209 protein-coding genes and 2 pseudogenes (1 of these 211 running past the window's edge) are annotated in these 223,325 nt (G+C 74.3%); 92 read left to right on the top strand and 119 right to left on the bottom strand.

The window, feature by feature from the left end; genetic code table 11:
* Nucleotides 1-271 carry the start of a rhomboid-like protein gene (locus ACIRVF_RS26160; RefSeq protein ID WP_402822434.1) on the bottom strand. It extends 458 nt beyond the left edge of the window, so 271 of the gene's 729 nt are visible here — the first part of the coding sequence; the start codon lies at nt 269-271; the stop codon falls past the left edge of the window.
* Nucleotides 272-529: 258 nt separating this feature from the next.
* On the opposite strand from ACIRVF_RS26160, the gene ACIRVF_RS26155 reads away from it, so the two are divergent.
* The 3 genes from ACIRVF_RS26155 (at nt 530) to ACIRVF_RS26145 (ending at nt 3,912) form a co-directional block, all read left to right on the top strand.
* Nucleotides 530-1,342 carry a rhomboid-like protein gene (locus ACIRVF_RS26155; RefSeq protein ID WP_402822431.1) on the top strand — a complete coding sequence of 271 codons (813 nt, stop codon included), beginning with the start codon at nt 530-532 and terminating at the stop codon, nt 1,340-1,342.
* A gap of 311 nt (nt 1,343-1,653) precedes the next feature.
* Nucleotides 1,654-3,066, top strand: coding sequence for an argininosuccinate synthase (gene argG / locus ACIRVF_RS26150; protein ID WP_402822428.1), 1,413 nt, complete (start codon nt 1,654-1,656; stop codon nt 3,064-3,066).
* A 177-nt stretch (nt 3,067-3,243) separates the two neighbouring features.
* Nucleotides 3,244-3,912 (top strand): GAP family protein, encoded by a 669-nt coding sequence (locus tag ACIRVF_RS26145; RefSeq protein ID WP_402822425.1) that lies wholly within the window; start codon nt 3,244-3,246, stop codon nt 3,910-3,912.
* Nucleotides 3,913-4,003: 91 nt separating this feature from the next.
* Here the strand turns inward: ACIRVF_RS26145 and ACIRVF_RS26140 are convergent, their stop codons facing one another.
* The 3 genes from ACIRVF_RS26140 to ACIRVF_RS26130 all read right to left on the bottom strand — a co-directional run bounded on the left by ACIRVF_RS26140 (nt 4,004) and on the right by ACIRVF_RS26130 (nt 6,024).
* The gene (locus tag ACIRVF_RS26140) at nt 4,004-4,708 is read right to left on the bottom strand and encodes a hypothetical protein (RefSeq protein ID WP_402822422.1); all 705 of its coding nucleotides are present in this window, start codon (nt 4,706-4,708) and stop codon (nt 4,004-4,006) included.
* Nucleotides 4,705-5,274, bottom strand: a complete 570-nt coding sequence (locus ACIRVF_RS26135) for an RNA polymerase sigma factor (protein WP_402822419.1) — start codon at nt 5,272-5,274, stop codon at nt 4,705-4,707. Before ACIRVF_RS26135 ends, ACIRVF_RS26140 begins: the two co-directional genes overlap by 4 nt.
* Nucleotides 5,275-5,550: 276 nt before the next feature.
* The gene (locus ACIRVF_RS26130; protein ID WP_402822417.1) at nt 5,551-6,024 is read right to left on the bottom strand and encodes a MarR family winged helix-turn-helix transcriptional regulator; all 474 of its coding nucleotides are present in this window, start codon (nt 6,022-6,024) and stop codon (nt 5,551-5,553) included.
* A gap of 182 nt (nt 6,025-6,206) precedes the next feature.
* Here ACIRVF_RS26130 and ACIRVF_RS26125 point away from each other — a divergent pair, with 182 nt between their 5' ends.
* Entirely contained in the window at nt 6,207-6,617 is a 411-nt protein-coding gene (locus tag ACIRVF_RS26125; protein ID WP_402822415.1) for an organic hydroperoxide resistance protein, read from the top strand.
* Between the two features lie 94 nt (nt 6,618-6,711).
* On the opposite strand, the gene ACIRVF_RS26120 is transcribed toward ACIRVF_RS26125, so the two are convergent.
* Nucleotides 6,712-7,107: an SHOCT domain-containing protein gene (locus ACIRVF_RS26120; RefSeq protein ID WP_402822412.1), complete on the bottom strand. Its 396-nt coding sequence runs from the start codon at nt 7,105-7,107 to the stop codon at nt 6,712-6,714.
* A 226-nt stretch (nt 7,108-7,333) separates the two neighbouring features.
* Here ACIRVF_RS26120 and ACIRVF_RS26115 point away from each other — a divergent pair, with 226 nt between their 5' ends.
* Complete coding sequence (locus ACIRVF_RS26115) at nt 7,334-7,705, top strand: hypothetical protein (RefSeq protein WP_402822409.1); 372 nt, start codon at nt 7,334-7,336, stop codon at nt 7,703-7,705.
* 33 nt (nt 7,706-7,738) lie between these two features.
* On the opposite strand, the gene ACIRVF_RS26110 is transcribed toward ACIRVF_RS26115, so the two are convergent.
* Nucleotides 7,739-8,389, bottom strand: coding sequence for a beta-glucanase (locus ACIRVF_RS26110; protein ID WP_402822406.1), 651 nt, complete (start codon nt 8,387-8,389; stop codon nt 7,739-7,741).
* A 228-nt stretch (nt 8,390-8,617) separates the two neighbouring features.
* The gene (locus ACIRVF_RS26105) at nt 8,618-9,274 is read right to left on the bottom strand and encodes a CBS domain-containing protein (RefSeq protein WP_402822403.1); all 657 of its coding nucleotides are present in this window, start codon (nt 9,272-9,274) and stop codon (nt 8,618-8,620) included.
* 281 nt (nt 9,275-9,555) lie between these two features.
* Between ACIRVF_RS26105 and ACIRVF_RS26100 the strand changes: the two genes are divergently transcribed.
* Entirely contained in the window at nt 9,556-11,463 is a 1,908-nt protein-coding gene (locus tag ACIRVF_RS26100; protein ID WP_402822400.1) for a hypothetical protein, read from the top strand.
* Here the strand turns inward: ACIRVF_RS26100 and ACIRVF_RS26095 are convergent.
* Nucleotides 11,447-12,661 (bottom strand): FAD-dependent monooxygenase, encoded by a 1,215-nt coding sequence (locus ACIRVF_RS26095; RefSeq protein ID WP_402822397.1) that lies wholly within the window; start codon nt 12,659-12,661, stop codon nt 11,447-11,449. The genes ACIRVF_RS26100 and ACIRVF_RS26095 overlap by 17 nt on opposite strands.
* Before the next feature lie 112 nt (nt 12,662-12,773).
* On the opposite strand from ACIRVF_RS26095, the gene ACIRVF_RS26090 reads away from it, so the two are divergent.
* Together ACIRVF_RS26090 and ACIRVF_RS26085 are read left to right on the top strand one after the other, a co-directional pair.
* On the top strand, nt 12,774-13,520 hold the full coding sequence (locus ACIRVF_RS26090; RefSeq protein WP_402822394.1) for a TetR/AcrR family transcriptional regulator: 747 nt from the start codon (nt 12,774-12,776) through the stop codon (nt 13,518-13,520).
* Nucleotides 13,521-13,582: 62 nt separating this feature from the next.
* Entirely contained in the window at nt 13,583-14,383 is an 801-nt protein-coding gene (locus tag ACIRVF_RS26085) for a HEAT repeat domain-containing protein (RefSeq protein ID WP_402822392.1), read from the top strand.
* 92 nt (nt 14,384-14,475) lie between these two features.
* Here the strand turns inward: ACIRVF_RS26085 and ACIRVF_RS26080 are convergent, their stop codons facing one another.
* Nucleotides 14,476-14,841 carry a hypothetical protein gene (locus ACIRVF_RS26080; RefSeq protein WP_402822389.1) on the bottom strand — a complete coding sequence of 122 codons (366 nt, stop codon included), beginning with the start codon at nt 14,839-14,841 and terminating at the stop codon, nt 14,476-14,478.
* 268 nt (nt 14,842-15,109) lie between these two features.
* Here ACIRVF_RS26080 and ACIRVF_RS26075 point away from each other — a divergent pair, with 268 nt between their 5' ends.
* Entirely contained in the window at nt 15,110-15,379 is a 270-nt protein-coding gene (locus tag ACIRVF_RS26075; protein ID WP_402822386.1) for a GlsB/YeaQ/YmgE family stress response membrane protein, read from the top strand.
* Nucleotides 15,380-15,447: 68 nt separating this feature from the next.
* Here ACIRVF_RS26075 and ACIRVF_RS26070 read toward each other — a convergent pair whose 3' ends face one another.
* On the bottom strand, nt 15,448-17,328 hold the full coding sequence (locus ACIRVF_RS26070) for an amino acid transporter (RefSeq protein WP_402822383.1): 1,881 nt from the start codon (nt 17,326-17,328) through the stop codon (nt 15,448-15,450).
* A gap of 389 nt (nt 17,329-17,717) precedes the next feature.
* Between ACIRVF_RS26070 and ACIRVF_RS26065 the strand changes: the two genes are divergently transcribed.
* The 3 genes from ACIRVF_RS26065 to ACIRVF_RS26055 all read left to right on the top strand — a co-directional run bounded on the left by ACIRVF_RS26065 (nt 17,718) and on the right by ACIRVF_RS26055 (nt 21,492).
* Complete coding sequence (locus ACIRVF_RS26065) at nt 17,718-19,295, top strand: N,N-dimethylformamidase beta subunit family domain-containing protein (protein ID WP_402822380.1); 1,578 nt, start codon at nt 17,718-17,720, stop codon at nt 19,293-19,295.
* Between the two features lie 151 nt (nt 19,296-19,446).
* Nucleotides 19,447-20,181 (top strand): polyprenol monophosphomannose synthase, encoded by a 735-nt coding sequence (locus ACIRVF_RS26060; protein ID WP_402822378.1) that lies wholly within the window; start codon nt 19,447-19,449, stop codon nt 20,179-20,181.
* A gap of 60 nt (nt 20,182-20,241) precedes the next feature.
* Complete coding sequence (locus ACIRVF_RS26055; protein ID WP_402822375.1) at nt 20,242-21,492, top strand: aromatic acid exporter family protein; 1,251 nt, start codon at nt 20,242-20,244, stop codon at nt 21,490-21,492.
* Between the two features lie 86 nt (nt 21,493-21,578).
* Here ACIRVF_RS26055 and ACIRVF_RS26050 read toward each other — a convergent pair whose 3' ends face one another.
* The 8 genes and pseudogenes from ACIRVF_RS26050 to ACIRVF_RS26015 all read right to left on the bottom strand — a co-directional run bounded on the left by ACIRVF_RS26050 (nt 21,579) and on the right by ACIRVF_RS26015 (nt 27,093).
* Nucleotides 21,579-22,028 carry an SRPBCC family protein gene (locus tag ACIRVF_RS26050; protein WP_402822372.1) on the bottom strand — a complete coding sequence of 150 codons (450 nt, stop codon included), beginning with the start codon at nt 22,026-22,028 and terminating at the stop codon, nt 21,579-21,581.
* Between the two features lie 4 nt (nt 22,029-22,032).
* A complete protein-coding gene (locus tag ACIRVF_RS26045; RefSeq protein WP_402822369.1) occupies nt 22,033-22,506 on the bottom strand; it encodes a VOC family protein in 474 nt (157 codons plus the stop codon).
* A 100-nt stretch (nt 22,507-22,606) separates the two neighbouring features.
* Nucleotides 22,607-23,191: a phospholipase domain-containing protein gene (locus ACIRVF_RS26040; protein WP_402822456.1), complete on the bottom strand. Its 585-nt coding sequence runs from the start codon at nt 23,189-23,191 to the stop codon at nt 22,607-22,609.
* 243 nt (nt 23,192-23,434) lie between these two features.
* Nucleotides 23,435-23,842 (bottom strand): annotated as a pseudogene (locus ACIRVF_RS26035) (alkaline phosphatase family protein); the annotation flags it as partial.
* A complete protein-coding gene (locus ACIRVF_RS26030) occupies nt 23,779-24,429 on the bottom strand; it encodes an alkaline phosphatase family protein (protein WP_402822453.1) in 651 nt (216 codons plus the stop codon). The gene ACIRVF_RS26030 and the pseudogene ACIRVF_RS26035, both read right to left, overlap by 64 nt.
* Nucleotides 24,430-24,605: 176 nt before the next feature.
* Nucleotides 24,606-26,042, bottom strand: coding sequence for an endonuclease/exonuclease/phosphatase family protein (locus ACIRVF_RS26025; protein ID WP_402822366.1), 1,437 nt, complete (start codon nt 26,040-26,042; stop codon nt 24,606-24,608).
* 344 nt (nt 26,043-26,386) lie between these two features.
* Nucleotides 26,387-26,653 (bottom strand): metal-sensitive transcriptional regulator, encoded by a 267-nt coding sequence (locus ACIRVF_RS26020; protein WP_030553044.1) that lies wholly within the window; start codon nt 26,651-26,653, stop codon nt 26,387-26,389.
* Nucleotides 26,654-26,748: 95 nt separating this feature from the next.
* Nucleotides 26,749-27,093 carry a PRC-barrel domain-containing protein gene (locus ACIRVF_RS26015; protein ID WP_402822362.1) on the bottom strand — a complete coding sequence of 115 codons (345 nt, stop codon included), beginning with the start codon at nt 27,091-27,093 and terminating at the stop codon, nt 26,749-26,751.
* A 490-nt stretch (nt 27,094-27,583) separates the two neighbouring features.
* On the opposite strand from ACIRVF_RS26015, the gene ACIRVF_RS26010 reads away from it, so the two are divergent.
* Nucleotides 27,584-28,333: a DUF4097 family beta strand repeat-containing protein gene (locus tag ACIRVF_RS26010; protein ID WP_402822359.1), complete on the top strand. Its 750-nt coding sequence runs from the start codon at nt 27,584-27,586 to the stop codon at nt 28,331-28,333.
* A gap of 86 nt (nt 28,334-28,419) precedes the next feature.
* Here the strand turns inward: ACIRVF_RS26010 and ACIRVF_RS26005 are convergent, their stop codons facing one another.
* The 4 genes from ACIRVF_RS26005 to ACIRVF_RS25990 all read right to left on the bottom strand — a co-directional run bounded on the left by ACIRVF_RS26005 (nt 28,420) and on the right by ACIRVF_RS25990 (nt 33,777).
* Nucleotides 28,420-29,067, bottom strand: coding sequence for a hypothetical protein (locus ACIRVF_RS26005; RefSeq protein WP_402822356.1), 648 nt, complete (start codon nt 29,065-29,067; stop codon nt 28,420-28,422).
* A 173-nt stretch (nt 29,068-29,240) separates the two neighbouring features.
* Nucleotides 29,241-29,915, bottom strand: coding sequence for a response regulator (locus tag ACIRVF_RS26000; protein ID WP_402822353.1), 675 nt, complete (start codon nt 29,913-29,915; stop codon nt 29,241-29,243).
* Nucleotides 29,912-31,321 carry a sensor histidine kinase gene (locus ACIRVF_RS25995; RefSeq protein ID WP_402822350.1) on the bottom strand — a complete coding sequence of 470 codons (1,410 nt, stop codon included), beginning with the start codon at nt 31,319-31,321 and terminating at the stop codon, nt 29,912-29,914. The genes ACIRVF_RS26000 and ACIRVF_RS25995 overlap by 4 nt, the downstream gene beginning before the upstream one ends.
* 242 nt (nt 31,322-31,563) lie before the next feature.
* A complete protein-coding gene (locus ACIRVF_RS25990) occupies nt 31,564-33,777 on the bottom strand; it encodes an MMPL family transporter (RefSeq protein WP_402822347.1) in 2,214 nt (737 codons plus the stop codon).
* A 390-nt stretch (nt 33,778-34,167) separates the two neighbouring features.
* Here ACIRVF_RS25990 and ACIRVF_RS25985 point away from each other — a divergent pair, with 390 nt between their 5' ends.
* From ACIRVF_RS25985 to ACIRVF_RS25975, 3 genes are read left to right on the top strand one after another with little or no spacing between them, the layout of a single operon-like run.
* Nucleotides 34,168-35,292 carry a DegT/DnrJ/EryC1/StrS family aminotransferase gene (locus ACIRVF_RS25985; RefSeq protein WP_402822345.1) on the top strand — a complete coding sequence of 375 codons (1,125 nt, stop codon included), beginning with the start codon at nt 34,168-34,170 and terminating at the stop codon, nt 35,290-35,292.
* Nucleotides 35,293-35,313: 21 nt separating this feature from the next.
* Complete coding sequence (locus tag ACIRVF_RS25980) at nt 35,314-36,261, top strand: NAD-dependent epimerase/dehydratase family protein (RefSeq protein WP_402822342.1); 948 nt, start codon at nt 35,314-35,316, stop codon at nt 36,259-36,261.
* 13 nt (nt 36,262-36,274) lie between these two features.
* Entirely contained in the window at nt 36,275-37,354 is a 1,080-nt protein-coding gene (locus tag ACIRVF_RS25975) for a hypothetical protein (protein WP_402822339.1), read from the top strand.
* Nucleotides 37,355-37,365: 11 nt separating this feature from the next.
* Here ACIRVF_RS25975 and ACIRVF_RS25970 read toward each other — a convergent pair whose 3' ends face one another.
* The 5 genes from ACIRVF_RS25970 to ACIRVF_RS25950 form a co-directional block, all read right to left on the bottom strand.
* Complete coding sequence (locus ACIRVF_RS25970; RefSeq protein WP_402822336.1) at nt 37,366-37,815, bottom strand: SgcJ/EcaC family oxidoreductase; 450 nt, start codon at nt 37,813-37,815, stop codon at nt 37,366-37,368.
* A gap of 34 nt (nt 37,816-37,849) precedes the next feature.
* Nucleotides 37,850-38,623, bottom strand: coding sequence for a polysaccharide deacetylase family protein (locus ACIRVF_RS25965; protein ID WP_402822333.1), 774 nt, complete (start codon nt 38,621-38,623; stop codon nt 37,850-37,852).
* Complete coding sequence (locus tag ACIRVF_RS25960; RefSeq protein WP_402822331.1) at nt 38,620-39,402, bottom strand: SDR family NAD(P)-dependent oxidoreductase; 783 nt, start codon at nt 39,400-39,402, stop codon at nt 38,620-38,622. The genes ACIRVF_RS25965 and ACIRVF_RS25960 overlap by 4 nt, the downstream gene beginning before the upstream one ends.
* Nucleotides 39,395-40,396: a hypothetical protein gene (locus ACIRVF_RS25955; RefSeq protein WP_402822328.1), complete on the bottom strand. Its 1,002-nt coding sequence runs from the start codon at nt 40,394-40,396 to the stop codon at nt 39,395-39,397. The genes ACIRVF_RS25960 and ACIRVF_RS25955 overlap by 8 nt, the downstream gene beginning before the upstream one ends.
* A gap of 510 nt (nt 40,397-40,906) precedes the next feature.
* Nucleotides 40,907-41,710 (bottom strand): SAM-dependent methyltransferase, encoded by an 804-nt coding sequence (locus tag ACIRVF_RS25950; protein WP_402822325.1) that lies wholly within the window; start codon nt 41,708-41,710, stop codon nt 40,907-40,909.
* Nucleotides 41,711-41,979: 269 nt separating this feature from the next.
* Between ACIRVF_RS25950 and ACIRVF_RS25945 the strand changes: the two genes are divergently transcribed.
* Both ACIRVF_RS25945 and ACIRVF_RS25940 read left to right on the top strand, forming a co-directional pair.
* Nucleotides 41,980-42,615 carry an RNA polymerase sigma factor gene (locus tag ACIRVF_RS25945; protein WP_402822322.1) on the top strand — a complete coding sequence of 212 codons (636 nt, stop codon included), beginning with the start codon at nt 41,980-41,982 and terminating at the stop codon, nt 42,613-42,615.
* The gene (locus ACIRVF_RS25940; protein ID WP_402822320.1) at nt 42,612-43,361 is read left to right on the top strand and encodes a hypothetical protein; all 750 of its coding nucleotides are present in this window, start codon (nt 42,612-42,614) and stop codon (nt 43,359-43,361) included. The genes ACIRVF_RS25945 and ACIRVF_RS25940 overlap by 4 nt, the downstream gene beginning before the upstream one ends.
* 196 nt (nt 43,362-43,557) lie before the next feature.
* Here ACIRVF_RS25940 and ACIRVF_RS25935 read toward each other — a convergent pair whose 3' ends face one another.
* Both ACIRVF_RS25935 and ACIRVF_RS25930 read right to left on the bottom strand, forming a co-directional pair.
* A complete protein-coding gene (locus ACIRVF_RS25935) occupies nt 43,558-44,214 on the bottom strand; it encodes a hypothetical protein (protein ID WP_402822317.1) in 657 nt (218 codons plus the stop codon).
* A gap of 118 nt (nt 44,215-44,332) precedes the next feature.
* Complete coding sequence (locus ACIRVF_RS25930) at nt 44,333-45,022, bottom strand: 4'-phosphopantetheinyl transferase family protein (protein WP_402822315.1); 690 nt, start codon at nt 45,020-45,022, stop codon at nt 44,333-44,335.
* Nucleotides 45,023-45,154: 132 nt separating this feature from the next.
* Here ACIRVF_RS25930 and ACIRVF_RS25925 point away from each other — a divergent pair, with 132 nt between their 5' ends.
* The 4 genes from ACIRVF_RS25925 (at nt 45,155) to ACIRVF_RS25910 (ending at nt 49,827) form a co-directional block, all read left to right on the top strand.
* Nucleotides 45,155-47,533, top strand: coding sequence for an FHA domain-containing protein (locus tag ACIRVF_RS25925; RefSeq protein WP_402822312.1), 2,379 nt, complete (start codon nt 45,155-45,157; stop codon nt 47,531-47,533).
* A gap of 146 nt (nt 47,534-47,679) precedes the next feature.
* Complete coding sequence (locus tag ACIRVF_RS25920) at nt 47,680-48,429, top strand: hypothetical protein (RefSeq protein WP_402822310.1); 750 nt, start codon at nt 47,680-47,682, stop codon at nt 48,427-48,429.
* A complete protein-coding gene (locus ACIRVF_RS25915) occupies nt 48,429-49,439 on the top strand; it encodes a serine/threonine-protein kinase (RefSeq protein WP_402822450.1) in 1,011 nt (336 codons plus the stop codon). The genes ACIRVF_RS25920 and ACIRVF_RS25915 overlap by 1 nt, the downstream gene beginning before the upstream one ends.
* A gap of 13 nt (nt 49,440-49,452) precedes the next feature.
* A complete protein-coding gene (locus ACIRVF_RS25910; RefSeq protein WP_402822307.1) occupies nt 49,453-49,827 on the top strand; it encodes a DUF1304 domain-containing protein in 375 nt (124 codons plus the stop codon).
* 34 nt (nt 49,828-49,861) lie between these two features.
* On the opposite strand, the gene ACIRVF_RS25905 is transcribed toward ACIRVF_RS25910, so the two are convergent.
* Nucleotides 49,862-51,205 carry a streptophobe family protein gene (locus ACIRVF_RS25905; RefSeq protein WP_402822304.1) on the bottom strand — a complete coding sequence of 448 codons (1,344 nt, stop codon included), beginning with the start codon at nt 51,203-51,205 and terminating at the stop codon, nt 49,862-49,864.
* Nucleotides 51,206-51,601: 396 nt separating this feature from the next.
* Here ACIRVF_RS25905 and ACIRVF_RS25900 point away from each other — a divergent pair, with 396 nt between their 5' ends.
* Nucleotides 51,602-52,840 (top strand): DUF6777 domain-containing protein, encoded by a 1,239-nt coding sequence (locus ACIRVF_RS25900; RefSeq protein ID WP_402822301.1) that lies wholly within the window; start codon nt 51,602-51,604, stop codon nt 52,838-52,840.
* On the opposite strand, the gene ACIRVF_RS25895 is transcribed toward ACIRVF_RS25900, so the two are convergent.
* The gene (locus ACIRVF_RS25895) at nt 52,730-53,038 is read right to left on the bottom strand and encodes a DUF4259 domain-containing protein (protein WP_402822298.1); all 309 of its coding nucleotides are present in this window, start codon (nt 53,036-53,038) and stop codon (nt 52,730-52,732) included. The genes ACIRVF_RS25900 and ACIRVF_RS25895 overlap by 111 nt on opposite strands.
* Before the next feature lie 132 nt (nt 53,039-53,170).
* Here ACIRVF_RS25895 and ACIRVF_RS25890 point away from each other — a divergent pair, with 132 nt between their 5' ends.
* Nucleotides 53,171-53,992, top strand: coding sequence for a nucleotidyltransferase (locus tag ACIRVF_RS25890; RefSeq protein ID WP_402822295.1), 822 nt, complete (start codon nt 53,171-53,173; stop codon nt 53,990-53,992).
* Entirely contained in the window at nt 53,989-54,465 is a 477-nt protein-coding gene (locus ACIRVF_RS25885) for a hypothetical protein (protein ID WP_402822292.1), read from the top strand. The genes ACIRVF_RS25890 and ACIRVF_RS25885 overlap by 4 nt, the downstream gene beginning before the upstream one ends.
* Before the next feature lie 16 nt (nt 54,466-54,481).
* On the opposite strand, the gene ACIRVF_RS25880 is transcribed toward ACIRVF_RS25885, so the two are convergent.
* Nucleotides 54,482-56,131 carry an LCP family protein gene (locus ACIRVF_RS25880; protein ID WP_402822290.1) on the bottom strand — a complete coding sequence of 550 codons (1,650 nt, stop codon included), beginning with the start codon at nt 56,129-56,131 and terminating at the stop codon, nt 54,482-54,484.
* Nucleotides 56,124-56,696 carry a DUF6542 domain-containing protein gene (locus ACIRVF_RS25875; protein ID WP_402822288.1) on the bottom strand — a complete coding sequence of 191 codons (573 nt, stop codon included), beginning with the start codon at nt 56,694-56,696 and terminating at the stop codon, nt 56,124-56,126. The genes ACIRVF_RS25880 and ACIRVF_RS25875 overlap by 8 nt, the downstream gene beginning before the upstream one ends.
* Nucleotides 56,697-56,952: 256 nt before the next feature.
* Between ACIRVF_RS25875 and ACIRVF_RS25870 the strand changes: the two genes are divergently transcribed.
* Together ACIRVF_RS25870 and ACIRVF_RS25865 are read left to right on the top strand one after the other, a co-directional pair.
* A complete protein-coding gene (locus ACIRVF_RS25870; RefSeq protein WP_402822285.1) occupies nt 56,953-57,159 on the top strand; it encodes an antitoxin in 207 nt (68 codons plus the stop codon).
* An 83-nt stretch (nt 57,160-57,242) separates the two neighbouring features.
* Nucleotides 57,243-57,929: a lytic transglycosylase domain-containing protein gene (locus tag ACIRVF_RS25865; protein WP_402822282.1), complete on the top strand. Its 687-nt coding sequence runs from the start codon at nt 57,243-57,245 to the stop codon at nt 57,927-57,929.
* 13 nt (nt 57,930-57,942) lie between these two features.
* On the opposite strand, the gene galE is transcribed toward ACIRVF_RS25865, so the two are convergent.
* The 4 genes from galE to ACIRVF_RS25845 form a co-directional block, all read right to left on the bottom strand.
* Complete coding sequence (gene galE / locus ACIRVF_RS25860) at nt 57,943-58,959, bottom strand: UDP-glucose 4-epimerase GalE (protein ID WP_402822279.1); 1,017 nt, start codon at nt 58,957-58,959, stop codon at nt 57,943-57,945.
* Between the two features lie 179 nt (nt 58,960-59,138).
* Entirely contained in the window at nt 59,139-59,759 is a 621-nt protein-coding gene (locus ACIRVF_RS25855; RefSeq protein ID WP_402822276.1) for a hypothetical protein, read from the bottom strand.
* A gap of 159 nt (nt 59,760-59,918) precedes the next feature.
* Nucleotides 59,919-62,123 (bottom strand): RICIN domain-containing protein, encoded by a 2,205-nt coding sequence (locus tag ACIRVF_RS25850; RefSeq protein WP_402822274.1) that lies wholly within the window; start codon nt 62,121-62,123, stop codon nt 59,919-59,921.
* A gap of 433 nt (nt 62,124-62,556) precedes the next feature.
* Nucleotides 62,557-62,970: a hypothetical protein gene (locus ACIRVF_RS25845; protein ID WP_402822271.1), complete on the bottom strand. Its 414-nt coding sequence runs from the start codon at nt 62,968-62,970 to the stop codon at nt 62,557-62,559.
* 512 nt (nt 62,971-63,482) lie between these two features.
* On the opposite strand from ACIRVF_RS25845, the gene ACIRVF_RS25840 reads away from it, so the two are divergent.
* Nucleotides 63,483-65,930 (top strand): cytochrome P450, encoded by a 2,448-nt coding sequence (locus ACIRVF_RS25840; protein ID WP_402822269.1) that lies wholly within the window; start codon nt 63,483-63,485, stop codon nt 65,928-65,930.
* Between the two features lie 27 nt (nt 65,931-65,957).
* On the opposite strand, the gene ACIRVF_RS25835 is transcribed toward ACIRVF_RS25840, so the two are convergent.
* Both ACIRVF_RS25835 and ACIRVF_RS25830 read right to left on the bottom strand, forming a co-directional pair.
* A complete protein-coding gene (locus tag ACIRVF_RS25835; protein WP_402822266.1) occupies nt 65,958-66,116 on the bottom strand; it encodes a DUF6126 family protein in 159 nt (52 codons plus the stop codon).
* Nucleotides 66,117-66,192: 76 nt separating this feature from the next.
* Nucleotides 66,193-66,537, bottom strand: coding sequence for an ArsR/SmtB family transcription factor (locus ACIRVF_RS25830; protein ID WP_402822263.1), 345 nt, complete (start codon nt 66,535-66,537; stop codon nt 66,193-66,195).
* 324 nt (nt 66,538-66,861) lie between these two features.
* On the opposite strand from ACIRVF_RS25830, the gene ACIRVF_RS25825 reads away from it, so the two are divergent.
* Nucleotides 66,862-67,602, top strand: coding sequence for a polysaccharide deacetylase family protein (locus ACIRVF_RS25825; RefSeq protein ID WP_402822260.1), 741 nt, complete (start codon nt 66,862-66,864; stop codon nt 67,600-67,602).
* Here ACIRVF_RS25825 and ACIRVF_RS25820 read toward each other — a convergent pair.
* The 3 genes from ACIRVF_RS25820 to ACIRVF_RS25810 form a co-directional block, all read right to left on the bottom strand.
* On the bottom strand, nt 67,571-68,167 hold the full coding sequence (locus ACIRVF_RS25820; protein WP_402822257.1) for a DUF4240 domain-containing protein: 597 nt from the start codon (nt 68,165-68,167) through the stop codon (nt 67,571-67,573). The two genes, ACIRVF_RS25825 and ACIRVF_RS25820, sit on opposite strands and share 32 nt — an antisense overlap.
* A 201-nt stretch (nt 68,168-68,368) precedes the next feature.
* Nucleotides 68,369-69,526, bottom strand: coding sequence for a glycoside hydrolase family 3 N-terminal domain-containing protein (locus tag ACIRVF_RS25815; RefSeq protein WP_402822447.1), 1,158 nt, complete (start codon nt 69,524-69,526; stop codon nt 68,369-68,371).
* Nucleotides 69,527-69,970: 444 nt separating this feature from the next.
* Nucleotides 69,971-71,560 carry a PLP-dependent aminotransferase family protein gene (locus tag ACIRVF_RS25810; protein WP_402822254.1) on the bottom strand — a complete coding sequence of 530 codons (1,590 nt, stop codon included), beginning with the start codon at nt 71,558-71,560 and terminating at the stop codon, nt 69,971-69,973.
* Between ACIRVF_RS25810 and ACIRVF_RS25805 the strand changes: the two genes are divergently transcribed.
* Nucleotides 71,559-72,434 (top strand): methyltransferase domain-containing protein, encoded by an 876-nt coding sequence (locus ACIRVF_RS25805; protein WP_402822251.1) that lies wholly within the window; start codon nt 71,559-71,561, stop codon nt 72,432-72,434. The genes ACIRVF_RS25810 and ACIRVF_RS25805 overlap by 2 nt on opposite strands.
* A gap of 162 nt (nt 72,435-72,596) precedes the next feature.
* Here ACIRVF_RS25805 and ACIRVF_RS25800 read toward each other — a convergent pair whose 3' ends face one another.
* Nucleotides 72,597-73,547 (bottom strand): methyltransferase domain-containing protein, encoded by a 951-nt coding sequence (locus ACIRVF_RS25800; RefSeq protein WP_402822248.1) that lies wholly within the window; start codon nt 73,545-73,547, stop codon nt 72,597-72,599.
* Nucleotides 73,548-73,671: 124 nt separating this feature from the next.
* Nucleotides 73,672-74,169 carry a MarR family winged helix-turn-helix transcriptional regulator gene (locus tag ACIRVF_RS25795; protein ID WP_402822245.1) on the bottom strand — a complete coding sequence of 166 codons (498 nt, stop codon included), beginning with the start codon at nt 74,167-74,169 and terminating at the stop codon, nt 73,672-73,674.
* A gap of 109 nt (nt 74,170-74,278) precedes the next feature.
* Here ACIRVF_RS25795 and ACIRVF_RS25790 point away from each other — a divergent pair, with 109 nt between their 5' ends.
* The 3 genes from ACIRVF_RS25790 to ACIRVF_RS25780 all read left to right on the top strand — a co-directional run bounded on the left by ACIRVF_RS25790 (nt 74,279) and on the right by ACIRVF_RS25780 (nt 77,684).
* The gene (locus ACIRVF_RS25790; protein ID WP_402822242.1) at nt 74,279-75,232 is read left to right on the top strand and encodes an EamA family transporter; all 954 of its coding nucleotides are present in this window, start codon (nt 74,279-74,281) and stop codon (nt 75,230-75,232) included.
* A gap of 135 nt (nt 75,233-75,367) precedes the next feature.
* Complete coding sequence (locus tag ACIRVF_RS25785; protein ID WP_402822239.1) at nt 75,368-76,006, top strand: NAD(P)-dependent oxidoreductase; 639 nt, start codon at nt 75,368-75,370, stop codon at nt 76,004-76,006.
* A gap of 139 nt (nt 76,007-76,145) precedes the next feature.
* Nucleotides 76,146-77,684, top strand: coding sequence for an alpha/beta hydrolase (locus tag ACIRVF_RS25780; protein WP_402822236.1), 1,539 nt, complete (start codon nt 76,146-76,148; stop codon nt 77,682-77,684).
* Between the two features lie 12 nt (nt 77,685-77,696).
* On the opposite strand, the gene ACIRVF_RS25775 is transcribed toward ACIRVF_RS25780, so the two are convergent.
* Both ACIRVF_RS25775 and ACIRVF_RS25770 read right to left on the bottom strand, forming a co-directional pair.
* The gene (locus ACIRVF_RS25775; RefSeq protein ID WP_402822233.1) at nt 77,697-78,056 is read right to left on the bottom strand and encodes a hypothetical protein; all 360 of its coding nucleotides are present in this window, start codon (nt 78,054-78,056) and stop codon (nt 77,697-77,699) included.
* A gap of 18 nt (nt 78,057-78,074) precedes the next feature.
* Nucleotides 78,075-78,488: a hypothetical protein gene (locus ACIRVF_RS25770; protein ID WP_402822230.1), complete on the bottom strand. Its 414-nt coding sequence runs from the start codon at nt 78,486-78,488 to the stop codon at nt 78,075-78,077.
* 691 nt (nt 78,489-79,179) lie between these two features.
* Here ACIRVF_RS25770 and ACIRVF_RS25765 point away from each other — a divergent pair.
* Nucleotides 79,180-80,655 carry a hypothetical protein gene (locus ACIRVF_RS25765; RefSeq protein ID WP_402822227.1) on the top strand — a complete coding sequence of 492 codons (1,476 nt, stop codon included), beginning with the start codon at nt 79,180-79,182 and terminating at the stop codon, nt 80,653-80,655.
* Between the two features lie 81 nt (nt 80,656-80,736).
* Here ACIRVF_RS25765 and ACIRVF_RS25760 read toward each other — a convergent pair whose 3' ends face one another.
* Nucleotides 80,737-81,195 carry a GbsR/MarR family transcriptional regulator gene (locus ACIRVF_RS25760; RefSeq protein ID WP_402822224.1) on the bottom strand — a complete coding sequence of 153 codons (459 nt, stop codon included), beginning with the start codon at nt 81,193-81,195 and terminating at the stop codon, nt 80,737-80,739.
* Nucleotides 81,196-81,328: 133 nt separating this feature from the next.
* Here ACIRVF_RS25760 and ACIRVF_RS25755 point away from each other — a divergent pair, with 133 nt between their 5' ends.
* Both ACIRVF_RS25755 and ACIRVF_RS25750 read left to right on the top strand, forming a co-directional pair.
* Complete coding sequence (locus ACIRVF_RS25755; protein WP_402822222.1) at nt 81,329-82,255, top strand: ABC transporter ATP-binding protein; 927 nt, start codon at nt 81,329-81,331, stop codon at nt 82,253-82,255.
* Nucleotides 82,252-83,904 carry an ABC transporter permease gene (locus tag ACIRVF_RS25750; RefSeq protein WP_402822219.1) on the top strand — a complete coding sequence of 551 codons (1,653 nt, stop codon included), beginning with the start codon at nt 82,252-82,254 and terminating at the stop codon, nt 83,902-83,904. The genes ACIRVF_RS25755 and ACIRVF_RS25750 overlap by 4 nt, the downstream gene beginning before the upstream one ends.
* Before the next feature lie 43 nt (nt 83,905-83,947).
* Here ACIRVF_RS25750 and ACIRVF_RS25745 read toward each other — a convergent pair whose 3' ends face one another.
* The gene (locus ACIRVF_RS25745) at nt 83,948-84,535 is read right to left on the bottom strand and encodes a TerD family protein (protein WP_402822216.1); all 588 of its coding nucleotides are present in this window, start codon (nt 84,533-84,535) and stop codon (nt 83,948-83,950) included.
* A 251-nt stretch (nt 84,536-84,786) separates the two neighbouring features.
* Between ACIRVF_RS25745 and ACIRVF_RS25740 the strand changes: the two genes are divergently transcribed.
* Nucleotides 84,787-85,086, top strand: coding sequence for a hypothetical protein (locus tag ACIRVF_RS25740; RefSeq protein WP_402822214.1), 300 nt, complete (start codon nt 84,787-84,789; stop codon nt 85,084-85,086).
* An 84-nt stretch (nt 85,087-85,170) separates the two neighbouring features.
* Here ACIRVF_RS25740 and ACIRVF_RS25735 read toward each other — a convergent pair whose 3' ends face one another.
* Nucleotides 85,171-85,827: a hypothetical protein gene (locus tag ACIRVF_RS25735; protein ID WP_402822211.1), complete on the bottom strand. Its 657-nt coding sequence runs from the start codon at nt 85,825-85,827 to the stop codon at nt 85,171-85,173.
* Entirely contained in the window at nt 85,824-86,456 is a 633-nt protein-coding gene (locus ACIRVF_RS25730; RefSeq protein WP_402822208.1) for a class I SAM-dependent methyltransferase, read from the bottom strand. Before ACIRVF_RS25730 ends, ACIRVF_RS25735 begins: the two co-directional genes overlap by 4 nt.
* 328 nt (nt 86,457-86,784) lie before the next feature.
* Between ACIRVF_RS25730 and ACIRVF_RS25725 the strand changes: the two genes are divergently transcribed.
* Nucleotides 86,785-89,157, top strand: a complete 2,373-nt coding sequence (locus ACIRVF_RS25725; RefSeq protein WP_402822205.1) for a glycosyl hydrolase family 18 protein — start codon at nt 86,785-86,787, stop codon at nt 89,155-89,157.
* Nucleotides 89,158-89,223: 66 nt separating this feature from the next.
* Here ACIRVF_RS25725 and ACIRVF_RS25720 read toward each other — a convergent pair whose 3' ends face one another.
* From ACIRVF_RS25720 to ACIRVF_RS25700, 5 genes are all read right to left on the bottom strand, one after another.
* Nucleotides 89,224-89,994: a hypothetical protein gene (locus ACIRVF_RS25720; RefSeq protein ID WP_402822202.1), complete on the bottom strand. Its 771-nt coding sequence runs from the start codon at nt 89,992-89,994 to the stop codon at nt 89,224-89,226.
* A gap of 121 nt (nt 89,995-90,115) precedes the next feature.
* Nucleotides 90,116-91,198, bottom strand: a complete 1,083-nt coding sequence (locus ACIRVF_RS25715; protein WP_402822199.1) for a hypothetical protein — start codon at nt 91,196-91,198, stop codon at nt 90,116-90,118.
* 229 nt (nt 91,199-91,427) lie between these two features.
* On the bottom strand, nt 91,428-92,834 hold the full coding sequence (locus ACIRVF_RS25710) for a family 2B encapsulin nanocompartment shell protein (protein WP_402822196.1): 1,407 nt from the start codon (nt 92,832-92,834) through the stop codon (nt 91,428-91,430).
* Between the two features lie 377 nt (nt 92,835-93,211).
* Entirely contained in the window at nt 93,212-94,018 is an 807-nt protein-coding gene (locus tag ACIRVF_RS25705; RefSeq protein WP_402822193.1) for a DUF1963 domain-containing protein, read from the bottom strand.
* Nucleotides 94,019-94,161: 143 nt separating this feature from the next.
* Nucleotides 94,162-94,671 carry a hypothetical protein gene (locus ACIRVF_RS25700; protein WP_402822190.1) on the bottom strand — a complete coding sequence of 170 codons (510 nt, stop codon included), beginning with the start codon at nt 94,669-94,671 and terminating at the stop codon, nt 94,162-94,164.
* Nucleotides 94,672-95,008: 337 nt separating this feature from the next.
* Between ACIRVF_RS25700 and ACIRVF_RS25695 the strand changes: the two genes are divergently transcribed.
* Complete coding sequence (locus ACIRVF_RS25695; RefSeq protein WP_402822444.1) at nt 95,009-95,365, top strand: transposase; 357 nt, start codon at nt 95,009-95,011, stop codon at nt 95,363-95,365.
* A gap of 83 nt (nt 95,366-95,448) precedes the next feature.
* On the opposite strand, the gene ACIRVF_RS25690 is transcribed toward ACIRVF_RS25695, so the two are convergent.
* The 5 genes from ACIRVF_RS25690 to ACIRVF_RS25670 all read right to left on the bottom strand — a co-directional run bounded on the left by ACIRVF_RS25690 (nt 95,449) and on the right by ACIRVF_RS25670 (nt 100,905).
* Nucleotides 95,449-96,195, bottom strand: a complete 747-nt coding sequence (locus ACIRVF_RS25690) for a phosphotransferase family protein (protein ID WP_402822187.1) — start codon at nt 96,193-96,195, stop codon at nt 95,449-95,451.
* Between the two features lie 190 nt (nt 96,196-96,385).
* Nucleotides 96,386-97,081 carry a hypothetical protein gene (locus ACIRVF_RS25685; protein WP_402822184.1) on the bottom strand — a complete coding sequence of 232 codons (696 nt, stop codon included), beginning with the start codon at nt 97,079-97,081 and terminating at the stop codon, nt 96,386-96,388.
* Nucleotides 97,029-98,144 carry a hypothetical protein gene (locus ACIRVF_RS25680; RefSeq protein ID WP_402822181.1) on the bottom strand — a complete coding sequence of 372 codons (1,116 nt, stop codon included), beginning with the start codon at nt 98,142-98,144 and terminating at the stop codon, nt 97,029-97,031. Before ACIRVF_RS25680 ends, ACIRVF_RS25685 begins: the two co-directional genes overlap by 53 nt.
* 619 nt (nt 98,145-98,763) lie before the next feature.
* Nucleotides 98,764-100,218, bottom strand: coding sequence for a PLP-dependent aminotransferase family protein (locus tag ACIRVF_RS25675; RefSeq protein WP_402822178.1), 1,455 nt, complete (start codon nt 100,216-100,218; stop codon nt 98,764-98,766).
* Nucleotides 100,219-100,374: 156 nt separating this feature from the next.
* Nucleotides 100,375-100,905 (bottom strand): universal stress protein, encoded by a 531-nt coding sequence (locus tag ACIRVF_RS25670; protein ID WP_402822175.1) that lies wholly within the window; start codon nt 100,903-100,905, stop codon nt 100,375-100,377.
* A 476-nt stretch (nt 100,906-101,381) separates the two neighbouring features.
* On the opposite strand from ACIRVF_RS25670, the gene ACIRVF_RS25665 reads away from it, so the two are divergent.
* Nucleotides 101,382-101,777: a transglycosylase family protein gene (locus tag ACIRVF_RS25665; RefSeq protein ID WP_402822172.1), complete on the top strand. Its 396-nt coding sequence runs from the start codon at nt 101,382-101,384 to the stop codon at nt 101,775-101,777.
* Between the two features lie 622 nt (nt 101,778-102,399).
* Here ACIRVF_RS25665 and ACIRVF_RS25660 read toward each other — a convergent pair.
* Complete coding sequence (locus tag ACIRVF_RS25660) at nt 102,400-102,984, bottom strand: pyridoxamine 5'-phosphate oxidase family protein (RefSeq protein WP_402822169.1); 585 nt, start codon at nt 102,982-102,984, stop codon at nt 102,400-102,402.
* A gap of 131 nt (nt 102,985-103,115) precedes the next feature.
* On the opposite strand from ACIRVF_RS25660, the gene ACIRVF_RS25655 reads away from it, so the two are divergent.
* The 3 genes from ACIRVF_RS25655 to ACIRVF_RS25645 all read left to right on the top strand — a co-directional run bounded on the left by ACIRVF_RS25655 (nt 103,116) and on the right by ACIRVF_RS25645 (nt 107,612).
* The gene (locus ACIRVF_RS25655; protein ID WP_402822166.1) at nt 103,116-104,021 is read left to right on the top strand and encodes a helix-turn-helix domain-containing protein; all 906 of its coding nucleotides are present in this window, start codon (nt 103,116-103,118) and stop codon (nt 104,019-104,021) included.
* Between the two features lie 163 nt (nt 104,022-104,184).
* A complete protein-coding gene (locus tag ACIRVF_RS25650) occupies nt 104,185-106,143 on the top strand; it encodes a PIG-L family deacetylase (protein ID WP_402822164.1) in 1,959 nt (652 codons plus the stop codon).
* Nucleotides 106,144-106,445: 302 nt separating this feature from the next.
* Nucleotides 106,446-107,612 (top strand): alanine--tRNA ligase-related protein, encoded by a 1,167-nt coding sequence (locus ACIRVF_RS25645; RefSeq protein WP_402822161.1) that lies wholly within the window; start codon nt 106,446-106,448, stop codon nt 107,610-107,612.
* 215 nt (nt 107,613-107,827) lie between these two features.
* On the opposite strand, the gene ACIRVF_RS25640 is transcribed toward ACIRVF_RS25645, so the two are convergent.
* Nucleotides 107,828-108,262 (bottom strand): CBS domain-containing protein, encoded by a 435-nt coding sequence (locus ACIRVF_RS25640; RefSeq protein WP_402822158.1) that lies wholly within the window; start codon nt 108,260-108,262, stop codon nt 107,828-107,830.
* A 161-nt stretch (nt 108,263-108,423) separates the two neighbouring features.
* Here ACIRVF_RS25640 and ACIRVF_RS25635 point away from each other — a divergent pair, with 161 nt between their 5' ends.
* The 4 genes and pseudogenes from ACIRVF_RS25635 (at nt 108,424) to ACIRVF_RS25620 (ending at nt 111,745) form a co-directional block, all read left to right on the top strand.
* Nucleotides 108,424-109,308, top strand: a complete 885-nt coding sequence (locus ACIRVF_RS25635; RefSeq protein WP_402822155.1) for a helix-turn-helix domain-containing protein — start codon at nt 108,424-108,426, stop codon at nt 109,306-109,308.
* Nucleotides 109,309-109,334: 26 nt separating this feature from the next.
* Nucleotides 109,335-109,769, top strand: a complete 435-nt coding sequence (locus ACIRVF_RS25630; RefSeq protein ID WP_402822152.1) for a VOC family protein — start codon at nt 109,335-109,337, stop codon at nt 109,767-109,769.
* An 89-nt stretch (nt 109,770-109,858) separates the two neighbouring features.
* Nucleotides 109,859-110,740, top strand: a pseudogene (gene ligD, locus ACIRVF_RS25625) (non-homologous end-joining DNA ligase); the annotation flags it as partial.
* Nucleotides 110,741-110,890: 150 nt separating this feature from the next.
* Complete coding sequence (locus ACIRVF_RS25620) at nt 110,891-111,745, top strand: DNA ligase (RefSeq protein WP_402822441.1); 855 nt, start codon at nt 110,891-110,893, stop codon at nt 111,743-111,745.
* A 48-nt stretch (nt 111,746-111,793) separates the two neighbouring features.
* Here ACIRVF_RS25620 and ACIRVF_RS25615 read toward each other — a convergent pair whose 3' ends face one another.
* The 4 genes from ACIRVF_RS25615 to ACIRVF_RS25600 all read right to left on the bottom strand — a co-directional run bounded on the left by ACIRVF_RS25615 (nt 111,794) and on the right by ACIRVF_RS25600 (nt 113,615).
* Nucleotides 111,794-112,378 (bottom strand): type 1 glutamine amidotransferase domain-containing protein, encoded by a 585-nt coding sequence (locus ACIRVF_RS25615; protein ID WP_402822149.1) that lies wholly within the window; start codon nt 112,376-112,378, stop codon nt 111,794-111,796.
* Between the two features lie 3 nt (nt 112,379-112,381).
* Nucleotides 112,382-112,678, bottom strand: a complete 297-nt coding sequence (locus ACIRVF_RS25610; protein ID WP_402822146.1) for a PRC-barrel domain containing protein — start codon at nt 112,676-112,678, stop codon at nt 112,382-112,384.
* A 21-nt stretch (nt 112,679-112,699) separates the two neighbouring features.
* Nucleotides 112,700-113,107, bottom strand: a complete 408-nt coding sequence (locus ACIRVF_RS25605; protein WP_402822143.1) for a hypothetical protein — start codon at nt 113,105-113,107, stop codon at nt 112,700-112,702.
* A gap of 64 nt (nt 113,108-113,171) precedes the next feature.
* On the bottom strand, nt 113,172-113,615 hold the full coding sequence (locus tag ACIRVF_RS25600; RefSeq protein WP_402822140.1) for an HAD family hydrolase: 444 nt from the start codon (nt 113,613-113,615) through the stop codon (nt 113,172-113,174).
* Between the two features lie 197 nt (nt 113,616-113,812).
* On the opposite strand from ACIRVF_RS25600, the gene ACIRVF_RS25595 reads away from it, so the two are divergent.
* Both ACIRVF_RS25595 and ACIRVF_RS25590 read left to right on the top strand, forming a co-directional pair.
* Nucleotides 113,813-114,856, top strand: a complete 1,044-nt coding sequence (locus ACIRVF_RS25595; RefSeq protein ID WP_402822137.1) for a hypothetical protein — start codon at nt 113,813-113,815, stop codon at nt 114,854-114,856.
* Nucleotides 114,853-115,242: a VOC family protein gene (locus ACIRVF_RS25590; protein WP_402822134.1), complete on the top strand. Its 390-nt coding sequence runs from the start codon at nt 114,853-114,855 to the stop codon at nt 115,240-115,242. Before ACIRVF_RS25595 ends, ACIRVF_RS25590 begins: the two co-directional genes overlap by 4 nt.
* Here ACIRVF_RS25590 and ACIRVF_RS25585 read toward each other — a convergent pair.
* The 4 genes from ACIRVF_RS25585 to ACIRVF_RS25570 all read right to left on the bottom strand — a co-directional run bounded on the left by ACIRVF_RS25585 (nt 115,239) and on the right by ACIRVF_RS25570 (nt 120,017).
* Nucleotides 115,239-116,138, bottom strand: a complete 900-nt coding sequence (locus tag ACIRVF_RS25585; protein ID WP_402822131.1) for a DUF6896 domain-containing protein — start codon at nt 116,136-116,138, stop codon at nt 115,239-115,241. The two genes, ACIRVF_RS25590 and ACIRVF_RS25585, sit on opposite strands and share 4 nt — an antisense overlap.
* 193 nt (nt 116,139-116,331) lie before the next feature.
* On the bottom strand, nt 116,332-116,928 hold the full coding sequence (locus tag ACIRVF_RS25580) for a GNAT family N-acetyltransferase (protein WP_402822128.1): 597 nt from the start codon (nt 116,926-116,928) through the stop codon (nt 116,332-116,334).
* 95 nt (nt 116,929-117,023) lie between these two features.
* Complete coding sequence (locus ACIRVF_RS25575) at nt 117,024-118,415, bottom strand: hypothetical protein (protein ID WP_402822125.1); 1,392 nt, start codon at nt 118,413-118,415, stop codon at nt 117,024-117,026.
* Nucleotides 118,416-118,703: 288 nt separating this feature from the next.
* Nucleotides 118,704-120,017, bottom strand: a complete 1,314-nt coding sequence (locus tag ACIRVF_RS25570; RefSeq protein WP_402822123.1) for a geranylgeranyl reductase family protein — start codon at nt 120,015-120,017, stop codon at nt 118,704-118,706.
* A 357-nt stretch (nt 120,018-120,374) separates the two neighbouring features.
* Here ACIRVF_RS25570 and ACIRVF_RS25565 point away from each other — a divergent pair, with 357 nt between their 5' ends.
* Nucleotides 120,375-121,430 carry an LPXTG cell wall anchor domain-containing protein gene (locus tag ACIRVF_RS25565; protein WP_402822121.1) on the top strand — a complete coding sequence of 352 codons (1,056 nt, stop codon included), beginning with the start codon at nt 120,375-120,377 and terminating at the stop codon, nt 121,428-121,430.
* 291 nt (nt 121,431-121,721) lie between these two features.
* Here the strand turns inward: ACIRVF_RS25565 and ACIRVF_RS25560 are convergent, their stop codons facing one another.
* The 3 genes from ACIRVF_RS25560 to ACIRVF_RS25550 all read right to left on the bottom strand — a co-directional run bounded on the left by ACIRVF_RS25560 (nt 121,722) and on the right by ACIRVF_RS25550 (nt 125,207).
* A complete protein-coding gene (locus ACIRVF_RS25560) occupies nt 121,722-122,828 on the bottom strand; it encodes a calcium:proton antiporter (RefSeq protein WP_402822118.1) in 1,107 nt (368 codons plus the stop codon).
* Nucleotides 122,829-122,919: 91 nt separating this feature from the next.
* A complete protein-coding gene (locus ACIRVF_RS25555) occupies nt 122,920-124,449 on the bottom strand; it encodes a serine/threonine-protein kinase (protein WP_402822115.1) in 1,530 nt (509 codons plus the stop codon).
* Nucleotides 124,446-125,207, bottom strand: coding sequence for a serine/threonine protein kinase (locus tag ACIRVF_RS25550; RefSeq protein ID WP_402822113.1), 762 nt, complete (start codon nt 125,205-125,207; stop codon nt 124,446-124,448). Before ACIRVF_RS25550 ends, ACIRVF_RS25555 begins: the two co-directional genes overlap by 4 nt.
* Nucleotides 125,208-125,867: 660 nt before the next feature.
* Here ACIRVF_RS25550 and ACIRVF_RS25545 point away from each other — a divergent pair.
* Complete coding sequence (locus ACIRVF_RS25545) at nt 125,868-126,275, top strand: hypothetical protein (protein ID WP_402822111.1); 408 nt, start codon at nt 125,868-125,870, stop codon at nt 126,273-126,275.
* Between the two features lie 314 nt (nt 126,276-126,589).
* Nucleotides 126,590-127,372 carry a glucosamine-6-phosphate deaminase gene (nagB, locus tag ACIRVF_RS25540; protein WP_402822109.1) on the top strand — a complete coding sequence of 261 codons (783 nt, stop codon included), beginning with the start codon at nt 126,590-126,592 and terminating at the stop codon, nt 127,370-127,372.
* A gap of 75 nt (nt 127,373-127,447) precedes the next feature.
* Here the strand turns inward: nagB and ACIRVF_RS25535 are convergent, their stop codons facing one another.
* The 3 genes from ACIRVF_RS25535 to ACIRVF_RS25525 all read right to left on the bottom strand — a co-directional run bounded on the left by ACIRVF_RS25535 (nt 127,448) and on the right by ACIRVF_RS25525 (nt 131,017).
* A complete protein-coding gene (locus ACIRVF_RS25535) occupies nt 127,448-128,584 on the bottom strand; it encodes an aminotransferase class I/II-fold pyridoxal phosphate-dependent enzyme (RefSeq protein ID WP_402822106.1) in 1,137 nt (378 codons plus the stop codon).
* A 7-nt stretch (nt 128,585-128,591) separates the two neighbouring features.
* Nucleotides 128,592-129,236 carry a transcriptional regulator gene (locus ACIRVF_RS25530; RefSeq protein WP_402822103.1) on the bottom strand — a complete coding sequence of 215 codons (645 nt, stop codon included), beginning with the start codon at nt 129,234-129,236 and terminating at the stop codon, nt 128,592-128,594.
* Between the two features lie 131 nt (nt 129,237-129,367).
* Complete coding sequence (locus ACIRVF_RS25525; protein ID WP_402822100.1) at nt 129,368-131,017, bottom strand: beta-propeller fold lactonase family protein; 1,650 nt, start codon at nt 131,015-131,017, stop codon at nt 129,368-129,370.
* 270 nt (nt 131,018-131,287) lie between these two features.
* Here ACIRVF_RS25525 and ACIRVF_RS25520 point away from each other — a divergent pair, with 270 nt between their 5' ends.
* The 5 genes from ACIRVF_RS25520 to ACIRVF_RS25500 all read left to right on the top strand — a co-directional run bounded on the left by ACIRVF_RS25520 (nt 131,288) and on the right by ACIRVF_RS25500 (nt 135,933).
* Complete coding sequence (locus ACIRVF_RS25520; RefSeq protein ID WP_402822097.1) at nt 131,288-131,731, top strand: RrF2 family transcriptional regulator; 444 nt, start codon at nt 131,288-131,290, stop codon at nt 131,729-131,731.
* Between the two features lie 90 nt (nt 131,732-131,821).
* Nucleotides 131,822-133,003, top strand: coding sequence for a globin domain-containing protein (locus tag ACIRVF_RS25515; RefSeq protein WP_402822094.1), 1,182 nt, complete (start codon nt 131,822-131,824; stop codon nt 133,001-133,003).
* Nucleotides 133,004-133,100: 97 nt separating this feature from the next.
* Nucleotides 133,101-133,862 (top strand): (Fe-S)-binding protein, encoded by a 762-nt coding sequence (locus tag ACIRVF_RS25510; RefSeq protein WP_402822439.1) that lies wholly within the window; start codon nt 133,101-133,103, stop codon nt 133,860-133,862.
* Entirely contained in the window at nt 133,859-135,274 is a 1,416-nt protein-coding gene (locus tag ACIRVF_RS25505; protein WP_402822091.1) for a lactate utilization protein B, read from the top strand. The genes ACIRVF_RS25510 and ACIRVF_RS25505 overlap by 4 nt, the downstream gene beginning before the upstream one ends.
* Nucleotides 135,271-135,933, top strand: coding sequence for a lactate utilization protein C (locus ACIRVF_RS25500; RefSeq protein ID WP_402822088.1), 663 nt, complete (start codon nt 135,271-135,273; stop codon nt 135,931-135,933). Before ACIRVF_RS25505 ends, ACIRVF_RS25500 begins: the two co-directional genes overlap by 4 nt.
* Nucleotides 135,934-135,942: 9 nt before the next feature.
* On the opposite strand, the gene ddaH is transcribed toward ACIRVF_RS25500, so the two are convergent.
* Nucleotides 135,943-136,767, bottom strand: a complete 825-nt coding sequence (gene ddaH, locus ACIRVF_RS25495) for a dimethylargininase (RefSeq protein WP_402822085.1) — start codon at nt 136,765-136,767, stop codon at nt 135,943-135,945.
* A gap of 178 nt (nt 136,768-136,945) precedes the next feature.
* The gene (locus tag ACIRVF_RS25490; protein WP_402822082.1) at nt 136,946-137,827 is read right to left on the bottom strand and encodes a 4Fe-4S domain-containing protein; all 882 of its coding nucleotides are present in this window, start codon (nt 137,825-137,827) and stop codon (nt 136,946-136,948) included.
* A gap of 279 nt (nt 137,828-138,106) precedes the next feature.
* On the opposite strand from ACIRVF_RS25490, the gene ACIRVF_RS25485 reads away from it, so the two are divergent.
* Nucleotides 138,107-138,889, top strand: coding sequence for an SGNH/GDSL hydrolase family protein (locus ACIRVF_RS25485; RefSeq protein ID WP_402822079.1), 783 nt, complete (start codon nt 138,107-138,109; stop codon nt 138,887-138,889).
* Nucleotides 138,890-138,896: 7 nt separating this feature from the next.
* Here the strand turns inward: ACIRVF_RS25485 and ACIRVF_RS25480 are convergent, their stop codons facing one another.
* On the bottom strand, nt 138,897-139,310 hold the full coding sequence (locus ACIRVF_RS25480; RefSeq protein WP_402822076.1) for a DUF2809 domain-containing protein: 414 nt from the start codon (nt 139,308-139,310) through the stop codon (nt 138,897-138,899).
* A gap of 142 nt (nt 139,311-139,452) precedes the next feature.
* On the opposite strand from ACIRVF_RS25480, the gene ACIRVF_RS25475 reads away from it, so the two are divergent.
* Nucleotides 139,453-140,865, top strand: a complete 1,413-nt coding sequence (locus tag ACIRVF_RS25475) for a DUF2252 domain-containing protein (protein ID WP_402822073.1) — start codon at nt 139,453-139,455, stop codon at nt 140,863-140,865.
* Between the two features lie 147 nt (nt 140,866-141,012).
* Here the strand turns inward: ACIRVF_RS25475 and ACIRVF_RS25470 are convergent, their stop codons facing one another.
* Genes ACIRVF_RS25470 through ACIRVF_RS25460 form a run of 3 tightly spaced genes read right to left on the bottom strand, consistent with a single transcriptional unit; the run spans nt 141,013 to nt 143,763 of the window.
* On the bottom strand, nt 141,013-141,699 hold the full coding sequence (locus ACIRVF_RS25470) for an alpha/beta fold hydrolase (RefSeq protein ID WP_402822070.1): 687 nt from the start codon (nt 141,697-141,699) through the stop codon (nt 141,013-141,015).
* A gap of 28 nt (nt 141,700-141,727) precedes the next feature.
* Complete coding sequence (locus ACIRVF_RS25465) at nt 141,728-143,203, bottom strand: MFS transporter (RefSeq protein ID WP_402822067.1); 1,476 nt, start codon at nt 143,201-143,203, stop codon at nt 141,728-141,730.
* A complete protein-coding gene (locus tag ACIRVF_RS25460) occupies nt 143,200-143,763 on the bottom strand; it encodes a helix-turn-helix domain-containing protein (RefSeq protein WP_402822064.1) in 564 nt (187 codons plus the stop codon). The genes ACIRVF_RS25465 and ACIRVF_RS25460 overlap by 4 nt, the downstream gene beginning before the upstream one ends.
* 180 nt (nt 143,764-143,943) lie before the next feature.
* Here ACIRVF_RS25460 and ACIRVF_RS25455 point away from each other — a divergent pair, with 180 nt between their 5' ends.
* Entirely contained in the window at nt 143,944-145,248 is a 1,305-nt protein-coding gene (locus ACIRVF_RS25455) for a DUF5685 family protein (RefSeq protein WP_402822061.1), read from the top strand.
* A gap of 4 nt (nt 145,249-145,252) precedes the next feature.
* On the opposite strand, the gene ACIRVF_RS25450 is transcribed toward ACIRVF_RS25455, so the two are convergent.
* Together ACIRVF_RS25450 and ACIRVF_RS25445 are read right to left on the bottom strand one after the other, a co-directional pair.
* A complete protein-coding gene (locus ACIRVF_RS25450; protein ID WP_402822058.1) occupies nt 145,253-145,450 on the bottom strand; it encodes a hypothetical protein in 198 nt (65 codons plus the stop codon).
* Nucleotides 145,440-145,583, bottom strand: a complete 144-nt coding sequence (locus tag ACIRVF_RS25445; RefSeq protein ID WP_402822055.1) for a hypothetical protein — start codon at nt 145,581-145,583, stop codon at nt 145,440-145,442. Before ACIRVF_RS25445 ends, ACIRVF_RS25450 begins: the two co-directional genes overlap by 11 nt.
* A 200-nt stretch (nt 145,584-145,783) precedes the next feature.
* Here ACIRVF_RS25445 and ACIRVF_RS25440 point away from each other — a divergent pair, with 200 nt between their 5' ends.
* Together ACIRVF_RS25440 and ACIRVF_RS25435 are read left to right on the top strand one after the other, a co-directional pair.
* Nucleotides 145,784-146,995, top strand: coding sequence for an alginate lyase family protein (locus ACIRVF_RS25440; RefSeq protein WP_402822053.1), 1,212 nt, complete (start codon nt 145,784-145,786; stop codon nt 146,993-146,995).
* A gap of 71 nt (nt 146,996-147,066) precedes the next feature.
* On the top strand, nt 147,067-147,960 hold the full coding sequence (locus ACIRVF_RS25435) for a chitosanase (protein ID WP_402822052.1): 894 nt from the start codon (nt 147,067-147,069) through the stop codon (nt 147,958-147,960).
* A 47-nt stretch (nt 147,961-148,007) separates the two neighbouring features.
* On the opposite strand, the gene ACIRVF_RS25430 is transcribed toward ACIRVF_RS25435, so the two are convergent.
* Nucleotides 148,008-148,586, bottom strand: a complete 579-nt coding sequence (locus tag ACIRVF_RS25430) for a TetR/AcrR family transcriptional regulator (protein WP_402822049.1) — start codon at nt 148,584-148,586, stop codon at nt 148,008-148,010.
* Between the two features lie 102 nt (nt 148,587-148,688).
* Here ACIRVF_RS25430 and ACIRVF_RS25425 point away from each other — a divergent pair, with 102 nt between their 5' ends.
* Both ACIRVF_RS25425 and ACIRVF_RS25420 read left to right on the top strand, forming a co-directional pair.
* A complete protein-coding gene (locus tag ACIRVF_RS25425; RefSeq protein ID WP_402822046.1) occupies nt 148,689-149,159 on the top strand; it encodes a DUF1348 family protein in 471 nt (156 codons plus the stop codon).
* A gap of 157 nt (nt 149,160-149,316) precedes the next feature.
* A complete protein-coding gene (locus ACIRVF_RS25420) occupies nt 149,317-150,381 on the top strand; it encodes a TolB family protein (protein WP_402822043.1) in 1,065 nt (354 codons plus the stop codon).
* Here ACIRVF_RS25420 and ACIRVF_RS25415 read toward each other — a convergent pair.
* Both ACIRVF_RS25415 and ACIRVF_RS25410 read right to left on the bottom strand, forming a co-directional pair.
* Nucleotides 150,369-150,971 (bottom strand): hypothetical protein, encoded by a 603-nt coding sequence (locus tag ACIRVF_RS25415; protein ID WP_402822040.1) that lies wholly within the window; start codon nt 150,969-150,971, stop codon nt 150,369-150,371. The genes ACIRVF_RS25420 and ACIRVF_RS25415 overlap by 13 nt on opposite strands.
* A gap of 58 nt (nt 150,972-151,029) precedes the next feature.
* The gene (locus tag ACIRVF_RS25410) at nt 151,030-151,554 is read right to left on the bottom strand and encodes a MarR family winged helix-turn-helix transcriptional regulator (RefSeq protein ID WP_402822037.1); all 525 of its coding nucleotides are present in this window, start codon (nt 151,552-151,554) and stop codon (nt 151,030-151,032) included.
* 216 nt (nt 151,555-151,770) lie between these two features.
* Between ACIRVF_RS25410 and ACIRVF_RS25405 the strand changes: the two genes are divergently transcribed.
* Nucleotides 151,771-153,021 carry an MFS transporter gene (locus ACIRVF_RS25405; protein ID WP_402822034.1) on the top strand — a complete coding sequence of 417 codons (1,251 nt, stop codon included), beginning with the start codon at nt 151,771-151,773 and terminating at the stop codon, nt 153,019-153,021.
* 11 nt (nt 153,022-153,032) lie between these two features.
* Here the strand turns inward: ACIRVF_RS25405 and ACIRVF_RS25400 are convergent, their stop codons facing one another.
* Nucleotides 153,033-153,941 (bottom strand): alkaline phosphatase family protein, encoded by a 909-nt coding sequence (locus tag ACIRVF_RS25400; protein WP_402822031.1) that lies wholly within the window; start codon nt 153,939-153,941, stop codon nt 153,033-153,035.
* A gap of 116 nt (nt 153,942-154,057) precedes the next feature.
* Nucleotides 154,058-155,041, bottom strand: a complete 984-nt coding sequence (locus ACIRVF_RS25395; protein WP_402822028.1) for a phospholipase D-like domain-containing protein — start codon at nt 155,039-155,041, stop codon at nt 154,058-154,060.
* 296 nt (nt 155,042-155,337) lie between these two features.
* Between ACIRVF_RS25395 and ACIRVF_RS25390 the strand changes: the two genes are divergently transcribed.
* Nucleotides 155,338-156,618 carry a serine hydrolase domain-containing protein gene (locus tag ACIRVF_RS25390; RefSeq protein ID WP_402822025.1) on the top strand — a complete coding sequence of 427 codons (1,281 nt, stop codon included), beginning with the start codon at nt 155,338-155,340 and terminating at the stop codon, nt 156,616-156,618.
* A 41-nt stretch (nt 156,619-156,659) separates the two neighbouring features.
* Here ACIRVF_RS25390 and ACIRVF_RS25385 read toward each other — a convergent pair whose 3' ends face one another.
* The 3 genes from ACIRVF_RS25385 to ACIRVF_RS25375 all read right to left on the bottom strand — a co-directional run bounded on the left by ACIRVF_RS25385 (nt 156,660) and on the right by ACIRVF_RS25375 (nt 162,733).
* Nucleotides 156,660-159,119 carry an ATP-binding protein gene (locus ACIRVF_RS25385; protein ID WP_402822022.1) on the bottom strand — a complete coding sequence of 820 codons (2,460 nt, stop codon included), beginning with the start codon at nt 159,117-159,119 and terminating at the stop codon, nt 156,660-156,662.
* 232 nt (nt 159,120-159,351) lie between these two features.
* A complete protein-coding gene (locus ACIRVF_RS25380) occupies nt 159,352-162,207 on the bottom strand; it encodes a BTAD domain-containing putative transcriptional regulator (protein ID WP_402822019.1) in 2,856 nt (951 codons plus the stop codon).
* Nucleotides 162,208-162,262: 55 nt separating this feature from the next.
* The gene (locus ACIRVF_RS25375) at nt 162,263-162,733 is read right to left on the bottom strand and encodes a hypothetical protein (protein ID WP_402822016.1); all 471 of its coding nucleotides are present in this window, start codon (nt 162,731-162,733) and stop codon (nt 162,263-162,265) included.
* Between the two features lie 290 nt (nt 162,734-163,023).
* Here ACIRVF_RS25375 and ACIRVF_RS25370 point away from each other — a divergent pair, with 290 nt between their 5' ends.
* Nucleotides 163,024-165,927 carry a BTAD domain-containing putative transcriptional regulator gene (locus ACIRVF_RS25370; RefSeq protein ID WP_402822013.1) on the top strand — a complete coding sequence of 968 codons (2,904 nt, stop codon included), beginning with the start codon at nt 163,024-163,026 and terminating at the stop codon, nt 165,925-165,927.
* A 21-nt stretch (nt 165,928-165,948) separates the two neighbouring features.
* Here ACIRVF_RS25370 and ACIRVF_RS25365 read toward each other — a convergent pair whose 3' ends face one another.
* Nucleotides 165,949-166,572, bottom strand: a complete 624-nt coding sequence (locus ACIRVF_RS25365) for a sigma-70 family RNA polymerase sigma factor (protein WP_402822010.1) — start codon at nt 166,570-166,572, stop codon at nt 165,949-165,951.
* Nucleotides 166,573-166,730: 158 nt separating this feature from the next.
* On the bottom strand, nt 166,731-167,102 hold the full coding sequence (locus tag ACIRVF_RS25360; RefSeq protein WP_402822007.1) for a hypothetical protein: 372 nt from the start codon (nt 167,100-167,102) through the stop codon (nt 166,731-166,733).
* A gap of 476 nt (nt 167,103-167,578) precedes the next feature.
* On the opposite strand from ACIRVF_RS25360, the gene ACIRVF_RS25355 reads away from it, so the two are divergent.
* The 5 genes from ACIRVF_RS25355 to ACIRVF_RS25335 all read left to right on the top strand — a co-directional run bounded on the left by ACIRVF_RS25355 (nt 167,579) and on the right by ACIRVF_RS25335 (nt 172,706).
* A complete protein-coding gene (locus tag ACIRVF_RS25355; protein ID WP_402822004.1) occupies nt 167,579-169,111 on the top strand; it encodes a flavin monoamine oxidase family protein in 1,533 nt (510 codons plus the stop codon).
* Nucleotides 169,108-170,451: a glutamate-cysteine ligase family protein gene (locus tag ACIRVF_RS25350; RefSeq protein WP_402822001.1), complete on the top strand. Its 1,344-nt coding sequence runs from the start codon at nt 169,108-169,110 to the stop codon at nt 170,449-170,451. Before ACIRVF_RS25355 ends, ACIRVF_RS25350 begins: the two co-directional genes overlap by 4 nt.
* A gap of 204 nt (nt 170,452-170,655) precedes the next feature.
* Complete coding sequence (locus ACIRVF_RS25345; protein WP_402821999.1) at nt 170,656-170,898, top strand: hypothetical protein; 243 nt, start codon at nt 170,656-170,658, stop codon at nt 170,896-170,898.
* Between the two features lie 18 nt (nt 170,899-170,916).
* Nucleotides 170,917-171,660, top strand: a complete 744-nt coding sequence (locus tag ACIRVF_RS25340) for a class I SAM-dependent methyltransferase (RefSeq protein WP_402821996.1) — start codon at nt 170,917-170,919, stop codon at nt 171,658-171,660.
* Nucleotides 171,661-171,740: 80 nt separating this feature from the next.
* A complete protein-coding gene (locus ACIRVF_RS25335) occupies nt 171,741-172,706 on the top strand; it encodes a phosphatidylinositol-specific phospholipase C (RefSeq protein WP_402821993.1) in 966 nt (321 codons plus the stop codon).
* A gap of 44 nt (nt 172,707-172,750) precedes the next feature.
* Here ACIRVF_RS25335 and ACIRVF_RS25330 read toward each other — a convergent pair whose 3' ends face one another.
* On the bottom strand, nt 172,751-173,833 hold the full coding sequence (locus ACIRVF_RS25330) for a DUF2690 domain-containing protein (RefSeq protein ID WP_402821990.1): 1,083 nt from the start codon (nt 173,831-173,833) through the stop codon (nt 172,751-172,753).
* A 368-nt stretch (nt 173,834-174,201) separates the two neighbouring features.
* Between ACIRVF_RS25330 and ACIRVF_RS25325 the strand changes: the two genes are divergently transcribed.
* Nucleotides 174,202-174,672 carry a helix-turn-helix domain-containing protein gene (locus ACIRVF_RS25325; RefSeq protein ID WP_402821988.1) on the top strand — a complete coding sequence of 157 codons (471 nt, stop codon included), beginning with the start codon at nt 174,202-174,204 and terminating at the stop codon, nt 174,670-174,672.
* 102 nt (nt 174,673-174,774) lie between these two features.
* Here ACIRVF_RS25325 and ACIRVF_RS25320 read toward each other — a convergent pair whose 3' ends face one another.
* The 5 genes from ACIRVF_RS25320 to ACIRVF_RS25300 all read right to left on the bottom strand — a co-directional run bounded on the left by ACIRVF_RS25320 (nt 174,775) and on the right by ACIRVF_RS25300 (nt 179,215).
* Nucleotides 174,775-175,539, bottom strand: coding sequence for a D-Ala-D-Ala carboxypeptidase family metallohydrolase (locus ACIRVF_RS25320; protein ID WP_402821985.1), 765 nt, complete (start codon nt 175,537-175,539; stop codon nt 174,775-174,777).
* Nucleotides 175,540-175,639: 100 nt separating this feature from the next.
* Entirely contained in the window at nt 175,640-176,365 is a 726-nt protein-coding gene (locus ACIRVF_RS25315; protein WP_402821982.1) for a peptidoglycan-binding protein, read from the bottom strand.
* Nucleotides 176,366-176,697: 332 nt separating this feature from the next.
* Nucleotides 176,698-177,789 carry an N-acetylmuramoyl-L-alanine amidase gene (locus ACIRVF_RS25310; protein WP_402821979.1) on the bottom strand — a complete coding sequence of 364 codons (1,092 nt, stop codon included), beginning with the start codon at nt 177,787-177,789 and terminating at the stop codon, nt 176,698-176,700.
* Between the two features lie 126 nt (nt 177,790-177,915).
* Entirely contained in the window at nt 177,916-178,305 is a 390-nt protein-coding gene (locus ACIRVF_RS25305) for a peptidoglycan-binding protein (protein WP_402821977.1), read from the bottom strand.
* Nucleotides 178,306-178,456: 151 nt separating this feature from the next.
* The gene (locus tag ACIRVF_RS25300) at nt 178,457-179,215 is read right to left on the bottom strand and encodes a DeoR/GlpR family DNA-binding transcription regulator (protein WP_402821975.1); all 759 of its coding nucleotides are present in this window, start codon (nt 179,213-179,215) and stop codon (nt 178,457-178,459) included.
* Between the two features lie 264 nt (nt 179,216-179,479).
* Here ACIRVF_RS25300 and ACIRVF_RS25295 point away from each other — a divergent pair, with 264 nt between their 5' ends.
* Nucleotides 179,480-179,764, top strand: coding sequence for an amidohydrolase family protein (locus tag ACIRVF_RS25295; protein WP_402821972.1), 285 nt, complete (start codon nt 179,480-179,482; stop codon nt 179,762-179,764).
* 62 nt (nt 179,765-179,826) lie between these two features.
* Here the strand turns inward: ACIRVF_RS25295 and ACIRVF_RS25290 are convergent, their stop codons facing one another.
* From ACIRVF_RS25290 to ACIRVF_RS25280, 3 genes are read right to left on the bottom strand one after another with little or no spacing between them, the layout of a single operon-like run.
* The gene (locus ACIRVF_RS25290; RefSeq protein WP_402821970.1) at nt 179,827-180,681 is read right to left on the bottom strand and encodes a ketose-bisphosphate aldolase; all 855 of its coding nucleotides are present in this window, start codon (nt 180,679-180,681) and stop codon (nt 179,827-179,829) included.
* Complete coding sequence (locus ACIRVF_RS25285) at nt 180,678-181,622, bottom strand: 1-phosphofructokinase family hexose kinase (RefSeq protein WP_402821967.1); 945 nt, start codon at nt 181,620-181,622, stop codon at nt 180,678-180,680. Before ACIRVF_RS25285 ends, ACIRVF_RS25290 begins: the two co-directional genes overlap by 4 nt.
* A gap of 31 nt (nt 181,623-181,653) precedes the next feature.
* Nucleotides 181,654-182,526: an SIS domain-containing protein gene (locus ACIRVF_RS25280; RefSeq protein WP_402821965.1), complete on the bottom strand. Its 873-nt coding sequence runs from the start codon at nt 182,524-182,526 to the stop codon at nt 181,654-181,656.
* Between the two features lie 139 nt (nt 182,527-182,665).
* Between ACIRVF_RS25280 and ACIRVF_RS25275 the strand changes: the two genes are divergently transcribed.
* A complete protein-coding gene (locus tag ACIRVF_RS25275) occupies nt 182,666-183,874 on the top strand; it encodes a 4-hydroxybenzoate 3-monooxygenase (protein WP_402821962.1) in 1,209 nt (402 codons plus the stop codon).
* Here ACIRVF_RS25275 and ACIRVF_RS25270 read toward each other — a convergent pair.
* The 5 genes from ACIRVF_RS25270 to ACIRVF_RS25250 form a co-directional block, all read right to left on the bottom strand.
* A complete protein-coding gene (locus ACIRVF_RS25270) occupies nt 183,859-185,505 on the bottom strand; it encodes a multicopper oxidase family protein (RefSeq protein WP_402821959.1) in 1,647 nt (548 codons plus the stop codon). The genes ACIRVF_RS25275 and ACIRVF_RS25270 overlap by 16 nt on opposite strands.
* A gap of 121 nt (nt 185,506-185,626) precedes the next feature.
* The gene (locus ACIRVF_RS25265) at nt 185,627-186,331 is read right to left on the bottom strand and encodes a hypothetical protein (RefSeq protein ID WP_402821956.1); all 705 of its coding nucleotides are present in this window, start codon (nt 186,329-186,331) and stop codon (nt 185,627-185,629) included.
* A 156-nt stretch (nt 186,332-186,487) separates the two neighbouring features.
* A complete protein-coding gene (locus ACIRVF_RS25260) occupies nt 186,488-186,958 on the bottom strand; it encodes an ATP-binding protein (RefSeq protein WP_402821953.1) in 471 nt (156 codons plus the stop codon).
* Between the two features lie 111 nt (nt 186,959-187,069).
* Nucleotides 187,070-187,543 (bottom strand): STAS domain-containing protein, encoded by a 474-nt coding sequence (locus ACIRVF_RS25255; RefSeq protein WP_402821950.1) that lies wholly within the window; start codon nt 187,541-187,543, stop codon nt 187,070-187,072.
* A gap of 128 nt (nt 187,544-187,671) precedes the next feature.
* A complete protein-coding gene (locus ACIRVF_RS25250; RefSeq protein ID WP_402821947.1) occupies nt 187,672-188,607 on the bottom strand; it encodes a SigB/SigF/SigG family RNA polymerase sigma factor in 936 nt (311 codons plus the stop codon).
* A 225-nt stretch (nt 188,608-188,832) separates the two neighbouring features.
* Here ACIRVF_RS25250 and ACIRVF_RS25245 point away from each other — a divergent pair, with 225 nt between their 5' ends.
* The 5 genes from ACIRVF_RS25245 to ACIRVF_RS25225 all read left to right on the top strand — a co-directional run bounded on the left by ACIRVF_RS25245 (nt 188,833) and on the right by ACIRVF_RS25225 (nt 192,817).
* Entirely contained in the window at nt 188,833-189,267 is a 435-nt protein-coding gene (locus ACIRVF_RS25245; RefSeq protein ID WP_402821944.1) for an SRPBCC family protein, read from the top strand.
* A gap of 93 nt (nt 189,268-189,360) precedes the next feature.
* The gene (locus ACIRVF_RS25240; RefSeq protein WP_402821941.1) at nt 189,361-189,729 is read left to right on the top strand and encodes a PRC-barrel domain-containing protein; all 369 of its coding nucleotides are present in this window, start codon (nt 189,361-189,363) and stop codon (nt 189,727-189,729) included.
* Nucleotides 189,730-189,904: 175 nt separating this feature from the next.
* The gene (locus ACIRVF_RS25235; RefSeq protein WP_402821939.1) at nt 189,905-190,300 is read left to right on the top strand and encodes an SsgA family sporulation/cell division regulator; all 396 of its coding nucleotides are present in this window, start codon (nt 189,905-189,907) and stop codon (nt 190,298-190,300) included.
* Between the two features lie 406 nt (nt 190,301-190,706).
* Nucleotides 190,707-191,864, top strand: coding sequence for a mechanosensitive ion channel family protein (locus tag ACIRVF_RS25230; protein ID WP_402821938.1), 1,158 nt, complete (start codon nt 190,707-190,709; stop codon nt 191,862-191,864).
* 116 nt (nt 191,865-191,980) lie between these two features.
* The gene (locus ACIRVF_RS25225) at nt 191,981-192,817 is read left to right on the top strand and encodes a hypothetical protein (protein WP_402821936.1); all 837 of its coding nucleotides are present in this window, start codon (nt 191,981-191,983) and stop codon (nt 192,815-192,817) included.
* Here ACIRVF_RS25225 and ACIRVF_RS25220 read toward each other — a convergent pair.
* The 3 genes from ACIRVF_RS25220 to ACIRVF_RS25210 form a co-directional block, all read right to left on the bottom strand.
* Nucleotides 192,804-193,670 (bottom strand): NAD-dependent protein deacetylase, encoded by an 867-nt coding sequence (locus ACIRVF_RS25220; RefSeq protein WP_402821934.1) that lies wholly within the window; start codon nt 193,668-193,670, stop codon nt 192,804-192,806. The two genes, ACIRVF_RS25225 and ACIRVF_RS25220, sit on opposite strands and share 14 nt — an antisense overlap.
* Before the next feature lie 88 nt (nt 193,671-193,758).
* On the bottom strand, nt 193,759-194,607 hold the full coding sequence (locus tag ACIRVF_RS25215; RefSeq protein ID WP_402822436.1) for a serine hydrolase: 849 nt from the start codon (nt 194,605-194,607) through the stop codon (nt 193,759-193,761).
* A gap of 173 nt (nt 194,608-194,780) precedes the next feature.
* Nucleotides 194,781-195,728: a LysR family transcriptional regulator gene (locus tag ACIRVF_RS25210; RefSeq protein WP_402821932.1), complete on the bottom strand. Its 948-nt coding sequence runs from the start codon at nt 195,726-195,728 to the stop codon at nt 194,781-194,783.
* A gap of 133 nt (nt 195,729-195,861) precedes the next feature.
* On the opposite strand from ACIRVF_RS25210, the gene bla reads away from it, so the two are divergent.
* From bla to ACIRVF_RS25190, 4 genes are all read left to right on the top strand, one after another.
* Entirely contained in the window at nt 195,862-196,809 is a 948-nt protein-coding gene (bla, locus tag ACIRVF_RS25205; RefSeq protein ID WP_402821929.1) for a class A beta-lactamase, read from the top strand.
* A 162-nt stretch (nt 196,810-196,971) separates the two neighbouring features.
* On the top strand, nt 196,972-197,988 hold the full coding sequence (locus ACIRVF_RS25200) for an MBL fold metallo-hydrolase (RefSeq protein ID WP_402821926.1): 1,017 nt from the start codon (nt 196,972-196,974) through the stop codon (nt 197,986-197,988).
* A gap of 229 nt (nt 197,989-198,217) precedes the next feature.
* The gene (locus ACIRVF_RS25195) at nt 198,218-198,532 is read left to right on the top strand and encodes a metalloregulator ArsR/SmtB family transcription factor (protein WP_402821923.1); all 315 of its coding nucleotides are present in this window, start codon (nt 198,218-198,220) and stop codon (nt 198,530-198,532) included.
* Nucleotides 198,529-198,933, top strand: a complete 405-nt coding sequence (locus ACIRVF_RS25190; RefSeq protein ID WP_402821920.1) for an SRPBCC domain-containing protein — start codon at nt 198,529-198,531, stop codon at nt 198,931-198,933. Before ACIRVF_RS25195 ends, ACIRVF_RS25190 begins: the two co-directional genes overlap by 4 nt.
* Before the next feature lie 75 nt (nt 198,934-199,008).
* Here the strand turns inward: ACIRVF_RS25190 and ACIRVF_RS25185 are convergent, their stop codons facing one another.
* The 3 genes from ACIRVF_RS25185 to ACIRVF_RS25175 all read right to left on the bottom strand — a co-directional run bounded on the left by ACIRVF_RS25185 (nt 199,009) and on the right by ACIRVF_RS25175 (nt 201,188).
* A complete protein-coding gene (locus tag ACIRVF_RS25185) occupies nt 199,009-199,410 on the bottom strand; it encodes a pyridoxamine 5'-phosphate oxidase family protein (RefSeq protein WP_402821917.1) in 402 nt (133 codons plus the stop codon).
* A 63-nt stretch (nt 199,411-199,473) separates the two neighbouring features.
* Nucleotides 199,474-200,103 carry an MBL fold metallo-hydrolase gene (locus ACIRVF_RS25180; RefSeq protein ID WP_402821914.1) on the bottom strand — a complete coding sequence of 210 codons (630 nt, stop codon included), beginning with the start codon at nt 200,101-200,103 and terminating at the stop codon, nt 199,474-199,476.
* On the bottom strand, nt 200,103-201,188 hold the full coding sequence (locus ACIRVF_RS25175; RefSeq protein ID WP_402821911.1) for an S-(hydroxymethyl)mycothiol dehydrogenase: 1,086 nt from the start codon (nt 201,186-201,188) through the stop codon (nt 200,103-200,105). The genes ACIRVF_RS25180 and ACIRVF_RS25175 overlap by 1 nt, the downstream gene beginning before the upstream one ends.
* 620 nt (nt 201,189-201,808) lie before the next feature.
* Between ACIRVF_RS25175 and ACIRVF_RS25170 the strand changes: the two genes are divergently transcribed.
* The 3 genes from ACIRVF_RS25170 (at nt 201,809) to ACIRVF_RS25160 (ending at nt 204,694) form a co-directional block, all read left to right on the top strand.
* Complete coding sequence (locus ACIRVF_RS25170) at nt 201,809-203,029, top strand: cytochrome P450 (protein WP_402821908.1); 1,221 nt, start codon at nt 201,809-201,811, stop codon at nt 203,027-203,029.
* Nucleotides 203,026-203,283 (top strand): ferredoxin, encoded by a 258-nt coding sequence (locus ACIRVF_RS25165; RefSeq protein WP_402821905.1) that lies wholly within the window; start codon nt 203,026-203,028, stop codon nt 203,281-203,283. The genes ACIRVF_RS25170 and ACIRVF_RS25165 overlap by 4 nt, the downstream gene beginning before the upstream one ends.
* A gap of 214 nt (nt 203,284-203,497) precedes the next feature.
* Nucleotides 203,498-204,694, top strand: a complete 1,197-nt coding sequence (locus tag ACIRVF_RS25160) for an MFS transporter (protein WP_402821902.1) — start codon at nt 203,498-203,500, stop codon at nt 204,692-204,694.
* On the opposite strand, the gene ACIRVF_RS25155 is transcribed toward ACIRVF_RS25160, so the two are convergent.
* The 5 genes from ACIRVF_RS25155 to ACIRVF_RS25135 all read right to left on the bottom strand — a co-directional run bounded on the left by ACIRVF_RS25155 (nt 204,663) and on the right by ACIRVF_RS25135 (nt 209,259).
* Complete coding sequence (locus ACIRVF_RS25155) at nt 204,663-205,604, bottom strand: LysR family transcriptional regulator (RefSeq protein ID WP_402821899.1); 942 nt, start codon at nt 205,602-205,604, stop codon at nt 204,663-204,665. The two genes, ACIRVF_RS25160 and ACIRVF_RS25155, sit on opposite strands and share 32 nt — an antisense overlap.
* A gap of 37 nt (nt 205,605-205,641) precedes the next feature.
* Complete coding sequence (locus ACIRVF_RS25150; protein WP_402821896.1) at nt 205,642-206,352, bottom strand: hypothetical protein; 711 nt, start codon at nt 206,350-206,352, stop codon at nt 205,642-205,644.
* Nucleotides 206,349-206,918 carry a hypothetical protein gene (locus tag ACIRVF_RS25145; protein WP_402821893.1) on the bottom strand — a complete coding sequence of 190 codons (570 nt, stop codon included), beginning with the start codon at nt 206,916-206,918 and terminating at the stop codon, nt 206,349-206,351. The genes ACIRVF_RS25150 and ACIRVF_RS25145 overlap by 4 nt, the downstream gene beginning before the upstream one ends.
* Nucleotides 206,919-206,960: 42 nt before the next feature.
* Nucleotides 206,961-208,199, bottom strand: a complete 1,239-nt coding sequence (locus ACIRVF_RS25140; RefSeq protein ID WP_402821890.1) for a phosphotransferase family protein — start codon at nt 208,197-208,199, stop codon at nt 206,961-206,963.
* A gap of 76 nt (nt 208,200-208,275) precedes the next feature.
* Nucleotides 208,276-209,259: a LuxR C-terminal-related transcriptional regulator gene (locus ACIRVF_RS25135; RefSeq protein ID WP_402821887.1), complete on the bottom strand. Its 984-nt coding sequence runs from the start codon at nt 209,257-209,259 to the stop codon at nt 208,276-208,278.
* Between the two features lie 372 nt (nt 209,260-209,631).
* Here ACIRVF_RS25135 and ACIRVF_RS25130 point away from each other — a divergent pair, with 372 nt between their 5' ends.
* From ACIRVF_RS25130 to ACIRVF_RS25110, 5 genes are all read left to right on the top strand, one after another.
* A complete protein-coding gene (locus ACIRVF_RS25130; RefSeq protein WP_402821885.1) occupies nt 209,632-210,876 on the top strand; it encodes an IS256 family transposase in 1,245 nt (414 codons plus the stop codon).
* A gap of 238 nt (nt 210,877-211,114) precedes the next feature.
* Nucleotides 211,115-211,273: a hypothetical protein gene (locus ACIRVF_RS25125; RefSeq protein ID WP_402821882.1), complete on the top strand. Its 159-nt coding sequence runs from the start codon at nt 211,115-211,117 to the stop codon at nt 211,271-211,273.
* A 106-nt stretch (nt 211,274-211,379) separates the two neighbouring features.
* On the top strand, nt 211,380-211,592 hold the full coding sequence (locus ACIRVF_RS25120; RefSeq protein ID WP_030280678.1) for an MbtH family protein: 213 nt from the start codon (nt 211,380-211,382) through the stop codon (nt 211,590-211,592).
* Nucleotides 211,593-211,719: 127 nt separating this feature from the next.
* A complete protein-coding gene (locus tag ACIRVF_RS25115; RefSeq protein ID WP_402821879.1) occupies nt 211,720-221,517 on the top strand; it encodes an amino acid adenylation domain-containing protein in 9,798 nt (3,265 codons plus the stop codon).
* Nucleotides 221,518-221,595: 78 nt separating this feature from the next.
* Nucleotides 221,596-223,325: condensation domain-containing protein (locus ACIRVF_RS25110; RefSeq protein ID WP_402821876.1), on the top strand; the 1,730-nt coding region annotated here is incomplete at its 3' end.

Below are 223,325 nucleotides of genomic sequence, written 5' to 3'. Positions count from 1 at the left end.
GCCAGCCGCCACCCGCGATCCACAGGGCGCTGGTCGCCAGAACCCGGGCCGGCGAGACCTGCAGGTGGTGCAGGTTGGTCGAGCGGCGCTGCAGGATGCGGTCGGCCGTGGCCGGGTCGACGTGCCGGATCACCTGCGTGGTGACCAGCAGGATCGCCAGCCAGATGAAGGTGCCCGGGGCTCGCCGGACGTAGCGCCACACCGCACGGGCCGCCCGCGCCCACCAGGCCTCCCGGCGCGCCTGCGGCACCCTGGTGGCGCTTCCGCTCATCGGCGCCTCCTCGGCGGTCCTCCTCACCCTCGCCCGCCCCGGGCTCCACCCGCCGCCGCGACGAGCCGTACGGGTGATCCGCACCGGCCCTCCGCTCCCGCCTCCGGCTCCTGCTCCGCCCGCCGCCCAGGCGCCGCCGAGGGTGTCCGGCCGCGAACCGGCGCCACGGCGGCCCTCCCGAACTGGCATAGGCTGGTTCTCCGGCCGCCCGTGGAGCCGCCGGGCACCGGACACCGCACAGCGAGGGCGCCAGGCACCATGAGGGACCGCCTCGGAACGACCGAACCGACCCAACCGACCCAACCGTTCGAACCGTTCGAACCGTTCGAACCAAGGAAACGGACCGACACCGACTCGACCACCGCCGCGGCGCGCTCCGGAACGGCCGCACTCAGAGCGAACGCCGTCGCGACGGCCGTCCGCCTGCGGCTCACCACCGTCTACGTGGTCCTGCTGACCGTCACCGCCTCCTGGCTCGCCACCCAGGGACACGCGGAGCGGGCCCGGTTCGTCCGGCACAACAGCAGCAACGTCCACCACATGGAAGTGGGCAAGTGGTGGACGCTGTTCACCAGCGGCCTGATGGTCGACGGGGTCCCGGCCTGGGCGGGCATCGCCGCCGTCGCCGTGGCCCTGGGCCTGGCCGAGTGGCGCTGGGGCCCGGCCCGCGCGGGCGCGGTCTTCGCCTTCGGGCACGTGGGCGCGACCCTGCTCACCGAGGGCGCCATGTGGGTGATGCTGGTCGCCCGGATCCCGGGGGCGCTCTCCCGGGCCCGCGATGTGGGGATCAGCTACGGGCTGGTCGCCACCGCCGGCTGCCTGCTGGCCCTGGGGCCGCCCGTGCTGCGCCGGTACGGCCTGCCGGCCCTCGCCCTGGCGCTGGCCGGGGCCTGGGCGACGAACCAGCAACTGGCCGACGCCGGGCACCTGGTGGCCCTCGGGCTGGGCGTCCTCGCCTCCCGCACGCCCTGGCTGCTGGCCCGCGCCGGTCGCCCGCTCCCCTGGGACCAGCGCCCCCGGGAACGGCACCGCCGGGACCCGCACGACCGAGAACCGAGCCGCACACCCTGACCGCTCCGCCACCGCACCACCGCACCACAGACGGGCCGGACCCCCACCCCCGGGAGTCCGGCCCGTCCCCATCCGCCCCCAATCCGCCTGCCGCTCCACCGACTTGGCCCGCCCGGAGCCCGTCCGGAGCCGGTCCGACGCCCACCCGGAGCAGCCTTCGCGAGCGGCCGACCCGACCGACGCGTTCGTATGCTCTTGCGGTACTCTGCAAATCTATGCCAGAGTGCGGGCATCGGATCAATCAGGCCGAATCGCCTCACACGTCGCTAAATCAGGAGCCCGCGCCGCGCGGGTGGGTCAAGGGTGCATGCATGTCGAAGGTCTTGAGCAAGCTGCCGGTCGGTGAACGGATCGGCATCGCATTCTCCGGTGGGTTGGACACCTCCGTCGCGGTCGCGTGGATGCGCGAGCACGGTGCCGTCCCCTACGCCTACACGGCCGACATCGGCCAGTACGACGAGCCGAACCTCGCCGACGTCCCGGCCCGTGGCCGCGCCTACGGCGCCGAGCAGGCCCGCCTGATCGACTGCCGGGCTCCGCTGGTCGAGGAGGGCCTGGCCGCCCTCGCCTGCGGCGCCTTCCACATCCGCTCCGCCGGACAGACCTACTTCAACACCACCCCGCTCGGCCGCGCCGTGACCGGCACCCTGCTGGTGCGGGCCATGCAGGAGGACGGCGTCTCCATCTGGGGCGACGGTTCCACCTACAAGGGCAACGACATCGAGCGGTTCTACCGCTACGGCCTGCTCGCCAACCCCAACCTGCGGATCTACAAGCCGTGGCTGGACCAGGCCTTCGTCGACCAGCTCGGCGGCCGCAAGGAGATGTCCGAGTGGCTCGCCGAGCGCGACCTGCCGTACCGGGACTCCGCCGAGAAGGCCTACTCCACCGACGCCAACATCTGGGGCGCCACCCACGAGGCCAAGCGGCTGGAGTTCCTGGACGCCTCGCTGGAGATCGTCGCCCCGATCATGGGCGTCGCCTTCTGGGACCCGGCCGTCGAGATCCGGACCGAGGACGTCACGGTCGAGTTCGAGTTCGGCCGCCCGGTCCGGATCAACGGCCGTGCGTTCGACAACGCCGTCGAGCTGGTGCACGAGGCCAACCGGATCGGCGGGCGGCACGGCCTGGGCATGTCGGACCAGATCGAGAACCGGATCATCGAGGCCAAGAGCCGCGGCATCTACGAGGCCCCCGGCATGGCGCTGCTGCACATCGCCTACGAGCGCCTGCTGAACGCGATCCACAACGAGGACACCCTCGCCACCTACCACACCCAGGGCCGGCGCCTCGGCCGCCTGATGTACGAGGGCCGCTGGTTCGACCCGCAGGCGCTGATGCTGCGCGACAGCCTGCAGAAGTGGGTCGGCCAGGCCGTCACCGGCAGCGTCACGCTGCGGCTGCGGCGCGGCCAGGACTACTCGGTGATCGACACCCAGGGCCCGCACTTCAGCTACCACCCGGAGAAGCTGTCGATGGAGCGCAGCGTCGACGCCGCGTTCGTCCCGGACGACCGGATCGGCCAGCTGACCATGCGCAACCTGGACATCGCCGACTCGCGCAGCAAGCTGGAGCTGTACGCGGGCCACGGCCAGCTGTCGCAGTGGAGCGGCCTGATCGGCGAGCTCGCCCCCGGCGGCGCGGCGCCGATCGCCGCGGGCACCGGCCACGAGGCGGAGTCCACCGCGCTCGACCACGCGGCGATGGAGTCCGGCACCGACTGATCGGGCACTTACCGGCCCGGCCGGTCCCGGGGGCCGTCGCACCACACCGGTGCGGCGGCCCCCGGCGCTTCCGCGAGCGGAAGGCAGCCTCACTCGAACGGCCGACCCGCCGTGCACGCCGCCCCCGGAGGTAGCTGAATGGCGGACGGCGCCCGCCGACGGGAAGGCAGGTCCGGGATGGGTGAGGCGATCGGTCCGGTACTGGCCTCGGCGGTGGCGGTCGCGCTCAGTCCGTTGCCGTTGATCGCCGTGCTGCTGATCCTCGCCTCGCCCCGCGGCCGGACCAACGGGCCCGCGTTCACGGCGGGCTGGGTGCTCGGCCTGACAGCGGTCGTGGCCGTGGTGGTGGCGGCGGGCAGCGCGCTGGACCCGGGCGACGGCGCACCGACCTGGTCGTCCTGGCTGAAGCTCGCCCTCGGCGCCGCGCTGCTGCTCCTGGCGGCCGAGCAGTGGCACAACCGCCCCCGCCCCGGGCACGTCACCGCGCCCCCGGCCTGGCTGCTGGGGATCGACCGCCTGACCCCCACCAAATCCGCCGGACTCGCCGTGTCCCTGGTCGTGACCCGTCCCAGGACGCTGCTCCCGGCCATCGGCGGCGCCGCCTCGATCACCGCCGTCCGGCCCGGGGCCGGGGAGACCGCCGTGGCCGCCGCCGTACTGGTGCTCATCGGCTCGCTGGGCACCCTCCTGCCGCTCGCCGTCCAGCTCGGGGGCGCCGAGCGCGCCGCCCACGCCATGGGCGAGTGGCGCGCCTGGACGGCGGCGCACAGTGCGGCGATCATGACCGCCGTCCCGCTCGTGCTCGGCGCCGACTACCTCGGCAGCGCCCTCTCCGGCCTCACCTGACCAGCGCCCTCCCCGGGGTCCGGGCCGCCCCCGCGCCCCGTCACGGGAATCCGGGCCGCCCCCGCCCTCCCCGGGGTCCGGGCCCCCGCCCTCAGCGGATCCTGGCCGCCCCCCGCCCCCGGACCGCCCGCACGCCCAGCCGCCCGGCGGCGCCGACGGCGGCCCCCGGGCGTGCCGCCACCGCGTCCCGCAGGGTCAGCAGGATCTCCCCGTCGTAGCGTTCCGCCAGCAGGCGGGCCAGCTCGGCGGCGCAGCCCGGACGGGCCCGTGGGGCCAGGTCCGGCAGCCGGCCCGGGTCGCTGAGGTCCTCGGCCTCGGCGGCCCAGCGGGCCGCGTCGCGCACTTCGCCCTCGGCGGCGTAGTGCACGGCCAGGCAGTGGACGGCCAGTTGGTCGCCGTACTGGGCGGCGATCCGCCACCAGAAGACCCCGTCCGCCGTGCGGCCCATGCCGTAGAGCAGGCAGCCGAGGGTCCGGAAGGCGGCCTTCTCGGCGAGTTCGAGGTCCAGCGCCAGCTCTCCCGGCTCCGCTGCCCCTGCCACTCCGGCGCACAGGTGCCGCAGGTCGCGCCGCAGTTCCGAGCGCCCGGCGGTCCAGGGGTGGTCCCCGGCCGCGGGGGCGTGCGGCGGTCGGGCGACCGCGGGCGGCCGGGCCGGGCGCTCACGCCCGGCCGGAACGGCCCGCCGGGCGGCGGCCAGCCGCTCGGCCAGTCGGCGGGTGAAGGCCGCCGGATCGTGGTCGCGGAACTCCCGGTCCAGTTCGGCGGCGTGCGCGTGCAGCAGCGCGGTGACTGTCATGTCGCCCGCTCGTCGTCCGGGTGCTCCAACAGGTACTCCAGGTGGCGCCGCCCGAGGCTGTAGTAGGTGCGGGCAGTGGTGTGCGCGATGCCGAGCGACCGGCCGATGTCGGGGTAGGACAGGCCGGCCTGGCGCAGCCGGACCACGTCGGCCTGGACCGGGGCGGCCCGCGCGAGCTCGTCCATCGCCCAGTCCAGGGCGTCCAGCTCGGCGAGTTCCTCCAGTTCGTCCTGGCTGGTGTCGGGGCGGCGCTGGGCGATCACCCGAAGCCGCTTGCGCTCGGCGCGGCGGCGTTCGCGCAGGACGTCGACCACCGCATCCTTGACGATCTTGAAGGCGAAGGCCTGCGGGTCCTCGCTGGCCAGGGCGCGTCGCCAGTTCTTGTAGAGCGTGGTGCCGGCGTTCTGCACGGCGTCCTGGGCGTCCTCGCGGTGGCGCAGGCGCTGCTGGGCGTAGCGGAGGTAGCCGGTGTTCTCGCGGGTGAAGAACGCCTCGAAGTCGTTCGGCAGGTCGTCGAGCGGGTCGGCCCGCAGGCTCCGCTCCTCGCCCGGCCCGGGAGTGTTCACACGCCCCCCTTTCCTGGGTCAGCTGGCCGGCCCACCGGGTGGCACGCCGACGGCCCTCTGGGGGCTCGTGGTGTAACCGTCCGGGAGGCGTGGGTTGTTGACCGGATCGGGCGGACAATTGGCGAAGGTTTCCGTTCACTTTCGAACAGCGCCGCTGACCTGCCCGTTCGCACTCCCGGACCGCCACCCGACGGTCCGCACGTGACCCAGATCACATTCCGCCGCAGACCGGCTTGACAAGCCTCGCGGCAACCCTGTCGCAATCGGCCGACAGCCCTACGGAGCCGGCTCCACCTCCGCCGAGTCCAGCGCGGCGGTCACCCGGTGCAGCAGTTCCTGCAACGCGGCCAGGTCCTCGACCGGCAGCCCGGTCGCCGCCAGCAGCCGGCGCGGCACCTGGCCGGCCCGGGCGCGCAGCGCCGACCCCTCGGCAGTGAGGGTGACGGAGACGGACCGCTCGTCCTCCTGGCTGCGCTCCCGGCGCACCAGTCCGGCCGCCTCCAGCCGCTTGAGCAGCGGGGAGAGGGTGCCGGAGTCGAGCCGCAGGCGTTCGCCGATCCGCTTGACCGGCAGCTCGCCGTCCTCCCAGAGCACGAGCATGACCAGGTACTGGGGATACGTCAGCCCGAGGTCCCGGAGCAGGACCCGGTAGACGCCGCCGAAGGCGCGCGAGGCGGCGTTGAGCGAGAAGCAGATCTGCTGGTCGAGGCGGAGCAGTTCCTCGTCCGCCATGCCGGGGAGCGTGGTCATGACCCCATGGTACCGATCAAAGTCGCGCGATTCAGTTGTGCGCAATTGAATGGCGTGCTCTACTTGTGGAGCGGCCGGCCGCCGGGCCTCGAACAGGGACCGGTCCGCCGCCGAAGCACCACGACTTCGCACGCCCCGCGCACCTCCACGCACCACGGAAGCGCATCACGAAGGGACCCACCATGGACGCGCTCTACACCGCAGTCGCCACCGCCAACGGCCGTGAGGGCCGCGCCGTCAGCTCGGACGGCCAGCTGGACCTCGCCCTCGCGATGCCGCCCGCGCTCGGCGGCAGCGGCCAGGGCACCAACCCCGAGCAGCTGTTCGCGGCCGGCTACGCCGCCTGCTTCGCCAGCGCCCTCGGCCTGGTCGGCCGGCAGGCCCGGGTGGACACCAGCGAGGTCTCGGTGACCGCCGAGGTGTCCATCGGCAAGGACGACGCCGGCTTCGGCCTGTCCGTCGTGCTGCGCGTCGAGCTGCCCGACGCGCTCTCGGGCGAGAGCGGCCTGCTGCTGGTCAAGCAGGCGCACGAGGTCTGCCCGTACTCCCGCGCCACCCGGGGCAACATCCCGGTCGAGCTGGTCGTCGAGTAAGTCGGGGCCGTTCGCGCCGTGAGGCCCGCCGCACTCCGTGTGCGGCGGGCCTCACCCGCCCTCCGCTGCCACCGGCTCCCCCGGTTGACCCCGGTCAGCCGCCACCCGGCTCGCCTGGTCCACCTGGCCCGATGGGCCCACCAGACCCGGCAGGTCCACCCGGCCCGGCAGGCCCGTCCGGCGAGCGCAACGTCTGCAACCGGTGCCGGTACTCCTCGGCGTCGATCTCGCCCCGCGCGAACCGCTCCCCGAGCAGCTGTTCCGGAGCCGGACCGTGCGCCCAGCCCTGCGCCCCGCCGGGCCCGACGCCCGCGGCGCCCGAGCCGTGCGCGATCGGCTGCCGCGGGCGGGAGACGTACCGGAACAGCGAGACGGCCAGCAGCACCAGCACCGCCAGGATGATCAACGCGATGATCGCCATGACGACGATGCCCCAGCCGCCCGGCCCCGCGTGTCCGGGCCCGAAGCCGTGCCAATGCCCATGCCTCATCAGGACCTCCTCCTCCGGCCCACCGGGCCCGCCGAGGTGTTCGGCGCCGGGACCACCCGGGATGCCGTGCCGACCGACCGCCGTACGGCCTGAGCTGCCGTGCCGCCCGGGGTGATCAGTGCCTTATCACCATCGTGCGCCCGCGACCCGTCAAAGCACCGTGAAGAGAGCCTGAGAAAACGTTCCTGCGATCCGGCCCCGCCGACCGGGGGTAGCGTTGCCACCCATGAGCCACCACCCACCCGACGATCACCGCTCCCCCGAGCAGCTCGTCGCGGCCGGAGTGCTCCGCCACCACGCCGACGGCCGCCCCCACCCGGCGCTCGGCCACTCCCCGATCGCCTACGTGTCCACCGCGCTCTGGGCCGAGCTCGCCGCCCTGGCCATCGCCCCCAGCGCTGCCGAGGCGACCGCCACCGCCCTGCTGCGCGCACTCGCCGACCGCGCCGTGGACGCCGCCCTGGCGCCCGGCAACGAACGCGCCCCGCGCGACGACCTGTACGTCACCGACCCCGCGCACATCGGCCGGCACCGCCGGGCGGTCTGGTTCCAGCGCTACGGCCCGCGCGGCCCGATCACCGCCGCCTTCGCACCCTGAGGCATGGCCCGCGGACCCTGCCGAGCCCCTCGCTCAGCGCTCGACCGTCAGGCTCTCGCAGACCCAGCTCAACCGCTCCGGGCCGCCGAACGGCGGCCGTTCGTGGTAAGTGCCGTCGGCCACCGAGAGGTTGACGATCAGATAGGCGTGCCAATCGGCCCCGACCCCGCGCAGATCCGCGTACACCAGTCGGTCCTCGACGTACCAGTCCACCGAGTTCGCACCGAGCACCACCCGCAGGCCGAAGTTCGCCCCCGGGCCGATCCCGACGCCGCCGCCGTGCCAGTAACGGAAGCCGCCCCGGACGTGGTTGGAGATCTCCAGCAGGTCCGGATTGTCCGGGTGGTACTCGAAGACGTCCACCTCGTTGCCGCCGTCCCGCCAGGTCCAGATCGCGGGCCAGGCGCCGATCTCGACGGGCAGCGTGACCCGCGCCGAGAGCACGTCCCCGGTACGGACCTGGAAGCCCTCCGGACTGCCCTCGGTGGTCAGCAGGTTGCAGGTCCAGAGCCCGCCGGTGCGGCGCCGCACTGCGGTGAACACCCCGCCGGGGCAGTACTCGTGGCTCAGGTAGTCGAGCTTGTGATCGCTCCGGTTGGTCGGCCCCATCCGGGGGTACGCACTGCTGCGCCCGGCAATCCACTGCCTGGTCGAAGTGAAGTCCGCGTCGAAAACGACTGCCACGGCCGCCTCCCCAATGCTCCGGCGCCCCGACAGTCCGAACCGCCGGGCACACAGAGTGAGTTACCCGGTACGCTCCGCAGTATGCGAACCGGACCTCCGCGGTCCGACGCGAGCGGGACGCGCAGGCGCGGCCGCAACGGCCACGACAGGCAGGACAGGCAGCACGGCCAGGGGGGCCAGGACGGCCAGGACGGCCAGGACAGGCAAGGCGCCGGAGCAGCGGGGCGGTCAGCCGATCGACGCCGCGGCTCCCCCGGCCTGGAGCCGGTCGGTCACCGAGACCACCCCGTCCACCGAGCGGCACAGGTTCAGCACGATGGGCACCAGGTGCGCCTCGGGCACGGTGCCGCTGAGCACCACCCGCCCCTGGTCGACCTCCACCCCGATCTCCGCCGGGCTCACCCCTTCGATCCGGCCGAGCACCCCCTCGACGATGTCCCGCCGGATCATCCGGTCCTCGCGCAGGAACACCCGCAGCAGGTCACCGCGGCTCACCATCCCGATGACCCGCCCCTCCTCGTCCAGCACCGGCAGCCGCTTCAACCCGTGCCGGCTCATCAGCCGGGCCGCCGCGACCACACTGGTGTCGGGTGTGGTGCAGACCGGCTGCGCCGTCATCAGGTCCGCCGCGGTGGCCTCGCCGCCGTGACCCGCCTGCGCCGACTCGGGCGCGGGCAGCAGGCTGCCCGGGTCCTCCTGCGCGGCCAGCGTGCGCAGCAGGTCCGCCTCCGACACCAGTCCGAGCGGCCGCCCGTCCGGGTCCACCACCGGCACGCCGGTGATGTCGTACTCGGTCAGCAGCGTGACGATCTCCCGGAAGCCGGTCTCGGGGGCGACCCGGACCACGGGGCTGGTCATCACGGATTCGACGGTGGCATGCGGCACGCCGGTTCACCTCGTCCAACAGTGCTGGTCCGACCGGGCGCGGATCGCCCGGGCCGGTACCGGCAGCATGGCCTCCGGCCGCCCGGATCGCCAGAGGCCAAGGGGCCGAACGGGTGGGACCAAGGACCCCCGCCGTCGAACACCTCCCCGGCGAACGGTCCGCCCGCCCCGTCGCTCCTCCGCCCGCGGCGGCACATCCCCCACCCGGACGGCGCAACCATCACATGATCGACTCGTTGAACCGTCCACCACGACAGCACTGACGGCACCGGGAGGGCCCGTTGGCAGGACGGACGGCGGTGGGCGCGGCACCGGCGGCGGCCCGGCGGATCGGCGCCGCGCGCCCGGTGGCGGAGGCGGAGGCCGCACTGGTGCGGCACTACCGCAGGCTGGTCCGGCTCGCCTACCTGGCCCTGCCCGCCGACCGGGACCGGCACAGCCGGGTGCTCGCCGCCCACGGCGCCGCCCAGCGCGCCCTGCCGTTCCGCTGGACCCGCCGCACCGAGCCCGGGTCCGACGGGGCGGACCCGGTGTACGCGGCGCTGCGCCTTCGGGTGCTGCGGGCCGCACTGCGGCCGCGTCCGGGCGCGCGCCTGTCGGCGCCCCGGGTCTGGGGCCTGCGGTTGTTCACCCCGCACGGCGGCGAGCAGGACGCGGCGCTCGACCACGCGCTCGCCGCCCTCGACGCCCCGGCCCGGGCGGCCTTCGCCCTGCGGGTGGTGGAGGGGCTGGCGGACGGGCAGGCGGTGGAGGTGCTGCGGCAGGCCGGGGTGGAACGGCCGGAGGAGGCCGTCACCGCGGCCGCCGAGGTCCCCGCCGGGCCGGAGGCGGAGCCGTCCGCCTTCGACCCTTGCGCCGTCCGGGTGCAGCCCACCGACCTGCTGCGCCGCCGCCGTACGCTGACCGCCGTGCTGGCGGTCGGGGCGCTCGGGCTGACCACGACGGCGGCCGTACTGGGCGGCGGTTCCGGACCGGCGGGCAGCGCCGCCCGGACGGACGGCCGGTCCGCGGGAGCCGTGACCGACCCGGCCCGGCTGGTCCGGGTGGCACCGGACGCCTGGCGGCACACGGCCCGGGTCGACTTCGGCGCCTGGCCGCCCCGCGGTGACCGGCGCGAGGACGGCGCACTGCTGGGCCGAGCCCTGGCCGCCTGGTCCCGCCCGGGCCCGCGGACCCGCGCCGAGCCGGGCACCGACACCGCCCCGCCCGCCACCGCGCCCCAGCTGCTGTACGCCGGGACGGTGGACGGCACCGGGGTCGCGGTGCTGTACGACGGCCGCCGGATCGCCCGTTACACCGACGGGCCCGACGGCGGCCTGGACCTCGCCCGGGCCGACGGTGCGGACCCGACCACGGCGGGCGCGGTGGTGCTGAGCCGCCGCGGCACCGCGCTGCGGTACCTGCTGGCGCCCTGGGTCGACGCGGCCGAGACCCGCCGGATCGACCAGCCCGACGCCGCCACCCGCCCGCTGGACCATCCGGACGGGATCACCGCGGCCACGCCGGGCGGCGGGCTCGCCGACTGCCGGGGCGCCACCGTGCTCCAGCTGCGCTCCTCCCCGGTGATCGCCGAGAAGCACACCTTCCTGCTGGCCGATCTCGGCGGCCTCCTCCCTGCCCATCTGACCTACGTGCCGCCGCCGGACCGCAGCCAGCCCGGCCCCACCCAACCCGACCGCGCCCCGTCGGACCGCGAGCCGCGCGAGGCCACCGCCCAGGAGGCCCTGCAGGCCTGGGCCCGGGCCGGCTGCGCGGTGCCGGACGGCACCCCGGGCGTCAGGCAGCTCAACCTGTGGGCCTTCGCGGTGCAGCCGCTGCCGCAGAACGCGGGTTCGGCGGCCTGGTTCTGCCTGCGCGCCGACCGCTGGACGGGCGACGGCAGCGCGGCCACCGCCGTGCTGCTGCCCTCCGCCCGGGGTCCGCAGCGCACCGGCGGCGGCCCGGGCCGCTCGTGCAGCCGGTTCGAACAGGACACCGTGGCCTGGACGTGGTGGCGCTCCCCGCAGGGCGCCGAGTACCTGCTCGCGGCGGGCAGCCGACGGGTCACCCGGCTCACCGTCAAGGGCCCGGACTGGTCGGCCGACCGTCCGTCGGCGGACCGTACCCTCGCGGTCGAGCGGCCCGCGCGGAGCGCCGTCCAGGTCGAGGCACTGCTCGACAACGGCAGCCGGATCAGCCCACCGCACTGACCCGGGCCGCCGACAGCGTGCCGTAGTCCGGCAGTTCGATGCTGTTCACCTGCTTGCCCAACTCCAGCATCTTGTTCAGCACCCACCGCCGGTTGAGCAGCCCGTTGCGCAGCCGCAGTCCGGCCGCCGTGCGCGGCGCCAGGAACGGGCCGGTCCGGTCCCCGCCCTTCTGGCAGCCCTGGGCGTAGCCGCGCAGCAGCTCCTCGTACCGGGCGAAGGCGGCCCGGTGGTCGCCGCGGGCCAGCGCCAGCTCGCCCGCCAGCACGTATGCGGCCACCACCGCCGTCCCGGTGCCCATGCCGCCGATGGTGGCACCGGCGGCGGCGTCGCCGAGCAGGGCGATCCGGCCGCGGGACCAGGTGGGGACGTCGGCGCGGCTGATCGAGTCGAAGTACAGCTCTTGCGCGGTGTCCAGGCTCCGGAGCAGTTGCGGCACCCGCCAGCCGAGGCCGTCGAAGGCGGCGCGGACCAGCGCCTTCTGCTGCCCGGTGTCGTGGCGGTCGTAGCTCAGTTCGGGCGAGGCGAAGAGGCAGAAGGCGCCCGCCGCGGCCGGGTCGCGGTGGTCGGCGCCGACGGACATCAGCCGGCCGGGGACGTTCAGGCCCACCGTGCCGACCGGCAGGCCGCCGCCCCCGCCGGGCAGCTGCCAGGTGGCCGCGTAGTAGCCGAGGTGACGGACGAACCGCTGCTCGGGGCCGAAGGTGAGGCGCCGCACGGTGGAGTGCAGCCCGTCGGCGCCGATCACCAGGTCGAACTCGCGCGGCGTGCCGTTCCGGAAGGTCACCCGCACCGCGTCCGCCGTCTCCTCCAGGGTCTCGACGGAGTCTCCGAAGACGTACTCGGCGCGGGACTTGCCGTGCCGGTACAGCACCTGGGCCAGCTCCCCGCGGGGGATCTCCAGTTCGCCGCCCGCGAAGTCGGCCGGCAGGTGCAGCAGTCGGCGCCCCTCCTGGTCCACGAAGGACATCGGGCTGCCGCCGGTGTCGAGGGAGCGCAGTTCCTCCAGCACGCCCATCCGCTCCAGCACGGTGAGGTGGGTCCGCCCCCGGAAGTCCACGTTCTGCCCGCCGCCGCGCAGCTCCGGGGCGAGCTCGACCACCGTGACCTCGAAGCCGTACCGGCCCAGCCAGTGGGCCAGGGCGGGGCCTGCGATGCTCGCGCCCGAGATCAGCACCCTGGTGCGCCGGGAAATGCGCATGGCAACCACTCCGTTCGAGGATTCGAAAACTGTGTCCGGCGGACACGGTTCAGTGCTGTGTACGGTAGACGCAATTTGCACGGGCGGACAACCCCCAGGACGGGAGCGGACGATGGGCGAGACGGCGAACGACACGGTGCGACTGCTCTGGGAGCCGCCCGCCCGGCCGAGCCGCGGGCCGAAGCCGGCCCTCAGCCTGGAGCGGATCGCCGCCGCGGGCGTCGAGGTGGCGGACGCCGAGGGGCTGGGGGCGGTCTCCATGCAGAAGGTCGCCGGGCTGCTCGACTTCACCAAGATGTCGCTCTACCGCTACGTCCCCGGCAAGGCCGAACTGGTCGCGCTGATGGTCGAGTCGGCGGTCGGCGAGCCGCCCGCGACTCCGGACGCCCACGACTGGCGGGAGCAACTCACCGCCTGGGCCCACCACTTGGCGCGAATCTTCGCCCGGCACCCGTGGCTGCTGGACGCCACCCTCGGCCCCCGGGTGCCCGGCCCGAACGAACTCGGCTGGCTGGAGCGGGTGGTGGCCGCCCTCGACGGCCACGGGCTGACCGGCGCCGAGCGGATGGACGCCGCCGTGCTGCTCTCCGGGCACGTGCGCAGCATCGCGGAGCAGGCCCGGGCGACCGGCCCGGACGGCTCCCCCGAGGCCGAACTCCTCGCCGCTCTCGGCACGGTGGTGCACCGGCACGCCGACCGCTTCCCCGCCGTGGCCGCGGCGATGGCCGATCCGGACGGGCGCGACCAGGCCCTGGAATTCGGCCTGGGCCGCATCCTGGACGGCCTGGCCGCGCTGATCGGCCGCCGCACCGGCCGCGAGACGACGGCACAGCCCGAAGAACCCGTCGAAGGGGCGTAGCCCGAGAACCCGTCGGAAAACCCGTCGAACCGGCGTCGCGCGGCCGACTACCATCCGCTCCCATGGCGATGTTCGTGCACCTGACGGCCGCGGCGAACACGCCGCGCATCCGCCGCGCCGGGATCCGGGCCGACAGCCGGGGCCAGGGCGGTGTGCGCGGGGTGTACTGCTTCCCCGTGCTGCCCTCCTACACCCTCACCCACCAGTGGCTGCGCGAACTGGCCCGGTTCGGCCCGAAGGGCTCACTGGCCGCGGTGCACCTCCGCCTGGACGACGCCCAGCAGGTGCTGGTCGGGCACTACCGGGACCGCGCCAAGGACGCCCAGCGGTGGCTGACCGCCGCCGAGGCGGTCGCCCGGATCGCCGCCCTGCCGGACCCGCGCGGCTGGGAGGTGGTCGTGCCGCGCGCGGTGGCTGCCCGCGAGGTGCACCGGGTCCGCGCGGTGCCGCAGGTCGCGGGCTGGCGCTACCTCCCGGGCGCCCACGGCACCCGCCCCTGCACCTGCGCCGGCTGCCGGATCCGCGGCGAGTACGGCAGCCGGCGGCTGCGCGAGCGCCGTCCGCACCCGCTGGACGGGCCGCCGCCGCCCGCGCCCGTCCTGCTCGCCCGGATCGAGGCGGCGGGCGTGCCCGGCGATCCGGACGCCCTGCGGGCCGCGCTGCACTGGTTCGGCCTGCGCCGCCGCGGTCCGCTGGAACGCCTGGCCCCGCTGGCCGCCCACCCCGACCCGACCGTCCGCCGGGAGCTGGTCTGGGCGGTCCAGGGCTGGTCCACGCCGGGCGTCGCCGAGCTGCTGGACGGCCTCGCCGCCGATCCGCACCCGGACGTCCGCGAAGCCGTCGCGGACGTCCGGGCGCTCTGAATCCGCAGCGGATCCGGATCCGCAGGGGGCTCCGAATCCGCAGGGGGGCTCTGGATCCGCCGGGGGGCTCTGGATCCGCCGGCGGTTCCGGCTCAGGAGACGCGCTTGAGCTGCCAGGAGTTCTTGTCCAAGCTCGGCACGGAGGAGTACTGGCAGCCCGAGCTGTAGTAGCTGCTGACGATCGTCCAGCCGGCCGGCGGCCAGGTCGAGGCGCAGGCGTTGACCACGGTGCCGACCGGGTAGCCGGTGAGGTCCATGATCTTCTTGGTGTTCGGGTTGAAGCCGGAGCCGCAGCCCGCGCTGTTCCACCACTGGACGTCCACGAACCCGCCCGGCGTCAGCGAGGAGGAGCACATGGTGCTGGTACTGCCGGGGGCCGCCTGGGCGGTGCCCATGGTGAGGGTGAGGGCTGCGGCGGTACAGCCGAGGGCGAGGGCGGCGGCTCGAAGTCGGGTCACGGGGCGGCTCCTTCTCGGGCGACGCGGCCTGTCCGCGCCAGGAGCCATTCCTATCGGCACGAAGGACCCGCCGGACAGTGCCTTTCCGGCCCCACCGGCGGCGCGTTCTCGCCCCTCCCCCGCCCCGGACCGGTCACCGCCGGCCCCCTCACCCGCGACGACCCCCGCCGAGGTGCCCGTTCGGCCGGATCGGGTGATCATGGGACGAACCGCGTCTTCGACGATTCGGCGCGCCGGTACCGTCCGACGGCGCCGGGAAGGGACCGCGATGTTCCAGCTCCTGTGGATTCTGCTCATCGGCTTCGTGCTCGGCGTGCTCGCCAAACTGATCCTGCGCGGGCCGCAGTCGATCCCCTGGTGGCTGACCATGCTGCTCGGCGCCGGCGGGGCCTGGCTGGGCAACGCCGTCTCCGGCTGGCTCGGCGTCCGCCACACCTCGGGCATCGACTGGATCCGCCACATCCTCCAACTCGCCTTCGCCGTCGCCCTGGTGGCCCTCGTGGCGCCCGCCTGGAGCAGGAAGCACCCACCCCGCTGAGCCGAGCCCCCTCCTCCGCTGCACCCACCCGCACAGCGACGCCGACGCCGCCCCCGCGGCGGACGGGCTCAGCCCACGTGCACCGCGGGCCGCCGGCTGCGGTCGGGCTCCGCCTCACGGAGCACCTCCCTGGTCACCGGGGCGATCTCGCCCTGCCCGAACAGGAAGAACCGCAGGAACTGGGCGAAGGGACTGCCCTCGGTCCACTCGAAGTAGATGTGCGGCTGCTGCCCGGTGAGGTCGCGCACCTGGAGCAGCAGGGCGGCCAGCGCGTTGGGCACGCTGGAACTCTGCAGCGACAGCACCCGGTAGCGCTGGTGCAGCACCTCGCCGTGCACGGTCAGTTCGGCCTCGAAGTCGGACGGGTCGAGCACGGTGACCTCGACGAAGACCAGGTCGTCCTCGGCCGGGATGTCGTTGTCCGTGCGGATCTGCCGGATCTTGTCGCGGTACTCGGCGACGTCCCGGCTGTTCGGCTCGTTGGCGATCAGCCGCAGCGGACGGTGCATGTAGTCGCGGACGAAACGCTCGGCGACCTCGTCCAGCACCACGTCGGTGACGCGCAGTTCGAAGGCGCGCTTGAGCCGGGAGAGGAAGGAGACCAGCATGATGCCCGCGATGAAGCAGGCGCCGATCTTGACGCCGTCCGGGCGCTCGGCGATGTTCACGGCCGTGGTGTAGAGGAAGACGGCGGCGATCACCGCGAAGGTGACGCTCCAGCGCCGTTCTCCGGCCTTGTGCGCCGCGATGGTGACGGCGACGGCGGCGGAGCTGATCAGCACCAGCACGCCGGTCGCGTAGGCGCCGCCCTGGGCGTCGACGCTGGCGTCGAACAGCCAGGTGACCAGGAAGGCGATCAGGGTCAGCACGATCACCGTCGGCCGCACGGCCCGCGCCCAGTGCGGCGCCATGCCGTAGCGCGGCAGGTAGCGCGGCATCAGGTTGAGCAGGCCCGCCATGGCGGAGGCGCCGGCGAACCAGAGGATGGCGATGGTCGACAGGTCGTAGACGCTGCCGAAGGCACTGCCCAGGTTCTGGTGGGCGAGGTAGGCGAGCGCCCGCCCGTTGGCCTGTCCGCCGGTCTGGAAGGCGTCCTTCGGGATGAGCAGGGTCGTGATGAGACTGGTGGCGATCAGGAAGACGCTCATGATCGCGGCGGCGGTGGTGAGCAGGTGCCGGGCCCCGCGGATCCGGCCGACGGGCTTCTCCTCGGTGTCGTCCGGGTCGCCCTCGATGTGCGGCATCACGGCGACGCCGGTCTCGAAACCGGACAGGCCGAGCGCGAGCTTCGGGAAGACGATCAGGGCCACCCCGATCATCGCGAAGACGTTTCCGTGCTCGGCGGTGAGCCCGTCCATCCAGTCGCCGAACACCTGCGGCTCCTCGAAGACGTGCCAGAAGCCGTTGACCACCACGACGACGTTGAGCGTGAGGTAGACCGCGACCAGCACCACGGCCAGGCCGATGGCCTCGCTGAAACCCTTGAGGAAGACGGCCCCGAGCAGCGCGACCAGGACGAGGGTGAGCATCACCTGCTTGCCGGACAGGGCCGTGTGCAGATGGGGGTTCTCGATCAGGTGCGCGGTCGCGTCGGCGGCCGACAGGGTGATGGTGATCATGAAGTCGGTGGCGGCGAAGCCGAGCAGCGTCAGCACGAAGAGCTTGCCCTGCCAGAACGACAGCAGGCGCTCCAGCATCGCGATCGAACCCTGGCCGTGCGGGCTCTCGACGGCCACCCGCCGGTAGACGGGCAGCGCGCCGCACAGGGTGACGACCACCAGCACGATCGTCGCGATCGGCGACAGCAGGCCGGCCGCGAGTGCCGCGATGCCCGGCTGGTAGCCGAGGGTGGAGAAGTAGTCGAGGCCCGTCAGGCACATGACCCGCCACCAGGGCGCCCCCTTCTCCCTCGGCGCCTCCGCGTGCGGGCCGGGGTGCTGCTTGGCCATGTCCGACAGGCCTTCGAGCATCCACGCCCGGAACCGCCCACCCCGCGTCGAGGGAGCGGCTCCCGGTTGGGCCGAATCCGACGACACCACGCGCACCCCTGTCCACGACTTCGGCCGACCGCCGCGCGGTGCCGGACCCCCAGGCCGCCGGACGGCGGGCCTGGTCAGGCTAGGTGACCGGCTCGCGGCCGCCCGGCAGCCGCACGGGCCAACACGCCGGGGTGCGCCCGGACGGCCCTCCCGGCCGGCGGCCGCCGACCGGCCGTGATCAGGGCTTCCGGCGCGGCGGTGTCCGGTGCCCCCTCGAAAGGGGTAAACATGTCCGCGCGCGTTGACTCATCGGCTTGACGCGCCCAGGGGTGCGGCAACGGAGCGACAGGGAGACACCGGTGGCGGAACCGACTCGGCGGAGGATCCTCGGCCTGGGCCTGATGGCGGCCGCCGTCACCTCCTGCGGCGCCCGGCACCCCGACTCCGCCCCGCTCCCCACGCCCGACGCCCAGGGCACACCGGGCACCGCCGCACCCACCGCCGCCCCGCACGCCGGCCTCAGGGGCGACACCCCGGACGAGCAGTCCCTGCCCGGCAACCCCGACTGGCAGATCACCGACCCCGGCCGGGCCGGCGCCGTGGAGGGCTTCGCCGACCGGGTCAGCGTGCTGCCCGGCGAGTCCTTCGGCCTGCACGTCTCCACCACGGCCGCCGCCTGCACCGTCTCCGCCTACCGGATGGGCTGGTACGGCGGCGCCCGCGCCCGGCTGGTCTGGCGCCGCGAACACGTCCCCGGCACCAAGCAGGCCGCCCCCCACGTGGACCAGGCCACCCGCACGGTGCTGACCGGCTGGCAGCGCACCCTCGCGGTGGACACCGCGGGCTGGCCCGAGGGCGCCTACCTGCTGCGCCTGGACGCCGAGGACGGCTCCGGCCGCAGCTACGTCCCGCTCACCGTCCGCTCGGCGAGCACCGCCGGCCGGACCGTGGTCATGAGCGCCCCCGCGACCTGGCAGGCCTACAACCAGTGGGGCGGCTACAGCCTCTACAACGGCCCGACCGGCACCCTCGCCACCCGCTCGCTGCGGGTCGTCTTCGACCGCCCGTACGACTACGACCACGGCGCCGGCCTGTTCCTGGTGTACGAGGCGCCGCTGGTCGCCCTGGCCGAGAGGCTCGGGCTTCCGCTCGCCTACACCACCGGGATCGACGTGGCCCGCGACCCGGGGCTGCTGCACGGGGCGAACGCCGTGCTGTCGCTCGGCCACGACGAGTACTGGTCCCCCGAGCAGCGCGCCAACGTGGTCGCGGCCCGCGACGCCGGGACGAACCTGGCGATCCTCGGCGCCAACTGCTGCTTCCGCCGGGTCCGCTTCGAGCCCACCGAGCTCGGGCCGGACCGCACGGTGGTCTGCTACAAGGACGCCTGGGCGCAGGACCCGGGCCACCAGGCGGGCGCCCCGGCGACCACCGACTTCCGGGCCGGCCCGGGCGCCGACCCGGAGAGCTCGATGCTCGGCGTGATCTACGACGGCTACCCGGTGGACGCCCCCTACGTGGTCACCGCACCGGACCACTGGGCCTTCGAGGGCACCGGTGTCACGGCCGGGGCGTCCTTCCCGCACCTGGTCGGCGTCGAGTACGACCGGGTCGACACCGCCTTCCCCACCCCGCGCCCGATCGAGGTGATCGCCCACTCCCCGGTGGTCTGCGAGGGCCGGCGCTCCCACTCCGACACCGCGTACTACACCGTGCCCAGCGGTGCCGGGGTCTTCGCCAGCGGCACCATGCGCTGGGTCGAGACCCTGGACGCGAACGGCCCCGGCGGCGGGACGGCCGACCACGGCATCGACTCCCACGCCGGGGACGTGGTCCGCAAGGTCACCGAGAACGTCCTGCGCGCCTTCGCCGCCGGCCCGGCCGGCCGCGCCCACCCGGCCCGGGACAACCTGGCCGCGGTCTACGGCACGGCGTAGCGGGCCCCGGAGTCCGGTGCGCCCGGCCCCGGGCGGGAGCGGGCCCGTGGCCGGGCTACACTCGCACGTCTGACAGCAGCGCAGGTCGTCCAGGACAGCGGACCGGTGCGGCACCGGGTGCCGGCCGGCGACGGCAGGAGGAAAACAGAACATGGTCGAGGCCTCCCCCAAGGTCGTTGTCGTCGTCCCCACGTACAACGAGCGGGAGAACCTTCCGGTCCTCGCCGGGCTCCTCGCGGACCTCGCCGTCCCGAACCTGCACCTGCTGGTGGTCGACGACAACTCGCCCGACGGCACGGGCGACCTCGCCGACAAGCTGGCCGCCGACTCCGGGGGCACCGTCGGCGTGCTGCACCGCACGGAGAAGGACGGCCTCGGCCGCGCCTACCTGGCCGGCATGGCCCGCGCCCTGGACGAGGGCGCCGACATCGTGGTCCAGATGGACGCCGACCTCTCGCACCCGGCCTCGGTGATACCCGAGATGGTGCGCGTCCTGCTCACCGACGACACCGCCGTGGTGCTCGGCTCCCGCTACGTGCCCGGCGGCTCGACCGCCGAGGAGTGGCCCTGGCACCGCAAGGCGCTCTCGGCCTGGGCGAACTTCTACGTCAACGCGATCCTCGGCCTTGGCGTCCGGGACGCCACCGCGGGCTTCAAGGCCTGGCGGGCGAGCACCCTGCGGGCCATCGACCTGCCGACCGTGCAGAGCAACGGCTACTCCTTCCAGGTCGAGATGAACTACCGGGTGATCCAGCGCGGGCTGACCATCCGCGAGGTGCCGATCCGCTTCGAGGAGCGGATCGAGGGCGCCTCGAAGATGAGCATCGGCGTCCAGGTCGAGTCCGCCCTCGCGCCCTGGAAGCTGCGCTTCAACCGCGAGGGCTAGACGTGTACTCCCTCCGGCGACCGGCAGTGTGAGCGGCGGCCGCGGGGAAAGAAGGCCGACATGGTTCTTCTCCCGGAGTCCCTCACGGCCACGCTCCGCCGCGGCGCCAGAGACCCGTTCGCCGTCCAGACCGTGCGGGCCACGGTGGCCGCCACCCTGTCCTACGGGGTGGCGACCCAGCTCAGCAGTGAACCCGCCCCGCTGACGGCGCCGCTCACCGCGCTGCTGGTGGTCCAGGTCACCGTCTACTCCACGCTCAAGACCAGCGTCCGCCGGGTCGTCTCGGTGGTGGTCGGGGTGCTGATCGCGATCGGCTTCAGCTCCGTGGTCGGGCTCTCCTGGTGGAGCCTCGGGCTGATCATCCTGGCCTCCCTGGTGATCGGGCGGTTCGTCCGGGTCGAGGAGTTCGTCCAGGAGGTCGCGATCAGCGCGATGCTGATCCTGGGCGTCACCAAGCTGGCCTCCCAGGCCTGGGACCGGGTGCTGGAGACGCTGATCGGCGCCGCCGTCGGCCTGCTGTTCAACCTGTTCTTCGCCCCGCCGGTCTGGGTGGACACCGCCGGGGAGTCGATCGAGGACCTCGCCCGACGCGCCCGCCAGCTGCTGATCGACATCTCCGAGCAGCTGGGTCACCCCACCCCGGTGGCCCGGGCCGCCGAGCGGCTGCACGAGGCCCGCCGGCTCGACCAGGCGATCGCGGACGTGGACGCGGCGCTGCGCCAGGCCGAGGACAGCCTGCGGTTCAACCCCCGGATCAGCGAGGGGCTGCTCTCCCGGCTGGTGCTGCGCACCGGGCTGGACACCCTGGAGATCTGCGTGGTGGTGGTCCGGGTGCTGGCCCGCTCGCTGACCGACCTGGCCAAGCGGCGCGGGCCGGAGGAGCGGCTGTTCCCGCCCGAGGTCGCGGTCGGGATGGAGGAGCTGCTGGCGCACGTCGGCGGGGCGATGGTCAGCTTCGCGGTGCTGGTCACCACCCAGGTCAGCCGCAACGCCGAGGAGGCCGAGGAGCGGCTGACCGCCGAGCTGGCGGCGGCCTGGGCCGCCCGGGAGAATGTCGCCCAGGAGTTGCTGCGCAAGGTCCAGGAGCACCCGGAGGCCTGGCAGCTGCACGGCTCGATGCTGGCCGAGGTCGACCGGATCCTGGACGAACTGGACCTGGAGCACCGCAGCCGGCGGCTGATGGAGGAGCTGGACCGGGCCTCGCTGGCGAGTCGGGAGCGCTTCTCCCGCCTCGCCCGGCTGCGCCGCGCGGTACGGGGCGGGCGGCGACAGGGCGAACGGGAGCGCCCGGCGGTGGGGGTCGGGCGCTGAACCGGGGGCCGGACCCTGTTCCGGAGCCCGCTGGACCGGTGAACCGGGGCGGGCCGAACCGGGGCCGGCGCCTGGGCCCCGCGGGGTCAGGGCATCAGCCAGGGCTGCTGGGGCAGCGGGTGGCCGGTCTCCAGATACGTCTTGAGGTTGGACAGCACCGCCGACCAGCCCCGTTCGGCGTCCGCCCGCTCGTCCTCGTCGGCGAGGTTGTCGTGGGTGACGGTCAGCCTGGTCAGGTCCTGCCAGTGCCGGAGGTCGAAGGTGACCCGGGAGGGCCCGCCCGCGCGCTGCCCCTCCGGCCCGGCCCAGGTGGTGACCAGGCGGCGCGGGCGGTCGGCCACCTCCACGGCGCCCGTCACGTCGGCGATCCCGGAGCCGTCGGTGCGCTGGTGCTCCCAGGCCGCGCCGGGCAGCCAGGTGGAGACGTTGCGGTGGCCCCAGTAGAGACCGGACTCGTCGGCGTTGGTGAGCGCGTGCCAGACCCGTTCCGGAGTGGCGCGCAGGTAGACGATGCTCCGGTGGCCGAAGGCGGTCACCGCCTCAGCCCCGGGCCGCGTCGAGCAGCGGCTGGATCTCGATCTTCTGCATCCGCAGCATGACCGCCATCACCCGGTCGGCCGTGGCCCGGTCCTGGTTGCCGATCAGGTCGAGCAGGATGCGCGGGGTGATCTGCCAGGACAGGCCGAAGCGGTCCTTCAGCCAGCCGCACGGGCCCGCCTGGCCGCCGTCGGCGGTGAGCTTCGCCCAGAGTTCGTCGACCTCCCGCTGGTCGTCGCACTCGACCTGGAGCGAGACCGCCTCGGTGAAGGTGAACTCGGGGCCGCCGTTGAGCGCCGCGTAGGGCCGGCCGTCGAGTTCGAACTCGACGGTCATCACCGATCCGGGCTCCCCCGGCCCGGCCTCGCCGTAGTGGGTGACCCCCGTGACGCGGGAGTTGGGGAACAGCGAGGTGTAGAGGGCCGCGGCCGCTTCGGCCTGGTCGTCGAACCAGAGGAAGGTGGTGATTTTCTGCATGGGCCCGACCGTAGCGGCGGGGCCGGTCACGGCGGCCGAGCCACGGCCGGGGGTCACCGGATCGGCGCCCCCGGCCGGACGGGCCCGCTACCCCTTCGACTCAGTGCACCCAGCCCGCGTAGCGCTGCACGAAGCGCTGGCCGGTGTGGGCCGTCACCACGACGTCGTAGCGGCCCTGCCGGTCCAGCGGCCAGGCGAGGTTGGCCTGCTTGCCGGGCTTGACCCACACGGTCTGCGCGCTGCCCGCGAAGTCGTTGGGCGCGACGGTGAAGGCCACGTCCGTCAGCCCGTCGTTGGCCACCTGAAGGGTGAGCTTGAGGCTGCCGCGCAGGTCGGCGGTGACGATCGGCACGCCGATGTCGTTCTGGCCGTCCTGCCCGTCCCGGACCACCGTGCCGGCGAAGCGGCGCACGAAGCCGTCCGGGCCGTGCACGCTGAAGTCGTAGCGGCCGTCGGTGGCGGCCGCGTCCCAGACGTACGTCGCGCCGGCGCCGGGGGCGACGGTGTACGGGGTGCCCGCGAAGGGAAGCAGGATGTTCGGGTAGACGGTGTACGGGAAGGCCACCAAGCCGTCGTTGCTCATGGTGCAGGTGACCTTGCCGGTCCGGCGGTCCACCGCGATGTCGGCCCACGGCTGGTAGGGCAGCGGGCGGTGCGGGCGATCGCCGCGCTCCTGGACCGGCATCGACTGGGCGCCGACCGCTGGGAGGGCAACGCCGGGCAGCTTGGTGCCCGCGTCCGCCCTGGCCATCAGGGCGTTGGTGTCGGGCAGCTTCGGGAGCGAGTGGTCCGGGGCGGCGAAGTCGAAGCAGTTGGTGAGGTCGCCGCAGACGGCCCGGCGCCAGGCGGAGATGTTGGGCTCGGCCACGCCGGTGACCAGCTCCATGAAGCGCAGCACCGAAGTGTGGTCGAACACCTGGGAGTTGACCCAGCCGCCGCGCGACCAGGGGGACGCCACCCAGAGCGGAACCCGGTTGCCGAGGCCGATGGCGCGCCCCTGGGTGAACTCCTCGGGGGTGCCGGCCTCGGGGGTGGGCGGGACCATGTGGTCGAAGTAGCCGTCGTTCTCGTCGTACATCACCAGGAAGACGGTGTGCCGCCAGACCTCGGGGTTGGACATCAGCGACTGCAGGGCCTGGTCGACCCAGTGGGCGCCGTAGGCGGGGCCGGCCTCCGGGTGCTCGGAGAACAGGTAGGGGGCGACCAGCCAGGAGACGGTCGGCAGGGTGCCGTCCTTGCAGTGGCGGTCGAAGTCGGTGGGGTCGAACCTGGTCATCGCGTTGACGTACCGCGGGTCGTCGTGCGGGAAGGCGTGGAACTGCTTGAAGTAGGAGAGGGCATTGTCGTCGTAGTCGCCGGTGCGGTCGTCCTTGCTGGGGTTGTGGTAGACCCGCCACCTACGCCGGCCGCCTCCAGGCGTTCGGCGTAGGTGGTCCAGTCGGCGACGGGGTTGTCGGTGACCGGGGTGTTGTCGATCCACGGGCCGGTGGTGCCGTCGCGGCCGGGGCCCGCGGTGCCGGTCCACAGGTAGAGCCGGTTGGGGTCGGTGGGGCCGGCCAGCGAGGTGAAGTAGGCGTCGCAGAGGGTGAACGCGTCGGCCAGGGCGTACTGGTAGGGGATGTCGTCCCGGGTGAAGTAGCCCATGGTGCGCTCGCCCTTGGCGGCGATCCACTTGTTCATCGCGCCGTTGTTGATGGCCTGGTGACCGGTCGCCCAGTCGTGGGCCAGGCCGCCTGCGTTCTGCGCGTTGTACTTCGAGGTGTCCATCCGGTACGGCAGCATCACGCCGCCGTCGCTGCGGCGGGCGTCGGGCTGGCGGAACACGTCGGTGCCGTCAGGGAACTGGAGCGCCTGCTTGTCGCCGAAGCCGCGCACGCCGTTCAGGGTGCCGAAGTAGTGGTCGAAGCTGCGGTTCTCCTGCATCAGGACGACCACGTGCCGGACGTCCTTGATGGTGCCGGTGAGGGCCGGGTCGGCCGACGCGGCCGGGGCGGCCCCGGCCTCGGTGGCGGACAGGCCGGTCAGGGCGGTGGCGCCGACGGCCGCGGAGGCGCCGACGAAGGTGCGACGGGAGAGCTCGGGCATCGTGGACTTGCCTCTCAGAACTGGAAGGTGGCGACGGCGGCGGCGGTGTCGGAGGGCCACTCGTTGGCGGCGGCGTTCGGCTCCGGCCGGGGCCAGCCCACGACCAGGGTGTGCGCCTCGACCAGCTTCAGCGCTCCGGCGTACTGGACGAAGTCGATGCGGTCCTGCGGCTCGGGGCGGTCGCCGCGCCGCTTGCGGGTGGGCGACCAGGTGGCGCCGGGGACCTTGACCGGGTCGGGGTTCTCCTCGCGGAAGGCGTCGGTGAGCCCGGCCTCCTGGAGGGCCACGGTGACCGGCCACCTGAGCGCGCCGACCCCGTTGTGGGCGGCGGCGGTGGCGGCCGTCCAGTCCAGGTGGGAGGGCGAGGAGAGGGAGCCGGCCAGGACCACCGGGACGCCCCGGGTGAGGTCCGCGCGCACGGCGGCGGCCAGTGCCCTGGCCTGCCCGAGCCGGACGGAAGCGTTCTCGGCGGCCAGCACCTGGGCGGCACTGCCGCCGTCCTGCACCGCGTACGGGCCGTAGCCCGCCTCGTCGAGGTGGGCGGCCCAGAACCGGACGCTGCGACCGCCCGGCAGCTGGACGGTGGCCGCGACGGCGGGCAACTCAGGGGTGGCCGCGGCCGGTTCGGTGAGCGGGTAGCGGCTGAGGATGCCGACGCTGCCCGGGCTCTGGTGGGCGTACCAGCCGAGCGCGTCGGCCAGGGTCCGGGCCCGCTCGCCCGCCGTCTCCTGCAGCGCGAGCACGTCCAGGCCCTGGGCGAGGACGATCCTCAGCTGCTTCTCCAGCGCGTCGGTGCAGCCGGAGCCGGCCTCGTGCAGGTTCCAGCAGGCGGCCTTGAGTCGGGGCGGGGCGGCCGGGTCCACGACGGGGACGAGCACGGTGACGGTGTCGGTGGCGCCGGTGCTGTCCCTGACGCCGACCACGACCGGTTCGGGATTGCGGCCGGGAGCGGTGGGCGCCGTGCCGGTGACGGTGCCGTCCGCGGCGACCGAGGCCCAGGCCGCGCCGCCGAGCTTGCGGTGGGCCGCCGAACCGGGGGCGTTGCCGGTGGGACGGGACCAGAGACCGCCGAGCTCGATCTTCACGGCGGCGCCGGGGGCGACCGGGGTGGCGGTGAAGGAGTCGACGGCGGCGTGCGGGCGGACCACCGGGGGCTTGGCGCGGAAGGTGAACGGGGCGGTCTGCGCCAGGACGCCGTAGCCGTCCTTGGCCAGCAGGTAGGCGGTGTACGGGCCGCCGGTCAGCGCGGAGGTGTCGAGCTGGACGTCGCCGGAGGCGCCGGGGGTGTACTTCCAGAGCAGCGAGGCGCCGGTGCCGGGTCGGCGGCCGCCGTCGTAGATGCCGACCCAGTTCTTGGCGTCGGGGGCGTCGGTGCTCCAGTGGAAGGTCAGCCGGTCGCCTTCGACGGGGCTGCTGGAGGAGGTCGGGGTCAGGGCACTGCCTGCGGCCACGGTTGTCCTGTCCGCCGGTGCGGGCCCGGTCCGCCGGGGGACGGTGCCCGGGGTCGCGCGCGGCTGGTCACGGAGGCTGGGAGGAGGAACGCCCGCAGTTGGCTGTACAACTGCGGGCGGGCTCATTCATCCGAAGGCCGACGACCGGGGAGTGAACGGCACATGACGGAGCATCGGGCGGTTCGGGAACTCCGGGCCGGAGGCGATTCCGTGGGCGGCGGCCGTTCCCGTGGCGACGGCGGGGCAGGGAACGCGGGGAGGGCCGCGACGGGTGATCCGTCGCGGCCCTCCGGGAGGCGGTGGGGCCGGTGCCTCCGCGCTCGGGGCCGAGCCCGGGCCCGGACTCAGGCCAGGGCGAGGAACAGCTTCTCCAGCTCGGCCTCGCTCATCGGCGCGCCGTCCTCGTCGGCGGCGGCCATGCACTGGCGCATTCCGCTGGCGACGATCTTGAACCCGGCCCGGTCCAGGGCGCGCGAGACGGCGGCGAGCTGGGTGACCACGTCCTTGCAGTCCCGGCCCGCCTCGATCATCGCGATCACCCCGGCCAACTGGCCCTGGGCCCGACGCAGTCGGTTCAGGACCGCGCCGACCGCCTCCTCGTCCACCTGCATGTCCGGGCCGCCTTTCACGTCGACTGTCGATTGACAAGCGTACCCGGCGGGGTATTCGTTCCCGGCTGGCGGGATGCTTCCGGAAGCGCCCGTGATCAGCGGCGGGCCAGTCGGCGCTCGCCTCCGGCGCCGGTCACGTAAGGCAGCTGGTAGTAGGCGAACACCTCGGGTTCGTCGGTGGCCGGCAGGACGTCGTCGGTGCCGATCGCCGGCGCCTGCTTGACCTTGGCCTTCGGGTACGGCACCCGCACGTAGTCCGGGCCGGCCACCGAGCCCTCCAGCGGGACGAAGACCAGGCGGCGCTTGGTCATACCGGTCAGGACCGTGGCGAAGAACGGCTCGTCGGTGGCCGTCTCGACGTACACCGACTCCAGCGTGCCGATGCGGTGGCCCTTCTCGTCGACCACCGACTGGCCGCGCCACTCGCGGATGTCTGCCATAGCGATTACCACGACGACCTCGACCTCCCGTGTCGAGCCCCGCCGACGACTCCGTCCGGTCCGCCGGCTCCGCCGGGCCCACCGCCCGGGGTTTCCATCCTGCGCCGGGACGGCCGCCGGGGCGCGACGAAGGGGACGTACGGGGGTGGCCGGCCAGCCGCCATCTGGGCGCTGACCTGGGCTTCAGGCTGTCCGCCGACGTTCGCCGACACCTCGCCCGGGAACCTCCCGCCCGGGACCGGCCAGAGGCGCTCACCACCGGCGCGGCCTCGGGCCCCGGAGCGGCACGGTGGGTGAGCAGGGACGGGGCGGTCGCGCGCAGGCCCTGGGGGCGGCGGAGCGGGGCCGGGCGGGGGTGGGGGCTTCCGGACCCCGGATAGGGGGGCTGGCACCAGGGACCCGGGGCCCCGCCCGCCACTACGGTCGTCGCGACGGCTCCGGAGCGGGGCGGTCACACGGAGTCGGTCCGCACGCGACGATCGTCCATGACGTGGGGGGAACCACCATGGTCCAGTACCGCAGCTATCAGCGTCTTGCCGGGGCCGTCGCGGTCGCCGGGCTCGCCGTCGGGGCGCTCGTCGCCTGCGACCCGGTCGGGACCGAGGTCAGCGACGACGCGACCGTCTCGGGCAGGATCACCGCCGTCAAGCTGGACGGCCCCTCCGGGACGGTCACCATCCACGGCAAGTCCGGCGCCGGGAGTGCCTCCGTCCACCGGGAGATCACCTACCAGGACAGCAAGCCCGGGACGACCACCCGGATCGAGGACGGGGTCCTGGTGCTCGGCGGCTGCGGGCACAACTGCTCGGTGAGCTACACCGTCGAGCTGCCCGCCGGGCTGCCGGTCAGCGGCGGCACCTCCTCCGGCGGGATCCACCTCACCGAGGTCGGCTCGGTGTCGGTGCACACCGACTCCGGCAGCATCTCGGTCGACCAGGCGACCGGAGCGGTCGACCTGCGCACCGACAGCGGTGACATCGACGGCACCTCGCTCAAGGGGGACCGGATCCAGGCCAAGACGGACAGCGGCGCGATCAAGCTCACCGCCGCCAAGGCCCAGGACGTCAAGGCCAGCACCGACAACGGCGCGATCCGACTGACCGTCCCGCCCGGCTCCTACCGCGTCAGTGCGGGAACGGACATCGGGTCGAAGCACATCGGCGTCCAGAACGACCCCAACGGCAAGTTCAAGCTCGACCTCGGCACGGACATCGGCGACATCACCGTCAACACCGGCTGACCTGACCCAACTGCCGGTGGACCGCCGGAGTCCCCGCTCCGGGTACGCGTCTCGGCGGGCGCACCCGGAGCGGGCGTACCCGAAGGTCAGAGGCCGGTCTGGATCTCGGCGCGGTGGCGGATGTACTCGTCGGGATGGGAGCGGGCGATCGTGACCGCCGCCTCGACGAGGGCGTGCAGCTCGGCCGGATAGGCGCGCGGCACCAGCGGCAGGCCGGGCAGGATGCAACGGCGGACGTCGAGGTCCTCGTTGGAGACGAACTCCCGCAACGCGGCCTCGTTCCAGCTGTCGCGGACGGTCGCACCCTCGTCGGCGGTCGCGTTCCGGCCGCCGCCGACCGTCAGCGCCGTCCAGTACCAGGCCCGGGCGGCGCCGGCGCGCTCCGGGTCGGTGCCGGTCTGCAGGTAGCCGAGCAGGGCCAGCCGGACCCGGCGCTGGCCGAAGGCGATGAGGGCCGGCTCGACGAAACGGCGGTTGAAGCTCGGGTTGGGATCGTGGACCGCCGCCTCCAGCAGCGGCTCGAAGTACTCCTCGGGCAGCTCGGACCGCCCGGCGAGCGCCTTGTGGACCTCCCATCGGGCCGCGCTCGGGTAGTCCGCCCCCGGTGCGACCTCGGCCCCGAGCACGCGGAGCAGACGCGCGAGCCGCAGCTCGAACGCCTGTGATCCGTCCTCCGTGCGCCCGGGCAACGGCTGGAGAATCCGCACCTCGCCGGCCGTGTCCTTGGTTTCCACGAACATCCTCCTCATTCTGAGTCATCGGCAGACTACTCGCTGATACACCAGTTCGGCGGCGGTTTTCGGCCAGGACCGGATCTTGGAGGGTTCCCCGGCGGGAGTTCTGACGTTGCCTCAACCCGCGCCCGCAACAGCGGGCAGGAGTCACGGGCCTCGCGCGTGACGGTACGTCAGGACGCTCTGCCGGGCGGGACCAGTCCGGACTGGTAGGCGATCGCGACGAGTTGCGCCCGGTCCCTGGCGTCCAGCTTGGCCATCGCCCGGTGCACATGGGTGCGGACGGTGAACGGGCTGACGAACATCCGCTCGGCGATCTCCTCGTTGGTGAGCCCGGTGGCGGCCATCGACATCACCTCGCGCTCGCGGGCGGTGAGGACGGAGAGCCGCTCGGCGGGCGCGACGGCGGCCGGGTCGGGCTGGGCGAGGAACTGCTCGATCACGGCCCGGGTGGCGGCGGGCGAGAGCAGGGCGTCACCGGCCGCGACGGTGCGGACGGCGGCCAGCAGTTCCTTCGGGTCGGCGCCCTTGCCGAGGAAGCCTCCGGCACCCGCGCGCAGTGCCTGGGCCACGTACTCGTCGATCTCGAAGGTGGTGAGGATGAGAACCCGGGTGCCGGACAGCTCCTCGTCCGCGCAGATCTCGGCCGTGGCGCCGAGGCCGTCGGCACCGGGCATCCGGATGTCCATCAGCACGAGGTCGGGTTTGGTGGCGCGGGCGAGCTCCACCGCCTCACGGCCGTCGGCGGCCTCGCCGACCACCTCCATGTCCTCCTCGGCGTCGATCAGCATCCGGAAGGCGCCGCGCAGCAGGGCCTGGTCGTCGGCGAGCAGCACGCGGATGGTCATGCGGGGTCCTTGTCCTTCCGGATGGCGCGATCTTGTCGGGCGGGGTCGGGGGAGCCGCCGGAGCGCTCCGGGCGGGTGGGGCGGACGACGCAGTCGCGCCGGAAGCCGTGGGCGGGCCGGTCCTTGGCGACGGGCGCGGCCGGGCCGCCTCGTTCGGCGGTGCCGTCCGGGCGGGAGGGGCCGTCCGTCCGGGGGGCGACGTCCTCCCGGGCGCCGGTGCGCAGCGGGAGTTCGGCGGTGACCAGGAAGCCGCCGTCGGGCCGGCGGTCGGCGGTGAGGCGGCCCCCGACCGCACCGGCCCGCTCGCGCATGCCGACCAGGCCGAAGCCGCTCTCACCGGGGACGGCCTGCGGCAGCAGGGCGGTGCGCGGGTGGCCGCTGGTGGTCGGGCGGCCGTTGGCGACGCTGACGGCGACCCGGCTGCCGCTGTAGGAGAGGGTGACCTCGGCGTTGGCGCCGTGGGCGTGCTTGGCGACGTTGGTCAGCGACTCCTGGACGATCCGGAAGGCGGTGAGGTCGACGCCGGGCGACAGTGGCCGGGACTCGCCCTCGACGGTGAGCCGGACCGGCAGGCCCGCCCGCTCGAAGGTGTTGATCAGTTCGGGGAGCCGGTCCAGACCGGGGGCGGGTTCGAGCGGGGCCGGTTCCTCGGCACGGCGCAGCAGACCGACGGTGGCGCGCAGCTCCTGGAGGGCGGAGCCGGTGGCGTCGGTGATGTGGCTGAGCACCTCGCGGGCCTGCACCGGGTGGCTGTCCATGAGGTGGACGGCGATGCCGGCCTGGGCGTTGGCGAGGGCGATGTGGTGGGCGACGACGTCGTGCAGGTCGCGGGCGATCCGGATCCGCTCGTCGGCGACCCGTCGGCGGGCCTCCTCCTCGCGGGTGCGTTCGGCGCGTTCGGCGCGTTCCTCGATCGCGGCGAGGTGGGCGCGGCGGTTGCGGATGGAGTCGCCGAGGGCGCCGGGCAGCAGGGCCCAGGCGAGCACGCCGATCCGCTCGCCGATCGGGCCGGTGGGCCCGAACAGCAGGGATATCCCGGTGAGCAGGACGGCGGTGGCGATCGAGGCGCGCAGCGCGGTGGAGCGGTCGGTGCGCACGGCGAGGAAGTAGAGCGCGAGCAGCAGGGGGGTGGCCAGCATCGGGGTGAGCCGGGGGCTGGTCCAGGTCAGCATCATGGTGCAGACCAGGGTGACTGCGGCCACCGCGCGCGGGTGGCGGCGGTGGAAGAACACGGCCGCGGCGGCGATCAGGGCGAGGACGCCGGTGGCCGGGTCGACCGGGGCGAAGTGCCCGGTGACCTGGTCGACCGTGGCGCCGAGGCCGGTGACCGCGAGCAGGGCCAGGCCTCCCGCGGCGTCGAGCAGCCGGGGGTGCTCGCGGCGCAGGCGCTGCCAGGTGTCGCTCATGGTCGTGCTCTCCGGGTCGGGGTGCCCTGGCCGCCCCTCGCCGGGTACTGCCAGTCGGTGCGGCGCCGCGCCCCGAGTGGGGTGCGGCGCGGCCGGGTCGGGGGCGTCCGTACGGACGGCGGCCCCGACAGCAACGGTAGCGGTTGGCGCTCGAACCGGTGTCCGAGCCGACCGGCGCCGGACCGGACCGCCCACCGGACCGGACCGCCCCGGTGGGCGGCCCGGTCCGGCCGGTGCCGGGTCTAGACGGTGACCGACTCCCGGACCGGGGCCGGTTCGGGGGCGACGGTGTGCAGCTTGCTGCCCTCGACGTCGACGTCCGGTATCAGGCGGTCGAGCCAGCGCGGCAGCCACCAGGCACGGTGATCGAGCAGGGCGAGCACGGCCGGGACGATCGTCATCCGGACCACGAAGGCGTCGAAGGCGACGGCGGCGGCGAGGCCCAGACCCATCATCTTGATCATCGGCTCGCTCATCCCGATGAAGCCCGCGAAGACCGCGATCATGATGAAGGCGGCCGCGGTGACCACCCGGGCGTTGTGCCGGAAGCCGGTCACGATGGCCTCACGGGGCTGCTCGCCGTGGACGAAGTCCTCGCGGATCCGGGTGACCAGGAACACCTCGTAGTCCATGGCGAGGCCGAAGACCACGCCGATCATGAAGATCGGCATCATGCTCATCACCGGCCCGGTCTGCTGCACGCCGATCAGGTCGGCCAGCCAGCCCCACTGGAAGACCGCGACGACCGCGCCGAGCGCGGCGGCCACCGAGAGCAGGAAGCCGAGCGCCGCCTTGAGCGGGACGAGGACGGAGCGGAAGACCACCAGCAACAGCAGGACGGCCAGGCCGACGACCACCGCGAGGTAGGGCACCAGCGCGTCGGTGAGCTTCTGCGAGACGTCGATGTTCATCGCCGTCGTACCGCTGACCAGGACCGTCGCCCCGGTCGAGGCCTTGAGTCCGGAGGCCTGGCCGCGGATGGTGTGGACCAGGTCCTTGGTCGCCTCGTCGGCCGGACCGGTGGCCGGGACGGCGTTGAGCAGGGCGGTGTCGCCTGCCTTGTTGAACATCGGCGGCGTCACGGTGACCACGCCGTGCACGCCGGAGACGGCCTTGGCGACCTCGCCGGCGGCGGCCTTCGGGTCCGGCGTGCCCTTGACGTCCACCAGGACGGTCAGCGGGCCGTTGAACCCGGGGCCGAAACCCTCGGAGAGCAGGTCGTAGGCGCGGCGCTGGGTGGTGGAGGTGGGCTTGGCCTCGTCGCCGGGCAGACCGAGCCGCAGGTCGAGCGCGGGCGAGGCGAGCACGCCGAGGCCGACCACACCGAGCAGCAGCACCGCGAGCGGGCGGCGGGTGACGAACCGGGCCCAGCGGGCGCCGCCGTTCTCCTTCGCCCCGGCCGGCTGGAGCGGGCCACCGGCCTTCTCGGCCTTGCGGACCTTGCGCGGCAGCACCTTGCGGCCGATGAAGCCGAGCAGGGCGGGCACCAGGGTGAGCGCGACCAGCACGGCTATGACGACCGTCCCTGCGGCGGCCATGCCCATCTTGGCGAGCATCGGGATGCCGACCACGGAGAGCCCGGCGAGGGCGATCACCACGGTGAGCCCGGCGAAGACCACCGCGGAGCCGGCGGTGCCGACGGCCCGGCCGGCCGCCTCCTGCGGGGTGCGGCCCTCGGCGAGCTCGGCCCGGTAGCGGGAGACGATGAACACGGCGTAGTCGATGCCGACGGCGAGGCCGAGCATCATGGCCAGCGTGCCGGTGGTCGAGGAGAGGCCCAGCGTGCTGCCGAGCGCGGTGATCAGCGACATGCCGAGGCCGACGCCGATCACGGCGGTGAGCAGCGGCAGGCCGGCCGCGACCAGCGAGCCGAAGGTGATCACCAGGACGACCGCGGACAGCGCCATGCCGATCGCCTCGCTGCTGCCGCCCGCCTCGGGCTTGGCCATCAGCGCGTTGCCGCCGATCTCGACCTTGAGCCCGGCGTCCCGCCCGTGCTGGGCGGCCTGCTGCAGCGCGTCGGTGGCGCCCTTGGACACCTCGCCCGCCTTGGCGGAGTAGCTGACGGTGGCGTAGGCCGTCGTCTCGTCCTTGGAGACCGCACCCTTCGTCTTGAACGGGTCCACCGCGCTGGTGACCTGCTCGCCGTGGACGAGCTCGCCGACCGTCTTCTCCACGATCTGCTGGTTCGGCCCTGCGGTGATCTTCTGCCCGGAGGGCGCGACGAACACCAGGCGGGCCGAGGCACCGTCGGCGTGGCCGCCGGGGAAGCGCTCGTTCATCAGGTCGAAGGCCTTCTGGGCCTCCGTCCCGGGCATCGAGAAGCCGTCGTCGGGTGCGGCGGGCGCCTTGGCCGCCAGGACTCCGCCGACGGCCAGCACGGCGACCCACAGGAGGGCCACCAGCCGGCGCCGGGCGAAGGCCCATCGGCCCAGGCGGTAGAGGAACGTTGCCACGGGAGAACGGACTCCTTCGGATTCGGAAGCAAGGTGCGGACGGGGACGGGTGCGGGTGCGGGGTGCGCGAAGGCGGTCCGCTCGCAGCATGACCAATCCTTGATCGCCGACCCCTGCTCCGTCGTCGTCCCTCCGCAGGCCGTTTGCGTACTGCGGACGCAGTACGGCCCTCCCCCGTACGGAGGACCGCACGCCCCGCACCGGGAGCAGCCGGAGCACCCCTGTGGCCTGCGGCGGGAGCAGTGGCGGGTCACCCGTGCGGAGGTGACGGACGGGCCGCGACCGCCCGGGCGAAGTAGCGTGATGGGCCTCTGGCCCGACCGTTTCCACCCGGTTCGGGCCGACCCGTCCCGATCGGTGCTGAACCCAGCCCGCCGCCGGAGGTGCCCCATGGGCGTGCCAGCCGCCCGCATCGTGTTCGACGAGAACGACCGCGCGGCCGTCGCCGACGCGGTGGCCGAGATGCTCACCACCGGCGCGCTGACGCTCGGGCCGTGGACCGAGCGCTTCGAGCAGGCCTTCGCCGCCGAGCACGGCGCCTCGCACGCCGTCGCGGTGAGCAGCGGCACGGCGGCCCTGGAGATGATCCTGCGCACCGTCGACGTCCGCGGCCGCGACGTGGTCGTCCCCGCCGTCACCTTCTACGCGACGGCCGGAGCGGTGGTCCACGCCGGGGGCCGTCCGGTGTTCGCCGACGTCGACCCGGCCACCCTGGCGCTCTCCCCCGAGACCCTCGCGGCGGCCCTCACCCCGGACACCGCGGCCGTCGTGCTCGTCCACATCGGCGGGCTGGTCACCCCGCAGGTGGACGCGCTGCGCGCGCTCTGCGACCGGCACGGCGTCCCGCTGGTCGAGGACGCCGCGCACGCCCACGGCAGCAGCCACGACGGCCGCGCCGCCGGGACCTTCGGCCTGGCCGGGGCCTTCTCCTTCTACCCGACCAAGGTGACCACCAGCGGCGAGGGCGGCATGGTCCTCACCGAGTCGCCGGAACTGCGCGACGAGGCCCGTATCTACCGCGACCAGGGCAAGGGCTCCTTCAGCACCAACCACCACGTCCGGCTCGGCTACTCCTGGCGGATGAGCGAGCTGCACGCGGCCGTCGGCGCGGTGCACCTGCGCCGGCTCAAGGAGTTCATCGAGACCCGCCGGGCCGTCGCCCGCCGCTACGACTCGGCGCTGGCCGCGCTGGACGGGATGGAGCCGGTGCTCGAACCGCCCGGCAGCCGCGGCAACTACTACAAGTACGTGGCGCTGCTGGCGCCCGGCGTGGAGCGCGCCGCCTTCAAACGGGCGGTGGCCGAGGAGTACGGGGTGCGGCTGTCCGGTGAGGTCTACGACCTGCCGCTGCACCTGCAGCCGGTCCTCGCCCCCTACCGGCGCGGGCCGCTGCCGGTGGCCGAGGACGTCTGCGCCCGGCAGGTCTGCCTGCCGGTGCACTCCGACATGACCGAGGACGAGACCGAGCAGGTGATCGAGGCCGTCTCGGCCGTGCACCGGCGGCTGGCCGGGTAGCCGAGCGAAGGGAGCAAGACCGTGCGGATAGCCGTCACCGGGGGCTGCGGGTTCATCGGCTCACACGTCGTGGACCACCTGATCGCGGCCGGCCACGACGTCCTCGCCGTGGACACCACCGACAAGTACCTCAACCCCGACGCCGAGCACGCCCGGATCGACATCCTCGACCTGCCGGCGCTGACCTCCACGCTGGCCGGCAGCGAGGTGGTCTACCACCTCGCCGCGATGGCCGACGTCGAGCAGGTCTCCGCCGACCCGGTCCGGGCCGTGCGGACCAACATCGACGGCACCGAGGCCGTCCTGGAGGCCGCCCGGCGCAGCGGCCTGAGCCGCACCGTGCTGGCGAGCACCGTGTGGGTCTACGGCGCCGCCCTGGGCGGCGGGCAACTCGACGGCGACGAAGAGGAGTTGGACGAACACGTCCCGATCGAGCTGGAACACAGCGGGCACCTCTACGTGGCCACCAAACTGGCCGCCGAGATGCTGGTGCACAGCTACCGCGAGCTGTACGGGCAGCACTTCACCATCCTGCGCTTCGGCATCCCGTACGGCCCGCGGATGCGCGACGAGCTGGTCGTCGCCCGGTTCGTCCAGGCGGCGCTCGCCGGACGGCCGATCACCATCGCCGGGGACGGCCGGCAGACCCGCAACTTCGTCTACGTCGAGGACCTCGCCGACGCCCACGTCCGCGCCCTGTCCCCCGCCGCCGAGGACCAGACCTTCGCCCTGGAGGGCTCCACCGCCGTCTCGGTGCGGGACATCGCCGACACCGTCGACGAGCTGTTCGGCCCGGTGAGCATCGAGCACATCGACGGGCGCAAGGCCGACTACAACGGGCGGCGGATCTCCTCCGCCCAGGCCAAGCGGCTGCTCGGCTGGTCGCCGCGGACCAACTTCACCGAGGGTGTGCGCCGCTACGCGGACTGGTACCGGGCCGGCGCCGCCGCCACGACCGGCACCGGCTGACCGGGGCCGCCCGATGCCGCACGCCCTGCTGGTCTCCGGCTCGCTCGGCCAGGGCCACGACGTGATGGCCCAGGCCTGCGCCGACACCCTGCACGAACGCGGCTGGACCACCGGCACCGTGGACGCCATGGCCCTGCTCGGGCAGCGCTCGGGGGCCGCCGGCGAGGCCGTCTTCCGGCGGCTGCTCGACCTGCCCGGGGTCTACGACGCCTTCCACTTCTCGGCGCTGCGCCCGGGCGCCCGGATCGCGCTGCTCGCCGACGCGGCCGCCCGCAGCCGGCTCGTCCCGGCGCTGCGCGAGCTGGTCGCGGAGCAGCGACCGCAGCTGGTGGTCTCGGTGTTCGCCACCGCCACCTCGGCGGTCAACCGGCTGCCACAGCGGGACTTCCGGCACTTCGTGTTCTGCACCGACGTGACGCCGCACCGGCTCTGGGTGCAGGAGGGCACCGACCTGTTCCTGGTCACCTCCGAGGTCGCCGCCTGCGCCGTGCGCCGCTACCGGCCGGACGCCGACGTCGCCGTGGTGCCCGCGCCGCTGCGGCGGCCGTTCTACCGCCCGCCGGCCCGGGCCGCGGCCCGGGCCGAGCTCGGCGTGCCACCGGACGCCGCGTGCGTGCTGCTGATGTCCGGCGCCTGGGGGCTCGGACCGATCGCCCGCACCGCCGCCTCCCTGGCCGCCGCCGGGCCGCATGTGCTCGCGGTGGCCGGCCGCAACCGGGAGCTGGAGCAGCGGCTGCGGGCGGCCGCCCGCCGGGAACCGCGGCTGCACGCCTTCGGCTACACCGACCGGATCCCGGCCCTGATGGCCGCCGCCGACCTGGTCGTCACCAGCTCCGGCGACACCTGCAGCGAGGCCCGGGCGCTGGGGCGCCGGCTGCTGCTGCTCGACGTCGTCCAGGGCCACGGCCGGGACAACCTCCAGCACGAGCTGGAGCTCGGCCACGCCGACGTCGCCACCGCGCGCCCCGCCGAGGTGGTCCGCAACGCACTCGCCGCCCTCGGCCGCCCGGCTCCCGGACTGTCCACCGGCGCCGACCCGAAGGCGTGGCAGAAGGGTTTCGGGTCGGCACTGGAGCGGGTGGGACTGGGGTAGCCGGGCGGGCCCTACCCCGCCTGCACCGCGGTGTTCTGGCCGACGTGCAGCAGCCAGCGCCCGTCCTCGTCGCGCGACATCAGGTACAGCGGAGTTCCCTCGGAGTCGCCCTCGGGCCCGTGGTGGAGCTGCCGGACCTTGACGGCCGCCACGTCCGGCCGCAGGAACCGCACGTGCGCGACCTCGTACGTCACCTCGCCGTCCCGGTCCGCCCGGGGCAGCACCTCCCGGGTGAAGTCGGCGATCGCGTCGTAACCCACCAGGACCTTGCCGTGGGCGGTCGTCCACAGCGGGTCGGGGTGGAAGAGGGCGAGGAAGCCGTCGGGGTCCTTGGCCCGTTGCGTGCGCTCGACGACGGCGACGACCTCCCTGATCGCCCGGACGTCCCGGGCCTCGGCCGGTTCGTCCGCGGTCTCGTCGGTGATCCCGTCGGTGATCCCGTCGAAGGTCTTCTCGGTCATGCCGATCACGTTCGCACCTCAAGTCGACCTGAGGTCAAGCCCGGGGGCTCGACGAGCGTGCGCCGCGGGAGACGGGCGGCACGGCGTGGTCGCGCAGCGGGCCGAGGACGAGGGCACGGGCGCGGCAGTGAGCGGCGATCAGCGGGAGGGCGGCGAGGGTGGCGCGCCAGGAGCCGGGGGCGGAGGTGCAGTCGGAGTCGTGCAGCAGGAGGGTGGCCCCGGCGGTGAGGCCGGGGCGGGCGGTCGCGTAGACGGAGTCACCGGTGGCCTCGGCCGTCCAGTCGCGGCCCCAGGCGGTCCACAGCACGCTGCGCAGGCCCAGGCGGCGGGCGGCCAGCGCCGGTCCGGCGGTGAGCACGCCGTACGGCGGCCGGTACCAGCGCGGGCGGGCGCCGCACAGGTCGGTCACCGCCTCGGTGGCGCGGCGCAGTTCGCGCAGGTCGCGGGCCGGGGCCGGGTACCACTGCTGCCGGTGGTGCCAGCCGTGCACGGCGACCTCGTGGCCGCGCAGCACCAGTTCGCGGCCGAGGGCAGGGGCGCGCTCCAGCATCGCGCCGAGCAGGAAGAAGGTGGCGCGGGCGCCGAGTCCGTCGAGGGCGTCCAGGACGTACGGGGTGCTGCGCGGGTCGGGACCGTCGTCGAAGGTGAGGGCGACGTGGCCCGGAGTGGTGCCCTGGCCGGCGGTGCGGCGGGCCAGGGTCCGGCGCAGCGGTGGGAGCCGGACGGCCGCCGGGGCGAGGTGCAGGAACTCCGCACCCGCCGCGAGGGCGAGCGCGGAGGCGACCCGGGTCGCGGTCCGGGGGCTCACCCGAAGCGGGAGGCCATCCGGCGGAACACGCCGGGCGCGACCCCGTGGATCCGGGCCGGGAAGCCGAGCCACTGCGGGACGTAGAGGCGGTCCCGCTCGGTGGTCAGGGTGGCGACGACGGTGGCCGCGACCCGCTCGGCCGAGACCGGGCGCGGGCGTTCGCGCTGGTAGGGGGTGCCACGCCGGTCGAAGAACGGCGTGTCCACCGCGCCGGGCAGCACGAGCCGCACGCCGACCCCGGTGCCGCGCAGTTCGTACCAGAGGCTCTCGGCGAACATCGCCAGCCCTCCCTTGGTGGCCGAGTAGCCGGACTCGTCGCGCACCCCGACCTGGCCGGCCATCGAGCCGAGCAGCACGATCCGGCCGCGGCGGCGCTCCAGCATGCCGGGCAACAGGAGGCGGACCAGGCGCAGCGGGGCGGCGAGGTTCACCTCGATCATCCGGTCGAGGAGGTCGGAGGGGGTCTCGGCGAAGGGGCCGCGCCATCCTAGGCCGGCGCTGGCGACCAGTGCGTCGACCCGGCCGGCGGCGGCCAGCGCGGCCTCGGCGAGGCGGGCGGGGCCGTCCGGTTTGCTCAGGTCCTCGGGCAGGGCGGTGCCGCCGGTGCGCTCGGCGAGGGCGTCCAGGCGGCCGCGGTCGGTACCGGAGAGCAGGGTCCACCAGCCGGCGTCGGCCAGCCGGGTGGCGGTGGCGAGGCCGATGCCCGAGGAGGCGCCGGTGACCAGCACGACGGGGCGGCCGGTGGGACCCGACCGCCGGGACCGGGCTCCCTCAGCCATCGCGGCGTCCTCCGCCATCGCTCACCTGCCGCTCCGTGGACGTTCTGCCATCCGATTTGTCCGGCAAGTCACCTTCGCACGGCAGAGCCGTCCGGGCTACCGGGGCGGGGCCGTCCCTGCGCCCGCCCTCGGCCCCGGCGCCCGGGTGCGGGGCCGCCAGTTCGGCGGACTCGCCCTCTAGTTCACCGAACCGGGACAGCAGGAACGTTCCGCCGACCGCGACCGCGAAGCCCGTCAGTGCGCACCAGGCGAAACCGGGGCGCGCGGAGTCCCCCAGCGACACCACCCCGACCAGGGCCGGGCCGAAGGTCTCGGCCACCGTCCCGGCGGCGGTCGCGGCCGTCACGGTGCCGCGCTGCAGGGCGAGGGCGTACGCCAGGTAGCCGCCCAGCCCGCCGAGCGCCAGGGCGTAGGCGGCCGGATCGGTGAGCACGGCGACGACCCCGGACGCGTCCAGCACCCGCACCGCGAGGCTGGTGATGCCGAAGCCGATGCCCGCCAGCAGGCCCAGACCGGCCGCGGCGGCGGTGCCGTCCCGGCGGACCAGCACCAGCGTGGCCAGCAGCATCACGGCGGTGGTGGCGAGCAGCGACCAGTGGAAGGCCGCCGGGGCTTCGTTCCGGCCCTCCGCGCCGGAGCCCAGCGCCAGCAGACTGAGGCCGACGACGACCGCGAGGATGCCCGCGACGTCGCTCCGGCGCAGCCGCGCGCCCAGCAGCCAGACGGCGGCCAGGGCGGTGACGGCGAGGCTGGAGCTGGTGACGGCCTGCACCAGGAACAGCGGGAGGCTGCGCAGGGCGACGATGCTCAGCACGAAGCCGAGAATGTCGAGGGCGGTGCCGAGGATGAACTGCCAGGACCGCAGCAGCGCGGCCAGCAGGCCCGCCCGCACCCGGTCCGCACGCGGCGCCGACCGCGCCCCGCGCGCCTGGGACACCGCCCCGAACCCGAAGCAGACGGTGGCGACCAGCGCGGTGGTGAGTCCCAGCAGCATGCGTCTCCCTCGCGGGGCGGCGGCGGTCCACCACCCAGTCTGGGCCCGGGGCGGCAGGGGCGCACGGGTGACGGGAGGGGCGGCAAGGGCGAGGCGTCGGTCCCGTGGCCGTGGGGGGAGGAGGGCGCGGCGCGGGTGCACGGGAGGGGCGGGGACGACGGAGGCCACGCGGCCGCTGGACCGGTCGGGCGGGAGCGGGAGCCCCGGGAGGACGGCGCGGGTGCTCGGCCCGACGGGACCGGCGCAGATCGCATGACCGCGGGACCGGTCGGGTGACGGAGGAAGGCCCCCGGGACGGGTCCACGCGGAGTGGCGACGCCGCAGGGCGCGCGGCCTCGGGACCGGTCAGCCAGGAGAGGAGGACCCGGCCGACGGGGTGTATCGGGAGGAACGGGGCTGCGGGAGCAGCGGCCGCGAGGGGGCGGGCGGGCGACGGTGGCAGCCGCCAGGGCGACGCGCGTCGCGGCCGGGGGCGTCGATCGGCACCGGTCGCTGCACTCGCAAGGGCGGTCAGGGCCGGAGGGCCACTGCCGCGTAGCCCGCGGCGTCGGCGGCGGGGACGGGGGGCTCGTCCGGGTCGGGCCGCCAGTGCGGGATGGGGACGACGCCGGGGTCGAGGAGGGTCCAGCCCTCGAAGAACCGGGCGATCTCGACGCGGGTGCGGGCTCGCAGCGGGGTGCCGGCGGCCTGGTAGACGCCGACGATGCGGCCGACCTCCTCGGGCGCGAAGTCCGGCGTGATGTGGGTCATCACCAGGGCGCTGCCGGGGGCGAGCACGGACTTGAGGCGTTCGACCAGCCCGTACGCGCCGGCCTCGTCGGGGACGAAGTGGAGCAGGGCGTTGAAGGAGAGCGCGACCGGACGGGTGAGGTCGATCGTCTCGCGCAGGCCGCCTTCGGCGAGCAGGCCGGCGGGATCGGTGGCGTCGGCTTCGACGTAGGCGGTGCGGCCCTCGGGGGTGCTGGTGAGCAGCGCCTGGGCGTGGGTGAGCACGATCGGGTCGTTGTCGACGTACACGACCCGGGCGCCGGGCCGGATGCCCTGCGCGACCTCGTGGAGGTTGGGCGAGGTGGGGATGCCGGTACCGATGTCGAGGAACTGGTCGATGCCGGCCCGGGCGAGGACGCGGGTCGAGCGGCGCATGAAGGCGCGGTTGGCGCGGGCGGCGTCGCGCACCCAGGAGGCGGAGGCGAGGACGCGGCCGGCGGCCTCGCGGTCGGCGGCGAAGTTGGTGAAGCCGCCGAGGAAGTAGTCGTACATCCGGGCCGAGTGCGGCACGTTCAACTGCAGGTCGACCCCGTCGTAGAGGCCCATCCGGCTTCCCCCTCTTCCCCTCGGCACCGTGGACGCGGTGGACACCGTGGGCACCCTGGACACCGTGGACACCGTCCGATTGGTGCCCAAGGTATCCGGGGGCCAACCGTCCCTCCCGGCAGCTCAACCCCTTGGCCAATCACATGGGATGACAATCTGTATTCGGCATGCACCCTGGAGTGACGGGCCTGATGGAAAGAGGATGGGCACCGACAGCCCGACCCTCGGGTGGCCCGGCGAGCGGCCGACGGCCACGGAAAGCAGGCTCGATGACGATCGACAGGGGCGCCGCCGTTCGCGCGCACCGTGGCGGGACGGCCGTGGAGGGCACCGGCGCGCCCGGGTCGGAGCGGACGACGGTGCCGGCGGAGGCGGGCCCCCGCCTGGCCCTCACCTACGCCGCGTTCTGCGAGACCCATGAACCCGCCTGGCACGCCCTCGCGTTGACCCGGATAGGCAGCCAGGCCGATGCGCTGCTGGTGGTCCGGGCGGTCAAGGCCGACCTGGCCCGCTGCTGGCCGCAGGTGCTCCGCTTCGAGGAACCGGCGGCGTACGCCTGGCGGTTGGCGAACCGGCACGTCGGGGACTGGGTGGCCGCGGACGAGCCGGTCGAGGTGGAGGCGGTCACCTTCGCGGCCGTGATCGGCGCGTTCAAGCAGGTCGCCGCCGGGCTGCTGCACAGCGAGGCGGACGAGGTGCGGCTGTACGCGGAGATCCTCGAACTGCCGGACCGGCAACGGGACGTGGTCATCCTGCGCTACCTGCTGGGCCTGCACGCCAAGGTGATCGCGGCCTACCTGGGACGGCCGGTGGCCACCGTGCACTCCAACCTCCGCCACGCCCGGGAGCGGCTGGCGCGCCGGCTCGGGGTGGGCGAACTGCCGGACTGCGGGGGCGGGTCGTGACGACCGGCCGGGAGGGCGAGCCGGACGGCGGGGCGCGCACCGCCGCCGGGAAGCGCACGGTGTTCCGGGTGCCCCGGCGCGAACGCGCCCACGCCGAGCGGATCGCGGCCCTGCGGCAGGCCCGGCTCACCGCCGCCCCGGCCCACCTGCCCTCGGAGCACGAGCAGGCCGCCTTCGAACTGGGCCTGGTGGTCGCCCTGGTGCTGGGCGCTCCGTGCGCCTCCCGGGGCCTGGACCTGCTGGTCAACGCGCGCCGGATCCAGCCGGAGGGGGCAGAGGTCTTCGGCGCGCTGCTGTACGCCACCGGCAAGGAGGGGGGCGCCGAGTTCTGGTGGCGCTTCGCCGCCGGTTCGGGCAGCGGGACTGCCGCGTACTGCCTCCACCTGCACCACCTGAAGCTCGGCGAGACCGACGACGCGGACTACTGGCGGGCCTGGTCCGAGCAACTGTCGACGGCCGAACGTCCGCCGGACCCCGGGCCGTTGCGGGTAAGCCGGCCGCTGCTGCCGGAGGAGACCCGGCGCGACATCCTCTCCCGGGTGCACCGCGGGCTGGCGCCGCAGCTGCCCCCCGCGCTGGTCGCGGTGATCGACCGGCTGCCGCTGCAGGGCGGCGACGGGGCGGAGGCCCAGGAGGTGCCGAGCCCGTGGGGGCTCACCTCCGGGGCGACCTCGGCGTGCTCCTGGAACCTTCCCCGGCCGTCCGATGAGGCGGACCGGCCGACGGAGGAGGACCCGTTGGGGTGAGGGCGGCCCGGCGGCCCCACCGTCCCACGTTCGGGTGAGGGCGGTGGGCCGGGCGGCGGCCCCGGGGTCGCGGCCGCTCGGTCGGAGCGGACCAGCAGGGCGCCGGGCGCGCTCGGCGCGCCGGTGATCCGGGAGTCGGCGAACACGGGCTGCGGGCCGGCGGCCAGGACCCGGGCTCAGCGCCGCAGCGCGCCGGTCACCTTGCGGCGGCCCTGCGGCCGCGCTCGGCGGCGGCGATCTGGATCGGGGTCGGAGCGGTGACGGGCGGCAGTTCCTTCCCGGCCGCGAGGGCGTACCAGTCCTGGATCAACAGGTCGGTGGCGGCGGCGTCCGCGCCCGCGTGGCACACCACGGCGACCAGCCGGAGCAGCTCCGGCCCGTCGGCGAGCAGGGTGAAGCGGATCCGCGGGACGGCCGTGAGCTCCACCGGGACGGCGACGTCCGCCCGCCCCGACTCGGCGGCCAGAGCGTCGAGTTCCCGGTCGTCCAGGCCGCCCGCCTCGACCACGGTGACGGCAAACCGGCCGCTCCCGTGCACCACCTGGCTGTCCGGGAAGCCGTCCGGGCCGAAGCCGGGCGGGAAGGAGGTCCGCAGCGACTCGTGCCGCTCGACCAGCGCGCGCAGCGCCTCCAGACCGGCGGCGAGCGTGGCACCGGGCGGGACGGGCCAGACGGACTCCTTGTTGATCTGCTCGGGGGCGTCGCGGCGGACGCACCGGATCATGTTGTCCTGGTCGCGGGTGAGCGGGCCGGAGCCGCCGGTCGTCGCGGCGAAGCGGACGGTGACCTGCCGATCGGTCCGGGTCGGGTCGTTCGGTGCCGCGTCGTGCGGTGCAGCGTGGTGCGCAGTCACGTCGTACGCGCCTTTCGGCTCGCCGGGAAGGGCTCGGCGGAGGAGCGGAGGTGCCGAGGTACGGCCGGACGCTACCAGCGGCCGACGGTGATCGTCCATTTCGTGACGATGAATCAAATTACTTGTCAGTAAAGGAGATTGGCCCCATCCGGGGGCTCCGACCCGAGGGTGGCCACGGCGGCCCGGTACGGCCCGGGGGCGGGCACGTCGCACAGCCCCACCGGACCGGCCCCCGAGCGGGCCCGGGTCGGTCAGCAGCAGCGGGGAGCCGCCCCGCCACCGACACCCCCAGCGCCTGGGCCAGCCGCCCGCCGTACGCCTTCACGCAGGCCTCGCTGCGGCACCACAGCGCGGTGAAGCGGGCCGACCGCTCGGCGGGGTCGGCGGCCTCCGCGACGAAGCGTGCCTCCCCGGAGGGGAACCAGCGAGCGGCCGTCCGCTCGGCCTGCCGGGCCTCCCGCAGCCGCTCCACGTCGGCACCGACCTCCTGCCGCCACGATCCGTCCCCTCGCCTCGGCGAGGGTGCCGTCCACGGTGTGGACCGCCAGCGGCACGCCGGAGTCGTCGCAGACCGCCCGCAGCGTGCCCCCGTCGGCGCGCAGCCGTCCGGCGAACACCGGCACCCGTTCAGGGCGAGGGCGAGTCCGGCGGCGAGCCGGTCCTCCTCCAGCGGGCGGTCGAAGCAGAGCACCACCGAGACGGCGAGGTCCGCGAGCACGGTGTCCATCAGCCCGAGGCGCAGCACCCGGCCGTCGGCGCGCCCGGCTCGAACGGTCCGGGAACTGCGCAACTGCGGCCAGACGGTCACGGCATCTCAACGCTCGGGGGCGGGCACGCCGAACGATAGTGCCGCGCCGAGGCAGTGGTCCAGTCCAATGTCACCATCCGGGAAGGCCGTTCGCGAAGCACGACGGCGGCGCCCGACGATAGAATTCCCAGCATGGGAGAGCGCCCCGGCGCACCCACCGCGCCGCCCCTCGTTCTGGTCACCGACCGCGACTCCCGGCTGATCGACCCGACCCGGGCCTATCACCTGGGCCGCGATCCGACCAGTGAGATCGTGCTGGACGACCCCCGGGTGTCCTGGCACCACGCGGTGCTGCGCACCACCGAGGGCCACTGGCTCCTGGAGGACGTCGGCAGCACCAACGGCACCTACGACGAGGGCCGCCGGGTCGACCGCGAGGACATCGGCCCGGGCACCAGGCTGCGCTTCGGCGATCCGGCCACCGGCCCGTCCGCGACCTTCGCCGGCCTGCCCGCCCCCGCCGCCGACCCTGCGGCCGCCGAGCACCCGACCCTGCTCGCCCCGCAGAGTTCCAGCGTCTTCCGCAGCCCGAGCGCCGTCCTGGACCTGCCAGGACCGACCGTACGGATCGGCCGGGCACCCGACAACGACCTGGTCCTGGACGACCTGCTGGTCTCCCGCCACCACGCCGAACTGCGCGAGCTGCCGGGCGGCGGCCGCGAGATCGTCGACCTGGCCAGCCACAACGGCACCTACCTCAACGGCCGCCCGGTGCGACGCGCCCCGATCGGCCCGGCCGACATCGTCGGCATCGGCCACAGCGAGTTCTGCCTGGTCGACGGCCGGCTGGTCGAGTACGACGACACCGGCGAGGTCTCCCTGGACGTCCAGCACCTGATCGTGCGGGTCGGCCCGGACCAGCGGGTGCTGCTGGACGACGTGGGCTTCCCGCTCACCGAGCGGACGCTGCTGGCGGTGGCCGGCCCCAGCGGTGCCGGCAAGTCCACCCTGCTCAACGCGCTCACCGGGCTGCGCCCCGCCGACGAGGGAACCGTCCTGTACGACGGCCGCGACCTCTACCACGACTACGCCGAGCTGCGCCGCCGGATCGGCCTCGTCCCCCAGGACGACATCCTGCACACCCAGCTGACCGTCCACCGCGCCCTGTCCTACGCCGCCGAACTGCGCTTCCCCGGCGACACCGCGCGGGACGAGCGTGAGGCCCGGGTCCGCGAGGTGATCCGTGAACTGGGACTGGAGGGGCGGGACCAGCAGGTGATCGCCAGCCTCTCCGGCGGCCAGCGCAAGCGGGTCAGCATCGCGCTGGAACTGCTCACCAAGCCCTCGCTGCTCTTCCTCGACGAGCCGACCTCCGGCCTGGACCCCGGCATGGAGCGCTCGGTGATGCGGATGCTGCGCGGCCTGGCCGACACCGGCCGCACGGTGGTCGTGGTGACGCACAGCGTGCTGAGCCTCAACGTCTGCGACCGCCTGCTGGTGCTCGCCCCGGGCGGCCGGACGGCCTATTACGGCCCGCCGACCGAGGCGCTGGAGTACTTCGGCGAGGAGGAGTGGCCGGAGGCCTTCGAGGCCTTCGAGAGCGACTCCGAGGGGGTCTGCCAGCAGCGTTTCCGCTCCTCGCCGCAGTACCGGCGGTACGTGGCGGCCGAGGCGGCGCACCCGGCGCACCCGCCGGAGCCCTCCGCCCCGGTGATCGGCCGGAAGAAGCCGCAGAACTGGTTCACCCAGCTGGGCACCCTGGTGCGCCGGTACGCCGCGGTGCTCGCCGCCGACCGGCTGTTCCTCACCGTGATGGTCGTCCTGCCGTTCCTCATCGGCGCGATGTGCCGGGTGATGGCCGGCTCCCGGCTCACCGACGAGAACGCCATCAACTGCCTGCTGACGCTCTGCCTCGGCGGTGTGCTGATCGGCTCGGCCAACGCGGTGCGCGAGGTGGTCAAGGAGCGCGCGATCTACCGGCGGGAACGCGTGGTCGGGCTGTCCAGATCGGCCTACCTGGTCTCGAAGGTGGTGGTGCTCGGCGTCATCACGGTGGCCCAGTCCGCGCTGCTGACCGTGGTCGGCCTGGCCGGGGTCACGCTCACCGCACAGCCGCGGCCGAACGCCCCACCGCCGGTCACCAGCGGCGTACTGATGCCCCAGCTGCCCGAACTGATCGTCGCGATCGCGCTGCTCGCCTTCACGTCGATGGTGCTCGGCCTGGTCGTCTCCGCGTTCGTCGGCAAGGAGGAGACCACCATGCCGCTGCTGGTGCTCCTCGCGATCGTCCAGGTCGTCTTCAGCGGTCTGATGCTCAAACTGCACGGCGTCCCCGGACTGGAGCAGTTCGCCTGGCTGATCCCGTCCCGGTGGGGCCTGGCCGCCATGGCCCGCACCGTCGACCTGAACCGGCTCATCGTGCCCAGCCCGATCACCGAGGACCCGATGTTCCACCACCAGCGCATCGGCTGGCTGATCGACCTGGGCGCCTTGGTCGCCCTCGCGGTGGGGTACGGGCTGGCGGTGCTCGCCCTGCTGCGGCGGCGCGAACCGACGATCATGCGCAAGTAGCCGCCCCGGCCCCCGCCGGTAGAGTGGAAACCGACCTGCGGTGACAGTGCCGCACGCAGCCCCGGCCACCGGCTCCGGCCATCGGCTCCAGCCACCGGCTCCAGCCACCGGCTCCGGCTCGCGCGGCGGAGGGAATCGATCCGCCCATGGACGAGTTCGCGTTCCGACCCACCCACGTCGCCCCGCCGGACGGCCTGGCGACCTGGACGGCCCCGGACCCGGCACGGCCGTCCGCCCGGCTCGACCCGCTGCTCCCGGTCCGGCTGATCGCCCGGCAGGGCGACTGGGCGCAGGTCCTCTGCTCCAACGGCTGGACCGCCTGGGTGGACGGACGGCTGCTGGTCGCGCTGCCCCATCCGCCGCCCGCCGCGGGCGGCCCGCCCGCCCGCACCGCCGACCCGCGCCCCGCGCTCGCCGAGGCCGAGGCCGCGCTCGCCCGCCACCGCACCCTGCTGGAGGACCTCGCGGCGGGCACCCTGGACCTGGAGGCCTTCCGGGACCGGACCCGCGGCCAGCGGATCGGCCTCGTCGCGGACGGCGAGGCGCTCTGGGTGTTCGACCCGGTGCACGACCGCTGGTGCTACTGCGACGGGCTGCAGTTGCAGACCTACGCGGCCGCCGACCGGCCGGCGCCCGCACCGGTGTCCACGCCGGTCTCCCCGGTCTCCCCGGTGCCGGCGGCGCCCCAGGAGACCGCGACGGCGGCTCCGACCGCGTCCGCGGAGGCTGCCGCCAAGACCTCCGACCGGACCGCCCCCACGGCGGCGCCCCAGAAGACCGCGACGGCGGCTCCGACCGCGTCCGCGGAGGCTGCCGCCAAGACCTCCGACCGGACCGCCCCCACGGCGGCGCCCGTGCGCAGCCCGTACGCGCCCACCCGGACCGGCGAGCCGTGATCCCCGCCGGGCCGCCCTCGGCGCCGAGCCTGCCGGCCGGCCTGGTCGGGCGGAAGGTGGCCGGCTACCGGCTGGAGACGGAGATCGGGCGCGGCGGAATGGCCGTGGTCTACCGGGCCAAGGACCTGCGGCTCAACCGGACCGTCGCGGTCAAGCTGCTGGCCCCCGAGCTGGCCCGCAACGAGGTGTTCCGGCGGCGCTTCATGCACGAGTCCGAGGCCGCCGCGGGGATCGACCACCCGCACATCGTCCCGGTGTTCGAGGCCGGCGAGCACGACGGCATCCTCTACCTGGCGATGCGCTTCGTCGAGGGCGGCGATCTGCGGGCCCTGATCAACCGGGACGGCCCGCTGCCGATCGAGCGCGCCACCCGGCTGGCGCTGCAGATCGCCTCCGCACTGGACGCCGCGCACGACCACGAGCTGGTGCACCGGGACGTCAAGCCGGGCAACGTCCTGGTCGCCGCCGGCACGGACAGCGAGCACCCCGAGCACCTGTACCTGGCGGACTTCGGGCTGACCAAGAAGTCCCTGTCGCTCAGCGGGCTGACCAGCGTCGGCCAGATCGTCGGGACGCTGGACTACGCGGCGCCCGAGCAGATCTCCGGCAGGCCGCTGGACGGGCGCTGCGACCAGTACAGCCTCGGCTGCGTGGTCTTCGAGCTGCTCGCGGGCACCCCTCCGTTCCGCCGCGAGAGTGACCTCGCCCTGCTCTGGGCGCACCTCAACGACCCGCCGCCCGAACTGCGCGAGCAGCGGCCCGACCTGCCGGAGGCGGTCGGCGCGGTGGTCTCCCGCGCCCTCGCCAAGACGCCCGGCGAGCGGTACCCGAGCTGTCTGGGTTTCGTCGCCGAGCTGCGGGCGGCCTCCGTGCCCGCTCCGTGGAGCGGCGGCGGACCGGCCACCCGGGCCGTGCCCGCCGTCGCCCGGGCCCCCGCCACCCCGACCCCCGTACCGGACCCACCCGCCTGGGCCGGCCCGGCCGTCCACCCTCCGTCCCGGGACCGTTAGGGAGAACCGTCGCATGAACGGTGTGAGCCAGGTCTTCGCCATGCTCGCCGCCGCGATCCACCTCGTGGTGTGGCCGCTGGAGAGCTACCTGTACGGGCACCCACGGGTGCGCTACCTGCTCACCGGCAGCACGGCGGACGCCCCGGAGGTCCGGCTGTGGCGCTTCAACGTCGGGTTCTACAACCTGTTCCTGGCCCTCGGTCTGGTCGCGGGTCTGGTCCTGCTGCACACCGGGCACGCCCGGTCGGGGCGGCCGGTCATCCTGTACGTCGCGGCCTTCATGGTCGCGGGCGGGATCACCCTGTTCGTCTCGGAGCCGAAGGTGTGGCGCGGCGCCCTGACCCAGGCCGTCCCGGCCGCGGTCATCCTGATCGCCGACGCGGTCTGAGACCCCCGCCGCGGGTGCCGGCCCGGGCCGGCCCTCAGCCGACCGCGTCCCGGGTGACCTCGCCACGCCGCCGGACCCGCGCGGCGAGCAGCGCTCCGATCAGCCCTGTCACCAGCCCCCAGCCCGCCGCCAGCGGCACCGCCGACCACAGCTCGGGGCGCAGCGTCAGGCTGCCGCTGCCCAGCGCCGCCGCCGGATTGCTGCCGCCGAGGACCGCCCCGAGCAGGTCTCCCAGTCCGCCCTGGCCGAGGCCAACGCCCAGCACGGACAGCCCGTAGGCGGCGTCCATCCGGGTCCACAGGCCGACCAGCAGCATGGTGACGGCGGTGGCCACGGCGAAGCGGACGGCGTGCTGCCAGAGCCGGACGGTGCGCGGGGAGCGACGGGCGGCGAGGAAGGCGGCGGCGAGCAGCAGCACGGCGGCCACCGGCAGGAGCCACCAGACGCGCGCGTCGTGCTCGGCGAGGGTGCCGATGTCGATGGTCGCCGGCTTCCCGCCGGGGGTGCGCAGCACCGCGCTGAGCGGTTCGGGGACGGGCAGGCCGAGCGCGCCGACCAGCCGCCCGTGCCAGGTGGCGCCGAGGCCGATGCCGAAGGCCAGCCACACCAGGTCGGGCAGGGCGAGCAGCAGCACGGCCAGGATCTGCCGGGGGTTGTCGTGGGTGATCGCGGTGACGACCCCGGCGACCGCGCCGATCACCACGTACGCGAGCAGCACCGTCCACAGTGCGAACGCGGCCGGGCGGACGGCGAGTTGGTAGCGCAGCAGGCCGGGCGGCAGCGGCGCCCGGCGGGACACCGCGAAGACCGCCGCGAGCACCAGCAGCAGCCAGGCCAGCCCGATGCCGATCGTGGTGGCGGCGTCCGCGTGGAAGCCGACCTCGGGGGTGAGACCGAGCACGCCGCCGATGGTCTGCGCCAGGCTGCCGCCGAGCGGGATCACGAAGGTGTGCTTGGCGGTGACGGTGATCACCACCAGGGCGATCAGCCAGAGCACCACCGTCCGGGCGATCCGGCCGAGCAGTTCACCTCCCCCGGCGACCGCGCGGAAGCGCAGTTGCCGCAGGAACACCTCGGCCATCACGACCGCGCCGACCAGCGAAACGCTCAGCGGCATGGCGTCGATCCCGGCGTCCACCGCGGCGAAGTTGCCCGCGCCACCGTCGAGTTGGACGGATCCGCCGACGGCCAGCGCCAGCGTCGCGGCGACCACGGGCGGGAAACCGCCCTCCGGGAGGTCGTCGGCGCCGGCCAGCCAGAGCCCGAGCGCGGCCACCGCCGCCATCGCGACGAGCCCGGCCAGCACGACCGCGAGGGCGTCCAGCCAGCCGCGGACGGCTCCGGGCGGGCCGACGGCCCCGGTGGTGGGCTGGTGCATGCCGCCTCCCTCTGTTCGAGCGGGCCTGGTCCGTTCCCAGGGTGACCGACCTCGGCCGTGCACGCTCGGCGACGGCGGCGGCACCTGCTGTTGCGGCGAACGGGGCACCGGGGGAGAAATGGAAGCCAGTGGCAGGAGCTTCCCGTGTCGGCCGTTCGCGCCGGCCGCCCGCGAAACGGAGCCTCGATGAGTTCCCAACCGCCTCCCTCCGGGCCGCCGGGCGAGCCGCCCTACGGTCCGCCCTCCGGTCCCCCGTCCGGCCCGCTGGCCGGTCCGCCGTCCGGCGGCGGCGCGGCCGGACCGCCGCCCCCCTCGGGCCCGTCCGGGTCCTCCTCCGCCGGTGCGGGCGGCCGCGGCCCACGCCGGCCGTGGTGGCGCTCCGCGAAGGGCCTGTCGGTGGCCGCGGCCGTGGTGGTGGCGGCCGTGGTGGCCACCGTGCTGGTCGTCAACAATCAGGGCGGCAAGAACGAGGCGATTCCGACCGCCAACGAGGTCGCCCTGCAGGCCCCGTCCGATCCGGGACCCGCCCCCTTCACCCCTTCGGTGGAAACCCAGGGCATGAGCGCTCCCGCGCCCACCCCCGCGCCCAGCAGCGCTCCGGGCCAGCCGGGCGGTTCGGCGAAGAGCAGTTCCCCGGCGGTCCTGCACAGCGTGGAGGGCAGTTCGGCGGGGCTGTACGGCGGCACGATGAACAGGCCCAGCTGTGACACCGAGCGGCTGATCAACATGATCGGCAGCGGTGACGCCGCCCGGGCCTGGGCCTCGGCGGCGGGGATCCAGCAGTCCGCCATCCCGTCCTACCTGCGCTCCCTGACCTCGGCGTACCTGCGGGTGGACACCCGGGTGACCAACCACAGCTACAAGAGCGGCGCCGTGGTCGAGTACCAGTCGGTGCTGCAGGCGGGCACCGCCGTCCTGGTGGACGCCCAGGGCGTACCCCGGGTGCGGTGCTCCTGCGGCAACCCGCTGAAGCCGCCGGTGCTGGTGAGCAATGCCAAGTACACGGGGAAGGCCTGGACGGGCTTCCAACCGAGCTCACTGATCGTGGTGGTGCCGGCGCCGAAGCCGGTCACCGAGATCGTCCTGGTGAACGTCGAGACGGGCGGCTGGTTCGCCCGGCTGACCGGGCGGATCGACGTGGTGGACAAGCATGTCGACCAGCCGACGGGCCCGCTGGTTCCGGGCATCCCGCCGCCCGCGCCGTGGAAGCCGACCGGCCCGACGGCGACGGCCCCGACCTCCGGCACGAGCTCCTCCAAGTCCGGCTCGCCGAGCACCTCGGGTGCCACGTCCTCGGGCGCGACCTCCTCCGGAGCCACCTCGTCCGGAGCCACCTCGTCGGGCGCCACGTCCTCGGGTGCGACCTCGTCCGGCGCGACGTCCTCCGGGGCCTCCACCGGGACGGGCTCGACCTCGGCCACCTCCTCGACCAGTGCGGGCCGGCCCTCGGAGAGCGTCGCGACGAGGAACACCTCGTCCAGTTCGACGTCCACGTCCACGTCCACGTCCATGTCCACCAGCAGCTCAACGCTCACTCAGCCGCCGAGCAGCAGGACCACGACGAGCACCGGCTCCACCGCCACGACGACGCAGGGCACCACCACCGGACCGACCACGAGCGAGGGCACGCCCTGAGCCGGGCCCGGCCCGACTCCCCGCCGCCGCGACGGCCTCGACGTCCACGTCGTCGTCCAGGTGCTCCGGCCTCCGGGCGGCGCGCTCCAGCGCCGCCCGGAGGAGGACCGGACGCTCGTCCGGCGCGGCACCGTCGAGGTCACCGGCGAAGTCCGCCGCGGTGTCGTTGTCGAAGTGGCCGATGTCCCAGGTGCCCATGTCCGTTTCCCTCCGTGTTCGTGTGCGATGAACGCTGGCATGCGCCACTGACAGTTCGACCGGGCGTCAACTCCGCGCACCGACGGGCATTAATCGGTGGCCGACGACGCCGCGAACCGGCAGAGTGCCGCCATGATCGGCAACGGACTGGACGAGGACGGGTACATCGCGCGGGAAGGCTCGACGGAGCGCGTCGCGGCGGAGTTCGCCCCGGTGGTCGAGGCCGCCCGGGAGCGGATCGCCGCCGCCTTCGGCCCCGCGCGGCTGCACAGCGCCTATCTGTACGGCAGCGTCCCCCGGGGCACCGCGGTCCCCGGCGTCTCCGACCTCGATCTGCTGCTCGCCCTGCGCCACCGGCCCACTCCGGAGGACCGCGCCCGGGCCGACGCCCTGGAGGCCGCCCTCGATTCGGCCTTCCCCCAGGTCAACGGCGTCGGCGTGCTGCTGTTCGGCACGGAAACCCTGCTCAGTGAGCTGGAGCGGCACGACCTGGGCTGGTTCGTCGCCTGCCTGTGCACCCCGCTGCTCGGCGAGGACCTCGCCGAGCAGCTCCCCCGCTACCGCCCGACCTCCCTGCTCGCCCGCGAGACCAACGGCGACCTCGCGCTCGCCCTCCCCCGCTGGCGCGAACGACTGGCGGCCTCGACCGGGGACGGCCCCGCCCCGGACGGCGATCTCGCGGCGCTCAGCCGCGCGGTCTCCCGCCGGCTCGTCCGTACCGGCTTCACCCTGGTGATGCCCCGCTGGAACGGCTGGACCAGCGACCTCACCGCCTCCGCCGAGGCCTTCGCCGCCCACTATCCCGACCGCGCCGAGCAGATGCGCCTCGCCGCGACCGTCGCCCGTACGCCCACCACCGACCGCGCCGTCCTGACCGTCCTCGTCGATGAGCTGGCCCCCTGGCTGGCCGCCGAGTACACCGCCGTGCACGGCGAGAAGGCACCGCGCCCATGAGCGATCCCCTCGTCCGAGAGGTCTTCCCCGATCTCGTCCGCGAGCTGACGGCACTCCTGGAGGCGGAGGGCGAGCCCGAACTCGCCGCCGACGCCCGGGAACTGCGCCTGGTGGCGGACTGCAGCTGCGGCGACGACTTCTGCCGGAGCTTCCGCACGGCGCCCCACCGGGCCGGGCGGCCGTACGGCCCGGGCCATCGCTGCGTGCCGCTGCTGCCCGCCGAGGGCACCCTGATCCTGGACGTCGTCGACGGCCGGATCGTGTACGTCGAGGTCCTCGGCCGGGAGTCCCTGCGGGATCTGCGCGAACCCCCCGAGCAGGACGGTCACCGGCCCGAGCCGCCCGAGCAGGACGGTCACCGGCCCGAGCCGCCCGAGCAGGGCGGTCACCGACCCGAGCCGCCCGAGCAGGGCGGTCACCGGCCCGAGCCGCCCGAGCAGGGCGGTCACCGACCCGACCGCCCCGGCCGGTGACCGCCCGTCGCGCGGCTCAGTCCACGCAGGGGATCCCGCCCGCCTTCACCGCGGGCCCCTGCATCGGCAGCCCGGCGGCCGGGTCGGCGGAGCCGTCGGCCGGGGCCGAAGAGCCCGCCGAGGGCGCGGCCGGGGTGGGAACCGGGGTGTGGGTGGCGGCGAGGGTGACCAGGACGTGGCCCGCCGCGACGGCCGAGGACGGGGCGGCGGTCACGCCGTAACGCGCGGCGACCGCCTGGGCGTCGACCCTGGCGCCACTGCCGTAGGCCACGGTGGTGGCGCGGGTCCGCGCGGGGGCGTCGCCGATCCGGCCCGCCTGGTAGCCGAGGGCGGCCAGGGCCTTGGACTCGGTGGCGGCCGCACCGGCGCCCGCCACCGCGTGGACGTCGACCACGGACCGGGGCGCGGCGCTCGGCGAGGGCGCGGGCGAGGGCGAAGCCGTCTCCCCCGAGCCCGCGCCCGAACCCGAACCCGAGCCCGAACCCGAACCCGAAGCCGAAGCCGAACCTGGCGCCGTGGCCGGAGTGGCGAGTGCCCCGTCCCGGTTGAACAGCTGCCGGACGATCTTCTTGATCAGGTCCGGGTTGACGGTGTTGACCTCCTGGCCGCCGACGGTCTTGAACCCGGTGATCGGCAGGGTGTTGAACTCGACGTTGCCACCCGTGAGGTTGGGGGCCTGCTGGGCGAAGTCGAGGATGTTCCACTCGTTGTCGATCACGACGTCCTTCTTCACCACCCCGAACAGCTTCTGCATCTGCCCGAAGTCGTTGAGGATGCCCTGCTGCTTGAGCCGGTACTCGACCGAGGAGATGAACGCTTGCTGCCGGTGGGTGCGGTCGAGGTCGCCGTTGGTGAGGTGGTGGCGCTGGCGGACGAAGGACAGCGCCTGGGCGGCGTTGAGCGAGCTGATCCCGGCGGGCAGCTTGAGGCCGGTGCCGCCGCCCTCGTGGGTGGCGGTCCGGGCGATGATCGGATCGTCGACCGGGTGGTTGAGGCAGACCTGGATGGGCTCGACCGCCTTGGCGATGTCGTAGAAGCCGATCAGGTTGACCTCGGCGAAGTGGTCGATCGGGACGTCCAGGAAGCTCTGCACGGTCTGGATGGTGGCCGAGCGGCCCGCCTCCCGGCTCTGCCGCTCCAGTTCGGCCTTGGACAGCCCCTTGCCGGTCAGCTTCGCCTCGGCGGCCTCCTTGGCGATGCCGTAGGCCTCCTTGATCTTGTGCATCTTGCCGTCGGCGCCGACGGTCTGCACGTAGTCGTCGCGGGGGACGGACAGCGCGGTGACCTTGCCTCCGTTGGCCGGGATGTGCAGCACGATCAGGGCGTTGGTGTTGTAGCCGCCGATCTCGCTGGAGCCGGCGTGCAGTTCGTCCTCGACGAACTGCTTGGGCAGGTCGTTGCCGTCCATGTCCTTGCGGCTGTCCAGGCCGATCAGCAGCAGGTTGACGGACTTGTCCAGGTGCGGCGGGGCGTTCCGCTTGGCGTCCGCCAGCGCGGTGGACTTGATCATGCCGTCGTCCAGGCTGCGGTACTCGTACCAGGTGAAGCCACTGGCGCCGAGCACCGCGATGGAGACGGTGCAGGCCAGGGTGCGGCCGGCCACGGTCAGCGGCGCGGAGCCGCTACGGGGGGCCCGACCGCGCGGGCGGTTGCTGCGCTCAGCCACGGCGCCCCCTTCCGCTCGGGACACCGGCCCTGCCGGGCCTGCGGCGGTCGAGCACCATCCGGAGCCCGATCACCAGCAGCCCGACGGCCACCGCCTCCGCCATCACGGGGAACGCCCCGACCACCCAGCGCACCGCACCCGTCCCCAGGCCCTTGCCCTGGTACCGGCCGGGATCGGACAGGTATTCGACCCCCGAGGCCGTGAACAGCACCACCACCGGGGCGGCGGTGACCACCCACCAGCGGCCGCCCCGGCTGCACAGCAGGGCCGCGACGCCGGTGCCGAGCACCGCGCCGACCGCGAACAGGATGCCGACCCCGGGGCCGCTCAGCTCGTCCGCGACGCCGCCGACCAGCGGCAGCCCGACCGCCGCGAGCACGACGACCAGGCTTCCCCGCCGGCGCGCCTGCTGCCTGCGGCGCGAGGCCGCGCCCCGCTGGACGCGGCCCTGCCGCGACGGGTCGGCGGCGCCGCCGGCGCCCCGGGAGCGCTGGGCGGGCACGGCGGGGTCCTCGGTACGGGTTCCCGCGTCCTGGTACGACGTTCTCGCCCGCTGGCCGGCCATGCGCACTTCCCTCGATCGTTTCGGCAGCGGCGGCGCGACCACGCCACCGCTCGTGCCGGGACGCCACCGGTCCCGTGGCGGATCCCACCGTCTACAGGCCTGTAGGAGCTGGTGTGGAGCATTGCCACCCATTTCAGCAGACCCACCCGCCGCCGTTCCACGACGGCGGTCCGCCTCCCTGCCCTCGTTAGGATGACCATGATCCCCGCCACGTCGGCACACCAACAGGAACGCGTCAGAGGAGCAGAGCGTCACCATGTTTGAGAGTCTGAAGAACCTCGCGGACAAGGCCACCGACCTCGCCCGTGAGCACAGCGACGTGCTCGGGCAGGGTCTGGAGAAGGTCGGCGACGTGATCGACGACCGCACGGACGGCAAGTACAGCGGGCAGATCGACACCGGCGTCGCGAAGGCGAAGGACTTCCTGCGCAACCTCGACGGGGAGCAGAAGCCGGCCGAATAGGGCCGGAAGAGCCTCCCGCGAGGCACGGTCGACCGTACGGCGATCGAACTGGATGACGGGCGAACGGGGAGGGGCCGGCAGCGGTGAGCGAGGAGCAGAAGGGGCCGCGCTGGGGGCGGTGGATCGTGATCGGCGTCCTGGCCGCGGCCGGGTGGGGCATCGTCCGCGGGGGCGGCCATGAGCCCGCTGCCTCCTCGGCGGCACCCTCCTTGGCCCCGTCCGCCGCCGCCTCGGCGCCCTCGGCCGCCCCCGGCGCGTCGTCCGCACCGCCGCCGAAGCCCTCCGGGGCCTACGATCCGGCCGACTACGCGGCGCCCGTGCGCAAGTACGCCGCCGAAGCCGGGGTCAACCCCCAGCTGCTGATGGCGATCCTCTACAACGAGGCGTACAAGCCGCACGACCCGGACTTCGAGCGGGCCTGGCAGCGCAACAAGCCCGATTCCGCCTTCGGCATCGCCAACATGCACCGGGCCGCCTTCGACGACACCAAGCCGGGGCGCCCGTTCGCCGACCGCCGCTGGGAGGAGCTGCCGGACGACCGCAACCTGGCGATCCAGGCGGCCGCCTGGCACCTCCACGACCTCGCCGGCCAGCTCCCCGTCCGGGCGAGCGCCCCGCTGGACAAGGACGAGCTGCTCGCCCTCGGCTACAACGCCGGGGCGGGCAACATGCTCGCGTTCGCGCGGGGCGTCAAGATCGGTCCGCAGGCGCAGTCCTACCTGGACCGCCTGCACGACAACTGGGCTCGCTCCGGTGAGGCCGTGAAGTAGCCGCCGGGAGCGGTCAGCTGACGCCGAGCCGGTCGGCCCAGCGGGCACGCCAGGCCAGCGCGTCGGCGACGCCCTCCGCGAGGGTGTGCTCCGGCGTCCAGCCGAGCAGTTCGCGGGCGGCGTCCACGGAGGCGTAGCAGCCGATCACGTCGCCCGGGCGCGGCCCGGCCTCGTGGACCTCCAGCTCGGTGCCGACGGCCTGTTCGAAGGCGGCGACCAGTTCCCGGACGGTGGTGCCCTCGCCCGTCCCGACGTTGATCGCCCGGTAGCGGTCGGCGGCGTCGGGGGCGATCACCTCGTCGAACCGGAGCAGCGCCGCGACGTGCGCCTCCGCGAGGTCCTGGACGTGGATGTAGTCGCGGATGCCCGAGCCGTCCCTGGTCGCCCAGTCCACGCCGGTGACGGTGAACGGGGTGCCGTTGGTGTGCGCCTCGATCAGTTTGCCGAGGGCGTGGCTCGGGTTGAGGTTCTGCAGGCCGGTGCGCAGTCGGGGGTCGGCTCCGATCGGATTGAAGTACCGCAGGGCGATGACCCGTTGCCGCTCGGCCCCCTCGCCCCTGGTCCAGTCCTGGAGCACCTGCTCCATCATCAGCTTGGTGCGCGCGTACGGACTGTTCGCCTCGACCGCGGAACTCTCGTCGACCCGGCCGTCCGGGGTGGGCGCGTAGATCGAGGCGGAGCTGCTGAAGACCACCCGGGTGCAGCCGTGGCGCTGCAGGGCGTCCAGGAGTTCGACCGTCTTGGCGACGTTCTCCCGGTAGTAGAACAGCGGTTTGGCCACGGACTCCGGGACGACGATCCTGGCCGCGCAGTGCACGGTTGCGTCGATCTCCGGGTGCTCGGTGAAGATCCGCTCCAGCAGGGCGGCGTCGGCGATGTCGCCGCCGTAGAAGACGCGGCCCTCCACGAACTCGGCGCGGCCCTTGGACAGGTCGTCCAGGATGACCGGGGTGATGCCCCGGTCGAGCAGGGCGGAGGCCACGGTGCTGCCGATGAATCCGGCACCGCCGGTGATCAGGACCTTCCTCATGCGCGGTTGCTCCCTTGCGGTCGGCCGGGCGTCCGGTGACGCCCGGTGATCTTTGGGACGCGGTTGGTGCACGCCCGGTTCCGATCCGTCATCGCCGCACGTGGGCCCGGTCCGTCGGGCCGGTCCGTAAGCCCGCTTCGTCAGCCCGCTCCGTCGGGCCGGTCCGTCGGGCCGGTCCGTCAGCGCCGGGCGCGGGCGCGGGCGCGCAGCCGGAAGCCGGTGGCGACAAGGACGACGGCCGCGGCGGCGGTGCCGATGGCGGCCCAGGTGGTGGCGTCGTCGGTGGTCTCGTGGACGGGCGCGGCGGCGGTGGCCGTGGGGGTGCGACCTGCGGGGGCCGCGGCGGGAGTGCCGGGTGCGGCGGCGGCCGGCCCGGAGCTGACGGTCGCGTCCAGCGGTGCCGGGTCGCTGATCACGGCCGCCTCGACGTCGAGTTCGCGCTCGCCGTGGCCCAGCGAGGGGAAGGCGCAGTCGACGGCGACCTTCCAGTGCCCGGCGGGCAGCAGTTCCCGGGTGGTGTACGTCCCTGGCTGCCCCGACACGGGGACCAGCCGCCAGGGACCGACGGTCCGGCCGTCGGCGGCGGTCGCGGAGAGCGTGCCGGCGAACTCCTCGGTGACCGGGTCGTGGTCGTTCTCCCAGGTGGCGACGGTGCTGACGTGGCCGTTGCGCTGCCCGGCCACATCCAGGTGGACGGTGTCCCCGTGGGCGGCGGCGGGTGCGGCGGCGGGCAGGACGACCGCGGCGGCGAGCGCGAGGGGAACGAGCGGGGCGAGCAGCGGGCGGGTGCGGATTCGCATGACGGGCGGTCCTCGGGCGGTGGGGGTGCGGGGAGCGGGGGCGCTGGTTGCGGGAAACTCGATGCAGGGAGCCGGGCGCCGGGAGCGGCAGCGGGTGCGGCCGCCCTGGGGTGGTGGGCGGCCGCACCCGTGGTGCGCGGGGTGGAGCGGGCTCCGGGCCTACGAGGTCTTCAGCAGCGACCAGCTCTGGTACGGCCGGCCGTTCGGCTGCTGAAGCTCCAGCAGCCAACCACCGTAGTACCAACGGTCGCTGAGCCCGAGCACCAGGGTGGAACCCTCCGCCGCGAGGGTGAACCCGCCGTCGCCGGCGGTGAGTTGCCACTTCTGCGCAGCGGCGTCGGCGCACGGCTGCTGCGCCACGTACTGCCCGGCGACCGGAGTGCCGCCGAGCTGCAGGCACTTGCCGGAGCGGACCGACTTGATCCGCACGGCGCCGTTCCCGGCGTCCTCGAACAGCCACTTCTGGTTGGCGTAGCCGGTGCGCTGGTAGCCGATCGCCACGGTGCCGTCGTTCATCGAGCTGCCCCACAGGTCGGCGGCCTGGCCGGTGAGGCCGTTGACCATCGTGTAGTGGGTACCGGGCTGCGGGCGCCCGGCGTCGGCCAGGGTGTGGAAGCTCGCCTGGCGGCCGGGCTTGCCGACCTTTCCGGCCGCGTCGCGGACGGCGACGGCCACGGTGTAGCCGGTGCCGGGGGCCAGCCGGACCACGCCGACCACGGTCGAGCGGACGGTGCCGATGGTCTGGCCGTTCAGCTGCACGTCGTAGCCGGCGGCGGACGGGACGGCGTTCCAGCTCAGCATGACCGAGTTCTGGGTGATCTGACTTGCGGTCACGTCAGGTCCGGCGCCGCCCGTGGTCGGCGTCGCGGTCGGCGACGGGGACCCGGTCGGCGTGGCGGTGGGGCCGCCGGTGGGCGTCGGGGACGGCGAGGGCGTGCGGGTGGGCGTGCCCGTGGCCGTCGGGCTGCCGGTCGGGGTCGGAGTCGGGGTCGGCGTCGGGGTGGGTGTGGGCGTGGGGTTCGGCCCGGTGCCGTTGCCCGCGATGAGGAAGCGGTTGTTCGCGACGTTCCAGTGCGTGGCCAGGTAACTGCCCGGCGCGGGGTTCGTGTTGTAGTAGTCGTCGTGGTTGCAGTCGAGCCGGTCGTCATGGGATCGGTCCGGGCAGACGGTCCGCATCTGCGGGTAGTAGGGGGCGTCCGAGTAGCACATGATGTCCCACTCGTCCGTGCAGTGGCCCGCCTTGCTGGAGTTGGGCGCGCTGTTGTTCACCGCGCCCAGGTTGTGGCCGAGTTCGTGGGCCGCGGTGGAACCGCTCCAGCAGCCGGAGTCGGTCCGGCCGTACGAGGGGCCGAAGTTGCTCAGGTTGTCCTGGCCGGAGCGCTCGTCACCGGCGAAGGTGCCGATCCCGCAGTACACCTTGGCATCGGTGAACATCATGTACTTGCGGTCCTTGCGGTTGAACCCCTGCGCGGCCAGGGCGCGGTTGCTCGCGTTGAAGTCCTGGATCTCGGCGTCCGAGATCTGGACGTTCAACACCGAGGCGGTGCAGTCCGGTTCGGTGACGAAGCGGACGTGCCGCACCCCGCCGGTCTCGGCGGCGCTGGCGTTGTAGATGACGTCGACGTCCGCGGCCCACTTCTTGAACGAGGCCAGGTACTGGGCGAACCGGTCGTTGCCCGGGGTGTGCACGTACACCACCTGGACGCGGTTGCCGCTGCTGCCGTCGCCCTCGCAGACCAGGCCGGAACCGGCGGCCGGGGCCGCGGCCTCCTGCGGCGCGGCGGCGGTGCCGGAGTCGCCGAGCAGCGCCTTCTGGGTGGCGTCGAGGACGGGCGCGCCGCCCTTCAACAGATCGGCGGCGGCGGGCGGTTGGGCGCCGGCCGGCGGGGTGAGCGCGGGTGCCTGGGCGGCCGGGGCGGCGACCGGCGGGACGTCCTTGTGGACGTCCACGTCCTTCGGCGGCGCGTCCGGGCCGTGGCTGCACTGGGTGCTGCCGGTGACCTCCAGCATGTTGCCGCAGCGGTCACTGGTCGGCAGGCTCAGCCCCGCGTAGACCAGACCGCGATCGGGCTGGTCCTTGGGTATCGCCTTGGGCGGGGCGGCCTTCTCGTCCCGCTTCGGGGCGGGCGCCCTGGTGGCGCCCTCGGCGGTGCCGGTCTCCCCCGGCCCGCCGTCGTCCGCGACCGCGTCGACCGGCGCGTCCGCCACCGCGACGGCGTTGTGCACGGCCGCCGGCTCCAGCGCCGTGCGCAGGCCCAGCGTGCCCGCGATCAGTCCGGCCGCCACCGCCACGGCGACCAGGGCACTCCTGCGGGTGAGCCTGCGGCGCCTGCGCCGACGGAGCTCGCTGCTCCGGTGTCCCATCGCGTTCCTTTCCTCGTGCGACGGTCCGCGCCCGGTGATGCGGGGCTCGGACCTTCCGACACAAGGGAGAGCGAGGAGGACGACCGGGAATAACAGAAACCTCTTGCGAAACTCCCGGAGATGTTCGAGACGGCGTCCGGGGCACCCCGCCGGTGCGGCCGAGAGAGCAGGGCCGGTGGTGAGCCGAGGGCGGAGGGGGCGCGTGCGACGGCGGGCGCGAAGGTGCCGGGGAGCGCGCTCGGGGGGTGCGCGCTCCCCGGCACGGGGTGGTGGCGGCCACCCGGCCGGAGCCCCGGGGCCTGCGGCTCCGTCGGCCGTGACGAATGCTAGACCTCTCGACAAGTCGTGACCAGTGCCCTGACCAGGGAAGTTTCCGCCCCGGACATGCCACCCACGCGCCGGATGTGACGCAGATTCAGCTCGGCCCGATCGCTCAGGCCGCGACCTCGGTCCGGGCCGCCCCGCACCCGCCGTGCATCCGGGCCAGTCCGGCGGCGAGCACCGCGCGGTCCCCGGTCAGCCACAGCCGCAGCGCCGCGGAGAGCGCGGCACTGGCCGGGCCGACCCCAGCCCCGCCGGTGCGAGCCAGCCGCTCGCCCAACAGCGGCAGCAGGTCCGCGACCGGAGCGGGCAGCCAGAGCGTCACCGCGCAGGGCGCGGGCCGGGCCAGGACCCGCAGCAGCGGCAGCGCCGAACCGTCGTCGTGCAGCGCCGGGATGACCTCCAGCAGGCCGTCGACCGCCACGCCGGAGACGTCGCCGCCGTGACCGCGCGCGAGATCCCGCAGCAGCGCTCGTTCGGCGGCGGTGATCCGGACGGTCAGCATGACCTCGTCGTCGCAGTCCATGGCCCCGGTCCCCTGTCGTGGAGTTGGTGGCGCCGGAGGTGGTGGCGTCCGGAACCGGACTCCTGCCCCGGGACCGCCGTCCACTGCCGCCGCCGTCAAGCCGTAGTGGCCGCCGCGGCCGGCGTGGCGCATACGGTTCATCAGGCTCCTCCTTCTCCACCGGCCATGCTGGCCCTCGCACGGCCCTACGGGCGAGGGCCGAAAGACCCTGCCCTCCCGGCGGCGCGAACCGCCGGGGGGGGAGGCATCACCGCAGGTCAGGCCGGTCCGGCGAGGCGTACCGTCGGACGGGACGATGATCCGTGCGGAGCGGACCCCCACGGATCGGCCGTTGGAGTGATCCGCACGCGTTCGGCGCAACGCCCACCGGACCGGCGCGTTTCCTATGGCGTGCGCCCTCTGCCCCCGGGCGCACGCGGGACCGCGCACGCCGGTCCCCCGCCTCCCGGCCGGCCGGCCGGTACCCTCCCCCGGTACCGCCCGCGCCGGTCCTCCTGGTGAGAGGAAGTGTCATGGCCCTGCCGACCGACGCCCTGCTGGCAGAGACACGGAAACGAATCGTCCCGCCGAGAACCACGACGCCCCCCGTTCCCGCCGTCCGCGCCGCCGTCCCCCCGCTCGCCCCCGGCGCACTGCCCGGCCTCGGCCACGCCGCCGCCCTGCTGCGCGACCCGCTCGGCTTCCTCGGCTCGCTGGCCCGCCTCGGCGGCGTGGTCCGCATCCGGCTCGGGCCGCGCACCGTCTGCGTGGTGACCGACGCCCGGCTGGTCCACACCCTGCTCGTCGCGCTCGCCCACGACTGTCCGCGCGGCGCCGTCCAGGACACCCTGAAGACGGCCTTCGGGGACGGCCTGCTGATGTCCGAGGGCCGGGCGCACCGCGACCGCCGCCGGATCGTCCAACCCGCCTTCGGCCCGGACCGGATGGCCGGGTACCTCGCCGTGATGCACCAGGTCACCGAGGAGCGGGCCGGGCGCTGGCGCCCCGGCCAAGTCCTCGACGTGGCCAAGGAGATGAACCACCTGGCGCTGGAGATCGTCACCCGCTCACTGTTCGGCGCCCGGCTCAGCGAGGACGCCACCCTGGCCTTCCACCGGGCCCTGCCCGACCTGGTGAAGGGGCAGATCGTCCAGTCCCTCTACCCCCACCCGGCGCTCGCCCGCCTGCCGCTGCCCGTCAACCGGCGCTTCGACGCCGCCGTGCGGGTGCTCAACCGGGTGGTCGACCAGGCCGTCAACGGCCTCTCCGAAAAGGCCCGTTCGGACCGGAACGGAGGCACCCTGCCGGCCCTGCTGCGGGCCGCCACCGACCCGGCCACCGGCCGACCGCTCACCGAGGCCGACGTCCGCTCCGAGGCGATCACCATGTTCGGCGCCGGCACCGAGACCGTCTCCACCACCCTCACCTGGCTGCTGGACGAACTCCTGCGTCACCCCGAGGTGGAGGCCCGCGTGCTCGCCGAACTGGACGAGCACCTGCCCGCCGGCACCACCCCCACCCCGGAGGCGCTCGGCCGGCTCACCTACACCCGCAGCGTCACCCAGGAGGTGGTACGGCTGCACGCGCCCAACGCCTTCCTGATGCGCACCGCCCAGGTGCCCGTGGACCTCGGCCCGTACCGGATCCCGGCCGGCACCGAGCTGCTGTACAGCCTCACCGCGCTGCACCGCGACCCGGTGCGCTACGACGAGCCGCTGAGCTTCCGGCCCGAGCGCTGGCAGGACGGCGGCGGGCTCGGCCGGCCCTCATTCCTGCCCTTCGGAGCGGGCAAGCACAAGTGCATCGGGGAGGCCTTCGCCTGGGCCGAACTGACCGTCGCGGCGGCCGCGATCCTGCGCCGCTGGCGGCCGGTGGCGGTCCCGGGGGCGCACGCCCGGGAGGTGGTGTGGACGACCGTCCAGGCCCAGGGGCTGCGGGTCCGGCTGGCGCCCCGCGCCGAGGCCGCCGTCGAGCCGGCCGAGGTCGGTGCGCCCGAGGCTCCGGCGCACCGGCCGCTCACCGCCGGCTGTCCGTTCACGGGCACCTCGGCCGCCACCGCCGCCCCGACCCCGCGGCCCCCCGCCGAACTGCGCGCCGCCGCCGACCGGCACGCCGACTGGACGGTCCGCCACGGCCTGCTCGCCCCGGCCGAGCTGCCCGGCTACCGGGCCTACGCGCTGCACGAGCTGATCGGCCACGCCTTTCCCCGCGCGCGGGGCACCGAACTGGACCTGCTGGTCGACATTCTGGGCTGGTTCACCGTCCTGGACGACCGCTTCGACGGCTCGCCCGGCCGCCGCCCCGCCGAGGCCCACGCGCTGGTCGACCCGCTGATCTCCGCCCTCGACGGCGAAGCCGGCCCGGCCACCCCGGACGACCGGCTGCTCACCGCCTGGCGGGAACTGTGGCGGCGCCAGAGCGAATCGGCCTCCCCCGCCTGGCGGGCGAGGGCGGCCGGTGAGTGGCGTGCCTGCCTGGCCACCTTCCCCGCGGAGGCCGAGCACCGGGCCCGCGGCACCGTCCCCGCCCTCGGCCTGGCCGACACCATGCGGCTGCGCCGCCACGGCAGCTGTCTCTATCCGTTCATGAACATACTGGAACGGGTCCACGGCGCCGACGCCCCCGCCGCCCTGCACGCGGAGCCCGCACTGCACCGCCTGCGCGCCAACACCGCCGACGCCGCGACGCTGATCAACGACCTCTACTCGCTGGAGCGGGAGGAACGGCAGACCGCGGCCGCGTTCAACACCGTCCTCACCCTGCAGCGGATCCGCGGCTGCACCCGCAGCCGGGCCGTCCGCGCCGTCCGCACCCGGGTCCTCAGACTGCGCCAGGAGAACGAGGAGCTGCGCCGCGACCTCGGCCGCCGACACCCGGCCGGGCGCTGGTACCTGGACGGCACCCGGGAACTGGTCGCCGGCGTCCACGCGTGGACCAGCACCAGCGACCGCTACCTGGTGCCGGGCGGCCGGGGGCGCTGAGGCCCCGGTCCCGCACGTGCGGTCGTGCTACTTGCGGCCGCCCAGCGCGAAGAGCAGCAGGACGAAGCCCGCGAACAGGTGCGTGGCGAAGATGTAGATCCCGGCGCGGAGCAGCATCGCCTTGCGGCGGCGCTTCTCCTCGCTCGTACCGTCGGCCGTCACCGGGCTGTCGACGCTGTCGCTCATGATGCGGCTCTTCTCGGGGTCGGATGCGGGCTCCGGAGCTTCCGGCTGCGGGCGGCGGGTGGTGGGCGGCGGGAGCTCAGCGGGGTGACCGGCCGCCGGCAGCGCGCAGTTCGGTGAGCAGCGCGCCCTGGTCGGTGATCAGCTCGGTCAGGATCCGGCGCGCCGCGCGCAGCAGCTCGGCGACGTCCGGGGTGCTGAGCGCGTACACCACCGTGTTGCCCTCGCGGGTGGCCGTCACCAGCTGGGTGCGACGCAGCACCGCGAGCTGCTGGGAGAGGTTGGACGGCTCGACCTCGATCTCCGCCAGCAGCTCGCGCACCGGCCGGGGGCCGTCCTGGAGCAGCTCCAGGACCCGGATCCGGACCGGGTGGCCGAGCGTGCGGAAGAACTCCGCCTTGGCCTGGTACAGCGGGATCGGCATCGCCCGTTCCCTCCCTCGGATCCGGCTCGGTGATCGTCCGGCCGCGCGGGGTCCGTTCCGCGGCCGACAGGCATCATCGCGACAGATGAAGATTTCTTCAAGTCATCACAGCGGAAGGTGACCACCCCCACACCGTCGGCCGCGCCCGGACGCGCGGAGGGCAGGCCAGCGACGCTGCCAACTGCCGCTCTGCTCAGTTTCAATGACGACACGTCAGCAGACGTCGGGCGGTTCCGCCGGGACCTCGGCCGGACCGGGCAGGCTTTTCCCCGCCCGGTCCGACCCGGCGGCCCCGGCCGCCCCTCCCGGTTAGGCGTTCCGCCCATGCCCCTCCGCTTCGCCCCCGCAGCAGGCCGCCCGAGCACCGTCGCGGCGGCACTGCTCGCCCTCACGGCCCTCCTCGGCGTCGCGCCGGCGCCCGAGCCGCTGCTCGGCTCCGAGATCCGCCGGATCCCCACCGAGGAGCGCGTCCTCGCGCTCACCTTCAACGCCGCCTGGAACGAGGCCGGGCTCGACACCGTCCTCGCCGTCCTGCGCGACCGGGCCGCACCGGCCGTCTTCTTCCCCACCGGCGACTTCGCCGACCACCACCCCCGCGCCCTGCGGGCCGTCGCCGCCGCGGGCCACGGACTCGGCAACCACTCCTACAGCCACCCCGACTTCACCACCCTCACCCCCGAGCAGGCCAGGACCGAGGTGCGCCGCGCCGACACCGCGATCCGCCGCGCCTCCGGCACCGAACCGCTGCCGTTCTTCCGCTTCCCCTACAGCGCGACCAGCCCGCAGGCCGTCGCCACCGTCAACGGCCTCGGCTACGCCGACCTCGAATTCACCGCCGACACCAAGGGCTACCTCGGCCCCGGCAACGGCATGACCGCCGACCGCGCCGTCCAACGCGCCCTCGACGCCCTCACCCCGGGCGCCGTCCTCCAGCTCCACGTCGGCGCCAGCGAGGAGAGCGGTCCCGACACCTGCCTCGACGCCGAGGCGCTCCCCCGCATCATCGACGGCGCCCGCGCCCGCGGCTACCGCATCATCGACCTGCGCACCCTGCTGAACCGGTAGGGCCGTCCACGGGCCCCGGGAACAGGGCCGCCAGCCGCGGCAGGCGGCGGTGCATCTCCGCCGGGTCGCCGAAGTCGAAGTCCTCGCCCAGGTCGGGACCGGGCAGCGACGGCCTGGCGGCGCGGTGGCGGGCGTAGGCCTCCGCGAAGCGCCCGCCGTCCTCCGTCAGCCGGGCGTAGGCGTGCGCGGCCGCGTAACCGGCCTCCTCGTAGAACACCGCCCCGTCGCCGCCGGCCGCTGCTGCGGCCAGTACGACCGGGTGCTCCGCCAGGCTGTCCGGTGCCTCGACGGCCCGTTCGTACCACTCCCGGCCGAGGGCGATCAGGCCCGCCCGGAAGTCCGTGAAGGAGTCGTCCGAGCACCCTCCCCCGATCAGGTACGCGGCCGCCCACACGTCCCAGCGCAGCAGCCGACCGTGCAGACGGTCGAAGCACTCCTCGTACGCCAGGACGCCCGGCCCGCCGAGGGCGCTCAACCGGTCGACCAGTGCCTGGTGGAACGGGCGCTCCGGCGCGGTGTCGGCCCGTGCGGCCGCGATGACGGCCCAGAACTCATCGGTGTCCATGGGCGGCATCCTGCCGGTCAGGACCGACACCGAGCCCGCACCGGAGACCCTGCACCGACGGCCCGGACCGGCCGGATCCCGGTGGGCGTCCCGGACCCACCGGCCCGTGGGCCCGGGAGTCCGGGAGTCCGGCCTCCGCGAAGGCCGCGCGGCCGAGCGCGGCAGCCGGGACGACCGGCGACACCCGGAGCCCGCCCGTGCTCAGCCCAGACCGTCCCGTAGTGCGTCCACCCGGGCGACGGCCTGTGTGAAGGCCTTGCGGTCGAGGGCGCCGGAGTCCAGGGCGGCGGCCAGGGCGGTCGTGGCGTCCTCGCCCTGTCGGGGGTCCCGGGCGGAGCAGAGGATGAGGTCCATGCCGGCCGCCGCGGCGGCGACGGCGCGGGCGCCGGTGGGGCCGTACGGGGTGAGGGCGTCGGCTTCCAGGGCATCGGTGATGGTGACGCCGCGGAAGCCGAGGCGGCCGCGGAGTTCGCCCTGGATCACGGTGGGCGAGAACCCGGCCGGACGGTCGGGGTCCAGTGCCGGGTAGACGGCCCAGGAGGCCATCACCAGGCGCACGCCCGCGGCGATGGCGGCACGGTACGGGGCTTCGCCGCGGGTGCGCAGTTCGTCGAGCGGGACGGGGAGGGTGACGGGGCGGGCGTCGGTGTTCTCGTCGCGGGCGGCGGCGCCGAGGCCGGGGAAGTGCTTGGCGGTCGCCGCCACGCCCTGGCTCTGCTGGGCGGCGAGGAAGGCGCTGCCCAGTTCACCCACCCGGGTGGGGTCCTGGCCGTAGGAGCGTTCGAAGTGGTCGATGAAGTTGTCGGGGGTGTCGTAGACGTCGAGCACCGGCGCGAGGTTGACGTTCAGGCCCGCACCGGTGAGGGTCCCGGCGGCGCCGGTGCCGGACTGCACGGCGGCGGCGAGCGGGTCCGGGGCGGTGCCGGTACGGCGGGCGGAGAGTTCGGGCGCGCCGGGCAGCCGGCGGACCTTGCCACCCTCCTGGTCGGTCATCAGCAGCAGCGGTCGCGGGTGCCGGGCCTCGGCGGCGGCCTGCTTCAACCGGGCTATGGCCTCGGCGAGTTGCTCCGGGCTGGTGACGTTCTCGCCGAACAGGATCACCCCGGCGGCCCGGCCCTCCCGGATCGCGTCCAGCGTCTCCGGCGGCGGGGTCGGGCCCGGATAGGAGAGCACGATCCGACGCCCGGCGAGCTCACCGGAGTCCTCGGGCCGGACGGTCATCGGCGCGGTCCTCCCGGCGTCGGCATCGGCGTGGGCGCCGCTGCGGTGCGTCGCCGACCCGGCCGGGGCCGGCCCCAGTGCGGCCCCCACCACCAGCAGCACCGAGGCCAGCTGGGCAACATGCCGGAACGGGGCCATCACGCCTCCAGGGTCAGCAACGGCATACGGTCGGTCAGCGTACCCAGGAACCGGCCGTCCGGCAGCCCGGCGAGAAGCCGAACGTTTCTCCACCTCGCACCGCCGGGGCGACCGGATGTTCGACCGTGCGGAAGTCCGGACACCGGCCCCGACGGCCACGGCCGCTCCGCCGTGGCACAGCGGACCGACGACGTCGCCCTCTGGTCCGACCGGGTGATGCCGGTCGACGCCGCCCGACCCCTGGAGTGCACCTTCGGGGTTGATCGGTACGAGGCCGCGCCGCCCCGGGTCGGGGCCGGCCCCCGGTGGCGGCCGGAGGTCCGAGCCGCGGGGTGTCGGCGTCGCCCGACAGCCTCCGAACGGTTTGTCCAGCGATGCGGGACGCCGGTCCCCGATGCCCACGGCCGCCCCGGACATTGACCGCCTGTTCACGCTCGGCAACACCTACGCCCGCTCCGACGACGGCTGACGCCCCGCGCGCCGCATCAACTCCCCCAGGACGGCGACCCCTTCGGTGATCTCGCCCGGTGAGCGCGCCGCGTAGCCGAGCACCAGGCCGGGCGGGTACGGCAGGCGGGCGTGCCAGGACAGCGGCTGGGTCTTGACGCCGCGGGCGAGCGCGGCGGTGGCCAACTCGGTGTCGCTGCAGCCGAGTTCTTCGGGGAGGGTGAGCATCAGGTGCAGTCCGGCGGCCGCGCCGTGCACCGTGGCGGCGGGCAGGTGGGTGCGGATGGCGGTGATCATGGCGTCCCGGCGGCGGCGGTGACGGCGACGCAACAGTCTGAGATGGCGCTCCAGTTCGCCGGATTCCATCAGTCGGGCCAGCACCAGCTGGGGAAGGGCCGGGTTGCCGAGGTCGGCGAAGCGCTTGGCGTCCAGCACCACGTCGCGGAGTCGCCGGGGCACCAGCAGCCAGCCGGTGCGCAGTGCGGGGGCGAGCAGTTTGGAGATGCTGCCCGCGTAGCAGACCCGGTCGGGCAGTTCGGCGCGCAGGGCGGGCAGCGGCGGGCGGTCGTAGCGGTGTTCGGCGTCGTAGTCGTCCTCGATGACCAGCCCTCCTTCCGCTGCCCAGCGCAGCAGCTCGCGCCGCCGTTCACCACCGAGGACGACACCGGTCGGGTACTGGTGGGCGGGGGTGAGCAGGACGGCGGGGGCGCCGGTGGCGCGCAGGGCGTCGACCCGGATGCCCTCGGCGTCGACCGGGACCGGCGGAGTGGCGGCGAGCCAGTGGCCGAGGTGCTGGCGGGCGCCGAGCGAGCCCGGGTCCTCGACGGCGACCTCGGTGATGCCCGCCCGTTCGAGGGCACGGCCCAGCAGGGCGAGCGCCTGGGCCGTCCCGGCGACGACGAGGACCTCCCCGGGGTCGGCGCGGATGCCCCGGTTGCGGGCGAGCCAGTGGGCGACGGCCTGCCGCAGCGCCGGGGTACCGCGGACGTCGCCGTAGCCGAGGTCATGGGCGTCGAGGCCGTCGAGGACGGCCCGTTCGGCGCGCAGCCAGGCGGCGCGGGGGAAGGCGGCGAGGTCGGGCACGCCGGGGGTGAGGTCGATCCGGGCGGGGGTGCCGCGAAGGTGGTCGAACACCTCGGGGCCGGGGTCGTCGCGGAACAGGACGGGCGCCGGACGGGGCGGCGGGACGGCCCCCGGGGAGTGCTCCGGGGCGTCCTGCGGCGTCTCCTGCGGAACGGCGGGCGGCCGGGCGACCACGACGGTGCCGCCCCTGCCCCGCCCGGTGAGCTGGCCCGACTCGGCGAGGCGCCGGTAGGCGTCGGTCACCACCCCCCGGGAGACGCCGAGTTCGGCCGCCAGCGTCCGGCTGGCGGGCAGTCGGCTGCCCGCCGGGAGGCGCCCGTCGACGACGGCCTCCCGCAACCGGCGGGCCAGCCAGTCGGTGAGGCCGCCGGGCGGGGCGTCGGCGGGGTCGAGCTGGAGGAAGTCGGCGCCGGTCTCCCCGGGCCCGCCCACGTTTTTGGACCTGTCGACACCGCTCCCTTTGGACCTGTTCACCGGTCCATAGTGGCGCGAGGGTTGAGCCATGACCAGCGAAACGACGACCACCGATGCCGTCACCGCCGACACCCCGACCACCGACGCCGGCCCTCACCCCGCCCCGTACGTCCACGGCTACTCGGACGCCGAGGCGCAGCGCCTCGGCGACCAGGCCGACACCCTCGCCGCACTGCTGCACGCCGGCACGGCCTACCCGGCGGGCAGCCGGGTGCTGGAGGCGGGCTGCGGGGTGGGCGCGCAGACCGTGCACCTGCTGGCCGCCAGCCCCGGCGTGCTGCTGACGGCGGCGGACGTCTCGGCGGAGTCGCTGGCCCAGGCCCGGGCCCGGATCGCGGACGTGGCGCCGACCGCCCGGGTCACCTGGCACCACGGCGACCTGCACCGACTGCCCTTCCCCGACGGCGCGTTCGACCACGTCTTCCTGTGCTTCGTGCTGGAGCACCTGCCCGATCCGTCCGCCGGGCTGGCCGCACTGCGTCGCGTGCTGAGGCCGGGCGGCACGATCACGGTGATCGAGGGGGACCACGGCTCGGCCTTCTTCCACCCGGAGACCCCGGCGGCCCGCCGCACCGTCGACCACCTGGTGCGGCTCCAGGCCGGGGCGGGCGGTGACGCCCTGCTGGGCCGTCGGCTGTACCCGCTGCTGACGGCGGCCGGCTTCGCGGACGTGACGGTCCGCCCCCGTACGGTCTACGCGGACGGCGGCCGCCCGGCCCTGGTGGACGGCTTCACCCTGCGGACCTTCGTCGCGATGGTCGAGGCCGTCCGGGCGGAGGCCCTGGCCGCCGGGCTGACCACCGCGGAGGCCTTCGACCGCGGCATTGCCGAGCTGCGCCGGACGGCCGAGCCGGGCGGGACGTTCCACTACACCTTCTTCAAGGCGGTTGCGGTCAACCCCTGAGGCAGGCCGCAGGCCGCCGGCGGCTCCCGGCCACCACCAGCCGCTGGAGTCGCCCGTGAACGGGGGAGCCGGCGGCACGGGAGCCGTGCTCCCGGATCGGACCGGCGCGGGTGACACCGGTATCGGTCGTTCCACCCCGACTCCGGCTCTCCGGCCGCCCGTTCATGCCAGTACGAGCAGGTCCATCCAGCTGGTGGCCGGCTGCACCGGATCCTCGGCGACGGCGGCCCGCAGCCGGGCCAGCCCCGCCTCGTACTGGGCGTCGGTGAGCGCCCGCAGCTTGCTGTCGGCCTCCCGGCGCAGCCGGGAGGCGTACTCGGCGAGGGTCGGGTCGTTCTGCTGCGGCACCGAGGCGAGCGAAACGCGCCGGAACCCTGCAGTGGCGAAGGCCTCGCAGACCTGCTCGACGGTCGGGTACCCCTCGACCGCGGCGGCGGTCTCGGGGAAGAAACGCACCCTGATGTCCCCCGCGCTGCGGCCGGGGAAGGCGTTGCGGACCAGGACCGGCGCGCCGGGGCGCAGGGCCCGGCGCAGTTCGGCGGCGGCCGCGGCCAGGTCGGTGAGGTGATGGACCACCGAGCCGAGCCAGGCCGCGTCCGCGCAGGCGTCGGGGACGGGCAGCGCCTCGGCGCGGCCGTCCCGGACCTCGATGCCGGTGGTACGCGGGATCAACCGGCGCATCGCGTCGTCCGGTTCGACGGCGACGACGTGGACGCCGAACCACTCCCGGAAGGCAGCGGCGAACCCTCCGGTCCCGGCGCCGATGTCGAGCACCCGGCGGCCGGGGGCCATCGGCGCCGCGGCGGCGATCGCGGTCCGCCACTGGGCGAGGCCTCGGATCGGGATCTCCCGGGAGGCCCGGTAGGCCTCGGCCGCGGAGGCGGCCACGGCTCCGTCCGCCGGAGCCCTCAGCGGGGTCGGGCCGTTCGGCAGCAGGCCGAGTTCCGCCATCCGGTCCGCGATCACGTCCATGCAGGCGGGGATACCGGGCGGCGACTCCGGTGACGCGTCGCGGATGGCCTTGGTCGCGTGGACGTGGCGCCCGGCAGCGAGGTGCTCGTCCACCGTGCGGCGGGTCCCGGCGGGGAGTGCGTGCCAGATCGGGTCGTCCATGGCCGCCATCCAAGGGGACGGCGGCCGGCCCGGCAAACGGTTAATCGGCCGTCCCGGGGACTGGCTCACCGGGGCGGCGGCCCGGGTTGCCCGGTCGGCGGCCCGGCCCGCGGTTGACCGGGCGTCAGCCGGTGCCCTCGCCGAGGTCGGCGAGCAGGGCGCGCATCGCCTCGATGAGCGCCGCCTTCTGCGCTTCGTCGAGGCCGGCCAGCAGGCGGTGCTCGTTGGCGACGTGGGCGGGCAGGGCGCGGTCGATCAGGGCGTGGCCCTCGGGGGTGAGTTCGACGTCGCGGCTGCGGCGGTCCTGGTCACTGCGGGTGCGGGTGACCAGGCCGCGGGCCTCCAGGCGGTCCAGGCGCTGGGTGATCGCGCCGGAGGTGACCATGGCGGACTCCATGAGTCCGGTGGGGGTGAGGCGGTACGGCGGTCCGCTGCGCTTGAGGGTGGCGAGGACGTCGAAGGACGGGGCGTCCAGGCCGTGCTCGGCGAAGGTGCGGTTGAGTTCGGCGTCCACCAGGCGGAAGAGGCGCTTGAGCCGACCGAACACCTCCATCGGGGAGACGTCCAGGTCGGGGCACTCGGCGCCCCATTGCGCGACGACGCGGTCGAGATGATCTGCCACGGGTTCAGGGTAGGCGACCCGTGAATTTCCTTAGCGATGAGGTAACTGTGAGCCACATCACCGCTGAGATCCCTCGGAGAATGTCTTAGCGCTGAGATACATTGGCTTAGTGCTAAGCAATCGCCTCGCCGTCGTGCTGCTGACGGCCCTCGCCCCCGCCGTCTGGGGGACGACGTACCTCGTCACCACCGAGATGCTCCCGCCCGGCCGTCCCCTCCTCGCCGCCGTCATCCGCTGCCTGCCCGCCGGACTGCTGCTGATCGCCCTCACCCGTACCTTGCCGAAGGGCGGCTGGTGGTGGCGCGCGCTCGTCCTCGGCGCGCTCAACATCGGCGGCTTCCAGGCCCTGCTGTTCATCGCCGCCTACCGCCTGCCCGGCGGGATCGCGGCCACCGTCGGCGCCGTCCAGCCCCTGGTCACCGCCGGTCTCTCGGCCGCCCTGCTGGGCGACCGGCTCACCCCGCGCACGGTGCTGTCCGGCATCGCGGGCGTGGCGGGCGTCAGCCTGCTGGTGCTGCGCGCCAACGCCCGGCTCGACGCGATCGGGGTGGCCGCCGCGCTCGGCGGCGCGGTGGTGATGGCCTTCGGCGTCGTGCTCTCCAAGCGCTGGGCCTCCGCCGCGCCGCTGCTCGCCACCACCGGGTGGCAGCTCACCGCCGGCGGCCTGCTGCTGGTGCCGGTCACCCTGCTGAGCGAGGACGCCCCGCCCACCCACTACACCCTCGACAACGTGCTCGGCTACGCCTACCTCTGCCTGATCGGCGCGGCCCTCACCTACGCCATCTGGTTCCGCGGCCTGCGTGCCCTGCCGCCGACCTCGCTGTCCTTCCTCTCCCTGCTCAGCCCGGTGGTCGCCACCCTGGTCGGCTGGCTGGCGCTCGGGCAGGACCTCAGCCCGCTTCAGGCGCTCGGCGCGGTGGTGGTGCTCGGTTCGCTGATCGTCGCCCAGACCCAGCGGCCCCGCGCCACCGCCCCCGTGCCCTCTCCCGCCGCCTCTCCCGCCGCGGACCGGGGAGATCCGACGCCGGACGTCCGGCCGGGCCCGCTGCGCGAGAACGCCTGACCCGCGCCGACCGCTCCCCCCGCCTGACACCCGACCGCTCCACCCGCCTCACGCCCGGCCGCTCCACCCGCCTCACGCCCGACCGCTCCCCCGCACCACCGCAGTTCCGTTCCGAAGATCCAAGGAGAAACCTTCATGCGTATCACCGTGTTCGGCGCCACCGGCAACGTCGGCCGCCGGGTCGTGACCGAGGCGCTGGACCGTGGCCACGAGGTCACCGCCGTCGTCCGCGACCCGGCCAAGCCGCACGGCCTGCCGTCCATCGTCACCGTCGCCGTCGGCGACGCGAGCAGCGCCGAGGACGTCGCCCGGATCTCCGCCGGGCAGGACCTGGTGATCACCGCCACCCGCCCGGCGCCCGGCAGCGAGCACGAACTGGCCGTCGCCACCCGGGGCCTGCTGGCCGGCCTGGCCGGTACCGGCGTCCGCCTGCTCGCCGTCGGCGGCGCGGGCAGCCTGGTCGTCCCGGGCACCGACGGAACGATCCTGGTGGACTCCCCCGGCTTCCCGGACGAGATCCGGCCGATCGCGCTGGCCTGCGGCGAGCAGCTGGACCTCTACCGCGCCGACGAGAAGGTCGACTGGACGTACCTGAGCCCGGCCGCGATGCTCGAACCCGGCGAGCGCACCGGCCGCTTCCGGCTCGGCCTGGACGAGCTGCTGGTCGACGCCGAGGGCAACTCGGCGATCTCGATGGAGGACCTCGCCGTCGTGCTGCTCGACGAGGCCGAGCGGCCCGTCCACCGGCGCACCCGCTTCACCGCCGGCTACTGACGGCCGCGGGCGGCCACTGCACGGCCGCTGACGCCCGGGGTGCTGGATACCCCCCGCCCCGGGGTGTATCCAGCACCACCTCGAAGACGGTGTCCTGCATCATCGTGCGTCAGGTGCGGTTTCGGAAAGGATCGTTCCCGTGAACACCACCGCATCCCGCACCCGCCGCGCGGCCGCCGTCATCGCCACCGCGGTCCTCGCCGGAGTCGCCCTGCCCGCCACCGCGAACGCCGACTCCGGTCGCGACCCCGGTGACGCCGTCCGCGTGCCCGCCCGCTACACCAACCAGCAGCTCCACTGGCAGCCCTGTGGCGGGCAGCCCGCGCTCGACTGCGCCACGATGGCGGTCCCGCGCGACTGGCACCACCCCGACGCCGGGCCGGACCTCTCCATCGCCGTCTCCCGGCACCGCACCGCCGACCGGGCGCACCGGCAGGGGACGTTGATGGAGACCGCCGGCGGTCCGGGCGGGCAGGGGCTGCTGCGACCGATGGACCTCGTCCAGGGCGCTCCCGCGGTGGCCGCGGGGTACGACATCGTCAGCTTCGACCAGCGCGGCGTCGGCCGCAGCACCCACGCCGAGTGCCAGACCCCTGAGCAGTTCCAGGAGTTCCTGGCCGGGGACTGGCGTGACCGGTCCCCCGGGGCGATCGACCGGGTCGTCGCCAACTCCCGCGAGCTGGTCGCCAGCTGCGTGGAGCACAGCGGCGACCTGATCCCCTACCTGACCACCGAGCAGACCGTCCGCGACATGGACCTGTTGCGCGCGCTGCTCGGCGAGAAGAGCATCAGCTACTACGGCGCCTCCTACGCCACCATGATCGGCGCCTACTACGGCACACTCTTCCCGCACCGGGTCGAGCGGATGGTGCTGGACAGCAACATCGGCTTCGAGGGCACTTGGGAGCAGTACGAACTGGGCCAGCCGATGAGCTTCCAGCGCCGCTTCGAGCAGGACTTCCTGCCCTGGATGGCCGCCCGCGACGCCACGTACCACTGGGGCACGACCCCGGCGGAGGTCGAGGCGCACTGGGAGCAGCGGCGCGCCGCCCTGCACGACCGGCCCATCACCGAGGGCTCGTTGACGCTCGGCCCCAACCAGATGGACAACGGCACCATCAACGCGATCTACAGCGACAAGGCCTTCCCCCTCCTCGCCCAGGCGCTGACCGCTCTGGACGACTGGCAGGGCGCCGATCCGGCCGCGAAGCAGACCGCTCGCCAGCTGTTCGGCCAGTACCTCAGCCCGGGGTTCCTCGCCGAGTACTTCTCGGTGACGTGCGGGGACACCAAGTGGACCAAGGACCTGGACACCTGGATCGAGCGCGGCGCGGAGAACACCGCCCGCTACCCACTGCTCGGCGCCCGCACCCTCGCCTTCAGCTCGGTCTGCGCGCTCTGGCCGACGGATCCGGCACCCAAGGTCAAGGTCACCGGTGCCCACCTGCCGCCAGTGCTGATGCTCAACTCGCTGCACGACCCGGCGACGTACTACGAGGCGGCGCTCGGTGCGCACCGCGCGCTGCGGGGGTCGAAGCTGGTCACCGTCACCAGCAACGGCAACCACGGCCAGTACCCGGGGTCCGACCCGTGCGTCACGGACACCGTCGAGCGCTACCTGCTGGACGGCCGGATACCCGAGCACGACCTGACCTGCCCGGCCACGACGGCCGGTTGAGCAGCACGGACGTCAACCGCGCCGCTCTGAACGGAGCTTGCTGCGCAGCCAGGCAGCGGCGACGGCCAGCCCGGCGAAGCCGCCCACGGCCAGCTTGATCCCGGCCTTGGCGACGATCCAGCCGACTCCGGGAACGGCCCAGCCCAGCCAGTGGAACATGGCCAGCAGCACCAAGCAGCCGCACAGGACGGCCAGCACGGTGGCTCCGACGGCGGCGGCCCGGGACAGCTCGCGCGGTCCGCCGTCGCCGCCGGTGCCGGTGCCGGTGCCGCCGCCCGTTCCTCCGACGGCCGAAGTGGTGTTCCCCGCCGTCCCGTTGGGCGCGCCGTCCGTCGCACCGCCTGCCATCTCGTTCGTACCCCGATCACCCATGGTGGCGATGATACGGCTTCACCGGCAGGAGTGGTGGGTGTCGCCGAGGTGCTCGCCGGTCTCCTCGTCGGGGAAGCTGACGGCCATGGTGACGCGGTACTCGAAGAGGTCGTGGCGGTGCCCCGGCACCCGGGCCCAGGCGAGCGAGTGCACCTCGGCCTCGGGGGCCTGCCGGCACCAGGCGGCCGCCTCCTCCAGTGCGCGGGCCGCCGAACGGCCGGTACACACCACGGCGGTGTAGGCGGCGACCGCGACGTCTCCGCCGGTGCTGCGGCCGCCGCGCGACACCGCCCTGACGGCGGCGGCGGCCTGGGTCAGGTCACGGGCCAGGTCGCCCACCACCCGAGGGGGCGCCGGCAGGACCACCTCCCCCTCGGCGACGGTCTCCGGCAGGTTCGCGCTCACAGTTCTGGCCTCCATCCGCATGGTCACGCGGCACAGCATGCCGGACGGGTGTTCCTGGCATGCCCACTTTCACTCGAACGTCATCCGTCCAGGGCGGAGTTGGGGACGCCCCCTGGCGCCGGCCCGTCCGTGCTGCTAGGGCCTGTCCGGCGGATCTTGTCGGATCAGCGCGCGGGGTTGGGCGCCCGGCTGGGCGTGCGCCCGAGTCGTCATCGTACTGGACGTACTTGGGCGATTCGGGCGTGCGTCCAGGCGGGATGCCCGGCGTCGCGCGCCCGGCAAGATCCACCGGCCAGGCCCTTGGAGGGGCCCGCTGTGCCGCGGGGCATCCGGGCAGGTCGGAGGGGTCGCCCACGGGCGGCGCCGGGGAGCCCGGAACGAAGCCCACGTACCACCCCCGCGCCTCGAACCGCCGGTCCGACCGCCGGGGCGCCCGGACCCCTGGCGTCGGCCTCCCGGCCCGGCCAACTCGCCCCCACTGCGGCCGAGATGAGAAGGTCCTGAATTCTCCGGCGCGGGTCCGCGCCCGCAGGACCAGGGCCGAGGTGCCGCGTCAACCCCTCGGGGGGCGGCCGGCCGCCTCCCGTCCATCCTGTCCCTGTCAGATCGTCGTGATACTAATCGTCCGGGCGGCGGGCGCCGCCGAGTGGTGGGCGGCACGATGACGACGGCTCAACCGTTCCGGGGAGGTCCGGACGGCGACGGGGAGGGGCAGCAGATGGCGGCGAGGTTCGGCAACGCCAAGGGCGGGCGGAAGGTTCGGCTCGGCAAGCGGGTCACGGGGACGGCGGCGGCGTTCGCCGCGCTGGCCGCGTTGACCGGCTCTCAGGTGTCGGGACTCGGCCTCGCCCAGGTCGCGGCCGCCGACGCCGGCCCCGCGCCGGACGGCACCGGCGCCCAGGGTTCGGCCTCCTCCACTCCCTTCGGCGGACCCGCGACCGGCATACCCGGCGTCCCCGGCACCGCGGCCGACGGCGGCAGCGCCGTCCAGTTGCCGCAGCCGCCCGGCACCCAGCCCGGTCAGCCCGCGGCCGGCCCGTTCACCGCCACCGGCGCGGCGCTGCCCGCCACGGTCTTCGCCGCCTACCGCCAGGCCGAGGCCTCGCTGGCCCAGCGCTCGCCGGGCTGCCACCTGCCCTGGCAACTGCTGGCGGCGATCGGCCAGGTCGAGTCCGGCCAGGCCAACGGCGGCCAGGTGGACGCCGCCGGACGGACCCTCACCCCGATCCTGGGCCCGGTGCTGGACGGCAACGGGTTCGCCGCGATACCCGACACCGACGGCGGCCGCTACGACGGCGACTCGCGCTGGGACCGCGCGGTCGGCCCGATGCAGTTCATCCCGTCGACCTGGGCCTCCTGGGGCGTGGACGCCACCGGCAAGGGCACGGCCGACCCGAACAACATCTTCGACGCGGCCGAGACCGCCGGCCGTTACCTGTGCGCGGGCGGGCGGGACCTCTCCGACCCGTCCCAGCTGGACCGGGCGGTCCTCAGCTACAACAACTCCACCGAGTACCTGCGCACCGTCCGCAACTGGATGGCGCACTTCGGCAGCGGCCAGGTCACCACCGTGCCGGATCTGCCCGGCGTCCCGAGCGTGCCGGTCACCCCGCCCTCGCCGTTCCTCCAGCCCTCCGGCACGACGGCGGGCACCTCGGGCGGCACCCCGACGGGCAACGAGGGCACCGGCACCGGCCCGACGCCGAACCCGCAGCCGACCGTACCGCCGGTGACGCCGACCCAGTCCCCGACGCCGACCTCGACGCCGACCTCGACGACGACGCCGTCCGCACAGCCGACCACCACCCCGACGCCCGGCGGTTCACCCTCGCCCTCCGCGAGCACCACGGCCACGCCGAGCGGCACGCCGTCCCCGACGGCCACCGCCACCGGCACCCCGTCCCCGACGGCCACCCCGACCGGCACGCCGACGTCCTGCCCGAGCCCGACGGCCACCGCGACGCCCACGCGCACCGCCACCCCGAGCGGCACGCCGTCCCCGACGGCCACCCCGACCGACACCCCGTCCGCGACGGCCGCCCCGACCGGCACCCCGTCCGCGACGCCGGCCGCCCCCGGCTGCCCGACCCCCACCCCGAGCGGCTCCCCCAGCGCCACCCCGTCCGCCGGTCCGAGCGCCACGCCGAGCTCCTCGCCTTCCCCCTCGCCCTCGGCGACCACGAAGAAGAACTAAGTCCGCACAGAACCGCCAACGGCGGCAGCACGGTCCGTGGACCGTCCTGCCGCCGTCGCGCTTCCCGGCGAAAGCCGGGCGCTACTCCGCCTGCCCCCGCGCCGCCCGGTGCTCGCGCCAGCGGCCGAGCATCCCGTGCAGCTCGTCGATCATGAACTCGAAGAAGGCCGCGCTCTCCTCCAGCCGCCGCCCCGCCGCCGTGCCCGCGCCGACGGTCGCCTCCCCGTCCTTCAGCACCCGGATCCAGCGCAGCAGGAGTTCGTCGCGCCGGGTCAGCGACTCGAACCAGACGTCGTTGAGCACCCGGTAGCGGTCGCGCCGGGATCCGGGCTCGCGCTCCTTGGCGACCAGCCCGACCTGGATGAGGTAGCGCATCCCGCCGGAGACGGCCGCCGGGCTGATCTGCAGCCGCTCGGACAGTTCGGCGGAGGTCAGCACGCCGCTCTCCTCGGCCATCAGGCAGGAGAAGATCCGGGACGGCATCCGGCCCATGCCCGCGACCACCAGCTCGGCCGCGAACCGCTCCACGAAGTCCCCCACGGCCCGAGGGTCCTGCCCCTGCTCCGGCTCCCGTTCCACCGCTCTCCCCTTTCCGGAGATCATCCGCCCTCCGCTCGAACCTTAACGCTTCTCAATATTCACGTTTTTGTGAAACTACGGTAGCTTCAGAAGCATGCCCAAGGCCATCATCCTGTCCGGTCTGCGCAAGACCTTCGGCCGGACCACCGCACTGGACGGCCTCGACCTGACCGTCGAGACCGGCGAGGTCCACGGCTTCCTCGGTCCCAACGGCGCCGGGAAGTCCACCACCATCCGCGTCCTGCTGGGACTGCTGCGCGCGGACGGCGGCAGCGCCCGGCTGCTCGGCAAGGACCCGTGGAGCGACGCCGTCGAGCTGCACCGCCGCCTCGCCTACGTCCCCGGCGACGTCGAACTCTGGCCCAACCTCACCGGTGGCGAGGCCATCGACCTGCTCTCCCGACTGCGCGGCCGACTCGACCGGCGCCGACGGGACGAGCTGCTGGAGCGCTTCGACCTCGACCCCACCAAGAAGGGCCGCAGCTACTCCAAGGGCAACCGGCAGAAGGTCGCCATCGTGGCCGCGCTCGCCTCCGACGCCGAGCTCCTGCTGCTGGACGAGCCGACCTCCGGCCTGGACCCGCTGATGGAGGTGGTCTTCCAGGACGTCGTCCGCCAGGCCAAGGAGCAGGGCCGCACCGTCCTGCTCTCCAGCCACATCCTGGACGAGGTGGAGAAGCTGGGCGACCGGGTCAGCATCATCCGGCAGGGCCGGGTGGTGCAGACCGGCACCCTGGGCGAGCTGCGCCACCTGACCCGCACCACCATCGAGGCGGAGACCAGCCGCCCGGTCACCGGACTGGACGCGCTGGCGGGCGTCCACGACCTGCGCACCGACGGATCGCGCGTGCGCTTCGCCGTGGACGGCGCCCGGCTCGACGCCGCGGTCCGCGCCCTGAGCGAGGCCGGGCTGCGCAGCCTGGTCAGCCACCCGCCCACGCTGGAGGAGCTGATGCTGCGCCACTACGGCGACGAGCTGGCCGCCAACGGGCACCGGAGCGAGGGCGGGGCCGTCCGATGATCGCCACCGCCGCCAGCCGCACCGCCCCGCGCGACCCCGGCCGCGCCGGGGAACGCGCCACCCTGACCGGCACCGCCGTTCTGCTGCGCTTCGCGCTGCGCCGCGACCGGGTCCGGCTGTCCGCCTGGGTGCTCGGCCTGGCGATGGTCACCCTGTCCACCGCCGACAGCGTCCGCAGCGTCTACCCGACCGCCGCCGACCGCGCCTCGATCGCGCACGGCTCGGACACCCCGGCCCTGCTCGCCATGACCGGTCCGGCCCACTACCTGGCCGACTACACCTGGGGCGCGATGCTCGGCCACCGTCTGCTCGGTCTGCTGGTCGTCATGGCCGGCCTGATGAGCGTGCTGACCGTCACCCGGCACACCCGGGCCGAGGAGGAGAGCGGGCGCGCCGAGCTGGTCCGCTCGGCCGCCGTCGGCCGGCACGCCCAGCTCGCCGCCGCCCTGGCCACCGCCGCCGTCGCCGACCTCGCGCTCGGCCTGCTGCTCGCCCTCGGCCTGCCCGGCCTCCGCGTGCCCGGCCTGACCACCGGCGGCGCACTGCTCTACGGGGCCGCGACCGCCGTCGGAGGGCTGCTGTTCGGCGCGGTGGCCGCCGTGACGGTGCAGATCACCGCGCACACCCGGACGGCCTCCGGGCTGGCCCTGGCCGTCCTCGGCGCCGCCTACGCGCTGCGCGCCGCCGGTGACGCCGGGGAGAACGGCCTCGCCTGGGCCTCGCCGATCGGCTGGCTGCAGCGCAGCTACCCCTTCCTCGACGACCGTTGGTGGCCGCTGCTGCCCGCGCTGGCGCTGGCCGCCGCCACCGCCACGGCCGGGTTCGCGCTGAGCACCCGCCGCGACTTCGGCGCCGGGCTGCGCGCCGCCCGCCCCGGCCCGGCCACCGGTGGCCCGTCCCTGGGCACCCCGCTCGGCCTGGCGCTGCGCCTGCACCGCGGCCTGATCGGCGGCTTCGCGGTCGCCCTGCTGCTGCTCGGCGCGATGTACGGGTCGCTGCTCGGCCAGGCCGACTCGATGCTCAAGGACGTCGACCAGATCAGGCAGGCGCTGGACCGGCTCGGCGGCCACACCCTCGCCGACTCCTTCGCCGCGCTGACCCTGCTGGTGGTCGCGGTGGTCGGCGGCGTCTACGCGGTGCTGGCGACACTGCGCCCGCGCGCCGAGGAGAACGCCGGGCGGGCCGTGCCGGTACTGGCCACCGGGGTGTCGCGGTCCGGCTGGCTGGGCGCGCACCTGGCGGCGGCGCTGCTGGGCTCCACGGCCGTGATGCTGGCGGCGGGCGTGGGCTTCGGCCTGGCCGGGGCGCTGTCCACCGGCGACTGGGGCGTGTTCCTGCGGCTGACCGGCGCGGCGCTGGCCTTCGCGCCCGCCCTGTGGGTGACGGTGGGCGTCGCCGCTGCCGTGTACGGCTGGCTGCCCCGGGCGATGCCGCTGGCCTGGGCCGTCCCCGCGTACGCCTTCGTGATCGGCTACCTCGGCCCGCTGCTGAGGTTCCCCGCGGGCCTGGACCGGGTCTCCCCGTTCGGCCAGGTGCCCAGGCTCCCCGCGGCCCGGATGGACTGGACCCCGCCGGCGGTGCTCACCCTGGTCGCGGCCGTGCTGATCGCGCTGGCCCTGGCCGGGTTCCGGCGCCGGGACGTCGAGTAGCGTCGCGGTGCCGGGACCCACTGCGTGCGGCGAGGGCAGCCGGTCAGAGGTGCTTGAGCAGCTCCGGCATCAGGTCCTTGAAGGTGCGCCCGCTCGCCGGCTGGCCGATCGCGACCATCTGCCAGCCGGCCGGCGTGCGCTGCACCTTGGCCATGACCTGGGCGGTGTACGGGCCGCCGCCGGTGAGGGTGTAGCGGGCCAGCTCGGTGCCGGTGGTCTCGTCCACCAGCCGGCAGAAGGCGGCCTCGACCTCCTGGAAGGTCTGTCCGGTGAAGGAGTTGACCGTGAACAGGATCTGGTCGACCTCGGCGCCCACCCTGGTCAGGTCGACGGTGATCGACTCGTCGTCGGTCGCGTCGCCCGCGCCGCCGACCAGGTTGTCACCGCTGTGCCGGACCGAGCCGTCGTTGCTGGTGAGGTGCTGGAAGTAGACCACGTCCACCGACCTCCCGCCCGAGAACAGCACCGCCGAGGCGTCCAGGTCGATCTCCCGGCCGGCGGACATCAGCTTGGCCAGAAAGCCCTTGCGCTGCACGGCCTTCCAGCCCAGGCCCATCCGGACCAGGCTCAACTGCCCACCGCCCGGCTTCTCCAGGCTGATCTTCTGCCCCTTGGCCAGCGAAACGGTCATCGCGCCCTCCTCGTTCCCACTGCCGTCCGTGCTGCGAACCTATCGCACGCAGGGATACCTGTGATCATCGGACAGCGGTTCGCGGGACCCCTACCCAGCCCACCCCGTGGCCTCACGTCCGGCGGTGCCCCGCACACCGATGGATCCACCGGTCGAACGTCAGGCGTCGCCGGCACCGGGGGCCGAACGGGTCGGCGGCGCACGGTCCAGGGTCGCCTCGGAGCCGCTCCGACCCACGCTGGGGGACCACCATGCCCGAACAGCACGGCGGAAACGCCGACACCGTCCTCCGCCTGGTGGACTTCACCGACTTCGGCGACACCCCGGCGGAGTTCCGCACCACGCCCGCCAACTGCACGCTCTCCTACGCCCTCCCGGCCGGAGCGGTCGTCACCGCCGTCACCGCCGCCAGCCCGGACGGCACCGACCCGGCCCCGCAACCCGTCCCACAACCCGTCCCGCACACCGTCCCGCACACCGTCACCGGCGGGACGGTCAGCGTGCCGCCGACCGTCGCCCGGTACTCGGTGGTGACGATCACCGCCGGGTAGCGCGGCCGCCCTCCCGGTGCTCGCGCAACTTCCCAGCAGTGGAGCCGAGTTGCACGAGCGCCGGAGCGGACGCCCGCAGCCCGGTCAGGCGTCGCCGTCCAGCAGGTGCTGGCGCACCTCCTGGAAGGTCCAGCTGCCGCCGGCCGGCCGCGAGAACACCCAGACCAGGTCGAACCGGTCCGGCCAACTGGACGGGACCCCGCTGCCGGAGGCGCCGAGCGCCTCGACGATCCGCGGGATCCGGGAGTGCTCCCAGCAGATCAGCACCGGTTGCGCCCCGGCGAGCGCGGCACCGGCCAGCTCGGACTCCTGGGACTCGGCGTAGGTGGTGTCCACGGTGACCCCGAGCTTGGCCCCCAGCGGCGTGACGGTCTGGCGCATCCGGTGCGCCCCGGCCATCGGGCCCTGGTCGGTGGCGGCGTAGATCCGGGCCGGGGTGCGCAGCCCGGCGGCGGGCGGGACGAACAGGGTGGGCAGCGCCTTGGCACGGTCCCAGCCGTGCTGGGTCAGGGACTTGTCGTCGTGCTTGCCGTTCTCGTCCAGGCCGGGGTGGCTGCCGTCGGGCTTCTCGCCGTGCCGGATGATCATCACGAAGGCCGCCGTGCCCGGGTCACTGGCCTTGGCCACCGGGCCGTTCTTGTCGGCCTTGCTCTTCTTCCCGGAGGAGCAGCCGGCGAGCACCAGCGGGGCGGCGGCCGCCAGGCCGGTGAGCAGCGTGCGGCGGGAGGGGCGGACCGTCACTCGGCACCCCGCTCCAGCCGCACCAGCGCGTCGATCGCGACGCCGGTCAGGCCGCCCCCGTGGCCGGGCTCGCCGACCGTGCGGTGGACGCGCTCGGCCCGGACGGTGCGCAGGCCGTACTCGGCGAGGTCGGCGAGGACGTCCTCGGGGGTGAACAGCACGGCCGGGTCCTGGGGGCCGCCGACGCCGTCGCTGAGGTTGGTCAGGTCGTGCCCGACGACCAGCAGGGTGCCGCCGGGGGCGAGCGCCTCGGCGGCGCCGTGCAGTGCGGCCCGGCGGTCCGCGGCAGGGAGCTGGAGGTAGGCGATCAGGACGAGGTCGTAGCCGACGGCCGGGGCCTCCTGGTTACGGACGTCGCCGTGTCGCCAGGTGAGCCGGTCGGCGACCTCGTCGGGCAGTTCGGCGGTGAGCCGTTCGGCGCGTTCCAGGGCGACGGCGGAGAAGTCCAGGCCGGTGACCTCCCAGCCCTGGGCGGCCAGCCAGATGGCGTTGCGGCCCTCTCCGGTAGCCAGGTCGAGGGCGCGCCCGGGGGTGCGGCCGGTCAGTTCGCGGACCACCCACTGGTTGGGCGCGGCACCCCACACCAGGTCGCTCGCGGCGTAGCGGTCGTCCCAGCCCTGACTGTCCATGGGCTCCTCCGTTCGGCGGGCTCGTTCCGTCCCGGTCAACCTACCGGTCCGCCGCCCCGCGCCGCCCGGGGTGGTCCAGGGGGTGGACACCCTTGACGACGAATATTGGTCCAGTCCAATCTGTTCAGTCGTGACGCGTACGGACCACGCGGTCCGTCGAGTCCGCAGCGCCGCACACGTCAGCACGCCTCAGCGCACCTCGGTACGCCCCAGCACACGTCAGCACGCGCCACCCGCCCGCGCGCCCCCACCGCGCGCGGGCCGGCTCCCCACGGCCCGTCCGGGCCACGCACCGCCGGAACCCCCACACATCCGGAGGACACCCCGCATGCACGACCGCGTCCTGCCCGCACGCCCCGACCTGCCCGCACCGTCCGCCGGAGGGTGTGCCGCCCGCCGGGCCGGCCGGCGCAGAAGAGCCACCGCCCTGGCCCTGGCCGCCACGCTGACCACCAGCGGCGCCGCCCTCGCCCTCACCTTCGGCTCCGCCGCCGCCACCCCGGTCAACCTGCTGGCCAACGGCGACTTCGAGACCGGCACCCTGGCCGGCTGGAGCTGCTCCAACGGCTCGGTCGTCACCACCCCGGTGCACGGCGGGGGTCACGCCCTCAGCGGCGCCGCCTCGTCCTCCGACACCGCACAGTGCCAGCAGACCGTCGCCGTCCAGCCGAACACCACGTACACCCTGGCCGGCTGGGTGCAGGGCAGCTACGTCTACCTGGGCGCCACCGGGAACGGCGTCAACTCCTCTAGCTGGACGCCCGGCGGCACCGGCTGGAACCAGCTGAGCAGCACCTTCACCACCGGTGCCACCACCACCTCCGTCACGGTCTTCACCCACGGCTGGTACGGCACCGGCGGCTACTACGCGGACGACCTCAGCCTGACCGGGCCCGCCGGGCCGACCTCCTCGACCAGCCCCACCGCCACCGGCAGCCCGACGGCCACCGGCAGCCCGACCGCGTCCTCCAGCCCGACGGCGAGCGGCAGCCCGACGGCCACCGGCTCGCCCTCCGGGAGCCCGACCGCGACCGGCTCCCCCACCGGCACGCCGACCGCCACCGCGACCGCCACAGCGAGCGGCCCGGCCGGCGACGGCAAGGTCACCACCCCGACCGGCGTCGCGGTCACCAAGGTCACCTCCGGCGCCGTCGTGCTCACCTGGCAGCCCTCCACCCTCACCACCGGCGACGGCCCGGTCGCCTACAAGGTGTGGTCCAACGGCCAGCTGGTCGCGACCTCGATGGGCACCTCGGTCGCGGTCAGCTCACTGCTGCCCGGCCGGGGCTACACCTTCAGTGTCCAGGCCTACTCAGGCGGCCACGCCTCCGCCCAGTCCGCCCCGGTGACCACCACGACCGCCGCCGCGCCCGCGCAACAGCCGGTCCGCTCGGCCTACTTCGACCAGTGGGGCATCTACGAGAACGCGTACTACCCGAAGAACGTCGACACCAGCGGCGCCGCGAACAAGCTGGACGTCATCCACTACGCGTTCGCGAACATCGACCCCAGCAGGTTCACCTGCTTCCAGGCGGTGAAGGCCTCCGACTCGGCCAACGAGTCCGATCCCAACGCCGGTGACGGCGCGGGCGACGCGTACGCCGACTACCAGTCCGACTACAACTCCGGCACCAGCGTCGACGGCAGCAGCGACACCTGGGAGCAGCCGCTCAAGGGCAACTTCAACCAGCTGCGCCAGCTCAAGGCCAAGTACCCGAACCTGCGCTTCACCATCTCGATCGGCGGCTGGACGTACTCCAAGTACTTCTCCGACGCGGCCGCCACCGACGCCTCCCGGAAGACCTTCGTCTCCTCCTGCATCGACATGTTCCTCAAGGGGAATCTGCCGACCGGCGTCGCCGGTGACGCCTCCGGAGGCCAGGCCTCGGCGGCCGGCATCTTCGACGGCGTCGACATCGACTGGGAGTACCCGGGCTCGGCCGGCGGCCACGCCGGCAACCACTACTCCCCCGCCGACAAGCAGAACTACACCCTGCTGCTCAAGGAGTTCCGCACCCAGCTGGACGCCCTCGGGGCCGCCCAGGGCAAGCGCTACCTGCTGAGCGCCGCGCTGCCCAGCGGGCAGGACAAGATCGCCCAGCTGGAGACCGACAGGATCGGCGCCTACCTGGACTACGCCGACGTGATGTCCTACGACATGCACGGCTCCTGGGACGCCAAGGGCCCGACCAACCACCAGGACCCGCTGCACGACAGCCCGGCCGACCCGACCACGCCGATCACCCCCGGCAACCGCAAGTACAACGTGGACACCACGCTCACCGCCTACACCACCGGACTGCCCGAGTACGGCATCCCCGGCGGCTTCCCGGCGAACAAGATCGTGCTGGGCATCCCGTTCTACTGGCGCGGCTGGACCGGCGTACCGGCCGGGTCCAACTACGGCCTGTACCAGAGCGCGACCGGCCCGACGGCCGCCAAGCCGCTCAGCCAGGAGGCCGGGCTGGCCGCCTGGAAGGAGCTCAACCCGTCGGCCGCACAAACCCATTGGGACCCGTTGACCGAGAGCAGCTGGGTCTACGACGGCACCAACTTCTGGACCGGCGACACCCCGCAGGCCGTCAAGGCGCGGGGGGCCTACGCCAAGGGCAAGGGCCTGGGTGGCCTGTTCGCCTTCTCCCTGGAGAACGACGACGCCTCCGGCACCATGCTCAACTCGATGGACGCCGCACTGCGCTGACCCCGGACATGACCGGACACCGGTGGTCCCGTCGGGGCCACCGGTGTCCGTCCCGGCCCGCGGGGCTCAGCTCTTGAGGTTGAGCGAGGGGAAGAGGTCCACGAAGGGCTGGGTGGTGACCGAGACGCTCCGCGCGAACGGATTGTCGAAGTCCCAGATCATGAACAGCAGAAAGGCGATCAGCACGCTGAAGCAGCCCGCCAGGATCAACTCCCTCGGCGTGCGCCTGATCTGCAGCGCGAACAGCATCCCGATGGTCACCACGGCACCGCCGATCAGACCGAGCCAGACCACGCCCGGCATGGTCGGCCCGGCGTTCTGACCGCGCTGGTTGCGGGCGTCGGAGGCCTGGCCGATCCGGTCCATGATGGGCTGGTAGGTCTGGGACTCCAGGTCCGAGGCCGGCGCCCGGTTGGCCACCTCGTTCTGGATCTTGTCCAGCAGCTGGGTGCCCTTGTCGGTGATCGCGCCGTTCTCGGACATGTAGTCCCACTCGACGTTCACCACGTACGTGACGTAGGCGTCGACGTCGGACCGGACCTGGTCGCGGAACTCGGCCGGGTAGATCACCGCCCGGTCGCTCACCTCCCGCAGCGACTGCGCCTCACGGAACAGGTCGTCCTGGGCGGCGCCGCGCGCCTCCCAGACACCCGCGATGGCGAGGCCGAGGACGATCGCGTAGACCACGCCGATCATCATCGTGATGTACTCGATGACGTCGGGCGTCTCGTCGACGTTCTCCTCGACGCCCGCGGTGCGGCGCCTCAGCACCACCACCGCCAACACAACGGCACAGGCCGCCGCCATGGCGACGATCAGCGCCACCCACTCGGACATGGGAACTCCCTTCTCTGGCTTGGCTTGTGACGTGAACGGGGAAGCAAGGGGCCCGACGGGCGGGGCGGGCCCGGTCCTGCCGGGACGGACGGCCGCCGCGCGGCCGGGACCTCGGCGCCCGTCAGGACCCGGACCGGCCGCGGCCTCGGCCATGACCCGGGCGCAGCGCCGCCGCCGCCAGGATTCCGGGGACGAAGACCAGCAGCATCGTGGTGATCGCCGAGGCGCCGTGGTGGTGCTGCGCGTCCGCCAGCGGCTTGCCGGCCCACACCTTGAACGACGGATGCGCCGCGGGCGTCGGCCACAGCGGGCTCGGGCGGGCCGGGCTCGACAGCACGGGGCTGGGGTCCACCACAGCCGGGGCCCCCGGAGCGGGCACCGCCGGGACCGGCACCACGGCGGGCGGGTCCACCTGCGGAGCGGGCGCTGCCGGTGCGGGGGGAACCGGCTGGGGCGGTGCGGGCGGAGCCGGAGAAGGCGGTGGCGGCACGGAGGCCGGGGGCGAGGGTGGCGCGGTGGGCACCGGGCTCGGGCTCGGGCTGGGGGGTGTCGCGCTCGGACTGGGCGTGGGAGTGGGCGTCGGGGTTGGCGTGGGGGTGTGCGTCGGAGTCGGTGTCGGGGTGGGCGTGGGAGTCGGAGTGGGGCTCGGACAGGGATACGGGTGGTGATGGTGATGGTGGTGCCCGTCGTGGTCACCGTGCCCGTCGTGGTGACCATGCCCGTCGTGGTCACCGCCTCCACCGTGCCCGTCGTGGTCACCGTGCCCGCCCTGCTCCTCGGCCGGGCGCCCGGGCTGCTGCCGGAGCCCCGTCGTCGCCGAGGGCGAGGGCAGCGCCGGGAGCGGCGACGCCGTCCACGGCCGGTGGTGGCACGGGTGATGGTCGTGCGGGGGCCGGTGCCCGTGGTGGCGTCCGATGTCCGGCGCGACGGTGACGTCGACCTGGACGTCGACGTCCACCCCGACGTCGACACTCCCGCCCGGTCCCACCGAGGTCGAGACGTCGGTCTCACTGCACACGCAGGTGTCCACGGCCGAGCCGTGCGGGTGCTCGCCGGGGCGCTCGGCGCCCGAGGCGGTGGCACCGCCGACCAGTGCGCACATCGCCATCACGCCGACCGCCGCGCCGATCAGCCGCACCCGCAGCGCTGGAGCGGCCGAGCCGCCGCGCCGTGGTATCCGTCGGAACTGCCGGCGCTGCGGCATGGGCTCCACACACCTCTCGGTTCGCCTGCGGGAACGGGACGGACTCGGGCTGATCAGCCTGGGGAGGACGGGCGGCACTGGTCGGATCCGGGACCGAGCCGATGCGGTCCGACCATGCGCGTTCGAACGCGATCAGGCGGACGGCCCACCTCCGGGGCGGGCCGTCCGTCATCAGGTGAAACGATCTTCGCGCCGACCGGTTACGGCCCGCGCTCGCTGTTCTCCGGGCTCAGTGGCGGCGGTGCGCGACCTCGACGTTCTCCAGCACGCCGACCGCGTCCGGCACCAGGATCGCGCACGAGTAGTAGGCGCTGACCAGGTACGAGATGATCGCCTTCTCGTCGATCCCCATGAACCGGACCGAGAGCGAGGGCTGGTACTCGTCCGGCAGGCCGGTCTGGTGCAGGCCGATGACGCCCTGGTTGTCCTCACCGGTACGGATCACCAGGATCGAGCTGGTGTTCTCCTTGGTGATCGGGATCTTGCTGCACGGCAGGATCGGCACCCCGCGCCACGCCGGCACCTGCTGCCCGCCGAGGTCGACGTGGTGCGGGTAGATGCCCCGGGCGTTGAACTCCCGGCCGATCGCGGCGATGGTGCGCGGGTGGGCCAGCAGGTAGTCCGGGTCGCGGCGGCGGTTGAGCAGCTCGTCCAGGTCGTCCGGGGTGGGCGGGCCGGACTGGGTCTGGATCCGCTGGTCGAAGTCGGCGTTGTTGAGCAGGCCGAACTCCGGGTTGTTGATCATCTCGTGCTCCTGGCGCTCGCGCAGGGCCTCGATGGTCAGCCGGAGCTGGTGCTCGATCTGGTTCATCGGCTCGTTGTACAGGTCCGCGACACGGGTGTGGACCTTGAGGATGGTCTGCGCGACGCTCAGCTCGTACTCACGCGGCTTGAGCTCGTAGTCCACGAAGGCGCCGGGGAGTTCGTACTCGCCGTGGTGGCCGGCCGACATGGCGATCTCGGCCTCGCCACGCTCGTTCTGGGCCTGCAGCGGCAGGGCGAGGAACGCCCGCAGGTGCTCCTGGAGGCTCGGCGCGTTGTCCCGGATGCGGGCGAAGTCGTCCCGGCTCAGGGTGAGCGCGACACCGGCGGTGGTGGTCTTCGCGGTGTACTCCCAGACGGCGTCCGGGTTCAGCAGCGAGTCGTCGCCGAAGCGGTCGCCGTCACCGGCCACGCCCACCACGGTCTCGTCGCCGTACTTGCCGGTGCCGATCTTGTTGATCTTGCCGTGCGCGATCAGGAAGATCCGGTCGGCCGCCTCGCCCTGGGTGGTGAGCACCTCGCCCGGGCCGAAGTCGCGCTGATGGCAGCGGTCGGCGAGGGCGGTCAACACCTCCTCGTCCTCGTAGCCGCGCAGCAGGGCGAGCTCGCCCAGCTCCGCCGGGATGACGCGAACCTGGGAGCCGGTCTTGATGAACTCCACCACGCCGTTGCCCACGGTGTAGGTGAGCCGTCGGTTCACCCGGTAGGCGCCACCGTGGGCCTCGACCCACGGGAGCACCTTGAGCAGCCAGCGGGAGGTGATCTCCTGCATCTGCGGTGCGGACTTCGTCGTGGTGGCAAGATTGCGGGCAGCTGCCGTCGCGAGGCTCTGCTGCCGGTCCTGCTGTGTCTCCGGGCTCGTGTCCACGGGCATCGGCAGGGGTCTCCATTCGTGTGGTCGGATCACGCGGTCAGGGCCGTACCGCTCCGCCCTGGGCGCGAGCCACAACGGATCATCAGATCCGCTGACTGGTGGGGAAGTTGGTGACTGTGGGAGCGTGGCCGCCATCGCCCGGCGGCCCATCCGGAACCCTAGATCACCAGGACACGACCGAGCCTGTACAGCGGCCGACTACCCCCCGATAGGGTGAATCTCCCGCTTTCCGCCCCCATCTGCCCCCGAGCGCCCCTCCCGCCACCGGAACATCCGTTCGCGCGGGCGGTCCCCGCCCCGCAAGGCCTCGCCGATCCGCACCCGCGCCCGGCCCGGCGACTCCACAGCGGTGGCCGGGCGTCAACCCGGCACACCGGTCAGGCGACCTCCAGCCCGTGCCGGACCCGGTCGAACCGACCCGCCGCCAGGTCCTCCTCGGTGATCCAGACCGAGACGTTGACGAGCTCGCCCCAGGCCGCGTCCACCGCCGACCCCTCGACCTGCAGCAGCGGCCGGTGGCCGTCCGGGCGGGTGGTGTTGTGGCTGTCGCACCAGCCGAGGAGGCGGATCACGGGCGTGCCGAGGTGCTCGCCGAAATCGTCCGAGACTCCCATGGCGGCCAGGTGGTCGCCGGGCAGGAGTGCCGCCAGCTCGTCGTCGAGGTAAGAGGGGGCCGACAGCGCCCAGCGCGCCCGGACCGGCCGCCCGGCGAGCGGCGCCACCCCGTCCGGGTCCGGCGGGGCCGGGCGCTCCGGCGTCCCCGCCGGGACGTGCAGCACGCGACAGCTCTCGCCGTCGAGGTCGGCGGGCATGGAGTCGTGGAAGAACAGCAGCAGGCCCTCGGCCGGCAGCGGCCAGTGCCCGCCACTGCCCGCCCGAAAGGCCTTTGCCATTGCCGCGCAGTCGAGTTGGGCGAGCAGCTCCATGGGGTGCCCGTCGCCCTCGGGCCAGTCGAACTCCTCGGGCAGGGCGGCCGGCCCGCCGGTCCGTCCGACCGGCGTCCAGCCGGGCTCCTCCACCGGGACGTCAGGCCCGATCTCCAGCGAGGGACGCACCAGCCCGCCCACCCTTGCGGCCGCCTCCGGGCCCACCCGCTCCAGGAGGGCGGCGTGGAGCCCGTACGGCAACGGCAGGGCAGGGAACTCGGCGGGGGCGGCGGGGTCGTTCGGCATCCATGCGTACATGGCCCGATCCTGTCACCGGGCGCCGACAGGCGGGGAGGGCCCGTCAGGTGCCGGTACGGGGGTGGCCGGCACCTGACGGGTGTACGGGGGGCGCGGAGCCGGAGCCGCGCCGGGATTTCGCGGCAACGGGGACCGGTGCGACGTCAGCTGCAGAGGACCTGGGTACCGGGGACGTCGACGATGCCCGAGTTGTTGGCCAGACCGCCGTTGTACTCGTAGTACAGGTACGAGTAGAAGTCGATCCGGGTCGTGCCGCACGCGGAGTCGGGCGCCACCGTGTAGGTGACCGTGAAGCTGCTGCTCGCGCCGGAGGCGAGCGGCACATTGTAGCGGGCGATGCCGCCGTGCACGTTGTCGCTGCAGCCGTTGGTCTGGGTGCCGCAGGCCGTGGCGGTGAACTTCAGCCCCGGTTCCAGGGTGGTCGGGTAGGTCTCCTGGACGCTCTGGTAGACGAACTGGATCGGGGTGTCGTACGGGTTGGTGAGCGTCAGGGTCAGCGTGAACTCACCTCCTCGTACGGTCGTCTGGTGGTCGGACACCGCCGTCAGGGGCAGTGGACTGTCGGCCCGGGCGGGTGCGGCGGACAGGAGCAGACCGACGGCGAGGGCCGGACACGCGGCGAGCGCGGCACGGCTCAGATGTGTTCTGCGCATGTCCATGGAGCGTAGGGGCCGGTCCCGCTTCGGTTACCGTGCTCGGCCCGAAGCCGTACCGGTGCAGGAGCAGCGGGCGGACGCCGGGGACCGATCGACCGTGTTCGGTCCCGGCGGAACCTCCGGTGGCCTTATCCTTCGCCGCCCGCGAACGCTCCTGCCCCGGCGGCCGTCCCCGCTGGTGCGGGAGCGCGATCAGGCCGGTCCCTGCTCACGACTCCTCACGGAATGAGGTTTCCGGACCGCCGGAAATGACGTCGCATCAGTTCTTGTCGATGCGGGCCGAAGGGGGTGCGAGCCGGTCGGGACCAGGAAGACCGCTGCCGGACCGTGGGAAATCGACGAGGAGTTATGGGCGCGCATCGAGCCGCTGCTGCCGGTCGTCCCACGTGATCCGCGGCGTCCAGGTCGTAAGCGTCCGGACAGTCGCAAGGTGCTGTGCGGGATCCTGTCCGTGCTGTACACCGGCCGGCCACTGCGCCGTCCCAAGCGCCTGTACGCCGACCGCGGCCATGACCACGAGGTCTACCGGGACAAGGTCCGCCGGTTCCAGTCGTGGAAGGAGCGATCGCGCTGCTGCACTGGTGGCCGCCTCCACATCTGCCGGGAGATCCGCGACGACATCCACCACGCGTTCGTCACCCTCGGCTGCGCCGTGATCTGCTGGCGACGACTGCGCACCACACCCTGTTGAGCATAAGGGCGAGCGCTGCGCTCCAGGGGGTGGCCTGCTCGATGCGTCAGCACGCGTACGTGGCCGGTCCGGCCCCCACAGCCTCACATCCGGGATCTCAGCACGTCGACCTCACAGCCCGGCGCGAAGGGGTCGAAGCCGTGCTCGACCAGCCAGCGAACCCCCAGCAGGCTTCGCATCGACCACCAGGCGTGGATGACGTCGAGGTCGACATCGGTGCCATAACCGGCGATGACGTCGTCGAGGTGCTCCTGGTGTCCGATCGTCAAGGTGGCGAGGTCGAACAGGGCATCACCCCGGCCCTCCTCGGACCAGTCGATGATGCCCGTGACCTCGTCGCCGTCGACGAAGACGTGATCGATCTGCAGGTCGCCGTGCGTGAACGCCGGAGTCCACGGCCGGAGCGCGGCCTCGGCGACCTGGCGGTTGCGGGTGACCAGGTCGGCGGGCAGGACGCCGTTCGTCACCAGCAAGTCGCACTCGCCGTCGAGTTCCGCCACCAACTCGTCGGGACTCCGGCGGCGCCGACCGGTCCAGGGCGGCAACGGTGCTTCGTGCAGCTTCCGGATGGCGGCGCCCGCCGCGGCCCACGCCGCGGGCGACGCGGTTGACGGCTCACCGAGACGGCCGAGCACCGTCCCCGGGAGGGCGGCGATCGCGAGGACGGGCTCCTTGCGCCACAGGACCTCCGGAGTCGGGACCGGCGCGAGGGACATAGCCTCGACCTCGACGTCGATGCGCGCCTGATCGGCGTCCACCTTCAGGAACACGTCGCCGACGCGCAGAGTCGCGCGCTCGGAATGGGCGACGACGACTTCGACCTCATCCATGGGCGACCAGTATGCCGGGGGCGTTCGCCGACGTCGCCGGGTTTATCGCAGGCGATTACGCGGCTGCCCGCGTCCCGCTACCCGGCGACCTCGTGCGCGACACCACGCCGATTCTTCCGCGCGGACGTCCGTTCATCTCCTGGTCCCGCGACAACGACCGGTGATCCGGTCCCCCGGCCCCGCCACGCCCTCAGACGCCGAGACCGATGTCGGCGAAGGGCTCGGGGCTCAGGCCGAGCGGGCCTGCGAAGGGGGAGTTCAGGGCGTAGATGAGGACCACCATGAAGGCGATGAGGCTGGTGAAGCCCAGGGCCAACACCAGGTGGGTACCGGTGCGCTCGATCCCGAAGAGGAACATCAGGGCCAACGTGAGCACGCCGCCGGCGAGCAGGCCGAACCACATGACGCCCGACATCCCCCGGCCTCCGGCCTCCTCACGGCCGTGGCGGGCCTCGTAGGCGACGGAGATCTGCGCGAACGCCAGCTGGTCCACCTGCTGTTGGGCGTTGGTGGTGGGCTCGAACGACACCCATGCGTTCTGCACCTCGTGCAGGAGCGTCCAGCCACGCGCGCCCAGCGGTTCGCCCCGCCCCATCAGGGGCCACTCGGTGTCCCGAACGTAGGCGGCGTAGGTGTCCACCGCCGAGCGGGCCCGCTGGGCGGCGTCGGGCGGCAGCCCGTCGGCGAGCAGATACGTCTGGTGCAGCGCCCCTGCCTCGGTGCTGATGTTGCTGTCGGCGTCGTCCTTGGCCTCCCACACCGAAACCAGCGCGACGCCCAGCACCAGGGCGTACAACACGCCGACCATCATCGTCAGGTACTCGGCGGTGTCGTCACGCGATTCCTCCCCCGACGCCGCTCGCTTGGCCCTGCGGCTGTTGAACACGGCAGCACCCCCGGCGACGAGGACGAATCCGGCGACGATCCCGATCACTGCGATCACGTGTTCCATGGTGTCCCTGAGCTTCGGTCGGTCTGGCGGCGCGACTTGCGGCGATGCCACGCGATGGCTGCGGCGACGATCGCGGGAACGAACAGGACCAGGAAGTACAGGACGACGTTGTGCAACAGCCGGGTCGCCCTCTCGCCGGAACGGCCGGAGTGGAGATGGGGTGAGGGCACGCGGCTCGCCCCTGCTTGCGGCCCGGGGGAAGCGGAGGGACTCGTGGAGGCGGCAGGAGTCGAGCCGCCCGGCTTGGCCTTCTCGGGTTTGCGACCCTTGCCGGGCGCGCCGGCGCCAGGCGCGCCAGGTCCCCCGGCGCCGGGCGCTTTCGCTCCGCCCCCGGAAGCACCAGGCCCGGCAACACCGGCACCAGGAACACCAGCTGCGGCAGCACCGGCACCGGGAGCACCAGCCCCAGCAGCACCGGCAGCACCGGCCCCGGCAGCACCAGCCCCAGCAACACCAGCACCAGCACCAGCACCGGGAGCACCAGCCCCGGCGGCACCGGGCGCAGCGGCACCAGCACCGGCAGCCCCCGGCGCAGCGGCACCAGCCCCAGGAGCACCAGCACCCACACCGGCACCAGCACCGGGAGCGCCAGCCCCGGCAGCACCAGCACCAGCAGCCCCCGGCGCAGCGGCACCAGCCCCAGCAACACCAGCACCAGCACCGGCACCGGGAGCGCCAGCACCGGCAGCACCAGCCCCGGCAGCACCAGGCGCAGCGGCACCAGCCCCGGGAGGACCGGGCGCCGGAGCTGCGGGTGCAGGCACTCTCGCGCCGCCTGCGGGAGCCCCAGGTGCTTGGGCACCAGGCGCAGCAGCACCAGCCCCAGGGGCACCAGGTACGGGAACACCAGGTGCAGGAACACCAGGTGCAGCAGCACCAGCCCCAGGGGCACCAGGTACGGGAACACCGGGCGCAGGAACACCAGGCGCAGGAACACCAGGTACGGGAACACCAGGCGCAGGAACACCAGGTACGGGAACACCAGGCGCAGGAACACCAGGTACGGGAACACCAGGCGCAGGAACACCAGGCGGGGAAGCGCCAGGCCCAGGAGTCGCGGACGGGGAAACACCAGGCGTGGGAGTCCCAGGCCCAGGAGTCGCGGACGGGGAAACACCAGGCGTGGGAGTCCCAGGCCTAGGAGTCCCGGGCGGGGAAGCACTGGGCCTAGGAGTCCCGGGCGGGGAGGCACTGGGCCTGGGTGTTCCTCCTCCGGGAGGCCCGGGTGGGGAAGCACTGGGTACGGGAACCCCGGTTCCACAGGTGGGGGGCCCGCCGAATGCTTCTCCCCACGTTCCCGGCTCCGGCCCGCCGTGAGGAAGGCTGGCGACTGAAGAGGTCATCGGCGGACCAGCGACCGAGCCGGCCAGTACCAGGCCGGCGACAGCCGAGAAGAAGGACAGTTTCCAGCCAGCCATATGATCTAGTTATGGCCTCGGGGCGGCCCATACCCCTCCGACACGCTCTCCAGTGGGTATTGAGCCGCTCTGATCACACGACAGGGGTAAGGACAGCGGGGCCGTTGCGGGGAACGCGCACGCCTTCAGCTTCTTCACCGCCCGTCCCCGCTCGCGCAGGTCCATGCCGCAGGGCGCGCTCGCGTCGAACGCCCCGGCTCAGGCCGGCGGCGGGAGGATGTCGCAGAGCGCCTGGAGGGCCGCCGGGTAGGCGTGGTCGGGCGGGGTGGCGTAGCCGACCACCAGGCCGTCGACGACGGGCATCGCCTCCGCCGTGACCGCCGGGTGGCGGTAGTCGGCGAGCCCCTCGACGGCCAGGCCCCGGTAGACGGCGGCCTTGAGGATCGAGCGTTCGGTGGCGGGGGCGAGCCGCAGGACGGCGTGCAGACCGGCCGCGATGCCGGACACCTCGATGTGCGGGGCATGGGTGGCCAGCGCGGCCACCAGCCGGTCCCGGCGGTCCCGGTAGCGGCGCCGCATCCGGCGCACGTGCCGGTCGTAGCCCCCGGAGTCGACGAACTCCGCGAGGGTCAGCTGGTCCAGGGCGCTGGCCCAGGCCTCGCGTTCGCCCTTGGCCGCGAGCACCCGGTCGACCAGGTGCTCCGGCAGGACCATCCAGCCGAGGCGCAGCGCCGGGCTGAGGCTCTTGCTGGTGCTGCCGAGGTAGACGACCCGGTCGGGGTCGAGCCCCTGGACGGCGCCGACCGGTTGGCGGTCGTAGCGGAACTCCCCGTCGTAGTCGTCCTCCAGGACGAGTCCGCCGCGGCCGCGCGCCCAGTCGATCACGGCGGCGCGGCGCCCGGCCTGCAACGGGCCTCCGGTCGGGAACTGGTGGGCGGGGGTGAGCAGGACCGTCCGGACGTCCGGGTGCCGTGCCAACTCCTCGACCCGGGCGCCCTGTTCGTCGATCGGCAGCGGCACGACGGGCACCCCGGCGGCGGCCAGTAGCCCGCGGTGGAAGCCCAGCCCGTACGCCTCGACGGCCAGCGGCCCCCGGTCGGCGGAGGGCAGGACGGGCGCGGCACCGTCGAAGAGCAGCCGCAGTGCGTGGGCGAAGCCGGAGCAGATCACGATCCGGTCGGGGTCGGTGCGCACCCCGCGGGCGCGGGCGAGGTAGTCGGCGAGCACGGTGCGCAGTTCGGGCCGGCCCTGCGGGTCGCCGGGCCCGAAGGCCTCGTGGGGTGCGGCGGTGAGGGCTCGGCGGGCGGCGGCCAGCCAGGCGGTCCGGGGGAAGGAGGCGGCGTCGGGCTGGCCCTGGCGCAGGTCGTGCACGGGCCCTGACCGGCGGGTGGGGCGGCGGGCACGGTCGGACCGGGCGGGTGCGGCGCGTTCGGCGACGGTGGTGCCGGAGCCCTGGCGGGCGGTGAGCCAGCCCTCGGCGACGAGTTCGGCGTAGGCCTCGGCGGCGGTGTTGCGGGCCAGGCCGAGGTCGGCGGCGAGCGCCCGGTAGGGCGGCAGCCGGGTGCCGGGGGCGAGCCGGCCGGTGCGGATCGCCTCGCGCAGGGCGGCCATCAGCGCGGAGCGGCCGCCGCCGGTGGCGGGCAGGTCGAGGTGGAGGTCGTTGCCGGTCGGGTGGGCCGGCTCGGTGGGGTGCGCGCCCGGCGTTTCCGTCATGGCCCCGCACCCTACCCGCCGCTTACCGGGCGCCGGCGGGCGGGCGGTGGCCGGTCGAGTCGCTCCCGGGCCCCGGTGGACCGGCGCCGGTTCGGCCACGGAACGATCGCGGGGCCCGCGGGCCTGTCCCCGAGCTTTTACGGACGCCGAGGACAGCTACGGCACGACGGTGACCGGCCAGCGGCCCGCCTTCACCAGCCGGACCGCGACCGATCCGATCACCTTGTGCCCGGCCTGTTCGGAGACGCCGACCACCACGGCGTCGGCGCGCAGCTCGTCCGCGAGCCTGGCGAGGCCCGTGTAGGGGTCGCCGCGCACCGTGAGGAAGCGCCACTCCACCCGCCAGACCTCGCGCATCCGGTGCTCGGCGTCGCGCAGCGCGGCCAGCAGCTCGTCGGCGATCTCCTGGGTGGTCTCCTCCACGGCGGCGCCGGCCAGGGCGGTCGCGGCGCCGAGTATCGGCTGGATGTAGGCGACGGCCAGGAGTGCGCCCTGCCGGCGGGCCAGTCCGGCGGCGTAGGCGGTGGCGCGCCAGGAGGAGTCGGAGCCGTCCAGGCCCGCGAGGATCACCTTGGGCCCGTCGGTCCCCAGCTCGAAGCCGCTGGGCGCGACGGCCGGCTCGTGGACCGGGCGTTCTCCGCCACCGTCGACGGCCCCTGCGTCCGCCGCATCGCTCTCGTTGCTCATGGACCGAAGGCTATGCCCGCCACCGGGAGTGGAGGCAACGGGCACTCCCGGTGAGGGCTGTGGTGCGGCCCACCCGGAGGGGTGTGCGGGGGTGCCGATCCGGCACCCGGGGCCGGGGGGCCGTCACGCGCTGTCGATGATGTGCGCGGCTTCACACGTCCTCGCGGGTGACGGCGGCCACTTCGAGCGGTGATTTGATCTAGAAAATGCGGCGAAATGATGCGAAATCACCTCATTTTCGTGATCGATACCTGCGGTAACAGGCCTCTGACGTGCCTGAACCTGCGAATCCTTGAAACCGGCACGAACGGCCCCGTAACTTCGAACCCGTTGCACCGAGTGATTCCGCTCCGGCCGGGCCTCACCGCCCCCGAGCAGGAACGGTGCCGGACCACGCGAGCGACGCGTCCCCGAAACCGACGGCCTTCCGAAGGCCTGGTTCCGCGTGCTCGCAAACCCCCTCCGAAAGGAATCGCATGACCTTCCGTAACGAGACCGCTGCTGCCACCACCACCGCCACCCCGAAGCGCCGCAACCGCGTCCGGATGGCTCTGGCGGCCGGGGCGCTCACCGCCCTGCCGGTGGCCGGCCTCGTCACGGCCAACAGCGCCTCCGCCGCGCCGGCGTCGGTCTGGGACAAGGTCGCCTCCTGCGAGGCCACCGGCAACTGGGCCATCAACTCCGGCAACGGCTTCTACGGCGGCCTGCAGTTCACCTCCAGCACCTGGGCGGCCTTCGGCGGCACCTCCTTCGCCCCGCGCGCCGACCTGGCCACCAAGGAGCAGCAGATCTCCATCGGCGAGAAGGTCCTCGCCGCCCAGGGCCCCGGCGCCTGGCCGATCTGCTCCGGCAAGGCCGGCCTGGGCAAGTAAGCCCCCCACCCGCACGCAAGCCGCCGCACCCTTCCCCAGGGTGCGGCGGCTTCGTCGCGTCACGGTGTCGGCGTACGAGTGGACGCAGCCCGACCCCCGGTTGACGAGAAGCCACGGCTACTCGGGCGGTCGATTTCCACGGGCAGCGGCCCGGTGGGACTTGCGAGCCGCCGACGCGCCCCTGAGGGCCGCGAACTCGTTCGGCCCCTGCACAAGTCGGCATTCACCGGTGTCCCGGTCCACGAGAATGGGCCAGTTTCCGCCGACCCGGATCGGACGCCCGTTTCTGCCCTTCGCAGTGGGATACCAGGTGAAACCGAACATGCCCGTGAGAGCCGGGGGCGCCCACTGGCCGAGCTCAAAGGCCCATTCATCCCACCGCCTGGTCAGGCCACGACCGAACTCCTCCGCGAGCTGCCTTGCCTCGCTCTCCTCCAACAAGACCCCTTCCCGAGGCGATCGATCCACCGGACAGACCCTACGAGAACAGGTTCGAACGCGGTGGACGTATCTCCGTACTCGATGGGGCGGCCGGAGGAGGACGCCGACACCGGCCGGCACTCCCACCGTGGGACCGGGATCGCCCCCTGCGGCTCCCGCCTCGGACCGCCCCGGTGTGCCGTCAGGCCGGCCGGGCCGGGACCGGCAGCGGGAGGGCGGGCAGGCCGTCGATGCTGGTCCGGACGAGCGGCTTGCCCTCGCAGTAGGCGCTGAACTGCTCCTCGCCCTTGCGGTCGAAGTACTGGGCGTGCAGGTCGCGGTCGGCCCGGTAGTCCATGAACGGCACCGCGTAGCCGCAGGAGTCGCTGACCCGCTCGGCGTGGACCAGCACGATCGCGCGCAGGCCCGCGCCGTCCGCGCCGGGTTCGAAGCGGCCGAGCAGTTCGGCGAAGCGCGGGTCGTCGCGGAAGACGGGCTCGCCGCGGCCGTGCACCCGGACCACGGTGGGCGGGCCGTCGAAGGCGCACCACATCAGGGTGATCCGGCCGTTCTCCCGGAGGTGGGCGATGGTCTCGGCCTGCGAACCGCCGAAGTCCAGGTAGGCGAGGGTCAGTTCGTCGATGATCGCGAGGGTGCCGGAGCGACCCTTGGGCGACAGGTTGACGTGTCCGTCGCCCGCCAGCGGCGCGGTGGCGACGAAGTAGACGGGCTGGCGTTCGATGAACTGCCGCAGCCGGCCGTCGATGCTTTCGTACTGCTTTCCCATGTGCGCAAGTGTGCCCGCATCTCGCTCCCCGAGAAAGGAAAATCCACGCAATGAGACGGTCGGCGCACTGACCGATCCGCCTAGGATGATTCCCGTACCTGCCACCCACCGGGCCGAGCAAGGGAGTTGAGTTGGTCCAGGACACCCTCCCGACCGCCGGACCGGTGATGGCGGTCGCCCTGCCCGCCGCTCCGCTGCGCCGCTACGTCCTCGACTACCGCGGTTACCGGATGAACCTGGACCGCCCGCGCCGCCGACTGGAGGTGCCGACGGACGTGGTGACGGTGGCCATCGCCTTCGAGGGCACGATGCGGCTCACCGACGCCGTGTCGCCCGCACCCGGAATCTCCTTCGGCTCGATCGCCGCCGGGCTGCGCCGCACCGCGACGATCGCCGAACACGCCGGAGTGCTCCACGGATTGGCGGTCTCGCTCAGCCCGCAGGGCGCGTTCCGGGCCTTCGGTCCGGTGGCCGGGGAGCTCGGCGGGCAGTGGGCGGAGGCCGGGGAGGTGCTGGGCCCCCGGCTGGGCCGGCTGGCCGCCCGGCTGGCCGAGGCGCCGACCTGGCGGGCCCGATTCGCCCTGCTGGACGACTACTTCACCGCACTGCTCGCCGACGGGCCGCTCTGGGAGCCGGACGTCCTCTGGGCCTGGCACCAACTCCGGCGCTCCCGGGGGCTGGTGCCGGTACACGCCCTGGTGGAGGGCACCGGCTGGAGCCGCCGCCGACTGGAGCAGCGCTTCCGGGAACAGCTCGGGCTGGCGCCCAAGCAGGCCGCCGGAATCCTACGGCTGCAGCGCACCCTCCGGCTGCTGACCGCCCCGGACGGGCGGTTCGCCCGCGCCGACCTCGCGGCGTTGTGCGGCTACTACGACCAGTCCCACCTCGACCGGTCCTTCCGCGGCATGGTCGGCTGCTCGCCCCGCGAGTTCCTGGCCTCCCGCCGGGCCGCCACCGCCTCCGCCACCGACCTCGAACCGCCCGACCGGGTCGTCGGCCGGATCACCAGCGCCGTGCTCGACGCCGACCGGAGCTGAACCGAGCCGAGCTCCGTCCTCGTGAAGAACCAGCTTGTTCGTACGTCAACTGTGGTTTTTACGCGACACCACTGCGCATCACCGCCAATCGCATTCACCGGCTCGCCCCTGCGTTAGCCTCCCCTTGGCCCGATCACGCCGATCCTGAATCCGGGGGACCCACATGACCATCGGACGTCGGCGACTCCTCACCTCCGTGGCGCTCTCCGCGCTCGCCGCGCCCGTCCTGGCCCAGGGGACCGCGATCCGCGCCGCCGCGTCCGCCCCCTCGGCCGCCCCCTCCGCCACGGCCCCGGCCGACGCCACCGGCTCCGGTGCACTGGTCATGCAGGTCGTCGCGCACGAGGACGACGACATCCTGTTCATGAACCCGGACCTGTCCGACTCGCTCGCCGACGGCACGCCGTCCGTCACGGTGTTCGTCACCGCGGGCAACGCGACCGGCGACCCGTGCGCCACGACCTGCTGGGACGCCGCCGGCGAACCGCTGCGCACCTGGAACCGGCAGATGGGCGCCGTCAACGCGTACTCCCGGATGACCGGGGTCGGCGACACCGACCCGACGACCGACGAGGTCGGGCACTGGACGGCCGAGGCCTGGACGGTCGCGGGCAAGCAGGTCGAGCGGTACGTCCTCAAGGGCCGTCCGGTGCACCTGGTCTTCCTCAACCTGCACGACGCCGAACTCGACGGCGTCCTGGCCGGCGGCACCGACACCACGGTCGTCCCGGTCGGCAGCCCGCTGTCCGGCCCGTCGACCTACACGGCCGCGGACGTGGTCGAGGTGCTGCGCCAGCTGATGGTGACGTACCGGCCGACCGTGCTCCGGGCGCAGGACGAACTCCCGGACAGCCGCTACTCCGGCGACCACCCGGACCACGTCGCCGCCGCGAAGTTCGCCGGCCAGGCGGCGCTGCTGTACGGCGGCCCGGTGATCCAGGTGAACTACCGCGACTACGACATCACCGACTCCCCGGTGAACCTGGACCCGGCCACGGCCGGCACCAAGGGCTTGTTCGTCTCCGAGTACGCCGGCCACGACCATTCGGGGAACTACTCCGACTCCTGGTTCTCCCGGATGTACCACCGATGGTCCCGGGGCACCTCCTGGGCGGGCCTGAACCAGGACGGCCGGCCGCAGGTGTTCGTCGTCCGGGCCGGTGCCCTCCACACCTACTGGCGCCGGACGGACGGCAGTTGGGGCGGCCCGGAGCGGATGGCAGACCCGGGCGGGCGGCTGGCGCCGGGCATCGCCGTCGGCACCAACGCCGACGGCCGGCTGGAGGTCTTCGCCCGCCGCCTGACCGACCACCACATCGTCTCCCTGCCGCAGGGCACCCCCAACGGCTGGTGGTGGAACGGCTGGGCCGACCACGGCAACCCCAACGCCGGGCTCGGCAACGAGGACCAGGTCGGTGTGCCCGCCGTCGCCAACTCCCGGGACGGGCGGCTGGAGCTCTTCGTCAAGAACGGCGGGGGCGGCCTCAGCACCATCCGGCAGACCGCCCCGGGCGGGGTGTGGACGGACACCTGGACCGACCTGGGCGGCACCGACCTCCAGGACCCGGTCACCGCGATCCGCAACGGCGTCGGGGCGATCGAGGTGTTCGCCGGCACCCGCACCGGCGTCCTCGGCTGGTGGCAGGGCGCCCCGGACGGGGCCATCAGCGGCCCGGCCGCGATCCCCGGGGCCCGGCCGGCGAGCGCGCCCAGGGCCGCGCTCGACCAGGACGGCCGGATCGAACTCGCCTACCGCGAGGCCGACACCGGCGCGACGCTGGTCAGCTACCAGCTCCGGCCCGGCGGTTCGTGGAGCCGGTCCCCGGCGCCCCTGGGCGGACACGGCGGCGTGGGCGAGCCGGCGGCGGCCACCCTCGGCGGACGGGTCGTCCTGTTCGAGCGCAACCGCGGCGGCGGGGTCAGCACCACCGCCCAGACCGCCCCGAACTCCGGCTACGGCCCCTGGCAGGACCTCGGCGGCACCGTCCTCGACCATCCGACCGCGATCGTCGACGGCGCCGGGGTCCTCCACGTGTTCGCGATCGGCACGGACGGCCGGGTCTCCTTCCGCACGGGCACCTCGGCCACGGCTTTCGAGGCCTGGCAGAGCCTGCCGCTCTGACCGCCCGACACCCGGGAACAGGAAGTCGGACCCACCGGCTCCCCGCTCCGGGGCGGAAAACCACGTGCGCCCGGGGCACCGGCCGCGTTACCCTCGGCCCCATGAACGTCACCGGCCTCTTCACCGCCACCGCGCGAGCGACCAGCTCGCCGGTTGCCGCCGCCTGACGTACCCCCTCTCCCCCGGCGACCGGAAAACGGTCCGCCGGTGGTGGCTCCGAGGCGTTCTGCTCTCGGTTTCCGACGATCGCGCGGACTCGTCGTCCGGTGCCCCCACCACGGCACACGCGAAGGAGCCACCCCGTGAACACCGACCAGCTCGTCCGCACCTTCACCGAGTACTACGAGGACCGCGGCCACCACCGGATCACCGGCTCGACCCTGCTGCCCCCGCCCGGCGACCCGGTGCTGTTCACCACCTCCGGCATGCACCCCCTCACGCCCCACCTGGAGGGACGCCCGCACCCGCTGGGCAGGCGGCTGGTCAACGTCCAGCGCTGCCTGCGCACCACCGACCTCGACGAGGTCGGCGACCGCACCCACCTCACCGTCTTCGAGATGCTCGGCACCTGGTCCCTCGGCGACTACGAGAGCCGGCAGAGCCTCGACTGGGGCTACGGGCTGCTCACCGACGGCTTCGGCATCGATCCCGGCCGGCTCCACGTCACCGTCTTCGGCGGCGACGACCGGGTCGGCCCGGACACCGACTCCCTGGAACTGTGGCAGGACCGCGGCGTACCGGTCGAGCTCACCGTCGAGGACAACTGGTGGTCCAACGGCCCGACCGGCCCCTGCGGCCCCGACTCGGAGATCTTCCTGTGGACCGGCGACACCCCGCCGCGGTCCACACCCACCCGGGACGACCGCTGGGTCGAGGTGTGGAACCACGTGATGATGCGTCACCGCCGCCTCGACGACGGCACCCTCGTGCCGCTCCCCCAGCGCAACATCGACACCGGCCTCGGCCTGGAACGCCTCTCCTCGCTGCTCCAGGGCCGCACTTCCGTCTTCGACTGCGACGTCTTCGACCCCTGGCGCCGCCTCGTCCCGCCCCTGTGGCAGCTGGACGAACCGTCCCTGCGCCTGGTCTGCGACCACCTGCGCTCGGCCGTCGTCGTCATCGGCGACGGCGTCCGCCCCTCCAACGCCGGCCGCGGCTACGTCCTGCGCCGCCTGCTGCGCCGGGTGCTCACCGTACTGCGCCGCGACGACCCGCAGTGCGGACTCGGCGACCTGCCGGAGGAGCTGGTCCGGCACACCCTGGACCACTTCCGCCAGGACGTGGACCCCGGGTCGGTCCGCCAGGTGCTGCTCGACGAGGAGCGGCGCTTCGACCGCCTCCTCGACCGCGGCCGCCGGGTCCTCTCCCGCCCCCGCTTCCGCGGCCCCCTCACCGAGGACGACCTCCACTACCTCCACGACACCCACGGGCTCCCCCGCGACCTGGTCCTCGACCTCCGCCCGCGCTGACGGCGGTCCGGGCGCGAGGCGGGCGGGGCCGGGGCGCCGGGCGGACGCGACCCGGGGCGCGAGGCGGGCGTTGCGCATTTGTACAAGACGCGTGAGGGCCCCGTCCGGCACCATCGGGAGGCCCGGCCGGTGCGGGGGGACCGGCCGGTCACCGAGGGCGGGCGGGGCTGCGCTCAACGCCGCTCACGGGCCGCCCGGGAGCGGCCGAGCGGATGTCACTGCTTCATGTAGACGCTGTCCATGAACTTGATGATCTGCTCGTCCGTCAGCCGGTGGCCCTCACGGTGGCCCATCGCCAGGTCGGCCTCGCTGATCATGCCCACCAGCCGCTCGCCGTCGATCACCGGGATGCGCCGGATCTGGTGCTGCTCCATCTTCTTCAGCACGGTGTCCATGCTGTCCTCGGCGCGCACGCAGTGCAGGTGCCCGGCGAGGTCCATGGCCGTCATGTCGGCCGGGTTCTTGCCCTCGGCCACACATCGCAGCACGATGTCGCGGTCGGTGACGATGCCGTGGAGCTTCTGGTCGTCGCCGCAGATCGGCAGCGCGCCGACGTGCATGTCACGCATCATCTTCGCGGCCTCGGCCAGCGTCTGGTGGGCGCCGATGCACTGGGCGCCGGTGTGCATGATGTCTCGGGCAGTGGTCACGGGGACTCCTTCGTCGGTGGTTGACCCCCCCGACGTTCGTCGGTGTTACCCCCCGACGGTCCGCCCCCGCGGCGGCCCACAGCGCCGCTCGCGGGGTGACCGTGCCCTCACCGTAGGCGACTTCGGGGCCGCCCGCGACCGCGAGCACCGATACTGGACGGGTGACGACGCAAGCCACCGGGGCGGTCGACGAGGCCGTCCGCGCCCGGCCCGCGACGGCGCTGCGCCCGTACGTGGCCCGGTATTCGGGGTACCGGCAGCGGGGTCTGGCCCCGGCCGTGCACCACGGCCTGCCCTCCCCGTACCTGACCTTCATCCTCACCCTGGACGAGCCGCTGGTGGTCGCCCGCCACCCCGATCCGGCGCAGCCGCCCGGCAGCTATCCGACGGTGCTGGGCGGGCTGCACACCTCCCCCGCGCTGATCACCCACGAGGGGGCGCAGTCCGGCGTGCAGATCGCCGTGCACCCGCTCGCCGCCCGGGCGCTGTTCGGGTTGCCGGCGGGGGAGTTGGCGGGACTGGACGTCCCGGCGGAGGAGGTCCTCGGCCGGCTCGCCGCCGAGCTGCGGGAGCGGCTGCAGGCGGCCGGCGACTGGGCGCAGCGGTTCACCCTGCTGGACGGGGCGCTGCTGCGGGCCGCCCGGCCGTCCGGGTCGGTGCCGGCGGAGGTGGGCTGGGCCTGGCGGGCGCTGCGGCGCAGCGGCGGCGGGCTGCCGGTGGCGGAACTGGCCCGGGAGACCGGCTGGAGCGCCCGGCACCTGCAGGCGCGGTTCCGCCGGGAGACCGGGCTCACCCCCAAGGCGGCCGCCCGGGTGATCCGTTTCGACCGGGCCCGGCACCTGCTCGCGGCCGGTTCCCCGCCGCCCCGGCTGGCCGAACTGGCCGTTCGCTGCGGCTACTTCGACCAGGCGCACCTGGCCCGGGAGTTCCGGGCGCTGGCCGGGGCCGCGCCCAGCGCCTGGCTGGCGGCGGAGGGGCCGGAGGCGGCGAAGTTCCGAAACGTCCAAGGCGGTACTGCCGGGGCGGGCCCAGAGTGGGAGGCCTGACCACCGCACCCGAGGAGTGACGAGCCATGGACACCGGAACCCCCGCGACCGAGACCCCCGCCCCGCAGGTCTGGCCCACCCTGCGCGCGACCGACGCCCGGGCCCTGATCCGCTTCCTGACGGACGCGTTCGGCTTCCGGGAGGTGGTCAGCTACGGCGAGGGCGAGTTCGTCGGGCACGCCGAGCTGGCCTGGCCGGAGGGCGGCGGCGTGATGCTCGGCTCGGTGCGCGAGACGGCGCCGGACGAGTGGCCGGGCCTGCCGGGCAGCTTCAGCGCGTACGTGGTGACCGCCGACCCGGACGGCGTGCACGCCCGGGCCGTCGCCGCCGGGGCCCGGATCACCGCCGCGCTGCACGAGACCGACTACGGCTCGCGTGACTTCGCCGCCGCCGACCCCGAGGGCAACCACTGGTACTTCGGGACGTACCCGGGCGCGCCCCGGCCCGCCCCGGGTTCCTGACCCACGGCCCCGGTCGCCCCGGGCGGCGACGGCCGTACCGGGGCAGACTGGCTGCGGGGGCCACCCGCGGGAGTCTACGGAGAGGGCCCATGCCGCAGATGACGGTGGACGGACGCACCCTCGCCCTGTCCCACCTCGACAAGGTGTACTACCCGAGCATCGGCACCCTGAAAGGCGACGTGCTGCGTTACTACGCCGCCGTGCACACCGCCCTGCTGCCCCACCTGCGCGACCGCCCGGTGTCGTTCCTGCGCTGCCCGGACGGCGTGGAGGCGGAGGTGTTCGTCGCCAAGAACCCGCCGCCGGGCACCCCGGCCTGGGTGCGCACGGTGGACGTGCCCAGCAGCGGCGGGGACCTTCGCCAGGTGGTGCTGGAGGACGGCGCGGCACTGCTGGCTGTCGCCAACCTGGGCTGCCTGGAGCTGCACGTACCGCAGTGGCACGCGGCCGCGCCGGCGCTGGCCGACCGGCTGGTCCTGGACCTCGATCCGGGTGAGGGCGCGGACGTGCTCACCTGCCGGGCGGTCGCGCTGCTGCTGCGCGAGCGGCTGGCCGCGGACGGGCTGGCGGCCTGGGTGAAGACCTCCGGCTCCAAGGGCCTGCACCTGCTGGTGCCGGTCGAGCCCACGCCCAGCGCCGAGGTCTCCGGGTACGCGAAGGCGCTGGCCGCCGCGCTGGAGGTCGAGCACCCCGACCTGGTGGTGCACACGATGACCAAGGCCCGCCGCCGGGGCCGGGTGCTGGTCGACTGGTCGCAGAACAATGCCAAGAAGACCACCGCCGCGCCCTACACGTTGCGGGCCAGGCCGCTGCCGACGGTCTCCACCCCCCTCTCCTGGGACGAGCTGGAACGGGCGCGCGGGGAGGCGGAGCTGGTCTTCACCCTGGCCGAACTGCCGGGACGGCTGGCGGCGCACGGCGACCTCTTCGCGCCGCTGCTGGACCCGGAGCAGGCCCGGCCGCTGCCCGCCGTGCCCACGGCCGGAAAGGCGCCCGCCGCGGCCGCGGCCGGAAAGGCGCCCGCCGGGGCCACGGCCCGGAAAGCGCCCGCCGGGGCCGCCCCGGCTCCGGGGCCCGCCCGGCAGCAGCCCCGGCAGGTGCTGCAGCCCCCCGTCGAGGTGATGCGCCCCGCCGCGGTCACCGCCGTGCCGCCCGCCGACGGGCTGGGCGGGGGCGGCGTGCAGTACGAGCTGAAGCTGGACGGCTTCCGCTGCGTCGCCTTCGCCCGCGGCGACCGCCCGGCGTTCCTGCAGTCCCGCAGCGGCCGTGACCTCGCCCGCGAGTTCCCGCCGATCGCCGCCGCCGTCGCCCGACTGCCGGAGGGGCTGGTGCTGGACGCCGAGCTCGTCGCCTGGCGAGCCGGGCGGTTCGCCTTCGAGGAGCTGCTGCACACCCGCCAGGCCCGGGCCGCGGCCCCGGACGTGGTGCTCGGGCTGATCGCCTTCGACCTGCTCGCCCTGCCCGGCCGCGACGTCCGGCGGCTGCCGCTCACCGACCGGCGCCGCCTGCTGCTGGCCGCGCTGGCCGACGTCCCGCCGCCGATCCAGCCGGTGATGGCCACCACCGACCGGGCGGAGGCGCTGGAGTGGATGGAGCAGCTGGCCGACACCGGCGTGGAGGGCCTGGTCTGCAAGGCCGCGGCCTCCCCCTACCGGGCGCGCGGCGCGGGCCGCGCCTGGGTCAAGTACCGGCGCAGCGACACGCTGGACGCCACCGTCCGCGCCCTCACCGGTTCGGCTGCCCGGCCGCACGCGCTGGTGCTCCAACTCGACGACGGCCGGGTCTTCCTGACCACCCCCCGGCTCACCCCCGTCCAGGCCCGCGAGGTCGCCCAGGTCGCCGGGCCGCTGCTCGGCCCTCCCGCCTCCGACCCCGACCACGGCCAGGTGCACCCGCTCACCGGCCCGCTGCGCGCCGAACTCACCCTCACCGGACGCCCGCCCACCGCCACCTTCGTGCGCCTGCGCGGGGACTGACCCGGGGCCTGACCGGAAAGGAGCGGGCCGCGCTGCGCAGGGGACGCCTCACCTGCGCCGCTTCGGCGCCGCGTGGACGAACTCGGTGACCAGCGCGTCCTCGAACACCGGCAGGTCCCCCGGCTTGCGGCTGGTCACCAGCGGGCCCGGCCCGTCCCGGCAGACGTGCACCTCCTCGTCCACCCAGTGGGCGCCCGCGTTGACCAGGTCCGTCCGCAGGCCGGGCCAGGAGGTGAGGGTGCGGCCGCGGACGGCGTCGGCCTCGATCAGCGTCCAGGCGGCGTGGCAGATCGCGGCGACCGGACGGCCGGCGGCGCAGCACCCGTGCACGAAGGCGACGGCCGGCCGGTCCAGCCGCAGCGCGTCCGGGTTGGCGACGCCGCCCGGGAGCACCAACCCGTCGTAGTCGTCCGGGTCCGCCTCCGCGACCAGGACGTCCACCGCGAAGGTGTCCCCGGGCTCGCGGTGCCGGACTGCCTGCACCCGGCCGGGGGCGGTGGACAGCAGGCGCGGGGTGCCGCCGGCCTCGGCGACCGCCTGCCAGGGCGAGGTGAGCTCCTGCTGCTCGACGCCGTACGGGGCGACCAGGAAGGCGATCGTCCGGCCGGTCAGCGTGATCAGCGGCCAGCCCATGGCTCAGTGCGGCCGGCGGGTGGTGAGGTCCTCGGCGGGCGGCGGGGCCGTGCCGACCCGGGCCCGGGGGCAGTCGAGGTGGACGGTGCGGTCCAGGTGGTCGATCCGGGCGACCAGGCCGACCGGGACGAGCACCCGGGCGCCCGGTACCCAGGGCGCGGCGTCGACCATCAGGTGGTCGCCGCCGTCCTGCTCGATCCGGCCGAGCGGGCCGTCGGTCGCGTCCACCTCGTATCCGACCAGGGCGAGATCAGCGGCGGGGTGGGAGCCCGGGCGGTATTCCCACAGGTCGGTGCTCATCAGGTCACGCCTCTCATCGCGTCACGCCTCCGGGCGGTCCCAGGGCCGACGGTCACGGCGCTCGCGCCGTTCCTCCCCCAGCGGATCGGCAGACGCGGCCCCGCCTGACCCGCGGCGCCGCCGCAGCAGCTCGGTGGCGGCCACGGCGCCCGCCACCGAGGCGGCCCACACCACCCCGAGGGCGACCAGCACGGACGTGGTCGGAGTGCGCACCCCGATGCCGAGACAGATCGACGTCATCACCAGGACGGTCAGCAGCACCCCGGCCGAGATCCGGCGCCCGGCGGCGCGCAGCGCGCCGAGGACCCGGTTCGGCGACTTCGCCCCCATCGTGCTCAACTTCCGGTCGAGGCGCGCGTCCTGGCGCAGGTCGGACTCGATCTCCTCAAGGAGCCGCCGCTCCCATCCGCTCAACGCGGGTCCGTCCATCTCGGTCACCTCCGACATTCCGGTGACGTGCTCGCACCCGGCGGTTGCCCGGTACGGGCCGGCGTTAACCGTTCCGGGGACCGCCTGTTCCGGCGTCCACGCGCCCGAAGGCCCGGGGACGGGCGAGCAGGCTGTCGTCCAGGACACGCAGCAGGGCGGCGGCGTCACGATGGACCTCGACCGCGCCGGCCACCCGCAGCTCGGGACCGGCGTCCCCGCCGGTCTGCAGGGCGACGCAGGGCACCCCGGCCCGCCGCGCCGCCAGCACCTCGCGCACGCTCCCGGCGACGGCCACGGCGTGCGAGGGCTCGCCGCCCACCAGCTCCAGGGCGGCCCGCACGGGGTCACCACCGGGGGCGGTCACGGTCAGGACCGGCGCCCCGGCCGGCCCGGGGCCGGTCAGCACGACCGTCCAGCCGCGCGCGGCGCACTCGCGCAGCAACTCGGCGCCGCCGGGCAGCCGCGGCCGCCAGTCGGTACCGAAGAGGGCCGCCGAGATCACCGTCATGGTCACCGCTCCCGTTGCCGTGCTTCCGCGCCTCCGTCGCAGGCCACACACCGTGCGCGCCCTTCCAGGTTAGGACGGCGCGGCGCGGCGCGCTGCCTGCCGGGGTACGGGCGCCCGCGCCGGCGAAAACCGCTTGGCGGGCGCCGCACGGGCGGCCATACTCCGGACGTCCAACGGGTGAGCGGGGGGAGAAACGCGTGACGGTGTTCGCGTGCGCGGGGTGCGGTGCGGAGCTGACCGCGCCGGTGACGGAGGTGGCGCTGCCGCCGCACGCGCACCGCGAGGGCGCCGACCGCTACCTGCCGCCGCTGCTGGAGCCCGGGACCTTCGCCGTCGACCCGGAACCCTTCGAGCAACCCTGGCGCCCCTGGTCCGCGATCACCCCGGCGGAGGCCGCCGCCCTGGGCGTGTACGCGCCGGTCGACGGGCTGTGGTCCGGCCCCGGCGGCGCCGTCCTGCTGGCCCCGGGCGACACCCGCGGCACCGCGCTGATCGCGGAGCGGTGCGACGGGTGCTGCGCCTCCGCCGGAGACCCCAACCTGGCCTGCGAGCGGTGCGGTCGGACAGTGGGCGCCCGGATCGACGACTGCTACCTCTGGCAGGCGGTCCGGCTCTACCCGCGGGCGGTACGGCGGCTCCCGGTCGAGGGGCCGGCCCGTCCGGACGGAGACGGCTGGACGGCGCCCCCGGCGCCACCCGTCGAGCCCGGCGGCTGGTGGAGCGACCGGTGGAGCGCCGCGGTCGGAGCGGCTCTGGCCGAGGTCCTGGCGGCCTCCGGCGGCGCTCCGGTGGCGGTGCCCCGGGGCCTGCTCTCCGAGACCTTCGGCCGCACCCTGCACCGGCTGCTCCCGACCGGCGACCCGGTCCGCACCCTGGGCCTGGCCGGCCCCGGGTTCACCCCCGCCCCGGTGCCGGAGATCGCCCTCGTCCCCCGCCACCCGTGGAACGGCGCCCCCTGGCAACCGCCCTCCGACGGCGCGGTACCCGTCCCGCTGGACTCCGCGGTGTGGACGTACCTCGCCTTCCCACCGCTCCGTCCCACCACCCGGCTGCCGGCCGGGGAGGAACGCGACGACCCGCTGCCACTGCGCCCGATCCGGCTGTTCGAGCCCGACCGGTACCTGCTGCGCCACCGCCTCGCCCGGCTGCCCGCCGTCCGGCAGCCCTGGCTGCGCGCGATCTACGATCGGCTCGGCGACCGCCACCACCAGTACCGGGCCGCTTCGGAGGGCACCCCATGAGGATCAAGCTGACCACCGTGTTCGTCGACGACCAGGACAAGGCGCTGCGGTTCTACACCGAGGTGCTGGGCTTCGTGAAGAAGGAGGAGGTCCCGCTCGGCGAGTACCGCTGGCTCACAGTGGTCTCCCCCGAACAGCCCGACGGCACCGAGCTGCTGCTGGAACCCGACAACCACCGGGCCGTCAAGCCCTACAAGACGGCGCTCGTCGAGGACGGCATCCCGGCCGCCCAGTTCGCCGTGGACAACGTGCACGCCGAGTACGACCGCCTCCACCGGCTCGGCGTCCGCTTCACGCAGGAGCCGACGGCCCTCGGCCCGGTCACCGTCGCCGTGCTGGACGACACCTGCGGCAACCTCATCCAGCTCGCCCAGTTCCACCGCTAGCCCGGCAGCACGAACCAGCCGGGCCGCCCTCCACCGGTGAGCTGCGGCAGCGCCCCGGCGGCGGCCCGCAGCTCGTGCTGCTCCGCGGCGAAGGCCTCGGGCAGGCCGGCGCCGTAGCACTGCAGCCGCCAGGCGTCGAAGGTCACCGTGCCCGGTCCGGTGGTGTCGACCTCGACCTCGACACCGTCCGGGCCGGTGAACCGGCAGCCCGCACCGTGCACCAGGTACAACCGGCCGCCGACCACGCCCAGCCGCGGGATCCGGCGGGTGCGGGCGAGGACCAGCCACTCCGTCAGACACCCGGCCGGCGGATCATTGCGGCCCAACTCGGCCAGGATCACGGTCAGTTCCGCGACATAGCCGAGCACCAGCTCGCGGGCCGTGGTCACCGGACGCCGCCGGGGGCCGAGCGCCGGGTCGGCGCCGAGCCACCACGCCTCCGCCAGGACCTCGGCGTCGAGCCGGGCCTCGGACGGTCCGCCCGGCGCGGTGCCGTAGTCGTGGTGGATGGCGACGAGCTCCTCGGTCAGGTCGAGCACGTACCCGAACCGCGCGTGCAGCAGCGCGGTGAACCGGCGGGGGGCCAGCCGTCCGCGCATCACCTGCCGGGCCAGCGCCCGGACGCCTTCCTCGTCCGCCCGCCGACTGCCTCGCCAGGGCCGGAGCAGACCGAGTTCCGCGCAGGCGGCGTCCAGCACGCCCGGGAACCGCCGGTCGGCCTCGCTCCGCCCCGCGGCCGCCAGTTCCCGCAGCGCCGGACCGTCGCGGCCCTCGGCCAGGGCCGCGACCAGCGCCGCGGCCGCGGCGTCGACCACGGCGGACGCCGGGGCGAGCCGCGCGCCCCACAGGGCCACGGCCTCGTGGAGGTCCCACTCGGGATGATCTGCGCGGGTCATCCGCCCATGATCGTCCGTTCCCGGACGGCCGTCACCGGGATGTCCGGTGACGGAACCCGAAGTCACGAACTGCCGTCCGCCACGCCGCGGTTGGGCGAAGCGACGACGGCGTCACGGACTCACTCCGTCCATGGGACACAAGGAAGCGCGCACAACCGGTGGGCGTGCGCGCTTCCTCGGACGGGCCTGCGCGCTATGCGGGGTCGGATGCCAGCCGGGCGTGCAGGTGCTCGTCGGTGTACGGGCCGTCGCCGTAGCGGTAGGAGGCGCGCAGGGTGCCCTCGTACGGGAAGCCGGCGCGGGTGGCGACCCGGCAGGAGGCCTCGTTGCCGACGGCGTGGTAGAGCTCGATGCGGCGGACTCCGGCGGTGCGGACGCCCCAGGCGGTGACGGCGGTGGTCGCGCGGGTGGCGAGGCCGCGGCCACGGGCGGCGGTGAGCAGCCAGTAGCCGACCATGGCGACGCCCTCGTCCCGGTCGGTCCAGCGCAGCACGACGTTGCCGCACAGCCTGCCGTCGTCGGCGTCGGTGATGGCGAAGGCCGCCGTGCCTCCCTCGGCCCAGCGGGAGTCGGCGCGTTCGAGGTAGGCCTCGGCGCCGGCCCGGTGGGTGGCGTCGCGCAGCGGGTTCCAGCGGGCGATCTCCGGGTCGGCAGCGGCCGCCATCACCGCCGCGGAGGTGCCGCCCGGCAGGTCGAGGCGGCGGCCCCAGGGGCGGAGCAGCACGTCGCCCAGGTCGAGGACTTCGGGGCGGAGGAGGCGCTGGTCGGTCGCCGGGTCACTGGTCGTCACCCCGCCTTCCTACCCCGCCTCCCCCGCCGCCGCCAGCGAATATCCCGGCCGGCGAACAACCCGGCGCCGGCCGCGGACAGCCGCCGGGGCACGCCCTAGGACAGCGCCACGCCCACCGTCGCGGTCCAGATGCTGTCGTTCGAGGCCGAGGGCGCGACCGCGCTGCCCCAGGCCAGCACCAGCCGGTCGGGCGCGAGTGCGGAGAACCCGAAGGTGTCGCCGGGCCACACCGAGCCGGTGCCGAAGTCCCGCGAGACCTGGACCGGGGCGGACAGCCAGCCCCGGGTGGTCGAGAAGGTCCGGAGGTACTGCGCGTAGCCGCGCGGGTCGCTGCTCGACAGCCAGCTCACGTAGGCGATCCCGGGCGGTCCGGCGACCACCTGCATGACGTGCGGGACGTTCCGCGTGTCGGACGGCACCTGAAGCGGGGTGGACCAGGTCGCCCCGTGGTCGCGCGAGTACGACAGCCAGCCGGTGTCGCCGTTCGAGTCCTGGGTGTCCCAGGTGGCGTACAGCGTCCCGTCCGGGCCGAGCGCCTCGCTGCCGTCGATCCACCACTCGCTGTTGTTCATCGAGCCCGCGCCGCCACCGACCCGCACCGGCGGGGACCAGGTGGCGCCGCCGTCGGTGGAGCGGGTCGCGTAGGTGTAGGCCACGGTCAGGTTGTCGGTCGGGACGTCGGTGACGACGTAGCCCTGGTAGAGCACGTCGATCGAGCCGTCCGGCTCGACCGTGACGGGCGCGCTGTCGGCCCCGCTGTTCGGGTACCCGGGGCTGATGTGCGACATCGCGCTCCAGGTCCGGCCGCCGTCGGTGGACTTCTGCAGCACCGCGTTGACGTCGCCGGTGGCGAAGGAGCAACTGCCGGACGCCGCGCAGAGGAAGGTCACCGCGGCCGCGCTCGGGCCGTAGTCCCAGGTCAGGTAGAGCGTCCCGTCCGGGCCGGCGGTGATGAAGTCCCGGTCGCCCCAGTTGTTCGCGTCCGGCGGGAGGGCCTGGCCGACGGTCTTGAAGCTGGCGCCGTGGTCGGTGCTGACGTCGACGACGGGGTAGGTCAGGCCGGAGCGGGCGACCATGAACGCCGCGTAGATGGCGCCGTCGGGGGCGACGGTGATCGCCGGGTCCCAGGACCGGCTGCCGTTCTGTCCGGTGCTGCCGGGGAGCGTGAGCGGCGGGCCGAAGGTGGAGCCGCCGTCGCGTGAGCCGGCGAAGCCGATGCCCTTGCAGCCCATCCAGACGGCGTACACGGCGTTCAGCGCCGGGTCGACGGCCTGGATGGCCTCGGCGTTCTGCCCGGAGCAGGAGGCCGAGACGTTCGTCGGGGTGCTGATCGTGTAGGAGGCGGTGGCCGCGCGGGCGGCCGGGCCCGCGGCGACGGGGGCGCCGGCCGGTGCGGCCTGGGCCGGTCCGGCGGTGAGGGCGAGGACGGTGGCTCCGGCACAGAGGCCGACGAGCAGGGATCTGAGCCTGCCGGGACGTGCGCGCACGGGCTGATCTCCTCAGGGGGGAAGGGAGCCTGGAGGAACCTTGCCTGGGGTGGCGGGCCGTCAGCAGTGGCGCCGTGTCCCGCCTCCGGACGGATTCCCCCGGGCGCCGATCGCGAAGCCGCGCGGCTGTGGAGACAGCTCGGACGTCGTGTGCGGAGCCGGTTCAGATCCCGGAAAGCCACGCAGGGGTCTTGTGCCGCCCCTGCGTGGCTGGATATGGGCCCGGCGGCCGGATCGTCCGTTCATCCGAACGGCAGGCTCCGGCGCACCGGCCTCGGCGTCCTGGCCTCAGCGCCCCGGCGCGACCCGGCCGACCAGGTGGAGCAGCCGGTCCATGGCGTCCTTGGAGTTGGGCTCGGTGAGGTTGACCATCAGCCGGAACGCCACCTTCAGCAGCGCCGGGTGGCCGAGTCCGGCGGCGCCCGCGGCACCGAGCAACCGGGGGCGGCCGAGCAGGTCGGCGGCCAGCCGGCCGAGGGCGAAGTAGCCCGCGTAGGCGGAGCGCAGCTTCTGCGGGTAGGCGCGCAGGGCGAGTTCGCGGCCGCGGTCGGTGCGGCGGGCGTGCGCCTGGACGATCGTCTCGGCGGCGTAGCGGCCGGATTCCATCGCGTAGGCGATGCCCTCGCCGGTGCCGGGACTGACCGTGCCGCCCGCGTCGCCGATCAGCAACAGGCCGTCGGCGTAGTGGGGTTGGCGGTTGAGGCCCATCGGGAGGGCGGAGCCGCGGATCGGCTCGGTGACGGCCTCGGGGGTGTAGGCGTAGCCCGGCGGCAGGTCGGCGCACCAGCGCCGCAGCAGGTCGCGCCAGTCCAGGTCGATGCCGGCGGTGTCGAGGACGCCGAGGCCGACGTTGGCGGTGCCGTCGCCCATCCCGAACACCCAGGCGTAGCCGGGCAGGAGGCGGTGGGCGGGGCCGTTGGGGTCGCGCAGGTCGAGCCAGGCCTCCAGGTAGCGGTCGTCATGGCGCGGGGTGGCGAAGTAGGTGCGGTAGGCCACGCCCATCGCGCGGTCGGTGCGGCGGTAGCGCTTCATCGCGACCGACAGCCGGGTGGAGTTCCCGTCGGCGGCGACCACGATCGGGGCCCGGTACTCGACGGGCTTGCGCTCCTCGCCGAGCTTGGCGCTGACACCGGTGATCCGGCCGGACCGCTCGTCCGTCAACGGACCCGCCACGTTGGCCCGTTCGATCAGCCGGGCGCCGGCCGCGGCGGCCTTGCGGGCGAGCAGTTCGTCGAAGTCCGCGCGGCGGCGCACCAGGCCGTGGCCGGGGAAGGCGGAGAGTTCGGGCCAGTCGAACTCCATCGTGCGGCGCCCGGAGACCAGCCGCAGACCGCGGTTGTGCAGCCAGCCGGCCTCCTCGGAGACGTCGATGCCCATGTCGACCAGCTGCTTGACGGTTCGCGGGGTGAGTCCGTCGCCGCAGACCTTCTCCCGCGGGAAGGCGGACTTCTCCAGCAGCAGGACGTCCAGGCCGGTGCGGGCGAGATGGTAGGCGGCGGTGGAGCCGGCCGGGCCGGCACCGACCACGATCACGTCGGCACTGTCCTCGGTCGGGGCGGCCGACTGCCGCTCCGGTCGCACCTGCTGCTCTGGGCCGGGCATCGTGCACTCCCCCTGGGTCGGATCGGTTCCAGACGGACGATAGAGAACCCCGCCTTCCGCCCGCCGTCCCGACACGCGGGCCCGGCTCTCGGACCGCCCAATACCGGCCAACGCATGACATGCCTGCGGCACGCACGAGTCCAACACAATCGGGTGATCATATTGTTGCGGGGGACTAGCCGGACCAATCGCTCTCAGCGTCGCATTTCGGCCAAACCTCCCTTGCGTCACGTTTCCCACTAGGGGAACTTTTGTGCGCCTCACGTCGTACGCATCCGGCCCCCGGCCCGGCGGCCGCCGAGAGCTCCCTCCCACCCACAGGCTCGTCCCGGCCTGCCGTTACCCGATGGAACACGCATGCACATCCGCTCCACCACCGCACGCTCCCTGGTGGCCGTCCCGACCGCCGCCGCCCTGATGCTGCTCGCCCCCGTCGCGCACGCCGCCGCCGGCGGCAACGGCAACGGCAAGGGCCACCCCGGCAACAACGGCACCGTGAAGATCCACGACGCCGCCACCGGCCAGGAGGACGTGCGCAACGAGCCCAAGGTCTGCACCTTCTACCTGGACTCCTTCGGCTTCGACCCGAACCAGGACGTGCTCTGGGCGATCTTCGACATGAACAGCGACATGACCGAGCCGGTCGTGTTCGGTGACCTCCCGGTCGACGACAACGGCCACATCCGCACCGAGGACATCGACCTGCCGGACGGCCACTACAAGCTGTTCTGGAAGGCCGTCCCGCTGGTCGACGGCGAGCTGCCGGAGCACCCGGACGTCAGCAACCCCAAGCAGAAGGTCTTCAAGGTCGACTGCGGCGGCCAGACCGCCACCCCGACGCCGAGCGGCAAGCCGACCAAGACCCCGTCGGCCGGCCCGACCTCCGTGCCGAGCACCACCCCCTCGCACACCCCGGCCCCCTCCCACACCCCGACCCCGTCGCAGACGCCGGCGCCGTCGCACTCGGCCACGCCGTCGCAGACCCCCACCCCGTCGCACTCGGCCACGCCGTCCACCACCCCGGCGCCGACCACCCCCGCGACCGAGCCGGCCAAGACCCCCGCGCCGACCACCCCGGCCACGGAGCCCGCGAAGACCCCCGCGCCCACCACCCCGGCCGCCGAGGTCCCGACCGGCGCGCCCAGCGACGCCCCGAGCGCCGGCCCGTCCACCCCGCCGACCGCCACCGTCCCGGTGCACCCCGGCGCGGGCACCAAGGTCACCCCGGACCAGCCGCTGGTCGTCCCGGCCAAGGTCAGCGTCCCGACCCCGATCCCGGGCGCCACGGACGGCAAGAAGCTGGCCTCCACCGGTAGCGACGGCACCCTGCTGTACGCGGGCGCGGGCACCGCCCTGCTGGTCGCCGGCGCGGGCGCGGTGGTCTACACCCGCCGTCGCCGCACCTCCTCCTGACGCCCCCAGGAGCCTGCGGCACCGCCTGCCCGGTCAGGTGCCGCAGGGAACCGATGACGCCGCCTCCGGAGGTCTGAGCCCTCCGGAGGCCGCAGGGCCGCGCCCCGGGGCGCGGCTCCACGGAGCCCCCGGCCCGCCCGCAGCAGCGCCGGCGCCACGGGCTCCCGGCCGTGGCCCGCCCCTCCCAGCGGGCCCGGCCGTAGACGACGGAAGCCCCTGGCCGCACGGGGGGACGTGCCAGGGGCTTCCGTTCCTCACCACGGCCACCAGGGCCTCAGTGGTTCACCCTTCTCACGGGTTCACCGCCAGCACCACGAACTCCGCCAGCACCGCGAGGTGCAGCGCGCCCTGCAGCAGGGTCGCCCGGCGCGGGATGACGGTCAGCGTGCCGAGCACGACCGTGAGGGTCAGCAGCACCAGGTGCGACGGTTCGAGGCCGAGGACGAGCGGGCCGGCGAGCCATGAGGAGGCGATCGCGACCGCAGGGATGGTCAGGCCGATGCTGGCCAGTGCGGAGCCCAGGGCCAGGTTGAGGCTGGTCTGCACCCGGTTGCGCACGGCCGAGCGCAGCGCCGCGATGGTCTCCGGCAGCAGCACCAGCATGGCGATCACCACGCCGACCACCGCGTGCGGCAGCCCGGCGCCGTCCACGGCGGACTCGATGGTCGGCGAGACGCCCTTGGCCAGGCCCACCACGGACACCAGCGCGACGGCGAGCAGCAGCAGGCTGACCCCGGCGGCCCGGAGGGTGGGCGGGCTCGCGTGGTCGTCGTCCTCGTCCCGGCGGATCCTGCCCTCGGGGGTGACGGGCAGGAAGTAGTCCCGGTGCCGCAGGGTCTGGGTGGTCACGAACAGCCCGTACACCACGAGCGAGGCGGTGGCCGCGTAGCCGAGCTGGGTGGTGGAGAACTGCGGGCCGGGGGTGCTGGTGGTGAAGGTCGGCAGCACCAGGCTCAGCGTGGCGAGGGTGGCGATGCAGGCGAGCGCCGTGCCGGTGCCCTCGGCGTTGAACACGGCGGTGCGGTACCTGAGCGCGGCCACGATGATGGACAAACCCATGATCCCGTTGCAGGTGATCATGACGGCGGCGAACACGGTGTCCCGGGCGAGGGTCGCGGACTTGTCCCCGCCGTCGGCCATCAGCGTCACGATCAGCGCGACCTCGATCACGGTGACCGCCACCGCCAGCACCAGCGATCCGAACGGCTCCCCGGTCCAGTGGGCGATGACCTCGGCGTGGTGCACGGCCGCCAGCACCGCGCCGATCAGGAACAGGGCGACCACGCCGACCACCCAGCCCGGCAGGTCCTCGTGCCAGGTCAGGACGAGGACGACGAAGGCCGCCACCGGGACGACGAGGGTCCATTGCGCGGAGGCCGCGCGGAGCTTCGTGATCATGCGCCCGAGGATCCCAGACCGCCGGCCGGTCGCCCGGACGCCCGCGCCGGGATCCGTACGGATGTGGCACAACTCCTCCCGAATTGGGCAGTTACTCTCCGTAGTCGGCTAGGTAGCGGAGGACCTTGTCGACGTGCGGGCGGACCCGCTCCGGGACTCCCCCGGCGGCCGCCACCGACTTGTCGCTGGTGCGGTAGGCGGCGGCCACCAGGGCCGGCAGGTCCCGGGTGAAGCCGCGGCGCTTTATCTGCTGGTCGAGCCAGCAGACGTAGTTGCCCATCGCGGCGATCGCGTCACCGGGGTCCAGGTAGGACTTCGGTCCGTCGTGGTTGGCGGCCTTGGCCCAGGCTTCGAAGACGGCGGGCGTCCACATCGCGATGCCGTACTCCCCGGTCTCCGGGCGGGCCGCGTTCGGGTCGAAGCCGCTTTCCGCCTTGAGCATCGCGGCCAGCAGGACCGGGGTGATCTCCGGCTCGGGGCAGCGCCGGGCGGCGTCCTCGATCATGCCCCGGTAGGCCACCGGGACGTCGGAGCCGACCGGGATCGCCCCGGGCAGCGGCGGCACGGCGCGGTGCGCGCCCGGGGCGCGGGGTTCGGGGCCGCCGGTCAGGGCGAGCAGGACGGCCGCGCAGGCCACCAGGCCGGCGCCGGCCCGGACGGCCTCGCGGCGCCCGGCCGGGCGGGCGGTGGCACGGGCGACCAGTGCGGCGAGGTCGGTGCGGGCGCGTTCCTCCCGGTCGGCCATCAGGCAGGCCGCCACCACCGGCCGCCAGAGGGCGGGCAGCGCCTGGTCCGGCCGCAGCGGGGCGACGCCGCGCGCGTACGCCTGGGCGGCCAGCGACCTGGCCCGGGCGGTGGCTCCGAGGAACGGGTGCAGCCCGCCGGTCAACAGCTGGTGGGCGATCACCCCGAAGGCCCAGACGTCGGCGCTCGGGCGCAGCGCGACCCCGCGCGCGCCGGTGCGCTGGGACCACCACTCGGGCGGGACGTGGTCCGGCGAGCCGAGCGGCGGGGCGTAGGCGTGGGTGCCCTCCAGCTCGGCGGTGAGGCCGAAGTCGGCGATCTTGGCGGTGCCGTCGGGCATCAGCAGGATGTTGGCCGGTTTGAGGTCCCCGTGGACCCAGCCGGCGCGGTGCATGTGGGTCAGTCCGGCGCAGACCTCGGTGAGGATCCGCTGGGCGCCGGGCACCGGCGTTCCGGGGCGTGCGGCGGCCAGGACGTCCTGCAGGCTGCGGGCGGCGCGCTCCATCACCAGGGCGACGGCGCCGTCCAGTTCGGGGTGGCCGGGGTCCTCGACGGTGACCACGGCGAGGGTGCGGATCAGGTGGGGGTGGTCGGCGCGGCGGCTGAAGCGCAGCTCGCCGGCGGCCATCTGGGCCAGGGTGCGACGCTGACCGGGGGTGGAGCGGGCCGGGCCGAGGAGCTTGACGGCGACCGGGGTACCGTCCGGGCCCTCGGCGGCGTAGACGCTGCCCCAGGCGCCCGCGCCGAGGAAGGCGCCGGTGCGGTAGCCCGCCAGCGGGTAGCCGTCGGGCACCTCGAAGGGCGGCGGCGCGGCGGCGGGCCGCTCCTGCGGGGGCTCGGCACCGGGGGTGGCGCCGTGCTCCCGGGGCGGCGTCACGGCCGCGCGACCGGGCGCCGGGGCGGGAGGAGGGCCAGGTGCTCCTCCCGGACGAGGTCGAACCGCAGGGCCAGCGCGACCAGTTCCTCCCGCTTGCCGCCCGCCGGGCCCTCCTCGTACGGCTCGCGCAGCCGCAGCTTGGTCCCGACCAGGTAGTCGATGTGGTAGTTCACCGCCGAGCGGGTCAGCCCCCGGCAGGAGGGCAGGGCGCGCAGCCGGGCGAGCACTTCGGTCGCGCCGGGGACGGCGGCGGTGGAGGGCGAGCGCAGCCGGGGTTCGCAGAGCGCGAGCAGCACCAGGAAGTACTTGGCGGTCGGGTCCAGGGCGAAGGGGCTGACGGTGCGCTCACCGTCGGCGCCGCCCGGGTGGCCGTCCAGGTAGGCGTGCTGGGGGGCGAAGACCTTGAAGGCGGCGGGCTCGCCGAGGGCGGGCAGCAGGACGCGGGACAGCTCGAACGGGACGGGTGCGCCGAGGCGCCCGGGGGCCACCTTGATGTGCTCCCCGGCGCCTTCGAGGTTCTCGACCACATAGGTCGCGGTGGTACTGAAGTTGGACAGCCGCCAGTAGTCCTCGGCGGCGACCACCTCGCCGGCGCGCCGGGAGACGCCCTGGTCGGGCAGTGGGATGGCGACCGGCCGCCCGGGCTCGCCCCGTCCGAACACCGCGGCCTCGCCGGGGCCCATCCGCAGCAGTCCGGGCACCGCCCCGGGCGCCGGATCCGGCCCCGGACCGGGCAGTTGCACGATGACCGTGTCCACGCAGCCACCTCCGTGGGATCGGCTCGATGGTATCCGTCCGATTCGCCCGGGTGGCAAGGCGCCACCCGGACGAGTGAAGGAACACGGCCAACCCCGGGTGCGCTGCGTCGAGTTGCCCGGAGGGGCGACCCCCGGCCGGGCGCGGTTCGCCCTGCCCGGCCGGTAAAAGGGTGATTCAAGCTCCGGTCAAAGAAGCGGTGTTGGCGTACCGGGCACGACGCATCGGGCTCAACTCGGCCCTCTTCCGCACCACGCACCCCACCGCCGTCCGCCCGGCAGGCGGCCCGGCCGGGGCTTGGGTACAGTTCAAGAAGGCCCACGACCCTTTGCACGCCGAGGGGTTGGAACAGACGGCCGAACCGGAGGAGCCCGCTCGGGGGATCCCGGCGCTGACCTGTGACGACTTCGGTCACCGGGCCGCGGCGTCGGCACCCGCGCACGGCGGCGCGACGGTCCGGCGGCGGACGGCTCCGCCGCCCCACCGACTGATCCTCCGTCAGGCTGCGATCTGTCCGCACACTGAACACTGGGCGAACGATTGCAGCCAGTAGTTGAACAGTCACCATGAGTGTGACGCAACGCACACATGCAAATCCCAGGATGTGTGCAAGACTCATCTCACCAAGTGAGATTCCCTTCATTTCCAAGGAGGTTCGTATCATGCGCACTCGGATTACAGCCGTGATGATGGCGGCGGCAGGGATCGCAGCGCTTTCGGCTGCTCCCGCCATGGCCGCCACGGCGACGTCCGAGGCCGGCACCGTCGCCTGCGCCACGGTGCTCAACCGCCCCTGCATCACGCACCAGGTCGACGGTGACGGCATCGTCGGCATAGCCCAGGTCAACGCGGACCCCACGCAGTTGACGATGGTTCAGGTAGAGGTGCGCTCCCAGCAGGCCTGGGGCAGCCCGTGGGAGCCGGTCGCCAGCGCGTCCGCCGTCCGACTGGGCTCCGTCCAGGCCGCCACCCCGAAGGTCACCGGCCCCGCCCCCCACATCATCTGCGCCACCGCCGGCCCGGCGCTGGACGCCAGCAAGCAGGTGACCACCTGTACCAACCCGTTCTGACCCCCACGGTCAGGACCCCCGGCCGTTCACCCGTGGAACGGCATCCGTAAGACAGGGCAGCCCGCACGACAGGGCGCAGGGAGCCGGGGCCTTCACGGGCCCCGGCTCCTCGCACGTTCCGCACCGGAGGCCGCCGGAGAACCGCCGGAGAACCGTCGGCGAGCTCCGCCGGGCCTCGCCGAGCCCGCACCAGGGCGAACGCCCGAGCCCCGGCACCGGCGGGCCCGGGTGGACCGGAGGGGCCCGTTCACGGCAAACTGGTCTAGACCTCGGAGGTCTAGACCTCAGCCTCGCCTCAGAACGGTGGATCCAGTATGGAAATCGTGATCGTCCCCGACGCCTCAGCGGCCGGCGAACTCATCGCCGCGGCGATCACCGATCTGCTGACCGTCAAGCCCGACGCCCTGCTCGGTGTCGCGACCGGTTCGACCCCGCTGCCGATCTACCAGTCCCTCGCCGAGCGGGTCCGGGACGGCCGCCTGGACGCCTCCCGGGCGCGCATCTGCCAGCTGGACGAGTACGTCGGCCTGCCGGCCGGCCACCCGGAGTCCTACCGCTCGGTGGTGCTGCGCGAGGTCGTCGAGCCGCTCGGCCTGACCGAGGACTCCTTCCTGGGCCCGGACGGCAACGCGGCCGACATCGCCGAGGCGGCCACCGCCTACGACCGCGCGCTGGCCGAGGCCGGCGGCGTGGACCTCCAGCTGCTCGGCATCGGCACGGACGGCCACATCGGCTTCAACGAGCCGTGCTCCTCGCTCGCCTCCCGGACCCGGATCAAGACCCTGACCCGGCAGACCCGGGTGGACAACGCCCGCTTCTTCGACAGCATCGACGAGGTCCCGCACCACGTCATCACCCAGGGCATCGGCACCATCCTGGAGGCCCGCCACCTGGTCCTGCTGGCCACCGGCGAGGCCAAGGCCGAGGCCGTCGCCCTGGCCGTCGAAGGCCCACTGGCCGCGGCCGTCCCCGCCTCGGCGCTGCAGCTCCACCCGCACGCCACCGTGGTGGTCGACGAGGCCGCCGCCTCCCGCCTCAAGCTCGCCGACTACTTCCGCGACACCTACGCGGCCAAGCCGGCCTGGCAGAAGCTCTGACCCCCGCGGTCGCCGCAGCCGGGGTGCCGATCCGCTGATCGGCGCCCCGGCGTCGTCGTGTGCGCCGGACAGGCACTACACCCGGCGCTTGCGCAGCCAGTCGGCGAAGGCCTCCAGGGCGGGGCCGGGGTCGCGGCGGCCGACGCCGATCCGGAAGCGGTCGGTGGGGGTGGGGGTGAGTTCGGAGCGGAACATGCTCGCGGGCATCAGCAGCACGCCGGCCTGCTCGACCAGGGCGGTGCAGAAGTCCTCCACACCGTCCGGGCCGAGGTAGCGCGGGTAGGCGACGCAGCCGCCCTCCGGGGCCCGCCACTCGAAGAGCTCGGGGAACTCGGCGAAGAAGGCGTCGAACTCCGGCAGGTTCTCGGCGATGATGCCCCGGTTGCGCGCCAGGATCCGCTCGCGGGCGGTGACGGCGATCCGGGCCAGCACCTCGCTGGGCGCCGAGTTGCAGATGGTGGTGTAGTGCTTGGCCCGCTCCAGACGGGTGCGCAGCGCGCGGTCCCGGCAGGCGATCCAGCCGATCCGCAGGCCGGGCAGGCCGAGGGACTTGGAGGTCACGTTGAGCGAGAGGGCCGTGGTGGAGAGGTCGGCGGCCTGCGGCAGGGTGCGGTCCCGGTCGCGTTCCAGGCCGCGGTAGACCTCGTCCGAGAACAGCCGGATGCCGCGCTCCTCGCAGAGTTGGGTGAGGCGGGCGAAGTCGGCGGCGGGGATCAGCGCGCCGGTCGGGTTGTTCGGGAAGTTGACCGAGAGCACCTTGGTGTTCGGCCGCAGTGCCGCCTCGACGGCGTCCAGGTCGAGCGCCCAGTCCTGCCGCTCGTCCAGCGCGACGCCGGTGACCTCGCAGAGGGACAGCGGAATCGTCTCCGCCGACTGGTAGTTGGGGGTCAGCACCACCGCGTGGTCGCCCGGTTCGAGCAGCACCTGCATGGCGAGGTTGATGCCCTCCTGGGCGCCGCCGAAGCAGATCACGTCGTCCGCCCCGACCTGCTCGTACATGCCGGCGATCGCCTCCCGCAGGCCCGGGTCGCCGAAGGTCTCGGTGTAGCCGAGCGCGAGGGTGTCCCAGGCCTCGCGGTCCTCGGGGCCGGCCAGGGCGAGGAGTTCGGCCATCGTCATGGTCTGGGCGTCGGAGGCGGTGAGGTGGTGGCGGGCGGTGAACTCCCAGCGGCTGAAGTAGGTTTCGAGCCGGAAGTCGGGAAGCCGGGTCATCTGTTTCTCAGTCCTTCCTCGGGCCGGCCGGGTGCTTGAGCTCGGCGAGCAGGGCGTAGGCGGTGGAGCGGGAGATCCGCAGTGCGGTGGCGACGGCGGGGACGGCGCGGCGGACGGCGAACACCCCGGCCTCGTCCAGTTCGCGCAGGACGGCGAGCCGGTCCTCGCGGGTGAAGCGTTCCAGCGGCCGGCCCTGCGCGCGGACGTGGCCGCCGATCACGTCGTTCATCCGCTCCGTCCAGTCGCGTTCGAACAGCGGCTCGGGGCGGGAGGCGGTGGGCGCGGCGAAGTTCGCCAGCAGGGCGGCGGCCTGCTCCAGCGGTCCGCGGTCCAGGTTGACGCAGAGCACCGCCGCGGCCCGGCCGGCCTCGTCCCGCAGCACCGCGCTGACCGAGGAGAGCCGTCGGCCGTCCGGCAGCAGCTTCTCGTACGGCCCGTAGACGTCGGGCGCGGACGGGCCGAGCCCGTCCAGTTCGCCGAGCAGCGAAGGGTCTCCGGGAGCGCGGGTGGTCATGGGGTTCCAGATGGCGAGCACCCGGTCGGTGGCGGGGTCGTGCAGCACCACCTCGGCATAGGGCCCGAGCAGCAGCGCCACGGCGCGGCAGACCGGTGACCAGGTCCGCACGCGCGGGTCGGGGGTTTCGGCAGGCATGGATGGACTGTACGTCCGGATCGGACACTTCGTCCAGCAGGAGGTGCGGGAGAGCCCCGGCCGGGATCCGGCCGGGGCTCATCGGGGTCCGACGCGTGGGGCTCGACGCGTGGGGCTCGACGGCGGGCCGCTCAGCTGCAGGTGATCAGCAGGCCGAGCGCGGAGGTGCAGCTGCGGCTGTCCTTGCTGGTGGTGGGCGAGGGGTCGGCGGGAGCGCCGGCCGTACGGGCCACCGTGATGCTCCAGGAGGCGAGCACGTTCAGCCCGGCGCCCCCGACGGAGAAGTGCCGGGTGGTGCTGGCGCCCTTGGCGAGCGGGGCGGTCAGGGCGCAGGTGAGCTTGCCCCCGGCGACGGTGCAGTCGCCGGAGGTGGTGGTCAGCCCGGCGGGCAGGGCGGCGGAGACGGTGGCCGCCGTGACCGGGTCGGGGCCCTGTCCGGTGAGGGTGACGGTGTAGTCGACCCGGCTCGCGAACAGGCTGGTCACCGGGGTGGCGGCGAGCGCGACGCCCAGGTGGGCGCTGGGCGCGGTGTAGCTGAAGCGGTCGGCGGCGACGGCCGCGCTGGTGCCGCCGGGGGTGGTGACCTGGACGTCGACCGGTCCGGTCACCGTGGTGGCCGGGGCGGTGGCGGTGCAGCTGGTCCGCGTGCAGCTGAAGGAGGTGGCCGGGCCGGCCGCACCGAAGGTGACGCCGGTGGCGCCGTTCAGGTCGGTGCCGGTGACGGTCACCGTGGTGCCGCCCACCCCCGAGCCGCCGTTCGGACTGATCCCGGTGACCACGGGTACCGGCAGCGGGAAGCCCAGCACGTCGACGGCGTTGCCGGTGAAGTCGGCCAGGTAGCCGCGCCGCCCGTCGGCGCTCAGCGCCAGGGTGTACGGGCCGGCGCCGACCGGCACCGTCGCGGTGACGGTCCGGCTCGCCGCGTCGATCACGCTCAGGGTGTTGTCGCCGTAGTTGGACACGTACGCGGTGGAGCCGTCCGGGGCGAGGCTGACCGAGTACGGGCCGTTGCCGACGGTGACGGTGCCGAGCAGGGTGCCGGCTCCGGTGTCGAGCACGGCGGCCGTGGTGTCGTCGCCGTCGGCGGCCCACAGCCGGCTGCCGTCCGGGCTGAGCGCGAGGCCGAAGGCGCTGTGGCCGACCGGAACGGTGGCGCTCACCGTGCTGGTCACGGTGTCGACCACGTTCACCGCTTTGGCGCCGGAGGCCGCGACGTACAGGTGCTTGCCGTCGGGCGAGACGGCGAGCCCGTGCGGCTCGGCACCGACCGGGACGGTGGCCGTGACGGTGCCGGACGACGTGTCCAGCACGCTCACCGTGCCGGCCCCGGCATTGCTGACGTAGGCGCGCGTGCCGTCCGGCGACAGGACCAGGCCCCAGGGCTGGACGCCCACCGGGACGGTCGCGGTGACGGTGTTGGTCGCGGTGTCCACCACGCTGACCGTGTTGTCGAGGTGGTGGGTCAGGTAGGCCCGGTGCCCGTCGGGTGAGACGGCGACCGCGTAGGAGCCCGTCCCGGCGGTGAAGCTGCCGGTCACCGCCTTGCTGCCGGTGTCCAGGACGCTCACCGTGCCGCTGCTCTGGCTGGTCACGTAGGCCCGGGCGCCGTCCGGGGTGAGCGCCACCCCGGCCGGGTAGGGCGCCACCGGCAGGTGGGCGGCCACGGTCGGCGCGGGCGCGGCGGCCCCGGCGGTGGCGGGCTGGGAGAGCAGTGCGGCCGTGGCGGCCGATATCGCCGCCACGGCCGTCCAGGTGCGCCGGGGTGCACGACGTGATCTCACGGAATCTCCAGGGGAGTCGGCGGAGGGGTGTGGTGCATGACGTGGCTCCGGAGCCGGGGGAAGCGTAGATCGACCGCTGATGGCAGGTCAGGAGCTGATCGGTAATGTCGCCAACTGTTCGGATTGGACCGAGATGCGGTCACCGAAGCCGTTCCACTCCCCGGATCCACCGACCGTGCGAACCCGCCCCGACGGCGACGTGACCAGGGTCTCAGGCCGAATCGGCCGGGAAATTGGAGTTCTGGAGTCGTATTCGTCTAGCGTTCGATCGTGAGGCTGACCAAGAGCACCGACATCGCCCTCCGCATCGCGATGCGGCTCGCCGTACTCGGCGAGGGCGAGAACCCGACCACCCGCGAGGTGGCCGAGGCGGTCGGCGTGCCGTACACCCACGCGGCGAAGGTGGTCAGCAGGCTGCAGCACCTCGGGGTGGTGGAGGCCCGGCGCGGACGCGGCGGCGGGCTGACGATCACCTTCGCCGGGCGGACCGGTTCGCTCGGCCTGCTGCTGCGCGAGCTGGAGGGCGTCGGCGACGTGGTCGGCTGCGAGGACGACCCGCCGTGCCCGCTGCGGGCCGCCTGCCGGCTGCGCGGGGCTCTGCGCACCGCCCAGGAGGCGTTCTTCGCCGCGCTCGACGCGCTCAGCATCGACGACCTGGTGGCCTCCCCCACCGGACCGGTGCTGCTCGGCCTCTCCGCCGGACCCGCCGACTGACCCCCTCCCCCCCCGGGGTCGGTCGGCGCCCACGGCCTTTAATGCGAGTCTCAGATACCAGTTCTCAGCTACCAGTCAGGAGCTTCCCTGATGCTGTCCGCGAAATCCGCCGAGGTCGTCGAGGCCACCCTGCCCGTCGTGGGCGCCGCGATCGGTGACATCACCGCGCGCTTCTACGACCGGCTGTTCGCCGCGCACCCGGAGCTGCTGCGCGACCTGTTCAACCGGGGCAACCAGGCCAACGGCACCCAGCGCGAGGCACTGGCCGGCTCGATAGCCGCCTTCGCCTCCGCGCTGGTCGCCCACCCCGACCAGCGCCCGGACGCGATGCTCGCGCGGATCGCCCACAAGCACGTCTCGGTCGGCATCGACAACGAGCAGTACAAGGCCGTCCACGAGCACCTGTTCGCCGCGATCGTCGAGGTGCTCGGCGAGGCCGTCACCCCCGAGGTGGCCGCCGCCTGGGACGAGGTCTACTGGCTGATGGCCAACGCCCTGACGGCCATCGAGGAGCGGCTGCGCGCGGAGGCCGCGGCCGGCGGCGACCAGGCCGACCTGTGGCGCCCGTACACCGTGGTCGCCCGCCACCAGGAGACCGATACCGTCACCACCTACCTGGTCCGCCCGGCCGACGGCCGCCCCTTCCCGGCCTCCCGCCCCGGCCAGTACGTCTCGGTGCGCGCCGAGCTGCCCGACGGCGCCCACCAGATCCGCCAGTACAGCCTGTCCGGCGGCGCCGACGACGCGCTGCGCTTCAGCGTCAAGCGCGACGGCGAGGTCTCCGGCCACCTGCACGACAACCTGCACGCCGGTGACACCGTCGAGCTGGCTCCCCCGCTGGGCGACGTCTTCCTCGCCGAGGGCGACGGCCCGGTGCTGCTCGCCTCGGCCGGCATCGGCAACACCCCGATGACCGCGATGCTCGACCACCTGGCCGCCAACGGCTCCACCCGGCGGGTCATCTCGGTGCACGGCGACCGCGACCAGCTGAGCCACGCCTTCCGCGCCGACCTGGAGCACCTGACCGCCAAGCTGGCCGACGCCACCGCCCACGTCTTCTACGAGCAGCCGCTCGGCGAGTGGCCGGCCGAGCGCACCGGCCTGGTCGACCTGTCGACCGTCGAGGTCCCGGCCGGCACGACCGCCTACCTCTGCGGCCCGCTGCCCTTCCTGCGCGCCGTGCGCGGGCAGCTGATCGAGGCGGGCGTCCCGGCGGCGGACATCCACTACGAGGTGTTCGGCCCGGACCTCTGGCTCGGCGCCGGCGCCTGAGCCCCGCGAACGTTCCTCCGCGGCCTCCTTCACCGGCACCGGCCCGCCCGTTACGATCACGGACGGGCCGGTGCCGTTTCGACGTGAGGAGCTCGGGTTGCGGGTCGCGCTGTTCGCCACCTGCGTCAACGACGCACTGTTCCCCGCCACGGCGGTCGCCACCGTGCGGCTGCTGGAACGCCTGGGCGTCACGGTGGACTTCCCCGCCGGACAGACCTGCTGCGGGCAACCGCAGTACAACACCGGCTACCGCCGGGCCTGCGAGCCGCTGGTGCGCCGGACCGCCCGCGCCTTCGCCGGGTACGACCACGTGGTGACGCCCTCCGGCTCCTGCGTGGCGATGGTCCGGGACAACTATCCGCGAATCGGCGCCCGGGCCGCCGCCGAGGGCCGGGGCAGTGAACTCACCGACGCCGCCCTGGCCCTGACGCCCCGGGTGGTCGAGCTCACCGAGTTCCTGGTCGACGTGCTCGGGGTCGAGGACGTCGGCGCGTACTTCCCGCACACCGTCACCTACCACCCCTCCTGCCACGGCCTGCGGGTGCTCGGGCTGGGCGAGCGGCCGCTGCGGCTGCTGCGCGCCGTCAAGGGCCTGGAGCTGGTGGAGCTCCCGGGGGCGGAGGAGTGCTGCGGCTTCGGCGGGACCTTCGCCGTCAAGAACGCGGCGGTCTCGGCGGCGATGGCCGAGGACAAGCTCGCCAACGCCCTCGGCACCGGGGCCCAGGTGCTGTGCGGCGCCGACAACTCCTGCCTGCTGCACCTCGGCGGCACCCTGCGCCGGCGGGGTGACGCACTGCGGCCGCTGCACCTCGCGGAGATCCTGGCCGGCACCGAGGAGCACCCCTGGAGGCCGTCGTGACGAACACCTTCCTGGGCATGCCCGCCTTCCCGCAGGCCGCCGCCCGCGCGGTACGGGACGGGCAGTTGCGCGCCAACCTGCGGCACGCCACCCACACCATCCGCGACAAGCGGGCCCGGGCCGTCGCCGAACTCCCCGACTGGGCCGAGCTGCGCGCGGCCGGGAAGGCGATCAAGGACCACACCCTGCGCCATCTCGACCGCTACCTGGTGCAGTTGGAGGAGTCCGTCACGGCGGCCGGCGGCACCGTGCACTGGGCGGCGGACGCCGAGGAGGCCAACCGGACCGTCGCCGGGCTGGTCCGGGCCACCGGCAGGACCGAGGTGGTCAAGGTCAAGTCGATGACCACCCAGGAGATCGGGCTCAACGAGGCGCTGGCCGCCGAGGGGATCACCGCCTACGAAACCGATCTCGCCGAGCTGATCGTGCAGTTGGGCGAGGACCGGCCCTCGCACATCCTGGTCCCGGCGATCCACCGCAACCGCGCCGAGATCCGGGAGATCTTCGCCGACCGGATGGCCGCCTGGGGACGCCCGGCGCCCGAGGGCCTGACCGACTCCCCCGCCGAACTCGCCGAGGCCGCCCGGCTGCACCTGCGGGAGAAGTTCCTGCGCGCCGAAGTGGCCGTCTCCGGAGCCAACTTCATGGTCGCCGAGACCGGCACCCTGGTGGTGGTCGAGTCCGAGGGCAACGGCCGGATGTGCCTCACCCTGCCGCGCACCCTGATCTCCGTGGTCGGCATCGAGAAGGTCGTGCCGACCTGGCGGGACCTCGAAGTCTTCCTCCAGCTGCTCCCGCGCTCCTCCACCGCCGAGCGGATGAACCCCTACACCTCGCTCTGGACCGGGACGACACCGGGCGACGGTCCGTCCGAGTTCCACCTGGTGCTGCTCGACAACGGGCGCACCGCCGCACTGGCCGACCAGGTCGGCCGACAGGCCCTGCGCTGCATCCGCTGCTCGGCCTGCCTCAACGTCTGCCCGGTGTACGAGCGGGCCGGCGGGCACGCCTACGGCTCGGTCTACCCCGGGCCGATCGGTGCCGTTCTCACCCCCCAACTGCGCGGTACCGCAAGCCCGGTGGACGCCTCACTGCCGTACGCCTCCTCGCTCTGCGGGGCCTGCTACGAGGTGTGCCCGGTGGCCATCGACATCCCCGAGGTGCTGGTGCACCTGCGCGAACGGGTCGCCGAGCAGGGCGGCCACCCGCTGGAGCGGGCCGCGATGGCCGCCGCCGGGTACGTCCTGGACCACCCGGCGGCGCTCGCGGCCGCCGAGCGGCTGGCCGGGCGCACCCGAGCCCTGCACCCGCGCCGGCTGCCCGGGCCCGGACGGGCCTGGACCGACAGCCGGGACCTGCCGGAGGTGCCCGCCGAACCGTTCCGCGACTGGTGGCGGAGGAACCGCACGTGACATCAAGGGACTTGATCCTCGGACGGATCCGGGCCGCGCTCGGTGACACCGGAACGGTGGACGAACAGCCGCTGCCACGTGGCTACGTGAGCGCCCACGCCCCGGCCGGCGATCCGGCCGCGCTGCTCGACCTCCTGCACCGCAACCTGGCCGACTACCGGGCCCTGGTGCACCGCTGCACCGAGGCGGAACTCCCGGTCCGCATCGCCGGGTTGCTCGCCGCGCGCGGCAGCCGCACGGTCGCCGTGCCGGCCGGGTTGCCGGACGGCTGGCTCGCGGCGGCGGACGGCCGGCTCGCGGCGGCGGACGGCGTCGAGCTGCTGCCGGACGACGGGAGCCTCACCGCCGCCCGGCTGGACGCCGTGGACAGCGTGGTCACCGGCTGCGCACTGGCGATCGCCGAGACCGGGACGATCGTGCTGGACGCCGGGCCCGGTCAGGGCCGGCGGCTGCTCTCGCTCGTCCCCGACCACCACCTCTGCGTGGTGCGGGCGCCGGAGCAGGTCGTCGCCTCCGTCCCGTTGGCGCTGCCCCGGCTCGACCCGGCGCGCCCGCAGGCCTGGATCTCCGGGCCGTCGGCCACCAGCGACATCGAGCTGGACCGGGTCGAGGGGGTGCACGGGCCGCGCACCCTGGAGGTGTTGCTGGTCACCGCGTGACGCGGGCCGTCACGGCCTGAGTTCGAGGGTGCAGCACTTGGCCCCGCCGCCGCCCTTCAGCAACTCGGAGACGTCCACCGGGATCGGCTCGTAGCCGTGCTCGACGAGCCGCCCCGCCAGGTTCTTGGCCGCCTCCGGGAGCAGCACCCGGCGGCCGTCCGAGACCGCGTTCAGCCCGAACACCTCGGCGTCGGCCCGGTCGGCGAGGATCGCGTCCGGGTAGAGGGTGCGCAGCACCGAGCGGCTGTCGGCGTCGAAGGCCTCCGGGTAGTACATGACGTGGTCGTCGGCGAGGACGGCCAGCGCGGTGTCCAGGTGGTAGAAGCGCGGGTCGACCAGGGTCAGGCTGACCACCGGCACGCCGAACAGCTGCTCCGCCTCGGCGTGCGCGGCCCGTGAGGTGCGGAAGCCCGTCCCGGCGAGCACCCGGCGGCCCACCACCAGGTGGTCGCCCTCGCCCTCGTTGACGTGCCCGGCGCGGCGCACCGCGCGGTAACCGCGCAGGCGGAACCAGGACTGGTAGGCCTCCGACTCGGCGGCCCGCTCCGGGTAGCGGAAGGTGGCCACCAGGGCGCGGCCGTCCAGCACGGTCGCGCCGTTGGCGGCGTAGACCATGTCGGGCAGGCCCGGCACCGGGTCGATCAGCTCGACGGTGTGGCCGAGGCGCCGGTAGGTGCGGTGCAGCCGCTCCCACTGGCGCACGGCGAGGTCGGTGTCGGTGGGCTGCGCCGGGTCCATCCACGGGTTGATCGCGTAGTCCACCGTGAAGTGGGTGGGCCGGCACATCAGGTAGCGCCGAGGCCGCGCCGTGCGCGCCTGGGTGTGCGTGGACATCGGTCGACCGTCCTCGGATCGCGGGGTTGGGGTACGCGTCGCTCCAGAGGCGGCTGCCCCGCTGATCCCGTTCGCACACCCGCGCGGGCGTTCCCGGCGGGCGCAACCCCCCGCGCACCGGCGCGAGCCCCGGCGCACGGCCCTGCCGCCGGGGGCCACCCGCGCACGGCCGCCGGGGCTACCAGCGCACGGCGGCGAAGTCCACCGGCTCGGTCCGCAGCTCCCGGGCTCGGACGGCGAGGGCGCGCAGCCGGCGCTGCGCCTCCCCGGCCGGCATCCGCTGCTTGTCGCCGTGGCCCGGCAGCAGCCACTCGAAGCACAGCGCGTCCAGGCTGCGGTCCAGCGAGGCGGACTGCTCCTCGATCGAGTACCAGGTCACCGCCTCCTGCACCTCGATGTCCCGGGTGGTGCGGGACCAGTACAGGCTGTCGCCGCTGAAGCAGTAGCGCCGGTCGGCGACGTACAGCACGCTGCCCAGGGTGTGGCCGGGGAAGGGATGGGCGACCAGTCCGGGCGAGATCTCCACCGGGTCGGTGCCGCGCAGCACTTCGTCGGCGTCGGGGGCGGCGGCGAGGTCGCCCTCGTGGATCCAGAGCCGGGCGCCCAGCCGGTCGGCGTACTCCCGGCCGTGCGCCGCGTGGTCGCGGTGGGTGAGCAGGACGTCGGTAACCGGGCCGAGCGCCTGGTAGCGGGCGGCGAGCGCCTCGCTGTAGCGGGGCGTGTCGACCATCACCCAGCCGGTGGGCCGGCGGCACAGGTAGGAGTTGGCGCCCGCGGTCTGCCGGGAGTTGTGGCCGAGCAGCAGCACCTCGCCGTGCTCGTCCAGGGCGAGCGGGAAGGGGTCGGTGGCCGGGTCGAGCCGGCCGGTGCCGGGGCGGATCGAGCGGGTCGGGCAGGCGTGGGCGGCGGCGAGCAGCTGCCGCTGCTCGGCCTCGTCGCGCGGCTGGCGGATCAGCTCGGACTTGCGGGCGTGCTCGCGGATCAGGTCGGGCGCGAGCTGCCGGGCCACGTCGCAGTTGGTGCAGCGGTCGTCGACGGTCCAGTTCTCGGAGAGGTTCATGGTCCGGTTGTTCCCCCAGGAAGAACGGCGGCCGGTGCGGCGCGCCGTACGTCGAGCATGGGCCGGACGGGCCGGAAAGCGGAAGGGGGCACGGATCTTGTGCTTTCCGGGGAGCGGCGCTCTGCGGTACGCGCTCTGCGGCGGGGCGGTGCGCACGCGACCTCCACGGGATGGCGACCGGCCGGGTAACCGGCGGCGCCGGGTACGTGGCCCATCTCACGTGCCGCCACGTTCACCTACGGTGGCGTAGGTCACTTGAATGGGTGAACTATCTCTTTCATGCCGAACCTCCAGGAGACCCTTGACCTCAGTTCGTACGCCGCCCTCGGGGACAGCTTCACCGAGGGTCTGAACGACCCCGGTGCCGACGGCGCCTTCGCCGGCTGGGCCGACCGCCTGGCCGGGATGCTCGCCGAGGGCAGGCCGCCGGGCGGCTTCCGCTACGCCAACCTGGCGGTGCGCGGACGGCTGCTGGACCAGATCGTGGCCGAGCAGGTGCCGCAGGTCCGCCGGCTGCAGCCCGACCTGGTCACCTTCTGCGCCGGCGGCAACGACATCCTGCGGCCCGGCAGCGACCCGGACGAGGTGGCCGGTCGCTTCGAGGCCGCCGTCGCCCAACTGGCCGAGAACGCCGGGACGGTGCTGATCTGCACCGGGTTCGACACCCGCGAGGTGCCGCTGCTCAAGCACCTGCGCGGCAAGATCGCCACCTACAACGGCCACATGCGCGCGGTCGCCGACCGCTACGACTGCAAGGTGGCCGACCTGTGGTCGCTGCGCGCGGTGCAGGACCGCCGCGCCTGGAGCGAGGACCGGCTGCACCTCTCCCCCGAGGGGCACCAGCGGGTCGCCCTGCTGGCCGCCCGCTCGCTGGGCCTGCGCACCGCGGACGACCCTGAGGCCCCGTGGCCGACCGCCCGCGTCCTCACCCCCGCCGACCAGCGGCGCGAGAACCTCCAGTGGGCCCGCGAGCACCTGATCCCGTGGGTCGGCCGCCGCCTGCGCGGCGAGTCCTCGGGCGACCACGTCGAGGCCAAGCGGCCTGAGCTGCTTCCCCTCTGACGGTACGTCAGTCGGCGTCGACGGGTGCTGCGGTCCCACCGGACCGCAGCACCCGGTGGAGCAGTGCGGCGCCGCCCGCGCCGACCAGGTACCAGAACAGGTCCGGCGGATTGAAGGTCGACCCGAGCACCAGGTGCACCAGCCCGCTGTGCCGCCCCCACGCGTCCGGCAGCCCGGTCGCCTGGAACAGCTCCACCGCCCAGCTCACCCCGGCCGCCACCAGCGCGGCCCGCACCGGCCGCACCCCGGGCACGACCAGCACCACCAGGGCGTAGACCAGGACGGTGTAGAGCGCGTCGCCCGCGTACTTGGCCGGGTCACCGGTCATCGCGGCGCGCACGCCCAGGCCGGCCGCCACCGTGAGCAACGCGGCCGCGGCGGCGGGGAGTCGGGCCGCCAGGCCCGTCCGGAGATCGTTCACCCGACCCAGACTACGTGCGGCCCCGCCCTTCACATCCCCGCCCCCGCCCCAGGAACCACCGCGCGACGCCGGACGTCACTCCCCCTGATGAGCCGTCCGTGCAGGTCACGGGCGGGAGTTCGAGCAGGGCGGGCGGGGAACAGTGACGGACATCGGGACCACCACCGGGCGGCGGACGTTCACCGTCCCCGGGTTCGCGACCGGGCCGGACGGCCGGGCGCACCGGGCGCGCGAGCAGGGGAAGGCCCTGCGGGGCCGGATCCCCCGGGAACGGCACGCGGAGTTCACGCCCGCGGCCGACCGGCCCACCGCGGTGGCGGCACTGAAGGCGTCCAACGCGGGCCGGATCGCGGGCCTGGTACCGATCAGGATCGGCCGGATGGCCGCCACTCCGTTCGCCTTCCTGCGCGGCTCGGCCGGTCTGATGGCCGCCGACCTCGCGGGCACGCCGGTGACCGGCGTGACGGCGCAGCTGTGCGGGGACGCGCACGCGGCGAACTTCGGGCTGTACGGCGATGCGCGCGGCCAACTGGTCATGGACATCAACGACTTCGACGAGACCGTGCCCGGCCCCTGGGAGTGGGACCTCAAGCGGCTCGCCGCCAGCCTGGTCCTGGCGGGCCGGGAGGCCGGGGCGAGCGAGACCACCGCCCGCGCGGCCGCCCGGCACGCGGCGGGCTCCTACCGCCGCACCGTGCGCACGCTCGCCAAGCTCCCCGCCCTGGACGCCTGGAACGCCGTGGCGGACGAGCAGTTGGTGTCCTTCGCCGAGGCGCACGACCTCACCGAGGTGCTGCGGAAGGTCGGCGCGAAGGCCCTCGGCAACACCAGCGCCCGGTTCGCCGCCCGCAGCACCACCCGTACCGCGGACGGCGGTTGGCGGTTCACGGCCGCTCCGCCGGTGCTCACCCGGGTCACCGACGCGACCGCCCGGGCGGTGGCCGAGGCGCTCGGCCCGTACGTGGCGACGGTGCCCGCCGAGGTCCGCACCCTGCTGGCCCGCCACCGGGTGCAGGACGTGGCGTTCCGGGTGGTCGGCACCGGCAGTGTCGGCACCCGCTCGTACGTGGTGCTGCTCACCGACCACCGGGACCAGCCGCTGGTGCTCCAGGTGAAGGAGGCCCGGCCGTCCGTGCTGCTGCCGTACCTCGGCGGCCACCGGCCGCGCACGGAGGAGGAGCACGAGGGCCGGCGGGTGGTGCTCGGCCAGAAGCACATGCAGGTGGTCAGCGACACCCTGCTCGGCTGGACCACCGTCGACGGACTCCCCTACCAGGTACGGCAGTTCCGCAACCGCAAGGGCAGCGTCGACCCGGCCGCGCTGCTGCCCGCCCAGTTGGACGACTACGCCCGGATCACCGGCGCCCTGCTGGCCCGCGCCCACGCCCACACCGCCGACCCGGGCCTGCTGGCCGGGTACTGCGGCAAGAGCGAGGCGCTGGACGACGCGGTCGCCGCCTTCGCCGTCGCCTACGCGGACCGCACCGAGGCCGACCACGCGGAGCTGGTGGCGGCGGTGCGCAGCGGGCGGCTGCCCGCCGAGCAGGGGGTGTGACCGGCAGCGGAGCCGGCCGCGACCGGTGGGGGGCTGCCCGGCACCTTGACCGCAGCCGGCACCACGGCGCTCGGGTGGGGATCCGGCTGGGTCCCGGTCAGTCGATGGCGCCGGGACCGGACGTAGGAGGCGCCGGGGCGTCGCGGCTCAGGCCTCCAGGAACGGGGCCACGGCGGCGATGAACTCGGCCGGGCGTGCGCTGTGCACCAGGTGACCGGCCTCGATGGTGACCAGTCGGCAGTCCGGGATCAGCCGGGCGAGTTCGGCGATCCGCTCCTGGGGGACGTGGCTGGTGGGGCCGCCCGCGACGGCCAGGGTGGGCGCGGTGATCCGGGCCAGCCCCTCCCGCCAGGCCGGGTCCGGGGTGTCGAGCTGCGCCTTGACGGCCCGGACCATCGCCCAGTCGAAGTGCGCCGGTTCGTCCGCTCCCCCGGGCGGCACGCTCGACGGGCGCGGGTGGAGGGCGGGAATCTCCTCCAGGACCAGCCGGTCGATCCGCTCGGGCGCGGACTGGGCCAGCAGGTAGGCGACGGCGCCGCCCATCGAGTGGCCGACCAGGGCGATCCGGTCGAGACCGATCGCGTCGAGGAAGGCGAGCACGTCCTCGCTCATCTCCTCCAGGCCGTACGCGGCGGTGCGTCCGCTGTCGCCGTGGCCGCGCAGGTCGAGCGCGTACACGTGGTGGCGGGGAGCGAGGTCGGGCAGCACCGTGTCCCAGTCGGCGGCGCGCTCGCCGAGGCCGTGCAGCAGCACCAGCGGCGGGCCGTCGGGGCGTCCGCTCTCGCGGTAGGCCAGGGTGAGTTCGGGCAGCCGCACCGTCCGTACTGTCGTCATGCCCGCCACCGTACGCGCGCGGCGGCCGTCACCGGACGGCTGTTCGCCCTCGGCTCACCGTGACCGGCTGCTCCGCCGGCTGCTCCGGCCCGCCGACCCGGCCGGCGAACACCGAGGCCAGCACGGCGAGTCCGGCCACCGCCGCGCAGACCAGACTGGCGGTCAGGTAGGCGGAGCGGTGGCCGCCGCCCCCGGCCGTCTCCCGCAGGTAGACCCCGGACAGCGCGGAGACCGCGACGGCCGCCGCGATCCGCTGTGCCATCTGCAGGATCGCCCCGCTCACCCCGGCCGCCTCGGCCGGCGCGTGGCGCAGTACGTAGGCCTGGTTGGTGGAGCCCATCAGGCCGACCGAGGCGCCGCTGAGCAGTTGGAGCAGGGCGAGCAGCCAGGGCAGTACGGCGGCGGGCGCCCAGTGGGCGACGAACCCGCTGAGCAGCATGGCCAGCGCGGAGCCGGTCATCCCGATGGTGACGGTGCGTCGGCCGAGCCGTTGCACCACGCGCCAGGCGAGCGCGGAGGCGGTGGCCATGGCCAGCGCCGAGGGCAGTGAGACCAGGGCGGCACCCATCGGGGACAGGCCCAGGCCGTCCTGGAGGAACATGGTCAGCACCAGGGAGGCGGCCAGCGAGGAGCCGAACTGGGCCATCGCGGTGGCCGTTCCGAGCGCGTACGGCGCGGAGCGGGTGAGCGCGGGGTGGATCAGCGGGTGACCGCCGGTGCGGGCGTAGCGGCGCTGCCAGCCGATCAGTGCGCCGAGCAGCGCCAGGGCGCCGGCGGCGAAGGCGAACCAGCCCGCCCAGCCGGGTGGCTGGACGAAGGGCAGCATCAGGGCCAGGGTGAGCGCCCCGACCAGGAGCAGGCCGAGCAGGTCGAGGTCGGCGTGCCGGGTGGCTGGGCGGGGCTTCGGCAGGTGGCGGACGGCCAGGGCGAGGGTGGCCAGGCCGAACGGGACGTTGAGCAGGAAGGTGAGCCGCCAGCCCGTTCCGGGGCCGGCCGCCGCGAGCACCAGGCCGCCGATCGGTGGGCCGAGGGCGAAGGCGAGGCTGCCGGTGACGGCGTACATGCCGAGGGCGCGGGCGCGCAGCTGCCCGTCGAAGACGTCCTGGAGGGTGCCGATCATCTGGGAGTTGACCAGGCCCGCGCCGGCGCCCTGGACGAGCCGGGCGGCGATCAGCACCGTCGGGTCGGTGGCGGTCGCGGAGACCAGGCTGACCAGGGTGAACAGGGCGAGCCCGGTGACGAAGAACCACTTGCGGCCCTTGACGTCGCCGAGCCGCCCGCCGGGTATCAGCGCGAGGCCGAAGGCGAGGGAGTACCCGGCGACGATCCACTGCAGGTGGGCGGGCTGGGCGTGCAGGGTCTCCCGCAGGGCGGGGACGGAGGTGTTGAGGACGGACTGGTCGATCAGGGTGGTGAAGCCGCCCGCGACGCAGACCAGCAGGACACGGCGGCCGGCGGCGTCGAAACGCTCCTTCGCCGGTACGGAACCGGGGGCGGCGCTCACGGCTCGACCACCACGAGGGCGTAGCGGGCCTCGGCCGGGCCGAGGCTGCGGAAGCGGCTGGTGCCGGAGCGGTAGCGCAGGCAGTCGCCGGGGCCGAGCAGGTGCGGCCTGCCGTCCAGGCTCAGTTCCAACTGCCCCTCGAACAGCCAGAGGTGGTGTTCCAGGCCGGGCAGGCAGGGGCGGTCGTAGGCGATGTCGGCTCCGGCCGGGAGCCGGCCCTCGATGATCTCGGCGTGCAGCGAGCTGTGCGGCGGGGAGACGGAGCGACGGACGAAGCCGCTCGCCTCGTCCTGCCACACCTGCTGCTCGCCGGCGCGCACCAGCGGGGCCGGTCCGGACTCCACCTCGGCGAGCAGCCGGGACATGGTCCGCCCGTACACGGCGCACAGGCGCCCCAGCAGCGCGGCGGTCGGGCTGACCTCGGCCCGTTCCACCCGCGAGAGCGTGGACCGGCTGACGTCGGCCTGCCGGGCCAACTCCTCCAGGGTCCAGCCGCGTTCGACCCGCAGTTCGGCGAGCCGTTGTGCCAGCCGCTCGTCGGCGGCCGTGTCGATTCCCATATTCAGGATGCTATCCCTGATATGGGATCGCCTTCCCGCGGTCTTCCACGGCCCGGTGACGGTTCGACGGCAGGTCCGGCTCCGGTTCGGCCGACCGGTCCGCTGCAGCGAGCCGCTGATCATATGATGTCCGGCGACAAAGTGGCCGGTCAGCGGCCACCGGCGAGGGGGACGAGGATCGTGTTCGGCATCATCAGACCGTGCAGGCACCGGCTGTCCGAGCGGCTCCAGGCCTCCTGGATGGCGCACCTGTGCGGGCTCTGCCTCGCGCTGCGGGACGACCACGGGCAGCTCGCCCGCACCGCCACCAACTACGACGGGCTGATCATCTCCGTCCTGGTCGAGGCCCAGACCGCCCGCGAGGACTCCAGCGGGCGGCGCACCGCCGGGCCCTGCCCGCTGCGCGGTATGCGGACCGCCTCCGTCGCCAAGGGCGAGGGCGCCCGGCTGGCGGCCGCCGTCTCGCTCGCGCTCGCCTCGGTGAAGATCCGCGACCACGTCGAGGACCGGGACGGCGTGTTCGCCCGACGACCGGTCGCCGTCGGGGCCCGCGCGGTGACCCGCCGTTGGGAGCGGCAGAGCGCGGGCAGCGCCTCCACGGTCGGCTTCGACACCGCCGTGCTGCTCGACGCCGCCTCCCGGCAGGGCGAGTTGGAGCGCTCGCTGCTGCCCGGCAGCTCCGTACTGCTGGTCACCGAGCCCACCGAGACCGCCACCTCGGCGGCCTTCGCCCACAGCGCCGTGATCGCCGGCCGCCCGGGCAACGCCGAACCGCTCGCCGAGGCGGGACGGCTGTTCGGCCGGCTCGCCCACCTCCTCGATGCCGCCGAGGACCAGGCCGCCGACGCCGCCTCGGGTGCCTGGAACCCGCTGACCGCCACCGGCACCGACCGCGCCGAGGCCGAACGGCTCTGCCGCGACGCCGTCCACGGCATCCGGCTCGCGCTGCGCGAGGTCGAACTGACCGACCGGGCACTGGTGCACGTGCTGCTCGGGCACGAGACGGAGAGCGCGGTGGACCGGGTCTTCGGCCGGCCCGGGCACGGGGCGAGCTGCCGCAGCGGCGAGCACGGCGCCGCCCACGGCGCCACCGCCGATCACCCCCAGGACGCGCCGCCGCGTCAGGTGCCGCCGGGCGGCCCGCACCCCGACCAGGACCCGAACCGGGCACCGGTCCCGCCGTGGGTGCCGCAGGGCCCCGGATTCGGCCCGCCCGGCGGAAAGCCTCCCCACCCGCGCAACCTGCTCGCCGGGTGCGCGGTGTGGGCACTGATGGCCTGCACCTGCCAGCTGCTCTGCTGCGAGCACAACGATCCGTTCAGCCGCGAGCGCCGCAAGGGCTTCTGCGAGCGGCACGACTGCTGCGACTGCGGCGACTGCTGCCGTTCCTGCGACCCGAACTGCTGCGACTGCTGCAAGTGCGGGTGCGACTGCTGCGACGACTGCGGCTGTGACGGCTGCGACTGCGGCTGCGACTGCTCGTGAGCCGTCACGCCCCGTCCGGTACGGCCCCCGGCTGACCGGACGCCGCCGGCCCGGGGTGCCCCCGCGGCACCCCGGGCCGGTCCGCCTCCCGGCCCTCCTCCGCGTCCTCCCCGCGCCGCCAGAGCGGCAGCACCGCCACCGGGCCGCGTGCCCCGTCCGCCCCCGGCACCGGACCGCGCGGTTCGGCGGCCTCAGGCCTCATGCCCCGCCACCTCCCGGTCCGCCGCCAGCGAGCTCTCCAGCCCGGCCAGCAACTGCCGGAACCGCTCGGCGTCCTGCTCCGTGATCCGCCCCTCGGGCGCCGCCCCCGGCCACTCGGCCGTCCTGTCGTCCATGGGCCCTGACGCTAGGCGTCGACGATCAACGGGCGATAAACGAGGGGCTGGTGGGACGAGAGGGACCGCGACCCGCCCGACTCCGGTACGCGGGACGACTTGGCGTGGACATGGGTTGGTGGTTCAATGCCTCTCGTTAGGAAGCTTTCCTAACAATGCCTGAGCACGACCTCCTCCCCCACCGAGAGGACGACTTCCCCATGGCTCGCAGCAGCGCCAGGAACACCCTCAGGACACTGATCACCGGGGCCGCCCTCGCCGCCCTCCTCCTGCCCGCCGTCGCCGTCCCCGCCGTAGCCCGGCCGGCGGCCGCCGGCCGGAGCACCGCTCCCTTCCAGCACCCCGGCGTGCTGGTCGGTGCCCAGCAACTCAACTCCGTGAAAGCCAAGTTGGCCGCCGGAGCCGAACCGTGGACCTCGGCCCTCGCCGACCTGCGGACCAGCAGGTACGCCTCGCTCGACTGGCAGCCCAAGCCGCGCGCCACCGTGGAGTGCGGATCCAGCTCGCACCCGAACAACGGCTGCTCCGACGAGCGCGACGACTCGCTGGCCGCCTACGCCCACGCCCTGCTGTGGGTGCTCAACCGCGACCGGCGCGATGCCGACAAGGCGATCTCCATCATGGACGCCTGGTCGGGCGTCATTCGCGAGCACACCAACACCAACGCCCAGCTGCAGACCGGCTGGTCGGGCAACAACTGGGCCCGCGCGGCCGAACTGATCCGCCACTCCGGCGCGGGCTGGCCGGCCGGCTCCGTCGACCGCTTCGCCACCATGCTGCGCACCGTGTACGTGCCGCTGCTGACCCCCGGCAGCCCGCGCAAGAACGGCAACTGGGAACTGATCGAAACCGACGCCCTGATGGGCATCGCGGTCTTCCTGGACGACCGCGGCCTGTTCGACCGCGCCGTCGACCTGTGGCGGCACCGGCTGCCCGCGTACGTCTACCTCTCCTCGGACGGCGACCTGCCGGTGCCCCCGCGGAATGCCGGGATCGAGGGCGAGTCCGCGCTGGTCAAGTACTGGAACGGCCAGTCCACCTTCGTCGACGGACTCTCCCAGGAGACCTGCCGGGACTTCGGCCACACCGGCTGGGGCCTGGAGGCCGCCGCCCAGGCCGCCGAGACCGCCCGGCTGCAGGGCGTCGACCTGTGGGGCGAGGGCCGCGAACGACTGGTCAAGGCGCTGGAGTTCCACACCGGTTACGACAACGGAGCGAGCGTGCCGGACTGGCTGTGCGACGGCTCGGTGAACACCGGCCTCGGCCCGGCGGTACAACTCGCGTACGACGAGTACCACCTGCGCGAGGGCCTCCCGATGCCGCAGACCGAGCGGTACGTCGCAGCGCACAGCCCGTTCGGGGCGAACTACTTCATCGGCTGGGAGACCCTGACCCACACCGACGCACCCTGACCCGCACCGCTCCTCCTCAGCACATCCCCACTGCCTCCGGCGGTCGCCCCGCCGGGGATCGGAGCACCACCGTGCACACCTCCCGGACCCACCGCCTCGCCGCCGTCGCCGCGGCTGCCACCCTGGCCGCCGGCGCCGCATGGGCCGCCACCACGGCGCAGGCCGCACCCGACGGCCCGGCCGCTCCGGCCGTCACCGCTCCGGCCGTCACCGCCCCGGCCGCTCCCGCCCCGGCCGCCGGCGGGCTCACCCCCGACCAGCGCCGCCGCGCCGACCAGTTGGTCAGCGTCTTCGAGAACGGCACCACCGAGATCCAGTACGGCTACGCCGAGAACATCAACGACGGCCGCGGCGTCACCGCCGGCCGGGCCGGGTTCACCACCAACGACGGCGACGCCCTCAAGGTGGTCCGCGCCTACACCGCCGTCTCACCCGACAACCCGCTGACCCGCTTCATCCCCGAGCTGGAACGCCTGGCCGCCACGGGCAGCGGCGACACCCGCGGTCTGCCCGAGGCCGACTACATCGCCGCCTGGAAGCAGGCCGCCCAGGACCCGGCCTTCCGGCAGGTCCAGGACGACCAGGTCGACCAGCGCTACTTCACCCCGGCCATGAACCAGGCCGACCAGCTCGGCCTGACCACCGCGCTGGCCCGCGCCGAGCTCTACGACGCCTCCATCCAGCACGGCAACGGCAGCGAGTACGACGCCCTGCCCGCGCTGATCAGCCGTACCGACGCCAAGGTCGGCCTGCCTTCGGCAGCCGGTGAACGCGCCTGGCTGGACGCGTTCTTCGACATCCGGATCGACGACCTGAACAACCCGGCCAACGCCTCCACCGCGGACGAGTGGCGGAAGTCCGTCGACCGGGTCGAGTGCCTGCGCCGGATCGCCGCCACCGGCAACTACGACCTGGACGGCCCGTTCGGCATCACCGCCTTCGGCTCCGACTACACCATCGGCTGAGCTGTCGCCGCTCGCCGCTCGCCGCCGACGCCGGGCCGCGGCCCGGTTCAGCTCCTGGCGCCCAGCGCGGCGTCCAGGAGCATCCGGGCCGCCGTCCCGGCGTCGGCGGCGGCGCTCGGGTCCCCGTGCACGGCCGCGGTGGTGATCGCTCCCTCCGCCAGCAGGGCCAGCTGGGCGGCGGTGGCGGGCGGGGCGCCGGCGGCCTCGACCAGGCCGGCCAGGTAGCCGGCGAACTCGGCCTTGTGGTGCCGGGCGGCGGCCGCGACGGCCGGTGTGGTGGCGCCGAGTTCGCCGAAGGAGTTCACGAAGGCGCAGCCACGGAAGCCGGGCTCGGCGAACCACCGGCCGAGCCAGTCGAAGACAGAGAGCACCTGGTTCCGGGGGGTACCACCGGCCCGCGAGACGTGGACGGCCAGGCTCGCCCGCCAGCGCGCGTCGCGGCGCCGCAGATAGGCCTCGACCAGGTCGTTCTTGGACGGGAAGTGCTGGTAGACGCGGCGCATCGTCAGTCCGCAGGCGGCCCGGACGGCGTCCATCCCGACCGCCTGGACGCCCTGCCCGTAGAACAGTTCCTCGGCGGCGTCGAGGATCCGGGTCCGCGGGTCGATCTGGTCCGGCTGTTCCATCTGCCGTGCCCTTTGCGTGAGAACGATGGTTCTCCTAGGGTAGCGAACGAAGTGAGAACGATCGTTCTCGCCAGCGGAACGTCCGTTCCCGAGGAGACGCCCATGCCCGAGCAGCGCCCGCCCGTCCCACCCTTCACCGAGGAGACCGCCCGCCGGAAGGTCCGGGCCGCCGAGGACGCCTGGAACACCCGCGACCCCCAGCGCGTCGCCCTCGCGTACACCCCGGACAGCCGCTGGCGCAACCGCGCCGAGTTCCTCACCGGCCGGGGGCAGATCGCCGACTTCCTCACCCGGAAGTGGCAGCGCGAGCACGACTACCGCCTGGTCAAGGAGCTCTGGGCGTTCGGCGGCGAGCGGATCGCCGTCCGCTTCGCCTACGAGTGGCACGACGACGACGGGCAGTGGCACCGCTCCTACGGCAACGAGAACTGGGAGTTCGACGGGCAGGGCCTGATGGCCCGCCGCCTCGCCTCGATCAACGACCTGCCGATCACCCCCGGGCAGCGCCTGTTCCACTGGCCGCTCGGCCGCCGCCCCGACGACCACCCGGGCCTCACCGACCTCGGCCTCTGACCGCACGCCGGGCACGGCATCCCACCTGCAGAGCACAGGAACTGACGCCACGTACACCGTGCCGTTCCAGGGCTGTGACAGAGCGGGCACCGGGCGCTGACCTCGGACTGGGACCCTCCTTGACGAAACGAACAGCACCACCGAGGGGGATCTCGACATGTCCGTGCGCAACCGATTCGGCAGCGCCGCCGCGATCGCGCTGATGGCCACCGTCAGCGCGGTCCTGCTCTCCGCCTGCGGCCCCGACAACGCCGACTCCGGCGCCACCGCGGCGCCCGGCAGCAAGGCACCCGGATCGGCGGCACCCGGATCGGCAGCGCCCGGCACGCCGGCGCCCGGCGGCGCCTCGCACTCCGGCAGCCCGGCACCCGGCGGCAAGGAGGTGAACGGGACCAGCGTCGCCAACCACCTGACCATCAGCACCGGCACCAGGAAGGTCGCGATGAACGGCACCCTGGTCGACTTCGGCTCCGTGGTGCGCGACCTCGCCTGGTCGCCGGACGGCAAGAAGGCCGTCTACGTCGGCGGGAGCGGCGACCTGATGACCGCCAACCCGGACGGCACCGGCGGGACCACCCTCGCCAAGCACCCGGACGGCGAGGAGTGGTCCCACCCGACCTGGCAGCACGCCGAGAAGGGGCCGAGCGGCGGCGCCGTCCCCGACGAGACCGAGCGCTACGACAACATCGTGTTCACCGCCAAGAAGGCCGGCGTGCTGCGACTGGTGAAGGTCCCCGCCAAGGGCGGCAGCGTCGAGGACGTCAGCCCGTCCAACTCCGAGGGCGGCGACAACGCGAACCTCCCGCAGCCGCCGCAGACCGGCAACACCTGGGCCAACGCGGGCGGCCGGCACGCCGAGATCGCGTACGCCAACACCCCGACCAACGAGGTGTACATCTACGACGACTACATCCGCCCGGCCACCCAGGACATCGGCAAGGGCTCCCAGCCGGCCCTGTCCCCGGACGGCGGGAAGATCGTCTTCGTCCGCGCGGTGAACGGCCACGACCACCTGTTCGCCCGCTCCACCGAGTACGACCAGAAGGCCGAGAAGGACCTCACCCCCTCGGCCACCACGGACTTCACCGAGCCCGCCTGGTCCCCCGACGGCAGGACCGTCGCCGCCCGCACCCCCGAGGGCATCGACACCGTGCCGGCCGACGGCTCCGCGGCGCCGACCCAGGTCTCCACCCTCTCCGGCCTGCCGGTCTACCGGCCCTGATCCCTCGCCGAGCCGCGGGCCAACTCGGCCCGCAGCTCGGCCAGGTGCTCGTCGGCGGACTCGTGCGGCAGGAACTCGACCAGGTCGAGGAAGCGGAACAGCACCCGGGCCTCGGTGACCGCGTACTCGTAGTCGCCGAAGCCGACCACCGCCCCCGTCCCGCCTCGCGCCGCCCCGCGGACGGCGGCGGCGGTCAGCCGGTCCTCCCCGCCCTCGGCGGTCACCTTGCGGCGGGCATTGGGCCGGGCCAGGTACGGGCACACCATCGACGCGTACAGCATGCAGGCACGGTGCCCGGGGCCCTCCATGGTCGGTGCGAGATTGTGGTACGGGCGCCCCGCAGCGATCGCCTCGGCGATCGCCGCGCTCTCGGCCGGTCCGACCACCCGCCACACCGGCCCGCGCGCCATGAACACCCCGCACACCGAACACCGGCGCTCCAGCGCGCAGTCGGCGCTGCGCCCGTGGTCGGTCAGCGCGAACTGCGGCTGCCCGTCCAGCCACGGCGTGATCGCGGGCACCGGGTACCCGCGCCCGTCCCGCGGCCGCTCCCCCACCTCGTCCGGCATCGGCACCAGTTCGAATCGCACGCCCCTATCGATACCAGCCGGGCGTGCCGCCGGTCGAGCCACCAGCCCGGACGGCGTGCTACCCCGCCGCCGACTCCTGGGTCAGCATCACCTTTCGCAGCAGGTCCGAGAGCGTGCGCCGCTCGTCCTCGGAGAGCACGCCGAGCAGCCGGCGCTCCTCGCGGCCGACCACGTCGAGGGCCTCCTGCCAGGCGGCGCGGCCGGCCTCGGTCAGCACGATGTCGACCTTGCGGCGGTCCTCGGTCGAGGGGGTGCGCAGGACGAAGCCGCGGCGTTCCAGGGCCTCCAGCCGGCCGGTGACTGAGGCGGGGGCGAGGTTGAGGTCGGCGCGCAGGTCGGAGGGGGCGGCGTGGCCGCCGCGGCCGGCCAGGACGTGCAGGGTGTCGAACTCGTGCTTGTGCAGGCCGAAGTCGGCGACGCCCTGTTCGCGGACCCGGCCGAGATGGCGGGTGAGCCGGGACATCCGGGTCACCGCGCCCTCGATGTCCGGGTCGAGTCCGGGGAGCACCGGGAGCCAGCGGTCGAGGTGGCCGTCCGTCCAGTCGCGGGGCGGGGTCGGCTGCTGGTGGCGGTGCTCGGGCATGGGAGGAGTCTACAAAGAGGCGATACATCGGCACCGAAATATTCGTTGCCAAAATTTCGTCACCGAAATACAGTTCCGCAGGTGATCCGACGACCCCCCTCCGAACGGCCCGCATCCCGACGACCCGCCTCCCGACGACCCGCCTCCGAACGGCCCGCCTCCGAACGGCCCGCATCCCGCGGAGCCGCGCTCGAACGCCCGGCGCCCCGGCACCCCTTGGGCCTGCGTGACTTCCGCCTGCTCTTCCTCGGCCGCACGGTCTCCACCCTCGGCGACGCCGTCGTCCCGGCCGCCCTCGCCATCGCCATCACCCGCGCGACCGGCTCCTCCGCCGCGCTCGCCCTCGTCCTGGGTTGCGCGATGGTCCCGCGACTGCTCCTGCTGCCCTTCGGCGGAGTGGCTGGCGACCGCCTCGACCCGCGCCTGGTGGCGCTCACCACCGATCTGCTGCGCGCCGCCACCCAACTGCTCGTCGGACTCGAACTCCTCGGCGCCCGGCCGGACCTGACCCACATCGCGATCGCCTCGGCGGCCGGTGGCCTCGCCTCCGCCTTCGCCATGCCGACCACCTCGCCGCTGGTCCGGGCCGCCGTCCCGGCCGAGCACCGCCTGCGCGCCAACTCCCTGCTCGGCTCGGCCACCAGCGCGGCCCGGCTCGGCGGCCCGGCGCTCGCGGGGCTCCTGGTGTACACCGCGGGACCCGGCTGGGCCTTCGTGGCGGACGGCGTCTCGTTCCTGCTGAGCGCCGCCCTGCTCGCCCGCGTCCGCCTCGCCCCCGCGGCCCGCGATCCGCTCACGGCCGCCGGAGCGCGCCCGCTGCGCCGGGACCTCGCCGAGGGCTGGCGCGAGGTGCGCGCCCGGGACTGGTACTGGACGAGTCTGGTCGCCCACGGGGTGTGGAACGGCGCGAGCGCGGTCGCGCTCACCCTCGGCCCGCTGATCGCCGCCACCCGCCTCGGCGGGGACGGCATCTGGGTGGCCGTCACCCAGGCCGGGGCCGCCGGCCTGCTGCTCGGCTCACTGGCGGCCGGCCGGCTCCGCCCCCGGCGCCCGGTGCTGGTGGGCAACCTGGCCCTGGCGCTGTACGGGCTGCCGCTGCTGGCGCTCGCCGTTCCGGCGCCCGCGCCCGTCACGGTGGCGGCGTACGGGGTGGCGATGGCCGGGCTGGGGTACCTCAACCCGGTGTGGGAGACGGTGGTGCAGGAGGAGTTCCCGCCGCAGGTCCTGGCCCGGGTCACCTCGTACGACTGGCTGCTCTCGCTGGCCGCCGCGCCGCTCGGCTACGTACTGGCCCCGCTGGCCGCCGACGCCTGGGGCAGCCGGGTGCCGCTGCTGGCCGCGGCCGCCCTGGTGACCCTGGTGTGCACGGCCACCGCGGCGGTGCCGGGGGTGCGCCGGCTCGGCACCGGGCCGGAAGCGGCGGAGCCGGCGGCCGTCGAACGGCCGCCGGCCCCCATCGGCTCCTGACCGTCGGGGGGTCAGTTCCAGATGCCGGTGATGTCCGTCGCGGTCGCCGCGTTGCCCGCGTGGCCGCTCGCCCCGGAGAGGTCCTCCAGGGTGCGCAGGACGTTGTAGTGGTTGTAGGTGGTGGCCGAGCTGCTGCCCGGGGTGACGTGGGCGCCGTAGACCAGGGTCGGGATGCGGTTGCCGGACAGGCTGTTGTCCTCGTCGAAGGTGACGACCAGCAGGCTGTTGTGGCTCTGCGCCCAGGTGGCGTACGCGCCCAGGTTGTTCTTGATCCAGGTGTCACCCGTGCTGATCGAGCAGTCGTGCATGTCGCTGCACAGGTTCGGGATCACGAAGGAGACGTTGGGCAGGGCGGTGTAGTCCGTCGGGAACTGCGCGAAGGTCTTGGCGCTGCTCAGCGGCACGTTGCCGAAGCCGAACCAGGGGTTGTGCTTCTGCGCGTAGTTGCCGCTGCTGCAGACCGTGCTGCCCTGGCCCGGCAGGGACTCGTTGTAGCTGGCCCAGGTCTTCCCCGCCGCGAGCACCTCGGAGGCCAGGTTCGGCGCCTGGAAGCCACCGACCGTCACGCAGCTGTCGTCTACCCGGCCCTGGGTGGAGCCGGAGAACAGCGCGTAGTAGTTCGGCTCGCTGGGGTGGGTGATGGCGAAGGACTGGGTGAGGTTGGCGCCGCCCGCCTTCAGGGTGTTGTTGAGGTACGGCGCGCTGCTGCTGCCGATGATCTGGCTGTAGGCGTGGTTCTCCATCACCACGACGACGATGTGGTCGGGCGTGGGCAGCCCGGCCGCCTGCGCGCTGGTGGCGGTGGCCGCCCACAGCCCGGCGGAGGCGGCGACCAGCGCGACGGCCGAGCCGAGCGCGGTCGCGGTGCGGCGGGATCGGGGGCGGGGGGAGTCGTTCACGGGCTTCGCGGACGAGGTCATGACAGGTCCTCGGGTGGGCGGGCGGCCCCGCGGGCCGCCCGGGAACGGGAGGGTGACGGACTGTCGTGCTCCCGCCGACCGGGCCGGGACCCGTCCGGCGGAATCCGCCGAACGGCCTAGTAGGGCGCGCCGTTGGCGAAGTCGGTGGCGAAGGTCGACTCGATCGTGTTGACCACCCCGGAGTCGGAGACGATCAGGCCCAGCTCGCGGTTGTTGTTCAGCGAGTTGTCGGAGAAGTTCTCCGAGCCGGCGAACACCTTGGCGGTGGACGTGCCGCGGTCGGCGACGATGGCCTTGGCGTGGACGTACAGACCGGTGGTCGAGGAGTACGTGACCACCTTGGCGCCGGCCGCGGTGACCTCGTCGAATGAGGAGCCGTACGAGCCGGGGTCCATGCCGACCACCCGCACGGTGACGCCGCGGTCGGCGGCCGCGGCGACCGCGTCGACCAGGGCCTGGTCGCCGAACTCCAGCTCCTCGACGTCCAGGGAGGTCTGCGCGCCGTTGATCAGCGCCAGCAGCCGGTCCTGCGAGTCGGTGGGCGACCAGACCAGGTTGTCGCCGTCGGAGGGGGTGATCGAGGTCTTGGCGTAGTCGGCGGCGAAGACCTGCTCGATCGCGTTGACGTCGTTGGCGTCGGTGTCGATGACACCGTAGTCGCGGCTGCTGGAGTAGTAGGTGGCGTCCAGGTTCCCGGTCAGGATCAGGGACGTCGCGCCGTCCACGGTGACGGTCTTCTGGTGGGTGTAGACGAACGCCGAGGAGGAGTACGTCACGCCGACGCCCGCCGCCTTCAGCGCGTTGTAGGCGGAGCCGTTGACCGAGGTGTGCCGGCCGTCCAGGACGACCCGCACCCTGACGCCGGCCCGCTGGCGGGCGATCAGGTCGTTGACCGCCGTGGTGTCGCGCAGCTCGTACATGGTGACGTCGACGGTCCTGGTGGCCGAGTTGATCAGGTCGTAGACCACCGTGTGGCTCTGGTCGGGGAACACCACGGCGGTGTAGGTGCCGGTCGCGTGGGCGGTGCCGGTGGCGGATATCAGGCCGGCACCGGCGAGCAGCAGGGCGCCGGCACGGCGCGCGAGGGTGGCCAGGGGCATGGGGACTCCGTGGTCGGTGAGGGGGATGTCGCCGGGGAGAGGTCCGGTGCGGGCGGCACCGGACGGCGGAGCGAGCGCCCGAACAGCATGGGGGCGGCGCGGTCAACGCGGGTAGACCACGGGAGGTAAAACCTTGCCCCCGGCCCGGAAAACGGACGGTGCGCCCGGCGGACACGCCCGAGAACGGACGAAGCGGTCAATCCGGTTCACATTGCGACCAGGCGCCCGGACCGGTGATAGTGATCACCGATCGACGCGATCCGACACCGCGTCAGCCCACGAGAGAGCCGAGGAACATGGCGAAGACCAGCCTTCTGCGTCCCCTCGCGGTGGCCGCCGCCGCTGCCGTCCTGGCGGCGTCCGGAACCGCCCCCGCCCTGGCCGCCGGCCGGGACGGTGCGACTCTGCCGACTCCCGACACCGCCGGGGTGCTGAGCGCACTCCAGGCCACCACGGGCGCGGGCGCCCCGGGCGCCTTCGCGGTGATCCGCGACCACGGCGACGACGAGCGGACCCGCTCGCTGACCGTCGGAAGGGCGAATCTGGACGGGACCCCGATGAACTCCGCGTGGAGGTTCCGGGTCGGCAGCAACAGCAAGATGTTCGCCGCCGTTCTCGTGATGCAGCTGGCGCAGGAGGGCCGGATCGACCTCGACAGGCCGCTGCGCGACTATCTCCCGGCCGGCACCCTCCCGGACGGCTGGACCATGACCGGCCGTCAGGTGATGGAGCACCGGGCCGGCATCTACGACCACACCGCCGACCTGCTGGAGCAGCCCGGCGAGGAGACCACCTCCGCCTTCGAGGCCCGCATCCGCACCGGGGTGTACGCCCCGGCCGACCTGGTCGCGATGTCCGTCAAGCACGGCCAGCAGTACGCGCCGGGCAGCCGCTACTCCTACTCCAACACCGACTTCGTACTGATGGGCCTCGCCGTCGAGCACCTCACCGGCCGCCCGTACGCGGACGTGCTGCGCGATCGGATCATCGAGCCGCTCGGTCTCACGAAGACCTCCTTCGTCGTCCCCGACCAGCAGATCCAGGGCGCCCACGTCACCGGCTACCTCACCAACGACGACCGCAGCAAGCCGCTGCTGGACTCCACCGAACAGACCGGCTCCTGGGTGTGGAGCGCCGGGGCGGTCATCTCCACGGCCGAGGACCTGGACACCTTCCTCACCGCCCTGATGGCCGGCAGCTCCGGAGGACTGGTCTCGGACGACTCGCTGCGCCAGATGGAGGCCGCACTGCCCACCCCGACCGCCAAGATCTCCTACGGGCTGGGACTGCGCCGCATCTCGCTGTCCTGCGGGGACGTGTACGGGCACGGCGGCATCGTCCAGGGCTACCAGACCCAGTCCTTCACCACCCCGGACGGGCACCGCTCGGTGGTGGTCTTCGCCAACGCCTCCAACAACGGCTCCGTCACCCAGGGGCTGATGAACGCGCTGGAACCGGCCTTCTGCGGGAAGAAGCCGGCGGCCGCGCCGCGGACGGCCACCACGCCGTCCGCGCGGGACGGCCAGGGCGACCAGGGCGACCGGTGGCTGCCCGTGGTGGAGGACACCCGGATCTGAACCCGGGCGCCGCCGAACCTCGGCGGCGCGGCCGGGGCCCGCTACACGGGGCCCCGGCCGCGCCGGCCGTCCGCGCTCAGATCGGTGAGCGCCTCGGTGAGGATCTCCCGGGCCTCGTCGGCGCGGCCCTGCTCGATCAGCGCGGTGCCGAGTTCGGTCAGCGTCTTGGTCATGCTGTCCGGACGCCCGATCGCCTCGTAGTGGACCAGCGCCTGCCGGTAGGCCTTCTCGGCGGCCGGCCAGCGCTTCAACGCCGCCCGGTCCTGGCCGAGTTCGTGCGCCGTCATGGCGGCCATCAGGTGCATCAGCGGCGAGGACCAGCGCTCCACCAGCTCCAGGGCGCGGGCCAGCGCCCGGCGGCGGGAGTCCTGCGCCTCCTCGGCCCGGCCCAGGTGGCGCAGGCAGGTCGCGGCACCGCGCAGGGTGACCAGCCGGCCGATCATCGCGGCCCGGTTGTCGACCTCGGCGAAGGCGTCCGCCGCCCGCTGGTAGCTCTCGCCGGCCTCCTGGTAGCGCTGGAGCCGGCGCAGCCCGGTGCCGAGGTAGGTGAGCGCCCAGCCCTGCTGCTCGTGGTCGCCCACGGCGCGGGCCAGCTCCAGCCCCTCACCGGCGAGTTCGACGCCCCGCTGATAGCGGTGCAGACAGGTGACGTACGTCCAGGCCAGGTAGTTCACGTGCACCGCCTCGGCCTGCCGGTCGCCGCTCGCGCGGGCCGCGTCCACCGACAGCTGGAACACCTCGCCCCAGAGGTCCCAGCTGACCAGGCGGTCGGAGAACCAGTGCATGGCCTCGGCGGTGTCGATCACCTCCCGGTGGCGGCCCTCCCGCTGCGCCCGGTACAGCGCGGCCAGCCACTCCGGGTGCTCCTCCTCCAGCCAGCGCGCGGCCTCGGTGAGCGGGACCGCACCGTCCCCGGCGGGCAAGACGCCGTCGGTCTCGGCGTGGCCGGTCTCGGCGTGGTCGGTCGCGGCGTGGTCGGTCGCGGCGTGGTCGGTCGCGGCGTGGTCGGTCGCGGCGTGGTCGGTCGCGGCGTGGTCCGGGTCGAACCGCAGGCCGTGGGCAGCCGCCTCCCGCAGCAGCCAGCTCCCGGCCCGGGTGCGGGCCTCGGCGACGGCCTCGGCCGTCTCGTCGGCGGCCAGCCGCTCGCCCGCGTACAGCCGCACCAGGTCGTGCAGCCGGTAGCGCTCCGGGGCGGCCGGCTGCACCAGGCCGGCGTCGACCAGTTGCTCCAGCACGAGTTCGGTGCGCGCGGCCGGCAGCCCGGCGTAGCGGGCCAGCACGGCCGCGGTGAAGTCCGCCCCCGCGGTCAGCGCGCAGCGGCGCAGCACCAGACGGGATTCGGCGGGCAGTCGGCGGTAGGAGAGCTCGAAGGCCGGGCGGACGGCGAGGTCCCCGGTCTCCAGCAGGTCGAGGCGGGTCTCCTCGGCGGCGAGCTGGCGGGCCAGCTGGGCCACCGGCTGCTGCGGGCGGGCGACCAGCCGCTGCCCGGCGATCCGCAGCGCGAGCGGCAGGTAGCCGCAGAGCCGGGCCAGCTCGGCGGCCGCGTCCGGGGCGGCCTCGACCCGTTCGGGCCCGGCGATCCGGGCCAGCAGTGCGGACGCCTCGGTCGGCGAGAGCACGTCCAGCCGCAGCCGGTGCACCGCCTCCAGACCGGGCAGGGCGTGACGGCTGGTCACGATGGTCACGGCCGGCCCGGAGCCGGGCAGCAGCGGGCGCACCTGGGCCTCGTCGGCGGCGTTGTCCAGCACCAGGACCAGCCGGCGGTCGCGGACCAGGGCGCGGAACAGGCCGGCCCGCTCCTCCGTCCCGGCGGGCACCGCGCCGTCCGCCACGCCGAGAGCACGCAGCACCTGGCCGAGCGCCTCACGGGCGGACAGCGGGGTGGCGGCCATGCCGCCGAGGTCGAGCGAGAGCTGACCGTCCGGGAAGGCCGGGGCCAGCGTGTGGGCGGCGTGCAGGGCGAAGGCGGTCTTGCCGAGGCCGGGCTGACCGCTGATCAGCACCACCCGGGGGTGGGCGGGGTGCTCGCCGGCGGTGAGGGCGGCGAGTTCCGCGAGGGCCTGCTCCCGGGCGGTGAAGTCGGCCAGGTCGCGCGGCAGGGCGAGCGCGCCGGGGGGCGCGGGCTCCGCGGCGGCGTCCGGCGCGGGCGGCGCTGCCGGTGCGGGCGCCGGCGGTTCCGCCCCGGGCACGGCCGGGGCCGCGGACGGTACGGCGGGCCGGGCGGACCGCCCCTGCGGCGGCACCTGCCGCACGCCCCGGGGCCGGCCGGACTGTGCGGCCCCCTCCAGCGCGGCGGTCTGTGCGCCGTCCAGGCCCAGGGCGGCGGCCAGGGCCCGGACGGTGCGCCGCTGCGGCCCCCGGGTGCGGCCGCGTTCCATGTCCCCGAGGGCCCGCAGGCTGACGCCCGCGCCGGCGGCCAGGTCCTCCTGGGTAAGGCCCGCCGCCATCCGGTGCCCGGCCAGCAGGTGGCCGAATTCCCCGGTTCCGTTCGCCACCGTCATGCCCCCGCCCCTGGTTCGGTACTTCCGCAGTTCTGCCGGTCACCGTGCCGGGCAGTTCCCCTCAGGCAGAAGTATGCCTCGGCGGAAGTGACCCGCACACCCGCCCTCCGCCTGCGGGGATGCCGGGGACGCGGGCGGAACGGCGAGTGGTTCCGCCCGCCGGAACCGCCGGTAGTTCCGCCTGTTCCGCCGGCGCGGAAGGCAGTTGTGCACCGGTGTGCGGTGCTCGCCGTCAGTGCACCGCCGCCGTCAGCGCCTGTTCCTGCTGTCTGGCCTCCGCCCCCTCCGCGCTGCGGCCCAGCTCGAAGAGCAGGTCGGCGAGCAGCCCGTGCGAGCGCGCTTCCACGGCGGTGTCGCCGACGGTGCGGCCGAGCGCGACGGCGAGCCGGGCCGAGGACAGCGCGGCCTCCCGGCGGCCGAGGGCGTGCAGGGCGCGGGCCCGGCTCTGGGTGGCGAGCACCACCTCGGCCCCGTCCGGGCGGCCACCGGCGGTGGGGGCGGTGGACGTACGGGCGGTGGCCGTACCGGTCCTGCCGGGGCTGGTCCCGCCGGCGCCGGTCCGGTCGGCGCGGGCAGTGTCCGTACGGGCCCGGTCGGCGCGGGCAGTGTCCGTACGGGCCCGGTCGGCGCGGGCAGTGTCCGTACGGGCCCTGTCGGTGCGGGCCGTGGCCGTGCGGACCGCCTCGTCCGCGTGGGCGAGCGCCCGGTCCGGGGCGCCGACCTGCACCAGGGCGTCGGCGAGCTCGGTGAGGGCGCGCACCAGCAGGTGCTCGGCGGCCGGGGTCCGGGCGGCGGCCACCAGGTCGGTGAGCAGCGGCACCGCCCGGTCGTACTGACCGGCCCGCACCAGTGCGGCGGCCACTCGGCTCCGGCAGTGGTGGCGCAGCACCGCTCCCCCGGCCCGGTCGGCGGCCGCGACCGCCGTGTCCAGGTGTTCCAGGGCGGTGCGGTGGGCCGCCCGGCGGACGTGCAGGACGGCGAGGTCGGTGCCCAGCCGGGCGAGGGCGGCGTCGTCCCGGTCGGCGTGCGCGGCGCGCAACCCGATCTCGGCGACGGTCCGCCAGTTGGCCCGGTCCCGGCCGCCGGGGCCGCCCGGCCGCTCCTCCGAACGCTCGTACAACAGACTGATCCGGTGGGCGAGTTGCCAGGAGGCGCCGGTGCGCCCGTACTGCTCGGCACGGAGCACCACGGCGCGCAGGGCGCTCTCCTCCCGGCGGAACCAGGCCGCCGGGGGTCTCCCGGCCTCGGCCACCTCGCCGCCCTCGCCCGCCCACGGGGCGGTGAGCTCCAGGTAGTGGGCGATCAGCCGGTCGAGGGCGCCGAAGCGCTCCTCGCAGTCCAGTGCGGCGGCCTGTCCGGCGGCGTAGCGGCGGACCAGTTCGCGCCGGGCGTAGCGGCCCGGGGTGGTCTCGGCCAGCAGGTGGACGGCGTCGAGCGTGGTCAGCAGGGCGCGGGCCGCGGCCGGTCGCAGGTCGGCCAGCGCGGCGGCGGTGTCGGTGTCGATCTCCGCGCCGGGATACAGCCCGAGCAGGGTGAACAGCCGGGCGGCGGCGGGCGGCAGGGTCCGGTAGGTGCGGTCCAGGGCGGCGCCGACGCCGATCGGGCCGCGCGCGGCGCCGGGCCCCGCCAGGGCGGCGAGGCCGGTCTGCTCGTCGGCGAGTTCGGCGGTGAGGTCTCCCGGGGACCAGTCCGGGCGAGCGGCCAGCCGGGCGGCGGCCAGGCGCAGGGCGAGCGGCAGCCGGTCGCAGCGCTCGGCGAGGTCGGCCAGCTCGGCGGCCGTCTCCGGGTCGTCGGCCGGGCGGTCCGGGCCGAGCCCGCGGGCGAGCAGGTCCCGGGCGTCCTCGGCGTCCAGCGGGCCGAGCGGGAGCACCAGGGCGTCCTCGTGGAGCAGGAGTTCGCGCAGCCGGTCCCGGCTGGTGACGACGGCGACCGGCCCCAGCGCGGTGCTGGTCGCGGCGGGCCGGTCGGGCAGCAGCGGGGCGAGCTGCCGGTACGAGGCGGCGTCGTCCAGCAGGATCAGGATCCGGCGGTCGGCGAGGAGGCCGCGGTAGCGGGCCGCCCGCTCCTCCAGCCCGGCGGGGACGGCCTCCGGCGCGACGCCGAGGTCGGTGAGGAAGCCCGCCAGGACGTCGGCGGGCCGGCGCGGGCCGGCCGGGTCGGAGCCGCGCAGGTCCGCGTGCAGGACGCTCTCGGGGAAGCGCTGCGCCGCCCAGTGCTGGACCAGGCCGGTCTTGCCCACTCCCGCCGGGCCGGTGACCAGGATCGGCCGGGCGGTCCGGGCGGCGACGGCCAACGCCTCGTGCAGCCGGGCGAGTTCGGCGGTGCGGCCGACGAAGCGGCGGTCCGGCGGAGTGTGCCGCGCCAACTGCTCGCCCGCCTGTCGCAGTTCCGGCCCCGGCGGGCCGGAGAGCCGGGCCACCGCCTGCGCGTACCGTTCCCGGGCCTCCAGCCCGCGCCCGGCCTGCTCCAGGCACTCGACCAGCCGGGCGGCCAGCGGCTGCCGGCTCGGGTGCGCGTCCGCGGCCTCGGTCAGCTCGGCCACCAGCTCGCCGCCGCGACCGGCCAGCACCAGGCCCTGCGCCAGCCGGTCCAGGGCGCGCAGTCGCAGGTCGGTCAGGTACGGGAGGGTGCGCTCGCGCAGCAGGGCGGACCCGCAGTCGGCGAGCGCCGGGCCGCGCCACAGGTCGAGGGCCTCGCGCAGCAGCGGAACGGCCGGGCCGTCCGCCCCCGGCCGGTCCGCCGCGTCGGGCGGCAGCAGGCCTGCCCGGCCGCAGAGCGTCCTGAAGCGCACCAGGTCCACCCGGTCCGCGTCGCCCTCCAGGACGTACCCGCCGCCCCGGGTGCCCAGCACCAGCCGGGGATCGTCCAACTGCTGCCGCAGCGCCGCGACATGGCCCTGCAGCGCCGCCCGCGCGGTCGGCGGCGCGGCGCCGTCCCAGACCAGCTCGATCAGTTCCTCGGCGCCCACCGGCTGGTTCAGCCGTGCCGCCAAAGCCCCCAGCAGCGCGCGCCGTTTGGGCGCCGAGGGCGTGGCCACCGCGCCGTCCTCCCGCCGGACCACCATCGGCCCGAGCAGCTCGATGTCCATGCTCCCCTTCCCTCCCGTCGTGGGACAGTACGCCGGACCGGCGGACCGGGCCGGTTCACTTCGCGGGCTCGCCCTCCGTGCGGTGCGGGCCCTGCGCCGACCCGGACCAGACCGGTGGCGTCCTGAAGTCCGGCCCCGCCACGACCAGCACGTCGAACGGCGCGTAGTCGTTCCCCGAGCCCCGGACGGTGAAGCCGGCCGCCGTCAGGATGGCGACCACCGCGGCGGACATCGCCCGGTGGACCTCACCCCCCAGGACGACGGCCGGTGTCGGCTCCCCGTACTGCCGCAGGTCCGCCGCCGCCTTGCTCCGCAGCCGGGGGCTCGTGTGCCAGCTCACCAGCACCTCCGGGTCCTCCCCGAAGTGCTGGCTCCAGCTGCTGACCCGCACCGCCGCACCGACGGCCAGCTCGTCGTCCAGGCCCGGGGCCACCACCGGCAGTCCGGCGGCGGCGAGTTCGTCGCGGACCCGCTGGGCCAGCCGCTCGAACCGGGCGTTCACGTGTCTCCCGAGAGTCTCGTCCATGCCCGCACGCTACCGGCCCGCCGCACCCCTCCCGCACCCCCCTGCCGGACCTCGTCCCCGCAGTCCGCCCCGTGACCGGTTCCGCCGCCGCCCTTCGGGGCTGCCGCGCTCGGGACCGGCGGGACGACTCGGTTCCGGGAGGCAACCATCTGCCACTCCCCGGGGCTCTCTACCCGTGGCGGCCCCGTCGGCTGCGAGCGTTCGAGTGCGGACCGGACACCTGTGCGCACTACACTGCTCCACCCCGGCGGCCGCCGTCCGGTCTCGGGTGCGGTGAGGTGGGGGTACGGGTGCGGGTTCGGCTGCTCGGGCCGGTGGAGCTGGAGGTCTCGGCGGGCGGGCTCGCCACGCTGGCGGGGCCTCAGCGGCGGGCTGTTCTGGCGTTGCCGGCGCTGCGGCTGGGCCAGGTCGTCACCGTGGACGACTTCTGCGAACTGCTGTGGGGCGAGCGGCCCCCGGCCAGCGCCCGCGCGGCGGTGCAGGGGCACGTCGCGGGACTGCGCAAGGTGCTCGCCGACTCCCCGTTCGAGCTGCACACCCGTCCCGGCGGCTACCTGCTGAGCGGGCCGGCCGAGGAGGTGGACGCGCTGCGGTTCACGGCGCTCGCCGAGCGGGCGGGCGAGCGCGCCGACCGCGGTGAAGGCGACGAGGCGATCGCCCTGCTGGAGGAGGCGCTGCAGTTGTGGCGCGGCGAGGCCCTGGCCGACCTGCCGGACACCCCGTTGAGGGCCGCCACCGTCGAGCACCTGAAGCAGTCCTCCACCGCCGCGCTCCTCCGCTGGGCCGGGCTGCGGCTGCGCCAGGGCACGGGTGCGGCGGCGGTGGCGGTGCTGGAGCAGAGCGTCCGGCGGGACGGGCTGCGCGAGGAGCTGGTGGCGCTGCTGATGCGCTGCCTGCACCAGGCCGGACGGCCCGCGGACGCGCTGAACGCCTACCACCGGGCGCGGCTGCGGCTGGACCGTGAGCTCGGCATCCGCCCCGGCCCGGCGCTGCGGGCCGCGTTCGCCGAGGTGCTGGCGGACGACCGCCCGGAGGCGGCCTCCGCCGTCCCCGGTGCCGTCCGCACCGCCGGCACCCCCGCCGCTCCCCCGGTCGCCCGGCCGCGCCATCAACCCCCTCAGCAACTCCCCCGCCAGCGCGTGGAACTGATCGGCCGCACCGCCGAGACCCAGTGGCTGGACCGCGCCTGCGCCCCCGACCGGGCCACCGACGGGCCCGCCCTGGTGGTCGGCCCGGCCGGGATCGGCAAGAGCGCCCTGGTCACGGCCTGGGCCCACCGGGCCGCCGACCGCTTCCCGGACGGCCGGCTGTACGCGGACCTGCGCGGCCTGAACCCGGCCGGGCCCGCCGAGCCCGGGGCCGTCCTCGGCCGCTTCCTGCGCGCCCTGGGCGTCCCGGACGACGCCGTCCCCGCCGACCCGGCCGACCGCGCCGCGCTCTACCGGGAGCACACCAAGGGCCGCCGCCTGCTGGTGGTCCTGGACGACGCCGCCGACGCCGACCAGCTCACCGATCTGCTGCCGGAGGGGCCGGGCTGCGCCGCCGTGATCACCGCGCGCGGCCCGCTGGAGAAGCTGGTCGCCACCGAGGACGCGGCCCTGCTGCGGCTGACCGCGCTGCCCGAGGACGACGCCCTCGGCCTGCTGGAGCACCTGCTGACCCCTGAACGCCTGCGCGCCGAGCCGGAGGCGGGCACCGAACTCGTCCGCCTCTGCGAGCGGTTGCCGCTCGCCCTGCGGATCGCCGCCGCGCGGCTGACCGCCCACCCGAGCTGGACGATCGGGGAGCTGGCCGCCGAACTCGCCGACGAGCGGACCAGGCTGGCCGCCCTGGAGCTGGACGCGCACACCGGACTGCGGCAGCAACTGCGCCTGACGGTTCATCAACTATCCGAACCGGCGGCCGAACTCCTCGCCCTGCTCGCGCTCCACCCCGGTCACGAGGCGGACAGCCACGCCGCCGCCGCGCTGCTCGGCACCGACACCGCGACCGCCCACCGGGCGCTCGGCGAGCTGGCCGCCCACCACCTGCTCACCGGCGCCGCCCCCGGCCGCTACCACCGCTCCGACCTGGTCAGGCTGTTCAGCGTCGATCTGCTCGCCGAGTGGCCCGCAGCGTCCGGACAGCACCGGGAGCACGCCCTCCTGCGTCTGCTGGACCACTACCAGGCCGCCCTCCAGCGCTGCGGCAGCTACCTCGACCCCGGCCAGGAGAACCCCGGCCAGGAGGACGCGGGCCAGGAGAACCCCGGCCGGCAGGACGCGGGCCGGCGGACCGGCGGCCCCGCCCGGCCGCCTCGGCCGCTGCCGCCCGTCGTGGACATCCGCACCGCGCTGGACTGGTTCCGCGCCGAGGAGCCCGCCGTCCGGGCGCTGATCGACGCAGCCGCCGTCAGCCACCCCGACCGGGCCTGGCGGCTCGCCCTGACCACCGGCTCGCTCTACTACGGCGCCAGCCGCTTCACCGACTGGCTGGCCCGTGCCGACGTCGGCCTGGCAGCCGCCGAGCGCTGCGCCGACCCGGTCGCGGAGGCCTTCCTGCACAACTGCCGGGCCCAGGCGCTGGTCGCCCTGGAGCGCCGTCACGAGTCGGCGGAGGCCGCCCGGAAGGGGGTGGCCGCCGCCGAGTCCGCCGAGGGGCCCGCCGCCGACTCGGCGCGGGTCCGGTCCCTGGCCACCCTGGGCCTGGTCACCGCGATGCTCGGGGAGCCCGCCGAGGCACGGCGGCTGGCGGCCGAGGCGGTGGCGCTGGCCGTGGCGTCCGGCAACCGCCGACGGCAGGTCGACGCCCTGGTGCACCAGGGCTGGGTGAGTCTGGCGACCGGTGATCCGACGGGCGCCCAGCACCGCTCCCGGGAGGCCCGGGAGCTGCTGCCGCCTCGTCCGGTCACCCAGGTGCACCTGTGGTCGCTGCTGACCGAGGCCCAGGCGCTGCCGCCGACCGTCCGGGACGAGGCGGCCGACCTCGCCTGGCACCGGCTGCTGGCCGCCTGTGAGGAGGCGGGCCTGCTCTACCTGCACGCCGTCACCGAGCAGTCCTACGCGGCCCACCTGGTGGCCCGGGGCCGCGCGCCGCAGGTGGGGGCGCGGCTGGCCTCGGCGCTGGAGCGCTTCCGCCGGCACGACCGGCTGGCGGGCTACCGCAGCGAGTTCACCGCGGGCCTGGAATCCTCGCTCAGCCTGCGCTCCCCATGAGGCGGCTCCCCCGGCGCGCGCTCAACCGGTGACCGGGGCGTACCCGTGCTCCGCCGCCAGGACCGGCCGCAGAGCCCGTACCGCGTAGAAGTTCCGGGACTTGACCGTGCCCGGCGGCACCCCCAGACGGGCCGAGGCCTCCACCACCGAGCGGTCCTTCAGATGCAGTTCGACCAGCACCTCGCGGTGGTGCTTCTGCACCCGCCGCAGCGCCAGCGCGATGTCCCGGGCGACCACCACCTGCTCGTACGGGTCGTCGGCGAGCGGGCGGTCCTCGACCGCCTCGCCGATCACCTCCTTGGCGCGGGCGGCGGCCATCCGGTAGTGGTCGATGGCTATCCGCCGGGCGACGGTGAACAGCCAGGGGCGGGCCTGCTCGGGGCCGGCGGCCAGGGCCTCCGGGTGCTGCCAGGCGCGCAGCAGGGTCTCCTGGAGGATGTCCTCGGCCTTGCCGCGGTCACCGCCGGTGGTGCGCATCAGGGCGCGCAGCAGGTAGCCCCCGTGCAGCCGGTGGATCTCGGCCAGGGTGTCGGGGTCAAGGGTCGGCCGGGCCGGGGCCGGCTCGGGGGTCGCCGCGGTGGCGGCCGGGGGGTCCGCGGGCGGCTGGGCGACGGGTGCGGGACGGGCGACGGACGGCTTCGACACGCGCTACCTCTCAGGTCGGGCAAGGGCACATGGCAGGGCTTCCGCCGTACCTCCCCCGTGGCGGTCGGGACCAGCCTGCCGGGCGCCGCCAAGGACCGGCCAACGATCCGCCAACGCCCCGACCTGCGGGCATCGGGCCCGCCCCCGGGTGCCGCCGCTCAGCCCCCGTCGGGCTCCCGGGCCAGCTGCCGCAGCAGTTCCTGGACGCCGTCCTCGCCCCGGTGCTCGATCAGCACCGCGACCCAGCCCGCGAGCCGTTCCCGCTCGGCCACCGTCCACCCGGGTGCGGAGGGGTGCACGTCCACCACCAGCTTCCTGGCCACGGAGAGCAGCCCCGGCGTCGGCTCCGCACGCCGCTGCCGGTCCGGCAGCGCGCTCAGCGCCAGCCGCCGGGCGACGGCCGTCACCCCGGCCGCGGTGCCCGCCGGCACGGCCAGTGCGGGCGGCCCCGGCGCCCCCGGCACCTCCGGGGCGCCCATCCGCACCAGCGCAGCGATGTACGCGCGCACCTCCGGGCCGTCCGCATCCATCCCTTGGTCCTCCCCCGTCCCTTTCCGTCCCGCTCTACGTGGCTCCCGTCGAGCGGGGTTCAGCCGCAGCCCAACGGCCGTCACCCGTCGGAACGGGTACGGCCGAAGCGCCGATCACCGCGACGGAGGCGATCGTTCCGTCCGCCGCCCGCCGGGGCCGGACCGCATTGTGCCCGTCCCTCATGAGAACGGCGACGGCCGGCCGGGAGCGTCTTCCCCCGACCGGCCGGTCGCATGCGGTGCGGGCCCGGACGGGCCCCGCTTCCTCGTCCGTGCCATCTGGTCCGGTACGGGTGGTGCTGGGTGTCGCCGGGTGGGGGCCGCGCACGGCTCCGGCCCGCCCGTCCTGGGTAGCAACATTGGCCCTGAGAAGCCCGGGTCGCCCCGTCACCCGCGTCGGCGCTGCCGAGTGGCACACGAACCAGGCCTGGACCAGGCTGAGGCGGAAGTCCGGTCGTCAGAGGGGTGCGGTGTCGATGTTCGATACGAGCTTTGCGTTTCCGCGTTCCCTGCTGAACCCGGTGGGCGGCGCCCGCGGACGGGTGGCCGTCATCGGGGCGGGGGTCGCCGGCCTGGTCTGCGCGTACGAGCTGGAGCGGCGCGGCTTCGACGTCGCGGTCTACGAGCGGTCCAACCGCCCGGGCGGACGGGTACGCACCCACCGCTTCTGGGACGGCACCCACATCGACCTCGGCGCCATGCGCATCCCCGGCAACCACCACTGCGTGCTGCACTACGTCTCCCGGTTCCGCCTGGAGACCCGCCCCTTCGTCAACGCCAACCCGCGCGCCTACTACCACCTGCGCGGCCGCCGGGTGCGGGTGCGCGACGTCGCCGCGCTCTACCCCGCGTACGCGCTGCGCCCGGACGAGCGGCAGGCCCCGACACCGGTGCTGGACCGCCTCCTCGGCCCGGTGTGGCGCGCCCTCACCGTCGAGCAGCAGGAGAACACCCTGGCCGGCCACTGGGACGACCCGGCGCTGGAACGGGCGGCCTCGGTGTCCCTGTGGCAGTTCGTCCACGAGCACCTGTCGCAGGACGCCTGGGACCTCATCGGCCACGCCAGCGGGCTCGCCCACTACGAGCAGTCCTCCCTGCTGGAGGTCCTGGTCGACTACTTCGGCCTGTTCCACGAAGGGCAGGTCGAGCTGGTGAACGGGCTGGAGGCGCTGATCCACGCCTTCGTCCGGGCCCTGCGCCCCGACACCCTCCGGCTGTCCAGCCGGATCGACGAACTGGCGCTCACCACGGACGGCGTCCGGATCCACGGCAAGCGGCTCGGGGCCCCGCTGGAGGACCGCGCGGACTACGTGGTGTGCTGCGTCCCGGCCCCCGCGCTCGACCAGATCGCCGTGAGCCCCGGGCTGCCTCACGCCCAGCGGCACGCCGTGCGCGGCATCAGCTACGCCAGCAGCAGCAAGACCGTCCTCCACCTCACCCGCCGCCGCTGGGAGTTGGAGGACGGCATCCACGGCGGCGGGAGCTTCACCGACCTGCCGATCCAGCAGTGCTGGTACCCGTCGGACAACGCGATGCCGGTCACGGACGGCGTCAACGGCAGCGCCGACCACCGCTGGGCCGCCCGCGATCCACTGCGCTCGGCCGAGCCGACCGCCCTGCTCGGCGCCTACCAGTGGGGCGCGAACGCCCGACGCTTCGCCGCGCTGCCGCCTGCGGACCGCGACGCCCTGGTGCTGGACTGCCTGGAACGGCTCCACCCCGGCATCTCCGCCGACGTGGACGACATCCTGCACTGCGACTGGGACGTGCAGACCGGCATGGGCGGCGGCGCCTTCGCCCACCTGACGCCCGGCGAGCACACCCGCTACCTGGCGGTGCTCGGCTCACCGCACCCGGCCGAGGATCCACGGATCTTCTTCGCCGGCGAGCACCTGTCCGGCGCCCACGCGTGGTGCCAGGGCGCGGCGCGCTCCGCCCTCGACGCGGTGGGCGCCGTGCTCGACCGGGCCGGCCACCCCCGGATCGCCACCCGGGTGGGCACCGCGTGACCGACCGGGAGCTCACCCGGGACGACCTGCGCGTCCCGTTCCGACCCGGCCGCAGCGAGCAGGTCGGCGTCGAGGTCGAGTGCGGCCTGCTCGACCCCGCCACCGGGCTGGCCGCCCGCTACTCCGGGGAGCGCGGCGTGCTGGCCGTGCTGGAAGCGGTACTGGCCCGCTGGGGCGGCGAACGCCAGGAGGACGCCGGCCGGCTGACCGGCGTGCTGCGGCCGGACGGCAGCCAGATCACCCTGGAGCACGGCGGCCAGCTCGAATACTCCTCGGTACCCGTCCCGAGCGTGGCCGAGGCGGTGCACGACCTGCGCACCGCACTGGAGCAACTCGCCGACCTGGTGGACCGGTTCGGCCTCGCCCTGGTGCCCGGCGGCAACGTCCCTTTCGACCGGCTGGCCGACGTGCAGTGGGTGCCGATGACCAGGGGCGCCATCATGCGGGACTACTTCGCCGCACTGGGCGTGGCGGGCGACCGGGCGCGGTACATCATGGCGCTGTCCCTGTCCACCCAGGTCACCCTGGACTACCTCTCGCCCGGGGACTTCACCGAGAAACTGCGGACCCAGATGGCCGCCGCGCCGGTGGTGGCCGCCCTGCTCGTCAACTCCCCCATCCAGGAGGGGCGTCCGGGTGGCCTGCTGTCCCACCGCAGCTGGGCCTGGCTGCGGATGGACCCGCGCCGGACCGGCGTGCTCCCGCCCGCCCTGCGTCCGGACGTCGGCGTGGACGACGTGATCGACTGGGCCCTCGGCATCCCGCTGATCCACTACCGCACCCCGGACGGCCGCTACCACCCGGCGCCCGACCGCCCCTTCGCCGACCTCCTCCGGCACGGCTACGACGACGGGTCCCGCCCCACGCCCGCCCACTGGGCCGCCCACCTCAACCAGCTCTGGACCCACGTCCGGGTCCGCAACACCCTGGAACTGCGCGGCTCGGACGGCCCGCCGTACCCGTCCATCGCCGCGGTCCCCGCCCTGTGGACCGGCCTCACCTACCACCCCGAATCCCGCGCCGCCGCCTGGAAACTGCTCGGCCACCACACCGTGGCGCAGCACCGGGCCGCACTCGCCGAACTGCCCGTCCGCGGCCTCGACACCCGGCTGGGTGGCGATCCCGTCCGTCCGCTGGCCGCCGAACTGCTCCGCGTCGCCCGGGCCGGCCTGGAGGCGCGCGTCGCGGCGGGTCTGGAACCGCCCCACGTTCCCGGCTACCTGGACCCGCTGGACGAGATCGTCGCCACCGGCCGCACCTTCGCCGAGCAGTGCCTCCGGCGCTGGCACGGCGAGTTCCGTCAGGATCCGGCCCGCTACGTCGCCGCGCACCGGGTCTGAAGCCCACCGGTCCGAGGTCCACCCTGCCCGAGCCCACCGGTCCGAGGACCACCGTGCCCGAGCCACGGGTCCGCTGCCCACCGGCCGTCAGGAGCCTGTCAGCAGCGCGTCAGCAGCCCGTCAATCCGGCACCGGACGTGAGCGAAGCGGTGCAGGCTGGGGAATCCACCTGCAGGTCCGCAGGTCCCTCCGGAGGTGAGCCGCATGTCCGTCGTCACCGCGTTCCACTCCGTCGCCCCCGGCTCACGCCGCCGGGGCCACGGGCTGCGCGCCGCGTTCGCGCTGGTGCTGGAGCGCCTCGCATCCAGCCCGCTGGACAGCCCGGTACTGGGGGCGATGGGCGCACCCCGCTCCGCCTCCCGCCCCGGCGGGCCCGGTTCCTTGCCCCCCGGACCCGCTACCGGTAGACACGGACCCGACACGGTGCGTGACGGAGTCGTGCCGTGAACGGACGGAGGCCCCGCCATGAGCGTGACGAGTCGGTACCGCGACGCCTGGGAGGGCTTCTGGCGCGATGCGCCCGACGCGCCGGGCGCGGTGATCTGGGACGCCGAACCGGCCCTGACCGCGGAGCGCCATCTGACCCTCCTCGGCCCGCACCTGAGCGACCCCCGGTTGCCCTTCGTCGACCTGGGCTGCGGCAACGGAACCCAGACCCGTTTCCTCGCCCAGCGCTTCGGCCGCGTCCTCGGGGTCGACCTCTCCGAGGCCGCCGTCGGGCTCGCCCGACGTCAGGACCCCTCTCGGCAGGCCGAGTTCGCCCAGCTGGACGCCACCGACCCGGCCGCCGTCCGGGCCCTGCGCGAGCGCCTCGGCGACGCCAACGTGTACGTGCGCGGCCTGATCCACCAGAGCGAACCGGCCGACCGCCACCCGGTCGCCGAGGCCGTCGCCACCCTGGTCGGGGAGCGGGGCCGGGGCCTCGTCGTCGAGCCGACCGAGTCGGCCAAGGACGTCCTCAAGGAGCTGGCGCAGGCGCCGTCCGGGCCGCCCCCGAAGCTGCGCCCGGTCTTCGAGCACGGCCTCGCCCCCGCCCAGGTCGCCGGCGCGGCCTTCGAGGAACTCTTCCGCTCGGCCGGCCTCACCGTCCTCGCCTCCGGCGAGATGCCGCTGTCCCTCACCGAGTTCACCCCGGAGGGCGACCGGATCGAGCTGCCCGCCCGGTGGCTGGTGGTCGGCCCGGACGAGCGGGGAACGGGCCCGCGCTGAACCCGTTGACGGGACGGCCGCGTTGGACCAGTGTCAGGGCGAGTCCGCGCGGCCGTGCGCGGTGTGGAGGGAGCCGGGCCATGGGCATCGCACGTCGTGACCTTCTCAGGTGGGGAGCCGGAGCGGGTGGAGCGGCCGCCGTCGGGAGCCTGTTCGGGCCGGCCTCCTCCGCCACCGCGTGGGCCGCGACCTCCTCCACCACCCCGGGCGGGCTGCCGACGGACAGCTGGATGAGCCGGCTGAACGGGAGCCTGTCGCTGCTCGACCTCACCGTCCCCGGCACCCACGACTCCTGCTGCCAGAACCCCTGGTACGGCACCGAGTGGTCGCACACCCAGAACTGGGGCCTCCCGCAGCAGTTGCAGGAGGGCGTCCGCTTCCTCGACATCCGCTGCAACGGCCTGGAGGGGGCGCCCGACGAACTCGGGATCTACCACGCCGACAACTACCAGCACCTCCGGCTCCAGGACGTGCTCGACCAGTGCCGCTCCTTCCTGGCCGCGCACCCGGGCGAGACCGTCCTGATGCGCCTCAGGAACGAGCGCGAGGGCGGCCAGGCCCTGGACGACACGGAGTTCCAGCGGCGGGTCAACCACTACCTGGACGACCTGGGGTACCGCGGCCTGTTCCACTTCTACGGCTGGCCGACCCTCGGCACGGCCCGCGGAAAGGTGGTCCTGCTCGCGGACTTCGCCAACCCGTGGGGCCTGATCGACTGGTCCAGCGGCCAGAACGACTGGTTCGACACCCAGGACGTCTGGCAGATCGGCGGCACCGACGCACTGGGCCGGAAGGGCCGGTACATCACCGCCCAGTTCGACAAGGCCGCCCTCAACCCGGGCTACCCGCGGATGTTCGTGAACTTCCTCAGCTATGCGGGCGGCTACTGGCCCAGGACCAGCTCGCAGACCCTGATGGACCGGAGCATCTACCCGTACCTGGTCGCCCGTACCGGGCAGCGCGCCCGGTACGGCATCGTCCCGATGGACTTCCCGGACTTCCACGTGAACGTGCTGCAGATGCTCATCGACCAGAACTTCGCCTGAGCCCGGCGGCCGGACGGCGAGGCGGCCGTCGGCCCGCCTCGGAATCAGGAAGTCGCGCTCGGCGTCGGGACCTCGGTTCCCGGGACCTCGGTCGCCGGGTTCGAGACCGTCGGGTTCGGGGCCGTCGAGGACGGGGCCTTCGGAGACGGGACGGCCATGGCGGCGGCCCGGGCGGCGGGGTCGGTGACCAGCGGAATGCAGCCGTCCCCGTCCGGCTGGTGACCGCACACCCGCAGGGTGGTGCCGGCCGGTCCGGCGTCGACCATGCCCGAGTAGTTGTCGTAGCCCCAGTGGATCAGGGCGGTCTCCTGCCAGCCGGTGTTGGTGGTGATGGTGACGGTGTCCCCGGGGGCGCCGTCGGTGATCCCGGCCCAGGCGGCGCGGCAGCGCGGGCTGTAGTGGAGGTACAGGACGACCTGGCCGACGTTGCCGGTCAGCAGGGTGCGGTCGTCGGCCTCGCACCCCATCAGCTGGGGATCCTTCCCGGCACAGCCGACGCCCTGGCAGAGCGGGCCGGTACCGGCCTGGCCACTCGCCGTGGGGAGCCCGGCCGCGGCGGCGTCGGTGTCGCCGTTCAGGCCGTGCAGGTACAGGCTCGCCACCAGGACGAGCGCGACGGCGACGACGGCGGCGACCAGGGCCGCCGGGCGGCGCCACCCGGCGGCACGGGCGAGGACGGCGGACAGGTCCGTCAACCGTCCGACCTCCGAGCCGGGTGCGCCGGAGAGCTCCTGGACCGGCTCCTCGACCGGCCGCACGGGAACGGCGACGGGAACGGCGACCGGGACGGCTGGTACGGGCACGGCGGAAACAGGCACGGCGGGTACCGGCCCCGGCGCGGTCGTGGATCCCTCGGACGCGTCCCGCGCCGCCTCGGCCTGCCGCAGCAGCGAGGTCAGCAGCTCGCCGTCGCAGTCCAGGGCGGTGATCATCCCGGCCAGCGCCTGAGAGGTGATCAGACGCTTGCCGTTCAGCCAGCGTTCCCAGGAGGCCTTGCTGAGGTACGTCCGCTTCCCGAGTTCGGCGAGCGAGATCCGGTGCGCGTCCTTGACCGCGCGCAGCTCCTCGGCCAGCCGCCGGGCCGGCTCCGAAAGGCCGTCAGGAAGCGGTTTCCAGGACTGACTCATCGTGGGGATGCACCTCTGGCGGGTCGGCGGCAGACATGGACCGGTCATCGTTAGCATGATCAGTTTAATCGCGCGCCGCCTTCGACCCCTGCGGAATCCGCCCCTCCGTCTCAACCGTCTCCCTTCCCGTGTCCCAAGCCCCAGGTCAGGGGCCCTGGAACGGGACCGCTCGTCTCAGAACATTCGGAGACGGTCGAAGATCGGCGCACGATCGCGCAGAGTTGGCCGCGCCGGGTAGCCCCGAGGCCAACACCGGTTCTGCTCCGGGTAAAGACCTCGGCGAGTCGGAACGGACGAGGCGCCCGGTGCAACCACCGAGTACTGCGCACCACAACGGTCATCTCAGAGGAAGTTCGGGGAAATACCTCATGGGCCGCCACACGTCCGAGATCACAACACCGTCGCCCGCCGACCAGCTCGCCAGCGAGCTGCAGTCACTGAAGTCCGGGGCCGGGCTCACCTACGCCCGGCTCAGCGAACGCACCCACTACGCGAAGTCCTCGTGGGAGCGCTGGGTCAACGGGAAGCAGTTCCCCCCGCGTGACGCGGTGCAGAGCATCGCGTCCGTCTGCGGGGGCGACGCCGAACGCCTGCTGGAGCTCTGGCGTCTCGCGGACAGCCGCCGGATCGCCTTCGTCCCGGTGGGTGCCCCGGCACCCGCCACAACGGCCCCCGTGGCCGGCGCGGCCGACAGGAGCCCGGCCGGGGACGCGGACGCCGCGTGCCCGCACCGCCGGGAGGCCACCCTGCTGCGACGGGTGGCCCTGGTCTCCCTGGCGCTCGGCGCGGGCGGGATGCTGGCCGCCGCCGGCCGGCGTCCGTTCCGGCGCGAGGTCTGACCGGCCCGGGCGCCGGGAGGGCAGATACGCGACGCGGCACCGCGCCCCTGGGAAGGGCGCGGTGCCGCGGCACGTTCGGGGCCTTCAGGGGGGCGTTCGCGGCTACGCGACGCCGTCCTGCCACCACCAGAAGCCCGAACCGTAGTTGGAGTGCTCGATCCGGCTGTCCACGTGCTGCCAGGAGACGGTGTAGGTCTCCAGGCCGGAGAAGCCGCAGGTCTCGGCGATCCGGTAGACGGAGAGCGTCGACAGGCCCGAGACGGCGATGTCGGCGGCCACCCCGTAGGTGTGCATGGAGTTCCCCGCACCGCCCACCGAGGAGTTGTACGCGGTGCTGCGGAAGCCGGAGTTGACGGTGATCGCGCGGTCGCCCGCCTTCTTGCGCAGCGCCTCCAGCTTGTACATGGTGCGCCGGACGTTCTCCTGCACCTCACCGGAGCCGACGTTGCCGCCGCCGAAGCCCGAGCCGTCGTGGCTGGTGAACTCCGACCAGTTGAAGTGGGCGGTGGAACCGTCCGACTTCTCCAGTGAGTTGAGCACGCCGAAGGTCTGCGGGCCGGCCACGCCGTCAGCGCTCAGCCCGTACGCGGCCTGGAACCGGCGCACCGCGGCGGCGGTGCCGGGCCCGAAGGAGCCGTCCACGGCCACGTAGGTCTGCGAGGCGGAGTCCGCCGCCCAGCCCGCGACGCGGATCTGGAGCTCGGCCACAGCCGGACCGGACGAGCCCTGGCCGAGGGTGCCGGACCAGCCGTAGGCGGCCGCCGGACGGGCGAACCCGATGTTGGCGGCCGCGGCGAGTCCGGCCGCTGCCACGGCGCCGGTGCCGTAGCGCAGGAGTGAGCGGCGGTCGAGGGAAGAGCTGTTCACTGCGTGCTCCTTCGAGGAGTCGGCACGGGGGGACGTCGATCAGGGACGAAAGGGGTGAACAGGGTGAACAGGGACGAACAGGACCGGGTCAGCGGGCCCGTCAGTACCAGTTGTGGGCCTGCCAGAAGCTCCAGGCCGAGCACGGGTCACCGTAGCGGCCCTTGATGTAGTCCAGGCCCCACTGGATCTGGGTGGCCGGGTTGGTCTGCCAGTCGGACCCGGCGCCGGCCATCTTGTCGCCCGGCAGCGACTGCGGGATGCCGTAGGCGCCGGAGGACGGGTTGGTGGCGTAGACCTTCCAGCCGCTCTCGTGGATGTAGATCTGGTCCAGGCAGCCGAACTGGCCGCTCACGCTCCAGCCGTGGCTGGGGAACTTCCACTGGGCGGTGATCTGCACGGTGCGGGCGACGCCCATCGCGTTCATGGTGGCCGGGCCGGCGATGCCGTCGGCGCTCAGGTTGTGCGCGCGCTGCCAGTCGGTGACGGAGCCGGCCGTGCCGGACCCGTAGGCGCCGTCCGCGCCCGCGCCGGCGACGCGCTGGACCTCGGCGACCTTGTTGTGCAGGGCCAGCTCGGTGCGGGCGCCGTACACGCCGTCCTCGTCGAGGCCGTTGTCGTGCTGGAAGCTGCGGACGGCGGCGGTGGTCTGCGGGCCGTAGTTGCCGTCGACGCCGCTGCTCGCCAGGTAGCCGATGCCGACCAGGTTGCGCTGGACCCAGGTGGTGCTGTCCAGTGCCTGGGCCTGTGCCGGCAGCAGGGCCAGCGCGACGAAGGCGAGCACGGCCACGGCCAGCCCGCGCAGTGCCGGGGTTGTCTTCACGGTCATCCCATTCCTCAGGTGCCCGTCGGATGATCGGGCGGTGTCGCCCACTCTCGGGGGCCGCTCGGCCGTCCCGCCACGGATCGGCGGCACCGGGGACGTCCCGGTGCGCTCCTGGGACACCGTGGGACGGCCGTGGGACGGCCGTGGGACGTTGTGGGGACGGTGCTCGGCACGTACTGGGGAGGGCATGCGCGGCACCGGTGACACCGGGCGGGCACCGGCAGGCACCGGCGGGCACCGGCGGGCACCCCATGACACCCCCTCAGGCCGGCGGGGACGGCCGGTGGCCGGTCCCGTTCACCGCCGACGGGCCGGCCACCGGTGCACGGGGGCGGTCAGGCCAGCAGCCGGCTCCAGGTCCGGGCGTCCACCACTCCGTCGGCCGGCAGCCCCGCCGAGGACTGGAAGGACGTCACCCCGGCCTGGGTGCCCGGACCGAACGCGCCGTCCACGCTCACCTGGATGCCGTGCGCGACCAGCTGACCCTGCACGCCCTGCACCGCGCTGCCCGAGGCACCACGCGCCAGCGGGGCCACGGCCTGGGACCAGGTCTGGTTGCCCGCGACGCCGTCGGCCGAGGCGTGCACGGTGTTCTGGAAGGCCGTCACGGCGGCCTGGGTGGCGGGCCCGTACGCCCCGTCCACGGTCAGCGACTGGCCGCGCTGCACCAGCAGGTACTGCAGGGTCTTCACGTTCTCGCCCGAGGCGCCGCTGCTGAGCACCGGCCAGACCGGGCCGGTCGGGTCCCCGCCGATCCGCGCCGCGACGTCACGGCGGATCTGCGGAATCAGCGCGTAGAGGCGGTCGCCGGGGCACTCGGTGTTGTTGAAGTCGCGGTGGCCGTAGACCTGGTAGGCGCGCAGCCCGTACTGCCGGCAGATGTAGGTGATCAGGTCGACCAGCGCCGCGTACTGCTGGCTGCGCGGGTCGACGGTGCTGTACGTGCCCTCGTTCTCGATGCCGATCGCCACCGTGTTCTGCCCGGTGCAGTGGGCCGACTCGACGTGCTGGGTGCCGTCGCGCAGGGTGGCCAGGCTGCTGTGGCGGCCCTCCGTGATGTACGCGCCGCGGCTGACGGTGAAGTGCTGGCCGGTGTCGATCCAGTGCTCGCTGTCCATCTGGTAGCTCTGCATCGAGCGGGCCAGCGAGAACGCGGCGGCCTGCGAGTAGTCCGTCACGTTGGGCGTCGCGGTGTGGTGCACGATCACCTTGTCCGGCGCGCCCGCCAGGAAGTTGAGCGGGCTGCTCGCGGGCCGGGCGCCCCAGGCGCCGGTGTCGGCGATCACCGGTCCGGTGGCGGCCCGGGCCACCCCGGCGGTCACGGCGGAGCCGAGCAGGGCGCCGGTGCCGACGGCGAGGGCGCCGGCCAGGAAGGAGCGGCGGCCGGGGCCGACAGGGTGGGCGGGGGTCACGGGGGGAACGTTCATGCGGGACTACCTGGCCCTTCAGGGGTCAGCGGAGCGGAAGGCGGAAAGGCCCCTGCCCCCGGGCCTGCTGACGGCGCGGGGGCAGGGGTGCGCGGGATGCGTACGGGCGTTGCGGGGGGCGCCCGGTCAGGAGCTGGTGGGCAGGGCGGCCTTGCACTTGCCGTCCTGGCTGGAGTCCCCGTAGGCGAGCAGCATGTCCCCGGTGAGCGGGCCCACGATGCCGTCCGCGCTCTTCGTGTAGCTGATCAGGCTGTTCTGGAACCAGCGGATCGCGTTGTCCGTGTTCGGGCCCCAGTACCCGTCCTCCTTGAGCTGCGGGTACCAGCCGCCGCGGGCCTGGCTGAAGGCGTTGATGTCGTGCTGGACGCACCACACGGCGGTCCAGTTGTTGGTCTGGCCGGGGCCGACGTACTTGGCGTTGGTGTTGGCGCCGGCCGTACCGGCGAAGGCGCCCAGGGCGACGGCGGCGGAGGCCGCCACCACGGCGGCGCGCTTGACCAGGGAATGGAGGGCCACGGTTCTCCTCGGATCTCGGCAGGGGTCCGCGGTGCGGCGGACCGAACGGCTGCCACGCTAGGAGCGCGGCGGTCCCGTCCACCACGCTTCGCCGTCCCTCCCGCGTCCCTCCGCCGTCCCGGGACGGGCCGTCCGCCGCTCCCCCGGGCGTTCAGGCCCGCCGGACCCTGACTCCGCACTCCGTGATCGCGTGCTCCTGGGCGTCCGGGAGTCCGGAGTCCGTCACCAGGTCGTGGACGTCGCTGAGCGGGCAGATGGTGGCGAAGGTGACCCGGCCGACCTTGGTCCGGTCGGCGAGCACCACCGTGTGGGCGCTGCTGCGCAGGAAGGCCCGGTCGGTCTGTGCCTCCATCTCGTCGTGGGTGGTGCAGCCCTGCTGCACGGTCAGGCCGTCCACGCCGATGAACGCGAGGTCGAGGTGGTACTGGTCCAGCATCCGCTCGGCGGCCGGGCCGACCAGTTCGTAGCTGGCCGAGCGGGCGAGTCCGCCGATCACCACCAGCCGGACCTCGGGGCGCACGATCAGCTCGGCGGCGATGTTGACCGCGTTGGTGACCACGGTGACGTTGCCGCGCTCGCCCAGCACCCTGGCCAGCTCGGTGGTGGTGGTGCCGCCGGTCAGGCCCACCACGGCGCCCTCCGGCACCAGTTCGGCGGCGGCCCGGGCGATCCGGCGCTTCTCCTCCTGCTGCTGGTCGCCCCGGTGCCGCAGCGGGATCTCCAGGTTGACCGCGCCCGTCACGGCACCGCCGCGGGTGCGCTGGAGCAGCCCCTGGTCCTGCAGTTCCTGCAGGTCCCGGCGCACGGTCGCGTCCGACACCCCGAGCAGTTCGGAGAGCGTGCGCACGTCCGCGCTCCCCGCCTCGGCGATGTGCGACACGATCCTGGCGGCGCGATCAGCTTTGAGCATGGACGGAGTGTAGTTCAGCCCGCGTCGACGGTCGGTGACTGCGGGTTCTTCCTCGGCCGTTGCCCTCGCCGGCCCCCGGCGGTCCGCGGTTTCCTGCCTACAGATGCTTGAACTCCTGCATTTTTGAACATATACAAGCACGAACGCGCATCGCACTGCTCATCACCGAAGCGGAACCGGACGGAACGAGACGGAACGAGACGGAAGAGGCCATCACCGTGACCGACCGCATCATCCTGTCCGGCGCCCGAGAACGGCGTCGCGATGCTCCCGGACGGCAGCTCCATCGCGGGGTCGACGCTCACCCTCGACCGCGTCTTCCGGAGATCCGTCCAACGCGGCACCCTGACCCTCGACCAGGCCGTCGAGTCGCTCTGCGCCACCCCTGCCCGCCTGCTCGGCCTCGCCGACTCGGTCGGCTCCCTGGAGACCGGCAAGCTCGCCGACCTGGTCGCGGTCGACTCCACCGGCTACGACCCGGTCGCCGTCATGCGCCAGGGCCGCTGGGTCCTGGGCGGCGACAGGTTCCCCACCGTCAGGTCCGCCTGACCACCCCCGCCACCAGCCCCCGCACGGGCCGTCCCCCGCAGCCGGCAACCGAGCCCAGGACCTCAGGGGGCAGCCGCGGAGTGGGGGGCGGTCAGGAGGCTCAGGAGGCGGGTGACTTCACGGCTGACCGCGTTGCGGGCGGCCCCGAGGTAGGTGCGGGGGTCGACCAGGGTGGGGGCGGTGGTCAGGTGTCGGCGGACCGCCTCGGTGAAGGCCTTGTTGAGGTGGGTGGCAATGTTGATCTTGGTCATGCCGTGGGCGACGGCCGCGGCCAGGGTGGTCTCCGGGACGCCGGAGGAGCCGTGCAGCACGAGCGGCACCGTGACGGCCGCTCGCAGGGCGGCGATCAACCCGAGGTCCAGGGCAGCCGTGCGGGTCAGCATGGCGTGCGAGCTGCCGACGGCGACGGCCAGCGCGTCGACGCGGGTGCGTCCGACGAACTCGGCGGCCTGTTCCGGATCCGTCCGGGCCCCGGGGGCGTGCACTCCGTCCTTGCCGCCGACCTCGCCGAGTTCGGCCTCCACCCACACGCCCGCCTCGTGGCACAGCGCGGCCACCTCCGCCGTGGCGCGCAGGTTCTCCTCGTACGGCAGCGCCGAGGCGTCGAACATCACCGAGCCGAACCCCAGCCGGAGCGCCTGCTCCACCAGTGGTCGTTCGCTCGCGTGGTCCAGGTGGACGGCCACCGGAACGGCGGCGGCCGCCGCCACCGCCAGCGTCGCGCTGCCGATCGGCGTCAGGCCGCCGTGGTAGCGGACCGCGTTCTGGCTGATCTGCAGCACCACCGGCGTCCCGGCGGCCTCGGCCCCGGCGACGATGGCCTCGGCGTGTTCCAGCTGGATGACGTTGAACGCCCCGACCCCGCGGCCCTTGCTCAGCGCGGGCGCGACGATCTCTCCGGTTCCGACGAGGGTCACGGTTCTCCTTGGGGCTGGGCCGGCTGAGGGCGGTCCGACCGCTCGACCAGGACCAGGTCGAGCAGCCGGTGGTAGGCGTCGGCGTCGTAGTGCCCGGCCTGCGGGGCGAGCACGGTGGCGGCGGACAGGGCCACGGCCTGCCGCAGCCGCTCGGGCCAGGGCGCCGCACGGACCAGGCCGAGGGCGAGGGCGGCGACCGCCGAGTCGCCCGCGCCGGTCGGGTTGCCGGGCAGCGGCTCGGGCGGGCGGGCCCGCCAGCCGCCTTCGGGGGTGGCGGCGAGCAGGCCGTCCGGGCCGAGCGAGGCCACCACGGCGGCGGCCCCGGCGGCGCGCAGCCGCTCGACGCCCCGGACCGGGTCCTCGGTTCCGGTGGCCGCGGCGAGTTCGTGGGCGTTGGGCTTCACCACGGCCGGGCGCGCGGGCAGCGCCCGCAGCAGCGCCTGCCCCTCGGCGTCCAGCACGGCGGGCACCCCGTGGGAGCGGGCGAGGTCGATCAGCGTCCGGTAGGCGTCGGTGGGCAGTCCGGGCGGCAGGCTGCCGGAGAGCACGACGGCCGAGGCGCCCCCCAGCAGCCGGTGGTAGTGGACCAGGAATCGCCGCCACTCCGCCGTCGTGACCTCCGGTCCGGGCTCCAGGAAGACGGTGGTGTCCTGGTCGTCCGCCACCGCGACGGTGCGGCGGGTCTCCCCCGCCACTTCGACCAGTTCGTCGCGCAGCCCGGCGGCGGCGAGGTCCGCTCGCAGGGCCTGGCCGCTCGGGCCGCCCGCCAGGCCGGTGACGACCGCGGCCTCGCCGAGCGCGGTGAGCACCCGGGCGACGTTGACGCCCTTGCCCCCGGCCTGCTGCCGGACGTTCCGCACCCGGTTCCCGGCGTGCGGGCGGACGACGGCCAGCCGGTAGGTGAGGTCCAGCGCGGGGTTGGGCGTCACGGTGAGGATCACGAGCCGTCCCGGTCGGCGGGCCGGCGGCGGGTCACGGCTGGTCCAGCACGATCGAGCGGGTGAGGTGGCGCGGCCGGTCGGGGTCGAGCCCGCGACGGACGGCGAGGGCCACGGCGAGCCGCTGGACCCGGACCAGTTCGGCCAGCGGGTCGAGCCGGGCGGTGTTCACGGCGGCGCCGGTCGCCCCGGCCTGCTCGGGCAGGCCGTGGGGCGGGGTGTCGAGGAACCACACCAGACTCTCCGGGCCGCTGACGCTGATCGGGCCGTGGCGGTACTCCATGGCCGGGTAGGACTCGGCCCAGGACCCCGAGGCCTCCCGGACCTTGAGCGCGGCCTCGTTCGCCACACCGCTGCTCCAGCCCGTCCCGAGGAAGGTGAACTGCCGTGCCTCCAGGGCGCCTCGGGGCAGCGGCGCGTCGAGCGCGGCGCGGGCCTGCGCGGGCAGGTCCGCCGGGGCGGCGCCCAGGTGGGCGCGGAGCAGGGCGAGCGCGGTGGTGGCGAACCTGGTCTGGACGACGGACTTCTCGTCGGCGAACTCCAGCGCCACCAGGTGGCGCGCGGCGGCGCCGACCGGGGTGCGCGGGTCGGCGGTGACGGCCACGGTCTCGGTCGTGCCGGTCCGGGCGAGGGCGTCGAGCACCTCGGTGGTCGTGCCGGAGCGGGTGAGGGCGACCACCCGGTCGTACCGGCGGTCGGCCGGGAACTCGGAGGCCGCGAAGGCGTCGGTCTCGCCCAGTCCGAGGGATTCGCGCAGCACGGCGTAGGCCTGGGCGATGTAGAGCGAGGTGCCGCAGCCGATGACGGCGGCCCGCTCGCCGGGTTCGGGCAGGTGCCGCGGGGTGAGTTCCAGTGCGCGCTGCCAGCAGTCGGGTTGGCTGGCGATCTCTTCGTCGACGTGGGCCATGAGGTCCTCCTGCGCGAGACTGCACGAACATGCGTGAAGCTGATCGATTTATAGTCCAGCTCGCCAGTACCGCGCAATAGTGCGCATCCCCGATCAGCTTCGAGCAGAGGCACCCAGCGGTGGCTAAGCTCCCCGTACTGTGACTGATGGTCAGAAGAATCGAACAGCCCAGGACTCCGCCGACGTCGTCATCCTCGGGGCCGGACCGGCCGGGCTCACGCTCGGAAACCTCCTCCACGCCGCCGGGATCGACTGCGTCGTCCTCGAACGCGCCGACCTCGCCCACGTCCGGACCAGGGCCCGGGCCGGTTTCCTCGCCGCCAACACCGTCCGGGTGCTGGAGCGCCACGGCCTGGCCGACGGCCTGCACCGGCGCGGCCGGCCGCACGGCACCTGCGAGTTCCGCACAGAGAACGGCGGCTTCCGGCTCGACTACGGCAACCTCGGCCGCGGCGAGCGGCACACCGTCTACCCCCAACAGGACCTGGTCGGCGACCTGTTGACCCACTACCTGGACGCGGGCGGCCGGATCCGCTTCGAGACCGAGGCGCGGACCGTGCAGGAGGCCGCCGGCCCCCGCCCCACCGTCGAGGTCCGGGAGGCCGGCGGCCGCCCCGGCCGGTGGCGGGCCCGGTACGTGGCCGGCTGCGACGGCCGCCACGGCGCCGCCCGGCGCTCCCTGCCGGCGGGCACCCTCCGCCACCACCGCGACCACGGCGTCACCTGGCTCGGCCTCCTCGCCGAGGCGCCCCCGAGCCTGGACGCCGTCGGCTACGCGATGCACCCGGACGGCTTCGCCGGCCACATGGCCCGCACCGCCGACATCACCCGCTACTACCTCCAGTACGAGCGCGGCCTCCCGGGCGACGCCTGGTCCGAGGAGCGGATCTGGGCGGCCCTCGACCGCCGGATGTACACCGCCGTGCACGGGCCGCTGCACCACGGCCGGATCGTCCAGCGCTCCGTCATCGACCTGGAGTCCGACGTGGTCGAACCGCTGCGGCACGGCTCGCTGCTGCTGGCGGGGGACGCCGCCAGCCTGCCCGCCCCCGCCGCCGCGAAGGGCGCCAACCTCGCCGTCCTGGAGGCGGAGTTGCTCGCCGAGGCCCTGATCGACGAAGTCTCCCACGGCGACTCCAGGGCGCTCGACGGGTACTCCCGGCGCTGCCTCGCCCACATATGGCGGGCGCAGGAGTTCGCCCACTGGATGATCCAGCTCCTGCACGCCCCGGCCGGCGCGGGCGAGGAATCGTTCTTCCACGAAGCCATGCGGCGCTCCCGCGTCGAATCCCTGCGCACCTCGCACACCTACCAGAACTGGTTCGCCGAGAACTACGTCGGCATCTGACCGCCCGTGCGCCGGCCCGGCCGCCTCGGTTCGACGTACTCGACGGTCTGCATCATCCCGAGGTCCTCGTGCTGGAGCTGGTGGCAGTGGGCGACGGTGCTGCCGGTGAAGTCCTCGTACCGGACCAGGAAGGTGACGGTGTCGCCGGGCCTGCCGCCGGCCAGGTCGACGGTGTCCTGCCAGACCGGCGGGTCGAGCCGCTCGCCGTTGCGGTGGGTGACCTGCACGTGGTTGGTGTGCAGGTGGAAGGGGTGGCTGAAGGCCGGGTGGGTCTCGTCGGTGCGCACGGTCCACCGCTCGACGCTGTCCAGCTCCAGGGTGTGGTTGACGTAGCCGGGGTCGAACAGGCCGTACGCCTCGTCCCGGGCGAGGTCGCCGTCGGGATCGGCCGCGGGGGTCGGGTTGCTCCCGAGGACGCGGAACGCGTTGGGGAACGACCCGCCGAAGACTCCGGGGTCGACGTGGAAGACCACCTCGCGGTCGGCGTCCGGGTTGGTGATGTCGTCCTCGTCGAGGAAGGGTTTGCCGGCCGGCAGGGTGGTCGGCAGCTCCATCGGCGGTTCGACGGCCGGGCCGGTCACCCTGACCGTCATCAGCGGCGCGGACACCCCGTCGGCCCGCAGTTCGTAGCTGCCGGGGTCGCCGCCACGGACCAGCACGTCGGCGCGGTTGCCCATGGCCAGGCGCAGCCGGTCGGTGGCGACCGTGGCGGGGAAGGTCACGCCGTCCAGGGCGATCTGGTGGAAGGTGAGGTCCCGCTCCCCGTCGGTGAGCCGCAGCGGCAGCGCGGTGAACGCCGTCGCGCAGACCAGCCGCCAGCGCTGCACCTCGCCCGGGCGCAGCGTGAGGGTGGGGTTGACCCGGCCGTTGACGGTCAGTGTCGCCGGGACGGCGGCCAGCGCGTTCCCGGAACTGAACTCGGGGACCTCGCCGTCCTTGAGCCTGAGCTCGTTGACGCAGACGACGAGGTCGGCGGCCGCCGCGATCTCGGGCACCTCGTCGACGTCGCCCTCGACGACGAGGACCCCGGCCATCCCACCGACGAGCTGTACGGAGGTGGCCCCGTGCAGGTGCGGGTGGTACCAGTGGGTGCCGGCCGGGTGGTCGGCGGGGATGTCGACGGTCGTCACGTACCGCGGTTCCGGGGCGCCGGCCTCGACCTCGTCGGCGGTGCGGGGCGCGAACTCGCGGCGCACGTTGTCGGCGTCCCCGGACGGGGAGACGTGCAGGCCGTGGGTGTGCAGGTTGAAGCTGTTGAGGTTGTGCGGCCGGTTGTGGCCGCCGCTGTGGGGCGCGTTCGGCGGCAGGCCGTTGACCTGGGTGAGCCGCAGGGTGTCCCCGGCGCGCACCCGAAGGGTCGGTCCCGGGATCGTCCCGTTGTAGGTGCGGGTGGTGACCGTCCCGTAGCCCGGGACGACGGTGTCCGTGAACCGCACGTCGAGCGTCTCCTCCAGCACCGCCCCCGGCGTGCCGGGCACCGGCCGCCCGGTCCGGACGGCCGGCTGCGGGAAGGGAGCGGGCGCCGCGGCGGCGTACCGCCGGGAGAGGATCCCGTCGGACGCCGCCACGAGGACTGCGGTGGGGATCGCCTTGAGCACTGACCGACGACTGATTCCGACATTTTCGCTCATGGTCGGGCAATCTAGGTCAACTCTCCGGAGCCACCCGGAAAGCACACCGCGCACCCGCCGGACATTGGGCCTTCCGCACCACTCCTGACGCCGCTCCAGGCATCGCTCCAGCCTCCCGGGCTCAGCCCGCCGCCCAGAGCGTCACCGTGGCCTCCACCTGGTAGTCCGCCGGGGCGATGGAGTCGACCTTGATCAACGCGGTACGGCCGCCCGGGCTCTTCAGGCAGACCAGCGACCCGGCCTTCACGTGCACCGAGTCGCCCGCGTGGCCGGCCGCCCAGTCCGCGCAGGCGGCCGCCGAGGGCGGAGCCTGGCCCGTCCAGAGGCCGAAGGTGTCGTGGTCCATCTGGATCTCGTCCCGCAGGACCGCCTCGGTGTCACTGAACCCGGTCGCGTAGATGCCCTGGGGGAACCCGGGGTGGCGCCCCGGCGGGGTCAGGTCGAAGTCGATGCCGCCCTCGAAGGGGATCCCGACCTGACCGGCCCAGACCACGGCGAGCCCGGTCGGCGACGACGCGGGTGGAGCGGGCGCAGCCGTGGAGGCGGTTCCGCCGGCTCCGGCGCCCGCGGAGACAGTCGCCGCGGGCGCGCCCGCCCCGGGCGGCGCCGCGCCCCGCGTCAGGGCCGGTTCGGCGGGCGTGCCGCCGTGCGGCAGGATCGCCGTCCCCAGGACGAGCGCCAGGATCCCGACCCCGACCACCCCGACCCGGGCTCCCCCGCTCTTGGGACCGGGCAGGCTGATCCCCGCCCCGCTCGCGGCCTCCTTCGCGAACGCGACCACGAAGCACAGCAGTCCGAACACCCACAACGTGATGGTTCCTGCCACGGCCCCCGCCCCCATGCTGCCCGTGCCGCCGAGATCGAACGCGCAGATGGTACCGGTTGCCTGCCGCTTCGGCAGGTCGATTCACCGCCGGTCAACCACCGCCGCCCCGGGAAGGCCCTCCCGGAAGTGCGCCGCCGACCGGGTCGGGGGCGGCGGTCAGGGGCCGGGGTGCGGGGGCCGGGCGTCGATCTCGGCCCAGACCGTCTTGCCGTCGACGTGCGGCAGCGCTCCCCAGCGGGTGGCGGCGTTCTGGACGATGAACAGCCCGTGTCCGCCGGGCAGGCCCGGACGGTGCGGGCGGCGGGGCTCGGGCAGCACGGTCGAACGGTCGCTGACCTCGATCCGCAGGCGCGCCTCGGAGGCGTCGAGCACGAGGTCGACGGGGCCTCCGGCGTGCAGCATCGCGTTGGCGACGAGTTCGGCGACCAGCAGCACGATGTCGTCCTCGCCGCCCGGGGCGCCGGTCGGCCACGACCAGTCGGCGACCGCCTGCGCGGTGTACGCGCGGGCGCGGGCCACGGGTTTCGGCAGCCCGGCCAGGTGCAGGCGCCGGCGCTGGCCGCCGGGCGGCAGTGTGGGGCCGGTGCCCGGCCGGTCGCCGTCGAGGGTTGCCCGGCTGGTCGTCATGTGCGGGTTCCCCTTCGGTTCCGGCGCGGTTGTCCGCTTCGTCGTTCCACGTCGTCTGCTCGGTTTCCCGACCACTGCCGAATTATGCGCGTCCTCGCCCGGTCGCGGTACTCACCGGGGCGCGGCGAGCGCGGCGTCCACGCTCGGGTGGAGCGAGAACACGGTATCGGCGCAGGTCAGTTCCAGCAGCCGTCGGACGGTGAGGGAGGGCGCCGCCAGCCGGAAGGTCACGTCCGCCGAGGCGGCCGCCATCCTGGTCTGCAGCAGCAGGTTCAGGCCGGAGGAGTCGCAGAAGTCGACGCCCGCGAGGTCGACGACGAGCAGTGGCGGATGCTGCCCCACCAGGTCGTCGAGGGTGCTGCGGGCCGGCTCCAGGGTCTCGATGTCGAGGTCGCCGGCCAGCGTGCAGACGGCGGCCCGGGTGTCGGTGTGCCAGGTGCGCACGGCCAGGTCGGGCCCGGCCGGGCCGAGCCCCGACGGGGCGGCTCCGGACGGGCTGCCCGTCCCGAAGGGATCGGAGGGTGCGGTGGTCGGCTGCGCGGTCACGGACTCGTTCTCTGCGGGCATCGTCTTCTCGGATGGCATCGTCGTCGTGTTCCCTCCACGGGTGTGCCCCACGAGCCTACGCACGCCACCCGGCGAAAGGCCAGGCCGTGCCGGGCCGCGGGTGGCGTGCGTGACGTCGGGTCTGCTCCTGGTGACCGTGGGTCGACTCAGGTGGCGGTGAGGCCCGCCCGCAGGTTGGTCAGCGTGCGGTTGAGGAGCCGGGAGACGTGCATCTGGGACAGTCCGAGGCGGGCGCCGATCTGGGACTGGGTGAGTTCCTCGCCGAAGCGCATGGACAGGATCAGCCGGTCCCGCTCCGGCAGGGCGGCGACGAGCGGCTTGAGGACGATCAGGTTCTCGATCGTGTCGAACCTCGTGTCCTCCTCGCCGAGGCGCTGGGCGAGCGGGCCGAGGTCCTCCTCGCCCTCGGTCCCGGGCGCGTCCAGGGAGCCCGCGGTGTGGCCGTTGGCGGCGGCGAGGCCCTCGACCACCTCCTCCTCCGGCCGGCCGAGGTGTTCGGCGAGCTCGGCCACCGTCGGCGAGCGGCCCAGGTCCTGGAACAGCACGTCACGGGCCTTGGCCAGGGTGATGCGCAGTTCCTGCAGCCGACGCGGCACGTGCACGGCCCAGGTGGCGTCGCGGAAGTGGCGGCGGATCTCGCCCATGATGGTCGGCAGCGCGAAGGTGACGAACTCCGCGCCGTGATCGGGGTCGAAGCGGTCGATCGCCTTGATCAGGCCGAGCGAGCCGACCTGGATCAGGTCCTCCTCGGGCTCCCGGCGGTTGCCGATCCGGCGGATCGCGTAGCGCACCAGGGACAGGTTGAGCTCGATGAGCGTGGCCCGCACGTACGAGTACTCGGCGGTGCCCTCCTCCAGCGTCGACAGCCGGGCCAGCAGCACCCTGGTCAGCTCGCGGGCGTCACCGGGCGCGACCTCCCTCGGATCCTCGACGCCGGCGAGCTCCGGGAGCTCGGGGTGCCTGGTGGACCCGGGGAGCCCGGGGACGGCGGCGCGGTCGGCGCCGGGCGCGTCGACCGTCGGGGCCTCGTCCGGGGCCGCGGCTGTCACCCGGTGGAGGAGTTCGTCACTGGTCGTGGCCATGTCGGTCCTTTCCCCTCGGCGTACGGTCCGTCCCCGGTTACCCGCCGAACCCGCTCGCATGCCGGTCGGCACTGTGAGGATTGCGTGAACGAACGGCCGGACCGTGGAGCGGCGGGCGCACTCCGTACGGTACCGGTCGCGGTTCGTGCATGCCCGGCGGGGATCGGGGCACCCGGACCTCGTGCAGGACCGGAAGGCCGAGGAGGAGAAGGGGAGAACGGGACGATGGGACGGATCGAGGAATCGGTCGAGGTAGCCGCGCCGCTCGGCGAGGTCTACCGGCACTGGGTGCACTGCGAGGACTTCCCGCAGTTCATGCGCGGCGTGGTCAGCGTGGACGTGTCCGGCCGGGGCAGCAGCAGCTGGGTGGTCGAAACCGCGGGCGGGCGGCGGGAGTTCGAGGCCGTGACCACCGAGGTGGTGGAGGGCGAGCGGGTCGCCTGGGACGGCGGCAACGGCCCGGTGCGGCACAGCGGCGTGGTGACCTTCCACCACGTCGACGACCGGACCACCCGGGTGATGCTCCAGCTGGAGGTCGAGCCGCACGGGCTCTGGGCGCACCTCGCCGAGGCGCTCGGCTTCGTCGACCGCCGGGTCATCGACGACCTGAACGACTTCAAGCACCACGTCGAGCGGAGCAGCGGACCGCCCACGAGCTGAACGGCCGCCCAAGGATCGCGGATCCGTGGGCATGGACCGCGGCATCGGGGGCAGCCGAGCCCGTACGACCCACCCGGACGAACGGAGGCAGTCATGCACGAGCGCCACAACATATGGGAGTTCCGCACCGCCGCCGGGCACACGGCCGGCACCGACCTGGTCGGCTTCCACGTCGAGGCCACCGACGGCGCGATCGGCAAGGTCGACAAGCTGTCGGAGGAGGTCGGCGAGCAGTACCTGGTCGTGGACACCGGGCCGTGGATCTTCGGCCGGCGGGTCCTGCTCCCGGCCGGCACCGTGACCCGCATCGAAATCGGCGAGCAGAAGGTCTACGTCGACCGCTCCAAGGACGAGATCAAGCACAGCCCCGATCTCGACGACGCCGGGTCCGAGCAGGAGAACGACACCCGCGAACGCTTCGGGCCCTACTACGACCGGTTCTACGGCGGCCGGATCCTCTGACCGGGCAGCCGGAGGACCCGCCGGGAGAACCGGACCGCGCCGCAGCACCACAGCACCACAGGCACCGCAGCACGGCAGAGCGACCGGCACCACAGACCGGCACCACAGACGAACGGGCGGGAACGGCCTCGGCCGTCCCCGCCCGACGAATCCCGGGACAAAGGGGAACCCTTCCATGGAATGTCTCACCACCCGGCTCACCATGCGGCTGATGACCGGCGACGAACGCAGCCGGGACCTGACCGTCGACTGGTCCTACCGGGCCACCGAGCCCCACGCGGTGGAGCTGGACTTCACGTCCTACCAGGCGGAGGCGGTGTGGTCGCTCTCGCGCGACCTGCTCATCGCCGGCCTGAACGAGCCCTCCGGCGAGGGGGACGTCCACGTCACGCCCTACGACGACACCCACCTGCTGATCGCGCTCGCCGGACGGGAGGGCGTCGCTCTGCTCGCCGTGCCCGCCGGAGCGGTCGCGGGGTTCCTGGCCGACACCCTCAAGCTCGTCCCGCCCGGGCAGGAACACACCCGGATCGACTGGGACCGGGGTCTGGAGGACCTGCTGGCCGCCTGATCCGCGTGCCCCGCCTGATCCCGCACCCCGCCGGAACGCACCGCATCCCAACGAGAGGAACCCTCGCCATGACGACCGCCCCAGCCCAGCCCGGCCTGCCGTCTCCCGCGCCGGAGCCCGAGACGCCCCCGAGGCCGGCGCCCGGCCCGCCCCTGCTGCCCGACCCCCCGCCGCCGCCCGGCTCGCCCGTCCCTCCGCCGGAGCCCCGGCCGGCGCCCGGCCCGGTCCCCGAACCGGCCACCCCGCTCCCGGGCCGGCCGCACCCGGTGGAACCGCCGGACTGAACGGCCGGAACGACCCGCCCGAACGACCGGGCCGGCCGACCGCATCGGCTGAACGGCCCGGCCGACGAGCCCTGGTGTACCGCCTCCCCCGGCGGTCCGCGAACCCGAAAGGAGCGCAGAGCATGTGGTGGAGCCTGCTCCGCCTCGCCGTCGCCGGCCTCGCCACCGCCCTGTTCACCTACGGCCTGGACCGGGCCGTCCAGGTGCTGGCACGGCGGCTGGCGGCCCCCTGGGGTGCGGGTGGCGTCCCGGAGGTGCTGCGCAGGTGCCGTCGCCCGGTCCTGGCACTGACCGGGTGCCTCCTGCTCTCCGCCGCCCAGCCGTGGATCAACGCCCCGTCCGAGGTCCGCGACGGACTGCGGCACCTGGCCGTGATCCTCGCGATCACCGCGGGCGGGTGGCTGTGCGCCCGCCTGGTCGCGGTCCTGGTGGACGGCGCGGCCCGGCTCGCCGTGTACCGCCGCGAGCCGGCCTGGGCGGGACGTGCCCGGACCCAGGCCAGTCTGCTCGGCCGCATCTGCCAGGCGGTCGTCGCGGTCGTCACCCTCGGTGCCGTCCTGATGACCTTCCCTGCGGTGCGCGGCATCGGTACGAGTTTGCTGGCCTCCGCCGGGCTGGCCGGCGTGGTGGCGGGGGTCGCGGCACAGAGCACGCTCGCCAACGTGTTCGCCGGGGTGCAGATGGCCTTCGGCGACCTGGCCCGGATCGGCGACGTCGTGGTGGTGGCCGGCGAGTGGGGGACGGTCGAGGAGATCACCCTGACGGCCGTGGTGATCGAGACCTGGGACCAGCGCCGGCTGGTGATGCCGATGTCGTACTTCGTCGGCCGCCCGTTCGAGAACTGGTCCCGCCGCTCCAGCCGGATCACCGGCACCGCACTGCTCCACCTCGACCACCACGCCCCGGTCGGGCTGCTGCGGCAGGAGTTCGACGACTACCTGGCGAAGAGCGAGCTGTGGGACGGCCAGGGCAGCGCCCTCCAGGTGGTCGACACCACCCCGACCACCATCGTGGTCCGGGTGCTGGCCACGGCGGCGAACGGCAGCGACGCCTTCGAGCTGCGCTGCCGGCTGCGCGAGCACCTGATCGGCTACCTGCGCGACGAGCACCCGTACGCCTTGCCGCGAATCCCGGTGGCGGAGGCTCCGGTGCGGCGTCCGGACCGCCCGGAGACCCCGCGTGCCTACCGCACCCCGCACAGCTCCCACGGCCCCCATGACGCGAGGCCGCCGTCCCAGAGCCGCCGGGGGCAGGACGCGAGGCACGGGGACGCGAGGTAGGGCACGCGAGGTAAGGCACGCGAGCAGGCACCCCAGGGCAGGCCACCCGGGGCGGGGCACCAGCGGCAGGGCGCCCCGAGGTAGGCTGAGCCGATCGGATGATCTTCGGGAGAACCATGCCTGCCGCAGCCCAGCCCCGCGTCCTGCTCGTCACCGACCTGGCCTACCAGGCCCGGGGCCGCCGGTACTGCGACGAGGACATCGCGCTCTCCGCCCGGCTGCGCGAGGACTTCGACGTGGCCCTGTGCCACCCGCTGGACGCCGCCGCCCTGCTGGACTCCTTCGACGTGGTCCTGATCCGCAACAGCGGCCCGGTGCTCAACTACCGTGCCGCGTACGAGGACTTCCGCGACCGGGCGCTGGAAAGCGGCGCCCGGGTCCACACCCAGCTGACCGGGCGCGCCGACATGGCCGGCAAGCAGTACCTGCTCGACCTCACCGCCGCCGGGTACCCCGTCATCCCCACCGTCGACCGGGCCGAGGACCTCTCCCGGCTGCCCGTCGTCCCCGAGTACGTGGTCAAGCCGAAGCTCGGCGCCGACTCGATCGGCCTGCGGATCGTCGCCCGTGAGCAGCTCGGCACCGTGCCGTACGCCGAGGACGTCCTGGTCCAGCCGCTGATCCGGTTCGCCTACGAGGTCTCGTTCTACTTCGTGGACGACGCCTTCCAGTACGCCCTGCACGCCCCCGACCCGGAGCAGCGCTGGCGCCTCGAACCGTACGAGCCGACCGCCGCCGACCTGGAGTTCGCCCGGCGCTTCATCGCCTGGAACACCGTCGAGCACGGCATCCAGCGGGTCGACGCCTGCCGCACCCCCGAGGGCGAACTGCTCCTGGTCGAGCTGGAGGACCTCAATCCCTACCTCTCCCTCGACCTCGTCGACGAGGCCACCCGGGACCGCTTCGTCGCCGCCCTCAAGGCCTCGCTGCACGCCCTCGCTACCCGGCCCTGACCCGCCGGGCCGCCTCGGTCAGCACCGCGCCCAGCGGCAGCGCGACCCGGGCCTCGGCCAGCTCGTCCCCGCGGGTCACCCCCTGGTTGACGATCACCACGGGGGTGCCCGCGCGGGCCGCGTGACGAACGAAGCGCAGCCCCGACATGACCGTGAGCGAGGAGCCGAGCACCACCAACGCCTGGGCCGCGTCCACGAGTTCGAAGCAGCGCTGGACCCTGGGCCGGGGCACGCTCTCGCCGAAGAACACCACGTCCGGCTTGAGCACTCCGCCGCACACCGTGCACGGGGCGACCCGGAACCCGTCCACCAGCTCCTGCGGCAGCTCGGCGTCACCGTCCGGATTGGCCCGCGCCCGGCCGTCCCGGAGACCGCCGTTCAACTCCTCCAGCCGCCGGTCCAGCTCCGCGCGCGAACCGGTCCGCCGACATCCCAGGCACACCACCCGGTGCAGCCCGCCGTGCAGTTCCACCGCCCCACGCGTCCCGGCCGCCCGGTGCAGGCCGTCCACGTTCTGGGTGATCACCGCCGAGATGTGCCCGGACCGCCGCAGCTGTTCCACGGCCCGGTGCCCGGCGTTCGGCTCCGCCCCCGCGATCGTCCGCCACCCCACGTGGCTGCGCGCCCAGTACCGCCGCCGCGCCGCCTCGCTCCCCACGAACTCCTGGTACGTCATCGGCACCCCGCGCCGTCGGCTGCCGGTCTCCCCCCGGTAGTCCGGGATCCCCGACTCGGTCGACAACCCGGCCCCGCTGAGCACCACCACACCCCGCCCGGCCAACCGGTGCACCAGCACCTCCAGGCCGGCCTCATCGACCGCCGTACCGCCGAGCCCGGCCACGGACACACCCATGCCGCCCAGCCTAGGACCAGCGGCCGGACCCACGCGACGGCGCGGGCCGAGCGGGTACCGGCCGGAGCGTCCGGGGGCCGTCCCCCGTTCAGCGCGCGATGAGCCGGAGGGCGTCGACGGCGAGACGGGCGGTGGTGCCGATGGCGGCGTCGGCGGCGGGGAGCGCCATGGTGGTGGCGGCGGCGCGGGTGAAGACGGCCAGGGCGTAGCGGCCGCCGTCGGGGTACTCGACCACGCCGACCTCGTGGCGCAGGGTGGGCAGGGTGCCGGTCTTGCCGTGGAGGCGGACGTCGTCGAAGGGGAAGCCGGAGGCCAGCCGGTGCGGCCAGACCTGGAGGCCGAGCAGGCGGCGCAGCGCGGCGCCGGGTTCGCCCGGGCACGCGTCGCCGTGCCAGAGGGCGGCGAGCAGGGCGGTCATCTCACGGGCGGTGCTGCGGTTGGTGAAGGCCGGGTCGAGGACCCTGAGCCGGGCGACGACGGCGGGATCGACCGGGGAGTCCTGGCCGGTGTCCTCGGCGAGGGCGGCGACCAGCTCGCGGAGGGGGTGGACGGCGACGGTGCGGGTCAGGCCCAGCTCGGCCATGGTGCGGTTGACGGCGTCCAGGCCGATCTCGTCCCAGAGCACGTCGGCGGCGGCGTTGTCGCTGACCGCGACGGTCAGGTAGGCGAGGTCGCGCAGCGAGAGCCGGGCGGCGTCGAGCATGACCGACAGGCCGGTGCTTCCCGGGGTGCGGCCGGTGGCGGGGAGGTCCACCTGCCGGGTCAGGTCGATCCGTCCGGCGGCGGCCTCCCGGTACAGCGTGACCAGGAGGCAGAGCTTGTGGACGCTGGCGGTGCTGACCGGGGTGTCGGCGCCGAGCGCGAGTTCGGCGCCGGTGTCGAGGTCGCGGGCGTGCAGCAGGCCGGTGACCCCGGCTTCGGCGAAGGCGGCGGCGATGCGGGCGCGCGCGGCGCGGGTGCCGGCGGGGTCGCGGCGGGCGGCGTCGTCCCTCGGGCGCTCTCCGCCGGCGCGGTCGGCGCTCGTGCGGTCGGCGCTCGTGCGGTCGGCGCTCGTGCGGTCGGCGCTCGTGCGGTCGGCGATCGTCCGGTCGGCGCTCTTGCGGTCGCTGGTCACAGCGGGAACTCCATTGCGGGCCGGGGGAAGAGCGGGCGGTTGGGCGGCTGGGGCAGCAGGCCGCCGGATTCGGTCAGCGCCCGGTGGGCGGCCTCGGCGAACAGGCGGACGGCGGGCCCGTCGCGCCCGGCCGGCCAGGCGGTGGAGGTGCGCCAGGTCAGTGGCGTGCCGGTGAGCGGACGCCAGACCGTACCGGGCGGCGCCACGGTGCGCGGCCCCAGGGCGACGGCGCTGCCGGTGAGCACCAGTGCGCCCGCGACGTCCGGGCCGGGCGGGTCCACGACCGCCTCCGGGGTGCAGCCGTGCCGGGCCAGGGTGGTGAGCATCTCGTCGTACAGCGCCGGGGCGGTGGCGCGGGGGAAGAGCACCAGACGCCGCCCGGTCAGCTCCGCCACGGCCAGCTCCGGGTGGTCGGCGTGCGGGCCGTCGGCGGCCAGCAGCACGCCCAGCGGCTGGTGCAGCACCGGGCCGAATGCCAGGCCCGCGGCCGGGCAGGGGTGGCGGACGACGGCGACGTCCACCGTGTGCTGGGCGAGTTCGCGCACCGCCGCCTCGACCGGCAGTTCCCGCAGGTCGAGCCGGGTGCCCGGGGAGGCGCTCTCGAAGCCGGTGAGCAGCGCGGCCAGGGCCGCCGGCCCGAGGTCGGGCGGTACGGCCGCGCGCAGGGTGCCCGCCCGGCCGGTGCGCAGGTCGGCCGCGACGGCGAGCAGGCGGGCGGAGCTCTCCAGCACCTCCTCCGCCTCGTCGAGCAGCAGCCGGCCCGCCGGGGTGAGCACCACCCCGCGCGGACCGCGGTCGAACAGGGTGACGCCGAGTTCGCGTTCCAGGCGCTGGATCCGCTGGGAGAGCGAGGGCTGAGCGATCCGCAGCCGTTCGGCGGCGCGCCCGACATGCCGTTCCTCGGCGACGACACGGAAGTGGCGAAGATGCCCCAGCAGGTCCATGAGCAGCCATCATAGGCAGTTTCCTATGGACCTCTTCACCATCATGGTCTTGGACTGGAGTTCTGACGGCCTGTTTAGGTGAGGCCACGGCCCGATCACCCGGCCTTCCCGTACGCCTATCCGGAGACCACCGATGACGTCGTCGTTCCGCCTCCCCCGTACCGTGCTGCCCGCCGTCGCCCTGCTCGCGGCGGCTCCGACCGTCGGCTGCGGCCATGGCACCTCCGGCGGCACCGGCGCGCCGGTGCCGGTCGCGACCACCGCCACCACGACCACCGCCACCACGACCTCCGCCGGCCCGACCGACGCCGCCTTCAAGGACCTCGAACAGCGCTTCGGCGCCCGCCTCGGCGTGTACGCGGTGGACACCGGCAGCGGCCGGGAGGTCACCCACCGCCCCGACGAGCGCTTCGCCTTCGCCTCGACGATCAAGTCGCTGCTCACCGGGGCGCTGCTGCGCACGGCGAGCGACCAGGAGCTGGACAAGGTGGTCAGCTACCGCCAGGAGTCCGTGCTGACCTGGGCACCGATCACCTCCCAGCACGTGGCCACCGGCATGAGGGTGCGCGACCTGGCCGCCGCCGCCATCGAGTACAGCGACAACACGGCCGCCAACCTCCTCCTCACCGAGCTCGGCGGTCCGGAGGCCCTCCAGCGGACCCTGCGCGAGCTCGGCGACCCGACCACCAACGTCAACCGCAACGAGCCCACCCTCAACGAGGCGACCCCGGGCGACCCCCGCGACACCAGCACGCCCCGCGCGTTCGCCGCCGACCTGCGCCGCTACACCCTCGGCGACGTCCTGACGGAGGACCGGCGCCGACTGCTCACCGACTGGCTGGTCGGCAACACCACCGGCGCCGAGTTCATCCGCGCGGGTGTGCCCGCCGACTGGAAGATCGGCGACAAGACCGGCACCGGAGACTACGGCACCCGCAACGACGTCGCCGTCGCATGGCCGTCCGGCGGGCGCAGCCCGATCGTCCTCGTCGTGCTGTCCGACCGCGGCAAGGCCGGCGCCACCTCCGACGACGCCCTGATCGCCGAGGCCACCAAGGCCGTCGTCACCGCCCTCGGCTGACTGTCCACGGCCGACCGCCAATTGCTGCCCTACCGGTCGGCCGCCGCCGCGCCGGAAACCCCGGCCGCGCCGGGCAGCTGCCGCTGACCCCGAACGAACCGTCCCGAAAGGCTGTCGACGATGACCCTGACCCCCCGTCCGAACCCCCCTCTGGTCTCCCCTGTGAACCCCCGTCGGCACGCGCCCGCCGCCGAGCGCCTGTCGCGCCGCCGTCTGCTCACCGCCTCCGCGACCCTCGCCGGCGCCACCGCCGTGACGGGAGCCGCCCCCGGGCGGGCCGCCACGACGGCCGGCGTCCGCTCCTCCGACCGCCGACGGCACCGCCCCGGCCCGCCCGGCTCGGCCGGGGTACGGCTGCGCTGGCTGGGCAACAACGGCTGGGAGATCACCTTCGGTGATCCCGGCCGGCCCACCACGATCCTGATCGACCCCTGGATCACCCGCTTCCGCACCGGGACGTACACCCCGAAGGGCGCCGACCCCGCCACCCCGCTCAGCGTCGACACCGCCCTCATCGACGACCTCCGGCTGCGCGCCGACCAGATCCTGGTGACCCACGGCCACTACGACCACCTGCCCGACGTCCCCTACCTCGCCGCCCGCACCGGCGCGACCGTCCTCGGCACCGAGACCCACGCCAACCTGCTGACCGCGCTGGGCGCGCCCGAGGACCAGCTGTCGGTGGTGCACGGCGGCGAGTACCTGCAGTTCGACGGCTACACCATTCAGGTCATCAACTCGCTGCACTCGATGACCGGCCCCCGCTCCAGGGTGCCCTTCCCCGGCACCCGCCCCGGCTCGCCGCCGCCCCGCCCGCGCGTCATCTCGGACCTCGTCGAAGGCGGCACCCTCGCCTACCTGATCACCGTCGGTGACGGGCTGGGCATCCTCGACAGCGGCGGCGCCAACTACGACGCCCGCCACCTCGCCGGCCTCGCCCCGGACGTCCTCCTCCTCCAGCCCGGCGGGGCGTCCGTCCCCGGCTACGTCCCCCGCCTCCTCGACGTCCTCGACCATCCGTCGTACGTCGTTCCCACCCACTGGGACGACTTCGATCACCCCCTCGCCGAACCCGCCCGCGACTGGGGCGGCCTCGCCGAGCTCGAAGCAGCCGTCCACCGGGCCGACCCGGGCGCCCGCTTCCTGCGCCTCGACCACCTGGAGAGCTACACCTTCTGACCGGTGGACGGCTCCGGCCCAGGGGGCCTGACCGGAGTCGGGGGAACCACACCGTCCTGCCTCGCCGTGCGCCGCTGCGGACCGTCCTCGGTGCGGGCACCCCACCGTCCTCGGTGCGGGCACCCCACCGTCCTCGGGGCGGGCACCCTGCTCACCCTGCCCATCTCCACCCGACACCACGCGTCGGAAGAAGTTGACATGTCGGGAGTCTCCGACGCATCGTGGAGCCATGGCGGACGTCGATGTCTTCAGCGCGCTGGCCAACCCCGTGCGGCGGAAACTGTTGGAGAGCCTGCGGGCCGGGCCACGGGCGGCCGGGGAACTGGCCGGGGAGTTCGAGCTCAGCCGGCCGGCCGTGTCCGAGCACCTGGCGGTGCTCCGGAACGCCCGGCTGGTGCGGGAGGAACCGCGCGGGCGACATCGGTACTACCACCTGGAGCCAACCCCTCTGGCCGAGGTCGAGGAGTGGCTCCACCCCTTTGAGCACTACTGGCGGGCGCGGATGCGTTCGCTGCGCGAGCTCCTGGACGAGGAGAGGTCATGACCGAGAAGGCCGCGATCCACTGCGACGAGTTCCTGCCGTACCCGCCGGCGCGGGTCTGGGAGGCGCTGACCGATCCTGAGCTGCACGCGCGGTGGTGGGCCGCCGGGGACGTGAAGGCGGTGGTGGGACACCGGTTCACCCTGGACATGGGGCCGTGGGGGCAGCAGCCCTGCGAGGTGGTCGAGGTGGAGGTGGAACGGCTGCTGCGCTACAGCTTCGCGGCCGGGACACTGGACACCACCGTCACCTGGCGGCTGGTGCCCGAGGGGCACGGCACCCGACTGCTGCTGGAGCACACGGGCTTCGACCTGGACACCCCGATGGGTCGGCAGGCCCACCATGGGATGGGACAGGGCTGGCCGTCGGTGCTGCGCAGGATCGCCCCGGCGCTCGCGGAGTGAGCAGCGGGCAGAGCGGAGTGCGGCGCAGAGCCGAGTGGGCAGCGGGCGGAGCCGAGTGAGCAGCGGGGAGGAGCGTCAGGCGCGGCCGAGGACGCGCTGGACGGTGATCTCGATGACCACCCGGTCCGGGTTCTCCCGCGGGGTGCGGTAGCGCTCGGCGTAGCGGCGCTCGGCGTCCGCGACCTGTGCGGGCTCGTCGCGCAGGACGGCGGTGCCCTCCAGCGTGGACCAGCGGGCCCGGTCGACCTGGCAGACCGCGACCGGCAGGCCTTCGGGCCCGGCCGCCGCGACGTTGCGGGCCTTGCGGCTGGTGCGGCTGGTGATGACCCGGGCCGTGCCGGTCGCCGGGTCGAAGGTGACGCCGACCGGCACCACGTGCGGCGTCCCGTCCGGGCGGCTGGTGGTCAGGGTGGAGATGTGCCGCTCGCGCCAGAAGGCGAGGAAGGCGTCGTCGAGGTCGCGCGGGTCGTGGGCCATGATCGCGATGGTACGGCCCCCGGGGAGTGATCAACTCCCCGGGGGCCGTACCGGTTCGGGGCGTCAGTGGCCGCGGGCGATCCACTCCGGCAGGGCCGGGGCCTCGGCACCGATCGTGGTCGGGTCGCCGTGGCCGGTGCGCACCACCGTGTCGGCCGGGAGGGACAGCAGTCGCTCCCGGATCGAGTCGATGATGGTCGGGAAGTGCGAGAACGAGCGGCCGGTGGCACCCGGGCCGCCCTGGAACAGGGTGTCGCCGGTGAACACCGTGCCCAGCCCGGGCGCGTAGAGGCAGACCGCGCCGGGCGCGTGGCCGGGGGTGTGCAGCACGGTCAGCTCGGTGCCGGCCACCGCGATCCGCTGGCCGTCGGCGAGTTCGCCGTCCGGGAGCCGCTCGGGGTGGGTGAGCTTCCACAGCGGGAGGTCGTCCGGGTGCAGCAGGATCGGAGCTCCGGTGCGCGCGGCCAGCTCCGGGGCGGCGTCCACGTGGTCGTTGTGGGCGTGGGTGGAGACGATCGCCAGCAGCCGGCGGCCGCCGAGCGCGGCCTCGATGGCGTCGGCGTCGTGCGCGGCGTCGATCACCACCGCCTCCTCGTCGTCACCGACGATCCAGACGTTGTTCTCCACCTCCCAGCTGCCGCCGTCGAGTTCGAAGGTCCCGGCGGTGACCAGCCGGTCGATCCGGGCGGCCATCAGAACACCACCACCGAGCGGAGCACGTCGCCGTGGTGCATGCGCTCGAAGGCCTGCTCCACCGCGTCGAGTTCGATGGTCTCGGTGACGAAGGCGCCGAGGTCCAGGCGACCCTGGAGGTACAGGTCGATCAGCATCGGGAAGTCCCGGGAGGGCAGGCAGTCGCCGTACCAGGAGGACTTGAGCGCGCCGCCGCGGCCGAAGACGTCCAGCAGCGGGAGTTCGAGCGTCATCTCGGGGGTCGGCACGCCGACCAGGACGACAGTACCGGCGAGGTCCCGGGCGTAGAAGGCCTGCTTGTACGTCTCGGGGCGGCCGACGGCCTCCACCACGACGTCCGCGCCGTTGCCGCCGGTCAGCTCGCGGATGGCCTCGACCGGGTCGGTGGTGCGGGAGTTGACGGTGTGGGTCGCGCCGAGCCTGCGGGCCGTCTCCAGCTTGCGGTCGTCGATGTCCACCGCGATGATCCTCGACGCGCCGGCCAGCCGGGAGCCCATCACGGCCGCACCGCCGACGCCGCCGCAGCCGATCACGGCGACGGTGTCGCCACGGCCCACGTTGCCGGTGTTGATCGCGGCGCCGAGGCCGGCCATCACGCCGCAGCCGAGCAGGCCGGCGACGGCCGGCTCGGCGGCCGGGTCGACCTTGGTGCACTGGCCGGCCGCGACCAGGGTCTTCTCGGCGAAGGCGCCGATGCCCAGCGCCGGGGACAGCTCGGTGCCGTCCAGGAGGGTCATCTTCTGCTCGGCGTTGTGGGTGTTGAAGCAGTACTGCGGTCGGCCGCGCCTGCAGGCGCGGCACTGGCCGCACACCGCGCGCCAGTTGAGGACGACGAAGTCGCCGGGCTCGACCTCGGTCACGCCCTCGCCGACCGACTCCACGACGCCTGCGGCCTCGTGGCCGAGCAGGAACGGGAACTCGTCGTTGATGCCGCCCTCGCGGTAGTGGAGGTCCGTGTGGCAGACGCCGCAGGCCTGGATCCGGACGACCGCCTCGCCCGGCCCCGGGTCCGGCACCACGATCGTGGTCACCTCCACGGGCGCGCCCTTGGCACGCGCGATGACTGCCTTGACCTGCTGGGCCATCCGATTCCACCTCCGTCGTGCCGATGCGGCTCTGCACCGGCGTGACCTGCGACAAACGACTGCAGAAGGACTGCAGAAGGACTGTAGGGGCACTGTAGGAGCCCCGCTGAAAGACTGCCCACGAAGGGTAGCGCCCGCCCGGTCGGCCGCCGACGCGGCGCCCGCCCCCGCGCGGCCCGGCGGCGAGGGGCGCGCGGGTGGCGCTGAGCGCCCGTCAGCGTGCTACGAACTGCCCGGAAAGCACCGCCGTTGGCTGGAAGTGCCGCAGACGGGTGCCCCGGCGTCCACGTACGGTCGTAGCTGAGACGGTCCACGCGACCACGCTCAGCACATCCGTCCCACCTGACGGCACGCCACCGCGCGCCGCGCGTGCCGGGCGCGCACCGACCGTACGCCCCCGCACGTTTCGCGCCATCCGGCGCCGCACAGCGCCATCCGGCGCACGGCCCGCGCCCCCGCGCGGGCAGTTCCCCCGGCCTCACCGCACCGCCCCGGCACCACCCGCACCGCCGGCCCTGAGTCGAGCCGCCACCGGCCGAACCGCCCGTCCCCGCACCACACCCCGGATCCACCCCCCGTCGGGCCGCCCAGCGGCCCCTGCCCTGGAGTCTGGAGTACGGATGTCCACCGAGAACAGTGCGACCGGTGCCGGCACCGGCACCGCCCCGCTCCCCCCGATGCACTGCCTGCGCCACCTGGACCCCGGCCCGCCCCGGCTCGCCGCGCTGCCCACCGGCACCCCGGTCTGGCTGGTGAGCCGGCACGCCGACGTCCGCCAGGTGCTGACCGACCCGCGGCTGGGCCGCGCCCCGCTGTACGCGTCGGACGCCCCGCCGCTCATGGTCACGCCGAACATCCTGGACGACCCGCAGAGCATGCTGAACATCGACGGCACCGAGCACCAGCGGCTGCGCCGCACCGTGCAACGGGCGTTCACCCCGCGCGCGATCGCCCGCTGGAAGCCCTGGGTGGCCTCGGTGGTCGAGTCGCTGATCGACGAGCTGATCGACCGGGGCTCCCCCGCCGACATCGTCGGCGCCTACACCCGGCCGCTGCCGGTCGCGGTGATCAGCCGTCTGATGGGCCTGGACAACCTCGACAGCAAGCGGCTCGCGCACTGGAGCGACCACGCGCTCTCCACCACCGCCTACAGCGCCGAGGCGATCGCCACCGCGATGACCGAGTTCGCCGCCTTCGGCGCCGAGGTGATCGCCGAGCGCCGAGCCGCGCCGGGCGAGGACCTGGTCAGCAGCCTGCTCGCGGCCGCCACCGAGGACGGCTCGATCACCGAGGGCCAGCTGATCGCGCTGGTCATCGGCCTGGTGGTGGCCGGGCACGAGACCACGATGACCAGCCTCGGCAACGCCCTGGTCTACCTGCTCCAGGACGGCCACGAGGCCTGGCGGCGGCTCGCCTCCGACGAGGCCAGCGCGGCCGCCGCGACCGAGCAGATCCTGCGGGCCGTCCCGCTCGGCGACGCCGCGGAGCACATGCCCGGGCTGCTGCGCCGCACGGTGGAGGACGTCGAGATCGGCGGGGTGGTCATCCCGGCCGGCAGCGTCGTCGCCGCCGACACCGGCTCCGCCAACCAGGACCCGGAGGTCTTCACCGGGGACCTGCGCACCGAGCTGTTCTCCCCCCTGGCCGCGCCGATGCTCACCTTCGGCGCCGGACCGCACCACTGCCTGGGAGCCTGGCTGGCCCGGATGGAGCTGGAACTCGCCCTGCACCGGCTCGCCCGCCGGCTGCCCTCGCTGCGGATGGCCGACCCGGTCGAGGACATCGACTGGCGGCGCGGGCTGCTCACCCGCAGTCCCAACGCGCTGCGGGTCACCTGGTGACGGGCTCCGCCGAGACGGAGCAGGTGGTGGTCCGGGTCGACCGGGACCGCTGCATCGGCTCCGGGATGTGCGCCCTGAGCGCCCCCGAGTCGCTGGCCCTGGACGCCGACGGACGGGCCCGGCCGGTGGCCGGGTACGCCGACGCGGGCGCGGAGCTGACGGACGGGCTGGCCGAGGCGGTGGAGTACTGCCCGGTCGAGGCGCTGGCCCTCCACTCGGCGCGCGGAGGCCACCGGATCGCCCCGCCGGACTGACCGCCCCGGTGCCGCCTGCCGCACCCCGCGCCAGGCGGCACCGGGCATCGCCGACCCGTCGGATGACCGCCCCACCGCCCGTATTGCCCGTCTGCCCGTATTGCCCGACTGCCCGACTGCCCGACTGCCCGACTGCCCGATCGATGAGCCCGGCTAATCGACCGATGAGCCATTCGATCTTGTTCGACCGTCCGCCCGCTGATGAGCTGACCGCATGACGAACGCGGAAGCCCTCGCACCTCCGACCGCCCCGCCCACCGGCCACCGCTGGTCGCCCCTCCTCGCCGTCGCCCTGGCCACCTTCACCGTGGTGTCCTCCGAGATGATGCCGGTCGGCCTGCTCACCCCCATGTCCCACAGCCTCGGCGTCTCCGACGGCACCACCGGCCTCTCCCTCACCATCACCGGCCTGATCGCCGCCGTTCTCTCCCCCTTCACCCCCGTGCTCGTCGGGCTGCGCGACCGCAGGGCCGTACTGATCGCCTTCGTGCTGCTGCTCGGGCTGGCGAACGCGATCAGCGCGCTCGCACCGGACTTCCTCCTGCTGGCCCTCGGCCGCGTCCTGCTCGGCGCCGCGATGGGCATCGTCTGGGGGCTCGCCGCGAGCCTCGGCCCGCGCCTGGCCGACGGACCGCGCACGGCGCTCGCCATGACGCTGATCTTCTCCGGTGTCTCGATCGCCTCCGTGCTCGGCGTCCCGCTCGGCACCTACCTCGCCGCGCTGCTCGACTGGCGCGCCGCGTTCTGGGCGCTCGCCCTGCTCGGCGTCCTCTCCGCCGCCGTGCTCGCCGTCACCCTGCCTTCCCTGCCCGTCACCGAGCGCGGCCGACTGAGCGGCCTCACCGATGCCCTGCGCAACCGGGGCGTCGCCGCCGGTACCGGCATCACCGCGTTCGTCGTGCTCGGCCACTTCGCCGGCTACACCTACGTCCGCCCGGTGCTGGAAGCCGACGCGGGCCTGAGCAGCGGCGTCATCGCCACCTGCCTGCTGGTGTACGGGCTGGCCGGCGTCGCCGGGAACTTCATCCTCGGCCCGCTGTCCGGCACCCACCCGAAGCTCGCCGTCGCCCTCGCCCTCTCCGGCGTCGCCCTGGCCGCCGCCGTGCTGCCCTCCGCCACCGGCGGCGTCGTCACCGTGCTGCTCGCCCTGGTCGTCTGGGGCGCCTCGTACGGCGGGGTCTCGGTCGCCACCCAGACCTGGGTCCGCACCGCCGACCCGAACCGGATCGAGGCCTCGGCGGCCCTGTGGGCGGGCGTGTTCAACGCGAGCATCGCACTCGGCTCGCTGGCCGGCGGGCTGGTCGTGGACCACGCCGGGGACCGCGCCGTCCTGTTCACCGCCGCCGCGCTGGCCGCCGCCGGACTGCTGCTCACCGCCGTCACCCGCCCGGTCCGCACCCGGCTCGGCTGACCTCGGCCACCAGCAGTTCCACGAACCGGCCGGCCAACCGGTGCGGCCGGTCCCCCCTCTGCACCAGCTGCAGGGCGGTCGGCTCCAGCTCCGGCACCGGCAGGTAGCGGATGTCCGGCCGCGGCACGTACCGCGCGCCGGCCCGGCACAGCAACAGCCCGTGGCGGGTGCTGGCCACCATCGACAGCCCCTCCTGCACGGTGGCGGCGCCCGCCGGATACGTCAGCTCCCGCCCGCTCGGCGCGCGCCGCGGGGCGTTGGCCAGCCGCCAGTACTCGGGCGCCGCGCCGCGCGGCTCGATCAGCGGCAGCGCGGCGAGCTCCTCGACCGGGACGCTCTCCGCCGACGCCAGCCGGTGCCCGGCGGCCACCGCGACGACGACGGGCTGCCGGGAGAACTCCAGCAGCACCTCCAACCCCGGCTCCCGGCACGGGGCGAGCGCGATCGCCAGATCGATCCCACCCCGGCCGAGGTGCGAGAACGGATCCCCCCAGGGCAGCTCCACCAGCTGCGCGACGCCCTCCGGCAACCGCCCGATCGCGCGCGCCACCGGCTCGTACACCGCGCACTGGAAGCCGATCCGCAACGGCCGGCCGGTGACCGCGGCCCGCGCCCGGGCGTCCTCGTACCCCGCGCGCAGCTGGGCGAAGGCGGGCACCACCTGCTCGGCCAGTCCCCGGCCCAGCTCGGTCAACTCGACCCGGCGGCTGGTGCGTTCGAACACCGGCGCGCCGACCCGGCCCTCCAGCCGCTTGATCAGCTGGGAGACCCGGCCCTGCGAGAGCCCGAGCAGCTCCGCGGTCCGTCCGAAGTGCAACTGGTGCACCAGGACGGAGAAGCACTCCAGCTCCTGCAACGGCAGCTCGGACAACACCGGCCACGGCCCCGGCTTCGGCGGCGTACGTTCCACCCGGGCAGCTTATGCCGTGGACACCGGCCCTCCTCCCTCAGCTCTGCAGCAGACGGTTGAAGAAGGTGCGGTACTGCTGGAGGGCGACCCGCAGCTCCTCGGTCTCGACCTCGTCGCCCCGGTTCCACTGGCCTTCGAGACTGCTGCGGCGGTCGGCGAAGGACGCGGCCAGTCGCTGCATGAGGTCGGCGACGAGGGCGTCCGCGGTGTGGACGGCCTCGCGGGGATCGTCGACGAAGTCCGTCTGCACCTGCTGCCAGCGCTCGCGCAGCTCCTGGGTCTCCGCCTCCGGGAGCAGCGGCTCGCGGTCGGAGCTGCGGCCCTCGTCCGACCGGTCCGGCATCTCGCCCTCCTCGGCCCGGGTCGTGCGGGCACCTGCCTCGTCGGGGCCGCCACCGGCGCCGGTGGTGCCGGTCGTGCCAGGGGCCTCGGTCGTGCCGGCCGTGTCCGTCGTGCCGGTTGTGCCGGCGCTGCCGGGGGCCTCGGTCGTGCCGGCCGTCCCCGCGATGTCGGCGGTGCTGGTCGTACCTGTCGTGTCGGTCGTGTCGGTCGTGTCGGTCGTGTCGGTCGTGTCTGTCGTACCGGCGTCGCCGGTGGCCTCGCCCGGGAAGACGGCCCGCTGCCCTTCCTCCCGGGGCTCGGTTTCCTCCTGCTCGGCCCCGGTCCGCTGTTCCTCCTCGATGGCGGCGGCCTTCTCGCTGGTCATCCGCCCCTTGTGGTCGAAGTGCATGTGTGACATCTCGGTCATCTCCTTTCGGCCCCGCGGTCCCGGCCCGGGGGCTCGTCACCGTTCAGGAGCTCCGCGAACAGCGCGCGGTAGTGCACCATCGCGCCCCGGAGTTCCTCTGTGGTGGCGTCGTCCCGTCGGGCCGAGGCGTTGGTCGCGTGGGCCGCACGGTAGTGCTCCAGCGTCCGTCCGTGCTCGACGGACAGGTCCCGGAGCTGCTGTTCGTAGCCCTCGGTGGGATAGCCGCGGTCGTGCATCAGCAGGGTGACCAGCCGGTCGGCGTGCTGGACGGCTTCGCCCGGCTGGTCGACGAACTCCTGCTGGACCCGCTTCCAGTCCTCGGCGTACCGCTGTCTCGCGTCCGGTGGCAGCGGCGTGATCTGCAGCTGGTCGTGGCGCTGTTCCCGCTCCCGCAGGTCCCGCTCGGCGGCCCGCTGGCTGCCGGTACGGCGGACGGCCTGCTCGTACTCCGGGCCGAACCGCTGTTGCAGCCGGCGGCGGCGGTTCACGTACCACAGCACCACGGCGGCCAGGATCAGTACGACCACCACGGGGACGATGATCGCGATGAGGGTCCCGGTTGACATCAGGTCCTCCCTCGTCCTTCGGTGCCCAGCCGCTGCCCACATTCAGCAGGTCGAAACGTCCGCCGCCAGAACGGCGCGCAGTTCGGCGGCCGGGTCGCCCTCGTGGTACGGACGCTCGCTGGGCTCGATGTGGTCCAGGAACTCCTGGTACCGCAGGGCGTAGGACAGGTGGTACAGCGGCTCGGCGAGTTCGAGGGCGCGGCACGGGTCCGAGCCGGGGGCGTGCTCGCGCCAGGCTGTCGTCCAGACCACGGCGGCGTGCTGCCAGGCCTCCGGGGTCAGGTAGGCGCGGGGGCGCAGACCGTCCAGGGCCGGGTGGCCGAGGCAGGCGTCGGCGTAGTCGACCGCGACCGGGCGGCCGTCGTTGGTGCGCCAGTTCCCGGGGTGGAAGTCTCCGTGCAGCAGCGTCTCAGGGAGCCCGCAGGCGGCCAGTTCGTCCAGCAGCGCGGGCAGCCGGGCGGCGAAGTCCGACAGCCGCCGCTGTTCCCCGGCCGTCAGGTCGGTTTCGGCGGGGAGCCGGTCCAGCAGCGCCGTGAACTGGGCGTGCAGCGCGGTGGGGGTGCGGTCGCGCAGGCCGGCGAGCGCGCTCGGGCGGCCGGCCAGGGCCGCCTGGGCGGCGACGAAACGCGGGAGGACGTCGGCGACGGTCCCGGCGGACGGGCTCCAGCAGTCCTCGCCGGGGATGTGGTCGAGCAGCAGCCGGCCGTGGGCCGGGTCGGCGGCGAGGACGGCCGGGACGAGCGAGGGGTCGGCGGCGCCGAGCAGCGCGATCACCTCCCCCTCGCGCGCGTTGAACCGCGGGCTGGTGGTCTTCAGCCAGGCGTCGGTGCCGGTGGCGGTGGGGAGGCGGAAGAGGGCGGACAGGTTCCAGGTCCGGATCTGCCGCGCGGCCCCGGCCGGTCGTCCCACGGCGGCGAGTCGGGTCCGCGCCCAGGCCAGCGCCTCGCGCAGGCCCTCGGGCGTGGCCCAGGCGGCGCGTCGGGCGGCGGGCGCCAGCAGGGCGGCCGTCCCGCCGTCCAGCGGGCGGGGTGCGAGGGCGGTCGGCCGCCGGAGCGCCTCGGCGTGGTAGCGCACCCGGCCGCCGTGGCCCGGGTCCGCGCTGTGCCCGTCGACCAGTCTGGTCACCAGCACCGGCACTCCGGCCAGTTCCGTCGCCCGCGCGACGACGCCGTCCACCGAGGACCACCATCCGAGGTCCGCCTCGAACGGACCCAACTGCCCGTAGTACTCGTCCTCATGGGTGAGATCGACCGTCACGGTCCGGCTGTTCGCTCGCTGCATCCGGGCAGCTTCGCCGACCGGCCCGTGGGACGCGAACGAATTTCCGGCCGCGCCGCGGCATCCGTCCGACGTGGCGTCAGAGTTCGTCTAGCGGTTCGTCCAGCACGCCCTCGCGCGCGATGATGTAGCCGAGGTGCCCGCGGCTGCGGCTGCCGAGGAGCTCGCTGGCCTTCTGGATGTGGCTGGAGACGGTGCGGGTGCTCATGCCCAGGCGGGAGGCGATGGCCTCGTCGGTGAAGCCGTTGACCATCAGCCGCAGCACGTTGCGGCGGGTGCGGTCGGTGAGCAGCCGGGGGCGGTGGTGGCCCTCCAGGTAGGTGACCGGCTCGGCGCGTTCCCACATCAACTCGTAGATCTTGAGCAGGTACTCGACCAGCGGTGGGAACTGGATGAGCACCGCGGCGGCCTCGCGCTTGGCGCCGGCCGGGATGAAGGCGGTGGAGCGGTCGCAGATGATGACCCGGTCGAAGACCTCGTTGAGGGTGCGCACCTGGGCGCCGCGGGCGGTGACCTGCTCGATGTAGGCGAGCGTCGGGCCGTGCGAGCGCACCGTGTGCTGGTAGAGGGTGCGTTGGCGCACTCCGCGTTCGGCGAGGGCGAGGTCGCGCGGGAGGGCGTCGGCGAGCTGGTCGGCGCCGCGGCCGCCGCCGGGCTGGGCGGTGCGCAGTTCCTCGGTGCAGGCGGCGACGGCCTTCTCCAGCGCGGGGCTGATCTCCTCGCCGGCCAGCAGGCGGATCGGGAGCTGGGCCTGTCTCATCACGTCCCGGTAGGCCTGCTCGGCGGCGGTGAAGGCGGTGCGCAGTTCGGCCAGTTGCTCCTGGTGGGCCAGTACGGCCAGTTCGAGCGGCCGGGCCAGGCCGGTGACCGCCAGGTCGGGCGGGACGGGAGCGAGCCGCTGCCCGGCGCCGGGCAGGGTGCGCAGCAGGCCCATGCTGAGCAGGCACTCGGGGGCCTGTCCGGCGGCGCCGCCCTCGGCGAGGGCGGTCCGGTAGTACTCGATACCCCGGTCACAGAGTTGGGGTGTCCCCTTTTCCGTGCAGGTGTCCTGGGATACGCACATCTGGGCATCCTTCCGGCTTCGGCATTGCGCTTTCACGAATGCCCGCACCGGCTACAGCCAGGCATCCGAAAGGGCAGGATGGTGCCTGCCTGCTGTTCGGACGCATCCCCCCCGGGCCACGACAGCCGCGAGTGTACGCCCTGAAGGCGCGGAAATCAGCGGTTCACGGCGAAACCGGGCATGCCCGGAAACGGCGTCCGACGGTGGTGACGGCGAGGACGACCGTACCCGGCTCCGGTGACGGGCGGATGGCCGCCGCATTGCACGCGTCGACCCGTCAGGGCGGCCGGAGCGAACAGCCGGTGGACCGGCCGGCCGACGGACGGAGGACACCCCTTGTTGCGAGTTGATCCCGATCCGCAGCCCCCAACCGTGGACCTGGCCGAGCTGGTGGACCAGCGGCTGGTGCGGCAGCTCGCGGAGGCCGCCGCCGCGCAGGTCGGTTCCGGCGCGGTGCAACTACTGGGCGAGGGCGGGCTGTTGCAGGCACTCGCCAAGCAGTTGATCGAGCGCGCCCTGGAGCTCGAACTCCAGGAGCACCTGCGCGGGGCCGGCACCAACAGCCCGGCCGGCGCCAACGGCCGTACGGTCGCCGGGCGTCCCGGTGGCCCCAACGGCCCGAACGGGGCGCGGGCCAGGCGGCTGCTCACCGAGATCGGACCGGTGGACGTGCGGGTGCCGCGCGACCGTGACGGCAGCTTCGCGCCCCGCACGGTACGGCCGCGGGCCCGCCGGCTGCCGGGCCTGGACCGGCTGGTGGTCTCGCTCACCGCGCGCGGACTCAGCTCGGGCGAGCTGGTGGCGCACCTGGCCGAGGTGTACGGCGTGGAACTCAGCCGGGAGACCGTCTCGGTGATCACCGACCAGGTGCTCGACGAGCTCGCCGACCGGCGCGGGCGCCCGCTGGACCCGGTCTACCCGGTGGTCTTCCTCGACTCGGTGCGCAGCGGCCGCTCGGGCGGCCCGCTGGTGCACCTGGCGGTGGGGATCTCCGCCGACGGTCTGCGCGAGGTGCTGGGCCTGTGGCCGGCCTCGGACGGGGAGCACTGGCCGGAGGTGCTGGCCGGGTTGGCCGAGCGCGGGGTGCGCGAGGTCTGGGTGCTGGTGGGTGACGCGGGGGCCGGGCTGGTCGAGGCGGCGGCCTCGGCGTGGCCGCGCACGGTGGTGCACACCTCGGTGGCCCACCTGCTGCACGCCGCGCTGCGGCACGCGCCGGGCGAGGACTGGAGCGGGCTGGCCCGGACCCTGCGCGAGATCTGCACGGCGCCGACCGAGGCGGCGGCGCTGGAGCGGCTGGGCCGGGCCGAGCGGGAGTGGGGCCCGGGTCACCGGGAGGTGTTCCGGGTGTGGCGGGCGGCCTGGCCGCTGCTGGCGCCCGGGTTCCGGTTCGGCCCCGAGGCGCGGCGGGTGCTCGCGGGCGGGGGCGCGCTGGAGCGGCTGCACGCCCGGTTGCGCCGGATCGAGCAGGCGGCGGGGCGGGTGCGGGACGAGCGGGCGGCGCTCAAGCGGGTCTACCTGGCCACGCTGGCCCTGGAGTCGCCGGCCGGGGCGGGTCGGCCGTGGGCGGGGGACTGGCCGACCGTGCGGGAGGAGCTGCGGCGGGGCTCCCGGCACTGACCCGGTTCCGGGCGGTGGCCAGGGCCTGCGCATGCCTCGCCTCCCACCACTGATCTGACAGAACCAGGTGTTCTTTGCATCAGATCTGCCCGTTTTTGACACAGTCTGTTCACGCTTCCGGTTCCCGCATTGCGTGATCCCGATAACGGCCAGAGCTTCCACGCCAGTTTGAGCCTCGGCAGGATTCGTTCACAGCGAGGAGCGCACACACCGCCCGCCGCAGGAAGAGGAATTCGCCATGACGGATCTTGCCGCTCGCATTCACAAGATGCTCGGGATTCTGGCCGTTCTGCTGGTTGCCGTGGTCGGCCTCCAGAGCCACCCCGGACCGTACCAGTCCGCCGCTGCCGCCGGGCCCTCGGCCATGCACGGGGACGACTCCGGCTGGGGGCCGTGAACACGTCAAAAATGAGCCGGTAACGGTGAATCGACATGGTCCGTTCACCGCGCTCCGACGTAATTCCCCCCTCCTCGTAATTCTCCGAACAGAGAGGAAACCGACGATGGCGAACCCCTTCGAGGACCCCGAGGCCGAGTACCTCGTCCTGGTCAACGACGAGGGCCAGCACTCGCTGTGGCCGGTCTTCAGCCCGGTGCCCGACGGCTGGCAGCGGGTCTTCGGCGCCGCCGCCCGCCAGGACTGCGTCGACTACGTCGAGCAGCACTGGCAGGACCTGCGGCCGAAGAGCCTGGTCGCCCACCTGTCCGGCCACTGACCGCGGCGCCGGGCCGGCGCCGCCCCACCAGCACCACCCCACCGCACGCTCCGCCGGCCGCCCGGACACCCCGGGCCGACCGGGCCGACCGCCCCGCGGGTCAAGCCGCAACGAGGGAGAGACGCACATGTCCGGGGACCAGCAGACGCACAGAGCCGATCCGCGGCCGGTATCGGCCGAGGTGCTGTGTCGACTGTTCGCGGAGGTGCTCGGCCGGGAATCGGTCGACCCCGCGGCGGGCTTCTTCGAGCTGGGCGGTGACCGGCCCGCCGCGGTGCGGCTGCTGGCCCGGGTGCGGGCCGAGCTCGGCTTCCGCGTGCCGCTGCCGCTCCTGCTGGACGCCCCCACCCCGTCCGCGCTGGCCACCCGGCTGGCCGACCGGGCCCCGGCCCGCCCCGACCCGCGCCCCACCCTCACCGACCTGGTCGACGCCCAGGTCTCCCGCACCCCGCAGGCCCCCGCGCTGTACGCGGACGACACCACCCTCACCTACGCCGAGCTGGACGCCCGCGCCAACCGGCTGGCCCGGGTGCTCACGGACCGCGGCCTGGGCACCGAGGACGTCGTCGCCCTCGCCCTGCCCAAGTCCCCCGAGGCCGTCGCCGCGATCCTCGCCGTGGCCAAGACCGGCGCGGCCTGGCTCCCCGCCGACCCGGCCTACCCGGCCGAGCGGCTGCGCCACATGCTCACCGACTCCCGCGCCGCCCTGGTGCTCACCACCGCCGCCACCGCAAAGCGGCTGCCCGACACCGGCGCCCCCCGGCTGCTGCTGGACTCCCCCGAACACCTCGCCGCGCTCGCCGGCCGGCCGGGCACGCCCTTCACCGCCGAGGAGCGGGTGCGGCCGCTGAGCGCCGGGAACACCGCGTACGTCATCTACACCTCCGGCTCCACCGGGGTGCCCAAGGGCGTGGCCGTCACCCACACCGGCCTGCCCAGCATGATCGGCACCCAGGTCGCCGCCACCGGGGTCGGCCCCGGCAGCCGGGTGCTCCAGGCCGCCTCGCTCAGCTTCGACGTCTCCGTCTCCGACCTCGCGGTGGCCCTGACCACCGGCGCCGCGCTCGTCCTCCCCCACGAGCAGAGCCAGCTGGTGGGCGACGCGCTGGCCGCCCTGATCGACCGGTACGGCGTCACCCACGCCGACGTCGCCACCGCGATGGCCGCCACCCTGCCGGACACCCCACTGCCCACCCTGCGCACCCTGATCGGCGGCGGCGAGGCCATCCCGCGCGAGCTGGCCGCCCGGCTCGGCCGCGACCGGCTGATGCTCAACAGCTACGGGCCGACCGAGACCACCGTCATCGTCACCATGAGCCGGCCGCTCACCGGCACGGAGCAGCCCCCGATCGGCCACCCCTGCCAGGACGTACGCGTCCACGTGCTGGACGAACGGCTGCGCCCGGTCGGGCCGGGCGCCGTGGGCGAGCTGTACGTCTCCGGCCCGCACCTGGCCCGCGGCTACCTGGGCCGCCCCGGCCTGACCGCCGACCGCTTCGTCGCCTGCCCGTTCGGTGAACCCGGGGAACGGATGTACCGCACCGGCGACCTCGGCAGCTACCGGCCCGACGGCCAGCTGGACTTCCTCGGCCGGGCCGACGACCAGGTGAAGATCCGCGGCTTCCGGGTGGAGCTCGGCGAGATCGAGCAGACCCTCTCCGCCCACCCCGGGGTGCGCCAGGCCGTGGTGCTGGTGCGCGAGGACCGCCCGGGCGAGCGCCGGCTGGTCGGCTACACCGTCGGCGCCGCCGACCCGGCCGAACTGCGCGCCCACTGCACCGAACGGCTGCCCGACCACATGGTGCCCACCGTCGTGGTGCTCGACCGGCTGCCGCTCACGCCCAACGGCAAGGTCGACAAGCGCGCCCTGCCGGCTCCGGTGTTCGGCGCCGGCGAGGAGAGCGGCCGGCCCCCCGCCGGGGAGCTGGAGCACACCCTCGCCCGGCTCTTCGCCGAGGTGCTGGGGATCCCCCGGGTCGGCGTCACCGAGTCCTTCTTCGAGCTCGGCGGCGACTCCATCGTGGCCATCCAGCTGGTCTCCCGGGCCCGGCACGCCGGGCTGCAACTCACCCCGCGCGCGGTCTTCGACGCCCCGAGCGTCGAGGCCCTGGCCCGGCTCGCCCGCCCGCTGGAGGGCCCGGTCGCGGTCGAGCCCGAGGGGGCCGGCCTGGGCGAGGTGCCGCCGACACCCATCGTGCACTGGCTGTCCGAGCAGCGCGGCGCCGTCGAGAGCTTCTACCAGTCCACCCTGCTCACCCTCCCCGCCGGGACGGCGACCACCGACCTGGTCGCCGCCCTGCAGGCCCTGCTGGACCATCACGACGCCCTCCGGGCCCGTACCTCCCCGCTCGCCGAGCGCCCCTGGACCCTGCACGTCCCCGCCCCCGGCTCCGTACCCGCCGAGTCCGTGCTGCGCACCGCGGCCGGCCCGGCCACCGCGCGGGCGCTGCGCGCCGAGACCGGGGCCGCCCGCGACCGACTCTCCCCCGAGGACGGCCGGATGCTCCAGGCCGTCCGCTTCGACGCCGGTCCGGAACTGCCCGCCCAGCTGCTGCTGGTGATCCACCACCTGGTGGTCGACGGCGTCACCTGGCGCATCGTCGAGGAGGACCTGCTCGCCGCGCTCGCCGCCGTCCGCGAGGGCCGGGAGCCGGCGCTGCCGCCGGTGCCCACCTCCTTCCGCCGCTGGGCCCAGCGGCTCACCGCCGAGGCCCGCACCGACCGCCGGGCCGCCGAACTCCCCTTCTGGCAGGCCACCCTGGCCACCCCGGACCCACTGCTCGGCACCCGCCCTCTCGACCCCGCCCGGGACACCTACGCCACCGAGGGCACCCTGCGCCTGGTGCTGCCCGCCGGCACCACCCAGGCGCTGCTCACCCGGGTCACCGCCGCCTACCACGCCCAGGTCAACGACGTCCTGCTCACCGCGCTGGCCCTCGCCCTCGGCCACTGGCGCGGCGCGGACCCGGCCGGGCCGGACGGCGCGGTGCTGCTCAGCCTGGAGGGGCACGGCCGCGAGGAGGTCGTCGACGGAGTCGACCTGCACCGCACCGCCGGCTGGTTCACCTCCGTGTACCCCGTACGGCTCGCCCCCGGGGCACTGCCCTGGTCCGAGGTCACCGCCGCCGGCCCCGAACTCGGCCGCGCCCTCGGGCGGGTGAAGGAGCAGCTGCGCGCCGTACCGGACAACGGCATCGGCTACGGGCTGCTGCGCCACCTCAACCCGGCCACCGCCGAACTTCTCGCCGGGTACGCCGAGCCGCAGGTCGAGTTCAACTACCTGGGCCGCTTCCAGCCCGAGGGCGTCACCGCCGAGGACGTGCTCGCCGGCGCCGAGGCGATGACCGAAGGCGCCGCCCCGGGCCTGGCGCTCGGCCGGGTCCTCGGCCTCGACGCCACCACCGTCGACACCCCGCAGGGCCCGCTGCTGGTCGCCCAGTGGTCCTGGGCCGGTGAACTGCTCACCGAGCAGCGGGTCCGCACCCTCGCCGAGGCCTGGTTCACCGCGCTGGGCGCCCTCGCCGAACACGCCGAACGGCCGGACGCCGGCGGGCACACCCCCTCCGACTTCCCGCTGGTCGCCCTCGGCCAGGAGGAGCTCGACCGGCTCGCCGAACTCCACGCCCCCGCCGCCCTGGTGGACGTCTGGCCCACCTCCCCGCTCCAGCAGGGCATGGCCTTCCACGCCGCGTACGACACCGACGGCGCCGACGTCTACACCTCCGTCTGCACCTTCGACCTGACCGGCCCCGTCGACGCCGAACGGCTGCGCGCCGCCGCCGAGGCGCTGCTGCTGCGCCAGCCCAACCTCAAGGCCGGCTTCCACCAGCGCCCCGACGGGCCGCCCGTCCAGGCCGTCCCGGACCGGGTCGAACTGCCCTTCACCGTCCTCGACCTGACCGCCCACGCCGACCCGGCGGCCGAGGCCGACCGGATCGCCGCCGCCGAGTACGGCCGCCGCTTCGACCTCGCCCGGCCGCCGCTGCTGCGCTACACCCTGCTCACCCTGGCCCCCGGCCGCCACCGGCTGATCGCCGCCGCCCACCACATCCTGCTGGACGGCTGGTCCACCCCGCTGTTCGCCGAGGAGCTGTGGGCCCTGTACTTCCGGCAGCCGCTGCCCCCCGCCGCCCCCTACCGCGAGTACCTGCGCTGGATCATCCGGCGCGACGGCGCCGCCGCCCGCACCGCCTGGGCCGAGGCCCTCGCCGGAGTGGACGAGCCCACCCTGCTCGCCGCGGGCCGCACCCCCGCCACCCCGCGGCTGCCGCTGCGCCAGCACACCGGTCTCACCCCAGAGGCCACCGAGGCGCTCGGCCGCACCGCCCGCCGCTACGGCGTCACCCTCAACACCCTTGTCCAGGCCGCCTGGGGTGTGCTGCTGGCCCGGCTCACCGGGCGGGAGGACGTGCTCTTCGGCACCACCGTCTCCGGCCGGCCGCACGACCTGCCGGGTGTCGAGCGGATGATGGGCCTGCTGATCAACACCGTGCCGGTGCGGGTCACCCTCGACCCGGCCGAGAGCTGGGGGCAGCTGCTGCTGCGCCTGCAGCACGAGCAGTCCGCGCTGCTCGACCACCAGCACCTCAGCCTCACCGAGATCCAGCAACTCGCCGGACTGGGAAGCCTGTTCGACACCGTCACGGTCTACGGAAACTACCCGGACCCGTCCGCCCTGGACGAGGCCGACCCGAGCGGCGCCACCCACGTCACCCTGGTCGAGGACGTCGACAGCGCCCACTACCCGCTGCTGCTCGCCCTCACCCCCGGCGACGGCCTCCAGCTGCGCCTGGACCACCAGCCGGACGCCTTCACCCCCGTCGAGGCACGCGCCCTGCTGGACCGCTTCCTCGCCCTGCTCGACCGGATCGTCGCCGACCCGGCCGAACTCGTCGCCGCCGTCGACGTGCTGACCGGGAAGGAGCGCGAGCAGCTGCTGTCCGACTGGCACGGGCCCGTCGCCGAGCTGCCGCCGGGGGCGGTGCCGGAGCTGTTCGAGGCCCGCGCCGCCGCGACGCCGGAGGCGGTCGCACTGGTCGCCGACGGCGAGGAGCTGACGTACGCCGAACTCAACGCCCGGGCCAACGGCTTGGCGCTACGACTGGTCCGGGCGGGGGCGGGCGTCGAGACACCGGTGGCGGTGCTGCTGGAGCGCTCCGCCGCCCTGGTGGTCGCCCTGCTGGCGGTGCTCAAGGCCGGTGGCACGTACGTGCCACTGGACGACGCCCAGCCCGAGGAGCGTCTGCGGGCCGTCCTCGCCGACGCGGGCGCCACCATCGCCGTCACCGACCGCGCCCACCCCGCCCTGGCCGGCCTCACCACGCTCGCGGTCGGCGACGAGACCGCCGAAAACCTCGAACTGTCCATCGCTGCGGACCAATTGGCGTACGTGATGCACACCTCCGGCTCGACCGGCAGGCCGAAGGGCATCGGCGTCACCCACCGCTCCGTCGTCGACCTCACGCTCGGCGGGGCGTTCAGCCACGACGGCCACGCGCGCGTGGCCGTGCACTCGCCGACCGCCTTCGACGCCTCCACCTACGAGTTCTGGACCCCGCTGCTCTCCGGCGGCCGCCTGGTGATCGCCCCGCCCGGGCGACTCGGCATCGCCGAGCTGGCGGACGTGCTCGGCCGGCAGCAGGTCTCCGGCGCCTTCGTCACGGTCGGACTCTTCAACCTGCTGGCCGCCGAAGCCCCGCAGTCCCTCGCCGGAATGCGAGAGGTCTGGACCGGCGGGGACATCGCCTCGCCCGCCGCCATGCGCCGGGTCCTGGAGACCTGCCCGGGCCTGCGGCTGGTGCACGTCTACGGACCCACGGAGACCACGACCTTCGCCACCCGCCGATCGATGACCTCCCCCGACGAGGTCCCCCCGGCCGTGGTGCCGATCGGCCGCCCGCTGCCCAACACCCGGGCGTACGTGCTGGACTCCGGGCTGCGCCCGGTGCCGGTGGGCGTCCCCGGTGAGCTGTACCTCGCGGGCGACGGACTGGCCCGGGGCTACGTCGGCCGGCCGTCCCTGACCGCAGAGCGCTTCGTCGCCTGCCCCTTCGGCGAGCCCGGCGCCCGGATGTACCGCACCGGCGACATCGCCCGCTGGACCACCACGGGCGAACTGGAGTTCGTCGGCCGAGCGGACAACCAGGTCAAGGTCCGCGGCTTCCGGATCGAACTCGGCGAGGTCGAGGCCGCGTTCACCGCCCACCCGGCCGTCGGCCAGGCGGCCGCCGTGGTCCGCGAGGACCGGCCGGGAGACAAGCGCCTCGTTGCCTACGCCACCGGCGGGGCGGCCGCCGAGGAGCTGCGGGCCTTCGTCGCCGAGCGCCTGCCGGCCTACATGCTCCCCGCCGCCGTCGTCGTCCTGGACGCCCTGCCCGTCACCCCCAACGGCAAGGTCGACCGCCGCGCCCTGCCCGCCCCCGACTACCGCGGCACCGAGGGCCGCGCACCGCGCACCGCGACCGAACGGGAACTGTGCCGACTCTTCGGCGACGCCCTCGGGCTGCCCGAGGTGAGCATCGACGACGACTTCTTCGACCTCGGCGGGCACTCCCTCCTCGCCACCAAACTGGTCAGCCGCATCCGCGCCACCCTCGGCGCGGAGCTGCCGATCCGCACCCTCTTCGACCACCCCACCGTCGCCGCCCTGGCCACCGCGCTGCCCGTCTCCGGACCGGCCCGCCCGGCCCTGCGGCCCGCCGACCGGCCCGCACTCGTCCCGCTCTCCCCCGCGCAGCAACGCCTCTGGTTCATCGAACAGTTCGAGGGACCGAGCGCGCTCTACAACACGCCCGTCGCGGTCCGGCTGACCGGCGCGGTCGACCTCCCCGCCCTTGAGCTGGCGGTAGGGGACGTCGTGGCCCGGCACGAGGTTCTGCGCACCCTCGTCCCCACCACCGACGGCCAGCCCCACCAGCTGGTCACCGAGGCTCCCCGACTTCCCGTACGGGCCGTGCCGGTGGCCACCGAGGAGGAGCTGCGCACCGCCCTGGCCGGGGCCGGCGGCCAGGTCTTCGACCTCGCGACCGAACTCCCGGTCCGCTGCACGCTGTTCTCCCTGCCGCACGACGAACACGTGCTGCTGGTCCTGATGCACCACATCGCCGGCGACGGCTGGTCCGTCGCCCCGCTCTTCCGCGACCTGGCCGCCGCCTACCGGGCCCGCACGGCCGGCGCCGCACCGGACTGGCGGCCACTGCCCGTCCAGTACGCCGACTACGCCCTCTGGCAGCGCGAACTCCTCGGCACCCAGGAGCAGCCCACCGCCCTGCTGACCGGGCAGCTCGCCCACTGGCAGCAGGCCCTGGCCGACGCCCCGGAGGAGCTGGCGCTCCCCTACGACCGTCCGCGCCCGGCCCGGCCGAGCCACCGGGGCGGGCTGGCGGAAGCCACCATCGACGCCGAACTCCACTCCGTGCTGACCGAGTTGGCCGGAGCGCAGCACGCCAGCCTGTTCATGGTCCTGCAGGCCGCGGTCGCCACCCTCTACACCCGTCTCGGCGCCGGCACCGACCTTCCGCTCGGCACCCCCGTCGCCGGACGCGGCGACGTCGCCCTGGACGACCTGGTCGGCTTCTTCGTCAACACCCTGCTGCTACGCACCGACACCGACGGCAACCCGACCTTCCGCGAGCTGCTGGAGCGCGTCCGCCGCACCGACCTGGACGCCTTCGACCACCAGGACATCCCCTTCGAGCGCATCGTCGAGCAGCTCAACCCGACCCGCATCCCCGGCCGCCACCCGCTCTTCCAGACCCTGGTCGCCCTGGAGAGCCGCGTCGCGGTGCCCACCGCCTTCGGCGACCTGGCCTGCGCCGAGCACCCCTTCGAACTCGACGTGGCCAAGTTCGACCTGTCCTTCCGCTTCACCGAGCAGGGGCCCACCCGGCGGACGTTCGCGGGCCCGGCACGATCCGCCGGACAGGCCCCCAGCCCCCGGGCCGGCCTCACGGTCGCCGTCGAGTACGCGACGGACCTGTTCGACGCCACCACCGCGACCGCTCTCGCCGAGCGGCTGCTGCGGGTGCTGCGCGCCGTCGCGGCCGACCCCGACGCGCCGATCGGCGGCATCGACATCCTGAGCGCGGCGGAGCGCGAGCAACTGCTCACCGGCTGGAACGACACCGCCGTACCCGTCCCGGACGCCACCCTGCCGGAGCTGTTCGAGGCCCGGGTCGCCGCCGCTCCCGATGCCGTCGCCCTGGTCTCCGGTGCGGAACATCTGAGCTACGCCGAACTGGACTCCCGGGCCGAGCACCTGGCCGCCCACCTGGCCGAGGCCGGGGTCGGCGCCGAGACCCCGGTGGTCCTGCTGATGGACCGCTCCGCCGAGCTGGTGACGGCGATCCTCGCGGTCACCAAGGCCGGCGGCACCTACGTCCCGCTGGACGACCGGCACCCGGCCGAGCGGCTGCGGCAGATCACCGCCGAGACCGGCGCGGCGCTCGTCCTGGTCGACCCCGCCCACCAGGACCATCCGCTGGCCACCGACGCCCCCTGCCCCGTCCTGGCAGTCACCGAGGACCGGTTCGACGGCCCGCGCCGCCGGCGCACCCGCCGGGCCACGCCGCACCCGGAGCAGCTCGCCTACGTGATGTTCACCTCCGGCTCCACCGGCAAGCCCAAGGGCATCGCCATCACCCACCGGGACGTGGTGCAGCTCGCCTCGGACCCGTGCTGGCGGCACCCCGACGGGCTGCGGGTCCTCTTCCACGCCCCGCACGCCTTCGACGCCTCGACGTACGAGCTGTGGGCGCCGCTGCTCTCCGGCGGCCAGGTGGTCGTCGCGCCGCGGGGCGACCTGGACGCCGCCGCCATCGGCGGGCTGGTCCGGGCCCACCGGCTCACCCATGTGCACGTCACCGCGGGACTGTTCCGTGTGATCGCGGAGGAGGAGCCGGGCGTCTTCGACGGTGTGCGCGAGGTGCTGACGGGCGGGGACGTGGTCTCCGCGCCCGCCGTCCGCCGGGTGCTGGCGGCCGTCCCGGGGATCGGGGTGCGGGTGCTCTACGGCCCGACCGAGATCACCCTCTGCGCCACCCAACTGCCGCTCCCCTCGGCCGGGTCGGTGCCGGACCTGGTGCCGATCGGCCGCCCCATGGCCAACACCCGGACGTACGTGCTGGACGACACCCTCCGGCCCGTCCCGGCCGGGGTGCCCGGCGAGCTGTACATCGCCGGCGCGGGCCTCGCCCGGGGCTACGTCGGGCGCCCGGACCTCACCGCCGAGCGCTTCGTCGCCTGCCCCTACGGCGAGCCCGGGAGCCGCATGTACCGCACCGGCGACATCGTGCGCTGGAGCACCGACGGCGTCCTGGAGTTCCTCGGCCGCGCCGACGACCAGGTCAAGATCCGCGGCTTCCGCATCGAACTCGCCGAGGTCGAGGCCGCGTTCACCGCCCACCCCGGCGTCGGCCAGGCCCTCGCCCTGGTCCGCGAGGACCAGCCCGGCGACAAGCGCCTCGTCGTCTACGTCACCGGCGGGGCCACCCCCGGCGAACTGCGCTCCTTCGTCACCGACCGCCTGCCCGCCTACATGCTCCCCGCCGCCGTCGTCGTCCTCGACGCCCTGCCGGTGACCGGGAACGGCAAGGTCGACCGCCGCGCCCTCCCCGCCCCCGACCACACCCGCGCACCGGAGGGCCGAGCCCCCAGGACGGCCCGGGAGCAGAGCCTGTGCGAACTGTTCGCCCAGGTGCTCGGCCTGGCCACGGTCAGCATCGACGACGGCTTCTTCGACCTGGGCGGCCACTCGCTGCTCGCCACCAAGCTGGTCAGCCGCATCCGCTCCGCCCTCGGCGTCGAGATGTCGATCCGCACCCTCTTCGACCACCCCACGGTCGGCGAGCTGGCCGGCGCACTGCCCGCGGCCCGCAAGGCCCGGCCCGCCCTCAGGCCGATGCGCCGGCCCGGCAGCCCGTCCTAGGTCGCGCGCGCCACCGGCCGTCCCCGGTGGCCCGACCGCCACGTCCCCGCTCAGCACGTCACCCGCCGGAGGCAGACCTTGATCCCGTTGTCGTTCGCGCAGCAGCGGCTGTGGTTCATCGAACAGCTCGAAGGCCCGAGCGCGCTCTACAACACCCCGTTCGCCGTCCGGCTGACCGGCGAGATCGACGCCGCCGTCCTCACCCTGGCCCTGCGTGACGTGCTCGCCCGGCACGAGGTGCTGCGCACCACCTTCCCGGCCACCGACGGCCGGCCGCGGCAGGCGATCGCCGAGCCGGACGGCCCCGCCGTCGCGTCCTTCGAGGTGGCCACCGTGGCGGTGGCCGACGAGAGCGAGCTGACCGCGGGGGTGGACCGGGCGGTGCGGCACGTCTTCGACCTCGCGGCCGAACTGCCCGTCCGCTGCACCCTGTTCTCGCTCCCGGCCGAGGAGCACGTGCTGCTGGTGCTGATGCACCACATCGCCAGTGACGCCTGGTCCGTCCCGCCGCTCTTCCGCGACCTGGACACCGCCTACCGGGCCCGCCGGGCCGGTGCCGAGCCGCAGTGGGAGCCGCTGCCCGTCCAGTACGCCGACTACACCCTCTGGCAGCAGGAGGTGCTCGGCACCGAGGACGACCCGGAGAGCGTGCTCGCCACCCAACTCTCCTACTGGCAGGGCGTCCTGGCCGAGGCGCCCGAGGAGCTGGCGCTCCCGTACGACCGGCCGCGCCCGAACGCGCCCAGCCGTCGCGGCGGCGCCGCCGACCTCACCCTGGACGCCGAACTGCACGCGGCGCTCGTGGAGTTGGCGGCAGCGGAGCGCGTCAGCCTGTTCATGGTGCTGCAGGCCGCGGTGGCCGCGCTGTACACCCGGCTCGGTGCGGGCACCGACCTCCCACTGGGCACGGCCGTGGCCGGACGCACCGACGAGGGCCTCGACGACCTGGTCGGCTTCTTCGTCAACACCCTCGTCCTGCGCACCGACACCTCCGGCGACCCGAGCTTCCGCCGGCTGCTGGAGCGCGTCCGACAGCTCGACCTGGACGCCTTCGACCATCAGGACATCCCCTTCGAGCGCATCGTCGAGCAGCTCAACCCGGCCCGCACCCCGGCCCGCCACCCGCTGTTCCAGACCATGCTGACGCTGGACAGCGACGAGGACCTCCCCTCCGACTTCGCCGGACTCGCCTGCCGGGAGCACCTCCTCGACCAGCGGCTGGCCAAGTTCGACCTGTCCTTCGCCTTCGTCGAGCAGCACGACGCCGACGGGGTCGCCAACGGCCTGGGCGGAGCCGTGGAGTACGCGGCCGACCTGTTCGACCACGCCACCGCCGCCACGCTGGGCGAGCGCCTGGTCCGGGTGCTGCGGGCGGCGGCCGCCGACCCCGACGCGCCGATCGGCACGATCGACGTCCTGAGCGCGGCGGAGCGCGAGCAGCTGCTGACCGGCTGGCACGGGCCCGTCGCCGAGCTGCCGCCGGGGGCGGTGCCCGAGCTGTTCGAGGCGCAGGCCGCCGCGACGCCGGAGGCGGTCGCGCTGGTCTTCGGCGGCGAGGAGCTGACGTACGCCGAACTCAACGCCCGGGCCAACGGCTTGGCCGTACAGCTACTGGAGTCGGGGGTCGGCACCGAGACACCCGTCGCCCTGCTGCTGGAGCGTTCGGCGGCCCTGGTGGTGGCGATCCTGGCGGTGCTCAAGGCCGGCGGCACCTACGTGCCGCTGGACGACGCCCAGCCCGAGGAACGGCTGCGGGCCGTGCTCGCCGACGCGGGCGCCACCATCGCCGTCACCGACCGCGACCACCC

It is taken from the genome of Kitasatospora sp. NPDC101157, from assembly GCF_044768255.1.
In the GTDB taxonomy this organism is placed as follows: Bacteria; Actinomycetota; Actinomycetes; order Streptomycetales; family Streptomycetaceae; genus Kitasatospora.
This window is presented reverse-complemented; position numbering and strand designations above follow the sequence as displayed.

Coding starts and splice junctions, on each gene's coding strand:
- ACIRVF_RS26155 (WP_402822431.1), top strand. CDS start 530: ATGAGGGACCGCCTCGGAACGACCGAACCGACCCAACCGACCCAACCG.
- argG (WP_402822428.1), top strand. CDS start 1,654: ATGTCGAAGGTCTTGAGCAAGCTGCCGGTCGGTGAACGGATCGGCATC.
- ACIRVF_RS26145 (WP_402822425.1), top strand. CDS start 3,244: ATGGGTGAGGCGATCGGTCCGGTACTGGCCTCGGCGGTGGCGGTCGCG.
- ACIRVF_RS26140 (WP_402822422.1), bottom strand. CDS start 4,708: ATGACAGTCACCGCGCTGCTGCACGCGCACGCCGCCGAACTGGACCGG.
- ACIRVF_RS26130 (WP_402822417.1), bottom strand. CDS start 6,024: ATGACCACGCTCCCCGGCATGGCGGACGAGGAACTGCTCCGCCTCGAC.
- ACIRVF_RS26125 (WP_402822415.1), top strand. CDS start 6,207: ATGGACGCGCTCTACACCGCAGTCGCCACCGCCAACGGCCGTGAGGGC.
- ACIRVF_RS26120 (WP_402822412.1), bottom strand. CDS start 7,107: ATGAGGCATGGGCATTGGCACGGCTTCGGGCCCGGACACGCGGGGCCG.
- ACIRVF_RS26115 (WP_402822409.1), top strand. CDS start 7,334: ATGAGCCACCACCCACCCGACGATCACCGCTCCCCCGAGCAGCTCGTC.
- ACIRVF_RS26095 (WP_402822397.1), bottom strand. CDS start 12,661: ATGCGCATTTCCCGGCGCACCAGGGTGCTGATCTCGGGCGCGAGCATC.
- ACIRVF_RS26090 (WP_402822394.1), top strand. CDS start 12,774: ATGGGCGAGACGGCGAACGACACGGTGCGACTGCTCTGGGAGCCGCCC.
- ACIRVF_RS26085 (WP_402822392.1), top strand. CDS start 13,583: ATGGCGATGTTCGTGCACCTGACGGCCGCGGCGAACACGCCGCGCATC.
- ACIRVF_RS26075 (WP_402822386.1), top strand. CDS start 15,110: ATGTTCCAGCTCCTGTGGATTCTGCTCATCGGCTTCGTGCTCGGCGTG.
- ACIRVF_RS26070 (WP_402822383.1), bottom strand. CDS start 17,328: ATGGCCAAGCAGCACCCCGGCCCGCACGCGGAGGCGCCGAGGGAGAAG.
- ACIRVF_RS26060 (WP_402822378.1), top strand. CDS start 19,447: ATGGTCGAGGCCTCCCCCAAGGTCGTTGTCGTCGTCCCCACGTACAAC.
- ACIRVF_RS26055 (WP_402822375.1), top strand. CDS start 20,242: ATGGTTCTTCTCCCGGAGTCCCTCACGGCCACGCTCCGCCGCGGCGCC.
- ACIRVF_RS26045 (WP_402822369.1), bottom strand. CDS start 22,506: ATGCAGAAAATCACCACCTTCCTCTGGTTCGACGACCAGGCCGAAGCG.
- ACIRVF_RS26040 (WP_402822456.1), bottom strand. CDS start 23,191: ATGCCGGTCCAGGAGCGCGGCGATCGCCCGCACCGCCCGCTGCCCTAC.
- ACIRVF_RS26030 (WP_402822453.1), bottom strand. CDS start 24,429: ATGCAGGAGAACCGCAGCTTCGACCACTACTTCGGCACCCTGAACGGC.
- ACIRVF_RS26020 (WP_030553044.1), bottom strand. CDS start 26,653: ATGCAGGTGGACGAGGAGGCGGTCGGCGCGGTCCTGAACCGACTGCGT.
- ACIRVF_RS26015 (WP_402822362.1), bottom strand. CDS start 27,093: ATGGCAGACATCCGCGAGTGGCGCGGCCAGTCGGTGGTCGACGAGAAG.
- ACIRVF_RS26000 (WP_402822353.1), bottom strand. CDS start 29,915: ATGACCATCCGCGTGCTGCTCGCCGACGACCAGGCCCTGCTGCGCGGC.
- ACIRVF_RS25995 (WP_402822350.1), bottom strand. CDS start 31,321: ATGAGCGACACCTGGCAGCGCCTGCGCCGCGAGCACCCCCGGCTGCTC.
- ACIRVF_RS25985 (WP_402822345.1), top strand. CDS start 34,168: ATGGGCGTGCCAGCCGCCCGCATCGTGTTCGACGAGAACGACCGCGCG.
- ACIRVF_RS25975 (WP_402822339.1), top strand. CDS start 36,275: ATGCCGCACGCCCTGCTGGTCTCCGGCTCGCTCGGCCAGGGCCACGAC.
- ACIRVF_RS25970 (WP_402822336.1), bottom strand. CDS start 37,815: ATGACCGAGAAGACCTTCGACGGGATCACCGACGGGATCACCGACGAG.
- ACIRVF_RS25960 (WP_402822331.1), bottom strand. CDS start 39,402: ATGGCTGAGGGAGCCCGGTCCCGGCGGTCGGGTCCCACCGGCCGCCCC.
- ACIRVF_RS25955 (WP_402822328.1), bottom strand. CDS start 40,396: ATGCTGCTGGGACTCACCACCGCGCTGGTCGCCACCGTCTGCTTCGGG.
- ACIRVF_RS25950 (WP_402822325.1), bottom strand. CDS start 41,710: ATGGGCCTCTACGACGGGGTCGACCTGCAGTTGAACGTGCCGCACTCG.
- ACIRVF_RS25945 (WP_402822322.1), top strand. CDS start 41,980: ATGACGATCGACAGGGGCGCCGCCGTTCGCGCGCACCGTGGCGGGACG.
- ACIRVF_RS25925 (WP_402822312.1), top strand. CDS start 45,155: ATGGGAGAGCGCCCCGGCGCACCCACCGCGCCGCCCCTCGTTCTGGTC.
- ACIRVF_RS25920 (WP_402822310.1), top strand. CDS start 47,680: ATGGACGAGTTCGCGTTCCGACCCACCCACGTCGCCCCGCCGGACGGC.
- ACIRVF_RS25910 (WP_402822307.1), top strand. CDS start 49,453: ATGAACGGTGTGAGCCAGGTCTTCGCCATGCTCGCCGCCGCGATCCAC.
- ACIRVF_RS25905 (WP_402822304.1), bottom strand. CDS start 51,205: ATGCACCAGCCCACCACCGGGGCCGTCGGCCCGCCCGGAGCCGTCCGC.
- ACIRVF_RS25895 (WP_402822298.1), bottom strand. CDS start 53,038: ATGGGCACCTGGGACATCGGCCACTTCGACAACGACACCGCGGCGGAC.
- ACIRVF_RS25890 (WP_402822295.1), top strand. CDS start 53,171: ATGATCGGCAACGGACTGGACGAGGACGGGTACATCGCGCGGGAAGGC.
- ACIRVF_RS25885 (WP_402822292.1), top strand. CDS start 53,989: ATGAGCGATCCCCTCGTCCGAGAGGTCTTCCCCGATCTCGTCCGCGAG.
- ACIRVF_RS25875 (WP_402822288.1), bottom strand. CDS start 56,696: ATGGCCGGCCAGCGGGCGAGAACGTCGTACCAGGACGCGGGAACCCGT.
- ACIRVF_RS25870 (WP_402822285.1), top strand. CDS start 56,953: ATGTTTGAGAGTCTGAAGAACCTCGCGGACAAGGCCACCGACCTCGCC.
- galE (WP_402822279.1), bottom strand. CDS start 58,959: ATGAGGAAGGTCCTGATCACCGGCGGTGCCGGATTCATCGGCAGCACC.
- ACIRVF_RS25855 (WP_402822276.1), bottom strand. CDS start 59,759: ATGCGAATCCGCACCCGCCCGCTGCTCGCCCCGCTCGTTCCCCTCGCG.
- ACIRVF_RS25850 (WP_402822274.1), bottom strand. CDS start 62,123: ATGGGACACCGGAGCAGCGAGCTCCGTCGGCGCAGGCGCCGCAGGCTC.
- ACIRVF_RS25845 (WP_402822271.1), bottom strand. CDS start 62,970: ATGGACTGCGACGACGAGGTCATGCTGACCGTCCGGATCACCGCCGCC.
- ACIRVF_RS25840 (WP_402822269.1), top strand. CDS start 63,483: ATGGCCCTGCCGACCGACGCCCTGCTGGCAGAGACACGGAAACGAATC.
- ACIRVF_RS25835 (WP_402822266.1), bottom strand. CDS start 66,116: ATGAGCGACAGCGTCGACAGCCCGGTGACGGCCGACGGTACGAGCGAG.
- ACIRVF_RS25830 (WP_402822263.1), bottom strand. CDS start 66,537: ATGCCGATCCCGCTGTACCAGGCCAAGGCGGAGTTCTTCCGCACGCTC.
- ACIRVF_RS25825 (WP_402822260.1), top strand. CDS start 66,862: ATGCCCCTCCGCTTCGCCCCCGCAGCAGGCCGCCCGAGCACCGTCGCG.
- ACIRVF_RS25820 (WP_402822257.1), bottom strand. CDS start 68,167: ATGGACACCGATGAGTTCTGGGCCGTCATCGCGGCCGCACGGGCCGAC.
- ACIRVF_RS25815 (WP_402822447.1), bottom strand. CDS start 69,526: ATGGCCCCGTTCCGGCATGTTGCCCAGCTGGCCTCGGTGCTGCTGGTG.
- ACIRVF_RS25805 (WP_402822251.1), top strand. CDS start 71,559: ATGACCAGCGAAACGACGACCACCGATGCCGTCACCGCCGACACCCCG.
- ACIRVF_RS25810 (WP_402822254.1), bottom strand. CDS start 71,560: ATGGCTCAACCCTCGCGCCACTATGGACCGGTGAACAGGTCCAAAGGG.
- ACIRVF_RS25800 (WP_402822248.1), bottom strand. CDS start 73,547: ATGGACGACCCGATCTGGCACGCACTCCCCGCCGGGACCCGCCGCACG.
- ACIRVF_RS25785 (WP_402822239.1), top strand. CDS start 75,368: ATGCGTATCACCGTGTTCGGCGCCACCGGCAACGTCGGCCGCCGGGTC.
- ACIRVF_RS25775 (WP_402822233.1), bottom strand. CDS start 78,056: ATGGGTGATCGGGGTACGAACGAGATGGCAGGCGGTGCGACGGACGGC.
- ACIRVF_RS25765 (WP_402822227.1), top strand. CDS start 79,180: ATGGCGGCGAGGTTCGGCAACGCCAAGGGCGGGCGGAAGGTTCGGCTC.
- ACIRVF_RS25755 (WP_402822222.1), top strand. CDS start 81,329: ATGCCCAAGGCCATCATCCTGTCCGGTCTGCGCAAGACCTTCGGCCGG.
- ACIRVF_RS25750 (WP_402822219.1), top strand. CDS start 82,252: ATGATCGCCACCGCCGCCAGCCGCACCGCCCCGCGCGACCCCGGCCGC.
- ACIRVF_RS25745 (WP_402822216.1), bottom strand. CDS start 84,535: ATGACCGTTTCGCTGGCCAAGGGGCAGAAGATCAGCCTGGAGAAGCCG.
- ACIRVF_RS25740 (WP_402822214.1), top strand. CDS start 84,787: ATGCCCGAACAGCACGGCGGAAACGCCGACACCGTCCTCCGCCTGGTG.
- ACIRVF_RS25730 (WP_402822208.1), bottom strand. CDS start 86,456: ATGGACAGTCAGGGCTGGGACGACCGCTACGCCGCGAGCGACCTGGTG.
- ACIRVF_RS25725 (WP_402822205.1), top strand. CDS start 86,785: ATGCACGACCGCGTCCTGCCCGCACGCCCCGACCTGCCCGCACCGTCC.
- ACIRVF_RS25720 (WP_402822202.1), bottom strand. CDS start 89,994: ATGTCCGAGTGGGTGGCGCTGATCGTCGCCATGGCGGCGGCCTGTGCC.
- ACIRVF_RS25715 (WP_402822199.1), bottom strand. CDS start 91,198: ATGCCGCAGCGCCGGCAGTTCCGACGGATACCACGGCGCGGCGGCTCG.
- ACIRVF_RS25710 (WP_402822196.1), bottom strand. CDS start 92,834: ATGCCCGTGGACACGAGCCCGGAGACACAGCAGGACCGGCAGCAGAGC.
- ACIRVF_RS25705 (WP_402822193.1), bottom strand. CDS start 94,018: ATGTACGCATGGATGCCGAACGACCCCGCCGCCCCCGCCGAGTTCCCT.
- ACIRVF_RS25700 (WP_402822190.1), bottom strand. CDS start 94,671: ATGCGCAGAACACATCTGAGCCGTGCCGCGCTCGCCGCGTGTCCGGCC.
- ACIRVF_RS25690 (WP_402822187.1), bottom strand. CDS start 96,195: ATGGATGAGGTCGAAGTCGTCGTCGCCCATTCCGAGCGCGCGACTCTG.
- ACIRVF_RS25675 (WP_402822178.1), bottom strand. CDS start 100,218: ATGACGGAAACGCCGGGCGCGCACCCCACCGAGCCGGCCCACCCGACC.
- ACIRVF_RS25670 (WP_402822175.1), bottom strand. CDS start 100,905: ATGAGCAACGAGAGCGATGCGGCGGACGCAGGGGCCGTCGACGGTGGC.
- ACIRVF_RS25665 (WP_402822172.1), top strand. CDS start 101,382: ATGACCTTCCGTAACGAGACCGCTGCTGCCACCACCACCGCCACCCCG.
- ACIRVF_RS25660 (WP_402822169.1), bottom strand. CDS start 102,984: ATGGGAAAGCAGTACGAAAGCATCGACGGCCGGCTGCGGCAGTTCATC.
- ACIRVF_RS25650 (WP_402822164.1), top strand. CDS start 104,185: ATGACCATCGGACGTCGGCGACTCCTCACCTCCGTGGCGCTCTCCGCG.
- ACIRVF_RS25630 (WP_402822152.1), top strand. CDS start 109,335: ATGGACACCGGAACCCCCGCGACCGAGACCCCCGCCCCGCAGGTCTGG.
- ACIRVF_RS25620 (WP_402822441.1), top strand. CDS start 110,891: ATGCGCCCCGCCGCGGTCACCGCCGTGCCGCCCGCCGACGGGCTGGGC.
- ACIRVF_RS25615 (WP_402822149.1), bottom strand. CDS start 112,378: ATGGGCTGGCCGCTGATCACGCTGACCGGCCGGACGATCGCCTTCCTG.
- ACIRVF_RS25610 (WP_402822146.1), bottom strand. CDS start 112,678: ATGAGCACCGACCTGTGGGAATACCGCCCGGGCTCCCACCCCGCCGCT.
- ACIRVF_RS25605 (WP_402822143.1), bottom strand. CDS start 113,107: ATGGACGGACCCGCGTTGAGCGGATGGGAGCGGCGGCTCCTTGAGGAG.
- ACIRVF_RS25600 (WP_402822140.1), bottom strand. CDS start 113,615: ATGACGGTGATCTCGGCGGCCCTCTTCGGTACCGACTGGCGGCCGCGG.
- ACIRVF_RS25590 (WP_402822134.1), top strand. CDS start 114,853: ATGAGGATCAAGCTGACCACCGTGTTCGTCGACGACCAGGACAAGGCG.
- ACIRVF_RS25585 (WP_402822131.1), bottom strand. CDS start 116,138: ATGACCCGCGCAGATCATCCCGAGTGGGACCTCCACGAGGCCGTGGCC.
- ACIRVF_RS25570 (WP_402822123.1), bottom strand. CDS start 120,017: ATGCCCGGCCCAGAGCAGCAGGTGCGACCGGAGCGGCAGTCGGCCGCC.
- ACIRVF_RS25565 (WP_402822121.1), top strand. CDS start 120,375: ATGCACATCCGCTCCACCACCGCACGCTCCCTGGTGGCCGTCCCGACC.
- ACIRVF_RS25560 (WP_402822118.1), bottom strand. CDS start 122,828: ATGATCACGAAGCTCCGCGCGGCCTCCGCGCAATGGACCCTCGTCGTC.
- ACIRVF_RS25545 (WP_402822111.1), top strand. CDS start 125,868: ATGCGCACTCGGATTACAGCCGTGATGATGGCGGCGGCAGGGATCGCA.
- nagB (WP_402822109.1), top strand. CDS start 126,590: ATGGAAATCGTGATCGTCCCCGACGCCTCAGCGGCCGGCGAACTCATC.
- ACIRVF_RS25535 (WP_402822106.1), bottom strand. CDS start 128,584: ATGACCCGGCTTCCCGACTTCCGGCTCGAAACCTACTTCAGCCGCTGG.
- ACIRVF_RS25530 (WP_402822103.1), bottom strand. CDS start 129,236: ATGCCTGCCGAAACCCCCGACCCGCGCGTGCGGACCTGGTCACCGGTC.
- ACIRVF_RS25515 (WP_402822094.1), top strand. CDS start 131,822: ATGCTGTCCGCGAAATCCGCCGAGGTCGTCGAGGCCACCCTGCCCGTC.
- ddaH (WP_402822085.1), bottom strand. CDS start 136,767: ATGTCCACGCACACCCAGGCGCGCACGGCGCGGCCTCGGCGCTACCTG.
- ACIRVF_RS25490 (WP_402822082.1), bottom strand. CDS start 137,827: ATGAACCTCTCCGAGAACTGGACCGTCGACGACCGCTGCACCAACTGC.
- ACIRVF_RS25485 (WP_402822079.1), top strand. CDS start 138,107: ATGCCGAACCTCCAGGAGACCCTTGACCTCAGTTCGTACGCCGCCCTC.
- ACIRVF_RS25470 (WP_402822070.1), bottom strand. CDS start 141,699: ATGACGACAGTACGGACGGTGCGGCTGCCCGAACTCACCCTGGCCTAC.
- ACIRVF_RS25460 (WP_402822064.1), bottom strand. CDS start 143,763: ATGGGAATCGACACGGCCGCCGACGAGCGGCTGGCACAACGGCTCGCC.
- ACIRVF_RS25450 (WP_402822058.1), bottom strand. CDS start 145,450: ATGAGGCCTGAGGCCGCCGAACCGCGCGGTCCGGTGCCGGGGGCGGAC.
- ACIRVF_RS25445 (WP_402822055.1), bottom strand. CDS start 145,583: ATGGACGACAGGACGGCCGAGTGGCCGGGGGCGGCGCCCGAGGGGCGG.
- ACIRVF_RS25440 (WP_402822053.1), top strand. CDS start 145,784: ATGGCTCGCAGCAGCGCCAGGAACACCCTCAGGACACTGATCACCGGG.
- ACIRVF_RS25430 (WP_402822049.1), bottom strand. CDS start 148,586: ATGGAACAGCCGGACCAGATCGACCCGCGGACCCGGATCCTCGACGCC.
- ACIRVF_RS25425 (WP_402822046.1), top strand. CDS start 148,689: ATGCCCGAGCAGCGCCCGCCCGTCCCACCCTTCACCGAGGAGACCGCC.
- ACIRVF_RS25420 (WP_402822043.1), top strand. CDS start 149,317: ATGTCCGTGCGCAACCGATTCGGCAGCGCCGCCGCGATCGCGCTGATG.
- ACIRVF_RS25410 (WP_402822037.1), bottom strand. CDS start 151,554: ATGCCCGAGCACCGCCACCAGCAGCCGACCCCGCCCCGCGACTGGACG.
- ACIRVF_RS25400 (WP_402822031.1), bottom strand. CDS start 153,941: ATGACCTCGTCCGCGAAGCCCGTGAACGACTCCCCCCGCCCCCGATCC.
- ACIRVF_RS25395 (WP_402822028.1), bottom strand. CDS start 155,041: ATGCCCCTGGCCACCCTCGCGCGCCGTGCCGGCGCCCTGCTGCTCGCC.
- ACIRVF_RS25390 (WP_402822025.1), top strand. CDS start 155,338: ATGGCGAAGACCAGCCTTCTGCGTCCCCTCGCGGTGGCCGCCGCCGCT.
- ACIRVF_RS25385 (WP_402822022.1), bottom strand. CDS start 159,119: ATGACGGTGGCGAACGGAACCGGGGAATTCGGCCACCTGCTGGCCGGG.
- ACIRVF_RS25380 (WP_402822019.1), bottom strand. CDS start 162,207: ATGGACATCGAGCTGCTCGGGCCGATGGTGGTCCGGCGGGAGGACGGC.
- ACIRVF_RS25375 (WP_402822016.1), bottom strand. CDS start 162,733: ATGGACGAGACTCTCGGGAGACACGTGAACGCCCGGTTCGAGCGGCTG.
- ACIRVF_RS25360 (WP_402822007.1), bottom strand. CDS start 167,102: ATGGATGCGGACGGCCCGGAGGTGCGCGCGTACATCGCTGCGCTGGTG.
- ACIRVF_RS25355 (WP_402822004.1), top strand. CDS start 167,579: ATGTTCGATACGAGCTTTGCGTTTCCGCGTTCCCTGCTGAACCCGGTG.
- ACIRVF_RS25345 (WP_402821999.1), top strand. CDS start 170,656: ATGTCCGTCGTCACCGCGTTCCACTCCGTCGCCCCCGGCTCACGCCGC.
- ACIRVF_RS25340 (WP_402821996.1), top strand. CDS start 170,917: ATGAGCGTGACGAGTCGGTACCGCGACGCCTGGGAGGGCTTCTGGCGC.
- ACIRVF_RS25335 (WP_402821993.1), top strand. CDS start 171,741: ATGGGCATCGCACGTCGTGACCTTCTCAGGTGGGGAGCCGGAGCGGGT.
- ACIRVF_RS25330 (WP_402821990.1), bottom strand. CDS start 173,833: ATGAGTCAGTCCTGGAAACCGCTTCCTGACGGCCTTTCGGAGCCGGCC.
- ACIRVF_RS25325 (WP_402821988.1), top strand. CDS start 174,202: ATGGGCCGCCACACGTCCGAGATCACAACACCGTCGCCCGCCGACCAG.
- ACIRVF_RS25315 (WP_402821982.1), bottom strand. CDS start 176,365: ATGACCGTGAAGACAACCCCGGCACTGCGCGGGCTGGCCGTGGCCGTG.
- ACIRVF_RS25310 (WP_402821979.1), bottom strand. CDS start 177,789: ATGAACGTTCCCCCCGTGACCCCCGCCCACCCTGTCGGCCCCGGCCGC.
- ACIRVF_RS25300 (WP_402821975.1), bottom strand. CDS start 179,215: ATGCTCAAAGCTGATCGCGCCGCCAGGATCGTGTCGCACATCGCCGAG.
- ACIRVF_RS25295 (WP_402821972.1), top strand. CDS start 179,480: ATGCTCCCGGACGGCAGCTCCATCGCGGGGTCGACGCTCACCCTCGAC.
- ACIRVF_RS25280 (WP_402821965.1), bottom strand. CDS start 182,526: ATGGCCCACGTCGACGAAGAGATCGCCAGCCAACCCGACTGCTGGCAG.
- ACIRVF_RS25270 (WP_402821959.1), bottom strand. CDS start 185,505: ATGAGCGAAAATGTCGGAATCAGTCGTCGGTCAGTGCTCAAGGCGATC.
- ACIRVF_RS25260 (WP_402821953.1), bottom strand. CDS start 186,958: ATGACGACCAGCCGGGCAACCCTCGACGGCGACCGGCCGGGCACCGGC.
- ACIRVF_RS25255 (WP_402821950.1), bottom strand. CDS start 187,543: ATGCCATCCGAGAAGACGATGCCCGCAGAGAACGAGTCCGTGACCGCG.
- ACIRVF_RS25250 (WP_402821947.1), bottom strand. CDS start 188,607: ATGGCCACGACCAGTGACGAACTCCTCCACCGGGTGACAGCCGCGGCC.
- ACIRVF_RS25245 (WP_402821944.1), top strand. CDS start 188,833: ATGGGACGGATCGAGGAATCGGTCGAGGTAGCCGCGCCGCTCGGCGAG.
- ACIRVF_RS25240 (WP_402821941.1), top strand. CDS start 189,361: ATGCACGAGCGCCACAACATATGGGAGTTCCGCACCGCCGCCGGGCAC.
- ACIRVF_RS25235 (WP_402821939.1), top strand. CDS start 189,905: ATGGAATGTCTCACCACCCGGCTCACCATGCGGCTGATGACCGGCGAC.
- ACIRVF_RS25230 (WP_402821938.1), top strand. CDS start 190,707: ATGTGGTGGAGCCTGCTCCGCCTCGCCGTCGCCGGCCTCGCCACCGCC.
- ACIRVF_RS25225 (WP_402821936.1), top strand. CDS start 191,981: ATGCCTGCCGCAGCCCAGCCCCGCGTCCTGCTCGTCACCGACCTGGCC.
- ACIRVF_RS25220 (WP_402821934.1), bottom strand. CDS start 193,670: ATGGGTGTGTCCGTGGCCGGGCTCGGCGGTACGGCGGTCGATGAGGCC.
- ACIRVF_RS25210 (WP_402821932.1), bottom strand. CDS start 195,728: ATGGACCTGCTGGGGCATCTTCGCCACTTCCGTGTCGTCGCCGAGGAA.
- bla (WP_402821929.1), top strand. CDS start 195,862: ATGACGTCGTCGTTCCGCCTCCCCCGTACCGTGCTGCCCGCCGTCGCC.
- ACIRVF_RS25195 (WP_402821923.1), top strand. CDS start 198,218: ATGGCGGACGTCGATGTCTTCAGCGCGCTGGCCAACCCCGTGCGGCGG.
- ACIRVF_RS25190 (WP_402821920.1), top strand. CDS start 198,529: ATGACCGAGAAGGCCGCGATCCACTGCGACGAGTTCCTGCCGTACCCG.
- ACIRVF_RS25185 (WP_402821917.1), bottom strand. CDS start 199,410: ATGGCCCACGACCCGCGCGACCTCGACGACGCCTTCCTCGCCTTCTGG.
- ACIRVF_RS25180 (WP_402821914.1), bottom strand. CDS start 200,103: ATGGCCGCCCGGATCGACCGGCTGGTCACCGCCGGGACCTTCGAACTC.
- ACIRVF_RS25175 (WP_402821911.1), bottom strand. CDS start 201,188: ATGGCCCAGCAGGTCAAGGCAGTCATCGCGCGTGCCAAGGGCGCGCCC.
- ACIRVF_RS25170 (WP_402821908.1), top strand. CDS start 201,809: ATGTCCACCGAGAACAGTGCGACCGGTGCCGGCACCGGCACCGCCCCG.
- ACIRVF_RS25160 (WP_402821902.1), top strand. CDS start 203,498: ATGACGAACGCGGAAGCCCTCGCACCTCCGACCGCCCCGCCCACCGGC.
- ACIRVF_RS25150 (WP_402821896.1), bottom strand. CDS start 206,352: ATGACCGAGATGTCACACATGCACTTCGACCACAAGGGGCGGATGACC.
- ACIRVF_RS25145 (WP_402821893.1), bottom strand. CDS start 206,918: ATGTCAACCGGGACCCTCATCGCGATCATCGTCCCCGTGGTGGTCGTA.
- ACIRVF_RS25140 (WP_402821890.1), bottom strand. CDS start 208,199: ATGCAGCGAGCGAACAGCCGGACCGTGACGGTCGATCTCACCCATGAG.
- ACIRVF_RS25135 (WP_402821887.1), bottom strand. CDS start 209,259: ATGTGCGTATCCCAGGACACCTGCACGGAAAAGGGGACACCCCAACTC.
- ACIRVF_RS25125 (WP_402821882.1), top strand. CDS start 211,115: ATGACGGATCTTGCCGCTCGCATTCACAAGATGCTCGGGATTCTGGCC.
- ACIRVF_RS25120 (WP_030280678.1), top strand. CDS start 211,380: ATGGCGAACCCCTTCGAGGACCCCGAGGCCGAGTACCTCGTCCTGGTC.
- ACIRVF_RS25115 (WP_402821879.1), top strand. CDS start 211,720: ATGTCCGGGGACCAGCAGACGCACAGAGCCGATCCGCGGCCGGTATCG.